The sequence below is a fragment of the Streptomyces aculeolatus genome, from assembly GCF_020400605.1.
Classification (GTDB): domain Bacteria; phylum Actinomycetota; class Actinomycetes; order Streptomycetales; family Streptomycetaceae; genus Streptomyces; species Streptomyces aculeolatus.
In genome coordinates, this window is the sequence record NZ_JAINRD010000009.1 from 57,672 (window position 1) to 283,711 (window position 226,040).

At 74.5% G+C, this 226,040-nt stretch carries 208 protein-coding genes, 1 pseudogene and 1 riboswitch (2 of these 210 cut by a window edge); of the genes and pseudogenes, 114 read left to right on the plus strand and 95 right to left on the minus strand.

Annotated features, from left to right (window positions below):
• Nucleotides 1-546, plus strand: partial view of a lactonase family protein gene (locus tag LG396_RS17270; protein WP_225795421.1) — the 3' portion only. 492 nt of this gene lie to the left of the window's left edge; only the last 546 of its 1,038 coding nucleotides appear in the window; the start codon falls outside the window, past its left edge; the stop codon is at nucleotides 544-546.
• Nucleotides 547-660: 114 nt separating this feature from the next.
• On the opposite strand, the gene LG396_RS17275 is transcribed toward LG396_RS17270, so the two are convergent.
• The 5 genes from LG396_RS17275 to LG396_RS17295 form a co-directional block, all read right to left on the minus strand.
• On the minus strand, nucleotides 661-1,566 hold the full coding sequence (locus LG396_RS17275; protein WP_225795422.1) for a sirohydrochlorin chelatase family protein: 906 nt from the start codon (nucleotides 1,564-1,566) through the stop codon (nucleotides 661-663).
• Nucleotides 1,567-1,743: 177 nt separating this feature from the next.
• Nucleotides 1,744-2,736: an N-acetylglucosamine kinase gene (locus LG396_RS17280; protein ID WP_225795423.1), complete on the minus strand. Its 993-nt coding sequence runs from the start codon at nucleotides 2,734-2,736 to the stop codon at nucleotides 1,744-1,746.
• 5 nt (nucleotides 2,737-2,741) lie between these two features.
• On the minus strand, nucleotides 2,742-3,428 hold the full coding sequence (locus LG396_RS17285; RefSeq protein ID WP_225795424.1) for a uracil-DNA glycosylase: 687 nt from the start codon (nucleotides 3,426-3,428) through the stop codon (nucleotides 2,742-2,744).
• 100 nt (nucleotides 3,429-3,528) lie between these two features.
• Nucleotides 3,529-4,611: a WD40/YVTN/BNR-like repeat-containing protein gene (locus LG396_RS17290; RefSeq protein ID WP_225795425.1), complete on the minus strand. Its 1,083-nt coding sequence runs from the start codon at nucleotides 4,609-4,611 to the stop codon at nucleotides 3,529-3,531.
• A gap of 99 nt (nucleotides 4,612-4,710) precedes the next feature.
• Nucleotides 4,711-5,349 carry a DUF305 domain-containing protein gene (locus tag LG396_RS17295; protein ID WP_018836303.1) on the minus strand — a complete coding sequence of 213 codons (639 nt, stop codon included), beginning with the start codon at nucleotides 5,347-5,349 and terminating at the stop codon, nucleotides 4,711-4,713.
• Nucleotides 5,350-5,524: 175 nt separating this feature from the next.
• On the opposite strand from LG396_RS17295, the gene LG396_RS17300 reads away from it, so the two are divergent.
• Nucleotides 5,525-7,003 carry an LVIVD repeat-containing protein gene (locus LG396_RS17300; protein WP_372483517.1) on the plus strand — a complete coding sequence of 493 codons (1,479 nt, stop codon included), beginning with the start codon at nucleotides 5,525-5,527 and terminating at the stop codon, nucleotides 7,001-7,003.
• A gap of 92 nt (nucleotides 7,004-7,095) precedes the next feature.
• Here LG396_RS17300 and LG396_RS17305 read toward each other — a convergent pair whose 3' ends face one another.
• Nucleotides 7,096-7,737, minus strand: coding sequence for a TetR/AcrR family transcriptional regulator (locus tag LG396_RS17305; RefSeq protein ID WP_225795426.1), 642 nt, complete (start codon nucleotides 7,735-7,737; stop codon nucleotides 7,096-7,098).
• A 296-nt stretch (nucleotides 7,738-8,033) separates the two neighbouring features.
• Here LG396_RS17305 and LG396_RS17310 point away from each other — a divergent pair, with 296 nt between their 5' ends.
• From LG396_RS17310 to LG396_RS17320, 3 genes and pseudogenes are all read left to right on the plus strand, one after another.
• The gene (locus LG396_RS17310; RefSeq protein WP_027746658.1) at nucleotides 8,034-8,522 is read left to right on the plus strand and encodes a ribonuclease FAU-1 family protein; all 489 of its coding nucleotides are present in this window, start codon (nucleotides 8,034-8,036) and stop codon (nucleotides 8,520-8,522) included.
• A gap of 1 nt (nucleotide 8,523) precedes the next feature.
• Entirely contained in the window at nucleotides 8,524-9,297 is a 774-nt protein-coding gene (locus LG396_RS17315) for a nucleotidyltransferase domain-containing protein (RefSeq protein ID WP_225795427.1), read from the plus strand.
• Between the two features lie 60 nt (nucleotides 9,298-9,357).
• Nucleotides 9,358-9,840, plus strand: a pseudogene (locus LG396_RS17320) (hypothetical protein); the annotation flags it as partial.
• A gap of 49 nt (nucleotides 9,841-9,889) precedes the next feature.
• Here the strand turns inward: LG396_RS17320 and LG396_RS17325 are convergent.
• The 5 genes from LG396_RS17325 to LG396_RS17345 form a co-directional block, all read right to left on the minus strand.
• Nucleotides 9,890-10,588: an HAD family hydrolase gene (locus LG396_RS17325; protein ID WP_225795428.1), complete on the minus strand. Its 699-nt coding sequence runs from the start codon at nucleotides 10,586-10,588 to the stop codon at nucleotides 9,890-9,892.
• Nucleotides 10,585-11,274 carry a phosphatase PAP2 family protein gene (locus LG396_RS17330; protein WP_145897792.1) on the minus strand — a complete coding sequence of 230 codons (690 nt, stop codon included), beginning with the start codon at nucleotides 11,272-11,274 and terminating at the stop codon, nucleotides 10,585-10,587. Before LG396_RS17330 ends, LG396_RS17325 begins: the two co-directional genes overlap by 4 nt.
• 10 nt (nucleotides 11,275-11,284) lie before the next feature.
• Nucleotides 11,285-12,226, minus strand: a complete 942-nt coding sequence (locus LG396_RS17335) for a M56 family metallopeptidase (protein ID WP_018836311.1) — start codon at nucleotides 12,224-12,226, stop codon at nucleotides 11,285-11,287.
• Between the two features lie 72 nt (nucleotides 12,227-12,298).
• Nucleotides 12,299-12,862 (minus strand): DUF5134 domain-containing protein, encoded by a 564-nt coding sequence (locus tag LG396_RS17340; RefSeq protein ID WP_225795429.1) that lies wholly within the window; start codon nucleotides 12,860-12,862, stop codon nucleotides 12,299-12,301.
• A gap of 165 nt (nucleotides 12,863-13,027) precedes the next feature.
• Nucleotides 13,028-13,711, minus strand: a complete 684-nt coding sequence (locus LG396_RS17345; RefSeq protein WP_165440274.1) for a glycerophosphodiester phosphodiesterase — start codon at nucleotides 13,709-13,711, stop codon at nucleotides 13,028-13,030.
• Nucleotides 13,712-14,045: 334 nt separating this feature from the next.
• Between LG396_RS17345 and LG396_RS17350 the strand changes: the two genes are divergently transcribed.
• The 5 genes from LG396_RS17350 (at nucleotide 14,046) to LG396_RS17370 (ending at nucleotide 18,869) form a co-directional block, all read left to right on the plus strand.
• Nucleotides 14,046-15,455: a DUF6421 family protein gene (locus LG396_RS17350; RefSeq protein WP_225795430.1), complete on the plus strand. Its 1,410-nt coding sequence runs from the start codon at nucleotides 14,046-14,048 to the stop codon at nucleotides 15,453-15,455.
• A gap of 41 nt (nucleotides 15,456-15,496) precedes the next feature.
• Nucleotides 15,497-16,282 carry an SDR family NAD(P)-dependent oxidoreductase gene (locus tag LG396_RS17355; protein WP_026276240.1) on the plus strand — a complete coding sequence of 262 codons (786 nt, stop codon included), beginning with the start codon at nucleotides 15,497-15,499 and terminating at the stop codon, nucleotides 16,280-16,282.
• Nucleotides 16,279-17,391 (plus strand): threonine aldolase family protein, encoded by a 1,113-nt coding sequence (locus tag LG396_RS17360; protein ID WP_225795431.1) that lies wholly within the window; start codon nucleotides 16,279-16,281, stop codon nucleotides 17,389-17,391. Before LG396_RS17355 ends, LG396_RS17360 begins: the two co-directional genes overlap by 4 nt.
• 27 nt (nucleotides 17,392-17,418) lie before the next feature.
• On the plus strand, nucleotides 17,419-17,994 hold the full coding sequence (locus LG396_RS17365) for a transglutaminase-like domain-containing protein (RefSeq protein ID WP_225795432.1): 576 nt from the start codon (nucleotides 17,419-17,421) through the stop codon (nucleotides 17,992-17,994).
• 206 nt (nucleotides 17,995-18,200) lie between these two features.
• A complete protein-coding gene (locus LG396_RS17370; RefSeq protein WP_018836318.1) occupies nucleotides 18,201-18,869 on the plus strand; it encodes a B3/B4 domain-containing protein in 669 nt (222 codons plus the stop codon).
• Nucleotides 18,870-19,054: 185 nt separating this feature from the next.
• Here the strand turns inward: LG396_RS17370 and LG396_RS17375 are convergent, their stop codons facing one another.
• Nucleotides 19,055-19,795 (minus strand): lysophospholipid acyltransferase family protein, encoded by a 741-nt coding sequence (locus LG396_RS17375; RefSeq protein ID WP_225795433.1) that lies wholly within the window; start codon nucleotides 19,793-19,795, stop codon nucleotides 19,055-19,057.
• A 174-nt stretch (nucleotides 19,796-19,969) separates the two neighbouring features.
• Here LG396_RS17375 and LG396_RS17380 point away from each other — a divergent pair, with 174 nt between their 5' ends.
• From LG396_RS17380 to LG396_RS17395, 4 genes are all read left to right on the plus strand, one after another.
• Complete coding sequence (locus LG396_RS17380; RefSeq protein ID WP_225795434.1) at nucleotides 19,970-20,377, plus strand: thioredoxin family protein; 408 nt, start codon at nucleotides 19,970-19,972, stop codon at nucleotides 20,375-20,377.
• 137 nt (nucleotides 20,378-20,514) lie between these two features.
• Complete coding sequence (locus LG396_RS17385; protein WP_026276962.1) at nucleotides 20,515-21,300, plus strand: electron transfer flavoprotein subunit beta/FixA family protein; 786 nt, start codon at nucleotides 20,515-20,517, stop codon at nucleotides 21,298-21,300.
• A gap of 60 nt (nucleotides 21,301-21,360) precedes the next feature.
• Nucleotides 21,361-22,323, plus strand: a complete 963-nt coding sequence (locus LG396_RS17390) for an electron transfer flavoprotein subunit alpha/FixB family protein (RefSeq protein ID WP_130455329.1) — start codon at nucleotides 21,361-21,363, stop codon at nucleotides 22,321-22,323.
• A gap of 186 nt (nucleotides 22,324-22,509) precedes the next feature.
• On the plus strand, nucleotides 22,510-23,439 hold the full coding sequence (locus tag LG396_RS17395) for a hypothetical protein (protein ID WP_225795435.1): 930 nt from the start codon (nucleotides 22,510-22,512) through the stop codon (nucleotides 23,437-23,439).
• Between the two features lie 22 nt (nucleotides 23,440-23,461).
• Here LG396_RS17395 and LG396_RS17400 read toward each other — a convergent pair whose 3' ends face one another.
• Nucleotides 23,462-23,914 carry a winged helix-turn-helix transcriptional regulator gene (locus LG396_RS17400; protein ID WP_225795436.1) on the minus strand — a complete coding sequence of 151 codons (453 nt, stop codon included), beginning with the start codon at nucleotides 23,912-23,914 and terminating at the stop codon, nucleotides 23,462-23,464.
• A gap of 96 nt (nucleotides 23,915-24,010) precedes the next feature.
• On the opposite strand from LG396_RS17400, the gene LG396_RS17405 reads away from it, so the two are divergent.
• The 4 genes from LG396_RS17405 (at nucleotide 24,011) to LG396_RS17420 (ending at nucleotide 28,610) form a co-directional block, all read left to right on the plus strand.
• Entirely contained in the window at nucleotides 24,011-25,270 is a 1,260-nt protein-coding gene (locus tag LG396_RS17405; RefSeq protein WP_225795437.1) for an MFS transporter, read from the plus strand.
• Between the two features lie 60 nt (nucleotides 25,271-25,330).
• Entirely contained in the window at nucleotides 25,331-26,641 is a 1,311-nt protein-coding gene (locus tag LG396_RS17410) for a DUF6986 family protein (protein WP_225795438.1), read from the plus strand.
• Between the two features lie 131 nt (nucleotides 26,642-26,772).
• On the plus strand, nucleotides 26,773-27,795 hold the full coding sequence (locus LG396_RS17415; RefSeq protein WP_225795439.1) for an ATP-binding cassette domain-containing protein: 1,023 nt from the start codon (nucleotides 26,773-26,775) through the stop codon (nucleotides 27,793-27,795).
• Nucleotides 27,792-28,610 (plus strand): ABC transporter permease, encoded by an 819-nt coding sequence (locus LG396_RS17420; RefSeq protein ID WP_225795440.1) that lies wholly within the window; start codon nucleotides 27,792-27,794, stop codon nucleotides 28,608-28,610. The genes LG396_RS17415 and LG396_RS17420 overlap by 4 nt, the downstream gene beginning before the upstream one ends.
• Before the next feature lie 94 nt (nucleotides 28,611-28,704).
• Here LG396_RS17420 and LG396_RS17425 read toward each other — a convergent pair whose 3' ends face one another.
• Nucleotides 28,705-29,898 (minus strand): fumarylacetoacetate hydrolase family protein, encoded by a 1,194-nt coding sequence (locus LG396_RS17425; protein WP_225795552.1) that lies wholly within the window; start codon nucleotides 29,896-29,898, stop codon nucleotides 28,705-28,707.
• Between the two features lie 181 nt (nucleotides 29,899-30,079).
• Nucleotides 30,080-31,066 (minus strand): LacI family DNA-binding transcriptional regulator, encoded by a 987-nt coding sequence (locus tag LG396_RS17430; RefSeq protein WP_100300720.1) that lies wholly within the window; start codon nucleotides 31,064-31,066, stop codon nucleotides 30,080-30,082.
• Nucleotides 31,067-31,219: 153 nt separating this feature from the next.
• Here LG396_RS17430 and LG396_RS17435 point away from each other — a divergent pair, with 153 nt between their 5' ends.
• Nucleotides 31,220-32,194 carry an ROK family protein gene (locus LG396_RS17435; protein ID WP_225795441.1) on the plus strand — a complete coding sequence of 325 codons (975 nt, stop codon included), beginning with the start codon at nucleotides 31,220-31,222 and terminating at the stop codon, nucleotides 32,192-32,194.
• Between the two features lie 143 nt (nucleotides 32,195-32,337).
• On the opposite strand, the gene LG396_RS17440 is transcribed toward LG396_RS17435, so the two are convergent.
• On the minus strand, nucleotides 32,338-34,458 hold the full coding sequence (locus tag LG396_RS17440) for an NPCBM/NEW2 domain-containing protein (protein WP_225795442.1): 2,121 nt from the start codon (nucleotides 34,456-34,458) through the stop codon (nucleotides 32,338-32,340).
• Between the two features lie 272 nt (nucleotides 34,459-34,730).
• Here LG396_RS17440 and LG396_RS17445 point away from each other — a divergent pair, with 272 nt between their 5' ends.
• The 6 genes from LG396_RS17445 (at nucleotide 34,731) to LG396_RS17470 (ending at nucleotide 41,031) form a co-directional block, all read left to right on the plus strand.
• On the plus strand, nucleotides 34,731-36,005 hold the full coding sequence (locus LG396_RS17445; RefSeq protein WP_037741617.1) for an ABC transporter substrate-binding protein: 1,275 nt from the start codon (nucleotides 34,731-34,733) through the stop codon (nucleotides 36,003-36,005).
• Nucleotides 36,006-36,011: 6 nt separating this feature from the next.
• Nucleotides 36,012-36,932 carry a carbohydrate ABC transporter permease gene (locus LG396_RS17450; RefSeq protein ID WP_037741614.1) on the plus strand — a complete coding sequence of 307 codons (921 nt, stop codon included), beginning with the start codon at nucleotides 36,012-36,014 and terminating at the stop codon, nucleotides 36,930-36,932.
• The gene (locus LG396_RS17455; RefSeq protein WP_225795443.1) at nucleotides 36,929-37,861 is read left to right on the plus strand and encodes a carbohydrate ABC transporter permease; all 933 of its coding nucleotides are present in this window, start codon (nucleotides 36,929-36,931) and stop codon (nucleotides 37,859-37,861) included. The genes LG396_RS17450 and LG396_RS17455 overlap by 4 nt, the downstream gene beginning before the upstream one ends.
• A gap of 373 nt (nucleotides 37,862-38,234) precedes the next feature.
• Nucleotides 38,235-39,191 carry an NUDIX domain-containing protein gene (locus LG396_RS17460; protein WP_225795444.1) on the plus strand — a complete coding sequence of 319 codons (957 nt, stop codon included), beginning with the start codon at nucleotides 38,235-38,237 and terminating at the stop codon, nucleotides 39,189-39,191.
• Between the two features lie 190 nt (nucleotides 39,192-39,381).
• Nucleotides 39,382-40,062, plus strand: coding sequence for a hypothetical protein (locus LG396_RS17465; RefSeq protein ID WP_225795445.1), 681 nt, complete (start codon nucleotides 39,382-39,384; stop codon nucleotides 40,060-40,062).
• Nucleotides 40,063-40,455: 393 nt separating this feature from the next.
• The gene (locus LG396_RS17470; protein ID WP_504968192.1) at nucleotides 40,456-41,031 is read left to right on the plus strand and encodes a class F sortase; all 576 of its coding nucleotides are present in this window, start codon (nucleotides 40,456-40,458) and stop codon (nucleotides 41,029-41,031) included.
• 63 nt (nucleotides 41,032-41,094) lie between these two features.
• Here the strand turns inward: LG396_RS17470 and LG396_RS17475 are convergent, their stop codons facing one another.
• Nucleotides 41,095-42,465: a dipeptidase gene (locus LG396_RS17475; RefSeq protein ID WP_225795447.1), complete on the minus strand. Its 1,371-nt coding sequence runs from the start codon at nucleotides 42,463-42,465 to the stop codon at nucleotides 41,095-41,097.
• A gap of 158 nt (nucleotides 42,466-42,623) precedes the next feature.
• Here LG396_RS17475 and LG396_RS17480 point away from each other — a divergent pair, with 158 nt between their 5' ends.
• A complete protein-coding gene (locus LG396_RS17480) occupies nucleotides 42,624-44,099 on the plus strand; it encodes a geranylgeranyl reductase family protein (protein ID WP_225795448.1) in 1,476 nt (491 codons plus the stop codon).
• Here the strand turns inward: LG396_RS17480 and LG396_RS17485 are convergent.
• Nucleotides 44,083-44,535, minus strand: coding sequence for a nitroreductase family deazaflavin-dependent oxidoreductase (locus LG396_RS17485; protein ID WP_225795449.1), 453 nt, complete (start codon nucleotides 44,533-44,535; stop codon nucleotides 44,083-44,085). The two genes, LG396_RS17480 and LG396_RS17485, sit on opposite strands and share 17 nt — an antisense overlap.
• Before the next feature lie 163 nt (nucleotides 44,536-44,698).
• Here LG396_RS17485 and LG396_RS17490 point away from each other — a divergent pair, with 163 nt between their 5' ends.
• The 3 genes from LG396_RS17490 to LG396_RS17500 all read left to right on the plus strand — a co-directional run bounded on the left by LG396_RS17490 (nucleotide 44,699) and on the right by LG396_RS17500 (nucleotide 47,576).
• Nucleotides 44,699-45,400, plus strand: coding sequence for a TetR/AcrR family transcriptional regulator (locus LG396_RS17490; RefSeq protein ID WP_225795450.1), 702 nt, complete (start codon nucleotides 44,699-44,701; stop codon nucleotides 45,398-45,400).
• A gap of 140 nt (nucleotides 45,401-45,540) precedes the next feature.
• Entirely contained in the window at nucleotides 45,541-46,914 is a 1,374-nt protein-coding gene (locus LG396_RS17495) for a sensor histidine kinase (protein ID WP_225795451.1), read from the plus strand.
• The gene (locus tag LG396_RS17500) at nucleotides 46,911-47,576 is read left to right on the plus strand and encodes a response regulator (protein WP_018836341.1); all 666 of its coding nucleotides are present in this window, start codon (nucleotides 46,911-46,913) and stop codon (nucleotides 47,574-47,576) included. Before LG396_RS17495 ends, LG396_RS17500 begins: the two co-directional genes overlap by 4 nt.
• Before the next feature lie 55 nt (nucleotides 47,577-47,631).
• Here the strand turns inward: LG396_RS17500 and LG396_RS17505 are convergent, their stop codons facing one another.
• The gene (locus LG396_RS17505; protein ID WP_225795452.1) at nucleotides 47,632-49,860 is read right to left on the minus strand and encodes a terpene synthase family protein; all 2,229 of its coding nucleotides are present in this window, start codon (nucleotides 49,858-49,860) and stop codon (nucleotides 47,632-47,634) included.
• 238 nt (nucleotides 49,861-50,098) lie between these two features.
• The gene (locus tag LG396_RS17510; protein WP_225795453.1) at nucleotides 50,099-50,779 is read right to left on the minus strand and encodes a response regulator; all 681 of its coding nucleotides are present in this window, start codon (nucleotides 50,777-50,779) and stop codon (nucleotides 50,099-50,101) included.
• A gap of 180 nt (nucleotides 50,780-50,959) precedes the next feature.
• On the opposite strand from LG396_RS17510, the gene LG396_RS17515 reads away from it, so the two are divergent.
• From LG396_RS17515 to LG396_RS17525, 3 genes are read left to right on the plus strand one after another with little or no spacing between them, the layout of a single operon-like run.
• Complete coding sequence (locus tag LG396_RS17515) at nucleotides 50,960-51,955, plus strand: Bug family tripartite tricarboxylate transporter substrate binding protein (protein WP_027767094.1); 996 nt, start codon at nucleotides 50,960-50,962, stop codon at nucleotides 51,953-51,955.
• The gene (locus LG396_RS17520; protein ID WP_225795454.1) at nucleotides 51,952-52,605 is read left to right on the plus strand and encodes a tripartite tricarboxylate transporter TctB family protein; all 654 of its coding nucleotides are present in this window, start codon (nucleotides 51,952-51,954) and stop codon (nucleotides 52,603-52,605) included. Before LG396_RS17515 ends, LG396_RS17520 begins: the two co-directional genes overlap by 4 nt.
• A gap of 1 nt (nucleotide 52,606) precedes the next feature.
• Complete coding sequence (locus tag LG396_RS17525) at nucleotides 52,607-54,121, plus strand: tripartite tricarboxylate transporter permease (RefSeq protein WP_037741577.1); 1,515 nt, start codon at nucleotides 52,607-52,609, stop codon at nucleotides 54,119-54,121.
• Here LG396_RS17525 and LG396_RS17530 read toward each other — a convergent pair.
• Entirely contained in the window at nucleotides 54,075-54,320 is a 246-nt protein-coding gene (locus tag LG396_RS17530; protein ID WP_225795455.1) for a DUF6332 family protein, read from the minus strand. The two genes, LG396_RS17525 and LG396_RS17530, sit on opposite strands and share 47 nt — an antisense overlap.
• 88 nt (nucleotides 54,321-54,408) lie before the next feature.
• Here LG396_RS17530 and LG396_RS17535 point away from each other — a divergent pair, with 88 nt between their 5' ends.
• Complete coding sequence (locus tag LG396_RS17535; RefSeq protein WP_018836348.1) at nucleotides 54,409-54,804, plus strand: MarR family winged helix-turn-helix transcriptional regulator; 396 nt, start codon at nucleotides 54,409-54,411, stop codon at nucleotides 54,802-54,804.
• 26 nt (nucleotides 54,805-54,830) lie between these two features.
• Here LG396_RS17535 and LG396_RS17540 read toward each other — a convergent pair whose 3' ends face one another.
• Nucleotides 54,831-56,093, minus strand: coding sequence for an MFS transporter (locus tag LG396_RS17540; RefSeq protein ID WP_372483519.1), 1,263 nt, complete (start codon nucleotides 56,091-56,093; stop codon nucleotides 54,831-54,833).
• Between the two features lie 17 nt (nucleotides 56,094-56,110).
• Between LG396_RS17540 and LG396_RS17545 the strand changes: the two genes are divergently transcribed.
• From LG396_RS17545 to LG396_RS17560, 4 genes are all read left to right on the plus strand, one after another.
• On the plus strand, nucleotides 56,111-57,337 hold the full coding sequence (locus LG396_RS17545) for an ROK family protein (RefSeq protein ID WP_026276959.1): 1,227 nt from the start codon (nucleotides 56,111-56,113) through the stop codon (nucleotides 57,335-57,337).
• Nucleotides 57,338-57,514: 177 nt separating this feature from the next.
• Nucleotides 57,515-58,057 carry a dihydrofolate reductase family protein gene (locus LG396_RS17550; protein WP_037741572.1) on the plus strand — a complete coding sequence of 181 codons (543 nt, stop codon included), beginning with the start codon at nucleotides 57,515-57,517 and terminating at the stop codon, nucleotides 58,055-58,057.
• Nucleotides 58,058-58,370: 313 nt separating this feature from the next.
• Entirely contained in the window at nucleotides 58,371-59,705 is a 1,335-nt protein-coding gene (locus LG396_RS17555) for an NsdA family TPR-like regulatory protein (protein ID WP_018836352.1), read from the plus strand.
• Nucleotides 59,706-59,749: 44 nt separating this feature from the next.
• On the plus strand, nucleotides 59,750-60,283 hold the full coding sequence (locus LG396_RS17560) for an NUDIX domain-containing protein (RefSeq protein ID WP_026276246.1): 534 nt from the start codon (nucleotides 59,750-59,752) through the stop codon (nucleotides 60,281-60,283).
• A 72-nt stretch (nucleotides 60,284-60,355) separates the two neighbouring features.
• On the opposite strand, the gene LG396_RS17565 is transcribed toward LG396_RS17560, so the two are convergent.
• Entirely contained in the window at nucleotides 60,356-60,613 is a 258-nt protein-coding gene (locus LG396_RS17565) for a hypothetical protein (RefSeq protein WP_018836354.1), read from the minus strand.
• 320 nt (nucleotides 60,614-60,933) lie between these two features.
• On the opposite strand from LG396_RS17565, the gene LG396_RS17570 reads away from it, so the two are divergent.
• From LG396_RS17570 to LG396_RS17580, 3 genes are read left to right on the plus strand one after another with little or no spacing between them, the layout of a single operon-like run.
• Entirely contained in the window at nucleotides 60,934-61,254 is a 321-nt protein-coding gene (locus LG396_RS17570) for an SHOCT domain-containing protein (protein ID WP_018836355.1), read from the plus strand.
• Nucleotides 61,251-62,066, plus strand: a complete 816-nt coding sequence (locus LG396_RS17575; RefSeq protein ID WP_225795456.1) for an ABC transporter ATP-binding protein — start codon at nucleotides 61,251-61,253, stop codon at nucleotides 62,064-62,066. Before LG396_RS17570 ends, LG396_RS17575 begins: the two co-directional genes overlap by 4 nt.
• Nucleotides 62,063-64,618, plus strand: a complete 2,556-nt coding sequence (locus LG396_RS17580; protein WP_225795457.1) for an ABC transporter permease — start codon at nucleotides 62,063-62,065, stop codon at nucleotides 64,616-64,618. The genes LG396_RS17575 and LG396_RS17580 overlap by 4 nt, the downstream gene beginning before the upstream one ends.
• Before the next feature lie 529 nt (nucleotides 64,619-65,147).
• Here LG396_RS17580 and LG396_RS17585 read toward each other — a convergent pair.
• Nucleotides 65,148-65,489: a hypothetical protein gene (locus tag LG396_RS17585; protein ID WP_018836358.1), complete on the minus strand. Its 342-nt coding sequence runs from the start codon at nucleotides 65,487-65,489 to the stop codon at nucleotides 65,148-65,150.
• Between the two features lie 150 nt (nucleotides 65,490-65,639).
• Between LG396_RS17585 and LG396_RS17590 the strand changes: the two genes are divergently transcribed.
• Complete coding sequence (locus tag LG396_RS17590) at nucleotides 65,640-66,782, plus strand: PLP-dependent cysteine synthase family protein (RefSeq protein ID WP_308190110.1); 1,143 nt, start codon at nucleotides 65,640-65,642, stop codon at nucleotides 66,780-66,782.
• Nucleotides 66,783-66,822: 40 nt separating this feature from the next.
• On the opposite strand, the gene LG396_RS17595 is transcribed toward LG396_RS17590, so the two are convergent.
• The gene (locus tag LG396_RS17595) at nucleotides 66,823-67,644 is read right to left on the minus strand and encodes a DeoR/GlpR family DNA-binding transcription regulator (RefSeq protein ID WP_018836360.1); all 822 of its coding nucleotides are present in this window, start codon (nucleotides 67,642-67,644) and stop codon (nucleotides 66,823-66,825) included.
• A gap of 204 nt (nucleotides 67,645-67,848) precedes the next feature.
• On the opposite strand from LG396_RS17595, the gene LG396_RS17600 reads away from it, so the two are divergent.
• The gene (locus LG396_RS17600) at nucleotides 67,849-70,356 is read left to right on the plus strand and encodes a hypothetical protein (protein WP_225795458.1); all 2,508 of its coding nucleotides are present in this window, start codon (nucleotides 67,849-67,851) and stop codon (nucleotides 70,354-70,356) included.
• Here the strand turns inward: LG396_RS17600 and LG396_RS17605 are convergent.
• The 3 genes from LG396_RS17605 to LG396_RS17615 form a co-directional block, all read right to left on the minus strand.
• Nucleotides 70,326-72,779, minus strand: a complete 2,454-nt coding sequence (locus LG396_RS17605) for a right-handed parallel beta-helix repeat-containing protein (protein WP_225795459.1) — start codon at nucleotides 72,777-72,779, stop codon at nucleotides 70,326-70,328. The two genes, LG396_RS17600 and LG396_RS17605, sit on opposite strands and share 31 nt — an antisense overlap.
• A gap of 97 nt (nucleotides 72,780-72,876) precedes the next feature.
• Nucleotides 72,877-73,425: a DUF6643 family protein gene (locus LG396_RS17610; RefSeq protein WP_225795460.1), complete on the minus strand. Its 549-nt coding sequence runs from the start codon at nucleotides 73,423-73,425 to the stop codon at nucleotides 72,877-72,879.
• A gap of 178 nt (nucleotides 73,426-73,603) precedes the next feature.
• On the minus strand, nucleotides 73,604-74,758 hold the full coding sequence (locus LG396_RS17615) for a glycosyltransferase (RefSeq protein WP_225795461.1): 1,155 nt from the start codon (nucleotides 74,756-74,758) through the stop codon (nucleotides 73,604-73,606).
• Between the two features lie 92 nt (nucleotides 74,759-74,850).
• Here LG396_RS17615 and LG396_RS17620 point away from each other — a divergent pair, with 92 nt between their 5' ends.
• From LG396_RS17620 to LG396_RS17630, 3 genes are read left to right on the plus strand one after another with little or no spacing between them, the layout of a single operon-like run.
• Complete coding sequence (locus LG396_RS17620; protein WP_225795462.1) at nucleotides 74,851-75,660, plus strand: glutamate racemase; 810 nt, start codon at nucleotides 74,851-74,853, stop codon at nucleotides 75,658-75,660.
• Nucleotides 75,661-75,707: 47 nt separating this feature from the next.
• Nucleotides 75,708-76,238 carry a hypothetical protein gene (locus LG396_RS17625; protein WP_026276247.1) on the plus strand — a complete coding sequence of 177 codons (531 nt, stop codon included), beginning with the start codon at nucleotides 75,708-75,710 and terminating at the stop codon, nucleotides 76,236-76,238.
• A gap of 57 nt (nucleotides 76,239-76,295) precedes the next feature.
• Complete coding sequence (locus LG396_RS17630; RefSeq protein ID WP_037741546.1) at nucleotides 76,296-76,784, plus strand: NUDIX hydrolase; 489 nt, start codon at nucleotides 76,296-76,298, stop codon at nucleotides 76,782-76,784.
• Between the two features lie 145 nt (nucleotides 76,785-76,929).
• Here LG396_RS17630 and LG396_RS17635 read toward each other — a convergent pair whose 3' ends face one another.
• The 4 genes from LG396_RS17635 to dhaK all read right to left on the minus strand — a co-directional run bounded on the left by LG396_RS17635 (nucleotide 76,930) and on the right by dhaK (nucleotide 80,244).
• Complete coding sequence (locus LG396_RS17635) at nucleotides 76,930-77,952, minus strand: 2-dehydropantoate 2-reductase (RefSeq protein ID WP_225795463.1); 1,023 nt, start codon at nucleotides 77,950-77,952, stop codon at nucleotides 76,930-76,932.
• A 188-nt stretch (nucleotides 77,953-78,140) separates the two neighbouring features.
• Nucleotides 78,141-78,545, minus strand: a complete 405-nt coding sequence (locus tag LG396_RS17640; RefSeq protein ID WP_018836369.1) for a PTS-dependent dihydroxyacetone kinase phosphotransferase subunit DhaM — start codon at nucleotides 78,543-78,545, stop codon at nucleotides 78,141-78,143.
• A complete protein-coding gene (dhaL, locus tag LG396_RS17645) occupies nucleotides 78,538-79,149 on the minus strand; it encodes a dihydroxyacetone kinase subunit DhaL (RefSeq protein WP_225795464.1) in 612 nt (203 codons plus the stop codon). The genes LG396_RS17640 and dhaL overlap by 8 nt, the downstream gene beginning before the upstream one ends.
• Nucleotides 79,150-79,251: 102 nt before the next feature.
• On the minus strand, nucleotides 79,252-80,244 hold the full coding sequence (gene dhaK / locus LG396_RS17650) for a dihydroxyacetone kinase subunit DhaK (RefSeq protein ID WP_026276249.1): 993 nt from the start codon (nucleotides 80,242-80,244) through the stop codon (nucleotides 79,252-79,254).
• A 274-nt stretch (nucleotides 80,245-80,518) separates the two neighbouring features.
• Here dhaK and LG396_RS17655 point away from each other — a divergent pair, with 274 nt between their 5' ends.
• The 4 genes from LG396_RS17655 (at nucleotide 80,519) to LG396_RS17670 (ending at nucleotide 86,698) form a co-directional block, all read left to right on the plus strand.
• Nucleotides 80,519-81,304 (plus strand): class I SAM-dependent methyltransferase, encoded by a 786-nt coding sequence (locus LG396_RS17655; protein WP_018836372.1) that lies wholly within the window; start codon nucleotides 80,519-80,521, stop codon nucleotides 81,302-81,304.
• A gap of 123 nt (nucleotides 81,305-81,427) precedes the next feature.
• The gene (locus tag LG396_RS17660) at nucleotides 81,428-82,342 is read left to right on the plus strand and encodes an oxygenase MpaB family protein (protein WP_018836373.1); all 915 of its coding nucleotides are present in this window, start codon (nucleotides 81,428-81,430) and stop codon (nucleotides 82,340-82,342) included.
• 35 nt (nucleotides 82,343-82,377) lie between these two features.
• Nucleotides 82,378-84,891 carry a serine/threonine-protein kinase gene (locus LG396_RS17665; RefSeq protein ID WP_225795465.1) on the plus strand — a complete coding sequence of 838 codons (2,514 nt, stop codon included), beginning with the start codon at nucleotides 82,378-82,380 and terminating at the stop codon, nucleotides 84,889-84,891.
• Nucleotides 84,892-85,141: 250 nt separating this feature from the next.
• Nucleotides 85,142-86,698: a phytoene desaturase family protein gene (locus LG396_RS17670; RefSeq protein WP_225795466.1), complete on the plus strand. Its 1,557-nt coding sequence runs from the start codon at nucleotides 85,142-85,144 to the stop codon at nucleotides 86,696-86,698.
• 22 nt (nucleotides 86,699-86,720) lie between these two features.
• On the opposite strand, the gene LG396_RS17675 is transcribed toward LG396_RS17670, so the two are convergent.
• The 3 genes from LG396_RS17675 to LG396_RS17685 form a co-directional block, all read right to left on the minus strand.
• Complete coding sequence (locus LG396_RS17675; protein WP_225795467.1) at nucleotides 86,721-88,532, minus strand: serine hydrolase domain-containing protein; 1,812 nt, start codon at nucleotides 88,530-88,532, stop codon at nucleotides 86,721-86,723.
• A 125-nt stretch (nucleotides 88,533-88,657) separates the two neighbouring features.
• Nucleotides 88,658-89,026, minus strand: a complete 369-nt coding sequence (locus tag LG396_RS17680; RefSeq protein WP_037741532.1) for a VOC family protein — start codon at nucleotides 89,024-89,026, stop codon at nucleotides 88,658-88,660.
• A gap of 9 nt (nucleotides 89,027-89,035) precedes the next feature.
• Entirely contained in the window at nucleotides 89,036-89,728 is a 693-nt protein-coding gene (locus tag LG396_RS17685; RefSeq protein ID WP_225795468.1) for a phosphotransferase, read from the minus strand.
• Between the two features lie 82 nt (nucleotides 89,729-89,810).
• Here LG396_RS17685 and LG396_RS17690 point away from each other — a divergent pair, with 82 nt between their 5' ends.
• Together LG396_RS17690 and LG396_RS17695 are read left to right on the plus strand one after the other, a co-directional pair.
• A complete protein-coding gene (locus tag LG396_RS17690) occupies nucleotides 89,811-90,653 on the plus strand; it encodes an endonuclease/exonuclease/phosphatase family protein (protein WP_018836379.1) in 843 nt (280 codons plus the stop codon).
• Between the two features lie 166 nt (nucleotides 90,654-90,819).
• Complete coding sequence (locus LG396_RS17695) at nucleotides 90,820-91,059, plus strand: DUF397 domain-containing protein (RefSeq protein WP_026276252.1); 240 nt, start codon at nucleotides 90,820-90,822, stop codon at nucleotides 91,057-91,059.
• Nucleotides 91,060-91,063: 4 nt separating this feature from the next.
• Here LG396_RS17695 and LG396_RS17700 read toward each other — a convergent pair whose 3' ends face one another.
• Together LG396_RS17700 and LG396_RS17705 are read right to left on the minus strand one after the other, a co-directional pair.
• A complete protein-coding gene (locus LG396_RS17700) occupies nucleotides 91,064-91,771 on the minus strand; it encodes a leucine-rich repeat domain-containing protein (RefSeq protein ID WP_225795469.1) in 708 nt (235 codons plus the stop codon).
• An 8-nt stretch (nucleotides 91,772-91,779) separates the two neighbouring features.
• The gene (locus tag LG396_RS17705; protein WP_225795470.1) at nucleotides 91,780-92,523 is read right to left on the minus strand and encodes a maleylpyruvate isomerase family mycothiol-dependent enzyme; all 744 of its coding nucleotides are present in this window, start codon (nucleotides 92,521-92,523) and stop codon (nucleotides 91,780-91,782) included.
• Nucleotides 92,524-92,663: 140 nt separating this feature from the next.
• Between LG396_RS17705 and LG396_RS17710 the strand changes: the two genes are divergently transcribed.
• On the plus strand, nucleotides 92,664-93,167 hold the full coding sequence (locus LG396_RS17710) for a hypothetical protein (protein WP_018836383.1): 504 nt from the start codon (nucleotides 92,664-92,666) through the stop codon (nucleotides 93,165-93,167).
• A gap of 96 nt (nucleotides 93,168-93,263) precedes the next feature.
• Nucleotides 93,264-95,612 carry a glycoside hydrolase family 95 protein gene (locus LG396_RS17715; RefSeq protein ID WP_225795471.1) on the plus strand — a complete coding sequence of 783 codons (2,349 nt, stop codon included), beginning with the start codon at nucleotides 93,264-93,266 and terminating at the stop codon, nucleotides 95,610-95,612.
• Here LG396_RS17715 and LG396_RS17720 read toward each other — a convergent pair.
• Both LG396_RS17720 and LG396_RS17725 read right to left on the minus strand, forming a co-directional pair.
• The gene (locus LG396_RS17720; RefSeq protein ID WP_225795472.1) at nucleotides 95,597-97,540 is read right to left on the minus strand and encodes an N-acetylmuramoyl-L-alanine amidase; all 1,944 of its coding nucleotides are present in this window, start codon (nucleotides 97,538-97,540) and stop codon (nucleotides 95,597-95,599) included. The two genes, LG396_RS17715 and LG396_RS17720, sit on opposite strands and share 16 nt — an antisense overlap.
• 164 nt (nucleotides 97,541-97,704) lie before the next feature.
• The gene (locus LG396_RS17725) at nucleotides 97,705-98,826 is read right to left on the minus strand and encodes an aminoglycoside phosphotransferase family protein (RefSeq protein WP_018837894.1); all 1,122 of its coding nucleotides are present in this window, start codon (nucleotides 98,824-98,826) and stop codon (nucleotides 97,705-97,707) included.
• A gap of 313 nt (nucleotides 98,827-99,139) precedes the next feature.
• On the opposite strand from LG396_RS17725, the gene LG396_RS17730 reads away from it, so the two are divergent.
• On the plus strand, nucleotides 99,140-100,612 hold the full coding sequence (locus LG396_RS17730) for a DNA-binding protein NsdB (RefSeq protein WP_018837893.1): 1,473 nt from the start codon (nucleotides 99,140-99,142) through the stop codon (nucleotides 100,610-100,612).
• Nucleotides 100,613-100,684: 72 nt separating this feature from the next.
• Here the strand turns inward: LG396_RS17730 and LG396_RS17735 are convergent, their stop codons facing one another.
• A complete protein-coding gene (locus tag LG396_RS17735; protein ID WP_225795473.1) occupies nucleotides 100,685-102,130 on the minus strand; it encodes a PP2C family protein-serine/threonine phosphatase in 1,446 nt (481 codons plus the stop codon).
• Nucleotides 102,131-102,417: 287 nt separating this feature from the next.
• Here LG396_RS17735 and LG396_RS17740 point away from each other — a divergent pair, with 287 nt between their 5' ends.
• The 5 genes from LG396_RS17740 to LG396_RS17760 all read left to right on the plus strand — a co-directional run bounded on the left by LG396_RS17740 (nucleotide 102,418) and on the right by LG396_RS17760 (nucleotide 114,910).
• Nucleotides 102,418-103,836 (plus strand): HEAT repeat domain-containing protein, encoded by a 1,419-nt coding sequence (locus LG396_RS17740; protein WP_225795474.1) that lies wholly within the window; start codon nucleotides 102,418-102,420, stop codon nucleotides 103,834-103,836.
• Between the two features lie 50 nt (nucleotides 103,837-103,886).
• Nucleotides 103,887-107,507, plus strand: coding sequence for a hydantoinase B/oxoprolinase family protein (locus LG396_RS17745; RefSeq protein ID WP_225795475.1), 3,621 nt, complete (start codon nucleotides 103,887-103,889; stop codon nucleotides 107,505-107,507).
• A gap of 106 nt (nucleotides 107,508-107,613) precedes the next feature.
• On the plus strand, nucleotides 107,614-109,161 hold the full coding sequence (locus tag LG396_RS17750; protein WP_186543177.1) for a hypothetical protein: 1,548 nt from the start codon (nucleotides 107,614-107,616) through the stop codon (nucleotides 109,159-109,161).
• Nucleotides 109,158-110,063, plus strand: a complete 906-nt coding sequence (locus LG396_RS17755) for a hypothetical protein (RefSeq protein WP_225795476.1) — start codon at nucleotides 109,158-109,160, stop codon at nucleotides 110,061-110,063. Before LG396_RS17750 ends, LG396_RS17755 begins: the two co-directional genes overlap by 4 nt.
• Nucleotides 110,064-110,101: 38 nt before the next feature.
• Nucleotides 110,102-114,910: a hypothetical protein gene (locus LG396_RS17760; protein ID WP_225795477.1), complete on the plus strand. Its 4,809-nt coding sequence runs from the start codon at nucleotides 110,102-110,104 to the stop codon at nucleotides 114,908-114,910.
• 91 nt (nucleotides 114,911-115,001) lie between these two features.
• On the opposite strand, the gene LG396_RS17765 is transcribed toward LG396_RS17760, so the two are convergent.
• Complete coding sequence (locus LG396_RS17765) at nucleotides 115,002-115,391, minus strand: hypothetical protein (protein ID WP_018843698.1); 390 nt, start codon at nucleotides 115,389-115,391, stop codon at nucleotides 115,002-115,004.
• A gap of 173 nt (nucleotides 115,392-115,564) precedes the next feature.
• Between LG396_RS17765 and LG396_RS17770 the strand changes: the two genes are divergently transcribed.
• Nucleotides 115,565-115,987 (plus strand): roadblock/LC7 domain-containing protein, encoded by a 423-nt coding sequence (locus LG396_RS17770; RefSeq protein WP_051642425.1) that lies wholly within the window; start codon nucleotides 115,565-115,567, stop codon nucleotides 115,985-115,987.
• A 31-nt stretch (nucleotides 115,988-116,018) separates the two neighbouring features.
• On the opposite strand, the gene glpK is transcribed toward LG396_RS17770, so the two are convergent.
• From glpK to LG396_RS17800, 6 genes are all read right to left on the minus strand, one after another.
• Nucleotides 116,019-117,548 (minus strand): glycerol kinase GlpK, encoded by a 1,530-nt coding sequence (gene glpK, locus LG396_RS17775; protein WP_225795479.1) that lies wholly within the window; start codon nucleotides 117,546-117,548, stop codon nucleotides 116,019-116,021.
• A gap of 15 nt (nucleotides 117,549-117,563) precedes the next feature.
• Nucleotides 117,564-118,298, minus strand: coding sequence for an MIP/aquaporin family protein (locus LG396_RS17780; RefSeq protein ID WP_027744862.1), 735 nt, complete (start codon nucleotides 118,296-118,298; stop codon nucleotides 117,564-117,566).
• A 314-nt stretch (nucleotides 118,299-118,612) separates the two neighbouring features.
• Entirely contained in the window at nucleotides 118,613-119,404 is a 792-nt protein-coding gene (locus tag LG396_RS17785; protein ID WP_225795480.1) for an RluA family pseudouridine synthase, read from the minus strand.
• 4 nt (nucleotides 119,405-119,408) lie between these two features.
• Nucleotides 119,409-119,903, minus strand: a complete 495-nt coding sequence (locus LG396_RS17790; protein ID WP_225795481.1) for a TrmH family RNA methyltransferase — start codon at nucleotides 119,901-119,903, stop codon at nucleotides 119,409-119,411.
• 30 nt (nucleotides 119,904-119,933) lie between these two features.
• Nucleotides 119,934-120,764, minus strand: coding sequence for a M15 family metallopeptidase (locus LG396_RS17795; protein ID WP_225795482.1), 831 nt, complete (start codon nucleotides 120,762-120,764; stop codon nucleotides 119,934-119,936).
• 153 nt (nucleotides 120,765-120,917) lie between these two features.
• Nucleotides 120,918-123,248, minus strand: a complete 2,331-nt coding sequence (locus tag LG396_RS17800) for a TIM-barrel domain-containing protein (protein WP_225795483.1) — start codon at nucleotides 123,246-123,248, stop codon at nucleotides 120,918-120,920.
• A gap of 258 nt (nucleotides 123,249-123,506) precedes the next feature.
• On the opposite strand from LG396_RS17800, the gene LG396_RS17805 reads away from it, so the two are divergent.
• Together LG396_RS17805 and LG396_RS17810 are read left to right on the plus strand one after the other, a co-directional pair.
• Complete coding sequence (locus LG396_RS17805) at nucleotides 123,507-125,573, plus strand: acetoacetate--CoA ligase (RefSeq protein ID WP_225795484.1); 2,067 nt, start codon at nucleotides 123,507-123,509, stop codon at nucleotides 125,571-125,573.
• Between the two features lie 68 nt (nucleotides 125,574-125,641).
• The gene (locus tag LG396_RS17810; protein WP_225795485.1) at nucleotides 125,642-126,526 is read left to right on the plus strand and encodes a DUF8829 domain-containing protein; all 885 of its coding nucleotides are present in this window, start codon (nucleotides 125,642-125,644) and stop codon (nucleotides 126,524-126,526) included.
• Nucleotides 126,527-126,561: 35 nt separating this feature from the next.
• On the opposite strand, the gene ptsP is transcribed toward LG396_RS17810, so the two are convergent.
• Nucleotides 126,562-128,235, minus strand: coding sequence for a phosphoenolpyruvate--protein phosphotransferase (gene ptsP, locus LG396_RS17815; RefSeq protein ID WP_100298114.1), 1,674 nt, complete (start codon nucleotides 128,233-128,235; stop codon nucleotides 126,562-126,564).
• Between the two features lie 555 nt (nucleotides 128,236-128,790).
• Here ptsP and clsA point away from each other — a divergent pair.
• The 10 genes from clsA (at nucleotide 128,791) to LG396_RS17870 (ending at nucleotide 138,992) form a co-directional block, all read left to right on the plus strand.
• Nucleotides 128,791-129,408, plus strand: a complete 618-nt coding sequence (clsA, locus tag LG396_RS17820; protein WP_225795486.1) for a cardiolipin synthase ClsA — start codon at nucleotides 128,791-128,793, stop codon at nucleotides 129,406-129,408.
• Nucleotides 129,409-129,455: 47 nt separating this feature from the next.
• Entirely contained in the window at nucleotides 129,456-131,951 is a 2,496-nt protein-coding gene (locus LG396_RS17825; RefSeq protein ID WP_225795487.1) for a mannose-1-phosphate guanyltransferase, read from the plus strand.
• Nucleotides 131,952-132,032: 81 nt separating this feature from the next.
• A complete protein-coding gene (locus LG396_RS17830) occupies nucleotides 132,033-132,926 on the plus strand; it encodes a DUF881 domain-containing protein (protein WP_225795488.1) in 894 nt (297 codons plus the stop codon).
• Nucleotides 132,923-133,255, plus strand: a complete 333-nt coding sequence (locus LG396_RS17835) for a small basic family protein (protein ID WP_027744874.1) — start codon at nucleotides 132,923-132,925, stop codon at nucleotides 133,253-133,255. The genes LG396_RS17830 and LG396_RS17835 overlap by 4 nt, the downstream gene beginning before the upstream one ends.
• A gap of 383 nt (nucleotides 133,256-133,638) precedes the next feature.
• The gene (locus LG396_RS17845) at nucleotides 133,639-134,496 is read left to right on the plus strand and encodes a DUF881 domain-containing protein (RefSeq protein WP_225795555.1); all 858 of its coding nucleotides are present in this window, start codon (nucleotides 133,639-133,641) and stop codon (nucleotides 134,494-134,496) included.
• 156 nt (nucleotides 134,497-134,652) lie between these two features.
• Nucleotides 134,653-135,477: a double zinc ribbon and FHA domain-containing protein gene (locus LG396_RS17850; RefSeq protein WP_186543180.1), complete on the plus strand. Its 825-nt coding sequence runs from the start codon at nucleotides 134,653-134,655 to the stop codon at nucleotides 135,475-135,477.
• A 32-nt stretch (nucleotides 135,478-135,509) separates the two neighbouring features.
• Nucleotides 135,510-136,235, plus strand: coding sequence for a transcriptional regulator FtsR (gene ftsR, locus LG396_RS17855; protein ID WP_225795489.1), 726 nt, complete (start codon nucleotides 135,510-135,512; stop codon nucleotides 136,233-136,235).
• 53 nt (nucleotides 136,236-136,288) lie between these two features.
• Nucleotides 136,289-136,762, plus strand: coding sequence for a bifunctional nuclease family protein (locus LG396_RS17860; RefSeq protein WP_026276413.1), 474 nt, complete (start codon nucleotides 136,289-136,291; stop codon nucleotides 136,760-136,762).
• 209 nt (nucleotides 136,763-136,971) lie between these two features.
• On the plus strand, nucleotides 136,972-137,520 hold the full coding sequence (locus tag LG396_RS17865; protein ID WP_018853112.1) for a MerR family transcriptional regulator: 549 nt from the start codon (nucleotides 136,972-136,974) through the stop codon (nucleotides 137,518-137,520).
• Nucleotides 137,521-137,621: 101 nt separating this feature from the next.
• Nucleotides 137,622-138,992 (plus strand): DNA polymerase IV, encoded by a 1,371-nt coding sequence (locus tag LG396_RS17870; RefSeq protein ID WP_100298110.1) that lies wholly within the window; start codon nucleotides 137,622-137,624, stop codon nucleotides 138,990-138,992.
• Here LG396_RS17870 and LG396_RS17875 read toward each other — a convergent pair whose 3' ends face one another.
• Nucleotides 138,993-139,391 carry a PRC-barrel domain-containing protein gene (locus LG396_RS17875; RefSeq protein ID WP_225795490.1) on the minus strand — a complete coding sequence of 133 codons (399 nt, stop codon included), beginning with the start codon at nucleotides 139,389-139,391 and terminating at the stop codon, nucleotides 138,993-138,995. It lies immediately after the preceding gene.
• 152 nt (nucleotides 139,392-139,543) lie between these two features.
• A riboswitch (glycine riboswitch) is annotated at nucleotides 139,544-139,640 on the plus strand.
• A gap of 176 nt (nucleotides 139,641-139,816) precedes the next feature.
• Here LG396_RS17875 and gcvP point away from each other — a divergent pair.
• Complete coding sequence (gene gcvP, locus LG396_RS17880) at nucleotides 139,817-142,714, plus strand: aminomethyl-transferring glycine dehydrogenase (protein WP_225795491.1); 2,898 nt, start codon at nucleotides 139,817-139,819, stop codon at nucleotides 142,712-142,714.
• A 142-nt stretch (nucleotides 142,715-142,856) separates the two neighbouring features.
• Here the strand turns inward: gcvP and LG396_RS17885 are convergent, their stop codons facing one another.
• Nucleotides 142,857-143,063, minus strand: coding sequence for a DUF5999 family protein (locus LG396_RS17885; RefSeq protein ID WP_018837862.1), 207 nt, complete (start codon nucleotides 143,061-143,063; stop codon nucleotides 142,857-142,859).
• 256 nt (nucleotides 143,064-143,319) lie between these two features.
• A complete protein-coding gene (locus tag LG396_RS17890; protein ID WP_018837861.1) occupies nucleotides 143,320-143,907 on the minus strand; it encodes a hypothetical protein in 588 nt (195 codons plus the stop codon).
• Nucleotides 143,908-144,361: 454 nt separating this feature from the next.
• Between LG396_RS17890 and LG396_RS17895 the strand changes: the two genes are divergently transcribed.
• Complete coding sequence (locus tag LG396_RS17895; protein ID WP_018837860.1) at nucleotides 144,362-145,855, plus strand: glutamate-cysteine ligase family protein; 1,494 nt, start codon at nucleotides 144,362-144,364, stop codon at nucleotides 145,853-145,855.
• A 90-nt stretch (nucleotides 145,856-145,945) separates the two neighbouring features.
• On the opposite strand, the gene LG396_RS17900 is transcribed toward LG396_RS17895, so the two are convergent.
• Nucleotides 145,946-147,709, minus strand: coding sequence for a substrate-binding and VWA domain-containing protein (locus LG396_RS17900; protein ID WP_225795493.1), 1,764 nt, complete (start codon nucleotides 147,707-147,709; stop codon nucleotides 145,946-145,948).
• 101 nt (nucleotides 147,710-147,810) lie between these two features.
• Here LG396_RS17900 and LG396_RS17905 point away from each other — a divergent pair, with 101 nt between their 5' ends.
• Both LG396_RS17905 and LG396_RS17910 read left to right on the plus strand, forming a co-directional pair.
• Nucleotides 147,811-148,575, plus strand: coding sequence for a CPBP family intramembrane glutamic endopeptidase (locus tag LG396_RS17905; RefSeq protein ID WP_018843686.1), 765 nt, complete (start codon nucleotides 147,811-147,813; stop codon nucleotides 148,573-148,575).
• 118 nt (nucleotides 148,576-148,693) lie between these two features.
• Nucleotides 148,694-149,209 (plus strand): lytic polysaccharide monooxygenase auxiliary activity family 9 protein, encoded by a 516-nt coding sequence (locus LG396_RS17910; protein WP_018837857.1) that lies wholly within the window; start codon nucleotides 148,694-148,696, stop codon nucleotides 149,207-149,209.
• A 136-nt stretch (nucleotides 149,210-149,345) separates the two neighbouring features.
• On the opposite strand, the gene LG396_RS17915 is transcribed toward LG396_RS17910, so the two are convergent.
• Nucleotides 149,346-149,723, minus strand: a complete 378-nt coding sequence (locus LG396_RS17915) for a nuclear transport factor 2 family protein (protein ID WP_027767683.1) — start codon at nucleotides 149,721-149,723, stop codon at nucleotides 149,346-149,348.
• Between the two features lie 110 nt (nucleotides 149,724-149,833).
• On the opposite strand from LG396_RS17915, the gene LG396_RS17920 reads away from it, so the two are divergent.
• Complete coding sequence (locus tag LG396_RS17920; protein WP_225795494.1) at nucleotides 149,834-150,529, plus strand: cytidylate kinase family protein; 696 nt, start codon at nucleotides 149,834-149,836, stop codon at nucleotides 150,527-150,529.
• A gap of 41 nt (nucleotides 150,530-150,570) precedes the next feature.
• A complete protein-coding gene (locus LG396_RS17925; RefSeq protein ID WP_225795495.1) occupies nucleotides 150,571-151,002 on the plus strand; it encodes a hypothetical protein in 432 nt (143 codons plus the stop codon).
• 37 nt (nucleotides 151,003-151,039) lie between these two features.
• Here the strand turns inward: LG396_RS17925 and LG396_RS17930 are convergent, their stop codons facing one another.
• Nucleotides 151,040-151,960, minus strand: coding sequence for a GNAT family N-acetyltransferase (locus tag LG396_RS17930; protein WP_225795556.1), 921 nt, complete (start codon nucleotides 151,958-151,960; stop codon nucleotides 151,040-151,042).
• Between the two features lie 336 nt (nucleotides 151,961-152,296).
• On the opposite strand from LG396_RS17930, the gene LG396_RS17935 reads away from it, so the two are divergent.
• Nucleotides 152,297-152,851, plus strand: a complete 555-nt coding sequence (locus LG396_RS17935) for a PadR family transcriptional regulator (protein ID WP_078524034.1) — start codon at nucleotides 152,297-152,299, stop codon at nucleotides 152,849-152,851.
• Nucleotides 152,852-152,912: 61 nt separating this feature from the next.
• Here the strand turns inward: LG396_RS17935 and LG396_RS17940 are convergent, their stop codons facing one another.
• Nucleotides 152,913-153,671 carry a DUF4232 domain-containing protein gene (locus LG396_RS17940; RefSeq protein ID WP_225795496.1) on the minus strand — a complete coding sequence of 253 codons (759 nt, stop codon included), beginning with the start codon at nucleotides 153,669-153,671 and terminating at the stop codon, nucleotides 152,913-152,915.
• A 163-nt stretch (nucleotides 153,672-153,834) separates the two neighbouring features.
• Between LG396_RS17940 and LG396_RS17945 the strand changes: the two genes are divergently transcribed.
• On the plus strand, nucleotides 153,835-154,899 hold the full coding sequence (locus tag LG396_RS17945) for an EamA family transporter (protein ID WP_225795497.1): 1,065 nt from the start codon (nucleotides 153,835-153,837) through the stop codon (nucleotides 154,897-154,899).
• On the opposite strand, the gene LG396_RS17950 is transcribed toward LG396_RS17945, so the two are convergent.
• Entirely contained in the window at nucleotides 154,881-155,552 is a 672-nt protein-coding gene (locus tag LG396_RS17950) for a pyridoxamine 5'-phosphate oxidase family protein (protein WP_225795498.1), read from the minus strand. The two genes, LG396_RS17945 and LG396_RS17950, sit on opposite strands and share 19 nt — an antisense overlap.
• 108 nt (nucleotides 155,553-155,660) lie before the next feature.
• Here LG396_RS17950 and LG396_RS17955 point away from each other — a divergent pair, with 108 nt between their 5' ends.
• Complete coding sequence (locus tag LG396_RS17955; RefSeq protein WP_225795499.1) at nucleotides 155,661-156,992, plus strand: aminotransferase class I/II-fold pyridoxal phosphate-dependent enzyme; 1,332 nt, start codon at nucleotides 155,661-155,663, stop codon at nucleotides 156,990-156,992.
• Nucleotides 156,993-157,089: 97 nt separating this feature from the next.
• Here the strand turns inward: LG396_RS17955 and LG396_RS17960 are convergent, their stop codons facing one another.
• Nucleotides 157,090-158,037: a DMT family transporter gene (locus tag LG396_RS17960; RefSeq protein WP_225795500.1), complete on the minus strand. Its 948-nt coding sequence runs from the start codon at nucleotides 158,035-158,037 to the stop codon at nucleotides 157,090-157,092.
• A gap of 74 nt (nucleotides 158,038-158,111) precedes the next feature.
• Between LG396_RS17960 and LG396_RS17965 the strand changes: the two genes are divergently transcribed.
• Nucleotides 158,112-159,011, plus strand: coding sequence for a LysR family transcriptional regulator (locus LG396_RS17965; RefSeq protein WP_018837846.1), 900 nt, complete (start codon nucleotides 158,112-158,114; stop codon nucleotides 159,009-159,011).
• Between the two features lie 127 nt (nucleotides 159,012-159,138).
• Here LG396_RS17965 and LG396_RS17970 read toward each other — a convergent pair whose 3' ends face one another.
• The 3 genes from LG396_RS17970 to LG396_RS17980 all read right to left on the minus strand — a co-directional run bounded on the left by LG396_RS17970 (nucleotide 159,139) and on the right by LG396_RS17980 (nucleotide 162,680).
• Complete coding sequence (locus tag LG396_RS17970; protein WP_225795501.1) at nucleotides 159,139-159,603, minus strand: Rieske (2Fe-2S) protein; 465 nt, start codon at nucleotides 159,601-159,603, stop codon at nucleotides 159,139-159,141.
• Between the two features lie 79 nt (nucleotides 159,604-159,682).
• A complete protein-coding gene (locus tag LG396_RS17975; protein WP_225795502.1) occupies nucleotides 159,683-161,794 on the minus strand; it encodes a S9 family peptidase in 2,112 nt (703 codons plus the stop codon).
• A 40-nt stretch (nucleotides 161,795-161,834) separates the two neighbouring features.
• Nucleotides 161,835-162,680: a helix-turn-helix transcriptional regulator gene (locus tag LG396_RS17980; RefSeq protein ID WP_225795503.1), complete on the minus strand. Its 846-nt coding sequence runs from the start codon at nucleotides 162,678-162,680 to the stop codon at nucleotides 161,835-161,837.
• A 114-nt stretch (nucleotides 162,681-162,794) separates the two neighbouring features.
• Here LG396_RS17980 and LG396_RS17985 point away from each other — a divergent pair, with 114 nt between their 5' ends.
• On the plus strand, nucleotides 162,795-164,060 hold the full coding sequence (locus LG396_RS17985; protein WP_225795504.1) for an MBL fold metallo-hydrolase: 1,266 nt from the start codon (nucleotides 162,795-162,797) through the stop codon (nucleotides 164,058-164,060).
• A gap of 44 nt (nucleotides 164,061-164,104) precedes the next feature.
• Here the strand turns inward: LG396_RS17985 and LG396_RS17990 are convergent, their stop codons facing one another.
• Nucleotides 164,105-165,085, minus strand: coding sequence for a DUF3558 family protein (locus LG396_RS17990; protein ID WP_225795505.1), 981 nt, complete (start codon nucleotides 165,083-165,085; stop codon nucleotides 164,105-164,107).
• A 566-nt stretch (nucleotides 165,086-165,651) separates the two neighbouring features.
• Here LG396_RS17990 and LG396_RS17995 point away from each other — a divergent pair.
• Nucleotides 165,652-165,819: a hypothetical protein gene (locus LG396_RS17995; RefSeq protein WP_225795506.1), complete on the plus strand. Its 168-nt coding sequence runs from the start codon at nucleotides 165,652-165,654 to the stop codon at nucleotides 165,817-165,819.
• Between the two features lie 189 nt (nucleotides 165,820-166,008).
• Here the strand turns inward: LG396_RS17995 and LG396_RS18000 are convergent, their stop codons facing one another.
• The 5 genes from LG396_RS18000 to LG396_RS18020 form a co-directional block, all read right to left on the minus strand.
• Nucleotides 166,009-166,272, minus strand: coding sequence for a hypothetical protein (locus LG396_RS18000; RefSeq protein WP_225795507.1), 264 nt, complete (start codon nucleotides 166,270-166,272; stop codon nucleotides 166,009-166,011).
• Between the two features lie 11 nt (nucleotides 166,273-166,283).
• Nucleotides 166,284-166,640, minus strand: a complete 357-nt coding sequence (locus LG396_RS18005) for a hypothetical protein (RefSeq protein ID WP_225795508.1) — start codon at nucleotides 166,638-166,640, stop codon at nucleotides 166,284-166,286.
• 86 nt (nucleotides 166,641-166,726) lie between these two features.
• Nucleotides 166,727-167,041 (minus strand): hypothetical protein, encoded by a 315-nt coding sequence (locus tag LG396_RS18010; RefSeq protein ID WP_145897891.1) that lies wholly within the window; start codon nucleotides 167,039-167,041, stop codon nucleotides 166,727-166,729.
• A 113-nt stretch (nucleotides 167,042-167,154) separates the two neighbouring features.
• The gene (locus LG396_RS18015; RefSeq protein WP_026276408.1) at nucleotides 167,155-167,376 is read right to left on the minus strand and encodes a DUF6458 family protein; all 222 of its coding nucleotides are present in this window, start codon (nucleotides 167,374-167,376) and stop codon (nucleotides 167,155-167,157) included.
• A 457-nt stretch (nucleotides 167,377-167,833) separates the two neighbouring features.
• Entirely contained in the window at nucleotides 167,834-168,064 is a 231-nt protein-coding gene (locus LG396_RS18020) for a hypothetical protein (protein WP_225795509.1), read from the minus strand.
• A 981-nt stretch (nucleotides 168,065-169,045) separates the two neighbouring features.
• On the opposite strand from LG396_RS18020, the gene LG396_RS18025 reads away from it, so the two are divergent.
• From LG396_RS18025 to ung, 12 genes are all read left to right on the plus strand, one after another.
• Nucleotides 169,046-169,528 carry an Asp23/Gls24 family envelope stress response protein gene (locus LG396_RS18025; protein ID WP_372483528.1) on the plus strand — a complete coding sequence of 161 codons (483 nt, stop codon included), beginning with the start codon at nucleotides 169,046-169,048 and terminating at the stop codon, nucleotides 169,526-169,528.
• Nucleotides 169,529-169,565: 37 nt separating this feature from the next.
• Nucleotides 169,566-169,772, plus strand: coding sequence for a hypothetical protein (locus LG396_RS18030; protein ID WP_037751336.1), 207 nt, complete (start codon nucleotides 169,566-169,568; stop codon nucleotides 169,770-169,772).
• A 30-nt stretch (nucleotides 169,773-169,802) separates the two neighbouring features.
• Complete coding sequence (locus LG396_RS18035) at nucleotides 169,803-170,177, plus strand: Asp23/Gls24 family envelope stress response protein (protein WP_372483529.1); 375 nt, start codon at nucleotides 169,803-169,805, stop codon at nucleotides 170,175-170,177.
• Nucleotides 170,174-170,800, plus strand: a complete 627-nt coding sequence (locus LG396_RS18040) for a DUF6286 domain-containing protein (RefSeq protein WP_225795511.1) — start codon at nucleotides 170,174-170,176, stop codon at nucleotides 170,798-170,800. Before LG396_RS18035 ends, LG396_RS18040 begins: the two co-directional genes overlap by 4 nt.
• Nucleotides 170,801-170,806: 6 nt before the next feature.
• The gene (gene amaP / locus LG396_RS18045) at nucleotides 170,807-171,406 is read left to right on the plus strand and encodes an alkaline shock response membrane anchor protein AmaP (protein WP_225795512.1); all 600 of its coding nucleotides are present in this window, start codon (nucleotides 170,807-170,809) and stop codon (nucleotides 171,404-171,406) included.
• A gap of 67 nt (nucleotides 171,407-171,473) precedes the next feature.
• A complete protein-coding gene (locus tag LG396_RS18050; protein WP_225795558.1) occupies nucleotides 171,474-171,653 on the plus strand; it encodes a dihydrofolate reductase family protein in 180 nt (59 codons plus the stop codon).
• 245 nt (nucleotides 171,654-171,898) lie between these two features.
• Nucleotides 171,899-172,723 (plus strand): HipA family kinase, encoded by an 825-nt coding sequence (locus tag LG396_RS18055; RefSeq protein ID WP_372483534.1) that lies wholly within the window; start codon nucleotides 171,899-171,901, stop codon nucleotides 172,721-172,723.
• Nucleotides 172,720-173,112 (plus strand): DUF3037 domain-containing protein, encoded by a 393-nt coding sequence (locus LG396_RS18060; protein WP_037741420.1) that lies wholly within the window; start codon nucleotides 172,720-172,722, stop codon nucleotides 173,110-173,112. Before LG396_RS18055 ends, LG396_RS18060 begins: the two co-directional genes overlap by 4 nt.
• Before the next feature lie 164 nt (nucleotides 173,113-173,276).
• Nucleotides 173,277-174,035, plus strand: a complete 759-nt coding sequence (gene fabG / locus LG396_RS18065; protein WP_225795513.1) for a 3-oxoacyl-ACP reductase FabG — start codon at nucleotides 173,277-173,279, stop codon at nucleotides 174,033-174,035.
• A gap of 18 nt (nucleotides 174,036-174,053) precedes the next feature.
• Nucleotides 174,054-174,860 (plus strand): SDR family oxidoreductase, encoded by an 807-nt coding sequence (locus LG396_RS18070; RefSeq protein WP_225795514.1) that lies wholly within the window; start codon nucleotides 174,054-174,056, stop codon nucleotides 174,858-174,860.
• Between the two features lie 127 nt (nucleotides 174,861-174,987).
• On the plus strand, nucleotides 174,988-176,568 hold the full coding sequence (locus LG396_RS18075) for an ABC transporter substrate-binding protein (protein ID WP_225795515.1): 1,581 nt from the start codon (nucleotides 174,988-174,990) through the stop codon (nucleotides 176,566-176,568).
• Between the two features lie 94 nt (nucleotides 176,569-176,662).
• A complete protein-coding gene (gene ung / locus LG396_RS18080; protein WP_018837827.1) occupies nucleotides 176,663-177,343 on the plus strand; it encodes a uracil-DNA glycosylase in 681 nt (226 codons plus the stop codon).
• Nucleotides 177,344-177,407: 64 nt separating this feature from the next.
• Here the strand turns inward: ung and LG396_RS18085 are convergent, their stop codons facing one another.
• Together LG396_RS18085 and LG396_RS18090 are read right to left on the minus strand one after the other, a co-directional pair.
• The gene (locus LG396_RS18085; RefSeq protein WP_225795516.1) at nucleotides 177,408-177,899 is read right to left on the minus strand and encodes a hypothetical protein; all 492 of its coding nucleotides are present in this window, start codon (nucleotides 177,897-177,899) and stop codon (nucleotides 177,408-177,410) included.
• 94 nt (nucleotides 177,900-177,993) lie between these two features.
• Nucleotides 177,994-178,659: a TetR/AcrR family transcriptional regulator gene (locus LG396_RS18090; protein ID WP_225795517.1), complete on the minus strand. Its 666-nt coding sequence runs from the start codon at nucleotides 178,657-178,659 to the stop codon at nucleotides 177,994-177,996.
• A gap of 98 nt (nucleotides 178,660-178,757) precedes the next feature.
• Between LG396_RS18090 and LG396_RS18095 the strand changes: the two genes are divergently transcribed.
• The 3 genes from LG396_RS18095 to LG396_RS18105 all read left to right on the plus strand — a co-directional run bounded on the left by LG396_RS18095 (nucleotide 178,758) and on the right by LG396_RS18105 (nucleotide 182,198).
• Complete coding sequence (locus LG396_RS18095; protein WP_225795518.1) at nucleotides 178,758-179,975, plus strand: FAD-dependent oxidoreductase; 1,218 nt, start codon at nucleotides 178,758-178,760, stop codon at nucleotides 179,973-179,975.
• Between the two features lie 80 nt (nucleotides 179,976-180,055).
• Entirely contained in the window at nucleotides 180,056-180,958 is a 903-nt protein-coding gene (locus tag LG396_RS18100) for a Gfo/Idh/MocA family protein (protein WP_225795559.1), read from the plus strand.
• Nucleotides 180,959-181,064: 106 nt separating this feature from the next.
• Nucleotides 181,065-182,198 (plus strand): CapA family protein, encoded by a 1,134-nt coding sequence (locus tag LG396_RS18105; protein WP_225795519.1) that lies wholly within the window; start codon nucleotides 181,065-181,067, stop codon nucleotides 182,196-182,198.
• Between the two features lie 42 nt (nucleotides 182,199-182,240).
• Here the strand turns inward: LG396_RS18105 and LG396_RS18110 are convergent, their stop codons facing one another.
• Together LG396_RS18110 and LG396_RS18115 are read right to left on the minus strand one after the other, a co-directional pair.
• Nucleotides 182,241-183,110 carry an undecaprenyl-diphosphate phosphatase gene (locus tag LG396_RS18110; protein WP_037741402.1) on the minus strand — a complete coding sequence of 290 codons (870 nt, stop codon included), beginning with the start codon at nucleotides 183,108-183,110 and terminating at the stop codon, nucleotides 182,241-182,243.
• A gap of 47 nt (nucleotides 183,111-183,157) precedes the next feature.
• The gene (locus LG396_RS18115) at nucleotides 183,158-183,973 is read right to left on the minus strand and encodes a TVP38/TMEM64 family protein (protein WP_225795520.1); all 816 of its coding nucleotides are present in this window, start codon (nucleotides 183,971-183,973) and stop codon (nucleotides 183,158-183,160) included.
• A gap of 352 nt (nucleotides 183,974-184,325) precedes the next feature.
• On the opposite strand from LG396_RS18115, the gene tuf reads away from it, so the two are divergent.
• A complete protein-coding gene (tuf, locus tag LG396_RS18120) occupies nucleotides 184,326-185,495 on the plus strand; it encodes an elongation factor Tu (RefSeq protein ID WP_225795521.1) in 1,170 nt (389 codons plus the stop codon).
• A 102-nt stretch (nucleotides 185,496-185,597) separates the two neighbouring features.
• On the plus strand, nucleotides 185,598-186,461 hold the full coding sequence (locus LG396_RS18125; protein WP_100303289.1) for a spermidine synthase: 864 nt from the start codon (nucleotides 185,598-185,600) through the stop codon (nucleotides 186,459-186,461).
• Here LG396_RS18125 and LG396_RS18130 read toward each other — a convergent pair.
• Both LG396_RS18130 and LG396_RS18135 read right to left on the minus strand, forming a co-directional pair.
• Entirely contained in the window at nucleotides 186,392-187,801 is a 1,410-nt protein-coding gene (locus tag LG396_RS18130) for an MFS transporter (protein ID WP_225795522.1), read from the minus strand. The two genes, LG396_RS18125 and LG396_RS18130, sit on opposite strands and share 70 nt — an antisense overlap.
• Nucleotides 187,802-187,852: 51 nt before the next feature.
• Nucleotides 187,853-188,806, minus strand: a complete 954-nt coding sequence (locus LG396_RS18135; RefSeq protein ID WP_225795523.1) for a DUF8017 domain-containing protein — start codon at nucleotides 188,804-188,806, stop codon at nucleotides 187,853-187,855.
• A 63-nt stretch (nucleotides 188,807-188,869) separates the two neighbouring features.
• On the opposite strand from LG396_RS18135, the gene LG396_RS18140 reads away from it, so the two are divergent.
• Nucleotides 188,870-189,322, plus strand: coding sequence for a DUF4442 domain-containing protein (locus tag LG396_RS18140; RefSeq protein ID WP_018837815.1), 453 nt, complete (start codon nucleotides 188,870-188,872; stop codon nucleotides 189,320-189,322).
• A 50-nt stretch (nucleotides 189,323-189,372) separates the two neighbouring features.
• Here LG396_RS18140 and LG396_RS18145 read toward each other — a convergent pair whose 3' ends face one another.
• The gene (locus tag LG396_RS18145; protein ID WP_145897907.1) at nucleotides 189,373-189,918 is read right to left on the minus strand and encodes a gamma carbonic anhydrase family protein; all 546 of its coding nucleotides are present in this window, start codon (nucleotides 189,916-189,918) and stop codon (nucleotides 189,373-189,375) included.
• Between the two features lie 119 nt (nucleotides 189,919-190,037).
• Here LG396_RS18145 and LG396_RS18150 point away from each other — a divergent pair, with 119 nt between their 5' ends.
• Nucleotides 190,038-190,742: an acyltransferase gene (locus tag LG396_RS18150; RefSeq protein WP_037741389.1), complete on the plus strand. Its 705-nt coding sequence runs from the start codon at nucleotides 190,038-190,040 to the stop codon at nucleotides 190,740-190,742.
• Between the two features lie 155 nt (nucleotides 190,743-190,897).
• Here LG396_RS18150 and LG396_RS18155 read toward each other — a convergent pair whose 3' ends face one another.
• Complete coding sequence (locus LG396_RS18155; protein ID WP_225795524.1) at nucleotides 190,898-191,761, minus strand: DMT family transporter; 864 nt, start codon at nucleotides 191,759-191,761, stop codon at nucleotides 190,898-190,900.
• A 105-nt stretch (nucleotides 191,762-191,866) separates the two neighbouring features.
• Here LG396_RS18155 and LG396_RS18160 point away from each other — a divergent pair, with 105 nt between their 5' ends.
• Together LG396_RS18160 and LG396_RS18165 are read left to right on the plus strand one after the other, a co-directional pair.
• Entirely contained in the window at nucleotides 191,867-192,439 is a 573-nt protein-coding gene (locus tag LG396_RS18160; RefSeq protein ID WP_018837810.1) for a helix-turn-helix domain-containing protein, read from the plus strand.
• Nucleotides 192,440-192,459: 20 nt separating this feature from the next.
• The gene (locus tag LG396_RS18165; protein ID WP_037741383.1) at nucleotides 192,460-193,014 is read left to right on the plus strand and encodes a YbaK/EbsC family protein; all 555 of its coding nucleotides are present in this window, start codon (nucleotides 192,460-192,462) and stop codon (nucleotides 193,012-193,014) included.
• Nucleotides 193,015-193,033: 19 nt separating this feature from the next.
• Here LG396_RS18165 and LG396_RS18170 read toward each other — a convergent pair whose 3' ends face one another.
• Nucleotides 193,034-193,444, minus strand: a complete 411-nt coding sequence (locus tag LG396_RS18170; RefSeq protein ID WP_037741380.1) for a CoA-binding protein — start codon at nucleotides 193,442-193,444, stop codon at nucleotides 193,034-193,036.
• Between the two features lie 90 nt (nucleotides 193,445-193,534).
• Between LG396_RS18170 and LG396_RS18175 the strand changes: the two genes are divergently transcribed.
• The 3 genes from LG396_RS18175 to LG396_RS18185 are packed head-to-tail and all read left to right on the plus strand — an operon-like array spanning nucleotide 193,535 to nucleotide 198,393.
• Nucleotides 193,535-194,161, plus strand: coding sequence for a YigZ family protein (locus LG396_RS18175; RefSeq protein WP_225795525.1), 627 nt, complete (start codon nucleotides 193,535-193,537; stop codon nucleotides 194,159-194,161).
• A gap of 51 nt (nucleotides 194,162-194,212) precedes the next feature.
• Nucleotides 194,213-195,382 carry an exonuclease SbcCD subunit D gene (locus LG396_RS18180; RefSeq protein WP_225795526.1) on the plus strand — a complete coding sequence of 390 codons (1,170 nt, stop codon included), beginning with the start codon at nucleotides 194,213-194,215 and terminating at the stop codon, nucleotides 195,380-195,382.
• The gene (locus LG396_RS18185; protein ID WP_225795527.1) at nucleotides 195,379-198,393 is read left to right on the plus strand and encodes an AAA family ATPase; all 3,015 of its coding nucleotides are present in this window, start codon (nucleotides 195,379-195,381) and stop codon (nucleotides 198,391-198,393) included. The genes LG396_RS18180 and LG396_RS18185 overlap by 4 nt, the downstream gene beginning before the upstream one ends.
• A gap of 121 nt (nucleotides 198,394-198,514) precedes the next feature.
• Here LG396_RS18185 and LG396_RS18190 read toward each other — a convergent pair whose 3' ends face one another.
• Together LG396_RS18190 and LG396_RS18195 are read right to left on the minus strand one after the other, a co-directional pair.
• Nucleotides 198,515-200,203, minus strand: a complete 1,689-nt coding sequence (locus tag LG396_RS18190; RefSeq protein ID WP_225795528.1) for a DUF885 domain-containing protein — start codon at nucleotides 200,201-200,203, stop codon at nucleotides 198,515-198,517.
• A gap of 57 nt (nucleotides 200,204-200,260) precedes the next feature.
• The gene (locus LG396_RS18195) at nucleotides 200,261-200,731 is read right to left on the minus strand and encodes an Lrp/AsnC family transcriptional regulator (protein WP_026276406.1); all 471 of its coding nucleotides are present in this window, start codon (nucleotides 200,729-200,731) and stop codon (nucleotides 200,261-200,263) included.
• Between the two features lie 59 nt (nucleotides 200,732-200,790).
• On the opposite strand from LG396_RS18195, the gene LG396_RS18200 reads away from it, so the two are divergent.
• Complete coding sequence (locus tag LG396_RS18200; RefSeq protein ID WP_225795529.1) at nucleotides 200,791-201,996, plus strand: trans-sulfuration enzyme family protein; 1,206 nt, start codon at nucleotides 200,791-200,793, stop codon at nucleotides 201,994-201,996.
• Here LG396_RS18200 and LG396_RS18205 read toward each other — a convergent pair.
• The 3 genes from LG396_RS18205 to LG396_RS18215 all read right to left on the minus strand — a co-directional run bounded on the left by LG396_RS18205 (nucleotide 201,962) and on the right by LG396_RS18215 (nucleotide 204,818).
• Entirely contained in the window at nucleotides 201,962-202,627 is a 666-nt protein-coding gene (locus LG396_RS18205; RefSeq protein WP_372483530.1) for a GNAT family N-acetyltransferase, read from the minus strand. The genes LG396_RS18200 and LG396_RS18205 overlap by 35 nt on opposite strands.
• A gap of 89 nt (nucleotides 202,628-202,716) precedes the next feature.
• On the minus strand, nucleotides 202,717-203,226 hold the full coding sequence (locus tag LG396_RS18210) for a DUF1990 domain-containing protein (protein ID WP_225795530.1): 510 nt from the start codon (nucleotides 203,224-203,226) through the stop codon (nucleotides 202,717-202,719).
• A 62-nt stretch (nucleotides 203,227-203,288) separates the two neighbouring features.
• Nucleotides 203,289-204,818, minus strand: coding sequence for an alkaline phosphatase D family protein (locus LG396_RS18215; RefSeq protein WP_225795560.1), 1,530 nt, complete (start codon nucleotides 204,816-204,818; stop codon nucleotides 203,289-203,291).
• A gap of 221 nt (nucleotides 204,819-205,039) precedes the next feature.
• Between LG396_RS18215 and sigJ the strand changes: the two genes are divergently transcribed.
• Complete coding sequence (gene sigJ, locus LG396_RS18220) at nucleotides 205,040-205,933, plus strand: RNA polymerase sigma factor SigJ (protein WP_018837798.1); 894 nt, start codon at nucleotides 205,040-205,042, stop codon at nucleotides 205,931-205,933.
• A gap of 60 nt (nucleotides 205,934-205,993) precedes the next feature.
• Here sigJ and LG396_RS18225 read toward each other — a convergent pair whose 3' ends face one another.
• Nucleotides 205,994-206,740: an SDR family oxidoreductase gene (locus LG396_RS18225; protein ID WP_018837797.1), complete on the minus strand. Its 747-nt coding sequence runs from the start codon at nucleotides 206,738-206,740 to the stop codon at nucleotides 205,994-205,996.
• A gap of 167 nt (nucleotides 206,741-206,907) precedes the next feature.
• Here LG396_RS18225 and LG396_RS18230 point away from each other — a divergent pair, with 167 nt between their 5' ends.
• Entirely contained in the window at nucleotides 206,908-207,645 is a 738-nt protein-coding gene (locus LG396_RS18230) for a GntR family transcriptional regulator (protein WP_018843647.1), read from the plus strand.
• Nucleotides 207,646-207,756: 111 nt separating this feature from the next.
• On the opposite strand, the gene LG396_RS18235 is transcribed toward LG396_RS18230, so the two are convergent.
• From LG396_RS18235 to LG396_RS18245, 3 genes are read right to left on the minus strand one after another with little or no spacing between them, the layout of a single operon-like run.
• Entirely contained in the window at nucleotides 207,757-208,914 is a 1,158-nt protein-coding gene (locus tag LG396_RS18235) for an ROK family transcriptional regulator (protein WP_225795531.1), read from the minus strand.
• 44 nt (nucleotides 208,915-208,958) lie between these two features.
• Entirely contained in the window at nucleotides 208,959-209,618 is a 660-nt protein-coding gene (locus LG396_RS18240; protein ID WP_018837794.1) for a response regulator transcription factor, read from the minus strand.
• Nucleotides 209,619-209,622: 4 nt separating this feature from the next.
• Nucleotides 209,623-210,861 (minus strand): sensor histidine kinase, encoded by a 1,239-nt coding sequence (locus LG396_RS18245; RefSeq protein ID WP_225795532.1) that lies wholly within the window; start codon nucleotides 210,859-210,861, stop codon nucleotides 209,623-209,625.
• A gap of 100 nt (nucleotides 210,862-210,961) precedes the next feature.
• Between LG396_RS18245 and LG396_RS18250 the strand changes: the two genes are divergently transcribed.
• Both LG396_RS18250 and LG396_RS18255 read left to right on the plus strand, forming a co-directional pair.
• Nucleotides 210,962-211,705 carry an ABC transporter ATP-binding protein gene (locus LG396_RS18250; RefSeq protein ID WP_372483532.1) on the plus strand — a complete coding sequence of 248 codons (744 nt, stop codon included), beginning with the start codon at nucleotides 210,962-210,964 and terminating at the stop codon, nucleotides 211,703-211,705.
• A gap of 3 nt (nucleotides 211,706-211,708) precedes the next feature.
• A complete protein-coding gene (locus LG396_RS18255; protein WP_018837791.1) occupies nucleotides 211,709-212,446 on the plus strand; it encodes an ABC transporter permease in 738 nt (245 codons plus the stop codon).
• Between the two features lie 74 nt (nucleotides 212,447-212,520).
• Here the strand turns inward: LG396_RS18255 and purB are convergent, their stop codons facing one another.
• The 11 genes from purB to bioB all read right to left on the minus strand — a co-directional run bounded on the left by purB (nucleotide 212,521) and on the right by bioB (nucleotide 225,403).
• Complete coding sequence (gene purB / locus LG396_RS18260) at nucleotides 212,521-213,960, minus strand: adenylosuccinate lyase (RefSeq protein ID WP_100303257.1); 1,440 nt, start codon at nucleotides 213,958-213,960, stop codon at nucleotides 212,521-212,523.
• A gap of 96 nt (nucleotides 213,961-214,056) precedes the next feature.
• Complete coding sequence (locus LG396_RS18265; RefSeq protein WP_225795533.1) at nucleotides 214,057-214,824, minus strand: SGNH/GDSL hydrolase family protein; 768 nt, start codon at nucleotides 214,822-214,824, stop codon at nucleotides 214,057-214,059.
• Between the two features lie 55 nt (nucleotides 214,825-214,879).
• On the minus strand, nucleotides 214,880-215,893 hold the full coding sequence (locus LG396_RS18270) for a hemolysin family protein (RefSeq protein WP_027744939.1): 1,014 nt from the start codon (nucleotides 215,891-215,893) through the stop codon (nucleotides 214,880-214,882).
• Entirely contained in the window at nucleotides 215,890-217,311 is a 1,422-nt protein-coding gene (locus LG396_RS18275) for a hemolysin family protein (protein WP_225795534.1), read from the minus strand. The genes LG396_RS18270 and LG396_RS18275 overlap by 4 nt, the downstream gene beginning before the upstream one ends.
• A gap of 57 nt (nucleotides 217,312-217,368) precedes the next feature.
• Complete coding sequence (locus LG396_RS18280) at nucleotides 217,369-217,797, minus strand: GNAT family N-acetyltransferase (RefSeq protein ID WP_225795535.1); 429 nt, start codon at nucleotides 217,795-217,797, stop codon at nucleotides 217,369-217,371.
• Between the two features lie 87 nt (nucleotides 217,798-217,884).
• Complete coding sequence (locus tag LG396_RS18285) at nucleotides 217,885-220,485, minus strand: ABC transporter permease (protein ID WP_225795536.1); 2,601 nt, start codon at nucleotides 220,483-220,485, stop codon at nucleotides 217,885-217,887.
• Between the two features lie 6 nt (nucleotides 220,486-220,491).
• Entirely contained in the window at nucleotides 220,492-221,274 is a 783-nt protein-coding gene (locus tag LG396_RS18290) for an ABC transporter ATP-binding protein (protein WP_225795537.1), read from the minus strand.
• A gap of 239 nt (nucleotides 221,275-221,513) precedes the next feature.
• Complete coding sequence (locus LG396_RS18295; RefSeq protein ID WP_225795538.1) at nucleotides 221,514-222,176, minus strand: class I SAM-dependent methyltransferase; 663 nt, start codon at nucleotides 222,174-222,176, stop codon at nucleotides 221,514-221,516.
• A 22-nt stretch (nucleotides 222,177-222,198) separates the two neighbouring features.
• Nucleotides 222,199-222,945, minus strand: coding sequence for a dethiobiotin synthase (gene bioD, locus LG396_RS18300; RefSeq protein ID WP_225795539.1), 747 nt, complete (start codon nucleotides 222,943-222,945; stop codon nucleotides 222,199-222,201).
• Nucleotides 222,946-222,966: 21 nt separating this feature from the next.
• Nucleotides 222,967-224,271, minus strand: a complete 1,305-nt coding sequence (locus LG396_RS18305; RefSeq protein WP_225795540.1) for an adenosylmethionine--8-amino-7-oxononanoate transaminase — start codon at nucleotides 224,269-224,271, stop codon at nucleotides 222,967-222,969.
• On the minus strand, nucleotides 224,264-225,403 hold the full coding sequence (bioB, locus tag LG396_RS18310) for a biotin synthase BioB (protein ID WP_225795541.1): 1,140 nt from the start codon (nucleotides 225,401-225,403) through the stop codon (nucleotides 224,264-224,266). Before bioB ends, LG396_RS18305 begins: the two co-directional genes overlap by 8 nt.
• Nucleotides 225,404-225,548: 145 nt before the next feature.
• On the opposite strand from bioB, the gene LG396_RS18315 reads away from it, so the two are divergent.
• On the plus strand, nucleotides 225,549-226,040 hold the 5' portion of the coding sequence (locus LG396_RS18315; protein WP_225795542.1) for an 8-amino-7-oxononanoate synthase. It continues 666 nt past the right edge of the window; the window shows 492 of its 1,158 coding nt (coding positions 1-492); it begins with the start codon at nucleotides 225,549-225,551; the stop codon falls past the right edge of the window.

Here is a 226,040-nt window from a genome sequence, read left to right on the forward strand (position 1 = left end):
ACCGACTCCGTGCTCGTCTGCGCGCTCGACACCGAGCGCGGCGCCCTGCGGCTGAACCACGAGGTGCCACTGCGCGCCGGCACCGGCCCGCGGCACCTGGCCTTCCACCCGGACGGCCACCGCGTCTACGTCGCCTGCGAGCTGGAGCCCGTCGTCACCGTCTGCTCCTGGGACGCCGCCACCGGCACCCTCGAACCGCTCGCCGAGGCCCCGTTGCTGACCGCCGAGCCGGACGCCACTCCGTACGCCTCGGGCATCGTGGTCTCCCCGGACGGCCGCTTCTGCTGGACCGCCGTCCGCGGCCCCGACGTCCTCGCCACCCTCGCGCTCGACGAGGAGGGCGGGGTGCGGGAACTCGTCTCGAACACCCCCTGCGGCGGCACCTGGCCGCGGGACCTCGCGATCGACCCGCGGGGCCGCCACCTCTACGCGGCCAACGAGCGCTCCGGGGACGTGACCTGGTTCGAGATCGACAGCGCGACCGGCACCCCGCGCCGCACCGGCTCGGCCGCGGTGCCGGCGGCGTCGTGCGTCGTGTTCGCCTGAGCCGGGCCCGCCGGCGGGCCCGTACCGCCGGCCCGTGGAACAGCGGAGCCGCCGGCGCCCGCCGGCGGCTCGTGAAGTCCTGCACGGGGCCCGCGCCCCGCCCGTGAGCCCGGGTCAGCGCATCGGCGACCCGGCGGGCTGCGGCGCGATGCCCAGCGTCGTCGTGTACTGCGTCAGCGCCAGCTGCCCCACCGACGGGTACGGCCCCAGCGGCTCCGCCGCCTCGCACGCCGCCTCCTGCGCCGCGGCCGCCAGCATCTCCGCGGGCAGCTCCGGGCCCAGCGCGTACGGCGCGAGCGCGAGCCGCGCGGAACCCGAACTCCGCAGCGAGTCGGCGACCTCGGCCACCGCGCCCGCCTTGTCCAGCGGCGCCGACAGCACCGGCACCGCCAGCCGCGCCGAGAGCAGCATGCCCGTCACGCCCGCCGCTCGCACGGCCTCCTCGCCGCCCACGGCGCCGATGATGATGCCGTCCGCCGCCGTCGCGACGGTGAACAGCCGCGCGCGGTCCGCGCGGGCGAGGCCCGCCTCGGAGAGCCGCACGTGCAGCGCCTCCGCGAGCAGCGGGTGCGGCCCGAGGACGTCGGTGAGCTCGACCGTCGTCCCGCTCGTGGCGATCGCGTCGCGCAGCCGGTCCAGCAGCACCGGGTCGGGGCCCGCGAGCAGCGGCACCACGACGGCCACCGGCACGTCCTCGGCGACCTCCAGCGTCCCGGCCTCGGCGAGCGCGGCGCGCTGCGCCGCGGCCTGCGCGAGCACCGTCGTCAGCGGCGGGAACTCGTCGTCCTCGCCCTCGATGTACGCCACCCGCCCGTCGAGCCCCGGAAGGTCGGAGCGGGCGATGCTGAGCACCTCCTCCGCCATGCTGCGGATGGCCGCCGACGGCACCCCGGGGGCGGCCAGGACCAGCGCCGGCGCGCCCTCGGGCGCGCTCGGCCGCTCCGGCTTGCGGTGCCGCCCCGGCTGACGGCGGGGCATACGTACGGGCAGACCGGCTGCGTGTCCATCGGCAGAGCTCATGGCGCCGCATGCTAACGCGTCGGCGCGGTCCGCCACATGCCCGGGGTCGGCATTCGCCCGCGGGCGTGACCACGGGAGCACGGCGGCGGACAGGCGGTGACGGGTCTCGTACGGACCGTCCCCGCGCGGCTACGCAAGGTCGTCGCGCCGGGGCCGGACCGCGCCCGCCGGGCCGGCCTACCAGACGTCGAGCATGCCCCGTTCCACCGGCAGCACCAGCTCGTCCGCCGCGAGCGCGGCGGCGATCCGCAGCGACCCCGCCAGCGGCGTCGCCGCCGCGGTCGACACCCGGGCCCGGGGAAGCCGCACCGCCAGCTCCGCGCGCAGCGGCGCGAGCAGGGGCTCGCCCATGCCGAAGAGCCCGCCCGTGAGCGCGACCGCGCTGCCGGGGTCCGCGGGGCAGACCGCGACGGCCGCGGCGGCGATGTGCTCGCCCGCCTCCGTGAGGATCGCGGCCGCGACCGGGTCGTGCGGGGCGCACCGGGCGACCTCCGGGGCGAACGACGCGAGCACCGCCGGGCGGTCCGGCCGCGGGTAGAGCAGGCCGGGCATCTGCGTACCGGTGCCGAACACCGCCTCCATCCGGGCCAGCAGCGCCGCGGAGCCGCCGCGGCGGCCGTCGAACGCCCGCATCGCCGCCTCCAGCCCCGCCCGCCCGATCCACGCGCCGCCCCCGCAGTCGCCCAGCAGGTGCCCCCAGCCGTCGGCCCGCCGCCAGCCGGCCGCGTCGAGCCCGGTGCCGACCGCGATCATGCCGGTGCCGGCGGCGACGACGGCGCCGGGGTGCTGCCCGACCGCGCCCGCGTACGCCGTGACCCCGTCGGCGGCGAGCGCCAGGTGCCGTACGCCGAGGGCGTCCGCCAGCGCGTGGGGCAGCCGGGCGTGCAGGTCGGCGCCGAGGCTGGCCATGCCGGCGGCGCCGACGCACGCCGCGGCGAACGACCCGGCGCCGGCGGCGTCCAGCAGCCGGTGCGCGGCGGGGAGCACCTTGCCGAGGAGGTCGTCGGCGTCGATCCCGTTGTCCCCGGTGACGACGGGCGCCGCGGTCTGCACGGCGGCGTCGTCCGCGACCGGGTCGCCGCCTGCGGCGGGGACGGCCGCCGCGGCGATGCGCACCCCCGAGCCGCCGGAGTCGATGCCGAGCACCCATCGGGCCGTATCGCTGGTCATGGCGGCTATCCGTTCGTCGGCAGCGTCCAGTCCACCGGGTCCGCGCCCTGCTTCTGCAGCAGCTCGTTGGCCCGGCTGAAGGGGCGGGAGCCGAAGAAGCCGCGGTCGGCGGACATGGGGGAGGGGTGGGCGGACTCGATGGCCGGGTACTCGCTGAGCATGGGGCGCAGGTTGCGCGCGTCGCGGCCCCACAGGATCGCCACCAGCGGCCGGCCGCGGGCGGCGAGCGCCCGGATGGCCTGCTCGGTGACCTCCTCCCAGCCCTTGCCGCGGTGCGCGGCGGGGCGCCGGGGCGCGGTGGTCAGCGCCCTGTTGAGCAGCAGGACGCCCTGCGTGGTCCAGGGGGTGAGGTCGCCGTTGGCGGGGCGGGGGTGGCCGAGGTCGCTGTGCAGCTCGCGGAAGATGTTCTCCAGGCTGCCGGGCAGCGGGCGCACGTCGGGGGCGACGGAGAAGCTGAGGCCCACGGCGTGGCCCGGGGTGGGGTACGGGTCCTGGCCGACGACGAGGACGCGCACGTCGTCGAACGGCTGCTGGAAGGCCCGCAGCACGTTCGGCCCCGCGGGCAGGTACGTTCTCCCCGCGGCGATCTCCGCGCGCAGGAAGTCGCCCATGGCGGCGATCTGTTGGGCGACCGGTTCCAGGGCCCTGGCCCAGCCGGCTTCGACGATGTCGGGGAGAGGACGTCCAGCCATGGCCGGTCACTCTACTGGCTCCACGACCCCCCGCCCGCCACGGTCGGCCGCCCGCGGACGCCCGCGCCCGCGGGCCGGCGGGCGGCTGCCCGCGCCCTCCTCATACCGCGGCCGCGCGTACGCACAGCACGTCCGGCAGGTGCGCGGCGAGCTGCGTCCAGCTCTCCCCCTCGTCGGCGCTGGCGAAGACCTCCCCGTTGCGGTTGCCGAAGTACACCCCCGCCGGGTCGGCGTCGTCGGTGCACAGGGCATCCCGCAGTACCGTGCCGTAGTGGTCCTCCCGCGGCAGCCCCGACGACAGCGGCTCCCAGGTCGCCCCCGCGTCCGACGTGCGGTAGACCCGGCAGCGGTTCTCCGCGGGCACCCGGTCGGCGTCGGCGGTGATGGGGAAGAGGTACGCGGTGCCGCCGCGCGAGGGGTGCGCGGCGACGGCGAAGCCGAAGTCCGAGGGCAGCCCGGCGCCGATGTCGGTCCAGGTGGCCCCGGCGTCGTCGCTGCGGTAGACCCCCCAGTGGTTCTGCAGGTAGAGCCGGTCCGGATCCACGGCGTCCCGCGCGACCTTGTGCACGCACTGGCCGAACTCCGGGTACCTGTCCGGCTGGAAGACCACCTGCACCCCGGTGTTCGACGGGGCCCAGCTCGCCCCGCCGTCCACCGTGCGGTACACCCCGCCGGCGGAGACGGCCACCGTCACGGAGCCGGCCCCCCGCGGGTCGGTGACCACCGTGTGCACCGCGAGCCCGCCGCCGCCCGGCTCCCACTTCTCCCGCGTCGGGTGGTCCCACAGCGACCGCATCAGCTCGAACGTCTCGCCGCCGTCCTCGGACCGGAACAGGCCGCCGGGCTCCGTGCCCGCGTACACCACTCCCGGTGCCTCGGCCCCCGCGGGCTGGAGCTGCCAGACCCGCTCCAGCGAAGTGCCGGTGTCCTTCGGGTACTTCACCGGCTGGCGGCGGGGCTCCTCCCACGTCGCACCCAGGTCGTCGGAGTGGAAGACCGACGGGCCCCAGTGCGCGCTGTCGCCCCCGGCGAGCACCCGGGGCGCCGCCCCGCGCGTGTCGATGCCGACCGAATAGACCGCCTGGGCCCTGAAGTGCGGCCCGTCCAGCTCCCACGTGCCGCCCCGGCGCCGTCCGAGAAACAGCCCCTTGCGCGTCCCGACCGCCAGCACTACGTCCTGCATCCGGATCCACCTCCGTGCGACTCCGCTGTCGACTGCGGACGCCAGTCTGCACCCGGGCACTGACACCGCCCCCGGGACGCGCGGAACCGCGGGCGTGGGCTACGCCAGCTTCTCCATGCGGCCGATCTCGCTCAGCTGCTGCGCGATCACGCCGGTCGCCAGCTGCTCGACGTACTCGTTGTTGCCCTTGCCGAGCACCTCCTCGGCCATCTTCACCGCGCCCTCGTGGTGGGCGATCATCAGGTCGAGGAACAGGGCGTCGAACTCCTCGCCGCGCGCCGCCCGCAGCCGGTCGAGGTCCGCCTCGCTCGCCATCCCCGGCATCGCCCCGTGCCCGTCCCCGTGACCGCCGCCGCCGTCGCCGGGGTTCTCCTCCAGCCACGCCTCCATCACCGCGATCTCCGGCTGCTGCCCGGCCGCGATCCGGGCGGCGATGGCGCGGACGGCCTTCGACCCGGCGTGCTTCCCGGCGATGTCGGTCATCACGATCGCCTGCCCGTGGTGTTCGATCATGTCGCGCATGTACGCGGTGTCCGCCGAGTTGGGCCGGTCCTCGCCGCGCGCCTCCTCGACCTCGTCCGCGGGGATCGTGGCCGCCTCCTCGCCCGGCTTCCCCGGTGCGATGACGGACGGCCCGCCGCCCTCGGCGCCGTCGGAGCTGTCGCCCCCGGTGCAGCCGGCCAGCAGCAGCGCTGCGGCGAGCGGAACGACTGGGGCGAGTGCTCGGCGGTGCCGCAAGGTGACCTCCGTACAGATGGGTCCGGTGAGGTGCCAGGTACGTCCTAGCACGAGCGTGCGCCGACAGGACCAAAACTTTCTATTACGGCTGTGTTTCCGTCTGTTGTTCTGTACATGCTTGGCGAGATACTTCCTTGATTTCAACTGCCGAGGCGCACCACTGGGAGGGAACCACGTGACGTCGTTGCACAGATCACGTACGAGACGGAGAGGCCTGGCCGCGGCCGCGGCCCTGATCGGGCTCGTGGGCTCGCTGCTGACCGCCGGTACGGCGGCGGCGGTCCCGGACCCGGGCGACGGGCCGAACGCCCCCAAGAAGGTCAGCAGCGGTGAACGGTCCCAGGCGCAGGCCGCCATCGAACGCGGTGACATCCCGGGCGTGGACGAGATCGACAAGAGCGACAACATCGAGCACGTCGCCCACCTGGACAAGGGCAGCCTGCAGGGCACCAACTCCGACATCGCCTTCCAGGGCCACTACGCCTTCGCGGGCAACTACGACGGCTTCACCGTCTACGACATAGCCGACCCCAAGAGCCCCGAGGTCGTCAGCGAGGTGCTCTGCCCGGGCTCGCAGAACGACGTGTCGGTCTCCGGCGACCTGCTGTTCCTGTCCACGGACTCGTCGCGCAGCGACGACTCCTGCAACAGCACCACCCAGCCCGCCACGGAGAAGGACTCCTGGGAGGGCATGAAGGTCTTCGACATCAGCGACAAGCGCAACCCCGAGTACGTCGCCGCCGTCGAGACCGCCTGCGGCTCGCACACCCACACGCTGGTGCCCGAGCGCAGGAACGTCTACATCTACGTCTCCTCGTACTCGCCCAGCGCCACCTTCCCCGACTGCCAGCCGCCGCACGACGGCATCTCGATCGTCAAGGTGCCGCGGTCCGCGCCGGATCGCTCGGAGGTCATCGACTTCCCGGTGCTCTTCCCCGACGGCGGCAACCCGGGGAGCACCGGCAAGTCGGCCACCACCGGCTGCCACGACATCACCGCCTACCCCGAGCTGGGCCTCGCGGCCGGCGCCTGCATGGGCGACGGCATCCTGATGGACATCTCCGACCCGGAGGAGCCGGAGGTCATCGACCAGGTCCGCGACTCGGAGAACTTCGCCTTCTGGCACTCGGCGACGTTCAGCGAGGACGGCCGGAAGGTCGTCTTCACCGACGAGCTGGGCGGCGGCGGCGCCGCGACCTGCAACGAGGAGATAGGCCCCGAGCGCGGCGCCAACGGGATCTACGACCTGAAGAAGCGCGGCAAGAACTACGACCTGTCGTTCCGCAGCTACTACAAGATCCCGCGGCACCAGGCCGACACCGAGAACTGCGTCGCGCACAACGGCTCGCTGGTCCCCGTGGCCGGCGGTCGCGACATCATGGTCCAGGCGTGGTACCAGGGCGGCGTCTCCGTCTGGGAGTTCACCGACTCCCGCCGTCCGAAGGAGATCGCCTACTTCGAGCGCGGCCCGCTGTCGGACACCGCACTCGTCGGCGGCGGCTCCTGGTCCGCGTACTACTACAACGGCTACATCTACTCCAACGACATGGCCAAGGGCTTCGACGTCCTGAAGATCGACGACCGGCGCACCGACAGTGCGCGCTGGGTGCGGCTGCCCGAGCTGAACACGCAGACGCAGCCGGACTACCGCTGATCCGCGGGCACCGCGTCCCGGCGTCCCGGCCGGTGCCCCGCTGATCCGCCCGCCGTCCGGTCCGCGCACCCGGCGGTGGCCGCTGCCCGCGGCTACCGCCGGTGCGCGGCCTTGACCGGCGTTCCGTCGGAGGGCATCACGCCCTCCGGCGGGACGCCGAGGTGCCAGTCCAGCCCGTAGCGCCGGAACAGCTCGCCGCGCAGCCGGTCGAGCGGCATCGGCACCCCGGGCAGCAGCAGTGCGAAGACCGCGCCCATCAGCTGCGCCCGCAGCATCGGGTACTCGGTGTCCGGGTCGGGCGAGCCCCAGCTCGCCACGGTCTCGCGCAGCAGGACCGCCAGCTGCTGCTGCTCCGCGCACTGGATGAAGCCGTCCGCCTGGAGGATGCCGGCCATGTGGTGCCGCATGAGCACCGGATGGTCCTGCGAGAGGCCCAGGACCGAGTCGATGGCGCGGGCCATCCGCTCCTGCCCGTCCTCGGTGTGCTCCGGACGCTCCAGGGCGGCGCCGAGCGTAAGATGCATCAGCCTGTGCACGGCCGACTGCACCAACTGGCGTTTGCCGGGGAAGTAGTACGAGACGAGACCGCGCGCGGAGCCCGCGCGTTCTGCGATGTCCCCCAAGGTCGTGCCCTCGAAGCCCCGTTCGTCGACCAGCTCCACCGTGGCTTGCAGCAGACGCTCCCGGGAACGCCGTCTGAGTTCTTCATTGACTGCGGGCCTGCGGGGGGACATCCTGTAACTCCTGCCTTCACTGGCTGAGAGCCAGTATACTCGGCAAGGCTTCCGGCACCGACGTGAGCACGTCCGGTACCGGGGGGAAGCGGTGGGCTCGGGCGATGCGGGGGATCGCCTGAGCCCACCATGCCTCGTAGCAGAAACTTTTTCGTCCTGCGGGGAACCCGGAGCCCACGTCGGCCGTTTGACGGTGTGAGGCCCCGCGCTCCCCCGTCGCGGGGCCTCACCAATTGCCGTGGCGGCCGGCTCGCCCCCGGCGCCGTTCCCCGGGGGTGGCGTACGGGAGGAAGGGCATGCTGACACCGGGCCACGAGGTCGAGGTCACGCTGGTCAAGCAGCTCCGGCCGGGCTTGAGCTACGCGGCGGTGGTCCTCCGCGACGACGGCGACCACGCGGTGGTGCGCGCCCCCTGGGCCGGCCCGAAGGAGCGCGACGCCGGCTATGTGCGGTTCGAGCAGGGCGACGTGTGGACCGAGCACTTCTGGCGCGACCGCTGGTATTCGGTCAAGGAGATCCACGCCGCCGACGGCCGCCTCAAGGGCTGGTACTGCGACGTGGCCCGGCCCGCCCGCGTCGAGCAGGACCGGGTCACCGTGCACGACCTGGAGCTGGACCTCTGGCTCTCCGGCGACCGGCAGACCGTCCTCAGGCTCGACGAGGACGAGTTCGTCGCCAGCGGCCTGCCCGAGCGGGACCCCGCGACGGCCGCCCGCGCACGCGCCGCGCTCGACGAGCTGGAGGAGCTGGCCCGCGACGGCCTCGACGAGCTGCTGGCCGCCTGACGTGGCCGCAAGCGACGCCGCCCGGCCGCTCCTCGACCGCTTCCTCGCCGTCCTGCGCGCCGCGGTGCCGCTGGAGGCGCTGTGGGCGCACGGCTCGCTCGCCCTCGGCGACTACCGCCCGTACCGCAGCGACCTCGACCTCATCGCCGTCGTCCGCGAGGACGCCGCCGCCGACCCCGCGGTCCGCGGGCGGCTGAAGGCGCTGCACCGCAGGCTCCACCGCGAGGTGCCGCTCGCCGCCAAGCTGCACTGCTCGTACGTCGCCGTGGACCGCCTCGCCGGCGCCGGCCTCGACCACCTCACCTGGGCCCACGCCGAGCTGTTCAGCCGGCCCGTCACCCCGGTCACCCGCCGCGAACTGCACACCGGCGCGCTGGTGCTGCACGGCCCCGGGCCCGCCGGGCTGCTCCCGCCGCTGCCGGACGCGGAGCTGACGGCATTCATCCGCAAGGACCTCGCGGAGTACTGGCTGCCGGCGACCGCCCGCAGGCGGCGGTGGCTGCGCGACGTCTGGGTCGACCTCGGCCCGATCACCGTCGCCCGCGCCGGAGTCACCCTGACCGAAGGCCGCCTGATCACCAAGGGCGAGGCCCTCGACGTGCTCGCCGCGACCGGCGCCCCCGCCCGCCTGGTCGCCGACATCCGCGACCGCCGCTACGCCGAGCACCCGGCCCGTACGGCGCCCCCGTGGCGGCTGCGCCGCGCCACGCTGGCGCGCGAGTACGTCCGCTCCCGCATCCCCGTCGCCCTCGCGGAGCCCGGCGCCACTCCTTGACAGGGGCGGATTGCGGAGTCCACTGTGCCGTGCACTTCCCCACCCCCGAACGGGAGTCGCATGGCTGTCTACATCTGCTCGCTCATCGTCGACGAACCGCAGGTCATACCCGCCGACGGCGAGTACCACATCGTCCGCTTCCCCTACGGCGGCCGGGAGTCCTTCGACGCCCACGGCATGCACCAGGCCGCCCAGCCCGACGGCAAGCGGTCCTCCTACCCCGACCGCCGCTCCGGCCTGATCTGGCCGAGCCGGGAGGGCTGGGGGTCGCTGACGGCGATGGTGTTCTGGGAGAAGGGCGACTACACCGAAGTACGGGACCGGTTCGTCCGCGACCCCCTCGGCCTCGCCGGCGGCTACGACTCCACCGCGACCGAGGACCACGCCGGCACCCCCGGCGGCGAGTACCGCCACAAGCACCACGAGCTCTTCGTCCGGCCGCGCACCCCGCTGGCGTTCCTCGTCCGGCACAACGGCGGCAGGAGCGCGCGCATCACCCACGCGCAGTTCAAGCTGGCCATCCACCCCGCCGCCGAGATGCCGGACCGCCGGCGGCTGAAGTCCCGCGCGGGCGGCGGCCGTACGCCCGGGCTCAGCCGACGAGCCCCAGCACCGGCCGCAGCCCGTCCGGGCGTTCGGCGGCCGGCAGGTGGTCCACCGGGAAGAAGCCGCAGCCCAGTGCCGTGGCGCCGCCGTCCGCGCGGCGGTCGTCGCCGACCATCAACACGTCCTGCGGCGCCTGCCCGACCGCCTCGCACGCGGCCCGGAACAGCAGCGGGTCCGGCTTCTGCACCCCGTGCTCGTACGACAGGGTGTACGCGTCCACGTACGCGTCGAGGCCGTGCGTGCGGAACACCGGCCGCAGGTCCCAGCCGATGTTGCTGACCACGCCCACCCGCACGTCGCGCTCCCGCAGCCCGCGCAGCACGGCCGCCGCGTCGGGGTACGGCTCCCACGCCGCGGGCGTCATGTGCCGGTCGTACAGCGCGTCGTACACCCCGTCGGGCCACGGCAGCGGCACCTGCCGGGCCAGGCCGGTGTACGCCGCCCGGTGCCGCTCCATGCTCCGGTCCCGGGTCAGCCACACCTCCTCCAGCGCTTCCGGTACGCGCTCGGGGAACGCGCCGCCCGCCAGCGCGCCCGCGCGCTCCAGCGCGGCGGCGCAGCGCACGATCCCGGCGTCGTCGGCGGTGATCCCCGCGGCGTCCAGCACGGCGCGCAGCCAGCGTTCCGCGGGCTCGACGCGGAACAGCGTCCCGGAGAAGTCGAAGAGCACGGCCCTGGGGCTCATCCGCGTACCGCCACCCTCTCGTCGTGCGCGGCCGGTTCCACGGCGCCGTACGCCACCGCCGCGATCGCCGCGACCGCGATCCCCATCAGGGAGCCGCCGACCACGTCGCTCATCCAGTGGACCCCGAGCCACAGCCGGGTGAAGCTCACGCCCACCACCGACACGGCCGCCGCCGCCCACGCGGCGTACTTGAGGCCCGCGGGCACCCCGGCGGCGCGGCTGAGCAGCCACAGCAGCAGCCCGCAGACCAGCGCGACGGTCATGGAGTGCCCGGAGGGGAAGGCGGCGTGCGAGGCGGAGTCAACCGGGTCGCTCCACTTCGGCCGGTCGCGGCCGACCGCCGCCTTCAGGCCGTACTGCAGTACCCAGCCCACCGCGACCGCGCCGGCCAGCCACAGCGGCAGCAGCCGCGCGCCGCGCCACAACAGCCAGAGGATCACGGCCAGGATCAGCAGGCGCATCGTCGCGGGGTCCCAGAACCAGTCGGTCATGATCCGGTTCGCCCTGGTCCAGCCGGGTTCCGCCACTGCCTCGGTGTGCAGCCGGCGGGCGATGCTCCGGTCGGCGTCCATCAGCGGCTGCCAGGTGGCGGCCACCAGCACCGTGAGCAGGACGCTCAGCAGCGTGGCTGCGGCTGCGGTGAGTTGCAGGGCTCGGGACGGGTGGCGCGGCGCGGCTGCTGTCACGCCGCTGACCCTACGCGAGCGCGCTGAGGCCGGGGCCGAATGCGACGAGCAGGGGTACGGCCGGCGCGGCGAGCGCGGCGACCGTCAGCCGCAGCCGGCGCGCCGGGGAGAACCGCGGCGCGCCCGCCAGCAGCCGGTCGACGCGCTGCGGGAGGTGGGAGTGGTGGCCGTGCCCGGGGCCGGGGCCGAAGACGCCGCGCTCCTCGTTGAGTTCGACCAGCGCGGTGGCGAACGTCATCCGCCCGAAGCGGCGCGAGGCGACGTCGTCGGCGGCCAGCTCGCACAGCCGGTGCACCTCGTCGCGGAACGCGCGGAAGACCGGGAAGCTCGGTACGCCCGCGAGCGCGCCCGCGCAGTGCTGCAGCCAGTGGTGGCGGGCCCGGCTGTGCCCCTGCTCGTGTGCGAGCACCGCGTCGAGCTGCCGCTTCTTCAGCCGGCGCAGCGCGGCCGTGGTGATGATGAGCTGGGCGGCGTGCCCGCCGGGCAGCCACCAGGCGTCCGGCCGCTCGCCCTCCAGCACCACAAGCCGTTCGGCGCCGGTGTCCTCGCCGGGCAGCAGCGGTGCGCGGCGGCGCAGTTCCTCGCGGCGCCGGCGGCGCTGCACGCGGGCGGTACGGACCTCGCGTACGAACATCACGGCCGTCCACAGCCCGCCCGCCGCCAGCGCGACGGCGAGCACCGCGGCCCACGTGGCGCCGGTCGCGTCGCCGTACGCGTCCCGCACCGCGGCCGGCGCCGGGGCGAAGACCCCGCTGTGCACCTGCGCCCAGGCCACGGCGGCGCTCAGCGACATGGCGAGCCCGCAGCAGAGCAGCACGGCGGCGACGACGCACTGCCACACCCACAGCGCGAGCACCGGCTCGCGGTCCGCCCACGCGGCGCGGGTCAGCAGCCGGGGCGCGACCGCGGCGACGAGGGCGGCGAAGGCCAGCAGCGTGAGCGGGATCACCATATGGCCAGCGTACGGAGCGGGGGCGCCGGCCGGTACGTGTGCGCGCGTGAAGTGACGGACGACACCGGGGAGTCAGAGCGCGAGGAGCATCGCGACCATGCCCGCCCCCATGCAGACCCGGCAGGCGCCGGCCAGCTCCGGCCGCGCGGCCCAGCCGCCGAAACCGCCGCCGCCGAACCCGCTCCCGCCGAAACCCGCCGCGGCGCCCGCGGCGACCGGCCGCAGCCCTCCGTACAGCACGTAGAGCACGAAGTACGCGAGCAGCCCCGCGGTGACGGCCGGCAGCCCGGCGGCGCCGTGCCCCCCGTGGTCCGCCGCGCCCATGGCGACCGCCATGTACACCATCGCCAGCGCGCCGATCGCGTGGTGCAGGTGGTGCCCCGCGGTGCGCAGCGGCAGCACGGCCCGTACGAACGCGGCCCCGAAGACCGCGGCGAAGGCGCCCGCCGTCCACGCCGCCGGCCCCGGCAGCCCCGGGGGCAGCGCCATCGCGGCCATCCCCAACCCCATGACCGCGTCCCCGGCGGCGCCGCGCCGCTCCTCGGCGGCGACGGCCCGCATCCGTAACAGGCAGAGCGCGCCGACGCCCGCGCACAGCGCGGTCAGCAGCAGGCCGGTGAGCGGCGGTCCGTGCATCCCCGGGCCCCCTCGGACGACGACGGCGGCCCCGCGGCACGACTGCGGGGTCCGGCCGGCGCCGGCCCGGGGCGCAGGGCGCTTTGACGGAAGGCTGCCCGTACCCCTGCGCCCGCACGCGAGCGCACAGGCGCGCGGAGCGGGCGCAGGGGAGCGCGCGGCGGCTCAGGCGGTGAAGCGCACCGAGTGCTTCATCCCGGGGAAGTCCGTCACGACGCCCTGCAACCGGAGGCCGCGGGCGAGCTTCAGCTCCTCGGGGGTGTTGACGGTCCAGGCGATGACCTTCAGCCCCGCCTCGTGCGCGCGGTCCGCCAGCTCCAGCGTCAGCCGGCGGATGTTCAGCGACAGCATCACCGCGCCGGCCTCGCGGGCGCGGTCGACCACCCCGAGCCCGTAGTGGCTGGCGACCAGCACCCGCGGCACCTCGGGCAGCAGCTGCCGCATCTCCGCCAGCGCCTCGTCGTGGAACGACAGCACCTCGACCCGGCCGACGAGGTCGTGCGCGGTCATGGCCTCGGCGAGGGCCTTGGCGGCGGCGACGTCCTTGATCTCGACCTGCAGCCGGCCCTTCACCGCCTCGACCACCTCGTCGAAGGTCGGGACGCGCTCGCCCTGGCCGGCGTCCAGCTCGCGCAGTTCCGCGAGGGTGAAGTCGGCGACGGCGCCCTCGCCGTCCGTCGTGCGGTCCACGTCGGGGTCGTGCATGACGACCAGGTGGCCGTCCTTGCTCAGATGCAGGTCGAGCTCGATGGCGTCCATGCCCTCGCGATCCGCGCGGACGAAGGAGCGGATCGTGTTCTCCGGCTCGACGCCCATCAACCCGCGGTGACCGATGGTCAGAAATGACACTGCGCTCTCGCCCTCCGTCGGCGGTCCGTCACAGACTGGCGCAAAGCCTAGGCCAAATCGGGGAGATCGACACCGGTCGTGCGGGGTCCGTACGACGGGTCGCGGCAAAGCGGGCGGCGGGGTCACCCGGAGGTGGGAGGGCCTCGTTCCGCGGCTGCTCCGACCCCCGTACGGCGCAGGTGACGGGAAGGGCCAGGGGCTGAACCGTGCTGCGCCGCAAGATTTACGTTCCGTAGTCGTGAACCGCGCAAGGTTTCCCGGAGGCCCGCTTGAGGGAGATCCTCCTCCAGGGATACGGTGGGTAGACAGGAAGTTCTTAACGTAGGAGTGGTCCATGACGGAAATTCTTGCTTCCGCGACCGCGGAAGGTGACGTTCTGTCCGCCGCGGACGCCCCGCGCGTAGTCGAGCACCCCGCCTGGGGACGGCTGAAGGACGCCGTCGAGGAGATCCGCCCCTGGCAGTCGAAGGACGGCTCCATCGACTTCGACGCCGAGGGCGCCCCGGCGCGTCCCGCCGCCGAGGACGCCGTCGGGCGGGTCGCCGCCGCCGTACGCGAGCTGTCCCCCCTGGTGCCGCACGACGCCGACTACCACGACGCCGTCATAGCCGACCTGCGCCGGTGGGCCGCCGACGGCTTCGGCGTGCCCGACTTCCTGGACTCGGTGCTCGCCTTCCACCCCGCGGACCACCGCGCCGACGGGGTGCAGCACCTCGTCGTCTTCCCCATGTACACGCAGAACGGCAACCCGGACCGCAACGTCGAGGCCGTCGTCATCCGCGTCGTCTGGCCCGCCTGGCTCGCCGAGCTGGAGCGCACCCGCTACGACAACCCGATGTTCCTCGGCATCACGTTCGAGGACTTCACCTCCGGGTACGACACGAACTCCGCCGTGCTCTTCCCCGAGACCATCGCCATGCGCGAGGTCCCGCCGCGCTTCACCTGGGGCGCCATCTTCTGCGACCGCGAGGCCGCCCGCTTCCGCCGCGTCAGCGCCGCGGCCATCGAGGCCACCGGCCTGGAGCTGCCGGAGGAGGCCCGCGGGCTGCTCACCGACCAGGAGCGCGCGCAGCAGACGTTCGTGCTCTGGGACATGGTCCACGACCGCACGCACAGCCACGGCGACCTGCCGTTCGACCCCTTCATGATCAAGCAGCGGCAGCCGTTCTGGATGTACGGGATAGAGGAGCTGCGCTGCGACCTCACCGCCTTCCACGAGGCCGGCAAGCTCGCCGCCGACGGCTTCCCGCAGGGCCGCGACGTGCAGTACACGGTGCTGATGGACCGGCTGTTCCGCTTCCCGGTCACCGGTGAGCGCAACCGCAACTACGACGGCCTCGGCGGCCAGCTCCTCTTCGCGTACCTGCACAAGCACGACGCGCTGCGCTGGACCGACAACCGGCTGTCCGTCGACTGGGACCTGGCCCGCGAGGTCACCGGCCGGCTGCGCAACGAGATCGAGACGCTGTACCGCGAGGGCATCGACCGGCCGAAGCTGGTCCACTGGTTCAAGGCGTACGACCTGGTGTCCACCTACCTCGCCCCGCACCCCGGCTCCACCTGGGCCAAGGGCCCGGACGCGCTCGACCTGGCCAAGCCGCCGCGGAAACTCGTGGACGACGTGCTGCCCGACGAGTTTCCCCTCAGCATGTTCTATGAGGCCCTTGCCAAGAAGCTGCGCAAGGTGATCGAGTCGACGCGGGGTATCACGGCCGAGACCGCCGAGCTGGCGGACGCCGCGTGACGGACCCCGCGGTCGGCAGGGCAGCGGAGGAGGAGATCGTCATGAGCCCCGGGGCAGACGGCAGGAACGGAGGCGGCGGCCCGCTCGCGGGCGCGGTCGTGGCCGTGGCGGGAGCGGGCGGACCGGCAGGCCGGGCGACGCTGTGCCGGCTCGCCGGATCGGGCGCCACTCTCGTCGGCTGCGACGCCGACGCCGAGCGCCTGGCCGAGTCCGTCAACGCGGCGCGGGCCGCGGGCGGCGGCGCCATCCCGGTCACCGGCGACACGGTCGACCTGCTCGACCCGCACGCCGCCCGGGCCTGGGCGGAGAGCATCGAGAAGGACTACGGGCGCGTCGACGGCCTGGTCCACCTCGTCGGCGGCTGGCGCGGCTCGCGCTCCTTCGCCACCACCGACCTGGCCGACTGGACGGTGCTGCACGACCTGCTCCTGCGTACCGTGCAGCACACCTCCCTCGCCTTCGACGAGCCGCTGCGGCGCAGCGGCCGCGGCCGCTACGTCCTCGTCAGCGCCGCCGGCGCCAGCCAGCCCACCGCCGGCAACGCCGCGTACGCCGCCGCCAAGGCGGGCGCCGAGGCGTGGACGCTGGCCATGGCCGACGGCTTCCGCAAGGCCGGCGAGGCCGAAGGGCTGGACGGGCCCGCCGCGGCGGCCGTGATCCTGGTGGTCAAGGCGCTGGTGAACGACGCGATGCGCGAGGCCAAGCCGAACGCGAAGTTCGCGGGCTTCACCGACGTGGACGACCTGGCCGACAACATCGCGGAGGTCTGGGACAGGCCCGCGCAAGAACTGAACGGGACCCGCCTGTGGCTCACCGCCCAGCCATGACCACGACCACCGCACCGGGCGGGGGAGACCCCGCAGGACAGCCGCAGCGCACGGACGCCAAGCGCCGCCACGACCCGGCGGAGTGCGGCTTCGCCAGCGACAACTACGCCGGTGCGCACCCGGAGATCCTCGCCGCGCTCGCCCTGGCCAACGGCGGCCACCAGGTCAGCTACGGCGAGGACGACTACACCGCGCACCTGCAGCACGTCTTCCGCGGCCACTTCGGCATGGACGCCGAGGTGTACCCGGTCTTCAACGGGACCGGCGCCAACGTCGTCGCGCTGCAGGCCGTCACCGACCGCTGGGGCGCGGTGATCTGCGCGGACACCGCGCACATCCACGTCGACGAGTGCGGCGCCCCCGAGCGCGTCGGCGGGCTGAAGCTGCTGACCGTACCGACGCCGGACGGCAAGCTCACCCCCGAGCTGATCGACCGCGAGGCGCGCGGCTGGGACGACGAGCACCGCGCCATGCCGCAGGTCGTCTCGATCACCCAGGCCACCGAGTACGGCACGGTCTACACCCCCGACGAGATCCGGGCGATCTGCGACCACGCGCACCGCCGCGGCATGCGCGTCCACCTCGACGGCGCCCGGATAGCCAACGCGGCGGCGACGCTGGACGTGCCGATGCGCGCGTTCACCAACGTCGCCGGCGTCGACATCCTCTCCTTCGGCGGCACGAAGAACGGCATGCTCCTCGGCGAGGCCGTCGTCGTCCTCGACCCCGGCGCCGTCCGCGCGATGAAGCACCTGCGCAAGCTGTCGATGCAGCTGGCCTCCAAGATGCGCTTCGTCTCGGCCCAGTTCGAGGCGCTCCTCGCCAAGGACCTGTGGCTGCGCAACGCCCGCCACGCCAACGCGATGGCCCGCCGCCTCGCCGACGGCGTACGCGGCATCGACGGCGTCGACGTGCTGCACCCCGTGCAGGCCAACGGCGTCTTCGCCCGGCTGCCGCACGACGTGTCCCTGGCGCTGCAGAAGGACTTCCGCTTCTACTTCTGGGACGAGGCGGACGGAGTGGTGCGCTGGATGTGCTCGTTCGACACCGCGGAGGAGGACGTCGACACCTTCATCGCCGCGGTCGCGGAGGAAATGCGGAGGACGTAACCGCCGCATGCCTATACGCTCCTCTGCATGAAACTCCAGCAGGAGCTGCCCGACCTGTCCGCGTACCTCGCCGCCGACGCGGTCGTCGACCACGAGCACCCGCTCGTGGCCGGGACCGCGTACCGGCTGCGCGAGGTCGCGGAGGAGGCCGAGGCGTACGCCAAGGGGGCCTACGAGTTCGTGCGGGACACGATCCCGCACTCCAACGACGCCGGGGACCTGCGCGTCACCTGCCGCGCCTCGGACGTGCTGAAGGCCCGCACCGGCATCTGCTACGCCAAGGCGCACGCCCTCGTCGCCCTGCTGCGGGCGCAGGGCATCCCGGCCGGCTTCTGCTACCAGCACCTCGGCGTGCTGCACGGCCTCGTCGCACTGCGGCTGCCCGGCCACGACTGGATCCGGGTGGACCCCCGCGGCAACAAGCCGGGCGTCGACGCACAGTTCCGCCTCGACCGCGAACAACTGGCCTACGTCCCCGACCCGTCCGCCGGCGAGCGCGATGACCCGCTGGTCCGCGCGGCGCCCCACCCGGCTACCCTCGAAGCGCTCCGCGCGGCCTCCGACCGCCGCCACCTGGACCGCCTCCTCCCCACCGCCCCGTGACCCGCAATACCTCCAACCCCCAACTCCAGCGAACCCCCGCAAACCCCGCATACTCCCGCATAGCGCAACAGAGCCCAATACACCCCCGCACACCCGCCCAAGGGTAGGCCGCCCCACTGACAGCGACGGCGTCCGGGCCGCCCGCCACCGCTCGGGCGCCGAACCGCGGCCCGCCCCGCCCCCACCCCGACCCGCAGAAGGACCGCATGACCCTCCGCACCCACGTCGCCGACGACGTACGCGCCCTCGCCCCCGGCTTCGCCCACGTCGCCGTCGTCGCCCGCGGCCTCGTCGGCGGCCCCAGCGACGCCGCCGGCGCCGCGCTCCTCGACGACGCCGCCCGCCGCCTCGCCGCCCGCCTCGACGGCACCCCGCCGCAGCAGGACCCGCACATGCAGGCGTGGCGTGCCGCGTACGCCGCCTTCGGCGCCAAGCCGTCCAAGTTCCGCAACTCCGCCGAGGCGCTGGCCCGCCGCGCCCTCGCCGACGCCGGACTGCCGCGGATCAACCGGCTGGTCGACATCTACAACGCCGTCAGCGTCGCCCACCTCGTCCCCGTCGGCGGCGAGGACACCGACCGCATCGACGGCGACATGCACCTCATCCGCGCCACCGGCGAGGAGCGCTTCGACGAGGAGCACCCCGAGCCCGGCGAGGTCGTCTGGCGCGACGGCACGGGCGTCACGTGCCGTCGGTGGAACTGGCGCCAGGGCGTGCGGACCCGGCTCACCGAGGAGTCCGTGAACGCGCTGTTCCTGCTGGAGCGGCAGGAGCCGATGACGTACGCGGAGCTGACCGCGGCGGCGCAGGAGCTGGCCGAGGCGCTGCAGAAGAGCTCGCCCGGCGCGGAGATCGAGATCCGCGACCCCGCCTGACGGCGCCCGGACCCGCCACCCCGGACCTCACCCTCGATCTGCCCCTCGACCTGCGGTGGAGATCGAGGGTGAGGGCGAGCCGGTCGAGGCGGGTCCGGCGGGCGCACGCCCGGAGCCCGGCCCGTACGCCCGGACCCGGCCGCTGCGTCAGCCCTCCAGTCGCCTCAGGCCCCCGGGCCGGCGCCTCAGACCCCCGGCGCCGGCGCGCTGCCGCCCAGGTGCGCAGGCTGCCACCAGTCGTCCCCCGGCCCCCGCGGGCGGTCCGGGTACGCGCCCTGCGCCGCCTCCAGCAGCTCCTGGATCCGGGCCTTGAGCCGCTCCGTCAGCTTCTCCGCGTCCTCGTGCGCCCCCTCGGCAGGCGGCCCGTCCACCGCTCCGTCCCCGGTCGGCACGGGCGCGCCCAGGCGCATGGTGATCGGCAGGTGGTTCCGTCCGAAGTCGCGGGGCCGGCCCTTGGTCCAGATCCGCTGCGTCCCCCACACCGCCATCGGCAGCAGCGGCACCCCGGCCTGCTGCGCCAGCCGCGCGGCGCCCGACTTGAACGACTTCAGCGTGAACGACTGCGAGATCGTCGCCTCCGGGAAGACCCCGACGACCTCGCCCGAGCGCAGCGCGCGCAGCGCGTGCGAGAACGCCTGCCCGCCCTGCGCGCGGTCGACCGGAATGTGCCTCATCGCGCGCAGCAGCGGTCCTGAGACGCGGTGGCGGAAGACCGACTCCTTGGTCATGAAGCGCACGAACCGCTTCGCCGGGCGGGCCGCGTAGCCGCAGAACACGAAGTCCAGATAGCTGATGTGGTTGCTCACCAGGACCGCACCGCCGCGGCGCGGCACGTGCTCCTGGCCCTTCAGGTCGATCCGCAGGTCCATCGCCTTGAAGGCGGTTCTGCAGATGCCGACGACGGGCGGGTAGACGAGGTCTGCCATGCCGGGCTGGTCCCTTCTCCGGCCCGGAGGGTCAGCAGCTCCCGGCGGAAGTTACGCGTGCGTAGGTACGTACATCCCCGATCGTGCACGACGTGCGCGCCGCGCGCCAGACCCACTCCTTCGGCGTGACGGGATCTTGTCACCGCCGCGGGGCGGTGCTGCATGCTGGATCCCATGGAGGAGAAGGCGGACGGCACGCAGGAGCGGCTGACGGCGGCCGACCTCGACGCGGCGGAGCTGGGGGAGCGGGCCACCCTCGTGCAGTTCTCCAGCGCCTTCTGCCGCCCCTGCGCCGCCACGCGGCGGGTCCTTGCGGACGTCGCGGGCATGGTCGCAGGCGTGGCGTACGTGGACGTCGACGCCGAGAGCCACCTCGCACTCGTCCGCAGGCTCGGCGTGGAGCGGACGCCGACGGTGCTCGTGCTCGACTCGGAGGGCAGCGTGGTGCGCCGCGCCGAGGGCCTGCCCCGCAAGGCCGACGCCATCGCCGCGCTGGGCGCGGCGGTGGCGGCCGGGCCCCGGCGCGCGGAGGGCGGCGGGCGCGCGCGGCGCGTAGGAAATGTCACAGCCGAGCAGCCTTGAACAGTGGGTGTGCGCACCAGTTTACTGGTGAGTAATAAACTGGACGGCGACCACCGGACCCGCCCGGTGGGAGCCGTCGATGGCGCCTATGCTGCCAGCACGGCAGTGTCTCGATACGAAGCGGTAGGAGAGCCGGCGTGAGCTTGAGGATCGTTGTCTGTGTGAAGTACGTGCCCGACGCCACCGGCGACCGGCACTTCTCCGATGACCTGACCACCGACCGCGAGGCCGTCGACGGCCTGCTGTCGGAGCTGGACGAGTACGCGGTCGAACAGGCCCTGCAGATCTCCGAGGACGCGGACGACGCCGAGATCACCGTGCTGACCGTGGGCCCCGAGGACGCGCGCGACGCGCTGCGCAAGGGCCTGTCCATGGGCGCCGACAAGGCCGTGCACGTCGAGGACGACGACCTGCACGGCACCGACGTGATGGGCACGTCGCTGGTCCTGGCCAAGGCCGTCGAGCACGTCGGCTACGACCTCGTCGTCTGCGGCATGGCCTCCACCGACGGCACCATGGGCGTGCTGCCGGCGATCCTCGCCGAGCGCCTGGGCGTCCCCCAGGTGACCCAGCTCTCCACCGTCGCCGTCGCCGACGGCAAGGTCACCGGCCGCCGCGACGGCGACGCCGCCAGCGAGCAGCTGGAGGCGGCGCTGCCCGCCGTCGTGTCCGTGACCGACCAGTCCGGCGAGGCCCGTTACCCCTCGTTCAAGGGCATCATGGCGGCGAAGAAGAAGCCGGTGGAGACCCTGGACCTGGACGACCTGGGCATCGACGCCGAAGAGGTCGGTCTGGAGGGCGCCTGGACCAAGGTCGAGGACGCCACGAAGCGCCCGCCGCGCACCGCCGGCACGATCGTCAAGGACGAGGGCGAGGGCGGCACGCAGCTCGCCGAGTTCCTCGCGGGCCAGAAGTTCATCTGAGCCTCCGCGCCCCCTCCGCCGTTCCGCCTTCCGCCCTCGTATCGCAGGAGAACGAGATCCATGAGTGAAGTCCTCGTCTACGTCGACCACGTCGACGGCGCCGTGCGCAAGCCGACGCTGGAGCTGCTGACCCTCGCCCGCCGCATCGGCGACCCGGTCGCCGTCCACCTGGGCTCCGGCGTCGACGCCGCGGCGCCCGTGCTCGCCGAGCACGGCGCGGTGCGCGTGCTGACCGCCGACGCCGCCGAGTTCGCCGACTACCTCGTCGTGCCGAAGGTCGACGCCCTGAAGGCCGCGTACGACGCCGTGCAGCCGGCGGCCGTGCTGCTGCCGTCGTCGGTGGAGTGCAAGGAGATCGGCGCCCGCCTCGCGGTGCGGATCGGCTCCGGCATCATCACCGACGCCGTGGACGTCGAGGCCGGCGACGACAGCCCGGTCACCACTCAGGCCGTGTTCGCCGCCGCGTACACCACCCGCTCCCGGGTCTCGCGCGGCACGCCCGTCATCACCGTCAAGCCCAACTCCGCCGCCCCCGAGGCCGCCCCGGTCGAGAGCGCCGTGGAGCAGCTGACGTTCGGCTTCGGCGAGTCCGCGGCCGGTACGAAGGTCGTGGGCCGGACCCCGCGCGAGTCGACGGGCCGCCCCGAGCTGACCGAGGCGGCGATCGTCGTCTCCGGCGGCCGCGGTGTCAACGGCGCCGAGAACTTCCGCCTCATCGAGGAGCTGGCCGACTCGCTCGGCGCCGCCGTCGGCGCCTCCCGGGCGGCGGTGGACGCGGGCTGGTACCCGCACTCGCACCAGGTCGGCCAGACCGGCAAGACCGTCTCGCCGCAGCTCTACATCGCGGCCGGCATCTCCGGTGCGATCCAGCACCGGGCCGGCATGCAGACGTCGAAGACCATCGTGGCCGTGAACAAGGACAGCGAGGCGCCCATCTTCGACCTCGTCGACTACGGCGTCGTCGGCGACCTGTTCGCCGTGGTCCCGCAGCTCACCGGCGAGGTCAAGGCCCGCAAGGGCTGAGCGGCGGACGCGGCTCGCCGCGACCGCCGTACCGCTGCCGTAGCAACTGCCGTTCGGAAGGGCCCGCGGTGCGCCGCGGGCCCTTCCGCATGCCCGGGACCGGCGCGGATGCCGCGTGTGGACGGCGCGGAGGCGCCGCTGTGGCGCCGTGGTCGGGGCGCGCGGGTGCGTGGGAGGATGCGGCGCATGAGCGGGAGCGGTAGCACGAGCCCGTACGCCTGGCTGCCGCGGGGCGCACGGGAGTGGAGCCCGCCCTACGGCGGGCTGCCGAGCACCTGGCCGCGGTTCACGGCGGCGTACGCGCTGCTGGTGCTGCTGCGGATCACCGCGGACGTGCCGGTGCCGTGGCTGCTCGGAGCGGCGGCGGCTGTGGGCGCGGCGAGCGTGACGGGGTACTGGCTGCGCCGGCGCGGATTCCGGCCGCGGGGCGGCAGTTGGGTGGTCGCGGGGTCGGGCGCGGTGTCGCTGGTGGTGCCGGCAGGCACGGCCGGGGCGGCGGTGCGTACGACGGTCGCGCGCGGGGGCCGGATCCTCGGCGGGGCGCAGGCGGCGGCCGCGGTGCGCGGGGCGGAGGCGCTGCTGCGGGCGGCGGACCGGGACCCGGCGGCGCCGGCGGCGGTCGGGGCGGCGGGGACGGAGAAGGACGGCGGGGCGCTGTACGTCGTGTACGACGAGGCGTCCGCGTTCGTGCTGCGGGTCCGCGCCCCCGGAGCTGCCGCCGGCCCGCGCGCGGACCGGGCGGGCGGGCGGCCGGGCAGGGGCACGGGCGCCCGGCAGCGGTCGCTCCTGGCTGAGCTGGCGGGGGAGCTGGGCGCCGAGGTGCCGCCGGCGGACGGCCCGGACGGCCCGGCGGGCGCGGCAGGCGCCGGCGGCTCGGGCGGCCCCGGCGACGTACCGGACGCGCTGACTCCGGCCGGACGCGCCGCCGCGTCCCTGGCGGCGTCGGCCGCCGCGGCCGCCGGGAACCCGCTGCCGGACACGGATCCCGCCGTACGCCTCCTGCCCTGGCCGCCGCACCGCACCGCCGCCGCGACGGCGGACGGTGCGCTGCGCCTGCTGACGTTCGCGGTGCCGGTCGCGCTCTGGATCGCCCGGCTCGCCGGCGCCTGGTCCTGAGGCGGGGGACGCCGCGCCCGGCTCACTCCGCGGGGACCTTGTGGACCTCGGTCTCGTCGGGTCGTAGCGGCCGCCCGTCCGCCGACAGCACCTCCAGCCCGCGCAGGCGCCGCCCCTCCCGCCGATCGAGCAGCTCCGAGTGCGGTTCGCCGGGCGCGAAGGAGTTCGCCTCCCCCCACTGCCGCAGCGCCACGATGACGGGGAAGAGCTGCTCGCCCTTCGGCGTGAGGACGTAGTCGCGGTAGGCGCTGCCGTCCGAGGCGGGGACGGACGTCAGGATGCCGCCGTCGAGGAGGGTGCGCAGCCGCGCGGTGAGGATGTTCTTCGCCACCCCGAGGCTGCGCTGGAACTCCCCGAAGCGCCGGCTGCCGTCGAAGGCGTCCCGCACGATCAGCAGCGACCACCAGTCGCCGATCGCGTCCACCGACCGGGCGACGGGGCATTCGCTGTCGTCGAAGCGCGTCCTGGCCACCATGGCGTTCCTCCCTCAAATGCAGTTGCAACATGCTACCAAGCAAGGTTACCGTCATGGCTGGTAGCAAGATGAAACCAGAGGCGAGGGGGAGTGCCCATGCCCGGCAGCGGTGAGGCCGCGACACGACCGGCCGGAGTCCGAGGCGGAGAGGAACCCGTCCTGTCCCGGGGCGTCGTGATGCTCTTCGCCGTCGCCTGCGCCGCCGCGGTGGCCAACGTCTACTTCGCCCAGCCGCTCCTGGTGGCCATGGGCGACGACCTCGCGATGAGCCCGGCGCTCGTCGGGAGCATCGTGACCCTGACGCACGTCGGCTACGGGCTGGGGCTCTTCTTCCTCGTGCCGCTGGGCGACATGGCCGACCGCAGGCGCCTCGTCGTGGCCCAGTTGCTGCTGCTGGTGGCGGCGCTGGCGGTGGTCGCCGCCGCGCCCACGGCGGCGGTGCTGCTCGCGGGCATGGCCGCGATGGGGCTGCTCGCGGTCGTCACCCAGACGCTGGTGGCCTTCGCCGCGTCGCTGGCCCCGCCCGCCGAGCGCGGCCGGGTCGTGGGGCTCGTCACCGGCGGCGTGGTCATCGGCATCCTCCTGGCCCGTACCGTCTCCGGCGTCCTCGCCGACCTCGCGGGCTGGCGCTCCGTCTACGTCGCCTCCGCCTCGCTCACGGCGCTGCTCGCCTTGGTGCTCCACCGCGTCCTGCCGCGGCACGGCGGCTCCCCGCCGGCGGCACTGCGCTACGGGCAACTCCTGTGCTCCACCGTCTCCTTGTTCCTGCGCGAACCGCTGCTTCGGCTCCGGGCGCTGTTCGGGCTCCTGATCTTCGCCTCGTTCAGCACCCTGTGGAGCAGCGTCGCGCTGCCGCTCAGCGAGCCCCCGTACGCCCTGTCGCACACCGCCGTCGGGATGCTGGGCCTGATCGGTGTCGTGGGCGCGCTGGCCGCGTCCGCGGCCGGCCGGCTGAACGACCGCGGGCTCTCCGGGCGGACCACCGGCCTCGCCCTCGCGCTGCTCGCCCTGTCGTGGCTGCCCCTGGCCTTCACGCGCAGCTCGCTCTGGGCGCTGGTGGCCGGGGTGATCCTGCTCGACCTCGCCGTCCAGGCGGTCCACGTCACGAACCAGACCCTGATCTACGCGCTGCGCCCGGACGCCGGCAGCCGCCTCATCGGCGGGTACATGGTCTTCTACTCGGTCGGCAGCGCCACCGGCGCCATCGCCGCGACCGCCCTCTACGCGGCGGCCGGATGGGGTGCCGTGTGCGCGCTGGGTGCCGGGTTCAGCGGCCTGGGGTTCGTGCTGTGGCTCGCCACCCGGCGCGGTGCGGCGGCAGGTGTCCGGAAGGTGCGACCGCCCGCGGTCCGTTGACGGTTCGCGGGCGCCCGGATACGTTCGCCTTCAACGTTTTGTTGAACACCGGGAGGCCGCATGGTGGCGCAGGACGACCCGCCCGCGACGTCGATCGGCGCCTCCGTACGGGACCGGATCGCCGCCGCCCTCGCGCCCGTCGACGCCGAACTCGCCCGCCGGTACCCCGGCGACCCCGGCACCCGCCAGCCCGTGCACACCGTCTACGTCCCCGCCGACGCCTTCGGCGCCCGTACCGTACGCGAGTGGGGCCGCCAGGCCCTCGACGCGCTCGACGCGCACGCCCCCGACGCCGCCGTCCTGGCCGCGGCGCTCGGGCTGGCCGAGCCGGCGGCGGCCGGGGTGTACGACCGGGTGCGCGCCAAGCTCGCGCGCGAGCCGGTCGAGGACCTGCGCATCGACTTCGAGGACGGCTACGGGCCGCGCCCCGACGAGGAGGAGGACGCCGCGGCCGTGGCCGCCGCCCGCCTTCTCGCCGCCGCCTTCGCCGACGGCAGCGCACCGCCGTACGCCGGCATCCGAGCCAAGTGCCTGGAGGCCGCCGTCCGCGACCGGGGCATCCGCACGCTCGACCTCTTCCTCACCGAACTGCTGCGGGCGGGCGGCGGCACGCTGCCGGACGGGCTGGTGCTGACGCTGCCGAAGGTCACGTACCCGGAGCAGGTGAGCGCGATGGCCGCGCTGCTGGGCGAGTTCGAGCGCGCGAACGGGCTGGCCGCGGGGCGGCTCGGCTTCGAGATCCAGATCGAGACGACGCAGGCGGTCCTCGGCGCGGACGGCCGCGCCACGGTCGCGCGGATGATCGACGCGGCCGGCGGACGGGCGACGGGGCTGCACTACGGCACGTTCGACTACAGCGCGGCGTGCGCGGTGAGCGCCGCGAACCAGTCGATGGACCACCCGGTGGCGGACCACGCGAAGGCCGTGATGCAGGTGGCCGCGGCGGGTACGGGCGTGCGGCTGTCCGACGGGTCGACGAACGTGCTGCCGGTGGGCGGCACGGCGCAGGTGCACGCGGCCTGGCGGCTGCACTACGGCCTGGTGCGGCGGTCGTTGGCGCGCGCGTACTACCAGGGGTGGGACATGCACCCGGGCCACCTGCCGACGCGGTACGCGGCGGTGTACGCGTTCTGCCGCGAAGGGCTGGACGCGGCGTGCGCCCGGCTGGCGGCGTACGCGGGGCGCGGAGCCGGCGGCGACGGCGGCGGGGCGGGGGACGTGCTGGACGAGCCCGCGACGGCGCGGGCCCTCAGCGGGTACCTGCTGCGGGGCCTGGACTGCGGGGCGGTGGACGAGGCGGAGGTCACCGGCCGGAGCGGGCTGGGGCGGGCGGAACTGGACGCGCTGGCGGGGCGTTCGCCCCGGACGTGAGGACGGTCGTCGTGTGCTAGCGTCTGCGGCGACTTCTCACCGTAGGGTCCAGCCCTCGCCGTCAAGCCTCCCCGTGTCCGGCGACACCGGGAAGGTGGGAGTCACACCGAGTCCTGACAAAGGGTGTGACGATGGGTGCTGCCCACGGAGCGGATCCGGCTGTGGAAGCCGTCGATCTGATCAAGAGTTATCCGGCCGGCAGGAGCAAGCCGCCGGTGACCGCGCTGCGCGGACTGAGCTTCACCGCGGCGACGGGGACCGTGTTCGGGCTGCTCGGCCCGAACGGGGCCGGCAAGACGACCGCCGTGAAGATCCTCTCGACGCTCTCGGCCGCCGACTCGGGCTCGGCGCGCGTGGCCGGGTACGAGGTCGCGACGCGGCCCGCGCGGGTGCGCCGGACGATCGGGTACGTGTCGCAGAAGTCCGGTACGGACCCGATGGGCACGGCGACCGAGAACCTGCTGCTCGCCGGGCGCCTCCACGGGATGTCCCGCCGCGACGCGGCGGCGCGCGCCCGTGAACTCCTCGGCGGGTTCGGCCTGGCCGACGCCGCGGACCGGCTCGTGCAGACCTACTCCGGCGGCATGGCGCGCAAGCTCGACCTCGCGCTGAGCCTCATGCACCGCCCCCGGGTGCTCTTCCTCGACGAACCGACGACCGGGCTCGACCCCCGCGCCCGCGGCGAGGTGTGGGCCGAGGTCGCGCGGCTGACCGGCGCGGAGCAGATGACGGTGCTGCTGACCACGCACTACCTGGAGGAGGCCGACCACCTCGCCGACCGGCTCGCGATCGTCGACCGGGGCAGGGTGGTCGCGTCCGGCACTCCGGACGAGCTGAAGAGCGGGCTGCGCGGGGACGCGGTGCACGTCGAGTTGGCACGGGCCGACGACCGGGCGCCCTCGGTGGTGCGGACGGCGCCGGGACTGCGGGACGTCACCGTGCGACGGGCCACCGTTCGCGGCCGTGCGGACGACGGCGCCCGGGCCCTGCCGCTCGTGCTGGCCGCCCTGGAGGAAGCGGGCATCGCCGTGAACTCCGCGACGCTCGCCCGGCCCTCGCTCGACGACGTCTACCTGCGCCACACCGGCCGCAGCCTGAACGCCGATGCCGACGCCGACGACGCCGCTCCGGAGGCCGTGGAGGTGGCGGAGTGACCACCGCATCCCCGCACCCCGCCGGCCCGGGCCCGTCGACCCTTGTCGCGCACTCCGTGCTGCTGGCCGGCCGGCGGCTGCGCGCGCTCGGACGGATGCCGGCGTTCGTCGTGATCGGCCTGGTGCAGCCGGTGATCTGGCTGCTGCTGTTCGGGCAGTTGTTCCGCGCGGTGGTGGACCTCCCCGGGTTCACCCACGGCGACGGCGGCTTCCTGCGGTTCCTCACGCCGGGCGTGGTGATGATGACCGCGCTGTTCGCGAGCGCCTGGGCGGGGACGACGTACCTCCAGGACATCGAACGCGGCGTCATGGACCGGATGCTCACCTCGCCCGCCCACCGGGGCGCCATGGTGATCGCGACGATGGTCGGCCAGGCGGTCCAGACGCTGGTGCAGAGCCTGGTCGTGGTCGCCGTCGCCGTGGCGGCCGGCGCCCGGTTCCCCGGGGGCGTGCCGGGCGTCGGCGTCACCCTGCTCGCCGCGGTGCTGCTGGCCCTGGTCTTCTCGGCGCTGTCCGACGCCGTCGCCCTGCTGACCCGCCGTCAGGCGACGCTCATCGCGATCTCCCAGTTCACCACGCTGCCGCTGATGTTCCTCAGCTCGGCCGTGATGGACCTGCGCCTCGCCCCGGGCTGGGTCGGTGCCGTCGCCGGCTGCAACCCCGTGGAATGGGCGGTCACCGCGGCGCGGGAGGCGCTGGGCGCCGGCACCGACTGGGGCACCGTCCTGGGGCACCTGGGGCTGCTCGCGGCGACGGCCCTCGCCATGGGCCTGCTGTCCGTGCGCGCGTTCCGCAGCTACCGGAATCGGGCGTGACGTAGCGGGCCGGGCCCGGCGGACGGGCGGGGCGAACCGGGCGTGCGGCGTCGCCGGGGAGCGCCGGGCCGGTGACGGCCGGGCGCTCCGCGGGTCACGGCGCCGCAGTCCGGAGCAGGCCGCGGCGGGCGAAGCCGGCGTAGAGGTCGCGTATCCCCGCCTCCCACGGGGGTGCCTGCTCGCTGGTCGTGACGGTGTTGCGCAGGGTGCCGAGGAGCGGCGTGGAGATCTCCACGAGGTCGCCCTCGCGGTGCGTGAAGCCGCTGCCCGGGGCGCCGCGGTCGGCGGTGGGCGCGAAGAGGGTGCCGGTGAAGAGCACGACGCCGTCCGGGTACTGGTGGCGGCGGTTCACGGCCTGGGCGACCAGGGTCTCCAGCGGCCGGCTGATGCGCGACATGTCGGAGGAGTCGCGGAGTACGAAGCCGTCGTCGCCCCGCACCGACAGGGCGATCGTCGCCTCGCGTACGGAGTCGGCGGTGAAGCCGTCCCCGGTGAGCCGGACGAACGGGCCCAGCGCGGTGGAGGCGTTGTTGTCCTTCGCCTGCGGCAGCAGCAGGGCGCTGCGGCCCTCGACGTCGCGCAGGTTCACGTCGTTGCCCAGGGTGACGCCCGCGATGCGGCCGTCGGAGGCGACGACGAGGACCAGTTCGGGTTCGGGGTTGTTCCACTCGGAGACCTCGGCCACGCCGATCCGCGCCCCGTACCCGACGGCCGACAGCACCGGCCCCTTCGTGAAGATCTCCGCGTCCGGCCCGAGGCCGACCTCCAGGTACTGCGACCACAGTCCCTGCTCGCGCAGCCACGCCAGCAGTTCGACGGCCTCCGGGCTGCCGGCCCGTACCGTCTCCAGCCGGGTGCCGAGGCGGGCGCCGATCCGCTCCCGGATCTCGTCCGCCGCCGCGGCGACACCGCCGGCCCGCTCTTCGATGACCCGCTCCATCATGCTGTCCGCGAAGGTCACCCCGGCCGCCTTGAGTACCTGGAGGTCCACCGGCGCCAGCAGCCGCGCCCGGCCCGCGTCCCCGCCCGCGGTGGCGGCCAGCACCTCGGCGAGCGGCCAGCTGCGCCCGTCTTCGGCGGCGCGGACGCGGTCGGCGGCGCCGGGGTGCTCCAGCAGGTCCGAGACGGTCGGCCCGAGGGCGGTGACGTCGACCAGGGCGTCGCCGCGGACGGTGACCAGGCTCGGGCCGCCGTCCGCGGGGTCGAGGAGGCGGCCGACCAGCAGGGCGGCGTCCGCGTCGGCGGGCAGGACGTCCGCGGGGGAGGAGGCGATCTCGCGGGAGGCCATGGGTACGGCCTTTCTGTGCGGCGTGGCGGCGGCGTGCCCGCTGCTGTCGGCGGGCTCGTACGGACTTCGCATGATGATCGGAACACACCCGCCCGCGGAAGGGCGACCCCCCTGCCGCGGTTCCGCGCGGCCGCGCGCCGCGGCGACCGGCGCACGCCCGTGCCTGACGTACCGTCAGGGTTCAGACCGCGGGCGGCCGTTCGCCCGACCCGCGGGCGACCAGGCGCGTCGGCAGCACCAGCCGCTCCGGGTCGCCGGCCGCGCCGTCGAGCCGCTGGAAGAGCCGGGCCGCCGCGCGCCGGCCCAGTTCCGCGGGGTCCTGGGCGACGACGGTGATCCCGGGGGAGAGCAGGTCGGCCATCTCGAAGTCGTCGAAGCCGACGAGCGCGGCCGCCCGGCCGCCGGCCGCCAGCGTCCGCACGGCGGTGACGGTGACGCGGTTGTTGCCGGTGAACAGGGCGGTCACCGGCTCCGGCCCCGACGTCATCCGTACGCACTCCGCCGCCACCCGCGCGGGCTCCGTGCTGCCGAGGGAGGTCCACGGCGCGGCCACCGCCAGCCCGGCGTCCGCCATCGCGTCCCGGTAGCCGCGCAGCCGCTCGGCGGCGGTGTGGATGCCGGGGTGGTCGCCGATGAAGCCGATGCGGCGGTGCCCGTACCCGACGAGGTGCTCGACCGCCCCGCGGGCGCCGCCGTAGTTGTCGGACAGCACGGTGTCGGCGCTGATGCGCCCCGGCGGCCGGTCGACGAAGACGGCGGCCACGCCCGCGGCCAGCTCCGGCTCCAGATAGCGGTGGTCGCTGCTCGCCGGCACGACCACCAGCCCGTCCACGCGGCGCGCGCACAGCGCGAGCACCAACTCCTCCTCGCGCGCGGGGTCCTCGCCGCTGGAGCCGTGGATGAGCAGCGAGCCGTGCGCGCGGGCGACGTCCTCGACGGCCCCGCTCAGCGGCGCGTAGAACGGGTCGGCCAGGTCCTCCAGCACCAGCCCGACGGTGGCGGTGCGGCCCTTGCGCAGGATGCGGGCGCTGTCGTTGCGGCGGAAGCCGAGCGCCTCGATGGCCTCCCGCACCCGCCGCTCGGTCTCCTGGGTGACGCCGGGCTCGCCGTTGACCACCCGCGAGACGGTCTTGAGACCGACGCCCGCGCGGGCGGCGACGTCCTTCATCGTCGGGCGGGTGCCGTAGCGGGGCCGCTGCGGGCCGGAGAGGTGAGGGGACACGCGCCTGATGATAGGGGCTAGACAACGTTGTCACGGTACGGGCAGACTGACCCGCGCACCGCAACCGCCGCCCGCCCCGGCCCCCCAGGAGACGCCACGATGGTCGCCGCCCAGCCGACCGAGCTCGTCGCCGCGCTCGACATCGGCGGTACGAAGACGGCCGCGGCCCTCGTCGACGCCGGCGGCCGGCTCCTGGCCCGGACCCGGCGGCCCACCCCCGCCGCCGCGGACGGCGCGACGATCGCCGCCGCCGTGACCGGCGTGCTGCGCGACCTGGCCGAGACCCACCCCGTCGGCTGGGCCCGCGCGAGCGCCGTGGGCATCGGCAGCGCCGGCCCCGTGGACGCCTCGGTGGGCACGGTCAGCCCCGTCAACATCCCCGGCTGGCGCGACTACCCGCTGGTGGCCGCCGTGCGCGACGCCACCGGCGGACTGCCCGTGGTACTCGTCGGCGACGGCGTCGCCATGGCCGCCGCCGAGCACTGGCAGGGTGCCGCACGCGGCCGGTCCGCGGCCCTGTGCATGGTCGTCTCCACCGGCGTCGGCGGCGGGCTCGTCCTCGACGGCCGCCCGTATCCGGGACCCACCGGCAACTCCGGCCACATCGGCCACATCTCCGTCGACCTCGACGGCGACCCCTGCCCCTGCGGCGGCCGCGGCTGCGTGGAGCGGATCGCCTCGGGGCCCAACATCGCCCGCCGCGCGCTGGCCGCCGGCTGGACCCCCGGCCCGGACGGCGACGACACCGCCGCCGGCGTCGCCGCGGCGGCCCGCGCCGGCGACCCCGTGGCGCTCGCCTCCTTCGACCGGGCGGCCAAGGCGCTCGCCGCGGGCATCGCCGCCACCGCGACGCTGGTCGAGATCGAGGCCGCGGTGATCGGCGGCGGCGTGGCGGCGGCCGGCGAACTGCTCTTCGCGCCGGTGCGGCAGCACCTGAAGGCGTACGCCGCGCTCTCGTACGCGGCGGACGTGGCGGTGGTCCCGGCGCACCTCGGGACGGACGCGGGCCTGATCGGCGCCGCCGCCGCGGCGGCGCAGGAACTGGGCCTGCGGCAGTTCACCGCCCCCGGCTGACGGCCGGGTGCGGTGCGGGGCGGCCGCCCGGCGCGTACGGCAGCGGGTGCTGCCGGGCCGGTGCCCCGCGGGCGGGTGCGGCGCCGCGTGCGTCAGGCGCGGCGGCGCACCCGCCCTCTCTCAGTGCGGTGCGGTGCGGGGCGTCAGCAGGTGAACCGCGCGTCCGCCCAGTCGGCGTGGTCGTAGTCCACACCGTCGCCGCCGTCCGTGACGACGAGCCGTACGGTCTGCGCGTCGCCGATGTCCGCGGACAGCGGCTGCGCCGTCTCGTCGTTCGTCAGCACGCCGGAGTCCGCGACCTTGGCGCCGTCCGCCCAGACCTCGAAGGACACCGAGCCGTTGGCCCCGGACTCGTCGTCCAGCCCGACCCGGGCGTCGAACGTCTCGCACTCCCGGCCCACGTAGAAGCCGATGTCGCTGGCGGCGTGCACGCCCAGGCCCTTGGCGAACGTCTCACCGCCGATCGTCAGCGGCTTCCCGTCGCCGGCCTGCTGCTCGCCGACGCTGGTGTCCCGCTCCACCGGGCCCCAGCCGTTGCCGGCGTCCAGCCACTCCCAGTCGCTCGCGTACGTCGCCCCGGGGGGCGGGCTCGCGACCACGTACGCGGTGCCCGCCGAGGTCAGCGACACCGCCTGGCCGGACGGTGCCGAGTAGTCGGCGGTCAGCGGGAACTCCTGGCGGCCCGTGTCGGCGCCAGCGGGAGCGGTGAGCCGCCAGGTGGTGGTCAGCTCGCTGCCGGGCTCCACCTTCTTCGCGGTGGTGGGGGAGCCGGTCTCCACCTGCCAGCCGGCGGGGGCGTCGAGCGCGACGCCGACGTTCTTCGCCGGGGTGATGCCGGTGTTGCGGAACGTCGTCGTCACCTCGGCCTCGCCGCCCGCCTCGACGTACGGCGCGGAGTCGACGCCGAACTCGGCGGCCGGCGGGTAGGAGCCGGCGCTGTCGCCGGGCCAGACGCGGTACATCACGGTGCCGTGCGCGGGCACCGACGCGGAGATCTCGCCGCCGGTGTTGTAGTCCGCGTGCTGCCACAGGTCGCGGATCCGGTAGCCCTCCGCGGCGGCCAGGCCGACGGCCTCCGCGGTGGTGGAGATGCGCTGCGGCGCGTTCGACTCGTTGAAGAGCGCCACCGCGCGGCTGCCGTCGGCCATCTCCTTGGAGACGACCCAGCGGCCGCCCTCGGAGGTGACCACGGCGCCCTGCTTGCCCAGCGGGTCCTGGTCGACGGCGATGACGTCCGTGTTCTCCAGGATCTCGAACGTCGCCTCGTCGGCGGTGCGCAGGTCGGAGCCGATGAGCAGCGGCGCCGCCATGATGGACCACATCGAGAAGTGTGTGCGGTACTCGGTGTCGGTCATGCCGCCGTTGCCGACCTCCAGCATGTCCGGGTCGTTCCAGCGGCCCGGCCCCGCGTACTCGGCGAGCGGCAGGTTCTGCTTCATGATGCCGAGCATGCTCGACCAGTTGTCGCTGATGTCACCGGTCGTACGCCACAGGTGGCCGACGTCCGCCGCCCACTCCCACGGCTTGTTCTGGCCCCACTCGCAGATGCTGTAGACGATGGGCCGGCCGGTGGTCTCCGAGGCGGCCTTCAGCGCGTCGCGCATCTTGGTGTAGCGCTGGATCGCGTCGACGCCCTGGTTGTTGCAGTTGTCGTACTTGAGGTAGTCGATGCCCCACTCGGCGAACTGCATCGCGTCGCTCTCCTCGTGCCCGAGGGCACCGGGGAAGCCGGCGGAGTTGCAGGTCTTGGTGCCGGCGCTCGTGTAGATGCCGATCTTCAGGCCCTTGGAGTGGACGTAGTCGGCCACCGCCTTGATCCCGTCGGGGAAGCGCACGGGGTCGGGGACCAGCTTGCCGTTCGCGTCGCGCTCGGGGAGGGCCCAGCAGTCGTCGAGGTTCACGTACTCGTAGCCGGCGTCCTTCAGGCCCCGTTCGACGAAGATGTCGGCGATGCCCTTGACCATGTCCTCGTCGAACTCCGCCCGGCAGTGGGTGGAGTTCCAGTTGTTGAAGCCCATGGGCGGGGTCTTCGCCAGCCCGTCGGGCAGCCGGACCTCCGGCTGCGCCGCCGGGCCGGTCTGCTGCCGGGCCTCCTGCTGGGCCGCCGGCTTCGCGGCGGCGGTCGCGCTCTGCGTCTGGGTTCCCGCGGGTGCCGCCACGGCCGGCGCGGTGAGGGCCGCGCAGAGCGCGACCGCTCCCGCGGCGCCGATCGCCGCGCGTGCGTACGGTCTGGCGGCTCTTCGTGCGGATGGGAGTTTCCGCATCGGATCCACTCCTCTGGGTGGGGTGCTGCGAACGTGTTGGGTCATGGACGCGTCACACGAGCGTTTACGGTAGAGCTTGTTCGCTTCTGTCGGAAGAGATGCGGTAACAGTTGGCCGACACTCGGTCAAAACCCTTGACAGTGCCGGTGGGTGGAGGTGTGATCCCACAATCTTCGTTCGGTTGTGTTTGGTTAACACTCCACGGAAGGGGAGAGATGAGCGCCTCATCTTCTGCCAGCAGGACTGTAGGCCGCCCCACCACCGCACCACCGATGACGCGCCGGAGTCTGCTGCGAGGAGCCGCTCTCGGCGCCGGAGCCGTCACCCTCCCGACCCTCCTCGCCGCCTGCGGCAGCGGCCCGGGCGGCGACGGCAAGACCGTGACGCTGGGATCCAACGCCTCCGACGAGGTGCCCCGCAAGGCGTTCCAGGACGCGTTCGACCTGTTCGAGAAGAAGTCCAAGAAGTCGGTCGAGGTCAACACCGTCGACCACAACACGTTCCAGGAGAACATCAACCGCTATCTGCAGGGCCAGCCGGACGACGTGTTCATGTGGTTCGCCGGCTACCGCATGCAGTTCTTCGCCGAGCGCGGGCTGCTGACGGACATCAGCGACCTGTGGAAGGGCTTCGACGGGTTCTCCGGCGCGCTGAAGGACCAGTCCACCGGCGCCGACGGCAAGCAGTACTTCGTGCCGTACTACTACTACCCGTGGGCGGTCTTCTACCGGAAGAGCGTCTTCGAACAGGGCGGCTACGAGATACCGACGACGTTCGACCAGTACACCGCCCTGGCCAAGCAGATGCAGAAGGACGGCCTGGTCCCGTTCGCCTTCGGCGACAAGGACGGCTGGCCGGCCATGGGCACTTTCGACTATCTCGACATGCGCGCCAACGGTTACGAGTTCCACAAGTCCCTGATGGCCGGCGAGGAGTCCTGGACCGACCCCCGGGTGCGCGAGGTCTTCGACCTGTGGCGCGGCCTCATGCCGTACCACGACAAGGGCGCCAACGGCCGCACCTGGCAGGAGGCCGCGCAGTCGCTGGCGCAGAAGAAGACCGGCATGGCCGTCCTCGGCCTGCCGCACCCCGGCCAGCAGTTCCCCGAGGCGGACCGCGAGGACCTCGACTTCTTCCCGTTCCCCGAGATATCCCCCGAGCACGGGCAGGACGCGGTCGAGGCCCCCATCGACGGCTTCCTGATGTCGTCCAAGGTCAAGAACGAGGAGGGCGCGCGGGAACTGATGAAGTTCCTCGCCACGCCGGCCGCCGAGGACGCGTACCTCAAGTCCGACCCGAACAACGTCGCCGTGCACTCCGGCGCCGACACCTCCGCCTACTCGACGCTGCAGAAGAAGGCGGCGGAGATGGTCTCGAACGCCAAGCAGATATCCCAGTTCCTCGACCGGGACACCCGCCCCGACTTCGCCTCGACGGTCATGATCAAGGCCCTCCAGGACTTCATCGACGACCCCGACGACATCGACGGCCTGCTGGGCGGCATCGAGAGCCAGAAGAAGACCATCTTCACCGAGAGCCAGGAGTAGTCCGCCGTGCCGCTCGTCACCCACGCGCGGCGCACCCGACGGCGCGGTCCGCGGAGGTTCACCCGCCGCGACCTCGCCGTCATCGGCGTGCTGCTGGGCTTCACCATCCTGCTGGACCTGTTCATCATCTGGGGGCCGACCGTCGCCTCCGTCACCCTCTCCTTCTCCTCCTGGGACGGCCTGTCCGACCTGAGCTGGGTCGGCGGCGACAACTACGACACGCTCGCCGGCGGGGACTACCCGCCGTTCTGGCCCGCGGTGCGCAACAACCTGCTGTGGATCGCGTTCCTGGGGCTGGTGGCCACGCCCTTCGGGCTGCTGCTCGCGGTCGTCATCGACCGCGGCGTGCGCTTCTCGCGCTTCTACCAGTCCACGATCTACCTGCCGGTGGTGCTCTCCCTCGCCGTCGTCGGCTTCATCGCCCAGCTGATCTTCTCCCGCGACCAGGGCGCACTGAACGCCATCCTCGGCAACGAGAACAACCCCACCGACTGGCTCGGCGACCGCGACCTCAACATCTGGATGGTGCTGCTGGCCGCCGGCTGGCGGCACACCGGCTACGTGATGATCCTCTACCTGGCCGGGCTCAAGGCCGTGGCGCCCGAGCTGAAGGAGGCCGCCGCCATCGACGGCGCGAACGAGCGGCAGACCTTCCTGCGCGTGGTCTTCCCCACGATGCGTCCGGTCAACGTCGTCGTCCTCGTCATCACCGTCATCGAGGCGCTGCGCGCCTTCGACATCGTCTACGCCATCAACAAGGGCAGAAACGGCCTGGAGCTGCTCTCCGTGCTCGTCACCGACAACATCATCGGCGAGGCCAGCCGCATCGGCTTCGGCTCCGCCATCGCCGTGGTGCTGCTCACCGTCTCCCTGGGGTTCATCGTGACGTACCTGGTGCAGGAGATGCGCGGGGAGGAGCACCGATGACCGCCGACGCCACCGCGACCGCGCGGCGCCCCGCCGAGGCCCGGTCCGGGCAGCAGGACCCGGCGGCCGGGAAGCGGCCCCGCCGCGGCCGGTTCGGCGTACACATCTTCCTCGGCGGGGTCTCGCTGGCCTTCCTGGCGCCGCTGCTGCTCGCCGTGTACGCCTCGCTGCGCCCGTACGAGGAGACCGCCGAGCACGGCTACTTCTCCTTCCCCCGCAAGCTGTCCTTCGACTACTACCGGCAGGCGTTCTCCGACTCGGAGATGAGCAAGTACTTCGTCAACTCGCTCATCATCGCCGTGCCCGGCGTGCTGATCGTGCTGTTCCTGGCGTCGTTCGCGGCCTTCGTGCTGGCCCGGCTGCGCATCCGCGGCGGGTTCTTCCTGCTCATCCTCTTCACCGCGGGCAACCTGCTGCCGCAGCAGGTCATCGTCACGCCGCTGTACGTGATGTTCAACCGCATCGAGCTGCCGTACTGGATGTCCGAATCGATGACGATGTACGACTCGTACTGGGCCGTCATCTCCGTCAACGTCGGTTTCCAGCTCGGGTTCTGCATCTTCGTGCTCGCGAACTTCATGCGCGCGCTGCCCACCGAGATCCTGGAGGCCGCGGTCGTCGACGGCGCCGGGGTGTGGACCCAGTACTGGCGGATCACCCTGCCGCTGTGCCGCCCGGCGCTGGCGGCGCTGGGGACGCTGCAGTTCACCTGGATGTACAACGACTTCCTGTGGGCGCTGGTCTTCATCTCCGACGGCGACAAGCTCCCGGTCACCTCGGCCCTCAACAACCTGCGCGGGCAGTTCTTCACCGACTACAACCTGCTCGCCGCGGGATCCGTGCTGGTCGCGCTGCCGACGATCATCGTCTTCCTGCTGCTGCAGCGCCACTTCATCGCGGGGCTCACGCTCGGCTCCACGAAGGGGTGAGGCGAGCGGACAGGGACGGCGGGCCGCCGGAGGAGGGTGCCGGCGGCCCGGGGGGAGCCGTCGGTCAGCCCTTCTGACCTCCGGACCGGGCCGCCGAACCCGGCCCGTGCGAAGCGGGCAGGTGAGCGCCATCCTGCCGGGCCGGCGGCGGGCGATGGAGGGCCGAACGGGCCCCTGCCGGACCCCGTACGGCCCGGTTGGAGCGGGCGGGCCGGCGTACGGGCACGGCGGCGGCCCGGCTTCGTCCGCGACCCGGCGTCATTGCGCCGGGTTACGGCGGTGTGACGTAGCCCTGCGGCCAAACTCTTCGCACGGAGTTTCCCCGGGAGCGGGTAGCGGGCAACTCTCTGGGGGCTGCTGAGAGGGGGAACATGTGATCGTCTGGCTGAACGGCGCATGGGATACGGGTCTGCGCCGCGTCGCGCACGAACTGGTGGAGCTGACGCCGGGGAGCATTCTCTACGACCCGGAGCTGACGGGCGGGCAACTGCGCGAACTGCTGCCGCAGAAGCGCCTGGAGGAGGTCGATGACGAGCAGGAGCTGCCGTCGTGGCGCCGGCTGGTGGTGGAGACGGCGGCGGCGCTGCTCGCGGAGGCGGACGGCCCGCTGGTGGTGCCGGCGGCGCTGTGGCGCCAGGAGCACCGCGACGAGATCTTCGGGCGGCTGGCCTCGCGCGGCTTCGAAGTGCGGCATTTGCTGGTCTCGTTTGACGAAACGATCCTGCACGCCGGCTGCCTCCCGCCTTGGCTCACCGGCGACGCGCACCTCGTCGACGCCGCAGGTCAGAGCGCACGCGCCACGGCCGAGGAGATAGCGTCGCGCCTGCGCGCCGGGGCCGGATTCTGCGACATCGTGCAGAACTCCGAGCCCACCGGCGAGACGCTCGCCGCCGGCGTGCTGCTCTTCGACGAGGACGACCGGGTGCTCCTCGTCGACCCCACGTACAAGCCGGGCTGGGAGTTCCCTGGCGGCGTCGTCGAGGCCGGCGAGGCGCCGGCACGCGGCGGCGTCCGGGAGGTGGCGGAGGAGCTGGGGCTGAGCCTGCGGCGGGCGCCCCGGCTGCTGGTGGTGGACTGGGAGCCGCCCCGGCCGCCCGAGTACGGCGGGCTGCGGCTCCTCTACGACGGCGGCCGGCTGGGCCCCGCCGAGGCGGCCGGTGTCCTGCTGCCGGGTCCCGAGCTGCGCGCCTGGCGGTTCGTCACGGAGGACGAGGCGGGCGGGCTGCTGCCGTCGGTGCGGTTCAGCCGGCTGCGGTGGGCGCTGCGGGCCCGGCGGCAGGGGGCGGCGGTCTACCTGGAGGGCGGCGCACCGGTCACGGACGGGGTGTAGCGCGGGGGCGCGGCGAGAGCGGCGCGAGCGGGACGCGAGGGGCGTGGCGGGGTGACGACGGCAACCCTATTGGCCCTGCTATTGCCCCATTCAGCAGTTTTTGAGTGCGTGTCAATGCCTCTGGCTGCATAGCGTCTCTGCTAGCGGCGACCCACGTCGTCGCGTCCCCCACTTCAGGAGCTCACGAGCGATGCGGATCATAACCACGGCGCTGGCCGCCGCGGCCGTCGGCGCCGTCGCCGCCGGCCTCACGGCCACGGTGGCGACGGCACAGGGCAACGACGACAACATCACCTCCTTCGGCTTCACCGTCAGCCCCAAGACGGTCAAGCCGGGCGGCAAGGTCGATCTGACCGTGACCGACTGCGACAAGGAAGCCACGGCCTCGTCGGCGGTCTTCGACAAGACGACCCTCGGCACGGGCGGCGGCACCCAGAGCGCGCAGGTCATGGTCGACCTCGACGCCAAGCCGGGCGCCGCCTACGACGTGACGTTCACCTGCGGCGGCGAGTCCGGCACCGCGCCGCTGACGATCGCCGCCGGCGGCAAGTCGGAGATCGGCGCCACGTCCAGGCCGGGCCGGGAGCCGGGCAAGGAGGCGACCTCGTCGGCGCAGCCCTCGCAACCCTCACAACCCGGAAAGGAGGCCGCGCGGCCGGCGCAGCCCGCCCAGCCGGGCAAGGAGGCCGCACCGGTCCGACCCGCAGAGCCGGCGCAGCCGGTGAAGCCCACCCAGCCGGCCCGCGGCGGGCTCGGCGGCTCCCAGGCGGACAACACCGCGATGCTCTCCGGTGGCGCCGGGCTCACGGCCGCCGGTGCGTTCGGCGGCGTCCTGCTGCTACGGCGCCGGGAGGCGCCCGGGCGCGACTGACCCCGCGGCGCAGGCACCGGTCCGCATCGCACGCGCCGCCCCGCGGCCTTCGGGCCGCGGGGCGCACGGCACAGGCCGTACCCGACTCGCCGCACCGTCCGCCGTACCACCCGCCGCACAGCCTCCCGCACGGGTCCCCGCGCGGCTCCTCGCGCAGAAACGGTCCGCACCATGCACGAGCAACGCACCATCGACCCCTACGCCGCGATGCCCTACGGCATGACCCCGCACGGCACGCCGCCCCACGACACGACCGGGTACGGGGCCGCGCCGAACGGCACCGCGCCCGGCGGCCCGCCGCCGGGCCCCGGCGACGACGGCGACGACGGGGGCGGCGGGAGCGCGGCGGGCGCACTGCGCAACAGGTTCGCGGCGGGCCTCGTCATCTGCGTGATGCTCCTCGGCATCGGCATGATCCACACCGCGCTCACCGGAGGCTTCGGCCCGCCGCAGCCCTCCGGGCAGGGCGCGCGGGCCGACGACGGCCCGCCGGCGCACCCGCCGCTGCCCGCCTCGCCGCCTGCCGCGATCCGCGTCCCCGCCATCGGCGTCGACGCCCCGCTGACCGAGGTCGGCCTCGACCCCGACGGCTGGCTCGCCGCGCCGCCCGCGGGGGTGCGCAACCTTGCCGGCTGGTACCGGGACGCGGCCACCCCCGGCGCCACCGGCACCGCCGTGGTCACCGGGCACGTGGACGACGCGGCCGGGCCCGCCGTCTTCTACCGCCTCGGCGGCCTGAAGCGCGGCGAGGTCGTCAAGGTCGACCGGGAGGACGGGCGCACGGCGGTGTTCACCGTCTACGCCGTCGAGGTCTTCGACGCCGACGCCTTCCCCAGCCGGCGCGTCTACGGCGACACCGACCGCGCCGAACTGCGCGTGCTCACCTGCGGCGGCGGGTACCGCGAGGGGGACGACCCCGGCTACGAGGGCAACGTCGTCGTCTTCGCCCGGCTCACGGACGTCGCCTGACGGCCGCTTGCGGGCCGCCAGGCGGACCGGAGCCTGCCCGGTGCGCGCCGCGGGTCCGCGGCGTCAGTCCGTGCGCCCGGCCGCGTACCCGTGCAGGAACAGCGCCTCGGCGAACGACAGCCGCTCCAACTCCTCCGGCGACACGCTCTCGTTCACCGCGTGGATCTGCGCCTCCGGCTCGGAGAGCCCGATCAGCAGTATCTCCGCCCGCGGGTACAGCTCGGCCAGGGTGTTGCACAGCGGGATCGTGCCGCCCTGCCCGGCGACCTGCATCTCCTCGCCCGGGTACGCCGCGCGCATCGCTTCGGCCATCGCGCGGTACGCAGGGCTGGTGACGTCGGCGCGGAACGGCTCGCCCGAGCCGTACGGCTCGGTGGTCACCCGCACGCCCCAGGGCGCGTGCGCCTCGAAGTGCGCGGTCAGCCGCTCCGTCGCCTCGGCCGCGTCGTGGCCGGGCGGCAGCCGCAGGCTGACCAGCGCCGCGGCGGTGGCCTGCACCGAGGGCGTGGCCTCGGCCACCGAGGGGACGTCCATGCCGACCACCGTCACCGCGGGGCTCGACCAGATGCGGTCCGCGACACTGCCCGAGCCGATCAGCTCGACCCCGTCCAGGACCTTGGCGTCCTTGCGGAAGTTCTCCTCCTCGTACGCCAGGCCGTCCCACCGGGAGCCGGGCGCCAGGCCGTCGACCGTCGTCGAGCCGTCGGGGCCGCGCAGCGAGTCGAGGATCCGGATGAGCGCGGCGAGGGCGTCGGGGGCGGCGCCGCCGAACTGGCCGGAGTGCAGGTTCCCCGCCAGCGCGTCCACCTGCACGCGCAGCATCGTCATGCCGCGCAGGGTGGCCGTGACCGTGGGCAGGCCGACGCGGAAGTTGCCGACGTCGCCGATGACGATCGTGTCGGCTGCCAGCAACTCCGGGTGCTGCTCGGCGTACTGCTGCAGCCCGCCGGTGCCCTGCTCCTCCGAGCCCTCCACGATGACCTTGACCGAGACCGGCACGCCGCCGTTCTCGCGCAGGGCGCGCAGCGCGGTCAGGTGCATGAGGACGCCGCCCTTGCAGTCCGCGGCGCCGCGCCCGTACCACCTGCCGTCGCGCTCGGTCAGCTCGAACGGCGGGCTCAGCCACGCCGATTCCTCGAGCGGCGGCTGGACGTCGTAGTGGGCGTAGAGCAGCACCGTGGGGGCGCCGGCCGGGCCCGGCAGGTGGCCGTACACCGAACAGGTGCCGTCCGGGGTGTCGAGCAACCGCACGTCCGGGAAGCCCTCGGCGGTCAGTGACTCCGCGATCCAGCGTGCGGCGGCGTCCGACTCGGTCGCCGGAAAACGATCCGGATCGATGAGCGCGACCGAGCGGTAGGAGACCAGCTCGGCCAGTTCGGTACGGGCGCGCGGCAGCAGGCCGGCGACGGTGCCGGCAAGCCGATCGGTGTCCATGGGAACGCTCCTCGGGGGAACTGCGTTGTGTCCTGCGGTGTCGGGTCCCGGAATCGGGGCGAGCGGTGACGATCATCGCACAGCGGTGCGTCGTTCTAGGATGCGGCAGGTGGGCGCCCCCGGGCGGGGGTGGCCGGAAACAGGAGCAGAGAGCCAACGTGACCAGCGAGAACGAGGCGGGCAACGAAGCGGGCGAAGCGGCGGACGGCCGTTCGCCGGGCGACGCACGGGACGCGGGAGCCGACGGAACGCGGGACGCGACGCCGGACGGAACGCCGGAGCCGGCGCCGGACGCGCGACGGGACTCCGCAGCCGGTGCCGCGGGCGACGCTGAGGCGGGCGACTCGGACGACGCGGCTGACACCGGTGAAGCCGGTGCCGCGGCCGACGCCGGTACGGCACCCGCCGCGGAATCCGGTGGCGAGGCCGCCGCGGACCCGGGCGTCTGGGACGTCGTCGTGATCGGCGCGGGTCCGGCCGGCGCCTCCGCGGCGTACGCGGCAGCCGGCCAGGGCCGGAGCGTCCTGCTCCTGGAACGCTCGGAACTGCCCCGTTACAAGACCTGCGGCGGCGGCATCATCGGGCTGTCCCGCGAGGCGCTCCCGGACGGCGTCGAACTCCCGCTGCGCGACCGCGTCAACACCGTGACGTTCACCATGCGCGGCCGCCTCGGCCGCACCCGCCGCTCCCGCCGCACCCTGTTCGGGCTCGTCAACCGCGCCGAGCTGGACGCCCGGCTCGCCGAGGCGGCGCAGCGCGCGGGCGCCCGGCTGCGTACCGGTGTGACCGTCGCCCGCGTCGAGCAGCACGGCCCCGACGTGCCGGACCGGCGCACGGTCGCCGTGCACCTGGCGGACGGGGAGAAGGTGCTGGCCCGCGCGGTGGTCGGCGCGGACGGCAGCGCGGGGCGGACCAGCAGCCACGTCGGCGTCGAACTGGAGCAGGTGGACCTGGGCCTGGAGGCGGAGATCCCGGTGCCGCCGGAGGTCGCCGACGACTGGCGCGGCCGGGTGCTCATCGACTGGGGCCCGCTGCCCGGGAGTTACGGGTGGGTCTTCCCCAAGGGCGACACGCTGACGGTCGGCGTGATCTCCGCCCGCGGCGACGGCGCCGCCACGAAGCGCTATCTGGAGGAGTTCACCGCCCGGCTGGGGCTGGCGGGCTTCGAGCCGAGCCTGTCGTCGGGGCACCTGACGCGCTGCCGCGCGCACAACTCGCCGCTGTCCCGCGGCCGGGTCGTGGTCTGCGGCGACGCCGCCGGGCTGCTGGAGCCGTGGACCCGGGAGGGCATCTCGTACGCGCTGCGCTCCGGCCGGCTCGCGGGGGAGTGGGCGGTGCGGATCGCCGAGGCCCAGGACGCGGTGGACGCGCGCCGCCAGGCGCTCAACTACGCCTTCGCCGTCAAGGCCGGCCTGGGCGTGGAGATGGCGGTCGGGCGGCGGCTGCTGGCGGCCTTCGAGCGGCACCCCGCCGTCTTCCACGCGGTGCTGACCGGATTCCGGCCGGCGTGGCACATGTTCGCGAAGGTCACGCAGGGGACGACGACGCTCGGCGAGATCGTCCGCATGCACCCGGTGGCGCACCGGACGCTGACGCTGCTGGACCGGAAGGGCGCGCTCAGCGGGTCTCGGTGAGGCGGAAGACCGGGTGGTCCGGGGCGGCGGCGAGCAGTTCTTCGTCGGAGGAGTCGGCCGTCACGCCCTTGAAGTACTGGTTGACCTCCCAGCCCCAGCGCTTGAGGTAGCTGCGCAGCACGGGCACGGCGGTGGCGGGCGGCAGCTCCTCGACGGTGAAGGCGCGCACCTTGCGCCCGACGCGCAGTTCGCCGCCGCCGGCGGCGCGCATGTTCCGTACCCACTGGGAGTGGCCGCGGGCGGAGACGAGGTACTGCTCGCCGTCGTGGCGGTGGGGGTTGACGGGCAGGCGCAGCATCTTGCCGGACTTGCGGCCGCGTACGGACAGCTCCGCGGTGCCCATGATGCTCACGCCGCGGCGCGCGAGCCAGCCCACCGCCTTGTTGAACTTCGCCGCGACGGGGCCGGCCTTGAGGTAGTGGGGCTGCGTGGTCATGGTGGCCTCCTGGTGGGCGTGCTGCGCGGCGCTTTTCGTGAGCGGTGATCTGAACCGAGAGCAGTGCTCTCTATATGGAGCAGTGTGCATCAGGACGGTGCTCCAAAGCAAGAGCACTGCTCTCGATTGTGTGCACTGCTCTCGCAATGGCAGACTGACCCCCATGACGAGGGTCACAGGAGCCAGGGAGCGCGCCCGCACCGAGATCGCCGAGAGCATCAAGGCCGAGGCCAGACGCCAGCTCGCCGACGCGGGCGCCGCCCGCCTCTCGCTGCGCGCCGTCGCCCGCGAGCTGGGCATGGTCTCCTCCGCGCTGTACCGCTACTACCCCAGCCGCGACGACCTCCTCACCGCGCTGATCATCGACGCCTACGACGCCGTCGGCAGCGCCGCCGAGCGCGCCGTCGCCGCCGCGCCCGCCGCCGACCCCGTCGTCCGCTGGACCGCCGCCTGCCACGCCGTACGCCGCTGGGCGCTCGCCCACCCGCACGAGTACGCCCTCATCTACGGCTCGCCCGTCCCCGGCTACGCCGCCCCCGAGGCCACCACCGGCCCCGCCTCCCGCGTCGCCCGCGCGCTGATCGGCGTCGCCGAGGAAGCCGCCGACAGCGGCCTGCTCGCCCCCGCGCCCTTCGAGTCCGCGGACGTGCTCCGCGACGCCGAGCAACTGGTGCGCCGCCTGGGCATGCGGCTCCACCCGGCGGCCATGGCGCGGCTGACCGCCGCCTGGGCGCAGCTCTTCGGGCTCGTCGGCTTCGAGGTGTTCGGCCAGTTCCACGACGTCGTCCACGCCCGCGAGGAGTTCTTCGACCGGGCCGCGGCGGACCTGGGCCGCGGCATCGGCCTGCGCAGCCCGGCCGCGTAGCCCTCCGGCCGCCTGCGCCGGCGCGGGCCCTTGCAACCACCGGCCTCACCCCCCGCTGAGCAGGTACTCCACCGGGAGTACGCCGGGTGTCCGCGTACGGCTGACGCCCGAAGGCACCGCCGGCGGTTAGCGTTTCAGGCATGCGACGCGGAGGACCCCCCTGGCGGGGGCGGGACGACGAGGGCGGCGGCCGGCGGTGGCCGGGGCCCCCGTTCGGCGGGCCCTACACCCCCGGCGCCGCGCCCCGCGGCGCCGACGGTCCGGACGGCCCCGGCAGTCCCGACCGTCCCGACGGCCGCCCGCTGCCCGGCGTGCTCCGCTGGCTGCCCAGCCGCGACCGCCTCCCCTGGCGCTCCACCCTCTTCCTGACCTTCTTCATGGTCGCCGGCACCCGCGGCGCCGCCCAGGACACCGACCGCGTCAACCCCTTCCCCGGCGCCCTCGGCTTCCTCCTCGCCGCGGCCGTCCTCCTCCTGCTGCGCCACCGCTACCCGCGCACCGCCGCCTACGGCACCGTCGCCGTCTGCCTCGGCTACCTGGCCGCGGGCTTCCCGTACGGGCCGATCTTCCTCAGCGCCGCCGTCGCCTGCTTCGCGGCGATCTCGGTGGGGGAGCGGCACGCCGTCTGGGGGGCGCTCGGGCTGCTCTTCGCCGGCCACATCGCGTACACCTCCCTCCTCTACCGCTGGCTGCCGCCGAGCGACGACGGCGGCGGCCACTGGGGCCAGCTGCTGTTCGTCGTCGCCTGGGTGCTGGCGGTGGTCGCGGGCGGGGAGTTGATGCGGACCCGCCGCGAGCAGTGGGCCGCCCTGCGGGCCGAGCGCGAGCAGTCCAAGCGCCGCCGTGCCGACGAGGAGCGGCTGCGCATCGCCCGCGAACTGCACGACGTGCTGGCGCACAGCATCTCCGTGATCAACATCCAGGCCGGCGTCGGCCTCGCACTCCTCGACCAGCAGCCCGAGAAGGCCCGCGAGGCGCTCACCACCATCAAGTCCGCCAGCAAGGAGGCGCTCGGCGAGGTCCGCCAGGTGCTCGACGCGCTGCGCACCCCCGGCGGCGCCCCGCGTTCGCCCGCCCCCGGCCTCGACCGGCTCAGCGAGTTGAAGGAGCAGGCCGCCGCGGCCGGCCTCACCGTGGACGTCGCGGTCGAGGGCGGCCGCACCCCCCTGCCGCCGGGTACGGAGCTGGCCGCGTTCCGCATCGTCCAGGAGGCGCTGACGAACGTCGTCCGCCACTCCGGCTCGCGCACGGCCCGCGTCCTGGTCCGCTACGCGCCCGGCGAGCTGGAGCTGTGCGTCGACGACGACGGCCCCGCCACCGCGGGCGGCCTCACCGGCGGCGGCAACGGCCTGGTCGGCATGCGCGAGCGCGCCTCCGCGCTCGGCGGCACCGTCGAGGCGGCCACCCGCTCCGACGGCGGCTTCCGGGTGCGGGCCCGCATCCCGCTCCCGGCGGATACCGTGAACGCCGGCCGCCGGTCCCGCGGCCGCGACATCCCAGAGGAGCGCCAGTGATCCGCGTGATGCTCGCCGACGACCAGGTGCTGGTACGGGCCGGCTTCAGCGCCCTCCTCGACGCCCAGGAGGACGTGGAGGTGTGCGGCGAGGCGCCCGACGGCGAGCAGGCCGTCGCCCTCGTCCGCGAACAGCGCCCGGACGTCGTCCTCATGGACATCCGCATGCCGGTACTCGACGGCCTGGAGGCCACCCGCCGGATCACCGGCGACCCGGACCTGGCGGGCGTGAAGGTCGTCATGCTCACCACCTTCGAGCTGGACGAGTACGTCTTCGAGGCGATCCGCGCCGGCGCCTCCGGCTTCCTGGTCAAGGACACCGAGCCGGAGGAACTGGTGCGCGCGGTACGCGCCGTCGTCGAGGGCGACGCGCTGCTCTCCCCGGGTGTCACCCGCCGGCTGATCTCCGAGTTCGCCGCCCGCTCCAAGGAGCCGGCGGCGGCAGCGGCGCTGGACGAGCTGACCGAGCGGGAGCGGGAGGTCATGGCGCTGGTCGGGATGGGCCTGTCCAACGAGGAGATCGCCCGCCGGCTGGTGGTCAGCCCGCTGACCGCCAAGACGCACGTGAGCCGGACCATGGTCAAGCTCGGGGTACGCGACCGGGCGCAACTGGTGGTGCAGGCGTACGAGTCGGGCCTGGTCCGCCCCGGCTGGCTCGGCTGACCCGGCCGAACCGGCTGCCCCGGCTGAACGAGGCAGCCCGCACCCGGCAGGCCCGTCACCTCCCGGCCCACGCCCCCGGCCGCGCCGCCGACGTACCGAGCCCCACCGGCGCCCCGCCCGGCAGCCCGGGCCCGCCCGCGTCCTCCGCCAGCTCGGTGGCCCCGTACCGCCGTACGTTCAGGTGCCAGTTGAGGATCCCGGCCATCCAGTTCTGCAGATCGCGTACGTACCCGTCCAACGCCGCGCGCGTCTCCTCCGGTGCTCCCAGGTCCTCGTACAGCACCGGCAGCCCGGTCTCCAGCACGTGCTCGAACTCCCGCATCCGCCCCGTGGTGAGGTCGTGCACGATCCGCACCGCCTCGGGGTAGCCGATGCCGAAGAAGGTCTGCACCACCAGCACGCCGTTGTGGATCTCGCCCGCGTACTCGATCTCCTTCTGGTAGGAGAAGAGGTCGTTGAGCAGGCAGGCGTAGTCCATGGCGGAGTTCTCCAGCGCCCGCACCGGCCCGCTGTCGTAGACCTCGGCCGGGACGGCGAACCCCCGGCGCAGCCGGCACAGGTACTTCGTCATGTCGGAGCCGAACGTCGCCCGCCGCATCTCGATGTAGTCGACCGGGTCGGGGACGCGGTGCTGCGCCTCGTTGGACAGCTCCCACAGCCAGGCGTCGAGCATGACCTCCACCGTGCTGCGGAAGTGCCCCCGCTCCGCCGGCGCCATCGGCTCTGCCGTCCGCCGCCACAGGTCGGCCAGCCCGCGCTCCAGCGCGTTCGCCGGCGGTGGGGGCGTCCCGTCGCCGAGCGGCATGCACAGCATGAGCCGGTCGTTCGAGGCCCGCGCCCCGGCCAGGTCGCCGGTGCGGCCGAAGACCGCCGGGTAGTAGTCGTCCCCGTACGTGCCCCAGGCCAGCCACAGCGAGGCCAGGACCAACTCCTCCTCGTCGGCGTCCGGATGCAGCCCCGAGGCGCAGAGCGGGAGGTCGTAGCCGTGCAGGCGCCGCGCGTCCCACACATGCGACCCCGGCACTCCCGGCTGGGGCTGCAGGATGCCCATCCGGCGGCACCAGTCGACGGTTTGGGACCGGGCCGCGTCGAGGTGCCCGGAGAGCCGCAGCCGGTACGGCATGCGCAGCTCCGGCACCAGCGACGGGCCGACCCGCCGGTGCGGCCCGTACGCGTACGAGCGCAGCCGCGTCGCGCCGGTCGCGGTCGCCGGTCCGCGCACCCCCGCGGCCGGCCCCGCGGCCGGGTCGGGCGCGGCGGCCACGGCGGGCGAGGCCGCCGCGGCGCCCTCGTTCATGTACCGGCTGGAGCGCAGGTGCCACTCGTGCCCGCCCGACTGCCAGTCCTGCAGCCCCTTCGCGTACGCCGCCACCCGCGCGCACTCGGCCGGGGTCAGCTCCTCCTCGGCGAAGAGCGCGGGCAGTTCGGTGAGCGCGGTGTGCTCGAACTGCTGCATCCGGGACGTCAGCAGGTCGTTGACCCGCTCGGCGGCCTCCTGCGTCCCGCAGCCGAGGAACGTCTCCAGCACCAGCACGCCGTTGCTCAGCTCGCCCTCGTCCTCCACCTCGCGCTGGTACGAGAAGAGGTCGTTGCGCAGGTGCACGGCGTCGGCGAAGGTGTCGCGCAGCACCAGCAGCGGCCGGGACGCGGCCACCCGGTCCGGCACCTCCGCCGCGGCGGCGTACTCCACCAGCCCGGCGGACCACGGCGCCCCGCCGACCTTGCGGCGCATCTCGACGTACTCGACGGGGTTGGCCACCCGCCCCTCGTCGATGTTGGCCAGCTCCCACAGCGACTCGTCGAGCAGGTTGACCGTGCTCTGCGCGAACCGCCGCCGCCACCCAGCCGACATCGCGGGCACGGTCCGCGCCCACAGGTCCGCGAGCCCCGCCTCGACCGGGTTGCGCGGCTCCGGCACGGCCGCGCCGGAGGTCTCCGGCGGCATGAACGCCGGCAGCCGGTCCAGGTACGCCTTGGCGCCGGCCCGGTCGCGGTCGCGTTTGAACGCCTCCACGAAGTGGTCGTCGAAGAAGAACACCCACACGTACCAGTCGGTGACCAGCGACAGCACGTCCGCGGAGCACTCGGGATGGGTGTACGCGCACAGCAGCGCGTAGTCGTGCGCGTCGAGGTCGGCGGTCTCCCAGATGCCCGAGCCCTCCAGCATCCCCATCCCGCGCGCCCACGCGCGGGAGTGCACCCGCGCCTGCTCGACGTGCGGGTTGAGCCGTGCGGGCCACGGCAGGTAGAAGGTCGGCAGTTCGAACGGCTGCTTAGGCGGCATCCGCCCCTCCCCGGTCTCGTTCGCGTCCAGCGCCCGGGGCAGCACTACCCCCCGCGTCGCCCCGGCACCCCGGGATGCACTCGCAGGGGTGACGCCCGGGCCGCGCGTGCGGGTCGCGTACGGGCGGGTGCCGCGGGCGTACGGGCCGGGCGCGCGTCCCCCGCGCCGGCGCGGGCCGCCAGGCCGTGCGGCCGGGCGCCGTACGGCCCGCCGGCCGGAGGGCCGGGCCCGCAAGGACTCAGCCGGACCAGCGGTAGCGGTGCTCGGGCCGCCCCGTGCCGCCGTACTTCAGCGACAGCTCGGCGCGGCCGGAGTCGGCGAAGTGCTCCAGGTAACGCCGCGCGGCCACCCGGGAGATGGCCGCCGCCTCGGCGCACTCGCTGGCGGAAAGGCCGCCGGGGTGCTCGCGCAGCACCCGCTCCACCAGCTCGGCGGTACGCACGTTGAGCCCCTTGGGCAGCGCGCCGGAGACGGTGGGGCGGGCGCTGAAGAGCCGGTCGACGTGCGCCTGCTGGACGCCGTCCGCGTCGTCGAGGGCGTCGAGCCGGGCGCGGGTGGCGGCGAAGTGACGCAACTGCTCCTGGAGCGCGGCCTGGCTGAACGGCTTGATGACGTAGTGCAGCGCGCCGCCGTGCAGCGCGCCGCGGATGGTTTCGGCGTCCCGGGACGCGGTGATCATGAGTACGTCGGTGTCCGCGTGTTCCCCCGCGCGCAGCCGGCGCAGCACCCCGATGCCGTCCATGTCCGGCAGATAGACGTCGAGCAGCACCAGGTCCGGGCGCAGCCGCGCCACCGCGCGCAGCGCCTCCGCGCCGCTGTGCGCGACGCCGGCCACCTCGAAGCCGTCGGTCGCCGCGACGTAGCGGCTGTGCAGCTTGGCCACCATGAAGTCGTCGTCGACCACCAGTACCCGGATCACGGCGGTCAGGCTAGCGCTCGGCGGCCGCCCGCGCCGGGACCAGAACGACCAGAAGTTTCCTTGCGTTCACAAGCGCGACACCTCGGGGCCGCGGCGGGAGCATGTGGCGACATCCGGACCCCAGTGATCATCCACGGCTCCGCGGAGCCGGCTCCCCGACGAAGAGGCGGTGACCGAACCGTGCGTCTGCCGACCACTCTACGCACTCCGTTCGCGCTCGCGGCAGCGGCGCTGCTGGTGCTCCTCGGCCCGCCGCTCATCACCGAGGGGGACGGCGCGGCGGAAGGCAGCCGGATCCCCGGCCTGGAGCTGATGGTGCCCAACACCCCCGGCGGCGGCTACGACATCACCGCCCGCACCATCGCGAGGAACATCGAGGACGCGGACCTCGGCAGCAACGTCGAGGTCTTCAACCTCCCCGGCGCCGGCGGCACCGTGGGCCTGTCCCGGCTGGTCAACGAGCACGGCAACGGCAAGCTCGCGATGTCCATGGGGCTCGGGGTCAGCGGCGCGGTCCGCACCAACACCACCGACCACACGCTCGCCGACACCACGCCCATCGCGCGGGTCACCGAGGAGCCCGACATCGTCGTGGTCCCCGCCGACTCCCCGTACAAGACCTTCGAGGACCTGCTCGCCGACTGGAAGGCCTCCCCGGGCAAGACCCCCGTCGGCGGCGGCTCGTCCCCCGGCGGTCCGGACCACCTGGCGCCGATGCTGATGGCCCGGGCCGCCGGGATCGTGCCGAAGGAGGTCAACTACGTGCCGTACGACGGCGGGGGCGAACTGCTCGCGTCGATCCTCGGCGGCAAGGTCGCCTTCGGCGTCTCCGGCGTCGGCGAGTACCTCGACCAGATCGAGGCGGGCGACCTGCGCGTGCTCGCCGTCACCGGCGGCGAGCGGCACCCGGGTCTGGACGCGCCCACGCTGCGCGAGACGGGCATCGACGTGGCGTTCACCAACTGGCGCGGCTTCGTCGCCCCGCCGGGGCTGTCCGACACCGAACGCAAGAACCTCATCCACCTCTTCGAGAAGCTGCACGACACCGACGAGTGGCGGCAGTCGCTGAAGACGAACGGCTGGACCGACGCCTTCCTCACGGGCGAGAAGTTCGGCGACTACCTCGACGCGCAGGACCGGCGCGTGGTCTCGGTGCTGAAGGAGCTGGGCCTGTGACGAACGAGCCGACGAAGGACGGGACCCGGACCCCCGCGGAACCGCCGGACGACGACGCCCGGGACGCCCCGGACGGCAGGGGCGGCGACGGTGGCGGCGACGGCGGTGACGGCAAGGCCGTCGGGGGCGGCACCGCCACCCCCGACGGCGGCGGGCGGCTCGCCCTGCTGCGCGGCAGGTCAGAACTCGGCGTCTGCGTCCTGCTGCTGGCCATCGGCGTGCTCGTGCTGGTCGACGCGCGGACCATGGACACCGGCTACGCCCAGCGCGGCCCCGTCGGACCCGAGGCCGCCCCCACCGTCATCGGCATCGCCCTCCTCGTCGTCGCCGCCCTCCTGGCCGTCGACGTGCTGCGCGGCGGCAGGGGCGAGGCCGAGGGCGGCGAGGACATCGACCTCGACGCCCCCTCCGAGTGGCGCACCGTGCTGCTGCTCGCCGGGGTCTTCCTCGCCACCGCCTTCCTCATCGGCGAGGTCGGCTTCCCCATCGCCGGCGCGCTGCTGTTCTGGGGTGCGGCGTACGCGCTGGGCAGCCGCGCGTACGCCGGCGACCCACTCGTGGCCGCCGTGCTCTCGGTGGTCACGTACACGGTCTTCAACAACCTGCTGGGCGTCCCGCTGCCCGGCGGGCCGCTGATGGAGGTGCTGTGAGATGGACTCCCTCACCTCCCTCATCGACGGCTTCGGCACCGCGCTCACGCCGGCCCACCTCCTCTGGGCCGCCGTCGGCGTGCTCCTCGGCACCGCCATCGGCGTACTGCCCGGCATCGGCCCCGCGATGGCCGTCGCGCTGCTGCTCCCCGTGACGTACGGGCTGGAGCCCACCGCCGCCCTGATCATGTTCGCCGGCATCTACTACGGCGGCATGTTCGGCGGCTCCACGACCTCCATCCTGCTCAACACGCCGGGGGAGAGCGCCGCGGTGGTCGCCGCCATCGAGGGCAACCCGATGGCCAAGTCCGGGCGCGGCTCGCAGGCCCTGGCCGCCGCGGCGATCGGGCACTTCGCCGGCGGCATGATCGGCACCGTCCTGCTGGTCGCGCTGGCCCCCGTGATCGCGGACCTGGCCGTCGACATCGGCGCGCCGGACTACTTCGCCCTCATGGTCCTCGCGTTCATCGCGGTGACCTCCGTGCTGGGCCGCTCCCGCATCCGCGGTTTCGCCTCGCTGCTCGTCGGGCTGACCATCGGCCTGGTCGGCCTCGACCAGATGACCGGCCAGGAGCGGCTGACGTTCGGCTCGCTGCAACTCGCCGACGGCATCGACGTCATCATCGTCGCGGTCGGCCTCTTCGCGGTCGGCGAGGCGCTGTGGGTCGCCGCCCGGCTGCGCTCGGGCAACCAGGGCCCCATCCCCGTCGGCCGCCCGTGGCTGGCGCGCTCCGACGTGCGGCGGACATGGAAGCCGTGGCTGCGCGGGCCGGTGATCGGCTTCCCGTTCGGGGCGATCCCGGCGGGCGGCGCGGAGATCCCCACCTTCCTGTCGTACGTGACCGAGAAGCGGCTGTCGAAGCACAAGGACGAGTTCGGCAAGGGCGCCATCGAGGGCGTCGCCGGGCCGGAGTCGGCGGCGTCCGCCTCCGCCGCCGGGACGCTGGTGTCGATGCTCACGCTCGGCCTGCCGACGACCGCGACGGCCGCCGTGATGCTGGCCGCGTTCCAGCAGTACGGCATCCAGCCCGGCCCGCTGCTCTTCGACCGCGAACCGGACCTGGTCTGGGGCCTGATCGCGTCGCTGTTCCTCGGGATGTTCCTGCTGCTGCTCATCAACCTGCCGCTGGCGCCCGTGTGGGCGAAGCTGCTGCGCATCCCGCGGCCGTACCTGTACGCGGGCATCCTGTTCTTCGCGGCGGTCGGCGCGTACGCCGTCAGCGGCGAGGCGGTCGACCTGGTCATCCTGCTGGTGATCGGCCTGATCGGGCTCGGCATGCGGCGCTACGGGCTGCCGGTGCTGCCGGCGATCATCGGCGTCATCCTCGGCCCGGCGGCCGAGCAGCAGATGCGCCGGGCGCTCCAGCTCAGCGACGGCAGCCTGAGCGGCCTGGTCAACACCCCGTTCGCGGTCACGGTCTACGCCGTCATCGCACTGATCCTGCTCTGGCCCCTGGTCCGGCGGCTGGTCACCAGCGGCGCAGGACGAGCCCGACGCGGATCACGAACGCCGTAGCCCCGGCCGCCTTCGCGGCCGTCAGCACCCCCACCCTCGCGTCGCCGCGCACCGCGTCGAAGAAGAGCGCGGGCGCGGCGACGGCGAGGAACACCGCGCCCGCCAGCAGCGCCCCGGTGAAGGCCGCGTACACGATCTCGACGGTCACGGCGTCCCGTTGGCTCTGTGTCCTCGGTCCCCGCATTTCGAGCCCCCTCATAGTCCGAAGAGTATCCGCCCGACCCCGTGTTCAATCCGTTGCACACCGGCCGTCACATCACGCTCACGGGCTGGTACGGTGCCATGCCATGGCAACGGGGAGCGCCGAAGGCGCGGTCGTTTCTCAATGGCGGGAGATCCGCGCGGTGCACGCGCGGGCTGTGGGCGAGTTGGACCGTGAACTGCATCGATACGGCATCGGGGCCAGCGACTTCGAGGTGCTGGACGTGCTGCTGGGGATGGCGGACGCCGGCGACAGGGCGAGCCTGAGAGTCCAGGAGCTGGCGGACCGGGTGCACCTGAGCCAGAGCGCGCTGTCCCGCCTCGTCGGCAGACTGGAGAAGCACGGTCTGGTCAGCCGCGGCATGTGCCCCGAGGACCGCAGGGGCGTGCAGGTGTGCGTCACCGACGCGGGCCGTACGCTGCACGCCGAGGCGCTGCCGGTGCAGCGGGCGGTCCTCGCCCGCACCGTCGGCGTCAGATGACCGGCTGACCCGGCGCCGCCGGTCCCTCAAGCCTCCCGCGGGCGCGTCGCGTACTGCATGGCGTACGCGATGAGCGCCGCCGCTCCGGCGAGCAGCGCGACCGTGCTCAGCGCGGCGCGCAGCGAGAACCAGTCGGCGAGGAAGCCGATCGCCGGCGGGCCGAGGAGCATGCCTCCGTAGCCGAGGGTGGACGCGGCGGCGACGCCGTGCGGCCCGGCCAGCTCGCCGGCCCGGCCGATGGCGATGGGGAAGATGTTGGCCAGGCCGAGCCCGGTGAGGGCGAAGCCGGCCAGCGTGCCCCAGACGTACGGGGAGAAGGAGCCGAGCACCATCCCGGCGCACGCGGTCGCGCCGCCCGCGACCAGGGCCCGGTTCTGGCCGAGCCGCAGCAGCAGCGCGGTGCCGGAGAGCCGTCCGGCGGTCATGGCGAGGGCGAAGACGGAGTACCCGGCGGCGGCCAGGCCCGGGCCGGCGTCCAGGGACTCCTTGAGGTGCAGCGCGCTCCAGTCGGCCATGGCACCCTCGCCGTACGCGGTGCACAGCGCCATGAGCCCGAGCACGGCGACGAGCACCCGGACGCGGCCGGCGGGCAGCGCCGCGGCCGGCTCGTCCCCGCCGCCCGGCTCCGCCGTGCTCTCGGGGGCCGGCGGCGGCTTCGGGGCCGGGAGGGCGAGCAGCGCGCGCCCCGCGAAGGCGGTGACGGCCAGCCCGAGCAGCGCCAGCAGCAGCAGGTGCCGGGTGGGGGAGAGGTGCCCGGCGACGAGCGCGCCGAGCCCGGCGCCGAGCATCCCGCCGAGGCTGAACGCCGCGTGGAAGCTGGGCAGTATCGGCCGCCGCAGCGCGGCCACCAGGTCGACGGCGGCGCTGTTCATGGCGACGTTGATGGAGCCGAACGCAGCGCCGAACACCAGCAGGACCAGGCCGAGCGCGAGGGCGGAGCGGGTCAGCGGCGGCAGCACCACGCCGGCGCAGAGCAGCACGGCGGTGCCCACCGTGACCACGTGCGCACCGTAGCGGCGGATGAGGCCGCCGGTGAGCACCATGGTCGCCACCCCGCCCGCGGACACGCCGAGCAGCGCCAGGCCCAGGGCGCTGGGCGAGGCGCCGGTCTGGTCCTTGATGTCGGGGATGCGGACGACCCAGCCGGCGAAGACGAAGCCGTCGAGGGCGAAGAAGACGGTCAGGACGGTACGGAGACGGGCGAGCTGTGCTCCGGCGGGGCCGCGGGGCACGGTGCTGCCGCGCAGTGACCGGGGGAGCGCCGCCCGTATTTTGTTTAGCGTCGGCACAAAGACAGAATAGGAGTGTGACGCCGACTCGTACAAGGCCCGCGCGACCCGAGAGAGGCCGGAGCGCGCTGGGGCCCGCGCTGGAGCTCGTCCACACCGGCCGGGCGCCCACCCGCGCCGTGCTCACCGCCGAGCTGGGTGTGACGCGCGCCACCGCGGGCGCCGTCGCGGCGGAACTGGCGGCGCTCGGCCTGATCACCGTCGACTCCCGGCCCGCCGCCGCCGGACACCAGGGCCGCCCCTCGCACGGCCTGTCCGTGAACCCCGCGGGCCCCGTCGTGCTCGCCGCCCAGGTGCACGCGGACGGCTTCCGCGCCGCGCTCGTCGGGCTCGGCGGCCGCATCGTCGCCACCGCCCCCGGCTGCGGTACGGTCCCGGCCGACCCCGCGCACGTACTCGCGGCCGTCGTCGAGGAGGGCGCGAAACTGCTGCGTGCCACCGGGCGGCGGTGCGTGGGCGCCGGCCTCGCCGTGCCGTCCGCGGTCGCGGAGCCGGACGGTGAAGCGCTCAACCCGCTGCACCTCGCCTGGCCCGCGGGCGCGCCCGTACGCCGCATCTTCCGCGACTGCCTGACCGACTCCGGCATCGACTTCGCCGTCCCCCCGCGGGCGTTCACCGGCAACGACGTCAACCTCGCCGCCCTGGCCGAGCACCGCCACGGCGCCGGCCGCGGCTCCGCGCACCTGCTGTGCGTGGCCACGGGACACCGCGGCGTCGGCGGGGCGCTCGTCCTCGACGGGCGGCTGCACACCGGCAGCGCGGGCCTCGCGCTGGAGGTCGGCCACCTGACCGTCAACCCCGACGAGGGCCTGCCCTGCCACTGCGGCAGCCGCGGCTGCCTGGACGTCGAGACCGACCCGCTCGCGCTGCTCACGGCCGCCGGCCGCGCGCCGGGACCCGAGGTCTCGCTGCTCCAGCAGGCCCGTGACCTGGTACGCGACGAGTACGCGGACCCGGCGGTCGCCACCGCCGTCGCGCTGGTCGCGGACCGCCTCGGCCTCGGCCTCGCCGGCCTGGTCAACATCCTCAACCCCGACCGCATCATCCTCGGCGGCCTGCACCAGGTCCTGCTGGCCGCCGCCCCCGAGCGGCTGCGCGCCGTGGTGGCGGACCGCAGCCTGTGGGGCCGCAGCGGCGGCGTGCCGGTCCTGGAGTGCACCCTCGACCACAACAGCCTGGTCGGCGCGGCCGAACTCGCCTGGCAGCCGGTGCTCGACGACCCCCTCGGCGTACTGGAGCCGTGAGTCGCCGCCCGGCGCCGCCGGCCGTGCGGCAAGGTGGCCCGGGACGCCGGGGACACTGCGGTGCCGGAGCGGGACGGCCGCGCACCGATGACTTCCGGGCCCGGCCGCGGTCACACCTACCGGACCCCGGGTCCCACGGACCGGGGTCACCAGGTGACGACGAAGGAAAGGCGCCCCATGGCGAAGCTGCTGTACTCGGCCACCATGTCGCTCGACGGGTTCATCGCGGGGCCGGGAGGTGACATGTCCTGGCTCGCCGACCAGCTCGGGCCCAACCCGACGGTCGACGGGCTGATCCCGCAGGTCGGCTCGATCCTCTCGGGCGCCCGCAGTTTCCGCGGCGACGACCCGCACCGCGGCACCGAGAACGAGGGCGAGGCGTTCGGCGGCGGCTGGGAGGGACAGCAGTTCGTGCTCACCCACCACCCGCCCGCCGAGCCCGTCCCCGGCGTCACCTTCGCCGGCGACCTCGACACCGCGGTCACCGCGGCGAAGGCCGCCGCGGGCGACGCGTACGTGAACGTCATCGGCGCCGACGTCGCCCGCCAGTGCATCGAGGCGGGTCTGATGGACGAGGTGCTCGTGTTCACCGCACCGGTGTTCCTCGGCGGCGGCGTCCGGCTCTTCGACCGCCCCGGCGGCCCGCGGGTCCGGCTGGAGCAGATCCAGGTGACGGCCCTGCCGCACTGCACCGGGATCTGGCTGCGCGTCATCGGCTGAGCGCCGTACGGACCCTCCCGCCCCGGTCGCGAGCGGCCGCGGGCCGGACCGCCGTCCGGTCCGCGGCGCCCGCGCCGGTGGGGGGTGTGCCGCCCGCCCGGCCGGCCAGGTGCCGGGTCCGGCACGGCCGGGCGGGGCGGCTACGGAACCGCCGCCAGGCTGCGGGGAAGCGAGCGGACCCGATGCCGCACAGTCAACTCGCCACCCGTGGCCACCGGGAGGGCGCACACGCCACGACTGCGGGCGCGCACTTCACACCCCGTGTGAAAGGCCCTCGGTTACGCTGGCGAACACCCTGCTCGCGGGAGGGCACATGGAGCCCAACACCCTGCTCGACGCGGCACTCGACGAAGCCGGGATCTCCCACGCCGGGCTCGCCGCGCACGTCAACCGGGCCGGCGCCGCCCGCGGACTGCGGCTGCGCTACGAGCACACCGCCGTCGCCCGCTGGCTCAAGGGCCAGCGACCACGCGGCCAGGTGCCCGACCTCATCTGCGAGGTGCTCGCCGAGCGCCTCGACCGCCCGGTCACCCTGGACGACATCGGCTTCGGCGCCGCCGGCGGCCCCTCGGCCGCCGCACCGCTCGCCCGCTTCGTCGAGCGCGCCACCGCGCTGTGGCGCTCCGACGAGCAGCAGCACCCGCACGTCGTCGGCGCCCGCGCGCTCACCGGCACCCCCGCCGTCATCCCGGTGTGGGAGTGGGAGAACCCGCCGGAGGACGGCGACGTCTCCCGTACGGGCCCCGTGCACGTCAGCGAGGCCGACGTCACCACCCTCCAGGCCGCCCGTGCCCACTACGAGCAGATGTACCGCAAGGCCGGCGGCATGGCGACCCGCGCCCGCGTCGTGCGCTTCCTCAACTCCGAGGCGGCGCCGCTGCTGCGCGGCTCGTACGGCGATGACGTCGGCCGCCGGCTGCACCGGGCCACCGGCGGCCTCGTCGCCGTCGCCGGTATCTGCGCGTACGACTCGGACGCCCTCGGCCTCTCGCAGCGCTACTTCCACCAGGCGCTGCGGCTGGCCAAGGCGAGCGGGGACCGCGGCTTCGGCGCGTACGTCATCGCCATGCTCGTCAACCAGTCGCTGTTCCTCGGGGAGTACCGCCAGGCGGTGGCGTTCGCGGAGGCCGCGCTGCGGGCCGCGGACGAGGACGTCAGCCCCGCCCTGGCGGCCGATCTGTACGCGATGCAGGCCAAGGCGTACGCCTTCCTCGGCGACCGCTCGGGCACCCTGGCCTGCATCCGCCGCGCCGAGTCCGCCGCCGGACGGATCAGCGCACGCCGGGAGCCGGCCGAGACGGACTACGTCCAGCCGGGTCTGGTCAACGTGCAGGTCGCCGAGGCGCTCTTACGCATCGGCGACCTGCGCGCCGCCCGCGAACAGGCGGCGGCCGCCGTGCACCGGCCCGCACACGACCGGGGGCGGGTGCACCGGCTGGCGATTCTGAGCCACGTCGAACTGCGTCAGGGGGACGCCGAGGAGGCGGCGCAGGCGGCGCTGGAAATGGCAAGGGCGGCCAGAGGGATGGAGTCGCAGCGGCTGCGGGACAGGTTGCGCGCGGTCCGTCGCCATCTGACCGAGACCGGCGGAGGGGGGACCGCCGAGGCGGCAGAGCTGATCGACGCAGCGTTGCGCGTTCCGCTCTGAGACGGGGGCCGTCACCGCCACTGGACGGCGACTAGGGGGACTACGTGCGATGGAGGAATCTCAGGGAGCACACCGTGTACGAAAACCGCTGGTTCCGCGTCAACCTGGCCGACGTGGAACTCCCGGACGGGCGCCACCTTGACCACTACCTGATCCGCCTGCGACCCGTCGCCGTGGCGACCGCGGTCAACGAGGCGAACGAGGTGCTGCTGCTCTGGCGGCACCGGTTCATCACCGACGTCTACGGATGGGAGCTGGCCGCCGGGGTGGTGGAGGACGGGGAGGACCCCGCTGCCGCCGCCGCCCGCGAGATGGAGGAGGAGACCGGCTGGCGGCCCGGCCCGCTCACGCACCTGATGACCGTCGAGCCGTCCAACGGCCTGACGGACGCCCGGCACCTCATGTATTACGCCACGGAGGCGGTGCAGATCGGCGACCCCGAGGACGACTTCGAGTCCGACAGACGCGAGTGGGTGCCCCTGAAGGGGGTGCCCGACATGGTCGGCCGCGGCGAGGTGCCCGCGGCGAACATGGCCGCGGCGCTGCTGATGCTCCATCACCTCCGCCTCGGCGCCTGACCCGGCCGCACCCGGCCGCCGGCCCCGCGGCGGCGGGGCCGGCGGCCGGTGTCCGATGCCCGGGTACGCCGCTCAGCGCCCCAGGGCCTGCCATAAAGCCAGCACCATCGCGGCCGCGCCGGTCAGCGCGGCGATCGACGGCAGTGGCCAGCGCGAGTGCTCCAGCGAGGTGACGCGCGCCGTCAGCTCGTCGATCTCCCGCTCCATCTGCTGACTGCGCTGCGACAGCAGTGCGAGCCGTCCGTCGATGCGGGCCTGGCCCACGTCGAGGGAGCGCCTGATCTCGGCGAGCTCGGACACGACCGCACTCGTGTCGGGTTCGGTGGCCACGGTCTGCTCTCCTTTGTCCCGTCCGTGCCCCCGCGTCCACCTCCATGGAAGCGCTACCAGGGGGCGCACGGCAGCGTGTGGAGAGTGCATGTGCACGTGCAGCGGGCGCGCCCCGTGTGAATAGCTCACGCAGGGTGACGGCCGCGGGCGTACGGGCCGGCGCACGACCCCCGCGAAAAGCGCCGGGAAGCAGCCGCGGACCGCCCGCGTACTCCGCCGGGAGCAGGCCAGGTGCCGCTGGCCGTACGACGACCCGGACCCCCTCCGAGCGGGACTCTCGATGGTGTCAGCACCACGGAACCATCGAGGAGTTGAGAACGATGAACACCCTGGCGCACTGGAACGACGGCGGGCCCGGCCCGTGGATCCTGCTCTTCCCGCTCATGTGGGCGCTGGTCCTCGGCGGCCTGTTCTTCTTCGTCCGCCGGGTCGTCAGGCGCGGCCGCGGCGCACCCTGGCAGCGGTTCCGAGGCGGCCCCGGAGGTCCGGGCGGACCGGGCTACGGCGAGCAGTCGCCGATCGCGGTCCTCGGGCGGCGCTTCGCGGCAGGCGAGATCGACGAGGACGAGTACTGGCGCCGGCTGTCCGTGCTGAACGAGGAGTTCGGCCGCCGCGGCGAGGGCAAGGGCGGTGCGGCATGACATCCGCGACCGGCACCGCCCCCGTGGTCACCGGCGCGGCCGCCCGCGTCGTCGACGCGGCCAAGGTCTACGGCAGCGGCGACACCGAGGTCCGGGCGCTCGACGGCGTCGGTGTCGCCTTCCCGGCCGGGCAGTTCACCGCCATCATGGGCCCCTCGGGCTCCGGCAAGTCCACGCTGATGCACTGCGCCGCCGGGCTCGACACGCTCACCGCCGGCGCCGCCTTCATCGGCGACACCGAGCTGGGCAGGCTCGACGACAAGCGGCTGACGATGCTGCGCCGCGACCGGATCGGCTTCGTCTTCCAGGCGTTCAACCTGCTGCCGACGCTGACGGTCGCGGAGAACATCACGCTGCCGACGGACCTCGCCGGCCGCCGCGGCGACCCCGCGTGGATCGACTCCCTGATCGACGTGGTCGGCCTGCGCGACCGGCTGCACCACCGGCCCGCCGAGCTGTCCGGCGGTCAGCAGCAGCGCGTCGCCGTGGCCCGCGCCTTCGCCGGCCGCCCCGACGTGGTCTTCGCCGACGAGCCGACCGGCAACCTCGACTCGCGCTCCGGCGCCGAGGTGCTGGGGCTGCTCGCCGACACCGTGCGCGAACTGGGCCGCACCGTCGTCATGGTCACCCACGACCCGGTCGCCGCGGCCTACGCCGACGAGGTGGTCTTCCTCGCCGACGGCCGGCTGGTCGACCGCATGGCGGCGCCCACCGCCGACCGCGTACTGGACCGCATGCAGCGCTTCGTGGGCGAGAGCCCCCGTACGGCCCGTTCCCTGGACACCACCGCGGAGAGGAAGAGTTCGTCATGAGCGGCACCCGCGCGTCGCTGCGGCTGAGCATGGCCGGGCTGCGCACGCACAAGCGGCGGTTCGCCGGCACGTTCTTCGCCGTGCTCCTCGGCGTCGCGTTCCTCGGGGGCACCCTCGTCATGGGGGACACCCTGAGGTCCAGCTTCGACGCCATGTTCGGCCGCGCCACCAGCGGTACGGACGCGGTGGTGCGCGGCGACGACATGATCACCACGCCCGGCGAGTCGTTCGGCACCCGGCGGACCGTCCCCACGGAACTGGCGGACGAGATCGCGGGGATGCCGGGCGTCGCCGCGGCCGAGCCCCGTATCGAGGGCCCCGGCCAACTCCTCGACAAGGACGGCGAGCCGGTGGGCGGCGGGGGCCCTCCGACCCTGGCCGGCAACTGGATCGCCGACGAGGACCTGAACTCGTACCAGATCGCCGAGGGCCGCGCGCCCGAGCGTTCCGGTGAGGCGGTCGTCAACCGGGGCGCCGCGAGCGACGCCGGCCTCGGGATCGGCGACACCACGACCGTGCGCACCCCCGACCCGCTGAAGGTGACGATCGTCGGGATCTCCACCTTCGGCGGCGAGGACGCCATGGGCCAGACCAGCTTCACGGCGCTGACCCGGGCGGACGCGGAGAAGTACCTGACGGCCGAGCCGGGCCGGGCCACCAGCATCCAGGTCCGCGCGGGCCCGGGGCAGAGCCAGGCCGAGCTGGTCGACTCCCTGTCCCCGGTCCTGCCCGACGGCATCGAGGCCGTCACCGGGCAGGAGGTCACCGAGGAGAACCAGGACCAGATCGCGGGCCAGTTCCTCAGCGGCTTCACCGCCGGCCTGCTCGGCTTCGCGGGCGTGGCCATGCTGGTCGCGACGTTCAGCATCTACAACACGTTCGCGATCGTCGTCGCCCAGCGCACCCGCGACAACGCCCTGCTCCGCGCGCTCGGCGCCACCCGGCGCCAGGTCGTGGGCCAGACGATGGCCGAGGCCCTGGTCGTCGCCGTGCTCGCCTCGCTCGTCGGCCTCGCCGGCGGCGTGGGAATCGCGGCCGGGCTCCAGGCGCTGTTCCCGGCGGTCGGCTTCCCCTTCCCCGACGGCGACCTGGTGATCAGCGGGCTGTCGCTCGTGCTGCCGTTCGCCACCGGCGTCGTGGTGTGCCTGGCCTCCGCGCTGGCGCCGGCGGTCCGCGCCGGCCGCACGTCGCCGCTGGCGGCGCTGCGCGAGACGGCCGTGGACGACTCCGGCTCCTCGCGGGTACGGGCCGTCGTCGGCGGCGTGCTCACCGCCGCGGGCGCCGCGTTCACGGTGTACGGCGCGTCCTCCGGCCCGTCGGTGATGCTGACGGTCGCCGGCGCGGTGGTCACCCTCGCCGCGTTCGTGGTGCTGGGCCCGGTGGCGTCCTCGTACGCCGTACGGATCCTCGGCGCCCCGCTGCGCCGCATGAACGGCCGCCTGGCCAGGCGCAACGCGCTGCGCAGCCCGAAGCGCACCGCGGCCACCGCGACCGCGCTGATGATCGGCGTCGCCGTGGTGTCCCTGTTCACGGTCTTCGGCGCCTCGCTGAAGTCCACGATGGACCAGACCGTCTCGCGCGCCTTCGCCGGTGACGTGGCGGTGCGGGTGCCGGCCTTCGGGCCGGAGAGCGGTGCGCTGAGCCCGAAGGTCGCCCCGGCGGTCGCGGAACTGCCGGAGGTCGAGCACGCGCTCGGCCTGGGCGCCGGCGTGGCCCGGGTGGAGGGCGACGGGCGGGCGCTGACCGTCACCGATCCCGGGCGGATGGGCGACGTGCTGGACCTCGGCGCGGTCCGGGGCAGTCTGTCGGACCTGGGCACGGACGGGGTCGCGGTCTCCGGGAGCGAGGCGGACGACCACGGCTGGAAGGTCGGCAGCACCGCGGACTTCACCTTCACCGACGGCGAGAAGCAGGCGTTCACCGTACGGGCCGTCTACGACCGGGCGGACCTGGCCGGCGACTACGTCCTCACCCGCGAGGCGTGGGAGCCGCACCGGATGCAGGACTCCGACTCGCTGGTCGCGGTCGCGTTCAGGGACGGCGTGGCCGAGGCGGACGGCAAGGCGGCGGTGGAGGGGGTCGCCGAGCGGTACGGCAACCCGGAGGTGCAGACGCGGGACGAGTTCGCCGAGTCCTCGGCGGCGGGCGTCGACATGATGCTCACGCTGGTCTACGCACTGCTGGCGCTCGCCGTGCTCATCGCCCTGCTGGGCATCGCCAACACCCTGACCCTCGCCGTGCACGAGCGGACCCGCGAACTGGGCCTGCTCCGCGCGGTCGGCCAGACCAGGTCGCAGCTGCGCGCGATGGTCCGGTGGGAGTCGGTGCTCGTCGCCGCCTTCGGCACGGCGGGCGGGCTGACGCTCGGCGCGTTCCTCGGCTGGGCCATGACGAAGGCCACGGACTCCTCGGGCGACGGGGTGTTCACGGTGCCGCCGGCGCAACTGGCGATCGTGGCCCTGGTCGGCGTCACGGCGGGAGCCCTGGCGGCCTGGCGGCCGTCCCGGCGCGCGGCGAAGCTGGACGTCCTGGGCGCGATCGCCACGGAGTGACCTGCGGTCCGCACGTCCGGCGTGGCGGTGGCCCCGTCCGGCTCCCACGGGAGCCGGACGGGGCCACCGCGTCGCAGTGCCGCGGGGCCGCAACGACCTCCGGGAGCGCGACGGCGCGCGTGCGCAAGTATCGGCCGCCCGCCGCCCGCCGCCCGCCGCCCGCCGCCCGCCGCGTGGCGGTCCGGACAGGCCGTGCGCCGGCACCGGCCGTCGCGGCCCGCGGGGCACGTCGGGGCCGGGCGAAGGGCCGTCGCCGTACGGCGAGGTCCCGGCGGCGTGCATGGCGGTCCGGCGGCGGTGGCGCGCAGGCGGTATGTCTGCTCCGGCTCTGCGCCCGTACCTCCGCCTCCGGTCCGCGCGGAGCGTCTCCGCAGGCGGAGCCGGCCGGCCGGACGCCGCGTGGCCACCGTCCTGCTCCGGGGCCGGAGGCCGGCACGCCGCAGCACCGCACCGCACTCGTCCGCCCCGGTCCGCGGCGCCGGCCGCGGTGTGCCCGTACGTCCGCCTCCGCCTCCGCGGAGCGGGAACGTCAGCCGAAGTGCGCCGCTCCGCCCGCCTGGCCGCGCGCAGCGCGTACCGCTTCGAGGAAGTCGCCCGCCGCCTTCTCGCCCGACTCCTCGTTCCTGCCCCGTTCGCCCGTCAGCGTCAGGACGTACTGCCTGCCGTTGACCGACGCCAGCGCGCGGTCGCCGCGGCCGAACCACGGCCGGGCCGCACGCACCTCCGCCACCGGGGCGCTGTCGATCTGGGTGCCGTAGCTGGTGAGCAACTCCAGCCGGCCGTCCTTGATATGCACCTGCCCCGCCCGGGTGAGCGAGCGCAACCAGCGCCCGATCCGCACCCCGCGAGCCGTGTACTCCGTCTCCGCCACGCCGACCCTCCTCGGCTCCCCCACAGCGCTCCCCCTGGAGCGATGAGCGCGCATGGGCGGCACCCCCCGCGACCGCGGGCGGTACCAGCACTCCTGCCAGTGTGCCCACGACCGGCCGAGGTGGCCAGAGGCCCCGCATATGATCGGGGCGTGAGCGCCAGCGCACCATCCCCGGCCGCCGCCCCCGGCGGCGCCCTCCCCACCCTCGACGTCGACCGCAGCGACCCGGACGCGCGCGCCTGGCTGCAGGAGGCCGTCCGGAAGGTGCAGGCCGACGCCAACCGCACCGCCGACACCCACCTGCTCCGCTTCCCACTGCCCGAGCGCTGGGGCATCGACCTGTATCTCAAGGACGAGTCCACGCACCCCACCGGCAGCCTCAAGCACCGCCTCGCGCGCTCGCTCTTCCTCTACGGCCTCTGCAACGGCTGGATCCGCCGCGGCAAGCCCGTCATCGAGGCGTCCTCCGGCTCCACCGCCGTCTCCGAGGCGTACTTCGCCGACCTCATCGGCGTGCCCTTCATCGCGGTGATGCCGCGCACCACCAGCAGCGAGAAGACCCGCCTCATCGAGTTCCACGGCGGCACCTGCCACCTGGTGGACGACCCGCGGACGGTGTACGAGGAGTCCGCCCGGCTGGCCGAGGAGACCGGCGGCCACTACATGGACCAGTTCACCTACGCCGAGCGGGCGACCGACTGGCGCGGCAACAACAACATCGCCGAGTCGATCTACACCCAACTGCGCCTGGAGCGCTTCCCCGAGCCCGCCTGGATCGTCGCCACCGCCGGCACCGGCGGCACGTCGGCCACCATCGCCCGCTACGTGCGCTACCTCCAGTACGACACCCGCGTCTGCGTCGCCGACCCGGAGAACTCCTGCTTCTTCGCCGGCTGGGAGAGCGGCGACCCGGACGTCACCGTCGACCGCGGCTCACGCATCGAGGGCATCGGCCGCCCCCGCATGGAGCCCAGCTTCCTGCCCGCCGCCATCGACCGGATGATGAAGGTCCCCGACGCGGCCACGGTCGCGGCGGTACGCGCCCTGGAGCGGGGCATCGGCCGCCGCGCGGGCGGCTCGACCGGCACCGGGCTGTGGAGTGCGCTGAAGATCGTCGGGGAGATGGTCGCCGAGGGCAGGGGCGGCAGCGTCGTCACGCTGATCTGCGACCCGGGCGACCGCTACCTCGACAAGTACTACTCCGACGACTGGCTCGCCGGGCAGGGCCTCGACATCGGCCCGTACGCCGCGCACCTCGACGCCTTCCTCGCCACCGGCCGCTGGTCCTGCTGACCGCCCCAACGGCCCGGCGGCCGGGCCGGCCGCCCGCTCCTCAGCCGTCCGCCGGCTCCTGCGGCTCGCCGGCGACCACGACCTCCGGCAGGTGCTCCGCCATCTCCGCGCGCGCCTCCGGGCGCACCCCGGGGTCCGTGACCAGCGCGTCGACCGCTTCCAGCGAGGCGAACGAACTCAGGCCCACCGTGCCCCACTTGGTGTGGTCCGCGACCACCACGACCCGGCGCGCCGCCCGCACCAGGTGCCGGTTCGTCTCCGCCTCGGCCAGGTTCGGCGTGGAGAGGCCGGCCTGCACCGATATGCCGTGCACCCCGATGAACAGCACGTCGAAGTGGAGCGTGCGGATCGCCTGGTCCGTCACCGGGCCGACCAGCGAATCCGACGGCGTACGCACCCCGCCGGTCAGCACCACCGTCGCGCCGCGCGCCCCCGGCTGCTGCGCCGCGTAGAACACGTCGGCGACGCGCACCGAGTTGGTGACCACCGTCAGGTCCGGCACCTCCACCAGATGCCGCGCCAGGGCGAACGTCGTCGTCCCGCCGGAGAGGGCGATGGCCGCGCCCGGCGCCACCATCTGCGCCGCCGCGCGGGCGATCTCCTCCTTCGCGCCCGTCTCCCGGGACGACTTGGCCTCGAAGCCCGGCTCGTGCGTGCTCGCCTCGGCGAGCGGGACCGCACCGCCGTGCACCTTCTCCACGACCCCCTGGCGCGCGAGCGCGTCGAGGTCGCGCCTGATGGTCATGTCCGAGACGTTCAGCCGGCGCGTCAGCTCGTTCACCCGCACCCCGCCGCGGCGCCGCACCTCGTCCAGGATGAGGGCCCGGCGCTGCTCCGCGAGCAGGTTCTGGTTGTCGCTCACGCCGTCCGCCCTTCGTCCCGGGGTCGCTTGTCCGGGTCATCCTCCCATGCGGGTACGACACGCGGCCGCGGGTGTTCGCCCACCGGGGGGCGCCCGCGTCACGATTCTGCTTCGCCTCCCGCGGGGGAAGCTGTACGGGACGGCCGATCCCGGGATGCTGGTCACTCGGCACTGACCGCAGGACGGCACGGGGGGCGAGAGGGCATGCAGCCGGAGGCGCTGAGCGCCAGGGGGCGCACACCGCTGGGCAAGGCGGACGGATCGGCCGGCAGGGGCGGCGGGGCGCAGCCGGCGCTGGAGTTGCTGGTCCACGGGGTGGGCGGGGCCACCCCGGAGGAGATGCTGGGGGACCCGCGCACGGAGTTGGTCACCGGCGACCGCACGGCCGGCATCCACCGCCGCAGGGACGACGTCCGGGCGGAGGAGCCGGAAGCCGAGCCGGCTGGGGGGCCGGCGGAGGAGGGGGCCGGGGACGGGCGCGGGGAAGGCGGCGGATCCCGTACGGAGCCGGTGCAGGAGGCGTACTGCTGGTCGAACCTCACCTCGGGCAACGGCGCCCGCGCGCTGTGGCTCGTCCTGCTCCCGTTCATGATCGCCAACCTCGTGCACTGGATGCGCCCCGCGGCTCCCTCCGGGCACCGCGCCCACCGGGCGTACGACGTGCTGGTGCGGATCTTCGCGCTCACCCTCACCGTGCAGCTCGTGCTGGCCGCCGGCGAGGTGACCCTCGACCTGCTGGCCTGGCAGTGCGCGGGCAGCGCGCACTGCACCGCCGACAAGTCGTGGCTCGGCTTCATGTCCGCCGGCGACGGCGGCTGGTTCGGAGGGCCCGGCCGGCGGCTCGCGCTGGGCGCTCTGGTGCCCGTACTGCTGACCGCCCTGCTGTGGTGGCTGTCGCGGCGCACCTGGAGCATCTACGAGTCGGCCAAGCCCTCGCCGCGCGCCGGCGCCCCCGGCGCCGCCGCGGGCGAGCAGTCCGCGCTGTCCCTGCCCGGCTTCTGGTACGGGCGCCGGCTGGTGGCCCGGCTGCGGGCGGCGCACACCGCCACGGGGCTGCTGGCCGTCGCCTCCGCGCTCGTCGTCGTCACCGCCGCGGCCGACGAGGACACCGGCGGCGGGCTGCGGGCCGCAGGCTGGGTGCTCGGCGCCCTGATCGCCGCCGGCTGGATCGCCGTCCTCGCCCTGGTGTGCCGCTCGGGCCGCACCGAGGCGGAGCCCGACATGGGCGAGGACCGCCGCGCCGTACGGGCCCTGCCCGTTGCCGCGCTCGCGCTGCTGGCGGCCGTGCTCGTGCACACCGCCTGGTCCCGGCCCGACTGGACCTCCTCGGGGCGGCTGCCCGGCACGTCGGTCTTCAGCGGCCTGGCCCTGACGCAGGGCGTGCTCGCCGCCGGGCTCGCGGTCACCGGCTGGCTCCTCCAGCGCCGCGCCACCGGCGAGCCGCCCGCGCTGCGCGGCCTCGCCGGCGCGTGCGTCGCGCTGCTCGCCAGCGCCGTGGCCGGGGTCTTCTCCGGCGGCGTCGCCCAGCGCGTCGCCGACTGGCTGGACCGCGGCGCCACCCCCGGCGAGAACGGCCCGCTCGCCGGCCCGCCCGTGGTGCTGTCCTGGCAGGCCACCGCGATACCGCTGATCGCCCTGCTCGTGCTGCTGCTGGCCCTGGCCGGCGCCTGGCGGGTCTGGGTGCTGCGCCGCCGGATCGCCACCGAGGTCGCCGGGCTCTACCCCACCGAGCACCGGTACACCGGGGACAACGACCCGCGCACCGGCCGCATCGCCGGCGCCATCGCCCGCGCCCGGCTCACCGACGACGCGGCGCCCGCGATCGGCGCCGCCGCGCTCGCCACCCTGGTCCTCGGCGCGGGCGCCGTGCTCGGCGCCTGGCTCCACGACGAGGTTCCCGGCAAGGCCGCGCAGGGCGCCCCCGGCCCGCTGCCGGGGCTGGCCCAGACCGGGCAGGCGCTCGGCTCCTGGATGATGGGCGCCGGGGTCATCCTGCTGCTGGCCATGGGCCGGCAGGCGTACCGGGACCCCAAGTCCCGCCGTACGATCGGGATCCTCTGGGACGTCGGCACCTTCTGGCCGCGCGCCGCCCACCCCTTCGCGCCCCCCTGCTACGCCGAGCGCGCCGTGCCCGACCTCGCCTGGCGGACCAGTACCTGGACCACCCGCACCGGCGGCTGCCTGGTCATCTCCGGGCACTCCCAGGGCAGCGTGCTCGCCGCCGCGGCGGTCTGGCAGCTCGACCCGGACATCCGCGGCCGGGTCGCCCTGCTGACGTACGGGTCACCGCTGCGCCGGCTCTACGGGCGGTGGTTCCCCGCGTACTTCGGCGACCGGGCGCTGGCCGGACTGGACGACCAGACGCACGCCTGGAAGAACCTGTGGCGGCTGACCGACCCCATCGGCGGGCCGGTGCGGCCCACGACTCCCGACGGGCGGCCCAGCGACGTCGACCGCAAGCCGCTCAAGGACCCGCTGGCCTTCGAGCGCACCCCGGAGCACCCGCTGCCCGCCGCGATCAACGCGCACTCCGACTACCAGGCCGACCCGGCCTTCGCCGTCGAACGCGCCGAACTGCTCGCCCGCATCGCCGTCGCGCCCGCCGCGCCCCCGGAGGAGTGGCCGCGGCGGGTGCCGCGGCCCGCGGGGGAGCCGGACGCGGAGACGGCGGGCGGCGCGCCTCAGGGGAGCACCGGGATGTCGTCCGCGTAGAGGAGCGTCAGCTCGTCGGTCGTGGGGTCCGGAAGCTGGGCCACGCGGCCGGCGTGCCGCTCCACCATCGCCTCGAACGTCTGGCGCGCGGTGCGGCCGTTGCCGAAGCCGGCGCCCTTGGGGATCACGGTGAAGTACTTCAGCAGCGCCTCGTCCGTACCGTCGCCGAGCCGGTACTCGTGCTCCTCGGCCTGCTGCGTGACTATCCGCAGCAGTTCCTCCGCGGTGTAGTCGCCGAAGGTGATGGTGCGGGAGAAGCGCGAGGCCACACCCGGGTTGACGGCGAGGAACCGCTCCATCTCCGTGGTGTAGCCGGCGGCGATGACCACGACGGACTCGCGGTGGTCCTCCATCAGCTTCACGAGCGTGTCGATGGCCTCGCGGCCGAAGTCGCGGCCGGAGTCCTCGGGCGCCAGCGCGTACGCCTCGTCGATGAACAGGACGCCGCCGTGGGCCCGTTCGAACGCCTGCTGGGTGCGGATCGCCGTCGAGCCGATGTGCTCGCCGACGAGGTCGACCCGGGAGACCTCGACGAGGTGCCCGCGCTCCAGCACGCCCAGCGACGACAGGATCTCGCCGTACATCCGCGCCACGGTCGTCTTGCCGGTGCCGGGGGAGCCGGTGAAGACCAGGTGGCGGCGGACCGACGCGGCCTTCAGGCCCGCCTGCCGGCGCCGCCGGCCGACCTCGATCATGTCGGTCAGCGCCCGCACCTCGCGCTTGACGTTCTCCAGCCCCACCAGCGCGTCCAGCTCCGCCAGCACCTCCCGGGCGGGGCGCGCCTCGGGCTGCGCCTCGGCCACCGGCCGCACGCCGCCCGCCGCGCCCGCCTGCTGCGGCGCGAACGCGCCGAGCAGGCCGTCCGGTTCCGGCTCGGTGCGGGCGGCCGGCACGGTGGGGCGGGCGCTCGCCGTCTCCGCGCTCTCGTCGCTCGTGCAGTCCGCCACCACGGGGCCGCCGCCGGAGCCCTCGGGGGCGGCCGGGCCCGCGTCCGCGAACTCGTAGCCGCCGCGCGCGCAGCGCTCCGTACGGCAGCGGGTCAGGGCCGTACGGCAGCCGTCGATGACGTGGAAGCCGTAACCGAGGCTCCCGGTGACCCGGCAGCCGGTGAACGAGCCGCGCCCGGCGGCCGAGACGAACACCCCGGCCTCCGTGGGCGAGGTGATCGTGCAGCCCTCGACCGCGGGGTCGGCGCCCTTGGTGACGATGATCCCCGAGGCGACGGAGTCGACGGTGGTGTCCCGCACCGTGCCGCCGCTGCCGTGGTCGCGGAACCACGCGCCGGTCGCGGCGTCCCGGATCCGGCACTGCTCCAGCGCGACCGTCGCGCCGTCGCTCACCGACACGGCCGTGCCGCGGATCTGCGCGAGGTCGGTGTCGCTCGCCTCGACCACCGAGCCGCGGTCGAGGACGACGAGTGCGTCGGGCACGTCGTGCACCCGGCAGGACGTGAACGACGCGGCGGCGCCGTCGGACACCCACACCGCCGGGTAGTCGCCGGTGCTGTCGTGGACCTCGCACTGCGCCGCCTCCGCGCGCGTGCCGGCGTCCCACACCGAGAGGCCGTTGCGGCCGAAGCGGCGCACGGTGACCCGCGCCAGCCGCGCCTGCGCGCGTGAGCGCAGGTCCACGGCGTTCTCCGGGACGTCGTGGACCTCGCAGTCGGTGAGCTTGACGACGGCCTCGGTGTCCAGCGAGATGCCGTCGCCGGAGGTGCGGTGCACCGTGCAGTCCGTCAGCTCCCCGGAGGCGCGGGACGTCAACTGCACGCCGGCGCCCTTGATCTCGTAGACCTCGCAGCCCACCGCCTCGACCGTGCTGCCCTCGCCCGTGAGGAGCAGCCCGGCGCCGCCCGCGTGGTGGATGCGGCACTGCGACAGGTGCGCGCTCGAACCGCCGCGCACCGCGATCCCGCTGCGCCCTGCGGCCAGTACCTCGCAGCCCTCCAGCGCGCCGCCGGACCCGTCGGCGAACGTGACCCCCGTACCCGCCGGGTTGTCCACGGCACAGCGGCGGACCGTGGGCCGGGCGTCGCCGCGGACCTCTATGCCCGCGGCGGAGCGCGTCACGACCCGAAGCCCCGTCAGCTCCGGCCGGCCCGCCTCCACGAGCACCGCCGGGACCGCCGCGTCCTCCCCCTCGACGTGCAGTCCCTCGACGACGGCCGACGCCCGGACGGTCAGCGCGACCCCGTCGGCCGGTGCGATGCGGACGGAGCCGACCGCGCCGCCCGGGCCGCGCAGCGTCACCGCCCGCTCCAGCACGACGTTCTCCCGGTACGTGCCCGGGGCCAGCGACAGCACGTCGCCGTCCCCCGCGGCCTCCAGGGCCGCGGCGAGCGACCCGTACTCCCCGGTGCGCCGGCGCCATCGCCCGGCCCGTACGGAGCCGGTGTGCGTGACCTGGACGGAGCCCTGTGCCATGTCCTGCTCTGCCCCCACCTCGTGCGTCGGCTTGGCTGGGGCACCACCGTAGCGCGCGCGGCGGGTCCGGCCTGCCACTGTCAGGCCGGACTACGGCTCAGTAGCGCTGTCCGTCCTGGTAGTACGGGCGGGCGTACTGGTCCGCGTACGTCTGCGGGGACGCCGGCCGCGCGGGCTGGGCCTGCTGCGGCGGCGCGGGCCGCGGGGCGACGGGGCGCATCGCCTCGTACCCGGGCGGCGCCGACTGCTGCTGCGGGCGCGGCTGTTGCGGCTGGGGGCGCTGCTGCTCGTACCCCTGGTCCCAGCGGGGCGGCTGCGCCTGCTGCGGGACGAACGGCTGCGGCGGGGCCGGCTGCGGGGCCGGCTGGTGGCCGTAGACCGGGGGCTGCGGGTGCGCCAGGTGCGTCCCGTGCGGCTGGTGGGGGTGCGGCGCGGGCGCGGGGGCCGGCGCCGGCACCGGGGCGGGCGGCAGCGCGGCGCGGGGCGCGGGCAGGGCCGGCAGGTGGGGGCCGGAGTCGTACGAAGGGACCCGGATCGGGGCGATCTGGGGGGTACCCCGCTCTTCGACCAGACTGTCGTAGATCGGGGTGTCAGGGAAAGGCGACGCGGCATAGTAGCCACTGCCGTACGGGCGGGGGGAGGTCATACCCCATAAGTTAAGCCCACGATGTGGTCGTTGGGGAGACCGATAAGAGGGTTGTTTCGCGGGATCGAGTAACCGACCCTTATCAATGCGTGTCAACAAGGGCAAAGCGGGCTTCTCGTCGTGTTGAGATTCTGTAAAGAGCAGGTGGACGGGGGGAGTTGGGCTACTCACGCGTAGGTCACGCGTACGTTCTGCCCTTCCAGGCGGCGCCCTTGCCGCGGTGGTGCCGTACGGCCGAGTCGACCGTCATGAGCAGATACAGCCCGGCGGTGAACGGCAGCAGCGCGGCGGCCCACGGCGGCTGCCCGTAGTACCTCAGCACGGGCAGGTACGTGCCCGCCATCACCGCCCACGCGAGTGTCCCCGCCACCGCGACGGCGGGCGCGCCGCCGAGGAGCCCGGCGGCCAGGGCCAGCGGCGGCACGAGGTACACGAGCGCGAGCCCGCCGACGGCGGCGGCCAGCAGCAGCGGGTTGTGCCGCAGTTGGGCGTACGCGCTGCGCGAGACCATGCTCCACAGCTCGGCCAGCCGCGGGTACGGCCGCACGCTGTCGACCCGTTCGGCGAGGCCCAGCCAGATCCGCCCGCCGGTGCGCTTGACCTCCCGCGCCACCGACACGTCGTCGATGAGCGCCCCGCGCACCGCCTCGGGGATCCCCGCCCGGCGGGCGGCGTCCGCCTTGAGCAGCACGCAGCCGCCGGCCGCGGCGGCGGTCCTGCCGCCGGCGCGGTTGACCCAGCGGAACGGGTAGAGCTGGGCGAAGAAGTACACGAACGCCGGCACCACCAGCCGCTCCCAGCCGGTCGCGGTGCGCAGCCGGGCCATCTGCGACACCAGGTCGTACCCGCCGGCCTCGGCGGCGGCGACCAACTCCCGCAGGCTCTCGGGCCGGTGGGCGATGTCGGCGTCGGTGAGGAGCAGGTACTCGGCGTCGGCCCGGTACGCCAGCTCGATCCCGTGCCGCAGCGCCCACAGCTTCCCGGTCCATCCCGGCGGGGGCTCGCCGGGTGAGGAGACGGTGAGGGGCAGGGCGCCTTCACCGGCTTCCGCGGCGAGCGTGCGGGCGGTCCCTGCGGTGCCGTCGGTGCTGCCGTCGTCGACGAGGAAGACCTGCGCGGACCCCGGGTACGACTGCGCCAGCAGGGTGGGCAGGCTGTCCGGCAGCACGGCGGCCTCGTCCCGCGCGGGCACGACCACGGCCACGGCGGGCCACTGCGCGGGCGGCGGCCGGCGGGGCAGCCGGACGTCGGTCCGCCAGAAGAGCCCCTGCCCGAGGAGCAGCCAGGCCCAGGCGAGCAGCGAAAGCAGGGCGGTCCACGACAGAAGAGTCACGCACCAAGTCTCCCGCGCGGCCTCCGCCGGGGCGAGCACCGCGGGGGCGTGCCGCCGCAGGCGGCCGGGCCGGGCCGGGCGGAGGCACTAAAGTGACCGGCGTGAAGATCGCGCTTGTGGATTCCGGGCTGGGGCTTCTGCCCGCCGCCGCCGCCGTGCGGCGGCTGCGGCCCGACGCCCGGCTGGTGCTGTCCTCCGACCCCGACGGCATGCCCTGGGGGCCGCGCGAGCCCGCGGATCTGGGCGAGCGGGTGCTCGCCTGCGCGCGGGCCGCCGCCGCGTACGGGCCGGACGCGCTCGTCGTCGCCTGCAACACCGCCTCCGTACACGCCCTGCCCGCCCTGCGCGCGGAGCTGGAGCCCGCGCTGCCCGTCGTCGGCACCGTGCCCGCCGTGAAGCCCGCCGCCGCCCGCGGCGGCCCGCTGGCCGTCTGGGCGACGCCCGCCACCACCGGCAGCGACTACCAGCGCCGGCTGATCCGCGACTTCGCGGGCGGCGCAGCCGCCACCGAGGTGCCCTGCCCCGGCCTCGCCGACGCCGTCGAGCACGGCGACGAGGCCGCCGTCGACGCCGCCGTCGCCGCGGCCGCCGCGCGCACCCCCCGCGACGTCACCGCCGTCGTCCTCGGCTGCACCCACTACGAGCTGGTGGGCAAACGCATCCTCGCCGCCGTCCGGCAGCCCGCCGCCCCGGCCCCCGCGCTGTACGGCTCCGCCGACGCCGTCGCCGGGCAGGTCCTGCGCCGCATCGGCGCCGCGCCGGACCCGGCCGCAGCGCCCTCCGGCGACCTCACCGTCCTCCTCTCCGGCCGCCCCGGAGCCCTGCCGCCCGCCGCCCTCGGCTACGCCGAGGGGCGCCTGCTGGCCGGCGTCCCGGCCCCCTCCGGGGCCGTACCCGGATAGCCGCCGGAGGACTGCCCCCGCCGCCCGGCTGGCGTACTCTCGGTGGCATGAAGGACGACCGCCCCCGTGTGTGGACCGGGCGGGCCACGAACCGTGTGCAGTGGCTGCTCGCCCTGATCGGCGCTGCCTGTATGGCCCTCGGCATCGAGCTGGCCGTCGCGCAGCCCTGGACCGGCGGGCTCGCCCCCCTGGTCATGTCCGTCGTCGGCTGCATCGCCGCCGGCCTTCTGGTCCTGGCCGGCACCGTGGCCTTCGTGCACGTCGCGGTAAGTGTCGACGAGCACGCCCTGGAGATCCGCTGCGGCCACTTCGGGCTGCCGCGCCGCCGCATCCCGCTCACCGAGGTGCTCTCCGCCGACTTCGAGCCCCGGGTCACCCCGCGGCACTGGGGCGGCTGGGGCTACCGCTGGCGCCCCGGCAAGGGCACCGCCGTGGTCGTCCGGCGCGGCGAGGGCGTGGTGCTGCGCCTCGCGAACGACCACGACTTCACGATCACCGTCGACAACGCGGAAGAGGCCGTACGCGCCATCCGCGACCGCCTGCGCCACACCCTCGGCGGCGGTGCCGCGGAGGCGTAGTCCGCCGGTCACACCGTGTTTCCCGGCGGCCCGCAGGGCCCGTTTACGCTTACCGCCATGGCGACACCCGACTTCATCCGCGAGCTGCGCGCGACCGCCGGCCAGCAACTGCTCTTCCTCCCCGGCGTCAGCGCCGTCGTCGTCGACGGCGGGGGGCGGGTGCTGCTCCACCGGCGCGCCGACACGGGCCGCTGGTCGATCATCGGCGGCATCCCGGAGCCGGGTGAGCAGCCCGCCCGTACGGCGGTCCGCGAGGTGTACGAGGAGACGGGCGTCGTGTGCACCGCGGAGCGGGTCGTGGGCGTGGAGGGGCTGGACCCGATCCAGTACCCGAACGGCGACAAGTGCCAGTTCATGGACATCGCGCTGCGCTGCCGCGCGACGGGCGGCGAGGCGCGGGTCAACGACGACGAGGGGCTGGAGGTCGGCTGGTTCGAGCCGGACGGGCTGCCTGCGGACCTGGAGGACTTCGCCCGCCACCGGATCCGGCTGGCGCTGTCGGACGGCCCGACGTGGTTCGCGGAGGCGGCGGTCCCGGGCGCGTAGCCGGCGGTCCCGGGCGCGGGGTGCCGGCCGTGCCACCGGACGTACGCCCGCACGCCCCGCCGCGCCGCGGCAGGACCGGGCGCGTTCCGGCGCCTCGTGCCCTGCCCGCGCAGGACCCGGCCGCGGCGCCCGCGCCCGTACCCCGTCAGCCGCCCTGCGCCGCCGCCGTCAGCTCCGCCAGCAGCTCCTCGCCGCCCCACCGCCGCGGCTCTGCCGACTTCCGCGACTCCGCCTCCAGGACCAGCTCCGTCAGCCGCGCGTTCGCCGGCGCCGCCGTCCCGTGGCGCGCCGCCAGCACCGTCACCTCGCCCTGCAGCGTGTCGATCTCCGTGGGGCGGCCCCGCTGCAGGTCGTCCCACATCGACGAGCGGGCCTGCGCGTCCACGCGCAGCGTCGCCGCCGCCAGCCGGCGGAAGAGCCAGTCCGGCAGGCCCAGCACCAGCGGCGTGAGGCCGGGCGGGATCGGGCCCAGGCGGGCGGGGGCCAGGTTCGCCGCGCGGAAGGCGGCCAGCGCCTCGCGCTGGCAGAGCGCCAGGCAGGCGCGGTACGCGCGCTGCCCCAGCTGCTCCCGCAGCGGCAGCCCGGACAGCGCGTTGATCGCGTTGTTGAGGTTCATCAGCAGCTTCGCGTGCTGCACGTCGGGCATGTCGTCGCGCTGCTCGACCTCGAGGCCCGCCTGCGCCATCGCCACCACCAGCGGCGCCGAGCGCTCACCCCCGTCGACCATCAGCACGCCCGCCGTGCCCTGGTGGTACACGCCGGGTGCCGCCTGCACCACGTTGTACGGGACCATGCCCGCCAGCACCGTCCGCCCCGGCAGCCCTTCGCGCAGCAGCCCGGGGTTGCGCAGCCCGTTCTGGAAGCTCACCACCGCCGCGCCGGGTGCCAGGTGCCCGGCCAGCTCACGGGCCGCCTGCTCGGTGGCGGCGGACTTCACGGTCACCAGCACGTAGTCCGCTCCCGCGGCGGCCTGCGGCCCGGTCGCCAGGCGCACCTCCGCCGGCGCGACGCGGCGCTCCGCCCGGCCGCCCCCGGTCAGCAGCATGCCGCGGGAGCGCAGTACGTCCATCGCCCCGGGCCGGCCGATTAACGTGACGTCGGCCACCTCTGCCAGCATGCCGCCCAGGTGGCAGCCGATGCTGCCCGCGCCGAACACGGCTATCTTCACGGTTCCGCCCCTTCGTATCCGGCGGCGCCTCCGGGTGCGCGCCGATGTCGGCGGCGCGCACCGGCGCCGCCCGTACCACCGACTGCCTTCCCCGCAGCAAGCGCTCCCACCCGGAACACGGCCACCGAGATCTCTCCGGGCACACCCGCCCCGTGCGCCCCGGCCAGGCCGTACGCCGGTCCGCGGGCTCACACCTTGCGGTAGCCGTACGCCTCCTGCGCCGCCGCCTCCACCGCGTCGAGGTCCGCCCCCGTCGACGCCGTGACGACCGCCGCGACCGCGCCCTCCACGAACGGCGCGTCCAGCAGCCGCGCGTTCGCCGGCAGCTCCTCGTCCTCCACCAGCGACTTCACCGTCAGCACCGCGCTGCCCAGGTCCACCAGCAGCCCCACGCCCGCGCCCCGGTCCGCCGCCCGCACCGCCGCCACGATGCGGTCCGCGTCGGTGCCGTAGCCGCCGTCCGCCGTGCCGCCCGCGGGCTCGACGGTCACCGTGTCCACGCCGGCCAGCGCAACCGCCAGCCCCGCCACGGACTCGGCGACCGGGGAGCTGTGCGAGACGAGCACGAGGCCGACCAGGGGGCCCTCAGCCACCGGTCACCGCTTCCGCCGTCTCGGCCAGCGCGCCGACCAGCAGCGCCGACGACGTCGCGCCCGGGTCCTGGTGCCCGATGCTGCGCTCGCCCAGGTACGAGGCCCGGCCCTTGCGCGCCCGCAGCGGAATGGTGTCCTCCGCGCCCTTCTCCGCCGCCCCGCGCGCCGCGGCGTAGCCGTCCCCGAGCGCCGCCACGGCCGGCACCAGCGCGTCCAGCATCGTCTTGTCGCCGGGTGCCGCGCCGCCGAGCTTGGCGACCGCGCCCACCCCCTCCTCCAGCGCGGCGCCCAGCGCCGCGTCCGTGACCTCGGCGCCGTCGCCCAGGGCCTTGCCGGTGCCGCGCAGCAGCGTCCCGTACAGCGGGCCCGAGGCGCCGCCGACCTTCGAGATGAGCTGCCGCCCCGCGAGCACCAGCACCGCGCCCGGCGTCTCCGGCGGCGCGTCCTCAAGGGCCGCCCGCACGGCGGTGAAGCCGCGCTTCAGGTTGGCGCCGTGGTCGGCGTCGCCGATCGCCGAGTCCAGCTCGGTGAGCCTGTCGGCCTCCCGGTCGACGGCCGCCGCCGCGGTGAGCATCCAGCGGCGGAAGAATTCCGCGTCGAGCACGTGCCGCATCCCTTCTCGTACCTGCTTGTCAGGACCTCTACGGACATCCGCCGAGGAGCCGCCCCGCGATCCCGCGGGACGGCCCCGGCAGGACCCTCGGCCTCACAGCCCCCAGCGCAGCCCCGGCGTGCGCACCGGCGCGTCCCAGAGCCGCAGCAGCTCCTCGTCCGCCTGGCACAGCGTGATCGAGCACCCCGCCATGTCCAGCGACGTCACGTAGTTCCCGACGAGCGTACGGGCCACCGACACGCCGCGCTCCGTCAGTGCCCGCTGCACCTCCGCGTTGAAGCCGTACAGCTCGATGAGCGGGGTGGCGCCCATGCCGTTGACCAGCGCCAGCACCGGGCCCGACGGCCGCAGGTCCTCCAGCACCGCGTCCACGGAGACGTCCGCGATCTCGTGCGACGTCATCATCGGCCGCCGCTCGCGGCCCGGCTCGCCGTGGATGCCGATGCCCAGCTCCAGCTCGCCGTCCGGCAGGTCGAACGTGGGGCTGCCCTTGGCCGGCGTCGTGCACGCGCTCAGCGCGACGCCGAAGCTGCGGGAGGACTCCACGACCTTGCGGGCCAGCGCCTCCACCCGCTCCAGCGGCGCACCCTCCTCGGCGGCGGCCCCGGCGATCTTCTCCACGAACAGCGTCGCGCCGACGCCGCGGCGGCCCGCCGTGTACAGGCTGTCGGTCACCGCCACGTCGTCGTCGACGAGCACCTTGGCGACCTGGATGCCCTCGTCCTGGGCGAGGTCGGCGGCCATGTCGAAGTTCAGCACGTCGCCCGTGTAGTTCTTCACGATGAACAGCACGCCCCGGCCGGCGTCCACGGCCGCCGCGGCGCGCGTCATCTGGTCCGGTACGGGCGAGGTGAAGATCTCGCCGGCGCACGCGGCGTCCAGCATCCCGCGGCCCACGAAGCCGCCGTGCAGCGGCTCGTGCCCCGAGCCGCCGCCGGAGACCAGGCCGACCTTGTCGGTGACCGGCGCGTCCCGCCGCACCACCACCCGGTTCTCGACGTCCACGGTCAGGTCGGGGTGGGCGGCGGCCATGCCGCGCAGGGCGTCCGGCACCACGGTCTCCGGCACGTTGATGAGCATTCGCATGGGTACCTCCGGTGGCGGTTCGCGCCCGGTGACGATCGGTTCTGGCTTGCCCAGTATCACGGCAGCGGCGGTCCCGGTCACTCCCTGGGCAGGCGTCGGAGGTACCCCCGTACGGGAGGTTTCGCATCGATCGCCCGAACGGACGCTCGCCGGTGCGGCCCGCTTGCGGATGCGTGTTCGGCACCTAGACTCTGCGGCCACCGTCCGGCACGTACGACACCCGTCCCAGAGCCGTCCCCGCTCGTCCCCCCCCGGAATTCACCTGAGGTGCACCTTGCCGAGGAAGAACCTGACAGCGAACCGGACAACCCTGACCCACCGGGTCCGCTACGCCGCCCGCCACCCGGACCGCGTCCCCCGCTACCTCGCCCGCGCCGGCCGCGACGCCTGGCTGCGCCTGCGCCACCCCCGCGACCACGTCGCGTACTACCGCGCCGTGATGCGCTCCGACTCCGCCGCCGACCCGGAGGCGGCCGTCGGCAGCAAGACGCACGACCGCTGGCTGGCGCTGGGCAAGATGCAGTTCGACTACCTGGTGGGGCACGGGCTGCGGCCCGGTGACCGGATGCTGGAGATCGGCTGCGGCAACCTGCGCGCCGGCTGGCGCTTCATCGACTATCTGGAGCGCGGCCGCTACTACGGGCTCGACATCTCCCCGGACATCCTCTTCGCCGCCCAGGACACCGTCGTGCGGCACGGACTGCAGGACAAGCTGCCGCGCCTCACGCCCGTACGGGACCTCACCTTCGCCTTCCTCCCGGACGGCCACTTCCGCGTCGTCCACGCGCACAGCGTCTTCTCCCACTCCCCGCCGCACGTCATCGACGAATGCCTCGCGCACGTCGGCCGCGTGCTACGGCCCGACGGCTGGTTCGACTTCACCTTCGACCGCACGGAGACGGAGGAGCACCACGTGCTGCGCGAGGACTTCTACTACCGCACCGAGACCCTGGTGGCGCTGGCGGAGAAGCACGGCCTGCGGGCGGAGTTCATGGCCGACTGGGAGAAGCTGCCGCACGGCCAGTCCAAGATCCGCGTACGCCTCCCCGCCGACTCCTGACCCCGGACGCCCCCGGCGGCCGTACGGACCGGACGGCGACCCGGGCTCCGGCGTGCGCGCCCGGCGGGTGACAATGGACCCGGCGCACGACGGATGCCCGCGCGCCGTTGGGGAGGGGTCCGCATGGGCGTGCCCGAAGGGGAGCCGGATCCGGGCCTGTTCGGGCCCGCGTCCGTGACCTGGCAACTGCACAGCGACCCGGTGATGTGGATCGGCGGCGTCCGCGCGCTCTACCTCCAGGCCCTGCACCCGCGCGCCGTCCGCGGCGTCATGCAGAACTCCGACTTCCGCGCCGACGCCTGGGGCCGGCTGATGCGCACCGCCGCCTTCGTCGGCACCGTCACCTACGCCGCCACCCCCGCCGCGGAGCGCGCCGGCGCGCGCGTCCGCGGCATCCACCGCCGCCTGCGCGCCGTCGACCCCGCCACCGGGGACCGCTACCGCGTCGACGAACCCGCGCTGCTGCTCTGGGTGCACTGCGCCGAGGTCGACTCCTACCTCCACGTCGCCCGCCGCTCCGGGCTGACGGTCCCCGACGCGTACGCCGACGCCTACATACGCGAACAGCGCACCGCCGCCCGCCTCGTCGGCCTCGACCCGGCCGCCGTCCCCGGCGACACCGCCGACCTCGCCGCGTACTTCGCGCGGGTGAACCCGGAACTTGCCGCCACCCCCGAATCCGCCGACGTCGACGCCTTCCTGCGCCGCCCGCCCGTCAACCCGCTCCTCGTCCCCGCCCGCCGCCTGCTCTGGCGCCGGGTCGCGGCCCTCGCGTACGCCACCCTGCCGGAGACCGCCCACCGCCTCTACGGCCGCCCCGCGCCCCCGCCCGCCGTCGTGGACCGCAGGCTGCGCGCGACGGCCGCCCTCCTGCGGGCCGTTCCGGCCGCGCTGCGGTGGCGGCTGCCGCCGCGAAACATACTGAAAGCCATGGACCGCCTCGGTCCCGCATCGCGGCCCTCGCCTTCCACCCTCGTACGGACGGCAGCCATACTGGACGAGTCGGGGGATAAGGCCACGGGTAACAGCCACGAGTGACGACGAGGCGGCGACAGCGGGGGCGGCAGGGGGAGATGGCGGAGACCAGGCTGATCCAGGGCCGCTACCGGCTGCTCGAACTCCTCGGCCGCGGCGGCATGGGCGAGGTCTGGCAGGCCCGCGACGAGTCGCTGGGCCGGCGCGTCGCCGTCAAGTGCCTCAAGCCCGCGGGACCGCACCGCCAGGGGCACCCGCTCTCCACGGCGATACAGGAACGCTTCCGCCGCGAGGCCCGCGTCGCGGCGCTGCTCCAGCACCGCGGCGTCACCGTCGTGCACGACTTCGGCGAGGACGAGGGCGTGCTGTACCTCGTCATGGAACTGCTGCAGGGCCGCAACCTCAGCCAGTTGCTGGAGGCGGGCGGGCACCGGCCGCTGCCGGTCGAGGAGATCATCGACATCGCCGAGCAGGTTGCGGCGGCGCTCGCGTACACCCATGACCAGGGCGTCGTCCACCGGGACCTGAAGCCCGCGAACATCATGCGCCTCGGCGACGGCACGGTGAAGATCCTCGACTTCGGCATCGCCCGCCTCGCGCACGACATCGGCTTCACCTCGCGCCTCACCGGCGCGGCGGGCATGGCCATGGGCACCCCGCACTACATGTCGCCCGAGCAGATCTCCGGCGGCGGGGGCATCGACCACCGCAGCGACCTGTACTCGCTGGGCTGCGTCCTGTACGAACTCGCCACCGGCGTACCGCCGTTCGACATGGACGACGCCTGGGCGATCCTCGTCGGCCACCGCGACACCCCGCCGGAGCCCCTGCGCACCCACCGGCCGGAGATCCCGGAGCCGCTGGAGCGGGTGGTCCTCGACCTGCTCGCCAAGGCCCCGGAGGACCGGCCGGCGGACGCGGGAGACTTGTCGACACGGCTGCGGGGGAGCCGCGCCGCGGCGGAGGCGGCGGGCCCGGGGCGGGGCAACGGCTCGGCATCGGACGGCGCCGGCCGCGGGACGCGCACCGGGGAAGACGGCGAGAGCGGGGAGCACGGCAGGCAGCACGGCAAGGAGAGCGGTGAGGCCGGGTTGCCGCCGTGGGCCGCGGGCATGACGAGGGGCGCCCGGTCCGTACGCGCGACCCGCACCACCCCGCTGGGCCGCCCCGAGGACGCGCTGCTGCGCACCTGGCCCCCGACGAACGGCACGGCCCCCGCCCCGGCGACGGCGGCCCCCACCTGGCCGGAACGGGGCACGGGACACGGCATCGCCGTGCACGGCACCTCCGCGCCGGCCCCCGGCGGCACACCCGGCCCGGCCCTCTCCTACGGCCCCGCAGGAGGGGCCCCCGGCGCCCCCCACGCCGGTCACCACCCCTTCTCCCACGCGCCCCCCTCCTTTCACACCCCGCCCCACTCCACCCACCCGCCGCACCCCTACGCGCCCCCCACCTCCCCGCCCGACCGGCCCGCCGCACCCCAGCACGTGCTCGACGCCTTCGCCGGGCGGCACGACGCCGCCGTGAGCCTCGCCCGGCTCGGCCGGTGGGAGGAGGCCGCCGCCGCCCACCGCGCACTCGCGGCGGAACGGGCCGCCGCGCTCGGCGGCGACCACCCCGACACCCTCGCCAGCCGCCACCAGACCGGCCTGTGCCTGGCCCGCCTCGGCCGGACCGCGGAGGCGCTGGAGGAGTTCCGCACCGCCGCCGCCGGCCGGGAGCGGCGCCTCGGGCGGGAGCACGTCGACACGCTCGCCGTGCGGCAGGAGACCGCGTACGCCCTCGGGCAACTGGGCCGCCACGCCGAGGCGCTGGAGGTGTACGGCGGCGTGCTCGCCGACCGGGAGCGCACCATGGGCTACGAGCACCCCGACACCCTGCGCTGCCGCCACAACCTCGCGTACACCCTCAGCCGCCTCGGCCGCTACGAGGAGTCGTACCGCGTCGCCAGCGAGGTCACCGCCGTCCGCACCCGCGTCCTCGGCGGCGACCACCCCGACACCCTCGTCACCCGCTACGAGGTGGGCCACGCGCTGGGCAGCCTCGGCCACTGGGAGCAGGCCCTCGCCACGTACCGCGAGGTCGCCACCGCCCGCGCCGCCACCCTCGGCCGCGACCACCCCGACACCCAGGCCGCCCGCTACGAGGCGGGCATCTGCCTGGGGCGCCTCGGCCGGCACGAGGAGGCCCTCGGCCACTACGAGGCGCTGATCGCCGACCGCACCCAGACCCTCGGCACCCGCCACCCCGAGACGCTGCGCGCCCGCCACATCCGCTGCGTCACCCTCGGCCGCCTCGGCCGCTGGCACGAGGCGCTGACCGAGGCCCGCGAGGTCACGGCGGTACGCGAGCGCGTGCTCGGCCCGGAACACCCCGACACCCTTGCGGGCCGCCGCGAGATCGCCGTCGCGCTGGGCTGGCTGAGCCGCTGGCCGGAGGCGCTGACGGTGCACCGCGAGGTGGCCCGCGCCCGCGAACGCACGCTGGGCGCCAGCCACTCGGAGACCCTGTCGAGCCGCCACGACGAGGCCCACTGCCTGGAGCAGATGGGCCGCACGGCGGAAGCGGCGGAGGTCTACCGCCTGGCGGCCTCCCGCCGGGCCTCGGGCTGACGCGAGCGAGCGGCAGGCGGCGGGGCGGCCCCGGCCCTGCCCGGCCGGTGGGGGACCTTCCGCGGCGCGGATCGTGGCGCCGCGCGGCGGCGCCGGTCCGCCGGCGGACGCGGGGCCCGGATCACGGCGGCCCCGTCGGTCCGCGCGCCCGCGCAGCCCGGTCCGGCGCAGACCGGGCCCGCCCCCGGTCGCCGCCCGCAGGGCGTACGTGTCCCCTGGCCCGGGGCGATCTTCCGTGTTACCAAGAGCCATGCCTCTGCGCAGCAGCTACGACGCCGTCGTCGTCGGCGGCGGTCACAACGGGCTCGTCGCCGCCGCCTACCTCGCCCGGGCCGGGCGCTCCGTGCTCGTACTGGAGCGGCTGGACCACACCGGCGGCGCCGCCGTCTCCGCCCGGACGTTCGCCGGCGTCGACGCCCGGCTCTCCCGCTACTCGTACCTCGTCAGCCTGCTTCCCCGCGCCGTCGTCGACGACCTCGGGCTGGCCTTCGCCGTGCGCAAGCGCGCCGTGTCCTCCTACACCCCCGCCGTTCGCGGCGGCCGGCCCACCGGGCTCCTCGTCGAGACCGGCCCCGGCTCCGCCACCCGGGAGTCCTTCGCCGCCCTGACCGGCGGCGACCGGGAGTTCGACGCCTGGCAGCGGTTCTACGGCATGACGCAGCACGTCGCCGAGCGCGTCTTCCCCACGCTCACCCAACCGCTGCCGACCCGCGGCGAGCTGCGGGCCCGGATCGGCGACGACGCGGCCTGGCGCGCGCTCTTCGAGCGGCCCCTCGGGGAGACCGTCGAGGAGGCCTTCGCCGACGATCTCGTGCGCGGCGTCGTCCTCACCGACGGGCTCATCGGCACCTTCGCCTCCGCCCACGACCCGTCCCTCGCCCAGAACCGCTGCTTCCTCTACCACGTCATCGGCGGCGGCACCGGAGACTGGGACGTCCCCGTCGGCGGCATGGGGGCGTTCACCGACGCCCTCGCCGGTGCCGCCCGCGCCGCGGGCGCGGAGATCGCCACCGGGCACGAGGCCGTCGCCCTGCACACGGACGGGGAGCAGGCGGAGGTCGCGTACCGGACGGCCGGCGGCGAAGGGACCGTCGCCGCGCGCACCGTGCTCTTCGGCGCCGCGCCCGCGGCCCTCGCCGCGCTGCTCGGCGAGGAGCCGCCGCGGCCCGGCCCCGAGGGCGCGCAGCTCAAGGTGAACATGCTGCTCCGACGCCTCCCGCGGCTGCGCGACGAGAGCGTGGACCCGCGGCAGGCCTTCGCCGGCACGTTCCACGTCGCCGAGGGCTACGCCGACCTGGAGACCGCCTACCGCGAGGCCGCCGCCGGCGCGCTGCCGCAGGCGCCGCCGTCCGAGATCTACTGCCACTCCCTGACCGACCCGTCGATCCTCGCCGACGACCTGGTACGCGACGGCTACCAGACCCTCACCCTCTTCGGCCTCCACACCCCCGCCCGGCTGTTCGCCGACGACAACGACGCCACCCGGGAGGCGCTCCTCCGCGCCACGGTCGCCCAACTCGACGCGCACCTCGCGGAGCCGCTCGCCGCATGCCTGGCCACCGACGCGGAGGGCCGCCCCTGCATCGAGGCCAAGTCCCCGCTCGACCTGGAGCGCGATCTGCGGCTCCCGGGCGGCAACATCTTCCACCGCGAGCTGGCGTTCCCGTACGCGACGCCGGAGACGGGCCGCTGGGGCGTGGAGACGCGGCATCCGAACGTGCTGCTGTGCGGGGCCGGTGCCGTCCGGGGCGGGGGAGTGAGCGGGATCCCGGGGCACAACGCGGCGATGGCGGCGCTGGGCCGCTAGGGTCTGTGCCCCGGGAGGGCCCTCAGTCCGCCGACGCCGTCCAGCCGTCCAGCTCCACCCGCTCGGCGTCCCCCCGGCGCCCGTCGTCGAACAGCACCCGGTGCCCGTCCGTCACCCGTACGTCGTCCACGTACACCCCGCGTCCCACGTACTGCCGGTCCGTCGCGTACCGCCACCGCAGCCGCAGCGGACGTCCGCGCCACGCGCCGAGTCCCGCCGACGCCCGGTGCCACACCCGTCCGGACCAGCCGTCCGCCGTGCCGTCCGCGTGCTCCCGCACGTCCCCGTCCCTGCCGCCGCCGCGCCGCGGGCGGCTCGTGAACGGCACCGGCTCCCACGTCCCGCCGCCGTCCGCCGACGCCTCCAGGTGCACCTTGTCCCACTGCGGCTCGGTGTCCCACCACAGCGCGAACCCCAGCTCCGCCGCCGGGTCGCGCACCGTCACCTCGGGGAGGGTGAGTGTCGACGTCTTCTGGTTCGCCGTCCCGCCGAACCACGCCGTGCGCCCGTCCTCCGGCCGCACCGCCACCGCACGCGCCAGGTTCGTCCCCGCCGCCACCCGCGGCGCGCTGCCCGTACGCCAGCTGCGCACGGGATGCACCGAGTTGCCTAGCAGGACGAGGAAGGTGTCCGTCGTCGGGTCGATGACCAGCGCCGTGCCGGTGAAGCCCGTGTGCCCGGCGGAGCCCGGCGTGGCCATGGCGCCCATGAACCAGTGCTGGTACAGCTCGAAGCCGAGTCCGTGCTCGTCACCGGGGAAGTCGGTGTTGAAGTCGGTGAACATCAGCTCCACCGACTCCCGCTCCAGGATCCGCGTCCGCCCGTACGCTCCGCCGTTCAGGAGGGTGCGGCAGAGGATGGCCAGGTCCCACGCCGTGGAGAAGAGGCCGGCGTGTCCGGCGACGCCGCCGAAGGAGTACGCGTTCTCGTCGTGCACCTCGCCGCGCACCATCCCGCGGTCCAGCCCCGACCACGGCTTGCGCGCGTCCTCGGTCGCGGCGACGCGGGGCAGCCAGGAGGCGGGCGGGTTGTAGCGGGTGTGCTCCAGGCCGAGGGGTTCGGTGATCTCGTCGGCGAGGAGGTGGTCGAGCTTCTTCCCGGTGATCTTCTCCAGTACGAGCTGGAGGCTGATCAGGTTGAGGTCGGAGTAGAGGTACTTGGTCCCCGGCGGGTTGACCGGTGCCTCCCGCCACAGCCGGGCGAGCTTGGCGTCCCAGGTCGGCTCGGCGTACAGCGGGATCCAGGAGGTGAACCCGGAGGTGTGCGTCAGCAGTTGGAGGATGGTGACGTCCTGCTTGCCCGCGGCGCCGAACTCCGGGAGGTAGGAGGCCACGGTGGCGTCGAGGGCGAGGGCGCCGCGCTCGATCTGCTGGACCGCCAGGAGAGAGGTGAAGAGCTTGGAGACCGACGCGAGGTCGAAGACGGTGTCCATCGACATGTCGACCTGCTCGTCCTGCGGCAGCTCGACGCCGGTGTCCGTCGCCTCGTCGTACGCCTCGTAGCGCACGGCCTTCCCGATGGCCCGCTCCAGCGCGACCGTACGCCCCCGCCCTGCGAGGATGACGGCACCCGCGTACCACGGGTACTTCGGCGACGGGCCGAGGAACGTCTCGGCATCGGCGACCAACTGCCGCAGATGCGGCTCCAGCAGCCCGGCCCGCGCGGCACTGCCGCGCCGCAGCACGGGCGCGCCGGACGAGGCCTCTGCGGCATGGGCCGGGGGCCCGCCGGCACCGGGAACCACGAAGAGCGCACCTCCAGTAGCGAGTACACCGGCGGCGAAGCGCCGCCGGCCCAACTCGTCCCATCCTCTGCCAGACGGCGCGTCCGTCATGATCCCGACCCCTCCTGAAAGAATCTTCCGAGTGCCGCGCGAACGGTGAAACTTTCTTCCAGGGTGTTCGTGCTGTCAAGACCACCGGGCGGTGCCTGTGGACAAGTGCGCGGGGCGGCCGGCGCTCACTCGGGCACCAGACAGAACGGATGGCCCGCCGGGTCCTCGTACACGCCCCAATCGCCCTCGTCCCGCAGGACCTTCGCGCCGTTGGCGAGCGCGTCGCGCTCAGCGGCCGCCACGTCGTCCACGGCGATGTCGAGGTGGAGCTGCTGCGGGCGGGCCGGGTCCGGCCAGCGCGGGGGACGGTGGCCGGGGGCGCGCTGGAAGCCCAGCACTCCGCCGTCCGGCAGGTGCAGCGTGGACCAGTCGTCGTCGAGGGACCAGCGGGGGTCGGCGCGGTCGACTTCGCCGCCGAGGAGGGCCTGGTAGAACGCGGCGAGTTCCCGGGGCCGCGGGCAGTCGAGCACGATGCACTGCAAGCTGCGCGTCATCCCCCGACCCTATGCCCGCTCCGCCCCCGGGCCCGGTCGCCGCGCACCTGCGCCGGCGCCCAGCGCGTGCCGCAGCCGCCGCGCCTCGCCCGGCGTGAGGTTGCGGTCGGCCAGCCGGGCGGGGAGCGCGTGCGCGTAGCCGGGCGCGGGGTCCGTGCGTGTCGTGCGGAGCAGGGCGCGGAGCAGGACCCGCAGGCCGAGGGCCTCCGGCGGGCCGAGCTCGGCGCCGCGCAGTATGCACACCGCCATCGCCACGTCGCACGCGGGATCGCCCGCGGCGGCGTTGGTCCAGTCGATGAGGTACGGGCCGCGCGCGGTGAGGACCACGTTCTCCGGGTGCAGGTCGAGATGGAGCACCCGGTCGCCGCTCCCGGCGGCGGCGGAGGACGGCAGGAACTCCGGGGCGGGCACGGCGTGCAGCCTGTCGTGGAGCAGGCCGAGCGTCCGCCCGTACGCCGCCGCACGCCATGGGCGGCGGCGCAGCGCGGCCCGCATGGTCGGGCCTTCGAGGCGTTCGAGCACCTGGTCGGTGCCGTTCGCGTCGTGCACGTGCGGCACGGGGAAGCCCTGCCCGGCGAGGTACGCCATCAGCCGGGCCTCCGCCTCCGCGCCCGCCGGGCCACCGGGCCGGTAGCGGCGCAGGACCCGGCCGTCGCCCAGGGCGTACACGTCCGCGTCCCGTCCCCGCCCGATCAGCTCCATCCCCGCGACTCTCGCACATCATTCCGGGCCCGTAGAGATAGCCTCTGATCGGAAAGTCGGCCCGTGGTTGGGATACGAACGCATGATCCGCGTCATGACCTGGAATCTCTGGTGGCGCTTCGGGCCGTGGCAGGAGCGGAGCAAGGCCATCCTGCGCACCCTGCGCGAGGAACGCCCCGACGTCGTCGGGCTGCAGGAGGTCTGGGGCCAGGGCGGCGACAACCTCGCCGGGTGGCTCGCCAACGAGCTGGGCATGGACTGGGCCTGGGCGCCCTCGCCCGAGCCCGGGCGCTGGCAGCGGCGTATCGGCGACCCCGCGGTCGACGTCGGCAACGCGGTGCTGAGCCGCTGGCCGATCGCCGAGCAGGCGAGCGTCGTGCTGCCCGCCGGCGAGGAGGAACCCGACGGCCAGCAGGCGCTGTACGCGCGCGTGGCCGCGCCCGGCGGCGTGACGGTGCCGTTCTTCACCACGCACCTGATCTCCTATCCGCACGCCTCCGCCACCCGCTGCGCGCAGGTCACCGCGCTGGCCCGGTTCGTCCACGAGCGGCGCGGCGACGGGGACTTCCCGCCCGTGGTCACCGGCGACTTCAACGCCGAGCCCGACTCCGACGAGATGCGGCTGCTCGGCGGTACGAAGACGGCGCCGCCCGTACGCGGACAGGTGTTCCTCGACTCCTGGCGCTACGCCCACCCGACCGCGGTCGGCGCGACGTGGGACCTGGACAACCCGTACGCCGCGCGGACCCTGGAGTGGCACTCCCGGATCGACTACGTGCTGGTGGGTCCCCCCGGTCCGGAAGGGGAGGGGCACGTACGGGCGGTGCGGCGGGCCGGGAACGCGCCGGTCGACGGGGTGTGGGCGTCGGACCACTGCGCGGTCGTCGCGGACCTGGCCACCGAGGCCGGCGAACCGGCCGGCTGAACCACCCCGCAGAACCGCCCCCGGAACGGCCCCGCAGAACGGCCCCGCAGAACGGCCCCGCCCGGTGCCCCTATCACCTTTTCCGGTCCCTCTATCGTGGCCTGTTCCCTCGCCCGCCGTCGTGGATACCCTGGCTGCGGACGACGCTCACCGGGAGGAGCAGGACGTGGCCGAAAGCACCACTCAGCAGCCGGCGGCGGGCAGCGGGAAACCGCAGCTCGATCTGACAGGCGCCACGTGGCAGTCGAGCAGCCAGGGGGTGGGAGACGTCGAGATCGCGTTCGTGGAGGGGTACATCGCCATGCGCGACGGGCGCAACCCGGAAGGTCCCGCGCTGATCTTCACCCCGGGGGAGTGGCGTGCCTTCGTCCTCGGCGCCCGCGACGGCGAGTTCGACCTGACCTGACGCGCTACGCCAGCACGACGCAGCCCCGTTCGCGCAAGGCGGCGAGCGGGGCTTCGGTGCCTTCGACACCGTTCCAGCGCAGATCCAGCTTCTCGAGCGCGGGCAGGTGCGCCAGCCACGGCGGTACGCCGCGGATCGCGTTGGCCCGCAGGTCCAGGCGGCGCAGCAGCGGCAGCCCGGCCAGCACCGCGGGCACGGCCTCGAGCGCGTTCTCGCGCAACTCCAGCTCGCGCAGCGCGTGCAGCTCCGCCGTCGAGTCGGGCAGCCCCGTGAGCGCGTTGCCGCGCAGCCACAGCTCGCGCAACGACGACAACCGCCCCAGCGACTCCGGCAGTCGGGTCAGCCCGCAGTGCTGCGCGCGCAGCTCCTTCAGGCCCGCCATGGCGCCGAGTTCCCCGGGCAGGGCTTCGAGGGGGTTCTCGCCGACGTTGAGGTAGCCCAGCGCGTGCAGCCGGCCGAGCGCGGCGGGCAGCCGGGTCAGCCGGTTGTCGTGCAGGTACAGGCAGCGGGTCAGGGCGGGCAGGGACCCGACGGCCTCGGGCACCGCGGTGAGCGCGTTGTGCCCGAGGTCCAGGGTGTGCAGCCGGGTCAGGGCGGCGATGCCGTCCGGGACGTGCGTCAGCTCGTTCCCGGCCAGGACGAGTACGTCGGCGTCCGTCTCCCGCCACACCTCCGGCGGTACGGCCGTGAGGCCGGACCGCCAGAGGTTCACGACTCGGCTCACGGCCAGGGGCCCAGGTCGGGCAGCCGGCCGTCGAGCCTCTGGTGCGGCTGGCGGCCCGCCAGCCACGCGGCCAGGTCCGTGAGCCGGCCCCTGACCACCGGCCCGCGCCCCGTGGGGTCTTCGCCGCCGGCTCCCGGGCCGGCACTGCCGCCGGCCGCGCCGAACGTGTGCCGTACGGGCCCGTCCGATTCGACCAGCGTGAGTCCCGCGGGCGCGCGCGGCGCGAGGAAGTCGAAGAGGTGCAGGCACAGCTCGCGCGGCCAGGCCGCCGAGCAGGTCGCCAGATTGGCGTCCGCGGTGTGCACCTCCAGCTCGCGCCACCAGCAGTGCAGGGCGCCCCGCAGGTCGCCGTCGCGATAGCGCACCGGGCGTTCCCAGTCCGCGTCTCCCACCGACCCCCAGACGGCCTCCGCCTCCGCCAGGGTGGCCGTGACCGCCGCGGTCAACTCCGCGGCGCTCCGTACCGCACCGGCCTCGATGCCCGCGTCGCGGGCCGGCCGGCCGCCGTCGTACACCTCGATCAGCTCGCCTTTCAGGGCGTAGCGCGCCTGGCGCGTGAGCGCCCGGCCGATGCCTTCGATGTGCGACAGCACGTGCGCGCGTGTCCAGCCCGGCAGTCTGGACGATCCGCGCTCCCTTCCCTCGGTGAGCTCTGCCAGCGCGATGCGCAGCCGTTCGTGCCCGTCCAGCACGTACGCCCACACCTCCGGTCCCCGCAGCAAGCCCCCGGCTTCCGCCATCCGACCCCTCCTCTGTCGTTGACGGGGAGACACTACTCGCGTAGCAGCCGCGGTACGCCGCTTCCGGCAATGCCGGATCGGCCGCATGGCGGAGGCCGCCCCGGGGGCCGGTGCCGCCGCGGGACCCGTACGATTGGTCCATGGCATTTCTCCGCCGCCGCAGCAGCGCCGCCAAGCCCGCGGGCCCGGACTTCGACGTCCTGGCCATGGACCCGGGCGACTGGCCCGGCGACCTCGGCGCCGGCCTGCTGCCCGGGCCCGACGGGAGCTGCCAGGGGGTCTTCCTGCGGTACGACCTGTTCGGCGGCCGCGGCCCCGCGATGATCATCGGAAACCTGCCGGAGGGCTCGCCCGCGCGCGACGTGCCCGAGGGGCAGCCGCCCTTCGAGGTGGCGCAACTGCTGCTGGCGCTGGAGCACGAGGAGCCGGTGACCGTCACCGAGGTCGAGGACGCCCCCGTGATGCAGGGGGACAATCTGCTGATCGTGCGCCGCCTGAAGCTCTCCGAGAGCCGCGTCTCGTGCGTGCAGTTCGACCGCAGCGACAACGTGCTCGTCACCATCGCGGCGTGGGACCGGCCGATCTCCGAGGACCTCTACGCACTGCTCAAGCCGCTGCCCGCGGAGCTGTTCCAGCAGGGCTGAAATCCGCCCCCGCCCCGCCTCACGCCTCCTTCCGGCAACGTCCGGCGCTGCGTGATGTCTTGTCATGCAGTCATCGGACCTCTAGCGTGACGCGTCATGACTGAGGGGATCTCGCGAAGAACCACTGTCAAGTCCGCTATCGGCGCCGCAGGCGCGATAGCCATGGGACCGGCCGTCTTCTCTGGGGAGGCGTCCGCTTCCGAGTCCGTTGATACCTCCGATGAATTGAGCCTCTGGTACGACAAGCCCGCCGCCGACTGGGAGCGCGAGTCGCTTCCGGTGGGCAACGGGGCCCTGGGCGTCGGCGTGTTCGGCACGCTCGCCTCCGAGCAGCTCACGCTCAACGAGAAGACCCTGTGGACCGGCGGGCCCGGCTCCCCGGGCTACGACTTCGGCAACTGGACCGAGCCGCGGCCCGGCGCACTGGCCGCGGTGCAGGACCGGATCGACGCCGAGGGGCGGCTCGCCCCGGAGGCCGTCGCCGCGGAGCTGGGCCAGCCCAAGCACGGCTTCGGCGCCTACCAGGTGCTCGGCGACCTCCGGCTCGACCTGGCCGCGGCTCCCGGCGCCGCGGACGGCTCGTACCGCCGCGGACTCGACCTGCGGCGGGCGGTCGCCACCGTCGCGTACGAGCACGAGGGCGCCCGGCACCTGCGGGAGTTCTTCGTCTCGTACCCGGACTCGGTGGCCGTGGGCCGGCTGAGCGCGGACCGGCCGGGGCAGGTGTCGTTCACCCTGCGCTACACCTCGCCGCGCAACGACTTCCGGGCCACCGCGAGCGGCGACCGGCTGACGATCCGCGGCGCGCTGGAGGACAACGGGCTGGTCTTCGAGACGCAGATCCGCCTGCTCGCGGACGGCGGCACCGTCACGGCCGGGGACGGCACCCTGACCGTGAGCGGCGCCGACGCGGCCTGGTTCGTGCTGGCCGCCGGGACCGACTACGCCGACACCCACCCCGGCTACCGCGGCCCCGACCCGCACGAGCGGGTCGCGCGCGCCGTCGACCGGGCGGCCCGCTCGCCGTACGCCCACCTGGTGCGGCGCCATGTCGCCGACCACGGCGGGCTGTTCGACCGGGTCGCGCTCGACGTCGGCGGGCAGGTGCCGGACGTCCCGACGAGCGCGCTGCTGTCCGGGTACGGCGGCGGCTCGGCGGCGGACCGGGCGCTGGAGGAGTTGTTCTTCCAGTACGGCCGCTACCTGCTCATCGCCTCGTCCCGGGCCGGGTCGACTCCGGCGAACCTCCAGGGCGTGTGGAACAACGTCACCAACCCGCCGTGGAGCGCCGACTACCACGTCAACATCAACCTGCAGATGAACTACTGGCCCGCCGAGATCACCAACCTCGCCGAGACCACCGTCCCCTACGACGAGTTCGTCCAGGCGCTGCGCGCGCCCGGCCGGGTCAGCGCGCAGGAACTGTTCGGCAGCGCCGGGTGGGTCGTGCACAACGAGACCAACCCGTACGGCTTCACCGGCGTGCACAACTGGGCCACCGCCTTCTGGTTCCCCGAGGCGGCGGCCTGGCTGACGCAGCAGATGTACGAGCACTACCGCTTCGGCGGCTCGACGGACTACCTGCGCAGCACCGCGTATCCGGCGATGAAGGAGGCGGCCGAGTTCTGGCTCGCCAACCTGCGCACCGACCCCCGCGACGGCAAACTCGTCGTCACCCCCAGCTACTCGCCGGAACAGGGCGACTTCACCGCCGGGGCGTCGATGTCGCAGCAGATCGTGTACGACCTGTTCACCTCCACGCTCGAAGCCGCGCGCACCCTGGGCGGCGACCGGGCGTTCCGTGAGCGGCTGGAGGGGACGCTGCGGGACCTGGACCCGGGGCTGCGGATCGGGTCGTGGGGCCAGTTGCAGGAGTGGAAGGCGGACCTGGACGACCAGAACAACGACCACCGGCACGTCTCGCACCTCTTCGGCCTGCACCCGGGGCGGCAGATCGAGGTGGGCAGCCGGTGGGCCGAGGCGGCGAAGGTGTCGCTGACGGCGCGCGGTGACGGCGGCACGGGCTGGAGCAAGGCCTGGAAGATCAACTTCTGGGCCCGGCTCACCGACGGCGACCACGCGCACAAGATGTTGAGCGAGCAGTTGAAGTCCTCCACGCTGCCGAACCTGTGGGACACCCACCCGCCGTTCCAGATCGACGGCAACTTCGGCGCCACCTCCGGCATCGCGGAAATGCTCCTCCAGAGCCAGCACGGCCCGATCGAAGTACTGCCCGCCCTGCCGGACGCCTGGCCCTCGGGTTCCGTGAGGGGCCTGCGGGCACGCGGCGGCGCGACGCTCGACATCACATGGGCCGGCGGCCGGGCGACCCGGATCGTGCTGCACGCCGGCCGGACGCGGCGGCTGACGCTGCGCAGCGACCTGCTCCCCGGCGGGGAGGAGACCCTCGACGTGCGTGCGGGGCGGACCTACACGTTCGGCTGACCGCCGCTCCGGGGCCGCTCCACGGTCACGTCCGCCGCCTTCACGTACCCGATCCGGTGGCCCACCTGGATCTGGTGCCACAGGGTGCGGCCCCGGACCACGCGGCTCGCGGCGCCGGCCTCGTCGGTGGGGCCGGCGGCGTGGAAGTGCTCGCCGGGCAGCGTGTCGCCGACGACGTAGCGCTGTCCGGGGCGCAGTTCGTACGGCAGGGGCTCGGACCGCTCCGGCTCGACGCCCTCGGGGTACGCGGACGCCTCGGGCAGCGCGCGGCCGTACACCTGCACACGGTCGGCGCCGGGGCGCGGGGTGAGGGTGGCGCCGTCGTCCCCGATCGCCGTGGGGGCGGCGGCGGGGTTGTGGAACCACGCCTTGCGGCCCAGGTACCAGATCGCCGTCCAGTCGCCGCTGCGGCCGGCGACGGCGAACTGCTGGCCCGTCGAGGCGCGGGCTCCGGTGTCGTTGACGCCGGTGGACGAGGGGGCGGTGCCGTGCAGCCCGGGGTCGCGGACCAGCGGGGCGCCGGCCGCGGGGCGGGTGCGGAGGCGGACGGCGCCGGAGCCGTGCGGCGGGCAGGGGGCGGCGGCGTCCTTCGTGCAGGCGGTGTAGGCGGGGCGGTGGGAGGCGTAGTCGGGCCGGATCGTCACGATCCGGCCGTCGGTCTGCGCGGCGGGCTCCAGCGGGGCGCCGAGCAGGTCGAAGTAGTGCGCCCAGTCCCAGAACGGGCCGGGGTCGGTGTGCATGCCGGGGACGTGCTCCGGGTCGCGCGCGGGGACGTTGTCGTGGCCGATGATGTGGTGGCGGTTCAGCGGCACGTCGTAGTCGTGCGCCAACCGGCGCACCAGCCGCGCCGACGAGCGGTACATCGCCTCGGTGAACCAGGCGTCCGGGTCGGTCAGCCACGCCTCGTGCTCCAGGCCGATCGACTGCGCGTTGACCTGCCAGTTGCCCGCGTGCCAGGCCACGTCCGAGGTGCGTACGTGCTGGGCGACATGGCCGTCCGAGGAGCGCAGGGTGTAGTGCCAGGAGACGGATTCGGGGTCCTGCACGGCCTGCACGGAGCCGTCGTAGCCGCCCTCGGTGTCGTGCACGACGATGTAGCGGATGCGCTGGTCGTGGGGGCGGCGGGCCTTGTCGTGGTTGCCGTAGTCGGGCTTGCCGTCCTTCCCTTCGTACACCTCGTACGGAGCGGGCAGCCACTCGCAGGCCAGCTCGCGGGGGCACTCGGCCTCCGCGGGGGCGGCCCGGAGTCCGGCGGGGGCCGCGGCGGGGCGGGCGGCGGTGGCGCGTGCGGCGGTACGGGCGGTGCGTGCGGCAGCGGGGCGGGCGGCGGCGTCGGCCGGGAGCGTGACGGTCTCGCCCGAGTCCGTCGTACGGCGCGCGCCTGCGCGCAGCACCGCGTACACCTCGTCGGCGAACACCCGCGCCGTCGCCGCGTCGGGGGCCTGCGCGTACGCCGCCACGGCCGCGTACCACCCGGCGGCCCCGTCGTCCGGCCCTGCGCCCAGCCGGCGGCCGTGGTCGGCGAGGAGCGCGGCCCCGCCGCGCACGTTGGCGCCCGGATCCGTACGCAGCCGGGCCGCCGGGATCCCCGACAGCCGTGCCGCGCGCTGCACCGTCTGCGCACCCCGCCTGCCCGCCTTGCCGTGCCCGCCGTTTCCGCCCGCCGCCGTGCGCAGGTCCGTCAGGTGCATCGGCCCGTAGCCGCCCGCCACGCTCGGCGCCCCGCCGTGCGCGTCCCAGCGCGACTCCAGATACGCCACCCCCAGCAGCACACCCTCCGGTACCCCGTACTGCCGCGCCGCCGCCGCGAACGACTCCTGGAGCGACCCGGCCCCGGCACGCGCGCTGCCCGCCGCGGGCGAGCCCGCGGTGAGCAGCGGAAGCAGGACGGCGGTGGCGGCGGCGCAGCGCGCGAGGCGTCCTGGCACAGGGTCCTCCGAGGTGCGTGGGCGAACGATCACCCAGCAGTATCGGCAGACCTGACAGACCGTCAATCATTTGAGTGGCGAGTCGCCGCACGTCAGGCCGTTTGCGCGGAGCCGCGCGAGCGGGGCGGGGCGGCGGTGTCACGGGGGCCGCCGCCCCGCCTGGCTCACCGCGTTCCGACCGCCGCCCGCACCGCGCGGCGTGCCATCTGCACGTCGTCGTGGAGCCGCCGCAGCAGCAGCCGGTGCTCCTCCCCGGCGGTCATCCCGCTGTGCACGCCGACCGGCGGCGCCGGATCCCTCATCGCCCGCTGCACGGCGGCCTCGTACGTACGGACCTCCCGGACCAGTACGAGCATCAGGTTGACCAGGAACCCGTCCCGGTGAACCGTTCCGCCTGCCTGGGCGAGCTGGCTGATCTGCCTGCGCGCGGGCGAGCCCTCGCCCAGCACGGCCCAGAGCGTCGCCAGGTCGTACCCGGGGAGGTACCAGCCGGCCTGCTCCCAGTCGACGAGGACCGGGCCCGCGGGGGAGAGCAGGACGTTCGACAGCAGCGCGTCGCCGTGGCAGAACTGCAGGTTCCCGGGACCGATGCCGTGCAGCAGTGTCTGCAGGTCGCCCATGTCGCGGTCGGTGAGCAGGCCCAGCTCGTGGTAGCGGCCGAGCTGCGTCCCGTAGTCCAGCGGCACGCCGAACGCGCCCACGGGGGGCCGCCACATCCCGATCCGCACCAGCGCCGCGAGCGTCGCGCGCACGTCGGCGTGCGGCGGGACCTCCAGCGGGTGGCGCTGGAGCGCCGCGGCGCGGCCGGGGGTGCGTTCGATGACGAGCGTGCAGCTCTCCGGGTCGGCGGCGATGAGCCGCGGCACCCGCACGGGCGGGCGGGCCCGGACGAACGTGCGGTAAGCAGCTATTTCCTGCTGCAGCTTCTCCACCCGCGCGGCCGACTGGTCGACCAGGCACTTCGCCACCGCCGTGGTCCGGCCCGCGGAGCCGACCAGCAGTACCGTGCGGCTGCTGCGGCGCAGCACCTGCACGGGGTGGAAGTCGGGGACCACGCGGTGCACCGAGTCGACGGCCGCGCGCAGCAGCGCCCCCTGCGGGCCGGTCAGGTCGAGCCGGCCGCTGACGGGGCGGCGTGCGGTGGCGGGAAGCTGCCGCAGGCGTGCGCCGGCGGCCGGTGCGCGGCCCGGGTCGAGGAACGGCGCGCCGCCGGCCGCGGTCCGGTGCGGGGCCGGCGGGCGTACCGTACGGACGGGTGCGGATGCGGATGCCGATGCTGCGTACATGGGCGAGACAGATCCCTTCAGGCACGGGCCGGTTGCGCGCCGCCGCGGGCCGCCGCGCGCTGCCGTACCCTTCCTGGTCACTCGTCCGGGTGACCGGCTGGGGGTCCGGTCCCCGGCCGTTGAGCCCGGGAAATGCGGGTGGGCAGTGCGGTTGGCATGTGCCCCGGGTGTCGGGGCCGGTTGGCGCAGTCATAGCCCACACCGCTATACGGGTGGCACACCATCTGGCGCACCCTGGCGAACCCTGGCGAATGCTCGCCGGGCCCTGGGCCCGTCGGTACTGTCAAGTGAGCCGAGACCCTGGGGGCTTGTTGTGAGCAAGGGACCCAACACCAGGCTCGCCGACCTGTTCGGGATGACCGGCTGGTCGAAGGGCGAGCTGGCGAGGCTGGTCAATCGGCAGGCGGCGGCCACCGGCCACCCCCAGCTCTCGACCGACACCTCGCGGGTGCGGCGCTGGATCGAGACGGGCGAGATCCCGCGCGAGCCGGTGCCCAAGGTGCTGGCGGTCCTGTTCACCGAGCGACTCGGCCGTGTCGTGACCACCGAGGACCTCGGGTTCGAACGGGCCGCAGGGCCCGGGCGGGTCAGGCGGCAGTCCGATGACGCACTGCCCTGGGCACCCGAGCGGACGGCCGAGGTCCTCACCGAATTCACGGGAATGGACCTCATGCTCAATCGACGCGGCCTGGTGGGCGCGGGAACGGCGCTCGCGGCCGGCTCCGCCCTGACCAGTTCCCTGCACGAATGGCTGCACTCCGACCCCGCCGCCCCGGGCGCCGCCGCCGGGAGCGCCCCCCTCCACGCCGAACCCGCGCGCTACGGCAGGTACGAGGCGACGCCGGTCGGCGCCCAGGAAGTCGAGGCGCTGGAACGTTCCGTCGAGGTGTTCCGCGCCTGGGACGCCGAGCGCGGCGGCGGCCTCCAGCGCAAGGCCGTGGTCGGCCAGCTGAACGAGGTCGGCGGCATGCTCGCGTACCGGCACCCCGAACCGCTGCAGAGCCGGCTGTGGGGCGTCGCGGCGAACCTCGCCGTGCTGGCCGGCTGGATGTCGCACGACGTGGGCCTGGAGCCCACCGCCCAGCGGTACTTCGTCATCGCGGCGCACGCCGCGCGCGAGGGCGGCGACCGGCCGCGCGCCGCCGAGGCGCTGTCCCGCGCCGCGCGGCAGATGATCCACCTGGGCCGGCCGGACGACGCGCTGGAGCTGGTCGGGCTGGCCAAGTCCGGGACGGGGCCCGCCACCCACGCGCGTGCGCGCTCGATGCTCGCCACCATCGAGGCCTGGGCGCAGGCGGCGAAGGGCCGGACGGGCGCGGTGCAGCGCACGCTGGGGGAGGCCGAGGAGCTGTTCGCGCGCGACGGGGCGGACCTGGCGGCGCCCACCTGGATGCAGCTCTTCGACGAGGCCGACCTGCACGGGATGCAGGCGCTGGCGTACCGCACGCTCGCCGAACACGACCCGGCCGCGGCCTCCCGCGCCCGCGAGCACGGGGAACTGGCCCTCGCCAAGCGGCCGGAGGGGCGCCAGCGCTCCCAGATCCTCGACTACGTGTCCCTGGCCGCGGTCGGCTTCCTCGCCGGCGACCCGGACCGGGGCGAGAGGTACACCCGGCTCGCGCTGGAGCGCATCGGCGAGAACTCCTCGCACCGCACCTGGGACCGGCTACGGCAGACGTACCGGCTGACCGCGCCGTACGCGGACGACCCCGCGGTCAAGGCGCTGCGCGAGGAGGCCGCGGACACCCTGGCGAGGGCGCCCAAGGGGCGCACGAGCGCCATCTGACGGCAGCTCCCTCGGGGGCTGCCGTACGGGGACGGGTGGGGAGTGACGGGCCGGGCCGCCGCGTGCGGTGGCTCAGCCCGTCACCTTGGCCACGAGCACGCAGGCGTCGTCCCCGCGGCGCCCGCCGCCGAACTCCTCGACGACGGCGCGCAGGCAGTCCTGCGCGCCGGGTGCGGCGGCGAACCGGGGCGCCAGCGCGAGCAGCCGCTCGCGGGCCGGCGCCGGGCTGCGGGCGCCGAGCCCCGCGGTGTGCAGCAGGAGCAGGTCGCCCGGCCGCAGCGCCTCGCTGACCTGCGCGTACGGCGTGTCCGTGGTGGCGCCCAGCAGCAGGCCGTCGGGGGCGGCGAGGGCGCGGCCCACGCCGTCGCGGAACAGCAGCGGCGGGGTGTGCGTGGCCCGGGCCCAGTGCAGGGTGCGCCCGGCCGGGTCGTAGCGGCAGCAGACCGTGCCGACGAGCACCGGCTGCGCCGCCACCTCCAGCAGCTCGTTGGCGCGGCCGAGGAGCGCGGCCGGCTCCGCGCCGCCGAGCGCCATGCCGCGCAGGGCGCCGAGGAGCATCGTCATCCCGGCGGCGGCCGGGACGCCGCGGCCGGCGACGTCGCCGACGCCGAGGAGGGTGTGGCCGCCGGGCAGCGGCAGTGCGTCATACCAGACGCCGCTGACAGAGGTTCCGGCCGCGGCCGGAAAGTGATGTCCGGCCACGGTCAAAGCGGCCGGGTCGCCGGCCGGCAGGTGCACGGCGCCACGCCACGGCGGCAGCACCGCCTCGTGCAGCTCCTGGGCGACGCGGCGCTCGGCGTGCGCGAAGTGCCGCTCGCGCTGGACCGCGGACTCCGACTCCCGCACCGCCTGGCGGCTGCGGCGCAGCTCGGTCACGTCGCGTACGACCGTCCACATCGACTCGGTCGCGCCGCCGGCGTCGAGGACGGGCTCGCCGACGACGTGCAGGGTGCGGGGGGCGCCGTCCGGGCGGCGGATGCGGAACTCGCCGTCGATCGGCTTGCCGTCGACCAGGCAGTCGGTGACCATCGCGGTCAGTCGCGGCTGGTCGGCGGGGTCGAACCAGGACGGCAGGTCGTCCAGCGAGAGCGGGCCGTCGCCGGGGTCCCTGCCGAAGATGTCGAAGAGGTCGTCCGACCAGTCGACGTCGTCCGAAAGCAGATGCCACTCCGCGCTGCCCACCCGGGCCTGCGGCCGGTCCCGCGGGTCCGCCGCCGGCTCGGCTTCCGGCCCCTCGCCCTCGTCGCGCCCGCCCTCGACCGGGTGCCCCTCGCGCAACTGGCCGAGCTGGACGGTCAGGCAGTCGAGCTGCCGCGCGGCGAGGTCGCAGAGCGCGCGCTGCCAGCGCAGCCCGGCCTCCTCGGTGTCGCCGGCCGCGGCGATCGTCTCCCGCCGCACCGCCTCCAGGCTGCCGCGCAGCCGGGCGATCTGCGCCAGCAGCGTGGCCACGGCGCTGCGCTCGGGCTGCTGCGGCGCGTGCGGGTCCGCGGCGCGGGGGAGTCGTGAGGCGGCGGCCATGGCGTGATCTCCGATACCTTCCGGCCCGGGCTCCGGCGGCGTTGCCGGTCCGCGGTTCGCCGTTACGACTGTGGCACAGGCGGCGACGCTGCGTAAGGTGTTTCGCGAGACCTGAGCAGATGCGTTTGGCATATGCCTTTCGGCCGGTTCACGACTGGACTTCACCCGGTCTCCGCACTCCAGTAAGCTGCCGCGGCAATGGAGCCGGCAGCCGGTCGGTGGCCCGGTCTGTCCGTTCCGCGGAAAATTCCGTTGCCAGCGGTCCCACCACCCCGGATGCTGACGTCATGTTCGAGCCAGCCATAGCGCCCAGCGGCACCCTCCTCGGCCTCCTCCAGCGAGGCCGGGGCGACGGGACCCTGCACGCACTCGCCGCGCCCAGGGCGGAAGCCCTCCAGGCGCTGTACGGGTGCGTGATCGACGACCCCCGGCACGACTGGCAGGTGGAGAACCGCTCGCTCTATTACGCCCGGCTCTGCCTGGAGCTGGACGCCCCCGTGGACGCCCTCGCCGACCACCTCTTCGCGCCCGACGACGTGCTCCGCCCCGACGAGCAGCGCACCGGGCTCACCCTCTCCGTCCTCGGCCACCTCGCCTCGTACGGCCGCGACGACGCGCTGAAGCTGCTGCGCCGCTACGCGGCCGCCGGCGGCTGCTGGCAGTGGGCGCTGGACGAGCTGGCCCTGCGCGACGACGACGCCGGGCTGCGCGCCCTCGCCCCGCACGTGCTGGCCCGCTTCCCGCGCACCCCCGACGGGGAGCGCGAGCTGGCCGCGGAGATGCGCGGCGCGTTCGAGCCGCGGCCCTGGCGGCTGTGGGCCGAGGACCCCGAGCTGGGCGCGCGGGTGCGTGCGGCGCAGGAGCAGGAGAGTTTCGACCGCTGGCAGCGCCAGCTCCGCTCCCGCGGCCCGCGGCCCGGCTGGAGCGTCGCCGAGATCCTGGACTGGGCCCAGGACGGCCTGGAGCAGTACCCGGCGCAGCCCCGGCACGACGCGGCCGCCCGCTGCCTCGCGGCCGTCGCCGGGCCCGAGGACCGGCCGGAACTGCTCGTGGCGGCCCGCGGCCCGCGCGACGGCGCCCGCGCCGCCGCCGTCGCCCACCTCGCGGCGACCGGCGACCCCGAGGCGTACGACCTCATCGAGGCCGCCGCCTGCGCGCCGTCCGAGACGCTCGCCGCGGCGGCGCTCGCCACCTTCGGCCGGATGTGCTCCACCGCCGCGCTCGGCACCGCCCGCGGCTGGGCCGCGCGCGAGGACGCGCTCGGCACCGCCGCCGGCGTGATGCTCGCCCGCCGCGGCGCGGCGCGCGACGCCCGTGCGGTACGCACCGTGTTGCTGCGCTGCGTGCGGGACGAGGGGCCGGGCGCGCCGGAGTTGTGCGATCTGGTCGCCGGTGCGGGACGGCTGGCGATCACCTCCGCGGCGCCGGTGCTGCGGCACATCTACCGCGAGACGGGCAGCTCGCACCTGCGCGGCGTCACCGCCCGCGCGCTGGCCGCCACCGACCCGTCGTTCCCCGCGTCCTTCGCCGTCGAGTGCCTGTGGGACTGCGAGGACACCACCCGCGAGATCGGCGCCCGGCACGCCGAGACCGCCGACGCCCGCGTCGTCGCCCGGCTGCGCAGCCTCGCCGCCGACCCGGCCGAGGACGGCGACGTGCAGAGCACCGTGCGTACCCGCATCACCCCGGACGGCGCCTCCGGCTGACGTCCGTGACGCGTCCTTCACGTACGGTCGCGGCCTGCGACAATGTGCGCATGACGGCGCGCTGGCAGTTCTGGATCGACCGCGGCGGCACGTTCACCGACGTGGTGGGCAGGCGGCCGGACGGCACGCTCGTCGCCCGCAAGCTGCTCTCGCACGACCCGGGGCGCTACGGCGCCCACGACGACGCCGCCGTCGCGGGCGTCCGGCTGCTGCTCGGCCTCGGGCCGGACGAGCCGGTGCCCGCGGAGCGCGTCGAAGTCGTCAAGATGGGCACCACCGTCGCCACCAACGCCCTCCTCGAACGGAAGGGCGAGCCGACGGTGCTCGTCGTCACCGCGGGGTTCCGGGACGCGCTGCGGATCGCGTACCAGAACCGGCCGCTGCTCTTCGAGCGCCGCATCCTCAAGCCGGAGGCGCTGTACGAGCGGGTGATCGAGGTGCCGGGGCGCGTCGGCGCCCACGGCGAGGTCGTACGCGACCTGGACCTCGGCGCCGCGCGCGCGGCGCTGGCGGACGCGTACGAAGACGGGTTCCGCAGCGTCGCCGTCGTCCTCGTGCACGGCTACCGCTACGGGGCGCACGAGCGGGCCGTCGCCGAGGAGGCCCGGCGGGCGGGCTTCACGCAGATCAGCTGCGGCCACGAGGTCAGCCCGCTGATGAAGCTCGTGCCGCGCGGCGACACGACCGTCGTCGACGCCTACCTGTCGCCGATCCTGCGCCGCTACGTCGACCGCGTCGCCGGCGAACTGCGCGGCATCCGGCTGCAGTTCATGCAGTCCAACGGCGGCCTGCGCGAGGCCACCCACTTCCGCGGCAAGGACGCCGTGCTCTCCGGGCCCGCGGGCGGGGTCGTCGGCATGGTCCGCTCCTCCGGGGAGGCGGGCCACGACCGCGTCATCGGCTTCGACATGGGCGGCACGTCCACCGACGTGTCGCACTACGCGGGCGAGTTCGAGCGCGACTTCGACACGCGGGTGGCGGGCGTGCGGATGCGCGCGCCGATGCTCAGCATCCACACCGTGGCCGCCGGCGGCGGCTCCGTCCTGCACTTCGACGGCCGCCGCTACCGCGTGGGCCCCGACTCGGCCGGCGCCGTCCCCGGCCCCGCCTGCTACCGCCGCGGCGGGCCGCTGACCGTCACCGACGCCAACGTCATGCTCGGCCGCGTCCAGCCCCGCCACTTCCCGTCGGTCTTCGGGCCCGGCGGCGACCAGCCGCTCGACGACGAGGCGGTGCGCCGGGCGTTCACCGAGCTGGCCGAGACCTCCGCCGCCGCCACCGGCGACCGGCGCTCGGCCGAGGAGGTCGCGGCCGGCTTCCTCGACATCGCCGTGCTCAACATGGCCAACGCCGTCAAGAAGATCTCCGTGCAGCGCGGCCACGACGTCACCCGCTATGCGCTGACCAGCTTCGGCGGCGCCGGCGGCCAGCACGCCTGCGCCGTCGCCGACGTGCTCGGCATCTCCACCGTCGTCGTCCCGCCGCACCCGGGCGTGCTCTCGGCGTACGGCATCGGGGTCGCCGCGGCGACGGCGATGCGCGAGCAGGCGGTGGAGGCGGAGCTGACCGGGGCGTCGATGCACCGGATCCGGCAGGTCTGCGCGGAGCTGGCGGAGCGCGCCGCCGCGGACCTCACGGACGAGGGCATTCCGGCGGCTGCCGTGGAGACGTCGGCGCGGGTGCACCTGCGGTACGCGGGCACCGACTCGGCGATCGCCGTGCCCCTGGCGGACGAGGCGGAGATGCGGGCGGAGTTCACGGCCGTGCACCGCAGGCGGTTCGCGTTCACGATGGACAAGCCGCTCGTCGCCGAGGCCGCGTCCGTGGAGGCCGCGGCCGAGCAGGCCGCGGCCACGCGGGAGGAGGCCGGCCGCGCCGCCCGCGCCGGGGACGCGCCCGAAGCCGCCGACCGGGTACGGATCTTCACCGACGGGCAGTGGCGCGAGGCCGGGCTGTACCAGCGCGAGGACCTGCGCGCCGGCGACACCGTCACCGGACCCGCGATCCTCGCCGAGGAGGGCTCCACCACCGTCGTCGACCCCGGCTGGCAGGCCGCCGTGCACCACCGCGGCCACCTCACGCTCACCCGGGTCAGCCCGCGGCCCGCCACGCAGGCGGTCGGCACGGGCGTGGACCCCGTGATGCTGGAGGTCTTCAACAGCCTCTTCATGGCCATCGCCGAACAGATGGGCGTACGGCTGGAGAGCACCGCCCACTCCGTCAACATCAAGGAGCGGCTCGACTTCTCCTGCGCCCTCTTCGACGCCGACGGCAATCTGATCTCCAACGCGCCCCACATGCCCGTGCACCTGGGGTCGATGGGCGAGTCCATCAAGGAGGTGCTGCGGCGCAACCGGAACAGCGGCCACGGGCTGCGGCCCGGCGACGTGTACGCCATCAACGACCCGTACCACGGAGGCACCCACCTGCCCGACGTCACCGTCGTCACGCCCGTCTTCGACGAGGACGGGCAACAACTGCTGTTCCTCGTCGCCTCCCGCGGCCACCACGCCGAGATCGGCGGCATCACACCCGGGTCGATGCCCGCGTTCAGCCGCACCATCCAGGAGGAGGGCGTCCTCTTCGACAACTGGCTGCTCGTCCGCGACGGCGAGCTGCGCGAGGCCGAGACGCGCCGGCTGCTCACCTCCGGCCCGTACCCCTCGCGCGCGCCCGACGCCAACCTCGCCGACCTGCGCGCCCAGATCGCCGCCAACAACAAGGGCATCGACGAGCTGCGCCGCATGATCGGCATGTTCGGCCTCGACGTCGTACGCGCCTACATGGGGCACGTGCAGGACAACGCCGAGGAGTCCGTCCGCCGCGTCATCGCCGCCCTGGGGGACGGCGCGTACCGCTACGAGACCGACGCGGGCGCCGTCATCGAGGTCGCCGTCCGCGTCGACCGCGAGGCGCGCAGCGCCGTCGTCGACTTCACCGGGACCTCGCCGCAGCTGCCCGGCAACGCCAACGCGCCCAGCTCGGTCGTCATGGCCGCGGTGCTCTACGTCTTCCGCACCCTGGTCGCCGAGGACATCCCGCTCAACAGCGGCTGCCTGAAGCCCCTGCACGTGCGCATCCCGCCCGGCTCCATGCTCGCGCCGGAGTTCCCCGCGGCCACCGTCGCGGGGAACGTCGAGACCTCCCAGGCCGTGACGGGCGCGCTGTACGCGGCGCTCGGCGTACAGGCCGAGGGCTCCGGCACGATGAACAACGTCACCTTCGGCAACGACAAGGCGCAGTACTACGAAACCGTCGCCTCCGGCTCCGGCGCGGGCGACGGCTTCCCGGGCGCGGACGTCGTGCAGACCCACATGACCAACTCCCGCCTCACCGACCCCGAGGTGCTGGAGTGGCGCTACCCGGTGCGCGTCGAGGAGTTCGCCGTACGGGACGGCAGCGGCGGCCCGGGGCGCTGGGAGGGCGGGCGCGGCGCGGTGCGGCGCATCCGGTTCCTGGAGCCGATGACGGTGACGCTGCTGACCGGCCACCGGCGAGTGGCGCCGTACGGCATGGCGGGCGGCGGACCGGGGGCCCTCGGCCGCAACGCCATGGAGCGGGCCGACGGCACGGTGGAGCCGCTGGAGGGCTGCGACACCGTCGAGGCTGCGGCCGGGGACGTCCTGGTGGTCGAGACCCCGGGCGGCGGCGGCTACGGCGAACCGGAGTGAGTGACAGCGGGGAGTCCCACGCGCCGCGCACCTGTGGGACGCCTGACCGCGTCCGCGCCGCCGCCCCTACCCGCTGACCGGGCCGGAGGCCGTACCGTTTCGGCCGATGTCGGTGGCACCGCCTAATCTGTCCGACGTGACTGCTCCGACCACCGCGACGCCCGCCGCCGGCGCGCCCAGGCCCGCCCCGGGCCCGGCCGCCGACGAGGGCCTGGCCCGCCGCCTGCGCGCCCTGGCGTGCACGGCCCCGCTGCACGACCTGGACGCCCGCAAGGCGATGCTCGCGGGCGAGTTCGGGGTGTACGCGATGGCGGAGGTGGCCCTGTCCGCCATCGACCTGGTCACGCTGCAGATGGACTTCGACACCGGCGCCGAGCCCGACGAGGTCATCGCCCGGCTGCTGCCGCGCGTCGCCGCCCAGGCGCCGCTGCGCCCCCGCGCCGAGCACGAGCGGGTGGCGCACTGGGTGCTGGACAGCCTGGTCAACGTCGGCAGCGTCGACCGCGGCTTCCGCGCGGTGTACGGCACGTTCGGCCACGACGGCGCGTACGTGCGCAGGGAGTACGACTTCAAGCTCCTCGAAGAGGTTCCGGGCCCCGGCGGCGCCGTCTACCTGCGCACCACCGACGAGGCTGTCAACGTCCTGGTGGGCGCGCTCGACACCGACGTCACCAGCGCGCAGATCGCCGCCGAGGTCAAGCTCGAAGTCCTCATCAGCCGCGGCCGGCTCGCCGACGCCCAGCTCGCCGCCGAGCAGGCCCGCTACCGGACCGTGCAGTACGCGGAGACGCTGCGCCGCGCCCTGGAGGCCACCCGGCGCAACGTGCGCGCGGTCGACTGGCTCCGGACCGTGCCGGCGATGATCGACGAGGCGCTGGACCACGTCGCCGACCGGTACCGGCACGAGAACGCCATCCTCACCAACATCCGCCGCGCCCGCGACGAAGCGGAGGACCCCGACCACAAGCGGCGCGCCGCCGAGCTGGTCGACATCGTCAAGGACTGCATCCGCCGCCACACGCAGCTCCAGACCCGGCTGCTGGACGCCGGCCCGCTGTTCCGTGCCGAGCAGGACCGGCAGGCGTTCGCGCCGCCCGCCGCCCGCACCGGCGTCGACCTCTACGGCCAGCTCCTCGCGCCCGTGCTGCCGCTGCCCGTCTCCGCCGCCCACCGCGTCACCGACGCCTTCTTCGCCCGCGGCACCGGGCTGCGCGCCCCGCACGCCGTGCGCCTCGCCGACCTCGCCGAGCTGCTGCTCACGCCCCCGCTGGAACGGGCCCACCTGGGTGCCGAGATGCCCGAGCCCGACCTCGTCGCCACCCCGGACGACAGCCGGTTCAGCGAGGAGCAGCTCGCCGCCGCGGGCGAGCTGCTCGATCTGCCGCCGGACGCCCCGCGCCGGCTGTCCGGGCTGCTCGCCGACGCCCGCCGCCGCGACCCCGAGCTGCCGTACCTCGTCGCCCTCCTCGCCGTGCACGCCGCGGGCCCGGCCGTCGGCACCGCGTACCGGCAGGGCGACGAGCGGCTGCTGTTCGCCGTGGACGACGGGACGCAGATGGAGGACGCCGAGTTCGGCGGCGCGGACCTCATCGTCGGCACGGCACTGCTGGACGCCGCCGGAATGGCGGCCGGTCGAACGGAGGCCGCCTCGTGATCCCCGACCCCGCGTCCGCCACCGCCGCCGGTGCGGCCGTCCCGGCCGGGAGCGCCGACGGGCAGCCGCCCGCCGTCACCCCCGCGGACGCCGCCGACGCCGCCCGCCTGGTCTCCTTCGGCCTCCAGCCGAAGCTGCTGCCCGCCCGCGACCTGGAGTACGCCGAGCTGCTCCGCCGCTACCGCGAGGAGCCGCCCTTCGCGCGCCTCGCCGACGCCGTCGCCACCGGCCTCGGCCTCGTCGTCCTGGAGGTCTCGACCCGTACCGGCATGGCCGTCACCGCCGCCGAGGACTCCGTCTTCGCCGTCCGCATGGGCGACTACGCCCGCCGTGCCGCCACCGACTCCGCCGACCGCTTCCTGCACGGCCTGGCCCATCTCGCCGTCGCCGCCATGGCGTTCCCGCGCCCCGAGGACCTCGCCGACGACGGCTACATCGGCCGCGTCAGCGTCAACGGCGTCGACGCCTTCGTCCGCCAGGCGTGCCGCCGCCTGGAGGAGCGCGCCGAGGAGGCCGGCGAGAACACCGACCCGGCCGAGGGCGAGCGCGGTCTGGAGGCCGCCTGGCGGGTGTACGCGCGCCGCAGCGCCACCGGCGCCACGAAGGACGCCCGCCGGCTCGCCGGCTCCACCACCGGCATCATCGGCAAGGCCATGGCGTTCCTCACCGACTCCGGCTTCCTCCAGCGCACGTCGGACGACGCCGGCGGCACGTACCGCACCACCGCGCGCTACCAGTTGCAGGTGCGGGACATGGCGGGCAGCGCGGCCATGTCCGAGCTGCTGGAGCTGGGCGTCGTGCCCGTCGCCGACGGCAGCGCGACCCTGGTGCCCGCCGCCGACGACGGCGAGCCCGCGGGCGGTGCGCTGCCGTTCTTCCCCAGCCAGCACGAGCGGGCCTGACGGCCGGTCGAGACGGAACGAGCGAAGGCCGCAATCCCATGTACGAGCTGTCCAGGATCCGCCTCTACTCCATCGGGCCCGCCGGTGCGCGGTACGCCGACACCGTGCTCGACCTGCGCGGCGTCGGCGGCGAGGTGCCCCAGCCGGCGCCCGCCCAGGGCGACTTCTTCGCCGCCGAGCCCGCCGGGCCGCCGCGCCGGCCCGCGCCCGCGGGCGTGCTGTTCCTGGAGAACGGCGGCGGCAAGTCCGTACTGCTGAAGCTGATCTTCTCCGTGATGCTGCCCGGCCACCGCAACACCCTGGGCGGCGCCAGCTCCGGTGTGCTCCGCAAGTTCCTGCTCGCCGACGACACCGGGCACGTCGCGCTGGAGTGGCAGCACACCGTGACCGGCGAGCAGATCGTCGTCGGCAAGGTGAGCGAGTGGCGCGGGCGGCAGGTCTCCGGGGACCCGCGGAAGTTCGCCGAGGCGTGGTACTCGTTCCGGCCCGGTCCCGGGATGGGCCTGGACGCGCTGCCCGTCGCCGAGTCCGCGGCGGTGCGCCCCGCCGGGGAGGGCGCCTCCGGCGCGCGCGGGCGGCGCCGCACGATGAAGGGCTTCCGGGACGTACTGACCGAGGCCGGCAAGGCGTACCCGCACCTGGACGTGGTGTGGGAGGAGATCCACGAGCGGTGGAACGAGCACCTGGGGCGGCTCGGCCTCGACCCCGAACTCTTCCGCTACCAGCGGGAGATGAACGCCGACGAGGGCGAGGCCGCCGGGCTGTTCGCGGTGAAGAACGACTCCGACTTCACCCACCTGCTGCTGCGCGCCGTCACCGACACCCGCGACACCGACGGCCTGGCCGACCTCGTCCACGGCTTCGCGCACAAGCTGGGCCGCCGCGCCGAACTGACCGCCGAGCGCGACTTCACCGCCGGCTCCCTCGACCTGCTCTCGCACATCGTCACGGGTGCGGAGCAGCGCACGCGCTCCCGGGACGTCCTCGGCGGCGCCGAGCGCCGGGCCCGGGCGCTGGCGGCACGGCTGACGGCGCGGGCCGACGCGGAGCGGGCCAGGGCGGCGGAGCTGGCCGGGCAGGAGCGCACGGCCGCCGAGCGGGTCACGGCCGCGGAGTCGTCCCGGCGCGGCAGCGAACTCATCGCAGCGGAGCTGGCGTACCGGCACGCGTCGCTGGCGCTGGCCGCCGCGGAGAAGAGCGCCGCGGGCAAGCGCCGCGAGCTGACCGACGCCCGTACGCTGCACGCCGCCTGGCAGGCCGCCGAGGCGGTGCTGCGGCACCGCGCCGCCGCCGACCGCGCGGCGCGCGTCTCCGCCGCCATCCGCGAGGCCGAGCGCGACGCCGCCCCGGCGCTCGCCGCCCGCGCCGCCGCGGCCACCGGGCTCGTACGCGCGCTGCACGCCGCCGCCCGCGACGGCGAGACGCTGGCGGCGGAGCAGGAGGAGCGTTCTGCCGGGCTGCAGCAGGAGTCGGAGACGGCGCACGCGGACGCGGTCGACGCCGCGACCCGCGCGCAGCGCGCCCGCAGCGAGACCGACCACCTGCGCCAGCGGCTCACGGAGGTCGAGCAGGAGACGGCGGAGGCGGTACGCGCCGGCTGGCTCGACACCGACCCCGCCGCCCCCGACACCGACCCGGCCCGCGCGGCCCTCGTCGCCGGTGACGCCGAGAAGGCCGCCGTCGCCGCCTGGGACGAGGCCCGCGAGTCCGCCCGTACGGCGACCGAACGCGCCCGCGAGACGGCGGCCGCGCTGTCCCGCGCCGAGCTGTCGGCCGCCCGCGCGACGGACGCCGCGGAGGCGGCCGAGGCGGCATACGACACGGAGCGCCGCGCGGCCGAGTCGCTGGCGGGGGAGCGGCGGCTGACGGAGCTGCTGGGGCTGCCGGAGCCGGCCGGGGCGGCGGGCGGCGGGGCCGGGGAGCAGCGTGCCCTGAGCGCCGTGGAGTTCGACCGGTCCGCCGACGAACTGCGGGCCCTGCTCGACGCGCGCGTCACGGAGGACGAGCGGCGGCTGTTCGACCTGCGCACCGCCGCCGGGGACGACGCCCGGATCCTCGCGGCGCTCGGCGACGGCGGGCTGCTGCCGCCCGGCCCGGATGTGCTGGCCGTCGTGGACTGCCTCGGCGAGCACGGCATCCCCGCGCTGCCCGGCTGGCGGTACCTCGCGCAGGCCGTCGACCCGGCCGACCACGCCGCCGTGCTCGACGCCCGCCCTGAGCTCGTCGACGGCGTCGTGATCACCGACCCGGACACACACGCCCGCGCCCGCGAGGTGCTGCGCGAGGCCGCGCTGCTGCCCCGCTCGGCCCTCGCCGTGGGCACGGCCGCCGCCCTGCTCGCACCGCCGCCGCCCACGGGGGAGCGCGACGGCGGCGTGTTCCTCGTCCCGCCCAACCCGGCCATGCACGACGAGCGGGCCGCCGACGACGAGCGCCACGCCCTGCGCGCCCGCACCGCCGGCCGCGACGAGCAGATCCGCGTCCTGGCCGCCCGCCTCGCCGCCGACCGGACGCTGGCGGCGCGGCTCGCCTCATGGCGTACGGGCTGCCCCGCCGGCCGCCTTGCCGAGCTGGCCGCAGCCGCCGAGTCGGCCCGTACGGCATCGGCCGCGGCGGACGAGGCGCTGACCCGCGCCCGCGCCGAGGCGGAGGACGCCGCGGCGGCCGCCGAGGAGACCGCCCGGGCCCGCGAGGAGCGTCAGGAGCAGGCCCAGCGCGCCCGCCGCAGCGCCGACGCCCTCGCCGGCCTGGCCCACCGCCTGCGTGAGCGCTCCGGCTGGCAGGCCCGCCTCCGGGAACTCGCCGACGAGGCCCTGGAGTACGAGACCAGGGCCGCCGACTGTACCGCCCGCGCCCGCGCCGCCGACGAGGACCGGCGCGACGCCCAGCGCGCCGCCGACGACGCGCGCCGCACGGCCCGCGCGCTGCGCGCGGAGCGGGCGGAGATCGCGGGCGTGGCGGAGGAGTTGGAGGCCGAGGCGGCGGACGAGGCGGCGGAGGCGGTCGGGACCCCGGGGCCCGGGATGTTCCAGGAGCAGGACGGGGCGGCGCCGGACGACGGCGCGGGGGCCGGGAGCGGGCCCGACGGCCGCACCGGTTCCGACGGCGCGGCCGACGCCCCCGCCCGCCCCGAGGGCGGCGCGCGGCGCCGGGCCCGGCTCGCCCGGGCCGCCGCCGCCGACGCGGCCCGCGCCTCGCTGCCGGCGCTGCGGGAGGCGTACCGGGCCGCCTCGCAGGTCTACGAGAAGGTCGGGGTCGGGGCCGATCTGCGGGCCGAGCAGGCGCGGGCCGAGAGCGAGGAGTCCGCCGCGCTCGCGGAGCTCAACCGCCTCAGCAACAAGGTGCGTACCCGCGCCGCCACGCTGCTCGCGGGCCCCGACGGCGCCGACGCGCCGTCGCGGCAGGCCGCCGCCGCCCGCGCCGAGTCGATCGTGCAACTGCTGGAGTCCCGCTCCGCCGCCGCCAGCGAGACCCTGGGCAGGCTGCGCGGCGACGCGGAACGCCTCGCGCCCGAGGGCGGCGAGGCGCACACCGAACTGCCCGGCGACCTCGTGCCCGAGGGCGCCGAGCACGCCCAGGCGCTGCTGCGCTCCGCCGCCGCCACCGCCGCGGAGCGCGCCGACGAACTGACCGCCGCCACCGCAGCGCACGCCGAGCTGCGCCGTGCCTGCGCCGCCGCCGAGGACGCCGCCGGCGCCTTCGCCGAGACCGCCGCCATGCTGCGGGACCTGCTCCGCGGGCCCGCCGCCGGCGAGGAGCAGGACGAGGCGGGCGAGGCGGAACCCTTCCCCGGCGGGCTCGACGGCGCCCGGCAGGCCGCCGCCGAGTCCCGCCGCTCGCTGCGCGGCTGCGCCGCGGACCTCGCCACCGCGGAGTCCGCCCTGCGCGACGCGTGCGACGTGCTCGTACGGCACGCCAACTCCACCCGCTACGAGCAGGTCCGCACCCCCGCCCGGCAGCAGATCCGCGAACTCCCCGCCGCCGCCCTCCCGGAGCACGCCGCGGCCTGGGCCGCGGCCTTCGCGCCCCGGCTGCGCGTGCTCACCGACGAGCTGGCGCAGCTGGAGCGCAACCGCGACGGCATCGTCGACCGGCTGCGCGGCCTGGTGGAGTCCGGCCTCGCCACCCTGCGCGCCGCGCAGCGGCTGTCGCGGCTGCCGGAGGGGCTGGGGGAGTGGTCCGGGCAGGAGTTCCTGCGCATCCGCTTCGAGGACCCCGACCAGGCGACCCTGTCCGAGCGCCTGGGCGAGGTCATCGACGAGGCCACCCGCGCGGCCGTACGCAAGAACAGCGACCTGCGCCGCGACGGCACGACCCTGCTGCTGCGCGGCGTGGACGCCGCGATGCAGCCCAAGGGCGTGGCGGTGGAGATCCTCAAGCCGGACGCGGTGCTGCGCGCCGAGCGCGTGCCGGTCGGGCAGATGGGCGACGTGTTCTCCGGCGGGCAGCTGCTCACCGCCGCCATCGCGCTGTACTGCACGATGGCCGCCCTCAGGGGCAACGACCGCGGTGACGACCGGCACCACCACGCGGGCACGCTCTTCCTCGACAACCCCATCGGCCGCGCCAACGCCACGTACCTGCTGGAGCTGCAACGCGCCGTCGCCGACGCCCTCGGCGTGCAGCTCCTCTACACCACGGGCCTGTTCGACACCACGGCGCTTGCGGAGTTCCCCCTCGTGATCCGGCTGCGCAACGACGCGGACCTGCGGGCCGGGCTGAAGTACATCACCGTCGAGGAGCACCTGCGCCCCGGGCTGCCGGCCCAGCGGGAGGGGGCCGAGCCGTCGGTCGGCGAGGTGACGGCGACCCGCATCTTCCGCCGCCCGCCGGCCACGGCACCGTAGGTACGCGGGGACGGCACGGGCACCGAGCCGAAACCGCTCCCACGGCCCCGGGCAGCGGCGGGTTGCCCCTCTCAGACCTCCGCGGACCCGCTCAGACTCCCGCGGCCACGGCTCCGGGCGGCCGGTCCCGTTGCGTACGGCGGCCGCCGCGGCGCTCCCTGCGGGCGCGGCGCGCCGCGCTGCTGGGCCGGGACTCCACGCCGTTCCGCTGCTTCCACACCTGCCGCGTCACCCACACGTCCAGCACGCCCCAGGTCGCGACCACGGTGCTCACGACCGTGCTCAGCAGGAGCGGAAACGCCGGCCACGACCCGCTGACCGTGAACAGCAGCGCGGCCATCGCCTGCGACAGCGTCACGGCCACGATGATCACGGCGCGCACGGCCGCCGTCCGTACCGGGTCCGGAAGCCTCGGTGTGCCGACCGGCTCCTCGACCCAGAGCGGCGATTCGGGGCGCCGCAGCTCCTCCTCCGCAGCCATCAATTCCCTCTCCCGCTCGACTGCCGGGTGCCCAGGGTGACTGCCCCGCACGCGGGGTGACGAAAGCCCGGGATACCCATGTTCACACGTTCCGATGTGTCAACGTTCGAAGGGGGCTACGAGTTGCCGGGGCGACGGTAGTAGGCTGCGCCGACTGGGGAAGGGACGCGGGCATGGTTGTGCAGGGTGGGAACAGACGGCAGCCGGCGGGGAGCCGGTTGAACTGGCTGCTCGACGATCTGGTGGGACGGCTGACGAGCGTGCGGATGGCGCTGGTGCTGTCCTCCGACGGGCTGCCGATGAGCGTTTCCGAGGACGTGAGCAGGGAGGACTCCGAGCATCTGGCGGCGGTCGCCTCCGGCATCCACGGCCTTGCCAAGGGCGTGGGCACGCACTTCGAGGCGGGCTCCGTACGGCAGACGCTCGTGGAGCTGGACGACGCCTTCCTCTTCGTCACCGCGGCGGGCGACGGCAGTTGCCTCGCGGTGATGGCGGCGTCGGACGCCGACATCGGGCAGATCGCGTACGAGATGACGCTGCTGGTCAAGCGGGTCGGCGAGCATCTGGCGGCGGCGCCGCGGGGCAGCCGGTCCTGACGTCGGACGGCCGCGCCGCGGCGCCGTGGCGTCAGCCGGCGGCTGCGTCCCGGTCGTTCTCGTCGTCCTGCCAGCCGAAGCTGCGCTCGACGGCCTTGCGCCAGTTGCGGTATTCGCGATCCCGCGTGCCCTCGTCCATCCGCGGGGTCCACTGGGTGTCGCGCTTCCAGTGGGACCTCAGCTCCTCCTGGTCCTGCCACACGCCCGTGGCCAGGCCGGCGGCGTAGGCGGCGCCCAGGCAGGTGGTCTCGGAGATCACCGGCCGCATGACGGGTACGCCGAGGACGTCCGCCTGGTGCTGCATCAGCAGACCGTTGGCGGTCATCCCTCCGTCCACCTTGAGGTCCGTCAGCCGTACCCCCGAATCCTGGTACATCGCGTCGACGACCTCGCGGGTCTGCCAGCTCGTCGCCTCCAGCACGGCACGCGCCAGGTGTGCCTTGGTGACGTAGCGGGTCAGGCCCGTGACGACGCCGCGCGCGTCGCCGCGCCAGTACGGGGCGAACAGCCCGGAGAACGCCGGGACGATGTACGCGCCGCCGTTGTCGTCGACGCTTGCCGCCAGGGTCTCGATCTCCTCGGCGGCGGAGATGATGCCGAGCTGGTCGCGGAACCACTGCACCAGCGCCCCGGTGATGGCGATGGACCCCTCCAGGCAGTAGACGGGCGCCTCGCCGCCGATCTGGTAGCCCATGGTGGTCAGCAGCCCGCTCTTCGACGGCACCGGCCGCGTACCGGTGTTGAGCAGCAGGAAACTGCCCGTGCCGTACGTGTTCTTGGCCTCGCCGACGCCGAAGCAGGTCTGCCCGAAGATCGCCGCCTGCTGGTCGCCGAGCGCCGAGGCGACGGGCACGCCGTCGAGCCGGCCCGTGCAGGTGCCGTAGACCTCGGCCGAGGAGCGGATCTCCGGCAGCATCGCGGCCGGGACGTTCATGGCCTCCAGGATCGAGGGGTCCCACTGGTGGGTCTCGATGTTCATGAGCATGGTGCGGGAGGCGTTGGTGACGTCGGTGACGTGCACGCCGCCGTCCGCGCCGCCGGTCAGGTTGTAGATCAGCCAGGAGTCGACGGTGCCGAAGGCGATCTCGCCGTTCTCGGCGCGGCGGCGCAGGCCCGGCACGTTGTCGAGCAGCCAGGCGGCCTTGGGGCCGGAGAAGTAGCTGGCGAGCGGCAGACCGGTGCGGTCGCGGAAGCGGTCCTGGCCGTCCGCGCCGCCGAGTTCGGTGCACAGGGCCGCGGTCCGGGTGTCCTGCCAGACGATGGCGTTGTGCACCGGCTTGCCGGTGGCCCGGTCCCACAGCACGGTCGTCTCACGCTGGTTGGTGATGCCGACGGCGCTCAGCTCGTCGGCCCGCAGCCCCGCCCCGGCGAGTGCCCCGCCGACCACGGCCTGGGTCTTGGCCCAGATCTCGGCGGCGTCGTGCTCCACCCAGCCGGGCCTGGGGAAGATCTGGCGGTGCTCGCGCTGGTCGACGGCGACGATGGCGCCGTTCTGGTCGAAGACGATGCAGCGGCTCGATGTGGTGCCCTGGTCGATGGCGGCGACGTACTTGTCCGTCATGACGTCCCCTTGCTGCTAGAAGGCGAGTTTGAAGATCAGCGCGCTCAGGACGCCGCCGAGCAGCGGGCCGGCCACGGGTATCCAGGCGTAGTTCCACTCGCTGGTGCCCTTGTTGGGGATGGGCAGCAGCGCATGGGCGATGCGGGGGCCCAGGTCGCGGGCCGGGTTGATCGCGTAGCCCGTGGGGCCGCCGAGGGACAGGCCGATGCCGGTGACGAGGAGGGCGACGACGAGCACCTGGGTGCCGGACTCGGCCAGGCCTTCGGTGAGGCCGAAGGCGAGGATCGGGAGTACGAGGCCGACGGTGGCGATGGTCTCGGTGACGAGGTTCTGCCACGGCCGGTAGATCTCCGGGCGGGTGGAGAAGATGCCGAGCGTCTCGATGGCCGTCTCGCGGTTCGCGTTGCGGGCGAACTGGCCGTAGTAGACGAGCCAGGCGAGCACGGCGCCGATGAGCGCGCCGAGCATCTGCGAGCCGATGTAGAGCGGGACCTTGCCCCAGTGCTCGTTGCTCTCGACGGCCACGCCGAGGGTCACGGCCGGATTGATGTGCCCGCCGGACAGCGGCGCGGCGGTGTACGCGCCGGCCAGCACGGCGAAGCCCCAGCCGAAGGCGATGACGATCCAGCCGGACGCTTTGGCTTTCGATTTCTCCAGGGTGACGGCGGCGCAGACGCCCGCGCCGAACAGGATGAGAATGGCGGTGCCGATCACTTCACCGGCGAAAATGTCCCCATTGGGATAGTCCACTGCGGCTCCTCGAGCTCAACCACCGGGATCGCCGTCCCGGCCGGAAGGGTGCGTACTTCCCTGGCTGTTGCCATGACGTCGAGCGCCGGCGGGGAGTGGATCCGTGCCCCTGCCGGCGTCGCTGCGAGCGCGCGTCAGCGGGGCGTATCGCCGGTGGGAGAACAGGGCGGCGAGGGGCCGTCGTGCGGCGATGCCCGACTGACATCCGGCAGTGTTCACCTGGGCTGACGGACCGTCAAGACACTGGACACGACGGCATCAAATGTATTTTCGACGGCGCTGGTCGCGGACGGGTCGGGCCGGTAGGGCGGGCGTCAGGCCGGGCGGGGGAGCGTCGCGCCCTCGCGCAGCAGGCGCGCGACGTCCTCGGCGGAGAGGGCGCCGGCCAGCGGCCCCCAGAAGCCGTCGTCCGGGTCTGCGACCACGTCGACGCGGCTGCCGTCGCGCCAGGAGGCGTCGAAGCCGAGACGCCAGGAGTGCAGATGCGTCCGCAGGCCCGCCGCCGCGGCCGCCTTGTCGAAGAGGGGGTCGCCCAGGATCGGGTGGCCGATCCAGGCGAGGTGCACGCGGATCTGGTGCCGCCTGCCGGTGACCGGCCGGGCGACGAGCACCGAGTGCCGGCCGTCGCTCCACAGCGTCCGGAAGTGGGTGGTCGACGGGTAGTTCTTCACGTCGAGGAGGTCGTCCTCCGCGACCCACCAGCGGTCCGCCGCCTCGTCGAACCTGATCGCCTCGCGCGCGGCGGCGATACGCACCCGGTTCTTGCGCCCGACGCTGAGCGGCAGTTCGACGGTGCCCCGGTCGGGCAGTCCCGCGGTTGCGGTGACCACCAGGTACGCCTTGTCGACGGTCCGCTTGTTGAACTGCCGGGTCAGCCCGCCGTGCGTGGCCACGTCCTTGGCGAAGAGGACGGCACCTGAGGTGACCTTGTCGACGCGGTGGGCCGGGAAGAGCCGTTCCCCCGCCTCCTCCGCCAGCTCCACGAGATCCGTGCCGTGCCGCTCGCCCATCACGGAGATCCCGGCCGGTTTGTCGAGCACCAGGACCTTGTCGTCCTCCAGGAGTACGGAGGTGGCGCGGACCTCCCGCCAGCTGGGCACTGTCATCGGATCAGCCTTCGGGGAACTGCTTGCAGTACTCGTACAGGGCCATCGCCGTCGCGGTCGCGACGTTGTAGCTGTGCGGCATTCCCCACACGGGAATCTCGACGCAGTCGTCGACGAATTGCAGCTCCTCCTCGGTGAGGCCCAGCCGTTCGTTTCCGATGGCGAGTGCCGTTTTCCGCGGAAAGGAGAATTCGTGCAGGCTGTGGGAATTCGTCGTCTGCTCCAGGCCGACGACCCGGTATCCCGCGGACCGGAGATCCTTGAGCACGGGCGGGAGCGTGCGGCGGACCTCGATGGTCACGTGGTCCAGGCTGTCGCGTGCGACGTCGGGGTCGACTTTCCCGTTGCCGCACGCGACGACCCGGCCGATTCCGCAGCAGCCCGCGGTGCGCACAATGCTGGAGAGATTCGCGCGGGTCCGCAGCGGCGCGCAGGCCAGCACGATTTCCCGCTCCCTGGTCAGCGCGGCCGGTGGCCGATGCCGAATGTGATCGAACATGATCGGCCAAGTCTACAAGGGTCGACAGACCTAACCGTGCCCCTGCCCGGACAGCGAGCGGCGGTGGACGGGGAAGTCGAAGTATGTGTCCGGGAACGGCTCGTCCGCGAGCCCGAAGTGCCACCACTCGTACGCGTAGTTGACGAAGCCCGCCGCCTCCAGGCCGTCCTTGAGCCGGAGCCGGTTGGCGCGCTGCTCGCCCTCGACCCGGTCGTCCAGGGTGTGGCTGAGGGTGTCGAAGCAGTCGTAGCCCGTGGCCATGTCGATCGAGTTGTCGGGGAAGCGCTCCTCCTGCGGGGCGGCGCAGTCGACGAGCGGCTCGCCCGGCTCGTACGGGCGGGTGTTCCCGGCCGGGAGCTCCACCAGGGTGAGGTCCACGACGCTGCCGCGGCTGTGGCCGGAGCGGGCCGCTATGTAGCCGTCCTCGAAGAGCCTGGACTTGTCGACGCGCGGGTAGAACTCGTCCTTCATCCGCTGGTCGTCCAGATCCTCGGCCCACGTGACGAACTGGTCCACCGCGCGCTGCGGGCGGTAGCAGTCGTACACCTTCAGGGAGTAGCCGTCCCGGCGGAAGGTCCGCTGCGCCTTCTTCAGCGCCCGGGCCGCGTCCTCGGTGAGGATGCACATCGGCTTGCGGTAGCCGTCGACGCGCTCGCCGGTGAAGTTGTGCGGGGTGACGTAGCGGATGTCGTGCAGGATCGTCGGGTCCACGTCCGAGAGCGCGACGAACTCCTTCGGGGCCTTCGGCTCCGGCTGCGCGGTGGCCGGGGGCGCGGCGGTGGCCGTGGCGGCGAGGGCCGCGGCCGAGGCCAGGACCGCGAGCCGGGTCAGGGGGCGTGCGAGGGCGGTGTTCTTTGGCATGGCCCTTTCACTATCGCGCTCGCGGGCGCGTGGGAAGAGGGGGGAAGGGCCGGAACAGGGCCGTTCGGGTGTACGGAGCGGCAGGCCGAGGGCGTCTGCTCGGGGCGACGGGGCCCTCACCGGCCGGCCGGGCGGCCGGGCGGACTCCGGGGCCTATCCGCCGCGTATCCGCACCGGCAGGTCCGGCTCCGCGCCGTCCTCGTGCCGCACCGTCGTACGGCCCGTCCAGCGCGTCACGTACCGCTCCAGCCGCGGCGCCTCCCAGCCGTCGCCGTCGTCCCGTACGACCACGCCGCCGCCGGTGACGCCGGGCGGCGGCGCCCAGACCTCCAGCTCCGTACCGCCGTCGGCACCCGCCACCGGCAGCACCGCGCCGGCCCGGGCCAGCACCGGCACCCGGTCCAGCGGCGCGTCCAGCTCCACGGTGCCCGGGCCCTTCAGGGCGCGGCCCGTCGCCGTGTCGTACCACCGCCCCGGCGGCAGCCGCACCGCCCGCCGCCGCACCCCCGGGGACAGCACCGGCGCCACCAGCAGCGCGTCGCCGAGCAGAAAGGCGTCCTCCGTCTCGCGCAGCGCCCGGTCCGCGGGGTCGTACCACCACACAGGACGGACGAAAGGCGCGCCGGTGCGCTCCGCGAGCCGGGCGAGCGTCGCGAGGTACGGCCGCAGGCGCTCCCGCTCGCGCAGCGCCGCGCCGGCGTGCGCCAGCACCTCGGGCCCGAACTCCCACGGCTCGCGGCGCCCCGCGTCGAAGGCGCAGTGCGTGCGGAACAGCGGGAGGTACGAGCCGAGCTGGAGCCAGCGCAGATACAGCTCCGGCTCCGGCCGGCCGCTGAACCCGCCGACGTCCGGGCCCGAGTACGGCACCCCGCACAGGCCGAGGCCGACGACGAGCGCGAGCGACGCGGACAGGCCGGGCCAGCCGGTGGCCACGTCGCCGGACCAGGTGCCGCCGTAGCGCTGCAGGCCCGCCCAGCCGGAGCGGGAGAACACGAACGGGCGGCGGTCGGGCTGGAGGCCGGTCAGCGCCCCGTACGCGGCCCGGGCCATGAGCAGGGCGTAGACGTTGTGCGCCTCGCGGTGGTCGCCGCCGCGGCCCTCCAGGGCGTGCCGGGCGGAGCGGGGCAGGGTCTTCTCGCCGAAGGCGGCGAAGGACGCCGGCTCGTTCATGTCGTGCCAGAAGCCGGTGAAGCCCTGCTGCAGCCGCTCCGCGTAGAGCCCGCCCCACCACTTGCGGGCCCGCGGGTCGGTGAAGTCGGGGAAGACCGCGTCGCCCGGCCACACCACGCCGCGTACGGGCCGGCCGCGCGCGTCCCGTACGAACACGTCGGCGGACACACCGGCGTCGTACACGGGGTAGCCCGGCTCCGCCTTCACGCCCGGGTCGACGATCGAGACCAGGCGCACGCCCTCGGCGGCCAGCTCGCGGGCCAGCCGGGGCAGGTCGGGGAAGCGGTGCGGGTCGACGGTGAAGACGCGGTGGCCGTCGTAGTGGTCGATGTCCAGGTGCACCGCGGCCAGCGGCAGACCGCGCTCGCGGTAGCCGCGCACCAAGCGGCGTACGCCCTCGGCGCCGCCGAAGTCCCAGCGGGCGTGCTGGTAGCCCAGCGCCCAGGCCGGCGGGACGGCGGGGGCGCCGGTGAGCGCCGTCCAGCTCTGCAGCACGCGGCCCGGGGTGCCGGCCATCACCCAGTAGCGCAGCGGACCGCCGTCCATCCGCACCTCGACGCGGCCGGGGCGGTCGTGGCCGGAGCCCGCGCCCTCCGCGCCGCGGCACAACTCGACGCTGCCGTCCCAGGAGTCGTCGTGGAAGAGCAGGTGGCAGCCGGCGTCGGAGACGACGAACTGCACGGGCATCGTCAGCGACAGCGGGTCGTCGCCGGGGGCGAAGGCGCCGCCGGGGTCGCTGTTCCACAGCCGGTAGCGGCCGTCCGGCAGGGAGGGGCCCGCGGAGCGCCCGCCGAGGCCGAAGAACCGGGCGTCCGGGGCCACGTGCGCACGCTGCACCCAGCGGCGTACGCCGTCGCCCTCCGGGCCGTCGGAGCCGCCCGGCGACTCCCACCAGCGCGGCGGCTGCTCCCGGCGCAGCACCACACCGGCCGGCGTACGCACCTCCACCGCCCCGCGGCGCGACACCGCCACCGTGACCCGCTCCGACACCACCCGCCAGCCGCCGCCCGCCGCGTCCGGTTCGAGCTCCACGCGCGCGTCCGTCTCCGGGGCTCGGGCGAGCGCGTACGACGGCTCCGGCTCCGCGCCGTCCCAGCCGCAGAAAACCGCGCCGGTCGTCGTCACCCGCAGTTGCAGCGCGGAGCGGGCGAAGCGGATCACGCCCCCGCCGGGCGCCGGTTCGGCCGCGACCGCGAGCCCCGGCACCCGGGCCCGCTCCGCACCCCGGCGGGGGAGTGCGGCGGCGTCGGCCCGCCGGTTCCGCACGGCTGCGCGCAGCGCGCGTGCACGCCGGGTGACGACGGAGGGATCCATGCTGATCAGCCTGCCACCGCACACCACGGCGAGCGAGAGAGTTCAACCGCTGTTCACCGGGAGTGCGAACACGCACCCCCCGTGCACGCCGTTCGACGGCGGGGCCGGGTCGTACTGGTGCCGCATTCGATCACGTGGCATCGTCTCACCGGAGCACCGGCCCACCCTCGCCGCGCGCTCCACGAGTGCCGCGGCCGCCCCACCGGGCCGGCGGCGGCACAGACCCTCATGCGGATGCCGTACCACGGGAGTCACGCCATGCCGAGCCAGCCGCCCACCGAACCGTCCGTGCCGTCCGTGGCCCCCGAGTCGTCCGCGCGGCCCGAGCCGCCCGCGGCGCTGTGGCGCCCCGGCCCGGAGCGCATCGAGCAGGCGCAGCTCACCCGCTTCCACCGCTGGGCCGCCGCGCACCACGGCGCGCCGGAGCCCGTGCCCGGCGACCCGGAGGCGAACTACGCGGCGCTGCACCGCTGGTCGGTGGCGCCGGACGGCGGCCTGGAGCGGTTCTGGCGGGCGGCGGCCGAGTGGTTCGACGTCCGGTTCTCCACCCCCTACGAGACCGTCCTCGCGGACGCCGCGATGCCGGGTGCCCGCTGGTTCCCCGGCGCCCGGCTCAACTACGCCGAGCACGCGCTGCGTGAGACCACCGCCACCGGACCGGCGCTGCTGCACGTCGCCGAGGGCGGCGAGCCGCAGCCCGTGAGCCGGGCGGAGCTGCGGGCGCAGGTCGGCTCGCTGGCGGCGGAGCTGCGCCGGCTCGGCGTGCGGCCCGGGGACCGCGTGGGCGCGTACCTGCCGAACATCCCGCAGGCGGCCGTGGCGCTGCTGGCGACCGCGGCCGTCGGCGCCGTGTGGACGTCCTGCTCCCCGGACTTCGGCGCCCGCAGCGTTCTGGACCGCTTCCGCCAGGTGGAGCCGGTGGTGCTCGTCACCGTCGACGGCTACCGCTACGGCGGCAAGGAGCACGACCGCCGCGAGACCGTCGCGGAACTGCGCCGCGAACTGCCCTCCCTGCGCGCCGTCGTCCACGTCCCGCTGCTCGGCACCCCGGCTCCCGAAGGCGCCCTGGAGTGGGACGCGCTGGTGGCCACCGGCGCCGAGCCGGTCTTCGAGCAGGTGCCCTTCGACCACCCGCTGTGGGTGCTGTACTCCTCCGGCACCACCGGCCTGCCCAAGGCGATCGTGCAGTCCCAGGGCGGCATCCTGCTGGAGCACCTCAAGCAGCTCGCGCTGCACTGCGACCTCGGCCCCGGCGACCGCTTCTTCTGGTACACCTCCACCGGCTGGATGATGTGGAACTTCCTCGTCTCCGGCCTGCTGGTGGGCGCCACGGTCATCACGTACGACGGCAGCCCCGGCCACCCCGACGTCGCGGGTCAGTGGCGGGTCGCGGAGCGCACGGGGGCGACGTTCTTCGGCACCTCCGCGGCGTACGTCATGGCCTGCCGCAAGGCGGACGTGCACCCGGGCCGCGACCTGGACCTGACCCGGGTGCGGTGCGTGGCCACGACGGGCTCGCCGCTGCCGCCGGACGGCTTCCGGTGGATCCACGACGAGTTCCACGGTTCCGGGCCCTCCGGGCCCGCGGACATGTGGATCGCGTCGGTCAGCGGCGGCACGGACGTGTGCAGCTGCTTCGCCGGCGCGGTGCCGACGCTGCCGGTGCACATCGGCGAACTGCAGGCGGCAGGCCTGGCCACGGATCTGCAGGCGTGGGACCCGGCGGGGGAGCCGGTGACGGACGAGGTGGGCGAGCTGGTGGTGGCGCAGCCGATGCCGTCGATGCCCGTGCGGTTCTGGAACGACCCGGACGGCGAGCGCTACCGGGACAGCTACTTCTCCACGTACCCCGGAGTCTGGCGCCACGGCGACTGGATCACGCTCACCTCCCGCGGCTCGGTCGTCATCCACGGCCGCTCCGACTCGACGCTGAACCGGCAGGGCGTGCGGATGGGGTCGGCGGACATCTACGAGGTGGTGGAGCGGCTGCCGGAGGTCCGGGAGTCGCTGGTGATCGGGGTGGAGCTGCCGGACGGCGGGTACTGGATGCCGCTCTTCGTCCAACTGGCCGACGGCGCACGGCTGGACGAGGGACTGCGGGACCGGATCCGCGACGCGCTGCGCCGGCAGTGCTCGCCGCGGCACGTGCCGGACGAGGTGATCGAGGTCGAGGGCGTGCCGCACACGCTGACCGGCAAGCGGCTGGAAGTCCCGGTCAAGCGGATCCTCCAGGGCACGCCGCTGGAGAAGGCGGTCAACCCCGGGTCGGTGGACCGGGTGGAGCTGCTGGCCTTCTACGAGCGGCTGGCGCGCTCGCGGAGCTGACCGCGGCGATTGTCAGACCCCTCGACTACGGTGCGTAGCGATTGGTTGCGCTCCGTAGAGGGGGAGTCATGGCGCGTACGAGGACGGACGCCCGGCTGCTGCGCCGGGAGATGCCGAGTGCGGTGGGGCTGCTGGCGGATGCCGCGGACTTCGCGGCGATGCGGCGGTATGCGAGCTTTCTGTTCGACGACCACGCGGCGTATCTGCGGCAGGTGGAGGGCGTGCTGCGGGCCCGGGCCGCACAGGGGGCGTACACGGCGGTGGCGCTCTTCGACCCGCCCGGCTTCGCGCACTTCTGCGCGGAACGGGAGCTGGACCCGGACACCCCGGCGAGCCGCTGCCGCTATGTAGCGGAGGCCGCCGCCCGCGGCCCCGCGGTGCCGTACGGGGGACAGCCGATGGACCGGCTGGTGCCCCAACTGCTCGACGCGGCGGCCCGCAGCCGCTCCCGCGAGCGTGCGGCGGCACTGCTGGCGGCGGCGGGCCGGTGCGAGGACTGCGGCGAGCACCGCGCGGACGCGGCGCTGGCCCGCTCGGGCGTGCTGGTCGACCGCCTGGCGGAAGCCCTGGGCCCGGATGCGCAGCACGTGGTGGGCACGGTCCGCTCGGCAGGCTTCCCGCTCGTCGCGGTCGCCCGCAGCGCGGAGCCGCCGGCCGCCGGAGGGCCGCCCCGGCTGCGTACGCCGGACGCGGAGGCGCTGCGGCTGGTGCTGGCGGCGGGGATCGCCACGTCGGGGACGGGCGGCGTGGTGGCCAGGACGACGCGGGCCGGGGCGGAGTCGGTGCGGGGCTGGCGGCTGCGGGACGGCTGGCTGGAGCCGCTGACGGAGAAGGAGGTCTACGCGGCGTACTGCACCGACGCGAGAACCGGTGCCCCCCTCCCGCCGGAACCGGGCGTGGAGTACCGCCCCGGCGTCCCGCTGCTCCGCCCGGAGAAGGGCTGCCACCGATGAGGGGGCGGGATGCCGGCGGGCCGCAGGCAGCCGTCCTACTCGCCGGACAGGACCGTCCGGGCCGCCTCCCTGGCCTCCTCCGCCGTGTCCGCCGCCCGGGCCGCGGACGCCGCCCGTTCGCACTGCGCCAGCGTGTGCTTCGCCAGCGTCGCCCGGACGTAGGGGATCGCCGCGGCGCCCATCGACAGCGACGTGACCCCCAGCCCCGTCAGCACACACGCCAGCAGCGGATCGGAGGCCGCCTCGCCGCACACGCCGCAGCTCTTGCCCTCCGCCTTGGCGCCCTCCGCCGCGAAGGACACCAGGTCCAGCAGCGCCGGCTGCCACGGGTCCTGCAGCCGCGACACCGCCCCGACCTCGCGGTCGGCGGCGAAGGCGTACTGCGCCAGGTCGTTCGTGCCCAGCGAGAGGAACTCGACCTCCTGGAGGATCGCCCGGGCCCGCAGCGCCGCCGCCGGGATCTCCACCATGGCCCCCGCCTTCGCCGGCAGCCCCGCGTCGCGGCACGCCGCCGCGAAGTCCGCGGCGTCCTGGCGGTCCGCCACCATCGGCGCCATCACCTCCAGGTAGACCGGCAGCCCGGCCACCGCCTTGGACAGCGCGGTGAGCTGCGTGCGCAGCACGTCGGGGTGGGCCAGCAGCGAGCGCAGCCCGCGGACGCCCAGCGCCGGGTTCGGCTCGTCCGCCGGGGTGAGGAACTCCAGCGGCTTGTCGGCGCCCGCGTCCAGGACGCGTACGACGACCCGCCCCTCCGGGAACGCCTTCAGCACCTGGCGGTACGCCTCGATCTGCGCCTCCTCCGAAGGCGCCGTCCGGCTGTCGTCCAGGAAGAGGAACTCCGTGCGGAACAGGCCCACGCCCTCCGCGCCCGCCGCGACGGCCGCCGGCACGTCCGCCGGGCCGCCGACGTTCGCCAGCAGCGGCACCTTGTGCCCGTCGGAGGTCGCCCCGGGGCCGGTGACGGCCGCGAGCGCCGCCTTGCGCTCGGCGGCCACCTGCTCCATCTCCGCGCGCTTCTCCGGCCCGGGCTCGACGAACACCTCGCCGGTCGAGCCGTCGACGGCGACGACCGTCCCCTCGGCCAGCTCCCCGGCGCCCGGCAGCGCCACCACCGCCGGCACGCCGAGCGCGCGGGCGAGGATCGCGCTGTGGCTCGTCGGCCCGCCCTCCTCGGTGACGAAGCCGAGGACGAGCGAGGGGTCGAGAAGGGCGGTGTCGGCGGGCGCCAGGTCGCGGGCGATCAGCACGTACGGCTCGTCGCTGTCCGGCACCCCGGGCATCGGTACGCCCAGCAGCCGGGCCACGATCCGGTTGCGTACGTCGTCCAGGTCGGCGACCCGCCCGGCCATGTACTCCCCGGCGCCGGCGAGCAGTTCGCGGTAGGCCGCGAAGGCGTCGTACGCGGCGCGCTCGGCCGAGGAGCCCACCGCGATCCGCCGTTCCACGTCCGCCGCCAGCTCCGGATCCTGCGCGATCATGGCCTGCGCTTCCAGCACCGCCTGCGCCTCGCCGCCGGCCAGGTTGCCGCGCGCCACCAGGTCGGCGGCCACCGCCTCCACGGCCTTGCGCACCCGCTCCTGCTCGCGCGGTGCCTCCGCCGCGGGAATCTGCTTCGCCGGCGGTTCGAGCACCGCCGTGCCCATGTGCCGGGCCTCGCCGATCGCCACCCCGTGGCTCACGCCGACGCCTCGCAGGGTCGTCGTCTCCATGTCACCAGTCTTCCGCAAGTGCGCGGCGGCGTCCCGCCGCGGCTGTCGTACGCGCACGGGCCGCGGCACCGGGGCCCGCCGGATGGTCACCGCCGGCTCGTCACCCCCAGGTGAACAGCGCCTCGCCGGCCTTGATCTCCCCGTCCTCCGCCACCGCGGACAGCGCGCCCCCGTCCGCGTCCAGCGCCACCACCGGCGAGCCCGATGGCGCGGCCGGTGAGGGAGGACGAGACTTGGGTCATGCCGGGGCCTCCAGAAGACAGCGGGGGGTCGGCGCCGCCCGCGTCCGTGGGGGCCGCGCCGCTCCTGAAGCGTAACCAATCGGAATTTGCCATTCCGTGCCGAGCGGACCCGCCGGGGCGAAGCCGCCCCGCGGCCCCCGGACCGGCCCCGGAGCGGTCCACGGGGCGGCACCCCGCCCCGTGGACCGCCCCCGCCCCCGCGCCGGCCGCCGACCCGGCCTGCGCGCAGGGCCGTTCGCGCCTGCAGGTAAGGTCAGAGCGCATCGTCGGCGCGTCTGGCGGGACCGGCGGGAACGGACGGGGAGGCAGGCGGGTGGAGGTCCAGGAGACTCAGCGGACGGACCAGATCTTCACCGTTCCCAACCTCCTCAGCATGTCCCGGCTCGTCCTGGTGCCCGTCTTCCTGTGGCTCATCCTCTGGCCCGAGTTCGACGGCCCCAACGCCGACGGATGGGCGCTGGCGATCCTCGCCTTCAGCGGCATCAGCGACTACCTCGACGGCAAGCTCGCCCGCCGCTGGAACCAGGTCTCGAACCTGGGCCGCATCCTGGACCCGGCCGCCGACCGGCTCTACATCCTGGCCACGCTCGTCGGCCTGACCTGGCGGGAGATCCTGCCGCTGTGGCTGACCGTCCTGCTGCTCTCCCGCGACGCGATCGTCGGCGCGGCCGTCTGGATGCTCGGCCGCCACGGCTACCCGCCGCCGCAGGTGAACTTTCTCGGCAAGTCCGCCACCTTCTGTCTGATGTACGCCTTCCCGTTGCTCCTCCTCAGTGACGCAAGTGGATGGGTGTCGTCACTCTCTGCTATTTTCGGATGGGCGTTCGCCGGCTGGGGTACAGCGCTGTACTGGTGGGCCGGCGGCCTCTACCTCGTTCAGGTGCGCCGTCTCATCCGAGGGGACGCCCGCGCGGACACCACCCCCGACTAGGCGGCAGCCGGCATCGCCGTCTCACGCCCAAGGAGGACGCTTCCGATATGAAGGCCGTCGTGATGGCTGGGGGCGAAGGCACCCGCCTGCGCCCCATGACCGCGAGCATGCCCAAGCCCCTGCTGCCGGTGGTGAACCGGCCGATCATGGAGCACGTCCTGCGGCTGCTCAAACGCCACGGGCTCACGGAGACGGTGGTGACCGTCCAGTTCCTCGCCTCCCTGGTGCGGAACTACTTCGGGGACGGCGAAGAGCTCGGCATGGAGCTCTCGTACGCCAACGAGGACCGTCCACTGGGCACCGCCGGCAGCGTGAAGAACGCCGAGGAGGCGCTGAAGGACGACTCGTTCCTGGTCATCTCCGGCGACGCGCTCACCGACTTCGACCTCACCGACCTGATCGCGTTCCACCGCGAGAAGGGCGCGCTGGTCACCGTCTGCCTCACCAGGGTCCCCAACCCGCTGGAGTTCGGCATCACCATCGTCGACGAGGAGGGCAAGGTCGAGCGGTTCCTGGAGAAGCCCACCTGGGGCCAGGTCTTCTCCGACACCGTCAACACCGGCATCTACGTGATGGAGCCCGAGGTCTTCGACTACGTCGAGGCGGACACCTCGGTCGACTGGTCCGGTGACGTCTTCCCGCAGCTGATGAAGGACGGCAAGCCGATCTACGGCTATGTGGCGGAAGGCTACTGGGAGGACGTCGGCACCCACGAGAGCTACGTCAAGGCGCAGGCCGACGTGCTGGAGGGCAAGGTCGACCTCGACCTCGACGGCTTCGAGATCTCACCCGGCGTCTGGATCGCCGAGGGCGCCGAGGTGCACCCCGAGGCCGTCCTGCGCGGCCCGCTCTACATCGGCGACTACGCCAAGGTCGAGCAGGGCGCCGAGGTCCGCGAGCACTCCGTGCTCGGCTCCAACGTCGTCGTCAAGCAGGGCGCGTTCCTGCACCGCGCCGTCATCCACGACAACGTCTACGTCGGCGGCCACACCAACCTCCGCGGCTGCGTCATCGGCAAGAACACCGACGTCATGCGCGCGGCGCGGATCGAGGACGGCGCGGTCATCGGCGACGAGTGCCTGATCGGCGAAGAATCGATCATCCAGGGCAATGTGCGGGTCTACCCCTTCAAGACCATCGAAGCGGGCGCGTTCGTCAACACCTCGGTGATCTGGGAGTCGCGCGGTCAGGCCCACCTCTTCGGCGCCCGCGGCGTCTCCGGCATCCTCAACGTCGAGATCACCCCCGAGCTGGCCGTCCGGCTGGCCGGCGCGTACGCCACCACCCTGAAGAAGGGCTCCAGCGTCACCACCGCCCGCGACCACTCCCGCGGCGCCCGGGCGCTCAAGCGCGCGGTGATCTCCGCGCTCCAGGCGAGTGCCATAGACGTACGGGACCTGGAGAACGTGCCGCTGCCCGTGGCCCGGCAGCAGACCGCGCGCGGCAGCGCCGGCGGCATCATGATCCGCACCACCCCCGGCGTACAGGACTCCGTCGACATCATGTTCCTCGACGAGCGCGGCGCCGACCTCTCCCAGGCCGCCCAGCGCAAGCTCGACCGCGTCTACGCCCGCCAGGAGTACCGCCGCGCGTTCCCCGGCGAGATCGGCGACCTGAGCTTCCCCGCCAGCGTCTTCGACTCCTACACCGGCTCGCTGCTGCGCGCCGTGGACACCGCCGGCATCGCCGAGGCCGGCCTGAAGGTCGTCGTCGACGCCTCGCACGGCAGCGCCGGCCTGGTCCTCCCGAGCCTCCTCGGCCGCCTCGGCGTGGACGCGCTCACCATCAACCCCGGCCTGGACGAGTCCCGCCCGACCGAGACGCCGCAGTCGCGCCGCGCCGGCCTCGTGCGCCTCGGCGAGATCGTCTCGTCCGCGCGCGCCGCCTTCGGCGTGCGCTTCGACCCCGTCGGCGAGCGCATCTCGCTGGTCGACGAGAAGGGCCGGATCGTCGAGGACGACCGGGCACTGCTCGTGATGCTGGACCTGGTCGCGGCGGAGCGGCGCAGCGGCCGGGTGGCGATGCCGGTGACGACGACGCGTATCGCAGAGCAGGTGGCCGCGTACCACGGCACACAGGTGGAGTGGACGACCACGTCGCCCGACGACCTCGCCCGGGTGGCGCGGATGGACGGCACGGTCTTCGGCGGCGACGGCCGCGGCGGCTTCATCGTCCCGGAGTTCTCCTCCGTCTTCGACGGCGCCGCCGCGTTCGCCCGGCTCACCGGCCTGGTCGCGCGCACGCAGCTCACCCTCAGCCAGATCGACGCCCGCATCCCGCAGGCGTACGTGCTCGGCCGCGACCTGGCCACGCCGTGGGCCGTCAAGGGCATGGTCATGCGCCGGGTGGTGGAGGCCGCGGGCTCCCGGGAGGTCGACACCACCGACGGCGTCCGCGTGGTGGAGGCCGACGGCCGCTGGGTGCTGGTGCTGCCGGACCGCGCCGAGGCGGTCACGCACCTGTGGGCCGAGGGCCCCGACCAGGCGTCCGCCGAAGCCCTGCTCGACGAGTGGGCGGCGGTCGTCGACGGGAGCGCCGACTGACGCGGGCACAGCGGAGCGAGAGTTCACCCAACCCAGGGGTCGCGGCACCATAAGGGCTCCCGGCGTGCAACGATGTCCGGCATGCCGCAGCAGCCCCCCGAACGGAGCAGCGCCCCGGCGCGCCCCCGTCCGGACGCCTCCATGTCGCTGCTGACCCGGCTGATGGACCACAGCCTGGACGACGGGTACGCCGAGGCCGCCGCGCGTCACGGCGTACGCCCGCGCGGCGAGCGGCTGCCGCAGCGCCTGCGCGGGCGCGCCTGGCTGGCCGTCGGCCTGGTGCTGACCGCCCTGGTGCTCACCGTCGGCGCCGCCGAGGCGCGCATCGAGGCACCGGACCTCGCCCGCGAGCGCGAGGAGCTGATCGAGCGGGTCGAGGACCGTACCGCCGCGGCGGACGACCTCGACCGCACGATCGAGAAACTGCACCGCGAGGTCGCCGACCGGCAGCGCGAGGCGCTGGAGGAGAGCGGAAGCGACGAGGCCGCCCTGCTCGCGCTGCTGGCCGGGGCCGCCGAGGCGGAGGGCCCCGGCGTACGCCTCGTGGTCGACGACGCCGCCGATGCGGGCACCGGCGCGACCGGCGGCCCGCGCAGCTCCACGAGCTTCGCCGACGACGGCCGCGTACGCGACCGCGACCTCCAGCGCATCGTCAACGGCCTCTGGCTCGCCGGCGCCGAGGCCGTCTCCGTCAACGGCCGCCGCCTCACCGCGCTGTCCGCGATCCGCGCCGCGGGCGACGCCATCCTCGTCGACAACCGCCCGCTGGCACCGCCGTACACGGTGCTGGCCATCGGCGACGGCGAGCGCCTCCTGGAGCGGTTCCGCGACAACGCGGACGGCCGCTACCTGGAGGTGCTCCAGGACAACTACGGCATCAGGGCCGGGATCTCCACACGTGAAGACCTCCGGCTGCCGGCCGCCACCGGCCTGTCCCTACGCCACGCAGAACCGAAGGAGAACAACCCCTCGTGATCGCCGTACTGGGCCTCGTCGCGGGCATCGTCATGGGCCTCGTGGTCCAGCCCGTGGTGCCGGCGGGCCTGGAGCCGTACCTGCCCATCGCCGTCGTCGCCGCGCTCGACGCGGTCTTCGGGGCGCTGCGTGCCATGCTCGACGGGATCTTCGACGACAAGGTCTTCGTGGTGTCGTTCCTGTCGAACGTCGTCGTGGCCGCGCTGATCGTCTTCCTCGGCGATAAGCTGGGCGTCGGCGCGCAGCTCTCCACGGGCGTCGTGGTCGTCCTGGGCATCCGGATCTTCTCGAACGCCGCCGCCATCCGGCGGCATGTCTTCCAGGCGTGATGCACGTGTCCGACGAGACTCCCGCGAACTCCCCGCGCCCCGGCGACCCGCCCGCCGCGTACCCCGAGGGCACGCCCGGCGTACCGCCCGGGCCGCCTCCCGCGCCCCCGCGCCCGCCGGCACCCAGGCACCAGCCGCCGCGCCACGCGTCCCGCGAGCACCCGCCGCCGCGCCGCTCGCGCGAGCAGGGGCCGGCGCAGCCGCCCCGGCACGCCTCCCGCGAGCAACCGCCCCAGCCGCCGCGCCGGCAGCCCCCGCAGCCGCCCGAGGAGCCGCAGCCGCCCGCACAGCAGCCGCTGCGCAAACCCCCCGGACAGCAACGGCCCCCGGCGCAGCAGCAACCCCGTACGCAGCAGCAACTCCCCGCCCAGCAGCGGCCCCCCGTGCAGCAGCGGCCGCCCGCGCCGCAGCTCCCCGGGGCCCCGCCGCCCGGGCGCACGGCGCCCGCGGACCGCTCCGCGCCCCCCGAGCCACCCGGACCGCCCGCCCCGCCCGAGCCGTCGCTCGGCGCCGGCAGGCGCCGCCTGGCCGACTCCGTGTGGCCGCCCCGGCTGACCCGCTCCCAACTGATCGTCGCCCTGTTGCTGTTCGTACTCGGTCTGGGCCTGGCCATCCAGGTCCGCTCCACCGGCGAGTCCAGCGCGCTGCGCGGCGCGCGGCAGGAGGACCTCGTACGGATCCTGGACGAGCTGGACGACCGCACCCAGCGTCTGGAGGACGAGCGCGAGCGGCTGGAGGACCAGAAGGCGGAGCTGGAGAACAGCTCCGACCAGGCCGAGGAGGCGCGCCGCCAGACGGAGGCCAAGGAGCGCCAGCTCGGCGTGCTGGCGGGCACCGTCGCCGCCGAGGGCCCCGGCATCGAGATCACCGTCCGCGGTCCCGAGGGGGCCGGCTCCGAGGGGGCGGTGGAGGCGGACATGCTGCTCGACACGATCCAGGAGCTGCGCGCGGCCGGCGCGGAGGCGATCCAGATCAACGGCGTCCGCGTGGTCGCAGGCACGCACTTCGCCGACTCCGGCGAGAACGACGTGGCGATCGACGGCCGCACGGTCTCCCAGCCGTACGTCTTCCGCGTGATCGGCCGCGCCGAGGATCTGGAGCCCGCGCTGAACATCCCCGGTGGGGTGGTTCAGACCATGGAGGAGGAGCAGGCTACGGTGTCCATCGAGCCCCGGGACACGGTCCTCGTGGACGCCTTGCGGCGGGAGAAGCGGCCTGACTACGCTCGGTCGTCGTCGTGACCTCAAGGTTACGGGGGGTCGACGCATCGGCTGCTGTCGCGTGAGGGAAACTGTCCGGGGGTTGTGGACGTTCAGTGAATGTCCGGTGCCGCTGATGCGCGTGTCGAGTGATCTGCTCGAGCACGGGCCTGTCCGACGGTCAAGGGGAAATCGCCCGTGAAGTTGTTCGCTAAGTTGTTCGGGAGGGGCTCGGCGGATCGGCCGGGTCGGCACCGCGCCGCGTCCCAGGGCGGCGAGGCCGGCGAGCGCGCCCTGTACCGGGATCAGGCGCCGCCGCCCGGCGACATTCCGGGCGCTCCGGGCGAGTCTTATGTTGACCCTGCCTCGTCGGGCCGCATAGGTTTCGGGGAACCATCAACCTCAAGTGCGGGTGGAGGGTTCGCCCCCGGCTCGCATCCGCCCGACGCCGCTGCGGGCGCTCCGCAGCAGGAGGCGCAGTCCATGGACCTGCCGGTATGCAACAGGTGCGGGGCCCGCAACGCCCAGGCGAGCCGGTTCTGCTCCAACTGCGGTGCGCCGCTGCGGGCAGGTGTGGCCGAGCGCCCCTCGGAGACCACCACCACGATCTCCATCTCGGGCCTTGAGGCATACGAGGCCGAGGTCGCCAGCGGTGGCGGGCAGACGCTGCCGCCGCTGTCGTCCGAGGCGCAGGCTGCCGTCGACGCGCTGCCGCCCGGCTCCGCGCTGCTCGTCGTCCGCCGCGGCCCCAACTCGGGGGCCCGGTTCCTGCTGGACAGCGAGCTGACCACGGTCGGGCGCCACCCGCAGAGCGACATCTTCCTGGACGACGTCACGGTCTCCCGGCGGCACGTGGAGTTCCGCCGGACCCCTGACGGCCGGTTCTCGGTCGCCGACGTCGGCAGCCTCAACGGCACGTACGTCAACCGCGAGCGGATCGACGAGATCGAGCTGACCAGCGGGGACGAGGTGCAGATCGGGAAGTTCCGGCTGGTTTTCTTCGCCAGTCGGCGCGCCGCCTGACGGCGGGAGCACACGACCACGGGACGGAAGCGATGGGCGACACCCCGAGGGGCGGCACCGCCGCCCCGGAAGCGGACCGGCCGGACCGGCGCCGGGCGCGCGACCGGCAGTTGAGCATCGGGGGCGTCCTCGCCGTGCTCCGCGAGGAGTTCCCCGAGGTCACCATCTCCAAGATCCGCTTCCTGGAGTCGGAGGGCCTGGTCGAGCCGCAGCGCTCGCCGGGCGGCTACCGCAAGTTCGGCGCCGCGGACGTCGACCGGCTGGCCCGGATCCTGCGCATGCAGCGGGACCACTACCTGCCGCTGAAGGTCATCCGCGAGCAGTTGGACGCCGAGCCCGGGCCCGGTAGCGCCCCCGGGGCCCCCTCCGCCGCCGCGGATGCCCCGCACGATCCCCGTATCGACCGTGCGACGCTCCTGCGCACCGCCGCCGTCGGCGAGGACGAGCTGGCGTCCTGGGAGGAGTTCGGCCTCGTCGCGCCGGACGCCGACGGGCTCTACGACGCGGACGCGGCCGCCGTCGCCCGCCTGGTCGCAGAGCTCGGCAGCTACGGGCTCCAGGCGCGCCACCTGCGCGGCCTGAAGGCCGCCGCCGACCGCGAGGCCGGCCTCGTCGAACAGGTCATCGGCCCGCTGCGGCGGCACCGCAGCCCGCAGACCCGGGCCCACGCGGAATCCACCGCCGAACGGCTGATCGAGCTGTCCGCGCGGCTGCACACGACCCTCGTACGGTCCTCACTGCGGGTCGCCGGCAACTGACCGGTCCCGTGCTCGACTACCCAAAACCGCCGGGGTCGGCCTAGGGTTGCTGTGTGAACGAGCTCGACGTTGTGGGTGTCCGGGTGGAAATGCCCTCGAACCAACCGATCGTTCTCCTGCGTGAAGTGGGCGGCGACCGGTACCTCCCCATCTGGATCGGTCCCGGGGAGGCGACGGCGATCGCCTTCGCGCAGCAGGGCATGACCCCCGCGCGCCCGCTGACCCATGATCTGTTCAAGAACGTGCTGGACGCGGTCGGCCAGGAGCTTTCCGAGGTGCGGATCACGGACCTGCGGGAGGGCGTGTTCTACGCCGAGCTGGTGTTCTCCGGCGGTGCCGAGGTGAGCGCCCGCCCCTCCGACGCCATCGCGCTCGCGCTGCGCACCGGCACGCCGATCTACGGCAGCGAAGGAGTGCTCAACGACGCGGGTATCTCGATCCCGGACGAGCAGGAGGACGAGGTGGAGAAGTTCCGCGAGTTCCTCGACCAGATCACGCCCGAGGACTTCGGTACGAACCCCCAGTGACAGCCGCCCGCGGTAGCCCGCCCGGGCCTACCGCACGGGCGCCCCGGGCAAACCACCCGTAGGGTGATGAGCACCCGGCGTGCCCCGTGTGGCGTTCGTTGACGCGCCCGGGCCGACTGCCTACCGTCGGGAGGCAGGTCAGGGAGCGGGAGGTCGGCGTGGTGGTCACGGGCGGCGGGAGATCGGCCGGAGGGGGCGGAGCTGTTCCGTTGTACGGTCACGGCACGGAGCCCGCGAGGCAGCCGCAGGAGGCCGCCGCGGACCCGGACGAAGTCGGCTACCGGGGGCCCGCCGCGTGCGCAGCCGCCGGCATCACGTACCGCCAGCTGGACTACTGGGCCCGCACGGGCCTGGTCGAGCCCGGCGTGCGCGCCGCGCACGGGTCGGGCGCCCAGCGGCTCTACGGCTTCCACGACGTCGTCGTACTCAAGATCGTCAAGCGGCTGCTGGACACCGGCGTCTCGCTGCAGAGCATCAGGACGGCCGTACGGCACCTGCGCGCCACCGACACCGCCGACCTGCGGCGGATGACACTCATCAGCGACGGCGCCACGGTCTACGAGTGCACGTCCCCGGACGAGGTCGTCGACCTCCTCCAGGGCGGCCAGGGCATCTTCGGCATCGCCGTCGGCGTGGTCTGGAGCGACGTGCGGGCGGCCCTCGCACAGCTGCACGCGGAGCGCGTCGACACCGGCGAGACGCTGGTCGGGCACAACGCCGCCGACGAGCTGGCGCGCCGCCGCAGCCGCGCCGGCTGACGCCCGGCCGAACGGCCCCGGCCCCGCCCCGTACGGCGCCGGCACGGCCGCCGTACGGGCGCTGCCGGGCCGATGTCAGACCCATGGGGGACCATCACCGTGTGAGAAGCGCGCCGTCGGTCCTGCACCTGGACATGGACGCGTTCTACGCCTCCGTCGAGCAGGCCGCCAAGCCGAGCCTGCAGGGCAAGGCCGTGATCGTCGGCGGCCTGGGCCCGCGCGGCGTGGTGGCCACCGCGTCGTACGAGGCGCGGGTCTTCGGGGTGCACTCGGCGATGGCCATGGGCATGGCCCGCAGGCTCTGCCCCAACGCCGCCTTCCTCATCCCCCGCTTCCGGCTCTATCAGCAGGTCAGCGGCCAGGTCATGGCGCTGCTCGGGGAGCTGTCGCCGCTGGTGGAGCCGCTGAGCCTGGACGAGGCCTTTGTCGACCTCGAAGCCGGCGGCGCCCCCGCCGAGGAGGAGGCGCTGCGGGGCGTGGCGCGGCGGCTGCGCGCGGACATCCGCGCGGCCACCGGGCTGACCGGTTCGGTCGGGCTCGCCGCCTCCAAGATGCTCGCGAAGGTCGCCTCGGAGCTGGCCAAGCCGGACGGTCTCGTCGTGGTCCCGCCGGGCGGCGAGCGGGCGCTGCTGGGGCCGATGAACGTGCGTACGCTGCCGGGCGTCGGCCCGGCCACGGCCGACGCCCTGCGCCGGGCCGGGATCACCACGGTCGGTGAGGTCACGGACGCCGGCGAGGACGAGATGGTCCGGCTGCTGGGCAAGGCGCACGGCACCGGGATCCACGTGATGGCGCTGGGCGTGGACGACCGGCCGGTGGTTGCGGACCGGGACACCAAGTCCGTCTCCGTCGAGGACACCTTCGACGTCGACCTCACCGACCGCATACGCATCCGTACGGAGGTCGGGCGGCTGGCGCGGCGGTGCGTGACGCGGCTGCGCGGTTCGGGGCACTCCGGCCGCACGGTGGTCCTCAAGGTCCGCAGGTACGACTTCTCCACCCTCACCCGTTCCGAGACCCTGCGCGGGCCCACCGACGACCCGGCCGTGGTCACCGAGGCGGCGCTGCGGCTGCTGGACAGCGTGGAGACGACCGCGGGGGTGCGGCTGCTGGGTGTCGGCGTGAGCGGTCTTGCGGACTTCACGCAGGAGGACCTGTTCGCGCAGGCAGGCGTGGCGCCGGACGTGCAGCACGGGCCGGTGGACGCCGACGGCCCGGTGGCGCTGCCGCCACCGGAGCCGGCCCCGCCGGCCGCCCCGGCGGAGCCGGAGCCGCCGGCCGCGCACTGGCTGCCGGGGCTGGACGTGCGGCACGCCGAGCACGGCGCGGGCTGGGTGCAGGGGAGCGGCGTCGGCCGGGTCACGGTGCGGTTCGAGGTGCCGGGCTCGGCGCCCGGACGGGTGCGTACGTTCGCCGCCGACGACCCGGCGCTGGAGCCGGCGGAACCGCTGCCGCTGGCGCCCGGTGGCTGATCAGTCGTCGGAGCCGGCTACCTCGCCGAAGTCCCGGTCACGCGGCGCCGCCGCCTGCGGATGCGGCTGGGTCTTGGCGACGTCCGGCGGCAGCGCCATGCCGTAGTGGTGGTAGAGCTGGAGTTCCTGCGCGGGGGAGAGGTGCCGGCCCACCCCGAAGTCCGGCGCGTCCTTGATCAGCGCCCGGTCGAACGGCACCCGCAGCCCCTCGTCGGCCAGCTCGCTCGGCCCCAGCGGCACGAACGCGTCCCGGTGGAACAGGCCCGTGCGCAGCGCCGCCCACTGCGGGGCGCCGGTGGCGTCGTCGAGGTACACCTCGTCGACGGTCCCGAGCTTGTCGCCGTTGCTGTCGTACGCGCGCACGCCGATCAGGCTCCGGGGGTCGATGTCCGTCTGCACGGTGCCTCCCACGTCTCGTCACAGCTCCGCTGCCTCCACGTAACGGCACAACGCGCACGGCGGCCACTCGGCGGGCGCCGCCCGGGCGCATCGGGGCGGGCGCCCGCGCCGGGCTGCGCCGGGGCGCGCGCTGGTACGCTGAGCTTGGCTGCAGACCCCGTGCGGGAGAGTCCTCCGCCCGCCAGCCGGAGGCGCCGAAGGAGCAACTCCTCCCCGGAATCTCTCAGGCCCACGTACCGCACGGACGAGGTCACTCTGGAAAGCAGGACGGGCCGCCGCGCGGCCCTTCCTCACCGACGGTGCAAGCCGGAGCGCGCCCAGTCAGGGCGTACCGGTGAAGCTCTCAGGTCCGGATGACAGAGGGGGAGGCCGTACGGGTGCCCGCCCAGGGGCATCCGCGAAGGTCCGTGCGACCAGGAGGCCCCTTGTCCGAGACGAACGCCCACCGCATCCCGCTTTCCGCCCTGGAGCGCGGCACTCCCTTCGAGCAGCGCCACATCGGTCCGGACGCGGGCGACCGGGCCAAGATGCTCGCCCAGGTCGGCTACGGCTCGCTGGACGAGCTGACCGACGCCGCCGTACCCGGCTCGATCAAGGGCACCGGCGCCTTCGCGCTGCCCGAGGCCCGCTCCGAGGCCGGGGTGCTGGCCGAGCTGCGCGGGCTGGCCGCGCGCAACGAGGTGCTGACCTCGATGATCGGCCTCGGCTACCACGGCACCCACACGCCGCCCGTCATCCTGCGCAACGTCATGGAGAACCCGGCCTGGTACACGGCGTACACCCCGTACCAGCCGGAGATCTCCCAGGGCCGGCTGGAGGCGCTGCTCAACTTCCAGACCGTCGTCTCCGACCTCACCGGACTGCCCACCGCGGGCGCCTCGCTGCTCGACGAGGCCACGGCCGCCGCCGAGGCGATGGCGCTGTCCCGGCGCGTCGGCAAGGTCAAGGAGGGCGTCTTCCTGGTCGACGCCGACACCCTGCCGCAGACCGTCGCGGTGCTGCGCACCCGCGCCGAGCCGACCGGCGTCGAGGTCGTCGTCGCCGACCTGGCCGACGGCATCCCCGCGTTGGCCGCCGAGCGCGGCGTCTTCGGCGTGCTGCTGCAGTATCCGGGTGCCTCCGGTGCCGTACGCGACCTCGCGCCCGTCATCGAGCGGGCGCACGACCTGGGCGCCGTCGTCACCGTCGCCGCCGACCTGCTGGCGCTGACCCTGCTGGCCTCGCCCGGGGCGCTCGGCGCCGACATCGCGGTGGGCTCCAGCCAGCGCTTCGGCGTCCCGATGGGCTTCGGCGGGCCGCACGCCGGCTACATGTCCGTACGCGAGAAGTTCGCGCGCAGCCTGCCCGGGCGGCTCGTCGGCGTCTCCAAGGACGCGGACGGCGCGCAGGCGTACCGGCTGGCCCTCCAGACGCGCGAGCAGCACATCCGCCGCGAGAAGGCCACCAGCAACATCTGTACCGCGCAGGTGCTGCTCGCGGTGATGGCCTCGATGTACGCGGTCTACCACGGCCCCGAGGGCCTGGCGGCGATCGCCCGGCGCACCCACCGCTACGCCGCGATACTCGCCGCGGGCCTCAGGGCCGGCGGCGCCGAGGTGGTGCACGGCGCGTTCTTCGACACCGTCACCGTGCGCGTTCCCGGCCGCGCCGCCGAGGTCACCGCCCGCGCCCGCAACGCGGGCGTCAACCTCCGCCTCGCCGACGCCGACCACGTCGGCATCTCCTGCGACGAGACGACCGTCCGCGAGCACCTGTCCGCCGTCTGGGACGCCTTCGGCGTCGCCGGCCGGGACGTCGGGGCGCTGGACGCCGCGACCGCCGACACGCTGCCGGCCGGGCTGCTGCGCACCGACGAGTACCTGACCCACCCCGTCTTCCACCGGCACCGCTCCGAGACCGCCCTGCTGCGCTACCTGCGCGCGCTCTCCGACCGGGACTACGCGCTGGACCGGGGCATGATCCCGCTCGGCTCCTGCACGATGAAGCTCAACGCGACCGCCGAGATGGAGGCCGTCACCTGGCCCGAGTTCGCCGGCCTGCACCCCTTCGCGCCCGCCGACCAGGCCGAGGGCTACCTGACCCTGATACGCGAGCTGGAGGACGGCCTGGCCGCCGTCACCGGCTACGACAAGGTCTCCCTCCAGCCCAACGCCGGCTCGCAGGGCGAGCTGGCGGGCCTGCTGGCCGTACGGGCGTACCACCGCGCCAACGGCGACGAGCGCCGCACCGTCTGCCTCATCCCGTCCTCCGCCCACGGCACCAACGCCGCCTCCGCCGTGATGGCCGGCATGAAGGTCGTGGTCGTGAAGACCGCGGAGAACGGCGAGGTCGACGCGGACGACCTGCGCGCGAAGATCGAGCAGCACGGCGACGAACTGGCCGTGCTCATGGTCACCTACCCCTCCACGCACGGCGTGTTCGAGGAGCACATCACGGAGATCTGCGGCGCCGTGCACGCCGCCGGCGGCCAGGTGTACGTGGACGGCGCCAACCTCAACGCGCTCGTCGGCCTCGCCGGGCCGGGGAAGTTCGGCGGCGACGTCTCGCACCTCAACCTGCACAAGACGTTCTGCATCCCGCACGGCGGCGGCGGTCCCGGCGTCGGCCCGGTCGCGGTCCGCGAGCACCTGGCCCCGTACCTGCCGAACCACCCGCTGCAGCCCGCCGCGGGCCCGGAGACGGGCGTGGGCCCGGTCTCGGCGGCGCCGTGGGGCTCGGCCGGGATCCTGCCGATCTCGTGGGCGTACATGAAGCTCATGGGCGAGGGCGGCCTGCGCCGCGCCAGCCAGGTCGCGGTGCTCGGCGCCAACTACGTGGCCAAGCGGCTGGAGCCGCACTTCCCGGTGCTGTACACGGGGCCCGGCGGGCTCGTCGCGCACGAGTGCATCGTCGACGTGCGGCCGCTGACCAAGGCCACCGGGGTGTCCATCGACGACGTCGCCAAGCGGCTGATCGACTACGGCTTCCACGCCCCGACGATGTCGTTCCCGGTGGCCGGGACGCTGATGATCGAGCCGACGGAGAGCGAGAACCTGAGCGAGCTCGACCGGTTCTGCGAGGCGATGATCGCGATCCGGCGGGAGATCGAGCGGGTCGGCACGGGGGAGTGGGACAAGGACGACAACCCGCTGGTCGGTGCGCCGCACACCGCGGCGCAGCTCGCGGGGGAGTGGAAGCACCCGTACGGGCGAGAGGAAGCCGTGTTCCCGGCCGGGGTGGCGCCCGCGGACAAGTACTGGCCGCCGGTGCGCCGGATCGACGGCGCCTATGGCGACCGCAACCTGGTCTGCTCCTGCCCCCCGCTGGACGAATACGACGCCTGAGGTACGTCCGTACGCCCGCGTGCGTAGCGCACCCGGCCCGGCGCCCCCGCGCCGGGCCGGTGGCGTGTGCGGTGGTGCGCGGGTGTGGTGGGTCCGGGGGACCGGCCGGCGGGTGCCGGCCGCGTCCGCCCGGTACGCCGCGTCAGGCCGCGGCGGTCACGTCGTCGGCGTTCGGCGGCCGGTGCGGCGCGATGATCCGGCCGTCGGGCAGCAGCTCGCCCGTGTCCTCGAACAGCAGAACGCCGTTGCAGAGCAGGCTCCAGCCCTGTTCCGGGTGGTTCGCCACCGGGCGCGCCGCCTCCCGGTCGGTGGACTGGGCGGTGGGACAGGATGGCTCGTGCTGGCACATGGCTGGGTTCTCTCGCCGTTTCGTGGTCTCGGTCCTGCGGTCTGCAGATGTCATCGCCGCCCCCGTGTCGACTCGTTCCGCATCCAGTGTTCCCCCGCGGGCGTCAATTCGCAGGGATTTACCGGCAGGTGGTCTCCGGGGCAGAAGACGCATCACCCTCGCGGTCGGTTGCTCGGTGCCGGACCATCCTTTCGGGGGGTGCACCGGCGGGAGTGGACTAGTCCACAGCGGTGATCAGACCGTGACCTCGCCGTGATCAGGCGGAGGAGCCGAGGAGCCGCGCCCCGCCCAGCCGGTCGCGCAGCGCGGGCAGCAGGTCGCCGGCGCGGTGAGCGCGGTGGGCGCGGATGCCGGGCGGCGCGGGCGCCAGCGGCACCAGCAGATCGGCCGGGTCGACCGTGCCCGACTCGGCCGGGGCGCCGGCGTCGGCGCGCAGCCAGAGCGTCACCATGTACAACTCGGGCACGGACAGCAGCCGCGGCTGGAGGAGTGCGGACAGCGACTCGGCCTGGCGCAGGGCGCGTTGGGTGGAGGCGACGTACGGGCCCTCGGAGAAGTGCGAGAACGCCCAGCCGTCCGGCGTGATCCGCGCCTCCGCGGCGGCGACGACCCGGCCCTCGGCGGCGAGGTGGAACCGCCAGCCGGTGAGCGCCGCGTGCGGTACGCCGTCCGCGGCGCCGACGCCGTCCAGGACGTGCACCGGCAGCGGGTCCGTGGCGCCCGCCTGGCCGGCCGCCGACGCCGGCGCGAGCGTACGGGTCCCGCGCACCGCCGTCGAGGACTTCAGCGCGGCGTTGACGCTGCGCAGAGCCGGGGAGGGGGGCGTGAGGACGCTGAGCGGCATAGGGGTCGCCTACCTTCGACAGACGTGGAGCAGAGCAGGGGGCAAGATGCGGACGGCGCTGTCTGCTAGCGGGGTCAGAGGGGACCGCATCCGTGCAAGGGGGCGCCAACTCTCTGCCTCGTTCGCGAATTTTATACGACTACCGGTGGGAGTCCTTCCGCCTGGCCGACCGGGTGAATTCCACAAGAGGATTCTCGGTCGAATATTCTCTGGTCTTTCCGGAAGATCGGCGAGAATTGGCTGACGGGCGCGGTAACGAACGGCACCCGGGGTCGGCCGGATCCCGTCGTGAGGGGGCCGATCGGCGGGCCGGACCGCGCGGCCGGACGGGACGCGGTCGGAACGCGGCCGCCCGGCACGGGCGGCCAGCGTAGCCGAGGGAACGGCGGCCGCGGGCGTCAGGGTCCCCGCGTCTGGGCATCATCCCGGGCAGCCGAGCCGAGGAGGAACCTCGATGGGCGAGAAGGTCGTGGCCGGCGGGTTCGACCTGTCCGACCGCCACCGCTATCGGCAGCGGCTCCGCGAGTGTCTCGCGGGGCTGGAGCGACTGCTGGAGGAGAAGAGATTCGACCGCCCGCAGAATCTGATGGGGCTGGAGATCGAGTTGAATCTCGTGGGTGCGGACGGCATGCCGCGCATGATGAACACGGAAGTGCTGGAGCGCATCGCGAGCCCCGATTTCCAGACCGAGCTGGCCCAGTTCAACCTGGAGGTCAACATCGCGCCCCACCGGCTCGCCGGCCGGGTGCTCGACCAGCTCGCGGAGGAGTTGCGCACCGGGCTCTGGTACGCCGACCGGCAGGCGCGCGAGGTGGACGCCGGGATCGTGATGATCGGCATCCTGCCGACGCTGACCGGCGCGGACCTGGTCTCCGCCAACCTCTCCGAGGTGGACCGCTACCACCGGCTCAACGAGCAGATCCTCGCCGCCCGCGGCGAGGAGATCCACCTCGACATGCGCGGGGTCGAGGAGCTGAGTTACACCACCGGCTCCATCGCCCCGGAGGCCGCCTGCACCTCCGTCCAACTGCATCTCCAGGTCACCCCCGGGCGGTTCGCGGACGTCTGGAACGCCTCGCAGGCGGCGGCGGCCGTGCAGATCGCGCTCGGCGCCAACGCGCCGTTCGTCTTCGGCCGCGAACTGCTGAGCGAGTCGCGTCCCGAGCTGTTCCTCCAGGCCACCGACACGCGGCCGCCGGAACTGCGCGCGCAGGGCGTACGCCCGCGCGCCTGGTTCGGCGAGCGCTGGGTGACCGAGCCGCTGGAGCTGTTCGAGGAGAACATCCGCTACTTCCCCTCGCTGCTGCCCCTGTGCTCCGACGAGGAGCCGCTGCGGGTGCTGGACGAGGGCGGCGTGCCGGAGCTGTCCGAACTGGTGCTGCACAACGGCACCGTCTACCGCTGGAACCGGCCCGTGTACGACATCGCCGGCGGCGTCCCGCACCTGCGGGTGGAGAACCGGGTGCTGCCCGCGGGCCCGACCGTCACCGACGTCGTCGCCAACGCCGCGTTCTACTACGGGCTGGTGCGTACCCTCGCCGACGAGCAGCGGCCCGTCTGGGGCCGGATGCCCTTCGACGGCGCGGCGGCCAACTTCGCCGCCGCCTGCCGGGACGGCATCGACGCCACGCTCGTGTGGCCCGGCAGACGGCGGCTCGGCGGGGTCGCGCGGGTGCCGGTGGCCAAGCTCGTCCTGGACGAACTGCTGCCCATGGCCGCCTCCGGGCTGGACGCCTGGGGCGTCGACCCCGCCGACCGGGACCGCTACCTCGGCGTCATCGAGGAGCGCTGCCGGCGGCGGGTCAACGGCGCGTCGTGGCAGTCGGCGGCGTTCCACCGGGCGCTGGGCCGCGGGCTCGACCGGGGCGCGGCGCTCGCGGAGATGACGCGGCGGTACGTGGAGCTGACCCGCACGGAGGAGCCGGTGCACCGCTGGCCGATGGACTGACGGCGGGCACGGCGGGCACGGCGGGCACGGCGGGCACGGCGGCGGAGGGGGCGGGGAGTCTGCGCCGCTGCCCGCCCCGGCCCGTAGCGGTCAGGACAGCGCCGCCTTCGCGCCGGCGTCCGTCACCGCCCGCAGCAGCACCGCGTGGATCTCCTTCGGGTCCGTCACCCGGTACGACTCGCCGCCGACGGCCTTCGCGATCTGCCCGCACGCCTCGATGTCCGCCTCCGGCCCGATGCCGATGGCGATGAGGCCCACCGGCCGGGCCGGGTCGGCGGCCTCGCGCAGCCGCGCGGCGAGGTCCTCGGCGGAGATGCTGCCCGGGTCCTCGTTGGCGCCGTCGGTGAGGAGCACGACGGCGTTGAAGCGGCCGGGGGCGTACTCCTTGACCTGCCGCTCGTACGCCGCGAGCGCCGTGTCGTACAGGCCCGTCGCGCCGTCCGGCACCGGCTGGAGGCCGCCGAAGGCGCTCGCGAGGCGCTCGCGGTGGCTGGTGCCGTCGTCGGTGCGCTGGGCCAGCCGCGTGGTGCCGGCGACCTCCTCGTAGTCCTGCTCGCCCTCCAATCGTGTGGAGAACCGCCACAGCCCGATCTCGTCCTCGCCGGTGAACTGGGCGAGCGCCTGGATGAGCGCGTTCTTCGTGACGTCCATGCGGGTCTGCCCGGGCTGTCCCGGCACCGCCTCGCCCATCGAGCCGGAGACGTCGACCACGGTGGTCAGCCGGGCGCTTTGCACCGTGACGGTCCACATGCCGAGGACCGAGGCCACCTCGTCGGGGGCGGGCGGTTCCGCGGGTGCCGCGTCGAACGGCTGCGGGGCGGCGCCGCCGGCGGCCATCGCCAACTCCGCGTCGAGGCGCCCCTGGGGGGAGCGGAAGCCCTGGCGGCGCAGCAGGTCGGTGGCCCTGGCATCGGTCAGGAGCCGCTGGAAGCGGCTGGCGGCGCGGACCCGGTCCATCGCCATGGCGTCGTTGTTGACGATGGCGTACGGGTAGTCGAGCGCGACCGCACCGCCTTCGGGATAGAACATGTCGAGCCGCCGGCCGGTGCCCGCGTCGGCGTTGTGGCGGAAGGCGGCCTGCTCGGAGAGGAACAGCGCGTCGTTGTCCCGCGGGTCGTCGAGACCGGAGTCCGGGAGCGAGGCCAGCACCGCCGCGTCGCCGGGCTCGACGCGCTCGGCGAGCAGCTTGGCGGTGGCTGCGGTACGGGTGTCCGCGTCGTCGCCGCCGGCGCGGTGCATCGCCGTCAGCGCGAGCGCGCCGGTGGCGCTCACGGCCGGGTCGGCGGTGCCCAGGCGCAGGCCGGCGTCGTCGCCCAGCGCGGCGTCCGTCAGCTCGGCCCAGCCGTACGTCTTCTCGGGCCAGCCGAGTTTGCGGGCGCCGTCCGGGAGGGTGGCCATGCCCACGGGGGAGCTGGCCAGCCGGGTCACCTCGTCGATGCTCGCGCCGCCGCCAGCGGTGACCATGCCCGTCCAGAGGCTGGAGTCGGGTATCCACACCTGGAAGTCCGGCCGGGTGTCCTTGCTGCGCAGCGCCTGGGCGACCTCGGCGGCCGGCCGCGAGGTCACCTCGATGTCCAGGCAGCGGCCGTCCGACTTCAGCTCCGCCTTGCGCGCGCGCTCCGCGGTCTTCCGGACGGCGGGGGCGATGTCCGGCGCGGCGACGACGGCGAGTTCGAGGTCCGGGCCCTCGCACGGCTCGTCTTGCGGCAGCAGCCCGGTCTCCACGGCGACCAGCGTCCCCGCGCCGATCGCCAGGACGAGGGCGGTCGCGATGACCACCGCGCGGCCCCGTACGCTGCGCCGCAGCACGGCTTCGTCCGTTCCGTACGCATCGGGCAAGCTGTGTCGTCCCATGGTCGTCCCCCCGGACAGCCGCATATTGGTCACGTGTTTTTTCCGCGACCCTAGCGACACGATGGGGCTCATGGGGAGGGATTGACCAATTGGAGGAGCGAGTGCAGGACCAGTCCCGCCGGCTGCTGACCAGCGAAACGCTGCTGGTGCTGGCGCTGTCCCTGGGCGCGAGCGCGGTCTCGGCCCTGATCAGCTTCACCGGCTCGGTGACCCGGCCCGGCGGGCTGAAGGACCAGTCGGCCAACCTCAACTCCTCGGCCGCGCCCGGCCGTCCCTGGCTGGACCTCGCGTGGCAGCTCTTCGGGATCACCACCGCTCTCGTGCCGGTGGCGCTCGTGGCGTACCTGCTGGTGCGCGAGCGCGCGGGCGGGCTGAGCGCGGTGGGGTTCGACCACCGCAGACCGGGCTTCGACCTGGGCTGGGGCGCGGCGGTGGCGGCGGTGATCGGCGGTACCGGGCTCGCGTTCTACCTGGGCGCGCGGGCGGCCGGGTTCAATCTGACCGTCGTACCGGAGTCGCTGCCGGACGTCTGGTGGAAGATCCCCGTGCTGATCCTCTCCGCGGTGCAGAACTCCGTGGTGGAGGAGGTCATCGTCGTCGGCTACCTGCTGCGCCGGCTGGACCAGCTCGGCTGGACCCCGACGGCGTCGCTGGCGACCAGTTCGCTGCTGCGCGGGACGTACCACCTGTACCAGGGCATCGGCGGCTTCATCGGCAACGCGGTGATGGGCGCGGTGTTCGTCCTGCTGTACCGGCGGTGGGGGCGGGTCGGGCCGCTGGTGGCGGCGCACGCCTTCATCGACATCGTGGCGTTCGTGGGGTACGCGCTGCTGGCGGGGAAGGTGGGATGGCTGCCTACGGAATGAACGGCTCCGGTGCTTGTCGAACGCTCCGAGAGGCCAATTCTCCCTGTTCCACAGTCTTGACGGTGGTCTGACAATAGATAAAGTCTAGACCAATGCCCCCCATGCAGGGAGAGACCAGATGCGCAGTCTCAAAAAGCGTGCAGCGATCGTCGCAGCGACCGTCACCCCGTTGGTCGTCCTCGCCCTCCCGGCTCCGCAGGCGAGTGCACACGGCTGGATCACCTCGCCGCCGAGCCGGCAGCAGCAGTGCAAGGCGGGCACGGTCTCGTGTGGTCAGATCCAGTGGGAGCCGCAGAGCGTCGAGGGGCCGAAGGGCCTCACGAGCTGTCACGGCGGCAACAGCAGGTTCGCCGAGCTGAACGACGACAGCAAGGGCTGGAAGGTCACCCCGGTCAGCAGGACGCAGTCGTTCAACTGGCAGATCACCGCCAACCACCGCACGAGCACGTGGCAGTACTTCGTCGGCGGCCAGAAGGTCGCGGAGTTCAACGACGGCGGCGCCCAGCCGCCCTCGCAGTTCAGCCACACGGTCAACTTCGGCAACATCACGGGCCGGCAGAAGGTCCTCGCCGTGTGGAACGTGTACGACACCGGCAACGCCTTCTACGCCTGCATCGACGTCGACATCCGGTGACGTCACGGCGGTCGTAACGGCAGCAGCGGGCCCCCGGGGAGCGAGCGGCTCCCCGGGGGCTCGGCCATGGTGCTGTCCGAGTCGCCTCCGGGTGCCGGTGGTCGCCCAACGCGCCCGCCAGCGACAGAAGGATGACTCAAGACGCGGACGGCTCGATCTCCCCCGCGAAGACGATGACCTGGTCGATGAGGCTCCGTCGCAGATGGACGACGTCCGTTCCCGCCAGGCGGGGGCCTCCGTCAGGCGTGGTGAAGACCCACTGGTACCGGGCCCATTCGTCAGGCATGTCCACCGCTGAGCAGCGCACCATCGTGCCGGTCCCCGCCGGGTGGCGCCGGATGTCCAGCACGAACCGCTCGACCGCTGCGATTCCTTCGCTCCGACCCAACGGTCCCCAGAAGACCACGTCTGAGGTGAGGGCCTGGGAGAGCAGGGCAGTTACATTGCTGTCGTCCGAGGCGTTGAACGCGGAGATGAACGTGTCGATCGCGGAGCGTGCGGTCTCTTCCTGCATGCCCCAGTAATACCAGCCGTTTCGTGCGCGCTCGTCCCACGAGCCGCCTTCCGGTCACGGTTGAATCATCCCGGTCACAGCACTGGACAGAGACAGTGAGAGGGGCGGTGATGGACGCAGGCACAAGAGACGAGCTGATCTCTTCGCTGACCGAGGCGATCAGGTCCGTCAGGACCGCGCACCCGCTGCGCGTCGCCGTCGACGGGCCGCCCGCCGCCGGCAAAACGACGCTGGCAGACGAACTCGCCGCGGTGCTGCGCGCGCGGGACCGCGACGTCATCCGCGCGACCGTCGACGACTTCCTCGTCCCCCGCGCACAGCGCTACCGGCGCGGCCGGTACTCCGCCGAGGCCTGCTACTCCGACGCCCACGACCACGCCGCGCTGCGCCGGGTCCTGCTCGACCCGCTGGGCCCGGGCGGCGACCGGCGGATCCGCCACGCGGTCTACGACAGCGCCACCGACACCGCGTGGTCCCCGCCGCCCACGACGGCACCTGCGGACGCCGTACTGCTCTTCGACGGCGTCTTCCTCCTGCGCCCGGAACTCCTCGACGGGTGGGACCTGAGCATCTTCGTATCGGTCCCCCTGGAACAGACGGTGGCCCGCGCCCAGGCCCGGAACGCGGGGCCGACGGGTTCCACGGCCGGTACCGCCGAGGTCGAACGCTCCTGGCGCAACCGCTACATCCCGGCCCAACAGCTCTACGTCGCCACAGCCCGCCCGACCGACCACGCCGACATCATCGTGTACAACGACCGAGTCCAACGGCCGGGCTGGGAGATCACGTCGACGCGCGGAAACTGACGATGTGCAGCCCGGCGGGAGCCGGGCCGAGGGGGGATGGCGTGCGGGAGCAGGGTGGGGATGTCGTGGTGTGGCGGGTGCATCCGCGGCTGATGCTCTGGGCCGGGGTGTTCGGGACGCTGGCCGTGCTCGGTGTGGTGAGTGCCTGGCTGGCCTGGCTGTTCGATCGGTCCGGGGAGCGGGCTGTGCACGCAGGTGTGGTGACGGCTCTGGTCGCAGTGATCTCCCTGGTCGGGAGGCTGCTGCTGTTCCGGCCGCGGGTGGAGCTCCGCGGCGAGACGGTGGTGATCGTCAATCCGCTGGCCACCCACCGGCTGCGCCGGGAGGACATCGTGGCGGTGACCGACGGCATGCACGGGGCGGTCTTCCACCACCGCGACGGGTTCAAGACCCAGGCGGTTGCCCTGGGCGAGGCATCCGCCGGCATCAGGGACGGTCGGCTCGCTGAGGTACGAAGCTCGCTCGGGCTGTGACGGCGGGCGCCGTCCGCAACGCGCCCGCCCGGGGCTTTCAGGTCCAGGTCATATTGATCTCGTGCTCGAAGTTGACGTATCCGGCACGTCTGAAGGCTTTCGCCATCGGGACGTTGCCGAGGTCTGTCGACGCCCGGATGCGGGGGACGTCCTGCTCGGCGAGGATCCGGGTGCCCTCCGCGAGGAGGTCGTCGACGTAGCCGTTGCCGCGGTGGGAGGGAAGGACCGCGATGTACGCGATGATCGCGTTATAGCCGTTGTGGGCCGGCAGGACGAACCCGACTGCTTCCCCGCGGGGAAGCGTGGCGATCCGCCACCACTCCCGCGGGCTCGTGTAGCGCGCGAGTTCCCCCTCGCAGTGCTCGACGGCCGCCTCCCGGGCGGACATCCGCGTCAGGGCCTCCCGGCCGTGCGCGTCCAGCGTGCCGTCCAGCACCAGGGCCATCAGAGCCACGAGTTCTCCGGTGTCGACGTGAGGCCGGAACGCGAGTCGCCCGCTGGACTCGGGAACTGGTGATTCCGGACGCCGTTCCAGGCGCAGCCGTTCGACGAAGAGCCGGGCTCCGGTCCGTTCCAGTACCGCCATGCGGCTCTCCACGGTCCGTCTGGACGACGTGTTCTCACGCCAGTCCGGCGGGACGAACCGGCTGTACTCAGGGGGACGCGACCCGTCCGGCAGGGTGGCGGCCATGGCGGTCCGCAGAAGCCGCTCCCCGATGTCCATGTGATCGGGATCCGAGGCGTTGTCGATGTCGAGGACGTCCAGGATGAGGGGCGAGTCGCTGCCCGGTCGACTCCACCAGGCGGCCCTGGCGACCAGGTGGCCGCCGCGCAGGGCGACCCACATCCATTCCGGGCGCCGCCGGCCGGCGGCAAGGTCGTCCGCCAGTTCCTCATTGAGGGCGTAGGGCAGCCGGGAGAAGAGGCGGAGTTCTTCGCGTCCACTGATCGGACGCATGATCAGGTCGTTCTGTTCCACGGTCAAGGCACGCTCCGGTGAAGGCGCCCGTCCGGTCCGGGTCAGACGCGGTCCGCGCCCCGGGAGGACACAAGCGCGGTGATCATGGGGATCATCGGCTTATCCCTCCTCTCGCTGTCGTGCCCCCCGCCTTCGTCGCGGGGGTTCGGCCGCAACATTTCTCCAAGTGGGGACCGGTGCGCAAGCTCATTTCGATCGGTCCCGGCAGCCCGCCACCGCCGGGCACACCGGGTGGGGGTTGTTTTGCGACTGTCGGCGATATATCGTTGACGTGTCGCAATCGATCGTAGAAGAGTTAGGGAAGAGGTGAGGTCCATGCGATCCCATGGACACGGATACGGCCCGCGTGACGGGCGCCGCTCGGCCTTCGGCGGGTTCGGTCCGCCGTTCGGGCCTCCCTTCGGGCGTGGGCGCGGTGGGCCGCGGGGGCGGGCGCGGCGGGGTGATGTGCGGGCGTCGATCCTGGCGTTGCTCAAGGACCGGCCCATGCACGGGTACGAGATGATCCAGGAGATCTCCGAGCGCAGCGGGGGTGCGTGGAAGCCGAGTCCCGGCTCGGTGTATCCCACGTTGCAGCTGCTGGAGGACGAAGGGCACATCGTCAGCGCCACGGAGGGCGGCAAGAAGCTGTTCTCGCTCACCGGCGCCGGGCGTGAGGAGGCCGAGTCGGGGCCCGAGGCGCCTTGGGAGGACGCCGGGCGCGGGGTCGACTGGGAGGCGCTGCAGGAGGTCCGGCAGTCGGGCTTCGCGCTCGCCGAGGCGTTTCGGCAGGTGTACACCACCGGTACCGCGGAGCAGCGCCAGGAGGCGCTGGCCGTCGTCAACGAGGCCCGCAAGAAGCTCTACCTGATCCTCGCCGAGGAGCGCTGAGCCCCGGTGCCCGGTTCGGCCGGCCGGGCACCGCGGCTCAGTCGCGCCCGCGGGGGCGCCGTCACCGTGCCGGGCCGCCGCCCTTCGCCAGCGGCAGGGCCTCGATGCGGCCCGCGTCGCAGACTTCGCCGAGCTGCCACGCGGTGTCCGTGTGGTCGTACGTGTCCGGCGGGATGACCTGCAGCTGTGCCGGCTTCGGCCGGCAGGAGCCGCTCGCGTCGTCCGAGTCGGTGGCGACCACCGTCCAGTGCAGCCGGCTCCACGCCGAGGCGCCGGGAGTGAGCGTCTGCATCGACGGGGTGCGGCTGGTGTCGCGTACCACCTCGGTCGGGACGTTGCCGCCGTTGGCCTTGACCAGTTGCAGACCGGTCCAGCCCTGGGTGCGGCAGGTGGCGTCCGAGTCGTTGGTGAGGACGAGCGCCGCGTAGCGGTTGCCCGCCGCCGAGTTGAGCGGGCGTACGGACGCCGACAGGTCGCCCGTACCGCACCAGGGGGCCGCCTTCGTCCCGTCGGCCGCCGCCTTCGGCTCCGCCTTGAGCGGCTCGGTCGCCGCGTCCTCGTCCGCCGTGCCGTCCTCCGTGGTGCCGGCCGCCTTCTCCTGCCCGGTGCCGTCCTTGCCGGGCGCGTCCTGCTGCGCCCTGTCCCCGTTCTGAGTGCTGTCGTTGCCGTCGGCGCTCTGCGCGGGCAGGGGCTTGGAGTTGCCGGCGGTGTCCGTGCGCTCTCCGTCGGAGGTCGCGCCGCAGCCCGCGGCCAGCAGCCCCGCCGCCGCGAGGGCGGCGAGGGCGATGCGGGTGCGGGCGCGGCCGGGCTGTCGTGTCATGTCTTCCCCCTGGCTGCTCGAAGTGACCAGATCGTGGGGTGTCGGTCGTTGGACCCGGGCGGGGAGCGATCGGTTCCACCCACAGGGATGCCCGTGTGCGCGGGGGAGGATGCGCGGTCTGCACCCGCGCGCCTCCTGTCAGCAGCAATGCGGAATGACACTCATGTACGACGCTGACATAATCTCCCGCATGCAGCAGTCTTTCGACAGGCGCGCGGGGCTCGGGCTCGCGCTGGCCTCCGCACTCGCGTTCGGCGGTTCCGGGGTGGCGGCCAAGCCGCTCATCGAGCAGGGCATGGACTCGCTGCACGTGGTGTGGCTGCGTATCGCCGGGGCCGCGCTGGTGCTGCTGCCGCTCGCCTGGCGGCACCGCGCGCTGGTACGGGAGCGGCCGGCGCTGCTCGCCGGGTTCGGCGTGCTCGCGGTCGCCGGCGTGCAGGCGTTCTACTTCGCGGCCATCGCCCGGATCCCGGTCGGCGTGGGGCTGCTCATCGAGTTCTTCGGCCCCGCTCTGGTGCTGGGCTGGGTGCGGTTCGTCCAGCGGCGGCCGGTGACCCGGCAGGCGGCGGTCGGCGTGCTCTTCGCGGTCACCGGGCTGGCCTGCGTGGTCGAGGTCTGGGCCGGCCTCGGGTTCGACCCGCTCGGGCTGCTCCTCGCCTTCGGCGCGGCGTGCTGCCAGTGTGCGTACTTCGTGCTCGCCGGGCACGGCGCCGACTCCGCCGACGGCACGGCGCCGCACCCGCTGGGGGTCATCGCGTACGGGCTGATCGTCGGCGCGGTCGTGCTCACCCTCGTCTCCCGGCCCTGGAACCTGCGGTGGTCCCTGCTCGGCGAGCGCGCCGAACTCGGCGGCATGCGGCCGCCGGCCTGGACGCTGATCGTCTGGATCGTCCTGGTGACGACGGTGCTGGCGTACCTGTTCGGCGTCCTCGCGGTGCGCCGGCTCTCGCCGCCCGTGGCGGGCGTCGTCGCGTGCCTGGAGGCGGTCGTCGCGACCGTGCTGGCGTGGGTGCTGCTGGCCGAGCACCTGGGCGCGGCCCAGATCGTGGGCGGCGCGCTGGTGCTCATCGGCGCGTTCACCGCGCAGCTCGCGGCGCCCTCGACATCGTCGGGTACGGGCCCGGGTGAGCGCGGCGAGCCGGTCGCCGGGAACGTGCCGGGGCCGCGCGGCGACGGCGAGGACCTCGCCGCCGACGCGCCGCCGCCGGGTCAGCCCGCGGGCAGGTAGCCGGGGGCCTCGACGCCCGGCGCCAGGTCGTCGGCCGGTACGGGCGCGCCGTACACGGGCGCGACCGGCACCACTCCCGTCCAGTACGGCAGCTCCAGGTCCTCCGGCTCGTCGTTGGGGCCGCCGGTGCGGGTCTTGACCGAGACCTCCTCGATCGCCAGCCGGATCACGGCCGTCTTGGCCAGCTCCTTGGCGTTCGCGCGCCGGGAGTCGTCGGCCCGGCCGGGGACGATGTGGTCCACGATCGCGTCGAGGGCCATGGTCCGCTCGTCGTGGTCGGTCACGGCGTACGCGTCGCCGTGCAGCACCGCGGAGCGGTAGTTGATCGAGTGGTGGAACGCGGAGCGGGCCAGCACCAGCCCGTCGACGTGCGTGACCGTCAGGCACACCGGCAGCCCGCTGTCCTCGGCCCGCCCGGCGGTGCGCAGCGGGCGGGAGCCGGTGGAGCCGTGCACGTACACCTGGTCGCCGACGCGGGCGTAGAGCGTGGGCAGGACGACGGGGCGGCCGTCGCGGACGAAGCCGAGGTGGCAGACGTAGCCGGCGTCGAGCACGGAGTGCACCACGGCGCGGTCGTACGACGCGCGCTCGCGGGAGCGCGTCGGCACCGTGCGGTCGGTGGGGGGGTAGGCGGCGGGGGGCGTGGTGGACACGGGCGGCTCCCTCGGTGCTCGGCGGTACGTGTTCGGCTGTGCGTTCCGCCGGTCTGCGGCGGCGGTGCCGAGTTGCGGTCACTATTGCACTAGTGCAATACTCTCTTTGTGCTAGGAGAGTATCGGATCGAAGGCCGGGGCGCAGCAGAGATTTCCGCGAGCATCGAGCGCGGCATCGGTGCCGGCGCGCTGTCGCCCGGCGCCGCGCTGCCGCCGCTGCGCGCGCTGGCGGCGGAGCTGGCGGTCAACCCGAACACGGTGGCCGCCGCGTACCGCATGCTGCGCGAACGCGGCGTCGTCGAGACCGCGGGGCGGCGCGGCACCCGGGTGCGGGCCCGCCCCGCCACCACGCTCCGCGAGCAGATCAGCGTCGCCGTGCCGCCCGGCGCCCGTGACCTGTCCACAGGCAACCCCGACCCCGCCCTGCTGCCCCCGCTCGCCGGCGCCCTCGCCGCCGCGGCCGCCCACCACACCGCACACCCCGTGCTCTACGGCGACGAGGGCGTCGCCCCCGAGCTGGCCCGGCTCGCCCGCGCCGACTTCGACGCCGACGGCGTACCGCCCGGGCCCGTGGCCGTCACCTCCGGATCGCTGGACGCGATCGAGCGCGCGCTGGCCGCCCATCTGCGGCCCGGCGACGCGGTCGGGGTCGAGGACCCGGCGTGGGGCAGCCTGCTCGACCTGGTGCCCGCGCTCGGCCTGCGGCCGGTGCCCGTCGAAGTGGACGACGAAGGACCCCTGCCCGAGCGCGCGGCGGCGGCCCTGGCCGCCGGGGCGCGCGCCTTGGTCGTGACCTCCCGCGCGCAGAACCCGACCGGCGCCGCGCTCACCCCGGCGCGCGCCGCCGAGTTGCGCGCTGTCCTCGCCCGGCACCCGGAGGCGCTGCTCGTCGAGGACGACCACGGCCACGCGATCGTCGACCTGCCGTTCCAGCCGCTGGCCGGCGCCGCGCGGCACTGGCTCGTGGTGCGCTCCGCCGCCAAGGCCTACGGTCCCGACCTGCGGCTCGCGGTGCTGACCGGGGACCGGGTGACCGTGGACCGCATCGAGGGCCGTCAGCGCCTGGGGCCCGGCTGGGTCAGCAGGCTCCTCCAGGACGCCGTCGCCCACCTGCGGGCCGGGGGGATCCAGGACCCGGCGGCGGTCGCCCGCTCCTACGGCGACCGGCGCGCGGCGCTGCTGGCGGCGCTGCGGCGGCGCGGGGTCGAGGCCACCGGACGCAGCGGGATGAACGTGTGGCTGCCGGTGCCCGACGAGACCTCCGCGGTCACGCAGCTCCTCTCGGCCGGCTGGGCGGTGGCACCCGGCGCCCGCTTCCGCCTCGCCTCGCCGCCCGGCATCCGGCTGACCGTCTCGCCGCTCGCCGCCGCGGACATGGAGCCGCTGGCGGACGCGGTGGCGGCGGCGGTACGGCCCGCGCCCGGACGGCGGTGGGTCTGAGCGGGCGGGCGCGAAGCGCCGGCTGCCGCGCGACCGCGCCGGGAGCCCGTACGGGCCTCCCGCACGGTGCCCGTACGGAACGCCCGTACCGGCGCCGCTACGTCCGCCTCTCCCGCGGCCGGCTGCGCGAGAGCGCCGCGCCCGCCAGGATCACGGCCGCACCCACCGGCGTGTTCCACGTCAGCTCCTCGCCGAGCAGCGCCACCCCCGCCGCCGTTGCGATGACCGGGATGACGTACGTGACCGTGTGCGCGTTCGTCGGCCCCACCTCGGCGACCAGCCCGTGCTGCACGAGCACCGCGAGCCCCGTGCCCAGCGCGCCCAGCGTGACGACGGCCAGCACCGGCCCGGCCGGGAGGGCCGTCGGCGCCGAGGTGAACAGCGCGGTGGCGACGGCCAACTGGGCGGTGCCGAGGAGCAGTTGCGTACCGGCGATGGACAGGTGGGAGTGCCCGGTGCCGGCGAGCGTGCGGCGGACGTAGATCCAGCCGACGGCGTAGCAGGCCGCGGCCGCCAGTGCGAGCACGGTGCCCAGCGGATCCTGGCCGGTGAAGCCCCGCCAGGCGCCGAGGACGATCAGCACCCCGGCGAACCCGAGGCCCAGGCCGGCGACCCGGCGGCGCGTCGGCCGGTCCTCCCGCAGCGCGACGAGGGCGAGCAGCATCGCCCACAGCGGCGACGTGGCGTTGCAGATGCCGGCGAGCGAGGAGCTGATGTGCAGCTCGGCGTAGGCGAAGAGGGAGAAGGGCAGTGCGTTGATGAAGAACGCGGCCACCGCGATGTGCCCCCAGGTGCGGGCACCGCGCGGGAGCCGCTCGCGCCGCAGGGCGAGAGCGGCGACCAGGACGGCGGAGCCGAAGGCCATGCGGCCGAGCGTCACTTGCAGCGGGGCGAAGCCGTCCGTGCCGACCTTGATGAGCAGGAAGCTGAAACCCCAGACGACCGACAGGGCGGTGAAGCGGACGCGCCAGTCGAGGAGGGGCCGCCGGGTCGCGGCGGCCGGGGGAGTGGCCGGGTCGGTGGCTGCTGCCGGTGCCGTGGTCATGGGCCTACGGTGGGCCCTTCACTCCTCGTAGCACAAGCGAGACTTTATGGCCCCTATCTCGTAGCATCACTTACATGTTGAACCTGGAACGCCTGCGCACCCTGGCCGCCGTCGCCCGGCACGGCTCCGTGAGCGCCGCGGCCGACGGGCTGCACATCACCACCTCCGCCGTCTCCCAGCAACTCGCCAAGCTGGAGCGTGAGACCGGGCAGCAACTGCTCGCCAAGAACGGCCGCGGCGTCCGCCTCACCGACGCGGGCCGGCTGCTCTCCGAGCACGCGACCCGGATCCTGTCGCAGGTCGAGGCGGCGCAGTCCGAGCTGGAGGCGCACCGCGGGCGGCCCGTGGGGGAGCTGGGACTCGCGGCGTTCCCCACCGCCGCCCGGGGGCTGTTCCCGGCCGCGCTCGCGGCGCTGCGCCGGGACCACCCCGAGCTGCGCGTGCGGCTGCGCGAACAGGAGCCCGACGAGACGGTGCCCCGCGTGCTGCGCGGCGACCACGACCTCGGCGTCGTCCTGGACTGGTACAACAAACCGCTGCCGCTGCCGCCCGGCCTGTCCCGGGCACCGCTCCTCGACGACCTCGCCGACGTCGCCGTCCCCGAGGACCACCCGCTGGCGCAGCGCGCGGACGTGGTCCTGGAGGACTTCGCGGACGACGACTGGATCTCCTGGCCGGAGAGCGAGTTCTGCCACGACTGGCTGGTGTTCACGCTCCGCGCCAAGGGCATCGAGCCGCGCATCGCGCACACCGCGGAGGAGCACCACACGCAGCTCGCGCTCATCGCCGCGGGGCTCGGCGTGGCCGTCGCGCCGCGGCTGGGGCGCGGGCCGGTGCCCGCGGGCGTACGCATCCTGCCCGTACGCGGCGCGATGCACCGGCACATCTACGCGATCTGGCGCTCCGACGCCGACCGCCGGCCGTCGATCAGGGAGGCCGTACGCGCGCTCCAGGCGGCGGGCAGCGCCGTCTGAGCGCGGCCCCCGAGAACGAGGCGGGGGCGGGACCGGGACGCGTCGGCGGGGGCCGGTGGCCGCCCCACCCGCGGCCGCCGGCCCGCCCCGCCACCGTTGGCCCCGCCGCCCTACGCGCCTCCCCGGGTCAGCCCCGGCGCAGGGCGTCCCCGTCGACCCGTACGTCCTCCGCGGGCAGCGGCTGCGTGGCCGGCCCCTTGGTGACGCTGCCGTCCGCGATGGCGAACTTGCTGCCGTGGCACGCGCAGTTGATCGTGCCGTCCTCGACGCTGCTGACGATGCAGCCCTGGTGCGTGCAGACCGCCGAGAACGCCTTGAACTCGCCCGGCTCCGGCTGCGTCACGACGACCTTCTCGTCCTTGAAGATCTTGCCGCCGCCCTCGGGCACCTCAGCCGTGGTGCCGAGCGGCGCGCCGTCGCCGCCGCCGCTTTCCTGCGGCTTCACCTGCTCGCTGCCGGAGTCGCCCGAATCGCCGGAGTCGCCCGGGTCGTCGCCACAGGCGGCGAGCGCGGCGCCGAGACCGCCGGCGCCGACGGCGGCCACGACGGTGCGGCGGGCGGTGAGCCGGGCCGGGTTGCGGGATTGCGTCATGGTGGGGCCCTTTCCTGGTGCGCCGGTCGTCCGCCTTGGGCCGGCGGGCCCGGCGTTCTGATCGTGTGCCTCAGCGCCCTCATACGTATGCCGGGGCGCCGGCGTTCAGCTCCCGCCGCAGGAACGCCAGCTCGAACCAGAGGAGATTCTCGGCGATCGCGTCGTCGGAGATCATGTGCGACGCGCCGGGCACCGGCAGGACGCTGTGCGGCCGGCCCGCGGCCAGCAGCTCGGCGGACAGCCGCAGGGTGTGGGCCGCGACGACGTTGTCGTCGGCGAGGCCGTGGACGAACAGCAGGGGCCGGCTGAGCCGGTGGCCGAGGCCCACGAGGGACGAACGGTCGTAGTGCTCGGGGTACTTCTCCGGGTCGCCGAGGAAGCGCTCCTGGTAGTGCGTGTCGTACAGCCGCGCGTCGGTGACCGGCGCGCCCGAGACGGCGGCGTGGAAGACGTCCGGCCGGGTGAGGACCGCCGCCGCGGCGAGGAAGCCGCCGAACGACCAGCCGCGGATGCCGACCCGGTCCAGGTCGAGGTCCGGGTTGCCGGCCGCCGCCGCCCGCAGCCCCCGCACCTGGTCCTCGACGGCCGCATCCCGCTTGTTGCCGGTGTTCATCCGCTCCCACGACGGCGCGCCGGGTGTGGCCCGCCCGTCGGTGACGAGCACCGCGAAACCCTGCTCCGCGAACCACTGCGAGACCAGCGTCCACCACCCGCGTGCCGGCACCGCCAGCCGCAGTCCCGGCCCGCCGTACGGGTCGCACAGCACCGGCAGCGGGCCGTCGCCGGGGCTGTGCCACGACGGCAGGAACAGGTTGCTGCACAGCCCGTCCGGCCCGTCGAGCCGCTGCGGCCGCGGCCGGATCGCCGGCTCCTCGGCGCGGGAGGCCAGTGCCGCCGGCGGGCGCCCGGCGGCCAGCACCCGCGTGGCGGAGCCGCCGGCCGTCACGCTCTCCACCACCGTCGTCCCGCCGCCGGCCGCCGCCGTGTGGTGCCCCGGCTCGTCGGTCAGCGGTGCGCAGCCCGCCCCCGGTTCGTACGACCACACGTGCCGCTCCGCCGGATCCTCGGCCGCCGTGAACAGCACCCGCTCGCCCGCGACCCCCAGCACCGCGCGCACCTGCAGCCCGGCGGGCGTGACGGGTTCGCCGTCGCGCAGGAGGCGGTACGTGTCCGTGGCGGTGTCGTTCGTGACCTGGAGCAGGGCGCCGGACGCGGACCTGGCCGGGGTCCCCGGCACCAGCCGGGTCCAGTGCGCGTCGCGGGTCTCGGCCAGCACGCGCGTGTCGCCGGTGTCCGGGTCGGCGGCGAGGGTGAGCAGGGTGCGCTGGTCGCGGCTCTGCACGCCGAGGAGCGGGCCGTGGGCGTCCCAGCGGACGGTGGCCAGGTACTCGTACGCCGCCCGGTCCCACCGCACCTCCGTACGGCGGCCGGCGAGCGTGACCACGTGCAGGGAGACGTCCGCGTTGGCCGTGCCGGCGGCCGGGTAGCGCACGGTGCGCGGCTCGGCCGCCGGGTCGGCGGGGTCGGAGAGGTGCCAGCGCCGCACGCCGGACTCGTCCACGCGTGCGACGAGCAGCGCGTCGCCGTCCGGGGCCCACCAGTGGCCGCGGTCGCGGTGCATCGACTCGGCGGCGACGTGCTCGGGCAGCCCGTACGTGACGTCGGGCCCCTCGGGCGCCGCGAGCAGCCGGTCGTCGCCGCCCTCGACGGAAACGGCATGCAGGGCGCCGCCCGTGACGTACGCGACGCGGGTGCCGTCGGGGGACAGGCGCGGGTCGACGGCGGGCCCGGCGGCGGGCACCCGGAACGGCGCGGAGCCGTCGGTCCGTACCGCCCACAGCTCGCCGCCCAGCGTGAACACCGCGAGCCGCACGCCGGCATCCGCGGTGTAGGAGGTGATCCCCGCCGTCCGCGTCCGCGCCCGCTCCCGCCGCACCCGCTCCGCCTCGGGCTCCGCCCCGCCCCGTGCGAGCCCTGCCGGGTCCGCCAACTCGCGCTCCGCGCCGCCCTCGTACAGCCACAGCCGCGCCACGGCATCGGTACCGCTCCCGGTCCGGAGGAACAGCACGCGCTCGCCGTCGGGCGAGACGGCCGCGCCGTGCGGCAGGCCCAGTGTGAACTTGCGGGTGCGGGCGTGGCGGCGGGGGAACTCGGGCTCGCGGTTTTCGTTCATGCCCGAGACCATGCCCATAGACCGGCCGTCGCCGCCAGAGGGCACTGGAGGCTTGACTTCAGGCGCGGCCGATCGGCCCGTGCGGGGCGGCGGAGGGCGCGAGGAGGGAGCGGAGACGGCCCGGCGGCAGGCCGGACTCCGCCCGTACGACGTGCGTCATGTGCGCCTGGTCGGCGAAGCCGAGGTCGGCCGCGAGGCCGCCGAGGTCGCGCTCGCCGTCGGCCAGGCGCTCCAGGGCCCGCGCCGCGCGCAGCCGGTTGCGGTAGCGGCTCAGGGTGGCGCCGGTCGCCGCCCGGAAGACCCGGCTCAGGTGGTGCGGCGAGCAGCCCAGTTCGGCGGCGAGGGGGAGCAGCCCGAGCCGCGGGTCCGCGGTCAGTGCCTCCCGGGCGTCGTCGGCGAGCCGGCGCCGGGCGGCGGCCGTCGCCGGGGCGCCGCTCGCCACCCGGCGCGCGTCGAGCTGTGCGAGCGCCGCCGCGGTGAGGGCGACGGCCGACTCGGCGGCCGCGAAGGCGTCGCCGGGACCGCGGTCCGCGGACGCGCACAGCAGCCGGTGCCGCAGCGCCATCGCGGGCGTGGTGAACACCAGCCCCTCCGGTACGGCGGGGTCGCCGCCCAGCAGCGAGGCGAGCAGCGGCTCGGACGGCACCAGCTCGGTGTAGCGGTCGGCGCCGCGCGGGTGCGCGAACTGCTGCTCGCTGCCGAGCCGTTCCACGTACACCGACGCGGGGTCCATCGTCTGCTCGACGCCGTCCACCCGGGCCCGTACGACGCCGTCGCGGACGAGGACGAGCCCGAAGACGTCCGCGGCGCGCAGCGGGGTCCACCCGGCGGGCGGATCGCCGCAGCGCACGTCGGCGACGCAGAGGTCGTCGCCGTTGAGGAGCGTGCGCCGGGCCGTGGCCATGCTGTCGAGCCTTGCACACGGAGGCGTGGATCGCGCACGAACTTACAAGCGGGGGCGGGGCGGTGGGCGGGAGTGTGGTTGCGTGCGGCGGCGGCCGCAGGAAGAGGAGCGGTGATGACGGGGATGTACGGGCCGGGCGAGGGACGGGGCGCCGAGGCAGGGGGCGCGGCGGACGGGGCGAGGGGTGCCGAGGGGGTCGGCGCGGCGGTTGCCGGCCGTCTCGGGGCCGGTGGCGCGGGCGACCCGGCCGGCGAGGCGACCGGCCGAGGGGACCGGTTCGGCGTGGCCGGTGGGGACGGCGGCGCCGCCGGACCCGGCCCGGCCGGGGGAGCGGGGGACCGGGCGGCCCCGGTGGCGGAGGGCTCGCGGGGAGGGCCCTCCGCCGCCGGGGCGTGGGGCCGGCGGCGGGTGCTGCGCGGGGTGGGGGCGGTGGCCGCGGGGGTGGCCGGGGCGGCGGTGGCGGGCAACGCGGCGGCGGCCGCGGCCCCGTCGCGCCGCGTCCCGCCGGCAGGCCCGGCGGGCGCGTCGCCGTCCGGCGCGGAGCCGTCCGGGCCAGAGCCCGCCGGGGTCGCCGTGTGCCGGGCCGGGCCGTTCGAGGTGGTGGCGCTGCTGGACGCGCACGGTACGTTCCCCATGCCCCGCGCCGACGCCTTCCCCGGCGCCTCCGCCGCCGCGTGGGCGCGTGCCCGGCGCCTCGACCCGCGGGCGTTCGGACCCGACGGCGCCTGGGAGCTGGACTTCCGCTGCTTCGCCGTACGGTGCCCCGGCGGCGGTGTCGTACTCGTGGACTCCGGGATCGGCCCGGCCGGCAGCCCGGCCGCGAGCTGGGCGCCGGTGCCGGGGCTGCTGCCCGAGCGGCTGGCCGCCGCCGGCATCGCGCCCGACGACGTGGACACCGTCGTCCTCAGCCACCTGCACGAGGACCACTACGGCTGGTCCGTGGCCCCCGGCGGCGCACCTGCCTTCCCCCGCGCCCGCTACGTCGTCCAGGCGGCCGAACTCGCCGCCCTGGCACCCGGCGACGCCGCGACCACGTACGCCGTGGCCCCGCTGCGCGCCGCCGGGCGCCTGCACGTCGTCGACGGCGGCACCCGGCTGGCGGCCCACCGGAGCGGCGGCGCCGTCACGCTCGTACCGACGCCGGGGCACACCCCCGGGCACCAGTCGGTCGTCGTGGACGGCGGCCGCCGGCAGATCGTCATCGCGGGCGACGTCGTCGTCCACGCGGTGCAGCTCGCCGACCCGGCCGTGCGGTACTTCTTCGAGGAGGACCCCGACCTCGCCCGCCGCACCCGGCTGCGGCTGCTGGAGACGGCCGGTGGGCGCGGCGCGGTGCTCGCCACGGCGCACCTGAACCGGCCGTTCACACCCCTGCGGTAGCGCACGGGCGCCGGCGGCCGGACCTCCCGGCCGTCGGACAGGGCCTACGCCCGGTCCAGCGAGGGGGCCACCGTCCTGGCGACCTCCGCCGCCTTCTCGCAGGCGACGGAGGTGTCCAGCCCACTCTCGGTGTCGTCGCTGTACATGACGGAGACCAGCTCGCCGTAGCCGTCGGCCTCGTCCTCCGTCGGCGTCTCGACGCGCCGCCAGGAGACGTCGCAGCTGAGGACGATGTCCTCCTCCTCGGTCTGGACCGCGGTCAGGCCGCCCCCCAGGTCGACCGGCGCACCGTCCTCGGCGTCGGGCGGCAGGCCCTTGTAGAAGCGCACGGACACCTGCGGGTACGAGGTGCCGTCGCCCGACCAGAAGTCGCACGCGTGCAGGTCCTTGGGCTCGACGAACGTCTCCCGCCCGAGCGCCGTCTCCACGGCCTTCCTGTCCGGCGCCGCGCAGGGGTCGGCGGCCAGCACCGAGGTGTCGGGCACCTCCCGGTACCGCGGCGGCGTGTCCCGCAGCTCCCGTACGACCCCGGCCAGCGCCGTCCGGCCGGCCGCGCAGGCGTCGCCGTCCGCGTAGTCGACCTGGAAGCTGATGCCGAGCGACGTCTCGTACGACGTCAGGACGGACACCCAGCACTGCTGCGGCCCGTCGTCGCCGTCGACGACCAGCGGGAGCCCCGACAGCTCCTTCGCCGGGTCGTCCGCGAGGATCAACTGGTCGCCGACGCGCAGCACCAGTTCCACCGTCCCGCCCTCGGCGTCCTGGACGTCGACGCTGCACTCGCCCCATTCGGCCGACGAGTGGCTGTCCGACGCGACGGTGCCGAGCCTGCCGAGGGTCCCGGCGTCGAGCAGCGCGCACGGATCCACCTCGCGCAGGGCGGCGGCCGCCACCGCGGGGTCGTCGATCTCCGGCTTCGCGCTTGCCTGTTCCTCCTGGTCCGCGGGGTCGTCCGCGGCGGGCGAGGAACTGTCGCCGCAGCCGGCGACCAACACGAGCAGCGCCGTTCCGGCGCCGTATATCAAGGGTCGAATCATCCTGTTGCCGATCACGCAGGGAGGCTAGCCAACCGCGCGGGCCGCCGTCCGCGAACGGGCAAAGGGCCCGACCACCTCCACATTTCCGCCATGAGCCCTTCGCGCGGGCCGTACGGGTGGTCGGCGACAGCTGCGCCGACCACCCGCACGGACACCGCGGGCACGGAGTGACCGGCCCGGTCACGGACCGGGCCGCGAGAGCGGACGGGCTACGGGAGAGCCGTCTGCGGCGGCGCGCCCTTGCCGGACCCGTCGACCGCGGCGAGGGTGTAGGCGTCCGCGGTGGTCTGCCGGATGCGGTTGCCTCCTCGTCCCACGCTTCGACCCTCAGCGTGACCGGAGCCCCGGCGTCCGCGCGCCGGTAGGCGGCGCCGGCGGTGTAGCTGCCGTCGCGGTTGCGGGTCACGGGTACCGACGCGAAGTTCTTGCCGCCGTCGGTGCTGGTCCACAGCTTCAGGCCGGCGATGTCCGGCGCCGGCTCCTCGGACCGGCCGTGAAAGGCGTTCACGGTGAAGGTGTGCTGCCGCCCGGCCCGTACGGTCCCGTCGCGACGGATGGTGTCACCGAGGTCGTACTCGGCGAACACCAGCTGCTGCGGCCGGCAGTCCGCCGTGGACACCCGCGGGCAGACCGTCCCGCGCGGCGTGGTTTCCGAGCCGGGTCGTTCCGAGGTGAACGTCCAGGTCGCCGCCGTCTTCGGCCCCTTCGCGGTCAACTCGTAGGTGCCCTGCTCGGCCGGCATGGTGAAGGCCGGCATGTAGTTGTCGATCGGCGTGTAGGGGACCTCCCGGCCGTCCCGGGTCATCGCGAACTCGAAGTCCCAGAGGGATGCCGCGGCCTGGTTGCTGCCGGAGTCGTGCTGCCGGTACCCGTTGTTGCGCTGGACCATGTACAGGTACGGAATGAAGACGTCACCGCGGCGGCAGTCGGCGCAGACGAGCCTCATGCCCGGATCCACGTCCTTCCCCCACGGCAGCTCGTACGCCTTGTCGGGGGCGAGGTAGGCACCGGGAGTACGGGGGGCCGGTGGCCACCGCGCGCCGCTGCCGGTCCGGCTCGTCGTACACGTCCAGGCTGCCGTCGGTCAGCGACGGGTTGCCGACGAAGCCGGCGGAGCCGGTGACGTCGATCAGGTCGAGCGCCGACGGGTTGAGCGGCGCACCGTCCCGGCCCACGGTCTTGATCGTCAGCCGGGCTTCGGGGCGGCCAGGTAGGCGGAGGCCGGAGTGGTCAGACGGACGCCGTCCGCACGCGCGACGACACCACCGACGTACGCGCCGAAGCCCAGGTCCGCGCCGCGGAGGGTGGCCGTCGCGGTCGCCGTCCCGTGCGCGGGCACGGTCACCGTCGAGTCCGTCGACAGCACGTCGAGCGGCTCCCCGTCCGGGCCGCGCAGCGACGAAGTGAGCGACAGCGTGACCGGCTCGCCGCCGCTGTTGGCGTAGGTGATCTCCTTGGTGGCGGGTTCGGTGCCGGGCGTGCGGAAGTCCAGGTTGGCGGTGGTGGCACGGGCCTGCGCCGCGGTGGCACGGTCGACGTCCACCCGGCCCGCGCCCAAGCAGCACGAGGCGGTGCCCACCGCCGCGCAGCGCCCCGACCCACTCGTCGCCGGGCGCGCCGGCCGCCGGCTCAGCGGCTGTTGCCCCGACTGCGGCGGAGGAGAAGGAGGACCAGCGCCAGCACCGTGCCACCGACGAGGCCCGCTGTCGGCGCCGGGCGCTTCTTGCCCGTACGGGCCGCACGCTCGACCACGTGGCCCGCATGTCCTGCGGCGTGACGCATCCGGTCAGGCGTCTTGTCGTCGACGAGTCGTCTGACGTCCGTGGCCCCCTTCTGGGCCCGGTGCTTGACGCCCGTCCTGGCGACCAGTTCTTCGACGCCGTCACCCAGCCGGCCGCGCGCCGTCTCCACCCGCTCGCGCAACTTGCCTTGCATGCTTGCCATGATGAAATGTCCTCTCTCAGATCTCTGCGAAACGTTCGGTCGTCGTCTGTTTGTCCGTCATGGCGAGGCGGGCACCACACCTCGGCGTGGGTGAGCACCGTGGCCGTGCCCCGCTATTCGTAGTAGCGATGCCGCTCCTCGACAACGGCCTCGGTAGGAGGCGCGACCGCGCGGCGGCGGCGTTGCACGCTGGAGATGACGACCAGGCCGACGAAGCCTGCGAGCATCATGATCCAGCCCATCACCTGGACATCCAGACCGTTGACGTTCCAGTCGGTGGCAAAGGCGAGAATGCCGCCCGCGGCCATCAGAAGAATGCTTCCGCCAAGTCCCATGAGGCTGCCCTCCGTTCATGGCGATGAGTGCGTTGCTGTCGCGTCCGGGTACCCGAACGACGGCGGGACACGCGCCCTTTCGCAGAACGGGGGCCCGCGAAGGGTGGAACGCCTTCGTGTCATTCGAGGACCACTTCGTCAGCGGTATCCGGCTGGGCCCTCGTCCACGGGGGTGCACGGCGGTGCGAGGAACGCTCTCGTATCGCCGCGGGCCGGCTACTGTCGACGCACCTTTGCCGTGTCAAGTCGGCCTCGCTGGTGCCGACGCGCGTGCCGTGTCAACTGAGCGCTCCGTACCAAGCGTCCAGACGAGCACGAAGACGAGTGTCGGTACCCCGAAGACCACGACGAATCCCGCGCCGATGCTGGCGCCGATCACCCCGGCAGTGAGGATCCGCCAGCCCGCCCCTGCGCCCACGCCGGCGAGGACCAGGGGCCCCATCACCTGCCACCACCGCTAGTCGAACCATGCCAGCCAACTGGCGACCACGAGCACACCAGCGCAGACGACGGCGACGAGGAAGGCGCTCACGCCGAGGACGGGCTCCAGCCCGGAAGCCAGTTCCGGCGGCCGAATGCAGTAGTCCAGGTCATCGCCGTTCGCGTCCTGCTGGCCGACGACCCACCACACCCAGACCGGGCAGGCCAGCACGAGCCCCGTAGCTGCGAGGCCGGAAAGCCGTCTCATGGAGTCATGGTCCGCGACGGACGGGATGCGGGCACGAGTACGCGTGCTCATATTCCTGCGGCCTGAGTCGAAGCCCGGGAGTCTTTCCCGACCTCCAAGGCGTCAGACCTCCTAAGAGACAGGGCATGGCTCGCTGCTCGTAGAGGCCGAAGGCGTGCTTGAGGACGGAAGCTGCGGCCTCGGCCGCCCACCGGATGATCTTGGCTGAGCCGGTCATCCGGGCGAGGTGCCACGGAAGTCACCGGGGGCCATCGAACTGCAACCCATCCAGAGGGCTTCCGCCGGATCGCCCTTGACGACCGTGAGAGCGCCTGCCTCGCGGACCATCTCGCTGCACCCCGGGCAGGCCTGGAGAAGCGCTGCTGCTTCCTGAGGGCCCCGACCGTGGTGAGCATGGCGGTGAGTCGTGTTTCAGGGGTACCGCGGCCGGGCGTGAGTCCTCCTCCGAGAACCGCGGCGGTCTCGGCCGACTGCGAGCCATGGGCCGTGCGGCCCTTCGTCGTCCTCGGCTTCGATTACGCCGCGGGTGAGGGGCGCGGCGTGTCGGCCGGCGAGGCCGGTGACGACGGGGTCACCACCGATCATCCACGCAAGGGCCGGAGACGAGGCGTGCCGGCAGACCGCGTCGGGGCCCGTGTGGAGATGCGGACTCGCAACCCGCCGGCCCTGGGTTCGAGTCCCACCCGCCCCACTCTCCTCCCTGCGAAGGATCGTCTCTACCAGGGGTTTCATCCCGATTCCTCGTCGGCGTTCGTGGGCCAGGCAGAGGCAGAGATCGTTTGCTGGCCCGAACGTAAGGCGATCCGCGAACAGGGCTGTAGGTCGGGCTTCTTCGGGTGGCTCAGTCGACTCGTCTGTTCAGCGGCCACGATGCACGTTCACCCCGTTGCCGCGCCAAAGGTAGTGTAAATGTGCTAAATGTCATATTTAGAGTAGATCCTGTAGGGAGATTCAATCGATCAAACGAGAGGCGGCTTCGTCGTGTCACACGAGACGGAAAAACCACAGTCTTCGCCTGCGGGCCGTCAGGCCGGTGTGGGCGGCAATGAGGGCGGTAGGCAGGTCGCGCAAGGCGATCGTGGCCGGACGACCATCGCCGACGGGGTGGTGGAGAAGATTGCGGGGCTTGCCGCGAGGGACGTGCCGGGCGTCCACGCCATGGGAGGCGGTGTCACGCGTACGCTCGGCACCGTCCGCGACCGGGTCCCCGGTGGTACCAGCAGGTCGTCCGTCACCCGTGGCGTGAAGGCCGAGGTCGGCGAGGTGCAGTGCGCTCTCGATCTCGATCTCGTGGTCGATTACGGCTTCGCCATCGCGGACCTGGCCTCTGAGGTCAGGGAGAGTGTCATCGCCGCTGTCGAGCGGATGACGGGCCTGGAGGTCGTCGAGGTCAACATCGCGGTCGGCGATGTCAAACTGCCCGATGACGAGGGCGAAGAAGACGGTGGCAGAACGATCAGGTAGTCCTGTCGCGCCGGCCAGTGCTGAATAGGAGCACATGATGAGCATGACCGCGATCGGCGTGGCAGCCGGGATGGCGGCGGGCTTCGCCGGGTACTTCGGCGGTTTCGGAGCCTTTGTTGTCGTGGTGGTTCTGGGCTTGATCGGGTTCGTTCTCGGGCGGATTGCCGACGGCGACCTGGAGATGGCCGACCTCTTCCGCGCTGGAAGAGGCGGAAGCGGCGACCGTTTCGATCGGCGCAGGTGAGCCCCGGTGACAACACCAGCGGCTCCACAAGTGAAGTCCGAAGCCCGGGGCGCGACGCGAGTGGCGGACCGGGTGGTAGCCAAGATCGCGATGCAGGGGGCGCGCGAGGCGCTGCGCGCAAGCAGCCCTGCTCACCCATGGGGCCCGGCAGCGGGCTCCACGACGCCGACCGCACGGGTCAAGGTCTCGGTACGCCGCCCGGGCGAGAACGGTTTCGGTCAGGCCCAGGTGCGGGTCAGTGTCGATCTGGACTACCCCACGCAGGTCGGCATTCAGTGTGCAGAAGTCCGCCGGAGGGTGATGGAACGCGTCGAAAGTTTGGCGGGCATGACCATTCTTCAGGTCGCCGTACGCGTCGAACGACTGCGTGGGCCGCAGTCGTCCGGCAAGGAGCGGGCGCAGTGAGCGAGGAGAGCCTTCCCGGTAGTGGGTTCGCCCGCTCGAAAGCGGGTGGCGGCTTCGGTGGCGGTGTCGCGCTGGACGCAGGCCCGGCCCGGCGGTTCTGGTCGGCCCGCAGGGTTCCCGCAGGAATCGTCGCGCTGATCGTGCTGGTCGCTTCCGGGTTCCTGCTCTACGACGTGGTGTCGGTCCGCGCCGGGCGCCAGGGTATGCACTGGCGCCGCTGGCTCGCCCACAAGCTGTCCACCGTCCACCTCGACAACACCTGGGTCCTGGCCAGCACAGCAGCGATCACCGCGATCGGGCTGTGGCTCCTGGTCACGGCGCTGACTCCCGGACTGCGTAATCTGCTCCCGATGCAGCGCCCGTGCGGCGACATCCGCGCCGGCCTCGAACGCTCAGCGGCCGCGCTGATCCTGCGCGACCGCGCCATGGAAATCTCCGGCGTTCAGTCGGCAAAGCTGTCCGTCGGCCGACGACGCGTCAAAGCGCACGCCGTCTCCCACTTCCGTGACCTGGATGACGTACGCGAAGAGCTCCACACCACCTTGGACCAAGAGCTGCGCCAGCTTGCACTGGCCCGACAGCCGAAACTGTCCGTCCACGCAAAACGCGCGAAGAGGTGGTGAGGTGACATGCGCCAGGCACGCCTGATCGTCAACCGGCTGCTGCTCGGAGCCTGCGGTCTGGTCCTCCTCGGTTTCGGCGGGACCGCGCTGCTCGGCGGACTGGACCTACTGCGCCGATGGCACTTTCCCAGCGCGTGGCCCTGGGACCGGCCCCAACAGGTACTGCTCAGCGACGCCGACCGAACCCGATGGCGCGATCAGGGATGGTGGTGGGCCGTCGTGATCGCCGCGCTGTCCGTCATCCTCCTGCTCGCCCTGTGGTGGCTGCTGGCACAGGTGCGCCGCCGCCGACTGAGCGAGGTACTGGTCGACACCCACGACGGCGAAACGGCCCAGGTGGACGGCCGCGCCCTGGAGGACGCCCTGTCCGAGGAAGCCGGGTCGCTCCCCGGCGTCGACCGGGCCGCCACCCGCCTGCTCGGCCGCAGCACCCATCCCCGTACCTGGCTGTCCCTGCGGCTGGCCCCGCACGCCGACCCCGCGCGCACCATCGCCCTCATCGCCGACGAAGCAGTTCCCCATGCCCGCGATGCCGTGGGGACAGACCAGCTACCGACCGAGATCCGGCTGCGAGCAACTTCACACCGCGCAGACCGCGTCCTTTGAAGAGACCCCCGCACCCGTGCCACTGCGAACACCTGGCCGATGAGCTTCAACCGCGCTCGGCGCGGATCTGGCGGCGGAGGTCAGACGTACAAAGGCCGCGTCCGAAGGGGAGACGGTGGTCCTGGGCAGCGGAGGGCTGCTCGGAACCCTGATCGAAGCTGATCTCGTCGACGAGTACCGACTGCTGGTCTCCCCCCTCATCCTGGGGAGCGGGAAGCTCGGTCATGCTGGAGGCGGGCCGTGGTGACGCTTGCGCGACGGCTCGGGCATTCCCCCCTGGCCATCACACTCAGTTACTATGCTCACTTCATGCCGGAGGCCGGGAGCAAAGGGCGCACCGCCATCGACGGGTTGCTGGGGAGTCAGGAGGGTCTGGATGCCGGCCGAAACTCCCCAGATTCTCCCCAGGGCTGATCGGAGCCCATCTCCGCGTCCCGCCTTCACCGTTCCCTCCGTCGTTTGAAGGGCAGAAGCGTTGGATGGTCTGGGATGATGCTGCGAGAAGTCACCGCGACCCGCTATGTCACACCCCTGCGTGAGGGTGGGTCGCTCCCCGGCGTCGTCGAGGCGGACGACCTCGGCACGTACGTCATGAAATTCACCGGGGCCGGACAGGGCCGCAAGGCGCTGGTCGCCGAGGTGATCAGCGGCGTCCTGGCGCAGCGCCTGGGACTGCGGGTGCCGGAGCTGGTCGGGCTGCAGCTCGATCCGGTCATCGGGCGCTCAGAACCGGACGAGGAGGTGCAGGCGCTGCTCAAGGCCAGCGGGGGGCTCAACCTCGGCATGGACTTCCTGCCCGGCTCGCTGGGCTTCGATCCGCTGGCCTTCCGGGTGGACGCCGCGGAAGCCGGCCGGGTGGTGTGGTTCGACGCGCTGGTCGGCAACGTCGACCGGTCGTGGCGCAACCCCAACATGCTGGTCTGGCACGGTGATCTGTGGCTCATCGACCACGGCGCCACCCTGATCTGGCACCACAACTGGCCCTCCGCAGCGGCCGCCGCCGACAAGCCGTACGACGCCTCCGACCACGCGCTCGCGCCCTTCGGCCCCGACGTGGCCGCCGCGGCGGCGGAGCTGGCGCCAAAGGTGACGGCCGGGCTGCTGGCCGAGGCGGTCGCCGAGGTGCCGGACGAGTGGCTCGCGGACGAGCCGGGCTTCGGCTCGCCTGCCGAGGTGCGCGCCGCGTACGTCGGGGCGCTGGCCGCCCGGGCGCCGCGGGTGCACGAGCGGATCGTCGTGGGCGAGCGCAGCGCGGACGGGCCGTCGAAGGCGCCGGAGTGGCTGAAGGCGAAGCCGCCGCGGAAGGGGGCGCGATGAGCGGGCGCGAGGTCTTCGAGTACGCGCTGCTGCGCGTCGTGCCGCGCATCGAGCGCGGCGAGCAGATCAACGCCGGGGTGCTCGTGTACTGCCGGGCGCACTCGTACCTGTGCGCGCGCACCCACCTGGACGAGCGCCGGCTGCTCGCGCTCGACCCGGAGGTCGACCTGGCGGGCGTACGGGCCGCGCTGCACGCGGTGGAGGAGCTGGGCTGCGGCGGTGCGCGGGCCGGGCAGGCGGCCGGTGACGATGCCGGGCGGCGCTTCCGCTGGCTGGTCGCGCCGCGCAGCACGGTGGTCCAGCCGGGGCCGGTGCACTCGGGCCTGACCGAGGACCCGGAGGCGGAGGCGGAGCGGCTGCTGCGGCTGCTGGTGCGCGTCCCCGCATGACACCTCGTACGCGCCGGGGGGTGCCCGCGTACGGGCACCTCGCCGCGGCGCCCCGTTGACACGGCGGGGCCGGACTTCTAGCGTCACGTGCCGTACCTACTAAGCGGTTGCTCACCGTTCGTCGGGCGGCACCCCGGCCCAGTCAGCGCGAGGAGAACACCAGCATGTCCACCACCGGAAGGGTCGCGATCGTCACCGGCGCGGCGCGCGGCATCGGCGCCGCCACCGCCGTCCGACTGGCCCGCGAGGGGCGCGCCGTCGCCGTGCTCGACCTCGACGAGGGCGCCTGCGCGGAGACCGTGGAGCAGATCACCGCCGCCGGCGGCACCGCGCTGGCCGTCGGCTGCGACGTCTCCGACGCCGCCGCCGTCGAGGCCGCCGTCGCCCGCGTCGCCGCCGAACTCGGCCCGCCGGTCGTCCTGGTCAACAACGCCGGCGTGCTCCGCGACAACCTGCTGTTCAAGATGAGCGAGGACGACTGGGACACGGTCATGAGCGTGCACCTGCGTGGCGCGTTCCTGATGTCCCGGGCCTGCCAGAAGCACATGGTCGACGCCGGCTTCGGCCGGATCGTCAACCTCTCCAGCAGCTCCGCGCTCGGCAACCGGGGTCAGTCCAACTACTCCGCCGCCAAGGCGGGGCTGCAGGGCTTCACCAAGACCCTCGCGCACGAGCTGGGCAAGTTCGGCGTCACCGCCAACGCCGTCGCGCCCGGCTTCATCGCCACCGACATGACCGCCCAGACCGCCGCCCGGGTCGGCATGGGCTTCGACGACTTCCAGGCCGCGGCCGCCTCCCAGATCCCCGTCCGGCGGGTCGGCCGGCCCGACGACGTCGCCGGTGCCATCGCCTTCTTCACGGGCGAGGACGCCGGCTTCGTCTCCGGCCAGGTGCTGTACGTGGCCGGCGGGCCGCTCGACTAGGGCCGGGGGGACGAGGACATGACGCAGCAGGAGAGAGCCGGCGCGCCCGAGACGGCCGACAGGACGGCGGGCGGGTCGGCGGACAGCGGGCGGGTCGCCCTGGTCACCGGCGCCAGCCGCGGCATCGGCTACGGCATCGCCGAGGCCCTGGTCGCGCGCGGCCACCGGGTGTGCATCACCGGCCGCGGCGAGGAGGCGCTGCAGGAGGCCGTGGCGCGCCTCGGCGCCGGCCGCGCGATCGGCGTACCGGGCAAGGCCCACGACGAGGCGCACCAGGCCGAGGCGGTGGCGCGGGCCATGGAGGCGTTCGGCCGGGTGGACTACCTGGTCAACAACGCCGGCACGAACCCCGTGTTCGGCCCCATCGCGGACGTCGACCTGAACGCCGTGCGCAAGGTCTACGAGACGAACGTGCTGTCGGCCCTGGGCTTCGCCCAGCATACGTACAAGGCGTGGCAGCGCGAGCACGGCGGCGCGATCGTCAACGTCTCCTCCGTCGCCGGGCTCTCGGCGTCGCCGTTCGTCGGCGCGTACGGCATGAGCAAGGCCGCGATGATCAACATGACCCTGCAGCTCGCCCACGAGTTCGCGCCGGGGGTGCGGGTCAACGCCATCGCCCCGGGCGTGGTGAAGACGAAGTTCGCGGTCGCGCTCTACGAGGGCCGCGAGGAGGAGGCCGCCGCCGGCTATCCGCTGGGCCGGCTCGGAGTCCCCGAGGACATCGGCGGCGCCGCCGCGTTCCTCCTCTCCGACGAGGCCGGCTGGATCACCGGGCAGACGCTGGCCATCGAGGGCGGCATCTTCCTCAACGCCGGCTGGAGCTGAACCAGAAGTCACACACGCCACACAGGCTCCCCCGGGTCACAGCGCCGTCCCGGGGGATCCGTGATCCACCGACCGTGGGGTAGGGTCTGCGCACCCCATCGAACAGGTGCAAGGAGGGGGCAGGCACGTGTTCTTTCGGTCGGGCCCGCGGCGGGTCGCCGCGGTGCTGATACCCGTCTCGTTGCTCGCCGGTTGCGGCACTCTGTCGGCGTCCGGCGACGACGATCGGCATATAGACGTGGGTACGACGAGCGCGCCCAGCACGCTCGACCCGGCGGCCGCCTGGGACGGCAGCTGGGAGCTGTACCGGAACGTCTACCAGACACTCATGCACTACGCCGGGACCAGCACGGTGCCGCAGCCCGACGCGGCCAAGAGCTGCGGCTTCACGGGCGCCGACAGCCGCACGTACCGCTGCAGGCTGCGCGAGGACCTCACCTTCTCCAACGGCAACCCGCTCGACGCCGCGGCCGTCAAGCACTCCTTCGACCGGGTGCTCGCCATCAACGCCGAGACCGGCCCCGCGGGACTGCTGGACAGCCTGGAGGAGGTCGAGACCGAGGGCGACCGGACCGTCACCTTCCACCTCAAGCGCCCCGACGCGACCTTCCCCTTCATCCTCGCCGCGCCCGCCACCTCGCTCGTCGACCCCGAGTCGTACCCGGCGGAGAAGCTGGCCGACAAGGACACCCTCGTCGGCTCCGGGCCGTACACGCTCGGGTCGTACGAGAAGGGGTCGGTCGCCGAGCTGGAGCGCAACTCGCGCTACCAGGGCGACGCGGAGCTGCGCAACGACTCCGTCAGCATCCGCTACTTCGACGACTCCGACGCGATGACCGACGCGCTCAAGAAGGGCGACATCGACGTCACGTACCGCGGGCTGCCGCCGGACCGGGTGCCGGAGCTGGAGAAGACCGCGGACGAGAAGGGCACGATCGCGCTCAGCCGGGTGGTCATGCCGGAGATCCACTACCTGGTCTTCAACCCCGAGCACGAGTACGCCGACAGCCTCGCCGTGCGGCAGGCCGTCGCCCAGGTGATCGACCGCGACGCGCTCGTACGCAAGGTCTACGGCCGCACGGCGGAGCCGCTCTACTCGATGATCCCGCGCGGCATCACCGGCCACACCACCCCGTTCTTCGACCTCTACGGCGAGCCGGACCCCGAGGCCGCGGCGGTGACGCTGCAGACGGCCGGGGTGACCGAGCCGGTGCCGCTGACGTTCTGGTACACCACCGACCGGTACGGCTCGGTGACGGAGCGGGAGTTCGAGGAGCTGGAGCGGCAGCTGGAGGACAGCGGGCTGTTCGACGTCACGGTCAAGGGCCGCAAGTGGGAGAAGTTCGCCGCCGCGTACAACAAGGGCGAGTACCCGGTCTTCGGCCGCGGCTGGTCGCCCGACTTCCCCGACCCGGACAACTACATCGCCCCCTTCACGGGCGCGCGCAACGCCCTGGGCACGCCGTACGAGAACACGGAGATCACCGACGAGCTGCTGCCCGAATCGCGCCGGAAGGCGGACCGTGCCGGGGTGAACGAGCAGTTCTCGCGGGCGCAGGACATCCTCGCCGAGGACGCCCGGCTGCTGCCGCTGTGGCAGGCCCGGCAGTACATCGCCGCGGACGACGACGTCGCCGGGGTGGAGTGGAGCCTCGACGCCTCGACGATCATGCGGATGTGGGAGCTGTACAAGAAGACCAGTTGGTAGGGGAGTTGTCAGTGGCCGGCGGTACTGTCGGCTGCGCAACGACCCACCGAACCGATCTTCTGCACCGACCGGAGGTCCCTCACCCGTGTCCCCGATGCTGCCCCCGTCCTGGCAGGACGCCCTGGGCAAGGAGCTCGAGAAGCCGTACTTCACGCGCCTGGAGTCGTTCGTCGAGGAGGAGCGCGCCCGCGGGCCGGTCTACCCGCCGGGCGAGGAGGTCTTCGCCGCCCTCGACGCCACGCCGTACGACCGCGTGAAGGTGCTCGTCCTCGGCCAGGACCCGTACCACGGGGCGGGGCAGGGGCACGGGCTGTGCTTCTCGGTGCGACCCGGGGTGCGCACCCCGCCCTCCCTGCGCAACATCTTCAAGGAACTGCGCGACGACCTCGGCCACCCGGTCCCGGACAACGGGTATCTGATGCCGTGGGCCGAGCAGGGCGTGCTCCTGCTGAACGCGGTGCTGACGGTGCGCGAGAGCGAGGCGAACTCGCACAAGGGCCAGGGCTGGGAGGAGTTCACCGACGCGGTGATCCGCGCCGTGGCCGAGCGGCCGGACCCGGCGGTGTTCGTGCTCTGGGGGGCGTACGCGCGCAAGAAGCTGCCGCTCATCGACACGGCCCGGCACGTGGTGGTCCAGGGGGCGCACCCGTCGCCGCTGTCGGCGAAGAAGTTCTTCGGCTCGCGCCCGTTCTCGCAGATCGACGAGGCGGTGGCGGCGCAGGGGCACGAGCCGATCGACTGGCGGATCCCGGACCTGGCGGCGGGCAAGGACTGACACCGGCCGGGGCCCGTCCCCGCGGGGACGGGCCGAAGCGCCGGGAGTACGGGCCGTGTAGGGCCTAGCGCTCGAAGTACTCCGCGCAGGCCGCCTCCTCCCGGCTGCCCGGAGCCCAGCGGCCGTAGTCCCCGGCGAGGGCGCACACGTCGACGCCCCCGCCCGCGGCGGTCGGCGGCGGTGGCGTCGGTGCGGCAGGTCCCGCGGTACGGGCCGGGCGCGCCGGCTCCGGGCGGGAGGCCCGCGCCGGCGGCGCCGTCGACGGTCCGCCCGGTGCGGATGCGCCCGGCCGGACCGTATCCCCGGACGGGGCCGGCGCGGGCTCCGAGTGCCGTGGGCGCGGGTGCCGCACCGGGCCGATGGTCGCCAGATCCTCGCGCCCCGGCAGCGGCGATGCGGCCGGCCCGGACGCGGCCGGCCATCCGGCGTCCGGGCCGGTACGGGTCCCGGTGCCGGGGCCCGTGCCGGGCTCGGGCGAGACGGTGACGCAGCCGGTGACGGCGGCGAGTGTCGTGAGGCCGGTCAGCAGGGCACCGGCGGCGGGAGTGGAGTGCACCCGGCCACACTGGTGCGCCCGGCGCCGTACCGGTACTCCCCGCAGGGGTGACGTCCGCCCCGCGAAGTTGCCGCGCGACGCCGGGGCCCGGCGGTCAGCCGCCGAGCATGCCGCGCAGCAGGTCCTCGTAACCGGCGCGCAGCCGCGCCCTGGTGGGCGCGCGCGACCCGCTCACCCGGCCCGCCGTGTGCAGGAACATCATGCCGTCCGTCCAGGCGATCAGCTCCTGCGCGTGCCGGTCCGGGTCGGCCGACCCCCAGCCCGCGAGCAGCGCGTGCGCGGCGTCGCCGAACGTGGCGCCCGCGCGGTCGTAGATGGCCCGCAGCCCGGGGCGCCGGGTGGCCTCCAGCGCCAGCTCGTAGCGGGCCAGGAGCAGGGTGCGGTGCCGGAGGAGGAAGCGGTGCAGCAGGCCGGCGAGCGCGTCGGCGAGCTGCGCGGGGTCGTCGCCGGGCGGGGGCAGGTCGCCCACGCGCAGCACCGCGCCCTCGCGCTCCGCGAGCCGCTGGACGGCGAGTTCGAGGAGGGCGGCGCGGGTGCGGGCGCGGTTGGACGTGGAGCCCTGCGGCAGGCCGGCGGCCTCGTCCACGGCGCGGTGGGTCAGGCCCCGCATGCCGCGCTCGGCGAGCAGCGCGATGGCGGCGTCGGCGATGACCTCCCGCCGGGAGGCCGCGGACGCGCCTGACCCGGCGGACGCGCCGGCGGCGGGGGAGGCGGCGGACGGGTGCGGAGCGGCGGGGGCCGGGGCGTTCGGGTCGGGCACGGCCCCAACTTACCGCCCGCGGCAGCGGGGACTACACCCGTAGTGCGATCGTGCTAGCCTCGACAGTGTAACTACAGGTGTAGTTCCAGGAGGCTCCCTTGAAGCAGCCGCGTGCCCTCGTCATCGGCTCCGGTCCTGGCGGACTCACCGCCGCCGCCGCGCTGCACCGCCGCGGCTGGTCGGTCACCGTGCTGGAGCGGGTCGCCGCCGTCGAGCCCGTCGGCGCGGCCATCTCCCTGGCCGCCAACGCCCAGCGCGCGCTCGACGCCATCGGCGTCGGCGACGCCGTGCGCGACCTCGCCGCCTGGGAGGGGAGCGGCGGGCTGCGCACGCCGGACGGCCGCTGGCTCTCGCGTACCGACGCGGCCGCCGTGGCCGAGCGGTTCGGCGGTGGCATCGCGCTCGTGCACCGCGCCGACCTCGCCGCCCTGCTCACCGCCCGGCTGCCGGCCGGTGCGATACGCACCGAAGCCCCCGCCGAGGTCGAGGACCCGGGCGGCCCCGGGCGGCCCGCGCGCGTCGCGGTGCCGGACGGCGTCATGGAGGCCGCACTCGTCGTCGCCGCCGACGGCATCGGCTCCGCCGTACGCCGCGCGCTCTTCCCCGACCACCCCGGCCCCGCCTACGCGGGGTTCACCACCTGGCGGCTCATCCTGCCGGCGGGAACCGCCGCGTTCGAGCCGCACGAGACCTGGGGCCGCGGCGAAGTGTGGGGGTCGCAGCCGCTCGCCGACGGCCGCGTCTACGCCTACGCCGCCGCCGTCGCCCCCGAGGGCCGGCGCTCCCCGGACGGCGAACTGGCAGAACTCCGCCGCCGCTTCGCCGGCTGGCACGACCCGGTGCCCGCGGTCCTCGCCGCCGCCGAGCCCGGACGGGTGCTCCACCACGACGTGCGCTGGCTGGCCGAGCCGCTGCCCGCGTTCCACCGCGGCCGGGTCGCGCTGCTCGGCGACGCCGCCCACGCCATGACCCCGAACCTCGGCCAGGGCGGCAACCAGGCCGTCGAGGACGGCGTCGTCCTCGCCCACCACGCCGCCGCCGACCCCGGGGCCGTACCCGAGGCCCTGGCGCGCTACACGCGCGACCGCCTGCCGCGCACCCGCGCCGTGGCGCTGCGCTCCGCCCGCGCCGGCCGGCTGATCAACCTGACCGGCCCGCTCGCCGTCCGCAGCCGCAACGCCCTGATCCGCGGCGTCGGGCTGCTCGGCCCCCGCGTCGTACTGCGCGGGCTGGACGGCGTCGCGGACTGGCGGCCGCCCGGCGACGGCGGCGCCGCCGGCGGCCCGTATGCTTCCCCCGCACGGGCGGCGCCCTGAGGCAGGCCTCCTGCCGCGCGGGCGGCCCGCGGGAGCGAAGGCTGCGGACGGGAGCGGACATGACCACGGGCGCGACGCCCCTGAAGACCGGCGTGATCGGGCTGGGCGACATCGCGCAGAAGGCGTACCTGCCGGTGCTCGCCTCGCTGCCCGGCGTCGAGCCCCACCTGCTCACCCGTACCCCCGCGACCCTCGCCCGCGTCGGTGACGCCCACCGCATCCCGGCGGCCCACCGCCACGGCGACCTCGGCTCGCTGCTCGCCGCCGGCCTCGACGCCGCGTTCGTGCACGCGCCGACCGCCGCGCACGTCGAGCTGGCCACCGCGCTGCTGGAGGCGGGCATACCCGTTTACGTCGACAAGCCGCTGGCGTACGACCTCGCGGGCGCCGAACGCCTCGTACGGCTCGCGGACGAGCGCGGCGTCTCGCTGGCGACCGGCTTCAACCGCCGCCACGCGCCGGGCTACGTGCAGTGCCTGGAGCACCCGCGCGAGCTGATCATCCTGCAGAAGCACCGCGTCGGGCTGCCCGAGGACCCCCGCATGATGGTCTTCGACGACTTCATCCACGTCGTGGACACGCTGCGCTTCCTGGCGCCCGGCCCCGTCGAGCACGTCGACGTGCGTGCCCGCGTCCGCGACGGGCTGCTGCACCACGTCGTCCTGCAGCTGTCCGGCGACGGCTTCACCGCCATCGGCGCGATGAACAGGCTGTCGGGTTCCGCGGAAGAGGTCCTGGAGGTCTCCGGTCAGGACACCAAGCGCGAGGTCCGCAACCTCGCCGAGGTGGTGGACCACAAGGGCCAGCCCAGCGTGCGGCGGCGCGGCGACTGGGTGCCGGTGGCCCGGCAGCGCGGCATCGAGCAGGTGGTGCTGGCGTTCCTGGACGCGGTACGCGCGGGGGAGCTGCTGAGCGCGCGGGACGCCCTCGCCACCCACGAGCTGTGCGAGCGGATCGTCCGCGAGGTGGGCCGGGCGGGTTGATTCCGCCACCCGTACGCCGGACACGACCGGAGCGTTAAGCGGAAAATCGTAAGAAAAGCGGCAAGCTGGTGCCCGTTCGTGCTCCGACCGTACGAAGGGGGCGCCCGTGCACCGGCGTCGCACCCGGCTCACCGCAGCCGCCGGCACCGCCGCCGCGCTCACCGCCGCGGCGCTGCTCGCCGCCGGCTGCACGGCCGCCGAGCAGTCCGCCGCCCCCGCCGCGGCCGGACCCCGGCCCGGCGCCCGCCCGTTCACGCTGCTGGCGACGGGCGACGTCATCCCGTACCCGTCGATCATGACGCAGGCGGCCGACGACGCCGGGGGAGAGGACTACGACTTCCGCCCCATGTTCGCCGCCGTGGCGCCCACCGTCGCCGCCGCGGACATCGCCCTGTGCCATCTGGAGACCCCGCTCGGGCCGCAGTCGGGCCCGTTCACCGGCTACCCGTCGTTCCAGTCCCCGCCCGGTCTCGCCGCCGCCCTGCGCGACGTCGGCTACGACGGCTGCTCCACCGCCTCCAACCACGCGCTCGACTCCGGCACCGACGGCGTACGCCGCACCCTGGACGCCCTCGACGGCGCCGGCCTGCACTACGCCGGCACCGCCCGCACCCGCGCCGAGTCCGGCCGCCCCGCCGTGCTGCGGGCCGGCGGCGCCCGGGTCGCCCACCTCTCGTACACCTACGGCAGCAACGCCGCCGTCCCCGCCGACGCGCCCTGGTCCCTGGACCTCCTCGACCCCCGCCGCGTCGTCGCCGACGCCCGCGCCGCCCGCCGCGGCGGGGCCGACGTGGTCGTCGTCAGCCTGCACTGGGGCACCGAGTGGCAGCAGGAGCCGGACGCCGGCCAGCGGCGCCTGGCCGACCGGCTGACGCGCTCGCGGAGCGGGGACCGCAAGGACATCGACCTGATCGTCGGCACCCACAACCACGTGCCGCAGCCGTACGAGAAGGTCAACGGCACCTGGGTCGTCTACGGCCTCGGCGACCAGGTCGCCAGCTTCATCCCGTCGATGTACCGCGGGAACGAGGGCTCCGCCGCCCGCTTCACCTTCACCCCCGCCCGCGACGGCTGGCGGGTGACCCGCGCGGAGTTCCTGGCCCAGCACGCGGAGACCGGCCCGCCGTTCCGGGTGGTGCCGGCGACACCGGAGACGTACCCGGACGTCCACGCCCGGGTGCGCGCCGCGGTCCTCAGCCGCGGCGCGGCGGCGGACGGCCTGAAGGAGGCGTCGTACTGACGCCCGGCGTTGCCGGGCGCCGGGGCGGCGGCCCGGACGGGGTCAGTGGCTGGTCTCGCCGGCTTCCGGATCCAGCGCGCCGGACGCGACCAGCGCGAAGATGAGGATGCCGAGCAGCACCCGGTAGATCACGAAGGGCGCGAAGCTGCGGGTGGTGATGAATTTCATAAACCACGCGATTACGGCATATCCGACAAGGAAGGCGATGACGGTCGCCGCGATGGTGCCGCCCCAGTTCATGTGCGTCGCCCCGGGCACCTTCCGCAGCTCGAACAGCCCGGAGGCGAGCACCGCGGGGATGGCCAGCAGGAACGAGTACCGGGCCGCGGCCTCGCGGTTGTAGTTCAGGAACAGGCCGCCGGTGATCGTCGCGCCCGAGCGGGAGACGCCCGGTACGAGCGCGAGTGCCTGGGCGAAGCCGAAGAGCAGCCCGTCGCGGGTGTTGAGGTCCGTCAGCTCCTTGCGCTGCACGGCCGCGCGGTGCCGGCCGCCACCGGTGGAGGCGCGCCAGTCGGCGAAGCCGAGGAGCAGGCCCATCACGATCAGCGTGGTGGCGATCAGCCGCAGGTCGCGGAACGGGCCCTCGATCGACTCCTGGAACGTCAGCCCCAGCACGCCGATCGGGATCGAGCCGACGATGACCAGCCAGCCCATCTTGGCGTCGTGGTCGGAGCGCATCGCCTTGTTCGTCAGCGAGCGGAACCAGGCGGAGACGATCCGCGCGATGTCCTTGCGGAAGTAGATCAGCACGGCGGTCTCCGTGCCGATCTGGGTGATCGCGGTGAAGGCCGCGCCCGGGTCCTCCCAGCCGGCGAAGGCCGCCGTGAGCCGGAGGTGGGCGCTGGAGGAGATCGGCAGAAATTCCGTCAGCCCCTGGACGAGTCCGAGGATGACTGCTTCGAACCAGCTCATACGGGGCTGCACATGTCCTTGAGTTCGCTGACGGGTTGCAGGAGATGTTAAGGCCCCGACATGAGGCGCGTGGCCCCAGGGTCGGCTGCGGACACACCCGCGCGGCCGGCGGCGGACTCTTCCGAGGCCCCGGCGGAAGAGATCACTCCGCCCGGCGTGCCCGGACGCCCGGAGCGCCGCCTGCGGCGCACGGCGACCGCGGCGCCGCCCGCCATGCTGGCGACGATGAAGCCGAGGGCGGCGAGGAAGACGGGGGAGAGCGGGTCGGAGGCCCGGCTGCCGGCGATCACGTACGCGGCGGTGTTCGGCACGCAGCCCACGGCGGTCGCCACCAGGAACGGCGTCCAGTTCATCCGGGAGACCGCGGCGGCGTAGTTCACGCCCGCGAACGGCACACCGGGGAAGGTGCGCAGCACCAGCATCGAGCGGAAGCTGTGCCGGCTGAGCTGCCGGTCGGCCGCCGTCAGCAGCCGCCCGCGCAGCAGCGGACGCAGCGCGTCCTGGCCGAGGAGCCTGCCTATCCCGAACGCGACGCCCGCGCCGAGCACCGTGCCCGACACCGACCCGGCCAGGCCCGCCTGGGCGCCGAAGAGTGTGCCGGAGGCGAGGTTGAGCAGCGGCCGCGGCACGAGGGCCGCGGTGCACAGCCCGTACGCGATGGCGAAGACCAGCACCGCGGACAGGCCGGTGAACTGCGGCGGGAGGCCGTCGGTCAGCAGCCGGTGCGGCCGCCACACGATCACCGCGACCGCCGCGCCGGCCAGGAGCGCGAGGAGCAGCGCGAGCCGCGAGCGCGGGGACAGCAGAGCCCGGCCGCAGCGGACGGCGCGGCCGACGACGGGCGCCTCGGCGGTTTCGGGCACGGTTGGAGCCTAACCGACGGAGCCGCAGCCGCACCGTGACGTCCCCCTCAACTCCGGCCGCCACGATGGCGCTCACGGCCCGCCGCGGCTTCGCGGGCGGCCGAAAACCATTCGACGGGCAGCGGGTCGTTACCCGATCATGGGGGCATGTTCCGGTACGCCTTCCTCGCGCACACGTCCGCAGCCGCGGACGCGCTGAAGGCTGTGCCGGCAGCACTCGCAGCAGTGCCGGCAGCCGCAGCCGACGGCGCCCGAATCCGCCCCTTCCCGTGATCGCTCCAGCGGACCCCAGCGGGGGAGGGCCGGCCCGGCCCGGGGTCCGCGCAGCCACTGCGATCCGCGAGGAAGAACCATGCCCAAGCAGGCGTACGTGCGCACGAAGCCGCACGTCAACATCGGCACGATGGGCCACGTCGACCACGGCAAGACCACGCTGACGGCCGCGATCACCAAGGTGCTCAGCGACCGCGGCACCGGCACCTTCGTCCCGTTCGAGCGCATCGACCGGGCGCCGGAGGAGGCGGTGCGCGGCATCACCATCAACATCGCGCACGTCGAGTACGAGACGGCGACCCGCCACTACGCGCACGTCGACATGCCCGGCCACGCCGACTTCGTGAAGAACATGGTCACGGGCGCGGCCCAGCTCGACGGCGCGATCCTGGTGATCTCCGCGGTCGAGGGCGTCATGCCGCAGACCGCGGAGCACGTGCTGCTCGCCCGGCAGGTGGGCGTACGGCACGTGGTCGTCGCGCTCAACAAGGCCGACGCCGGCGACCCGGAGCTGACCGACCTCGTCGAGCTGGAGGTCCGCGAGCTGCTGGCCAAGCACGGCTACCCGGGCGAGGAGGTGCCCGTGGTCCGGGTCTCCGGGCTGCGCGCGCTCGCCGGCGACCCGGCGTGGACCGAGGCGATCGTGGACCTGCTCGACGCGGTGGACACCTATGTGCCCATGCCCGAGCGGCACTTGGACGCGCCGTTCCTGCTGCCGGTGGAGAACGTGCTCACCATCACCGGCCGCGGGACGGTCGTCACCGGCGCCGTCGAGCGCGGCACGGTGCGCGTCGGGGACCGGGTGCAGGTGCTCGGAGCGGAGGTGGAGACGGTCGTCACCGGCCTGGAGACCTTCGGCAAGCCGATGGACTCCGCGCAGGCCGGCGACAACGTCGCGCTGCTGCTGCGCGGCGTCGCGCGCGACGCGGTGCGCCGCGGGCACGTCGTCGCCGCGCCGGGCAGCGTCGTGCCGCGGCGGCGGTTCACCGCCGAGGTGTACGTGCTGTCCACGGCCGAGGGCGGCCGGCGCACGGCCGTGTCGACCGGTTACCGGCCACAGTTCTACATCAGGACCGCGGACGTCATCGGCGACGTCGACCTCGGCGAGACCGCCGTCGCCCGGCCCGGCGACACCGTCGCCATGACGGTCGAGCTGGGCCGCGAGGTGCCGCTCGAAGCGGGGCTCGGCTTCGCGATCCGCGAGGGCGGGCGCACCGTCGGCGCGGGCACCGTCACCGGCCTGGGCTGAGCCCGGAACGGGCCGGTCCGGTACGCCGCCGCCCGCCTTCCGTACCCGCGTATCCGCGTATCCGGGTACGGAAGGCGGGCCTCCTCCGCCACAATGGCCGGTGTGGAGGAGCCCGTCCCCGTCGTCGCCGCCGTGGACGGCGGCACCGCGAGGCTGCTGCCGGACATCGACCGCCCGCGCGCGTACCTGCTCACGGTCGAGGGCGCCCCGCAGTCGTACGTCGACCTCGACGACGCCACGTACCTGGAGTTCGAGTACGCGCGCCGGCTCGCGCACCTCGTCGACCTCGGCTTCCCGCCCGGCCGGCCGCTGGACGCCGTGCACCTGGGCGGCGGCGCGCTGACCCTGCCCCGGTACGTGGCGGCGACCCGCCCCGGCTCCAGGCAGGAGGTCGCCGAGTCCGACCGCGGGGTGATCGCCCTGGTCGCCGAGCACCTGCCGCTGCCGCCGGACTCCGGCATCGCGGTACGGGCCCTCGACGCCCGGGCCGCGCTGGAGCGGCGCCCGCCGGCGAGCTGCGACCTGGTCGTCGCCGATGTCTACGGCGGCGCCCGGGTGCCCGCGCACGTCGCGTCGCTGGAGTTCGTCGGCGCCGCCGCCCGTGCGCTGCGCCCCGGTGGGCTGTACGTCGCGAACCTCGCCGACAGCGCCCCGTTCCGCTTCCTCGGCTCCCAACTGGCCACCGCCGCGGCCGTCTTCCCGGAACTGTGCCTGATCGCCGAGCCCGCGGTGCTGCGGGGCCGCCGCTTCGGCAACATCCTGGTGGTGGCGGCGAACCGCGCCGCGGACGCCGGCCCGCGGCTGCCGCTCACGGAGCTGGCCCGGCGCACGGCGGGCGACCCGTTCCCCGCCCGCGTCGAGTACGGGCCGGCGCTGCGGCGGCTGACGGCCGGTGCTCAGCCCGTCGGGGACGCCGACGCCGTGCCCTCGCCCGAGCCGCCGGACGGCGCCTTCACGATCGGCTGAGCCGCCTCCGCGGCACCGCCGGTGTCCGCGGCACCGCCCGTCCCGGCGGGCCCGGCCGCCGCGTGCTCCGTACGCCGCCGCAACTGCCGTACGTCCGGCACGCACAGCACCGCCGCGGTCAGCACGACGACCAGCGCCGCGCAGCCCCACAGCGCCGCCGACCTGCCCACCAGGTCCTGCATCGGCCCGGCGAGCGCGGTGGTCACCGGGATCAGCGCGATCGAGCCCAGCCAGTCGTACGACGAGACGCGCGAGAGCTTGTCCTCGGGGATCTCCTGGTGGAGCGCCATCATCCACGCCACCGCGAAGACCTCGATGCAGGCGCCGGAGACGAACATCACCCCCGCGAGCCCCGCCACCGGCAGCGGCACCGCCAGCGCCGCGGGCGGCAGCGCGAGCGGGAAGACGCTCAGCACCCCGGCGAGCAGCACCCGCCGCGGCTTCCAGCGCGTCATCACCAGCGCCCCCGCCAGCGTCCCGGCCGCGAAGGCGCCCATCGCCAGGCCCCACGGCCCCGCGCCGCCCAGGTGCTCGCGGGCCACCAGCGGCCCGTACACCGCCTCCGCCGCGGCCACCACGGCGTTGACGACCGCGAACTGCAGCACGATCGACCACAGCCAGGGCCGCCCGGTCACCTCCCGCCAGCCGACCTTCAGGTCGGCGAGGATGCCGTCGCCGGGCTCCCGGTCGGGGATGCCGCTGACGTCGAGGAACGTCCGCAGCGCCGCGGCGACGGCGAACGCGCCGGCGTCCACGGCCAGTACCCACCCCGGCCCCACGCCCGCCACCATGGCGCCGCCGAGCGCGGCCCCGCCGATGCCGGCGCCGTTGATGCCGACGCGGAACAGCGCGAAGGCGCGGCCGGCCTGCTCGCCGGTGACCGACGAGAGCACCATGCCCTCGGCGGCCGGCGCGAAGAACGCGTGCCCCGTACCGCCGATGGCGGACAGCAGCACCATCTGCCACAGCTGCGCCTCGCCGGTGATCACCAGCGCCGCGAAGATGCCCTGCGAGGTGCAGTTGACGGTGTTCGCGACGACCATCACGCGGTGCCGCGGGATCCGGTCGGCGACCGCACCACCGACGAGGATGAAGACGATGAGCGCCGTCGTCCGCGCCGCGGCCACCAGGCCGACGTCGGTGGCGGACCCGCCGGCTTCGAGCACCGCGAACGCCGAGGCGATGAGCGCGCCGGAGGCGCCGAGGTTGGTGATCACCGCGGCCAGGGACAGCAGCGTGTAGTTGCGCCCCGCCCAGCGGCGGGGCGCGGTTCCGGCGGCTGCGGGGTCCCGGGCGGGCTCCGGCGGGGACTCGGCGTCGGGGGCGGGGGGACGGGTCACCCGCGGACTATGCCGGGTCCGCCGCCCCGCTGCCAAGTGGAATTCCGGCGCTCAGCCCTCCAGCGGGCGCAGGCTGTCCATGATCTTGGCGATGGTGCCGTTCGGCACCTCGTCCTCCACGCCGGTGTCGGTGTACAGGACCCAGGTGGCGAACTCGCCCTTGACGTCGGTGTAGGTGAACGCGACGATCTTGCCGTCGGCCGAGCACTTGGTCTCGCGCGGCACGTCGGTGACCGTCGCGGTGGCCATGTGCCCCTTCAGCCCGTGCTTGCTGCTGAACGGCACCGGCTCGGTCTCCTTGACCGTCGCCTTCTTGCTGGTGTTGAAGGCGGCGTCTGCCCAGGCGCCGGCCTCGTTCGCGACGGCTTCCTTGGTGTTCTTCGCGCCGATCCCGCCTTTGGTGCCGGCGCCGGCGCGGCTGGCGTACTTGCAGATGCCGTCCTTGTAGAGCGCGGCGCCCGTCATCGACACCAGCGGGCCGGAGTCGTCCTCGAAGCCGATGGTCATGGTCGGGGACTGCACCTCCCACTCCGGCGGCACGTCGTAGACGTTGTGGCGCTTGGCGTTGTGGACGGCCTTCCAGCCGGAGACGACGGGTTCGATCTTCTGGTCTTCTGCGGCGCCCCGCGGGTTCTCCGGGTCGTCCTGCAGCACGGGCTTGCCGGACGGCGACGGCGGGGCCGAGGCGGAGGGCGAACCCCCGCCGCCGGCGGGGCTCGCGCTGCCACCGCCGCCGTCGTCGTCCTCGTCGAGGAGCACCACGCCCGTCACGGCCGCCGCGGCGATCACGGCGACGGCGCCGATTATCGCGACGGCGACGCGGGGCGTCGTCCCGCTCTTCGCGGGGACCGGCGCACCGGGCTGCGCGGGCTGCCCCCACTGCTCCTGCTGCTGGAACTGCTGCCGTCCGTCGTAGCCCTGCGGGCCGTGCGGGGCGGGCTGTTGCTGGTACGGGTTCGGCTGCTGCTGGTGCTGCTCGCCCCCGGGCTGCTGTCCTGGCCACATGCGGAACAACATAGCTGGCGAGAGGGAGTGGTCACACTTATTACCCATTGGTAACGTGGGCGTATGTCAGACACCATGCCGCCGCTGGGCGAGCTTCTCCAGGCTTCGGTCCCCATGGTCCGCACGCTCGGCCTCGTCTACGACGAGATCACGCCGGAGGCCGCCACCCTCCGCCTCCCCGACAAGCCGGAGTACCGGAACCACGTGGGCGGCCCGCACGCAGGCGCGATGTTCACCCTCGCCGAGTCGGCGACCGGCGCCGTCGTGCTCGCCGCGTTCGGCGACCAGATGGAGCGGGCCGTGCCGCTCCCGGTACGGGCCGAGATCGACTTCCTGAAGGTCGCCCGGGGCGACGTCACCGCCAAGGCGCGACTCGGCAGGCCCGTTGCCGACGTCGTGGCCGAACTCGACGCCGGCAAGCGGCCGGAGTTTCCGGTCGAGGTGGACATCGTCCGCGGGGACGGCGCGGTCAGCGGGCGGATGACGGTGCTGTGGACGCTGCGTCCCAACGACTGAGGTCCCGGGCCGCTCCCGGTCCGCGAGCCCCCGTCCCGGGCGTCCCCGGCTCAGGCGCCGGAGCCGCCCAAGGACTCGCGGTGCACCTGCGCGAGGGCCACGTATCCGGCGCCGTTGAGGCGGATGTGCTCGCGCTCCTCGTCCGTCAGCGGCCGCTTGACCTTCGCCGGCACCCCGGCCACCAGGGAGCCCGGCGGCACCTGCATGCCCTGCGGCACCAGCGCCTGCGCGGCCACCAGCGAACCGGCGCCGATCACGGCCCCGTTGAGCACGGTCGCGCCCATGCCGACGAGCACGTCGTCGCCCACGGTGCAGCCGTGCACCACGGCGTTGTGGCCGACGGTCACGCGCTCGCCGATGACGACCGGGAAGCCGGGGTCGGAGTGGACGGTGCAGTTGTCCTGCACGTTGCTGCCCGCGCCCAGCGAGATCGACTCGCAGTCGCCGCGCAGCACGGCGTGGTACCAGACGCCGGAGTCCGCGCCGAGGGTCACGTCGCCGACCACCACCGCCGTCGGGGCCACGTACGCCTTCGGATCCACCGCGGGCTCGCGCCCGCCCACCGCCGCGATCAGCGGCTCCGGCCGTCCTGACATGTCGTCCGCTCCCGGTGTTCGCGGCGGCCCGCGCCGCCCGCCGTCGTACGTCCTGGTGAGCCGCGGGCGGCCCATCGCCGTCCGGGGCCGCGGCCGCGCTCGGTCAGAGCGTAGGCGAGATGCGGGAGGGGTACGGTGACCGGGTGCCGAACCAGCAGCGCAACTCCGTGACGAGCCGGCTGCTCTCGCGCGCCGTGCACCGGGGCTGGCGGTGGGTGCGGAGCACGGGGGCGGTGAGCGCCGGGCGCCCGGGCCCGTACCGCTTCCGCGGGATCGGCGAGGGCACGGTCCTGCCCTTCCCCCAGGGCACGATCTTCGGCGAGGACCGGATCGAGTTGGGCGCGCACTGCATCATCGGCGAGCAGGTGACGCTCACCGTCGGCCTCGCGCCCGGCGCCCCGCTCGGACCGGACGTGGCCCTGCGGCTCGGCGACGGCGTGGTGCTGGGCCGCGGCAGCCATGTCATCGCCGACCTGCCCGTGACCCTCGGCGACAAGGTGTACTGCGGGCCGTACGTGTACATCACCTCGATAAACCACAGCTACGACGACCCGCACGAGCCGGTCGGCGAGCAGTGGCCGCGCTCGGCGCCGGTGGAGATCGGTTCGGGAAGCTGGCTGGGCGTGGGAGCCGTGATCCTGCCCGGCGCCCGGCTCGGCCGCAACGTGGTCGTCGCCGCCGGCTCCGTGGTGCGCGGCGAGGTGCCGGACCACGCGGTCGTCGCCGGCGCGCCCGCCCGGATCGTACGCCGCTGGAAACCCGAGTCCGGCTGGCACCCGCCGCTGCGCCCGGCACCGCCCGGCACACTGGAGGCGGCGACATGACCGCGACCGGCCCGACCGCGAGGAGGGGCGCCGCTTGATCACGAACCGCACGCTGCGCATCGTCCTGGCCGTCGTGCTGTCCCTGCACGCCTTCGGGCTGCTGCTCTACACGATCCGCAACCACTTCTGAGCCGCACCCGGTGCCGCGGCCGGCGTCATCCCGACGCCAGCAGCACCGTCCCCGCCAGCGCCAGACCCGCGCCCGCGGCCTGTATCCCGCGCAGCTTCTCCCGCAGCACGCCCCGGGCCGCGAGCGCCGTGACCACCGGATACAGCGAGGACAGCACCGCCGCCAGGGTCATCGGGCCGTGCTGCGCGGCTATCGCGTACGTCCCGTTGGCGGCGACGTCCGCCAGGCCCACGAACACCAGCCCCGGCGCCGCCGCCCGTATCGTGCCCCAGCCGCCCTCCGGCAGGGCCGCGCCGCCCCGGCGCACCGCCGCGTAGAGCGCGGCGCCGCCCACCGCCACGTTCACCGCGCGCTGCACGAACAGCGCGAGGAACAGCCCCGTGACCGTCGTGGACGCCTCGGCGATGAAGGCGAAGACCGCGCCGAAGCCAGCCGCCGCGCCCAGCGTCAGCATCAGCGTCCGCCGCGCCACCGGCGCGCCGCGCACCGGCCCGGACGCCAGCACCACACCCGTCAGCGCGACGACCCCGCCCGCGTACTGCACGGGGCCCGGCCGCTCCCCGTACGCCGCGAGGCCCACGCCGAACGGGACCAGCACGGCCAGCGAGGCGAGCGGGGAGACCACGCCCATCGGGCCGCGGGCCAGCGCGCTGTAGAAGCAGATCATCGCGACCGGCCCGGCGACGCCGGCCGCGACCGCGAACCACAGCAGCGGGCCTGCCTCGCTCCAGGCGCCGGTGGCCACCACCACCGCGCCCAGCACCACCGTCGCCGCGATCTGCGAGAGCACGACCACGGTGAGCGCGGGCGTGCGCCGGCTCAGCACCCCGCCGCCGAAGTCGGCCAGCCCGTAGAGGATGCTGGTGGCCAGGGCGAATACTGCGGTCACGACGAAGCCCCCCGAGTACAATGTGATGAACGCTGTGGTTCCCCGCAGTGTAGTTCAGTGTACTGGACGACCGCATCACAATATTGGACGGAGTTGGACGGAGCCTTGGCGGATTTCGACGTCCTCACGCACGCGCTCGCCCGCAACCTCAAGCACTGGCGCAACGAGCGCGGCTTCACCCTGGACTCGCTGGCGGGCCGCTCCGGCGTCAGCCGCGGGATGATCATCCAGATAGAGCAGGCGCGTACGAATCCCAGCGTCGGCACCACGGTCAAGCTCGCCGACGCCCTCGGCATCAGCATCACGACGCTGCTCGACTACGAGCACGGCCCCGAGGTGCAGCTCGTGCCGCCGCACCGGGCCGTGCGGATGTGGACGACGAAGCGGGGCAGCGCCAGCCGGCTGCTCGTCGGCACGCAGAGCCCCGGCCCGTTCGAGATGTGGTCCTGGCGGCTCATGCCCGGCGACGGCAGCAGCTCCGACCCGCATCCCTCGGGCACCACCGAACTGCTGCACGTCACCGCCGGCGAGCTGACGCTCCACGTCGCCGGCACGGCGCACGCGGTGCCCGCGGGCACGTCCGCCAGCTTCGAGGCGAGCGCCCCGCACGCGTACCGCAACGAGGGCGAGGAGCCCGTGGAGCTGGTCATGGCCGTCGCGGTACCGCCTCCGCGCTGAGGCGGGTTAGGGTCGCGCACATGCGCGCACCCATCGGAGAATTCGACGACGCCGCCCCCGCCACCCAACGCCTCGACCTGCTCGCGGACCCCGTGGCCGCGGCCCTGCGCGCCTGGCACGGCGCCGTCCCCGCGGCCGAGCTGGTGCACGTCGACTCCGACCCCGAGGTCGCCGACACCGCCGTCTTCTGCGAGACGTACGGTCAGGACCTGCTGGAGCGCTCCGCCAACTGCGTCGTCGTCGCCGGCAAGCGCGGAGGCGACGTCACCCTCGCCGCCTGCGTCGTGCTTTCCACCACCCGCGTCGACGTCAACGGCACCGTCCGGCGCCATCTCGGGGTACGCAAGGCGTCGTTCGCGCCCAGCGGCACCGCGACCGACGAGACCGGCATGGAGTACGGCGGCATCACCCCGATCGGGCTGCCGGAGGGCTGGCCGGTGCTCGTGGACGCCCGGGTCGCGGACGCGCCGCACCTGGTCGTCGGCAGCGGCAGGCGGCGCGGAAAGCTCATCGTGCCCGGCAAGGCGCTGGCCGAACTGCCCGGCGCCGTGGTCCTCGACGGCCTCGGTACCTGACCGTCCGCGGGCCCTCCGCTCAGTCGTCGAGCAGCGGGATCTCGATGGCGGGGCAGCGGTTCATCACCATGTCGAGACCGGCCGCGCGCACCCGTTCGTACGCGCCCTCGTCGATCACGTCGAGCTGGAACCAGACCGCCTTCGCGCCGTTCGCGACCGCCTCGTCGGCGACGCCGCCGGCCAGGTCGCTGTTGACGAAGACGTCGACGACATCGACGGGGAACGGGATGTCCGCGAGCGACGCGTAACCCTGCTCGCCGTGCACCGTCTCCGCCTTGGGGTGCACGGGCACGATCCGCTTGCCGTACCGCTGGAGCACCCGCGCCACGCCGTAGGCCGCGCGCGCGGAGTTGTTGGACAGGCCGACCACCGCCCAGGTGTCGCCCGTCCCGGTCAGAATCCTGCGGATGGTCTCCTGGTCTGCGTACATGCCCGCTACAACGCCGCCGCCCGTGCCCCGATTCCCCGGGCGGCCGGGTGGCCGGGCGGCCGCGCGCGAGCGCGCGGCTAGGGTGGCGGGATGCGCGAGGGGTATCTGACCGTCGCCCGCGAGGGCGTGCACGAGACCGAGGTGAACCGCTCCCGGTTCGTCTGCACCCTCGCCCCCGCCGCCACCGAGGAGGAGGCGCAGGCCGTCCTCGCCCGGGTGCGCGCCGCCTACCCCGACGCCACGCACCACTGCTACGCGTACGTCGTCGGCGCCGACGCCGGCGTGCAGAAGTCCGGCGACGACGGCGAGCCCGGCGGCACCGCCGGGCTGCCCATGCTGCAACTGCTGCTCCGCCGCGAGCTGCGCTACGTCGTCGCCGTCGTCGCCCGCTACTTCGGCGGCGCCAAGCTCGGCGCCGGCGGGCTCATCCGCGCCTACGGCGGCGCGGTCGGCGCCGCCGTGGACGCCGTCGGCACGGTGACGCGGCTGCGGATGCGGCTGGTCACCGTCACCGTCGACCACGGACGGGCCGGCAGGGTGCTCGGCCACCTGCACGCCGCCGGGCGCGACGTACGCGGCGTGGCGTACGGCGAGAACGCCGAGATCGAGGTCGCCGTGCCCGCCGCCGAGCTGGACGCCTTCGGCTCCTGGCTGGCCGACGCCACCGCCGGCGGCGCCGAACTCCGGCCCGGCGACGAGGTGTACGGCACCGGGTGAGGCGGCCGGGGCCGCCCGGGCTGTCGTACCCCGCCGCTACAGTCGGGCCCCATGCGCTTCCTGCACACGTCGGACTGGCACCTGGGCCGCTCGTTCCACCGGGTGGGCCTGCTCGACGCCCAAGCCGCGTTCCTCGACCACCTCGTCGCCGTGGTGGCCGAGCGCGGTGTCGAGGCCGTGTTCGTCGCCGGGGACGTCTACGACCGCGCGGTGCCCCCGCTGGCCGCCGTGGAGCTGTTCGACCGGACGCTGCACCGGCTGGGGGCGCTCGGCGTGCCCGTCGTCATGATCTCCGGGAACCACGACTCGGCACGCCGGCTGGGCGTCGGCGCCGGGCTGCTGGACCGCGCGGGCGTCCACCTGCGCACCGACCCGGCGGGCGCCGGCGAGCCCGTCATGCTGCGGGACGCCGCCGGCGACGTCGCGTGCTACGGGCTGCCGTACCTCGAACCGGCGCTGGTGCGCGAGGAGTTCGCCACCCCCGGCGGCGGCCACACGGCGGTGCTCTCGGCCGCCATGGACCGGGTGCGCGCCGACCTCGCCACCCGCCCGGCCGGCACCCGCTCCGTCGTCCTCGCGCACGCCTTCGTCACCGGCGGCCAGGCCTCCGACAGCGAGCGGGACATCACCGTCGGCGGCGTCGCCTCCGTGCCCGCCGCGGTCTTCGCCGGCGTCGACTACGTCGCACTGGGCCACCTGCACGGCTGCCAGACCCTCGCCGAGCGCGTGCGCTACTCGGGCTCCCCCCTGGCGTACTCCTTCTCCGAGGCCGCCCACCGCAAGTCGACGTGGCTGGTGGACCTCGACGCCGCCGGGGACATCACCGCGGAGCGCGTCGACGCACCCGTGCCCCGGCCGCTGGCGCGGCTGCACGGCGCTCTCGCGGACCTGCTCGCCGACCGGGCCCTGACGCCGCTGGAGGGCGCCTGGGTCGAGGCCACGCTCACCGACGCCGCCCGCCCGCACGAGCCCATGGCCCGCCTCGCGGAGCGCTTCCCGCACGTCGTCAGCCTCGTCTTCGCGCCCGTGCCCGCGGCGGGCGCCGACGCCGCCGCGTCGTACGCCGACCGGCTCAGGGGCCGCGACGACCGGCAGATCGCCGAGGACTTCGTGGCGCACGTCAGACCGGGAGCGGCGGCCACGGCGGACGAACGGGCCGTGCTGCACGCCGCGTTCGACGCGGTGCGCGCCGCGGGCGCGCGTGAGGAGACCGCCCGGTGAGGCTCCACCGGCTCGCCGTCGCCGCCTTCGGCCCCTTCGCCGGCACACAGGAAGTCGACTTCGACGCCCTGTCCGGCGCCGGCATCTTCCTGCTCCAGGGCGCCACCGGCGCCGGCAAGACCTCCGTCCTGGACGCCGTCTGCTACGCGCTGTACGGCGGTGTGCCCGGCGTGCGCCAGGGCGGCACCCTGCGCAGCCACCACGCCGAGCCGCACACCCCCACCGAGGTCGCGCTCGACTTCACCGTCGCCGGCCGCCGGCTGGAGATCACCCGCAGGCCCTCCCAGCCCCGCCCCAAGCGCAACGGCACCGGCGTCACCACGGAGCGGGCCACCAGCCTGCTGCGCGAGCGCGACCCCGCGGCCGGCGCGTGGCGCGGCCTCAGCCGCTCGCACCAGGAGATCGGCGAGGAGATCGGCGGCCTGCTGGGCATGACCCGCGAGCAGTTCTGCCAGGTCGTGCTGCTCCCGCAGGGGGACTTCGCGCGCTTCCTGCGCGCCGACGCCGAGGCCCGCGCCAAGCTCCTCGGCCGCCTCTTCGACACCGGCCGCTTCGCCGCCGTCGAGGACCACCTCGCCGAGCTGCGCCGCCGCTCCCAGGAGGCCGTACGCGACGGGGACGAGCAGCTGCTGCACCTCGCCCACCGCATCCGGCAGGCCGGCGGCCCGGCCGTCGCCGAGGACCCGGACGGCTGGTCGCCCGAGGCCGCGAAGCCGGGCGAGGCCGACCTCGCCGACGGCGTCCTCGGCTACGCCGCGGTGGCCCGGGCCGCCGCCCGTGAGCTGGCGGACGCCGCGGACCTGCGGCTGCGCACCGCGGAGTCCGCCCACGCGGCGGCGGACGACAGCCTCCAGGACGTACGCGAACTCGCCCGGCTGCAACGGCTGCACACCGGGGCGCGGCAGCGGCAGCAGGTGCTGGCCGAACGGCAGCAGGAGTACGAGGTGCTCGGCCGGACGCTGCGCAGCGCCCGCGCCGCCGCCCCCGTGGCGCCCGCACTGGAGCTGCGCGACCGGACCGCCGCCGCGGCCCGCCACGCCGCCGCGGCCGAGGAGGCGGCCCGCGCCGCGCTGCCCGGCACCGTCGCCGGCGGCGGCCCCGGGCAGCTCGACGCGCACGAGGCCCGCACCCGGCAGGAGCTGGGCGCCCTGGACGCCGCCCGCGCCGCCGAGGCGCGCAGCGCCGGGATCGCCCGCGAACTCGCCGCGCTGGACGCGGAGTCCCGCGCCGACGAGGACGTGCTGCGCGAGGCCGCCGCCTGGCTCGACGACTGGGACGCCCTCCGCGGCGGCCTCCAGCGCCGCGTCGACGAGGCCCAGGGCGCGGCCACGCGCGCGGAGCAGCTCGCCGCGGAGCACGACGGAGCGCGCCGGCGCCTCGACGCGGCCGAGCGGCGCGACGGGTTGGACGGCCGGGTCACCGGGGCCCGGCAGGCGCACCTCGACGCCGGCGAGCGAGCCGGCCGGGCGCACGAGGCCTGGCTGCGGCTGAAGGAGCGGCGGCTCGACGGCATGGCGGCCGAGCTGGCCGCCCGGCTGGCCGACGGCGAGCCGTGTCCGGTCTGCGGCTCCGCCGCCCACCCCGCCCCCGCCACCGCCGACGGCGCACACGTCGGCGAGAGCGAGGAGAACGAGGCCATGGCCGCGTACCGGGCCGCCGAGCGCGTACGCGAAGAGGCCGCCCTGCGGCTCGACTCGCTGCGCCAGGCCCGCGACGCCGCCGCCGAGGCGGCGGGCGGGGAGAGCCGGGACGCACTGGCCGAGGCCGCCGAGCGGCTGGCCGGGGAGCTGGGGCGGGCCCGGGAGCTGGCCGCCGGCGCCCTCGCCGTACGCGAGCAGCTGGACCTCGCACACGAGGAGCACACCCGCCGCGTACGCGGCCGGCAGCAGGCCGAGAGCCGCGCCGCCGCCCGCGCCTCCCGGGCCGACGCGCTCACCGCGGAGCGGGCGGCCCGCGACGCCGAGGTGCGCGCAGCCCGCGGCGGCGCCGCCGGCGTCGAGGAGCGCGCGGCCCAACTGGCGTCGCTGGCCGGCCGGCTCGGCGCCGCCGCCCGCGCCGCCCGCGAGGCCGCTGCCGCCGCGGACCGCAGCAAGGACGCCGACGCGCGCGTCGCGGACGCCGCCTACCGGGCCGGCTTCGAGACCCCCGAGGAGGCCGCCGCCGCGCTGCTCGACCCGGCGGCGCTGCGGGACGCCGAAACGCGGCTGGAGGCGTGGCAGGCCGAGGCGGCGGCCGTCGCCGAGGCCCTGGCCGAGCCGCGCGCGGCCGACGCCGCCGCGCGCCCGCCGGCCGACGTCGCCGCCGCCGAGGAGGCGGTCGCCGCCGCCGGCCGGCGGCTGCGGGAGGCGTCGACCGCGCGCGACACGGCGCGCAAGCGCTGCGACGACCTCGGCGGACTCTCCGCCGACGCCGGGGAACGGGTGCGCCGGCTGGCCCCGTTGCGCACGGAGCACCACCGGGTGGCCCGGCTCGCCTCGCTCACGGCCGGCACGTCCGCGGACAACGAGCGGAAGATGCGGCTGGAGTCGTACGTGCTGGCCGCCCGGCTGGAACAGGTCGCCGCCGCCGCGACGGCCCGGCTGGCGCGGATGTCGTCCGGCCGGTTCACGCTGGTGCACTCCGACGAGCGCGCGAACGGCCGGGGTCGCCACGGCCTCGGGCTGCACGTCGTGGACGCCTGGACCGGCACCGAGCGCGACACCGCCACCCTCTCCGGCGGCGAGTCGTTCTTCGCCTCCCTCGCCCTGGCCCTCGGCCTGTCCGACGTGGTGGCGGAGGAGGCCGGGGGCGTCCGGCTCGACACGCTCTTCATCGACGAGGGCTTCGGCAGCCTGGACGAACAGACGCTGGACGAGGTGCTGGACGTGCTCGACGCGCTGCGCGAGCGGGACCGCACGGTGGGCATCGTCAGCCACGTGCCGGAGCTGCGCCGGCGGATCCCGGCGCAGCTGGAGGTCGTCAAGGGCCGCTCCGGCTCGTACGTGCGGCACCGCACGGCCGCCGACGGCTGACCGGCGACCGGGGCCGGCCGGCCAGCCCGGCCCGTACGTCCGGCGGGCCACGGGCGACGCGCACGGCCGCGGCCCCCGCGCGGGGCCGCGGCCGTCACGTCACACCGGGCTCACACCCGGCTCACAGCGCCGACAGCTCGGCCTCCAGGTCGTCCAGCCCGAGGGAGCCCTGCGACAGCGCGGCCATGTGCCACGCCTTGGCGTCGAAGTCCGCGCCGCGCGCCTTGCGCGCTGCGTCCCGGCCGCGCAGCCAGGCCCGTTCGCCGATCTTGTAGCCGATCGCCTGCCCCGGCATCGACAGGTAGCGCGTCAGCTCGCTCTCCACGAAGTCCGCGGGCCGCCCGCTGTGCATCCCGAAGAACTCCTGCGCCAGTGCCGGCGTCCACCGCTCGCCCGGGTGGAAGGGGGAGTGGTCCGGGATCGTCAGCTCCAGGTGCATGCCGATGTCGACGATCACGCGGGCGGCCCGCATCATCTGCGCGTCCAGATAGCCGAGCCGCCGCTCCGCGTCGGTGAGGAAGCCCAGCTCGTCCATCAGCCGCTCCGCGTACAGCGCCCAGCCCTCGCAGTTGGCGCTGACCCAGCCGAGGGTCGACTGGTAGCGGGAGAGCTGGTCCTTGACGTACACCCACTGCGCGAGCTGCAGGTGGTGGCCGGGCACGCCCTCGTGGTACCAGGTGGAGACCAGGTCGTAGACCGGGAAGCGGGTCTCGCCCATCGTCGGCAGCCAGGTGCGCCCGGGGCGGGAGAAGTCCTCGGCGGGCGGCGTGTAGTACGGGGCGGCGGCGCCGCCGGGCGGGGCGATCCGGGACTCCACCCGGCGCACCGGCTCGGCCAGGTCGAAGTGCGTGCCGTCGAGCGCCGAGATGGCCTCGTCCATGATGCCCTGCAGCCAGTCGCGGACGGCGTCCTCGCCCTCGATGTGGGCGCCGTGCTCGTCCAGGTGCTTCAGCGCCTCCCAGGGGGTGGCGGCACCGGGCAGGATCTTCGCGGCCTCGGTCCTCATCTCGCCGATCAGCCGGTGGTACTCCGACCAGCCGTAGGCGTACGCCTCGTCCAGGTCGAGGTCCGCGCCGTTGAAGAAGCGCGACCAGCGGGCGTAGCGCTCGCGCCCGACGACGTCGGGGGTGCCGGACGCGGCGGGCACGTACACGTCGCGCATCCAGTCCCGCAGGGCGCCCAGCGCGGCGGTCGCCTCGCCCGCCGCCGAGTCCAGCTCCCCGCGCAGCGACTCGGGGCCGGTGGCGGCCAGCTCGCCGAACCAGCCGCCGTTTCCGTTGCCCGACCACTCGGTGAGCTGCCCGACGAACGTCCCGGCCGCCCGCGGCCCGCCGAACAACCCCTTGCCCACGCCCTCGGCGAGCGACTGCCGGTAGCCGTCGACCGCCGCGGGGACGGCGCGCAGCCGGGCCGCGATGTCCGACCAGTCGTCCTCGCTCCCGGTCGGCATCAGCGTGAAGCACTCGCGCAGCAGGTGCGCGGGGGAGTGGATGTTGCTGACGATCCGCAGGCCCTCCTCGGCGTCGTGGACGGCGAGTTCCGCGCTCAGCCGCTCCCGCAGGAGCCGTCCGCAGCGCCTCTCCGCGTCGCTGTCCGCGCCGGGCTGCCGCTCGGCCTCGTCGAGGGCCGCAAGGGTGGCGCGGCCCAGCTCGGCGACGGCCTGTTGGCCGTCGGGGGAGAAGTCGGGGAGGGTGCGGGAGCTCTCCGGCACGCCGAGCATGGTGCCGCTGATGGGGTCGAGGTCGATCAGGTCGTCGACGTAGGCGTCCGCCACCTGCCGGGGCAGTCGCTGGTTCGTGGAGTCGGGCATGCGGGCCATCCTCGTACACCGGGACGGGCGGCGTCATCACCGAAACGGCCCCACGCTCTACGGAGGCAGCAGCGGCCCGCACTCCCAGTGCTGGAAGACCAGCCGCGTCTCCACCCGGGCGACCTCCCGGTGCGAGGTGAACTCGTCCAGGACCAGGCGCTGGAGGTCGGCGGCGTCGCGTACGGCGACGTGCAGGAGGTAGTCGTCCGGGCCCGTGAGGTGGAACAGCGCGCGGGACTCGGGCAGCGAGCGGATCCGCTCGACGAACGGGCCGATCAGGTCGCGGCGGTGCGGGCGCACCTGCACCGACAGCAGCGCCTCCAGGCCGCGGCCGAGCCGCGCCGGGTCGATCGCGAGCCGGTGGCCGGTGATCACGCCGGCGCGGCGCAGCCGGGCCACGCGGTCCAGGCAGGTGGAGGGGGCGACGCCCACGGCGGCGGCGAGATCGCGGTTGGTGGTCCGGGCGTCGTTCTGCAGCACCCGCAGAATCTCCAGGTCCACCGGATCGAGAGCAGGCGAATCGGGCATCAACCGAACGTAGCACGGCCGACGACCCCGACAGTCCGTACGACCTTCAGCATCGGGGCATGGAGATCCCGACGCGTTCACTCGCCACCGAGGCCGTGCACGCCGGGCGCGAAGACCTCGCCGCCCTCGGCCTGCACGCCGCCCCCCTCGACCTGTCCACGACCTACCCGTCCGCCGACAGCAGGGGCGAGGCCGCCCGTATCGACGAGTTCGCCGCCACCGGCGCCGCGCTCGAAGGCCCGCAGGTCTACGGCCGGCTCGGCAATCCCACCGTCGCCCGCTTCGAAGATGCCCTCGCCCGGCTGGAAGGCACCGAGTCGGCCGTCGCGTTCGCCAGCGGGATGGCGGCCCTCAGCGCCTGCCTGCTGGTACGCGGCAGCCTCGGCCTGCGGCACGTCGTCGCCGTCCGGCCGCTCTACGGGTGCAGCGACCACCTCCTCGACAGCGGGCTGCTGGGTACCGAGGTGACCTGGACCGACCCGGCCGGCGTCGCCGACGCCCTCCGCCCGGACACCGGCCTGGTGCTCGTCGAGACCCCCGCGAACCCCACCCTCGCCGAGACGGACCTCAGGGCCGTCGCGTACTCCTGCGGCTCGGTCCCGCTGCTCGTCGACAACACCTTCGCCACCCCCGTCCTGCAGCGTCCCGCAGAACACGGCGCCCGGCTCGTACTGCACAGTGCCACCAAGTACCTCGGCGGCCACGGCGACGTGATGGGCGGCGTCATCGCCTGCGACGAGGAACTGGCCGGGGCGCTGCGCCGGATCCGCTTCGCCACCGGCGGCGTGCTGCACCCGCTCGCCGGCTACCTGCTGCTGCGCGGCCTCGCGACCCTGCCGGTACGGGTACGGGCCCAGTCCGCGGCCGCCGCGGAGCTGGCCCGCCGGCTCGCCGGCCACCCCGCGGTGGCCCGGGTGCGCTACCCGCGGCTCGGCGGCGCGATGGTCGCCTTCGAGGTGCGCGGCGACCCGCACGCGGTCATCGGCGCCGTGCGGCTGATCACCCCGGCGGTGAGCCTCGGCAGCGTCGACACCCTCATCCAGCACCCGGGTTCGATCAGCCACCGCATCGTCGACCCGGCCGACCGCCGCTCGGGCGGCATCGGCGAGCGGCTGCTGCGGATGTCGGTGGGGCTGGAGGACGTGGACGACCTGTGGACGGACCTGAGCGCGGCGCTCGACGCCGCGGGCGATGGGACCGACGGGCCCGGGGGGACGGAGGGCGCCGCCGTCAGCGGAGCCCGGCAGGGCCCGACGCGGGGATGAGCCGCTCGTCCAGGTGGGCGGTGACGACCAGCGTCGCGCCGTCCACCTGGTATTCCAGCGGCACGCCTGCCTTGCGCACCGTGGCCGCCATCGCGGCGTCCAGCGCCCGCGTCACCACGTACACGCTGGCGTAGCCCAGGCCCGCGGCCATCGCCAGCAGCCGGCGCAGCAGGTCCGTGCCGAGCCCGCGGCGCTGCCAGGCGTCCTCCACCAGCAGCGCGACCTCCGCCTCGTCGCCGTCCCACAGCAGGTGCCCGAGGGCCACGAGCCGGCCGCCGGCCGTCTGCACGGCCAGCGTCCGGCCGAAGTGCGGGCTCAGCAGGTGCCGCAGATAGCCGTCGGCCTCGTCCGGCGGGCCCAGGTAGCGCATGCCCAGCGTCCGCCGGGAGCAGCGCCGGTGCATCGCCAGCGCGGCGTCGTGGTCCCCTGGCCCGGCCTCGCGGACCGTGAGGAGGCCGGCGGCGCGCGGCCGTGTGGCGTCCCGGCGGCGCGGCGGGCGGGCCCCCGGACGGCAGTCCGGCGCGGGGTGGGCCCTGCCGCCCGCCCGGGCCACGGCGGCGATCGTGTACGGACCCGGCGTTGCGGGCGCGCGCCGCGGGCCCTCCTCCGTCGGTTCGGTGTGATCGGCCATGAACTCCAGCTTTCCGGACGGGTATTGCGTGATCAAGAACGAGCTGTGACCGGATGGTAAAGGGTGAATCGGACCTAAGGGGTCAGTTTTCAGCCGACGTTCGCGAGCCGCCGCAGCACCCGGCCGCAGCGCCGTGCGTACGCGCGCTGGAAGACGCCGAGGAGCGGTCCCATGGTTGCCACCCACCGCGCGGCCGGGCGGCTGTACGCCGCGACGGTCAGCCAGACGGCGCCGTCGTCCGCCCACTCCACGACGAACGCCTCCTCACCCGTCTCCGGGTGCCCCGCCAGCGTCCCGTACCCGAACCCGCCGCGCCGCTCGCCCCGTTCCGCCCACACCACACGGCAGGGCGCGGTGATGCGCAGCGGCCGCAGTCCGATGCCGACGACGAGCCGCACGCCGGGCACCGCCCGCGGCCCCTCCGCGTCTATGGTGACCCCGACCGCCCGGTGCATCCGGAACGTCAGCACCGCCTCGGTCGCCGCCCGGTACGCCCGCGGGCCCGAGCCGACGCGGGTGCGTACCGCGAAGGCGTCGAACCCCGCCGGCCTGCGGCCCTCCCGGGTGGCGCCGACCGGGGCGTACGTGAAGTCGTCCACGCCCCGCAGCGTACGCGTCGCGGAGTGACGCGCCGCCGCGGGACGCCCGGTGGACGCCTCGGCTACTGCCCGACGAGCCCCGGCCGCAGCACCTTCGTGAACAGCACCGCCCCGCCCTCCTCGCGCAGCCGCACCGTCAGCTCGCGGCTGCCGCCGTCGATCTCCACCTCGCCGTAGAACTGGAAGCCCTGGCTCGGCGCCACGTTGGCAGCCTCCGGCGCCTTCAGGAACACCCGCTCCGGCCCGAACGTGCCGTCCAGGGCGCTGCCCGGGAACGCGCCCGCGTGCAGCGGACCGGTGACGAACTCCCAGAACGGCGCGAAGTCCTTGAACCCCGCCCGCGCCGGGTCGTAGTGCTGCGCGGAGGTGTGGTGCACGTCCGCGGTCAGCCACACGGTGCCCGTGATCCCGCGCTGCTTGATGTGCCGCAGCAGCTCGGCGATCTGCAGCTCCCGGCCCAGCGGCGCGCCCGGATCGCCCTGCGCGACCGCCTCGACGTCCGTCCCGTCCGGCACGACCAGGCCGAGCGGCATGTCGGAGGCGATGACCTTCCACTCCGCGCGGGAGCGCTGAAGCTCCCGCTTGAGCCAGGCCAGCTGCTCGCGCCCGAGGACGCCGTGCACGTCGTCGGGGGCGAGCCCGTCGGAGTTGGCGTTGCGGTACGTGCGCATGTCCAGCACGAAGACGTCGAGCAGCGGTCCGTACGAGACCCTGCGGTAGATCCGGCCGGCGCCGTCGGAGCGCAGCGTCGGGACCGGGAAGTACTCGGCGAACGCGCGCCGGGCGCGGGCGGCGAGCACGTCGGCGCGGCGCTCCGTGTAGCGCTCGTCGGTGAGGATCTCGCCCGGGTACCAGTTGTTGACGACCTCGTGGTCGTCCCACTGCACCACGATCGGGACCTGCGCGTTGAAGCGGCGCACGTTCTCGTCGAGGAGGTTGTAGCGGAAGTTGCCGCGGTACTCGGCGAGCGTCTCGGCGACCTTCGCCTTCTCCTCCGTGACCAGATTGCGCCACACGCTGCCGTCCGGCAGCGTGACCTGGGTGCTCAACGGGCCGTCGGCGTATACGGTGTCGCCGCTGTGCAGGAAGAAGTCCGGGTCGAGGCGCTGCATCTCGTCGTACACGCGGTAGCCGCCGCGGTCGGGGTTGATGCCCCAGCCCTGGCCCGCGACGTCGCCCGACCAGACGAAGCGCACGTCGCCGCGGCGCCCCGGGGCCGTACGGAACGTGCCCTCGACCGGCTCGCCGGAGCGGCGCGGATCGTCCGCGTCCTCCAGTACCACCCGGTAGTGCACCTGTTCTCCGGGCGGCAGCCCGTGCAGCCGGACGGTGCCGGTGTAGTCGGTGCCCGGGCCGAGCAGCGGGCCGCGGCGGCGCTGCACCTTGCGGAACGAGTCGGTCGCGGAGGTCTCCACGACCATCCGCGCCGGGCGGTCGGCCCGTACCCACACCGTGCCGCCCCGGTCCGTGACATCGCCCACCTGGACGCCCCACGCGGCCCCCGGCCGGCCGCCGAGCGCCTGCGCGGGCGCGGCGCCGGACAGCGCGGGCACCGCAAGCGCTGCGGAGGCGGCGAGGCCGCCGCGCAGCACCGAACGGCGCGCGGGGCCGCCGCTCCCTCTGTCTCCCGTGTTCACCTGGTCTCCCGTCGACGTGCGGATCGTCGTGCGCCGTCAGACCTACCGGCGTGTGTTGCCCGTGGCACGAACGACAAGTGAACAACTGCCCCCGCGGCGGGGGGAAGTGCGCCGCGCGGAGAGTAATCACGTGTGCGCGGGATTGGACAGGTGGGGGTCTCATCAGGTGATATGGAGTGGTGGCACACGGCATCGATCTCGACGTCTTCGAGGAGCACCGTTCCGTCCTGATGGGCGTGGCGTACCGCATGCTGGGTGCGTTCGCCGACGCCGAGGACGTGGTACAGGACACCTGGCTGCGCTGGTCGGCCGCGGACCGCGAGCGGGTCCGCGACCCGCGCGGCTACCTGGTGCGCATCGCCACCCGCCTCTCCCTCGACCGGCTGCGCCAGACGCAGGCGCGGCGCGAGGCGTACGTAGGCTCCTGGCTCCCGGAGCCGCTCGCCACCGACGTGCTCGGCGAATCGCTGCCGGACAGCTCGGAGCGGGCGCTGCTGGACGAGTCGGTGACGCTGGCGATGCTCGTGGTGATGGAGTCGCTGTCGCCGCTGGAGCGGGCCGTCTTCGTGCTCCGGGAGGCCTTCGGCTTCCCGTACGCGGAGATCGGCGCGATGCTCGACCGCTCCGACGAGGCCGTGCGCCAGCTCGCCGGCCGCGCCCGGCGGCACGTCACGCAGCGCAAGCCGCGCTACGACGTCGACTCCGTCGAGCAGCGCGACATCACCGAGCGGTTCCTCGAAGCCGCCTCCGGCGGTGACATGGACGGTCTGATGGCGCTGCTGGCCTCGGACGTGGACGTGATCTCGGACACCGGGGGCAAGGCGAGGGGGCCGAGGCGCGTCATCAACGGCGCCGACAACGCGGCCCGGACGTTCATCGGCGGCGCCCGCGGCGTCTACGACGTGGTGGAACCGGAGACGGTCTTCCGCGAGATCAACGGCGAGCTCGGGGTGGTGGTCCTGTCGAAGGGCGAGCCGGACACGGTCATGGTCCCGCAGTTCCGGGACGGCCGGATCGCCCGCATCTACATCATGCGCAACCGCGACAAGCTCCGCGGCATCGGCAAGTAGCGGATCCGGCCGCGTACGGTACGGACCCCACCGGGGGCCGGCCGGTCCCGGCCCCGGCCGCTACAGCCCGCCGGAGACCCGCAGCACCGCGCCCGTGGTGTACGACGCCTCCTCGGACAGCAGCCACGCCACCGCCCCGGCGATCTCCTCCGGCTCCCCGGGCCGGCGCATCGGCACCCGCTCCGGGTTGCGCCACGGCCGCTCGGGGTCGCCCATCGCCGCGTGCATGTCGGTGACGGTCATCCCGGGCTGCACGGAGTTCACCCGTACGCCCTCGGGCCCCAACTCCTTGGCCAGGCCGAGCGTCATGGTGTCCACGGCGGCCTTGCTCGCCGCGTAGTGCACGTACTCGCCGGGGCTGCCGAGGGTGGCGGCGCCGGAGGAGATGGTGACGATCGCGCCGCCGCGGCCCCCGTGCCGGGTGGACATCTCGTGCACCGCCCGCCGGGTGCACACGAACGTGCCCATCACGTTGACGTCCAGCACGCGGCGCATCACGTCGAGGGACGTCTCGTCGAACCGGCCGAGCGGCCCGGTGATCCCGGCGTTGTTCACCAGCCCGGTGACCGGCCCCAGACGCTCGCGGGCGGTGTCGAACAGCGCGTCGACCTGCCCGGCGTCGCTGACATCGGCCCGTACGGCCACGCACGCGACCCCCTCGGCCCGCGCCTCCGCCGCCACCCCCTCCGCGGCGGCCTCCGCCCGCTCGTACGCCAGCGCGACGGCGTGACCCGCACGGGCCAGTCTGCGCACGATCGCCGCGCCGATGCCGCGGCTGCCCCCGGTGACCACCGTGACCTGGTCCATCACTGTCCTTCCCCCGTCCTTCCGATCGCCGGACGGACGGTACCCCAGGGGCATTGGTCTTGACCAAGTCCGGGTGGGGTCCTACTGTCGGCGAGAGATACTGCAACAACCTTTCATAAACAACCGCGCATAAAGGCGGCCAGGCCGACGGGGATTGCGAGGATCAGGTGGGGACCACGCAGCCGGACACCGTGACCGAGCTGAAGTACTGGCATCTGAAGGGTGTGATCAGTGAGGCGCTCGAGTCGGAGTTCTCGGTAGGGGAGATCCTGCCCAACGAGCGCGAGCTGGCGGCCCGCTTCGGCGTCGCCCGCGCGACCCTGCGGCAGGCACTCGACCAGCTGGAGCTGGAGGGCCGGCTGCAGCGCAGGCGCGGCGTCGGGACGACGGTCGCGCCGCCGCGCGTCGGCGTGCCGGTGGGCTCCCCGCGGCAGATGTGGCCGGCCGAGGCCGACGACGGCTGGGAGGCCGTCGACGCCGCCGCGGTCCCGGCGCCCGCGGCCGTCGCGCGCATGCTCGGCACCGACGCGACGGAGCCGGTGCACCGGGTGCACCGCTCCCGCAGCCGCAACGGGCAGCCGGTCGCGGCCGAGCTGATCTACGTGCCGGGCGTCTCCGCGCCCGGGTTCAGCCGCGGTGACGCCTCCGTCGGCGCCGTCCGCGCCCGCGCCGTGCTGCACGAGCTGCACCGGCTGCCGCTGGAGGGCCAGGACCGCACCGTCGAGCTGGGCTCGGCGCGCGCGGAGGACGCCCGCGAGCTGGACCGGCTGCCGGGCGCCCCGGTGCTGGTGGTCACCACGCGCTACGTCTCCCGGGGGCGCACCGCCGCCGTCGCGGTCTCGACGTACCGCGCGGACACCTGCCGGCTCACCCTCGACGCCGACGCGGCGGTGCTGGCGAGCTGAGCCGCCGCCCACGCCGTACGGACCGGGCGGGAGACCCGGCGCGGAGCAGGAGGACACGGGCAGCAGGCCGGGCCGGGAGCGCACACCCCGCCCGGCCCGCGGCTTCCCGGCTCAGCGCCGTGCCGTGACCGTGCTCTCCACGGCGAACAGCTCCTCGTCGAGGTGGTCCAGGGCCAGCCGCAGCGCACCCGTGGCCACCGCCGCCTCGCCCAGCAGCGACAGCACGACCTCAGGGGGCCGCAGGCAGTAGCGGGCCAACTCCGTGTGCAGCGGCTCCAGCACGTCGTCCACGCCCGCCGCCCAGCCGCCGATCACCACCAGCTCGGGGTCCAGGGCCAGTACGAGCGCGGCGACGTCGTGCACCAGTCGCTGCATGAACCGGTCCACGGCCCGGCGCGCCCGCTTGTCGCCGCCCTGCGCCAGGGAGAAGACCTCCGCCACCGCCGGCTCGTCCAGCGGGTGCAGCGGCTCGCCCGTGACGCTCAGCAGCTTCTCCGGCGTCGCCTCCCGGCCCAGCAGGTGCAGCGCCCCGATCTCGCCCGCCGCGCCGCCGAAGCCGCGGTGCAGCCGCCCGCCGATCAGCGACCCGGCGCCCGGGCTCAGCCCGGCGCGGACGAAGACCACGTCGGCCGAGTGCCGCGCGGCGCCCTTCCAGTGCTCGGCGACGGCCGCGGTGTTCGCGTCGTTCTCCACCAGCACCGGGCAGCGGAACGAACGGCCCAGCCGCTCCGTGAGATTGATGCCCGTCCAGCCGGGCAGCGCGGAACTCAGCCGCACCATGCCGTCCGCCTCCACGATGCCGGGGCTGCCGACGCCCACCGCGCGCAGCGTGCTGCGCGCCACGCCGGTGCGCCGCAGCACCTCCTGCACCACGGCCCGTACGGCCGCCAGCCGGTCGTCGGCCTCCGCGGTCTCGTCCACGGTGCGCGACGCCGAGCCGCGCAGCCGGCCGTCGAGGTCGGAGAGCAGGACCGAGACCCGGTGCGGGCCGATCTCGATGCCCAGCAGATGGCCCGACTCGGCGTGGAAGCGGAACTTGCGCGCGGGCCGGCCCTGGCGCCGCGTCGTACCCTCCTCGGCCGGGGCCTCCACCACCAGCCCGCTGGCCGCGAGGCCCTCCAGCACGCCGTCGAGGGTGGGCCGCGAGAGCCCGGTGGTGCGCGCCAGCTCGGTCAGCGTCGCCGCACCCGCGTCGCGCAGCGCGCGCAGGACGACGGCGGAGTTGATCCGCCGCAGCAGGGACGGATCCCCGCCGGTGAGCTGCGCCAACGTCAGCCTCCCTGAGCGTGCTTCCGGATAGCGGATCGTATCCGCTATCCGGCCGCGCCGGGAGCGACGAACCCCGACTCGTACGCGGTGATCACCGCCTGTGTGCGGTCCCGGGCCCCCAGCTTCGCCAGGAGCGCACTGACGTGCGATTTGACCGTCTCGGTGCCGAGCACCAGCTCCGCAGCGATCTCCGCGTTGGTCAGCCCCCGGGCGATGAGGCGCAGCACCTCGCTCTCGCGGTCGGTCAGCCGCGCCGCCGCCACGGCCGCGCGCGCCCCCTCGTTGCCGTGCCCGGCGGCCAGTGACCGCAGCGCGGCCGGGAACAGCAGCGACTCGCCCTCGGCGACCAGGCGCACCGCGTGCACGATCTCCGCGGGCCGGGCCCGCTTGAGCAGGAAGCCGTCGGCGCCGGCGCGCAGCGCCCCGTACACGTACTGGTCCTCCTCGAAGGTCGTGACGACGAGGATCTTCGGCGGCGCGGGGAAGGCGCGGAGTACCGCCCGGGTGGCCTCGATACCGTCCATCAGCGGCATCCGCACGTCCATCGCGACGACGTCGGGCGCCAGCTGCCGTACGAGCGGGATCACGGCCGCGCCGTCGGCGGCCTCGCCGACCACCTCGATGTCCGGCTGCGCTTCGAGGATCGCCCGCAGCCCGGCGCGGACCAGGGCGTCGTCGTCGACGAGGAGGACGGAGACGGGCACGGCGTCACTGTATCGGCAGGGTGACCCGCACCCTCCACTCACCGTCGTGCGGTCCGGCGACGGCCTCGCCGCCGAGCAGGGCGGCGCGCTCGCGGATGCCGCGCAGGCCGCTGCCGCCGGGCCCGGGCGCGGGCGCCGCCCGGGGCAGCTCGTTGCGTACGTGCAGCTCCAGCTCGCCCGCCGAGGCCGCGATACGGACCGTGACCGGCACCAGCCCGGCGTGCCGCAGCACGTTCGTCAGGCACTCCTGCACGATGCGGTAGCCCTCCCGGGACACCGGCCCCGGCACCGTCTCCAGCGGCCCCTCGATCTCCGCGCTGATCGCGGCCCCGGCGCCGCGCGCGGAGGCCACCAGCCGCTCCGCCTCGGCCAGCCCGGGCCGCCGGGACGGCGGTGCGGAGTCCTGGCGCAGCAGCCGCAGCACCCGCTCCAGGTCCTCCAGCGCCTCCCGGCCGGTGTCCTCGATCGCGCGCAGCGCCCGCTCGGTGAACTCCGGCGACCCGGCGGCCCGGGCGGCACCGGCCTGCACGACGGCGACGGTCAGCGCGTGCCCGATGGTGTCGTGCAGCTCGCGGGCCAGCCGGTTGTGCTCCAGCAGCCGTTCGGTGCGTTCCTCCAGCGCCGCCAGCCGCTCGGCGGCCGAAGGGCCGAGCAGCCGGGGCGCCAGCGCCGCGATCAGCGCGCCGAACCCCCAGCCGGCCGCCAGCAGGGCCGCCACCGCAACCGGGACGAGCAGCGGGTACGACCCGCGCCACGGGCCCGGCAGCGGCACGACCTCCGCCTCGAACGAGGACCAGTGGTGCGCGGAGGTCAGCGCGACGGTCAGGAAGATGCCCTGGATGCCGGCCACGGCGGCCAGCAGCCCCACCCACATCCGCAGCACCAGCCAGACGAACACCCGCCCGCGGTCGGCCCACGAGGCGGCCGGCGTGCGTGCGAGCCCCGGATCCGGCTGCGCGTCCGTGCCGTGCGGACCCGGGAACAGCAGCAGCCGGGCCTGCATCGTCTCCAGGAGCCGGGTGGCGGGGATCGCCGCCGCGACGGCGAGCAGCGGCACCGGGCCGAGGGCGAGGATGGCATAGCTGACCGCCGGCGGCACCTCGTCCACGCCCCAGACGAAGGCGCCCAGCAGGGCCAGCGTCGCGGCGATGAACAGGTGCAGCCAGCGCGTGTACGTCACCGACCGCAGCACCGGCCGCAGCGGGCGGCGGAGGGATCGGAGGAGGCGGGACACGCCGTCCATCGTGCCAGCGCCCCGGAGGTGGCGGCTCCCCCGCACGGGGGAGCCGCCACCCGCGCGCGGGGGAGGACCCGGCGGGGTCCCGACCGGCAGCGTGGGTTCCATGACAGCAGCAACAGCCATCGAGGTCAGCCGGCTGACCAAGGACTACGGGGACGTCCGGGCGCTCGACGCCGTGACCTTCACCGTCCGGCCGGGCCGCGTCACCGGCTTCCTCGGCCCCAACGGCGCCGGCAAGTCCACCGCCATGCGCCTCGTCCTCGGCCTGGACCGGCCCACCGCGGGCACCGCCACCGTCGGCGGCCGGCCCTACGCCGAACTCTCCGACCCGCTCCGGCACGTCGGCGCCCTGCTCGACGCCCAGGCCGCCCACGGCTCCCGCTCCGGCCGCGCCCACCTGCGCGCGCTGGCCGCGAGCAACGGCCTGCCGGACGCCCGCGTCGCCGAGGTCCTGCGGCTGACCGGGATCGAGTCCGCCGCGGGCCGGCGGGTGCGGACGTACTCGCTCGGCATGCGCCAGCGCCTCGGCATCGCCGCCGCGCTGCTCGGCGACCCGCCCGTGCTGCTGCTGGACGAGCCGTCCAACGGGCTCGACCCCGAGGGCATCGTATGGATCCGCAAGCTGCTGCGGCGGCTGGCCGGCGAGGGCCGCACGGTGCTCGTCTCCAGCCATCTGATGGCGGAGACCGCCGCGTTCGCCGACCACCTCGTGGTGCTCGGCCGCGGCCGGCTGCTCGCCGACTCGCCGCTGGCCGAGTTCGTCGAGGGCCGGGCCGACCTGGAGGAGGCGTACCTCCGCCTGACCGCCTCGGCGGCGGAGTTCACCAGCGGGACCGGGGAGGTCTGAGAGATGAATGCCACCGCCGTGCTCCGCTCCGAGTGGATCAAGATCACGACGCTGCGCGGCACCGTGTGGTCGCTGGCGTGCGTGCTGCTCGTCACCGCCGGCTTCGGGATCCTCGCCAGCACCGCCCAGGGCGGCGCCGAGGTCGACGGCGACTTCGACCCGCTGTTCTCCGTCCTCACCGGGGTGGGACCCGGCCAGATCGCCGCGATCGTCTTCGGCACGCTCGCGGTGTCGTCCGAGTACCAGAGCGGGCTGATCCGCGCCACGCTGGCCGCCGTGCCGCGGCGCGGGCTGCTCTACGCGGCCAAGCTCGCCCACGTCGGCGGGCTCACGTTCGCCGTCGCGCTGCCCACGACGCTGCTGTCGTTCCTGGTCGGCGGCGCCGCGCTCGGCGACCGGGCGCTGGGCCTGGGCGACGACCACGCGCTGCTCGGCGTCGTAGGCGGCGCCGTCTACCTCACGCTCATGGCGCTGCTCGCCGCGGGGCTCGCCGCCGTGCTGCGGAGCGGGATCGCGGTGCTGGGCATCCTGATCCCGTTCGTGCTGGTGGTGTCGATGGTGCTCGGCGTCGGGTCGTCGGCGGGATTCGCGGACTACCTGCCGGACCGCGCCGGGCAGCAGGTGCTCTTCGCCGACCCGCCGACGGACGTCCCCCCGCTCGCCGGCCTGGCGGTCACCGCGCTCTGGGCGGGCGCGGCGGTGCTGGCCGGCTGGTGGACGCTGCGCCGGCGGGACGCGTAGGCACGGCGGACGCGCAGGACCGGCGGACGCGCAGGAGGGGCGCGGGCGCTGCTACGGGGCCGGGGCGGTCCGCGTCACAGGATCGCCCCGGGCGCGTAGCCCGCCGCCTGCGGATGCCGCTTCACGACCTCCTCGACCCGCGCCGCGACGGCCGCCACCTGCTCCTCCGCGGCGCCGGTGAACGACAGCCGGTCCGCCATCAGCGCCTGGAGCCGGTCCCGGTCCAGCGGGATGCGGTCGTCGGCCGCAAGCCGGTCGAGGAGTTCGTTGCGCTCGGCGCCGCGCTCGCGCATCGCCAGCGCCGCGGCGACCGCGTGCTCCTTGACGACCTCGTGCGCCTCCTCCCGGCCGACCCCGGCCCGTACCGCCGCCATCAGCACCTTGGTGGTGGCCAGGAAGGGCAGGTAGCGGTCCAGCTCGCGGGCGATCACCGCCGGGAAGGCGCCGAACTCGTCCAGTACTGTCAGGAACGTCTCCAGCAGCCCGTCCAGCGCGAAGAACGCGTCCGGCAGCGCCACACGGCGCACCACCGAGCAGGACACGTCGCCCTCGTTCCAGGTGTCGCCCGCCAGCTCCGCGGTCATCGAGGCGTAGCCGCGCAGGATCACCATGAGGCCGTTCACGCGCTCGCAGGAGCGGGTGTTCATCTTGTGCGGCATCGCCGACGAGCCGACCTGGCCGGGCTTGAAGCCCTCGGTGACCAACTCGTGCCCGGCCATCAGCCGGATCGTCTTCGCCAGCGACGACGGCGCGGCGGCGACCTGCACCAGGGCCGCGACCACGTCGTAGTCCAGCGAGCGCGGGTAGACCTGGCCGACGGAGGTAAAGGCGCGGGCGAAGCCCAGGTGGCCGGCGACCCGGCCCTCCAGCTCCGCGAGCTTCGCGGCGCCCTCCTTGCCGCCGCCGAGCAGGTCGAGCATGTCCTGTGCGGTGCCGACCGGGCCCTTGATACCGCGCAGCGGGTAGCGCGCGAGCAGGTCCTCCACGCGGCCGTACGCGGTCAGCAGTTCGTCGGCGGCGGTGGCGAACCGCTTGCCCAGCGTGGTGGCCTGCGCGGCGACGTTGTGCGAGCGGCCGGCCATCACCAGCCCGGAGTGCTCGCCCGCCAGCCTGCCCAGCCGGGCCAGCACCGCGACCGCGCGGTCGCGCACCAGCTCCAGCGACTGCCGCACCTGGAGCTGCTCCACGTTCTCGGTCAGGTCGCGGGAGGTCATGCCCTTGTGGATCTGCTCGTGCCCGGCGAGCGCGTTGAACTCCTCGATCCGGGCCTTCACGTCGTGCCGCGTGACCTTCTCGCGCGCGGCGATCGACGCGAGGTCGACGTCCTCCAGCACGCGCTCGTAGTCGGCGACGGCGCCCTCGGGCACCTCGATCCCCAGGTCCCGCTGGGCGCGCAGCACGGCCAGCCACAGGCGCCGCTCCAGGACGACCTTGTGCTCGGGGGACCAGAGGGCGGCCAGCTCGGCGGAGGCGTAGCGGGCGGCCAGGACGTTGGGGATGCGCGGCTTGTTCACGTGGGGAGATTCTACGGACCCCCGGGGCGGGGTGCGGACGGCGGCCGGTGCGGGCGTACGGGGGCGCTCGGTCGGGCCCGTACGCGCGGGCGCGCGTCAGGCGTCGTACGGGAGCAGCTCGGGGCGCTTGGGTGCGCGGCCGTCGCCGGAGGAGCGGCCGGTGAGCCGGCGGTGCACCCACGGCAGCAGGTGCGTACGGGCGAAGCGGACGTCCGCGCCCCGCCGGGCGAGCCACGGCGGCTGCGGCGCCGCCGGCGGCAGCGGGCCCGTCCAGTCGTACTCCGGCGCGCCGCCGAGCGTCTGCCAGACGGCCTCGCCGACGCGGCGGTGGCCTTCGGGCGTCAGGTGCAGCCGGTCGTCGTGCCACAGCCGCACGTCGCGGAGCACGTCGGCGCCGTAGAGGTCGACGACCAGGGCGCCGTGCCGCGCGGCGAGGTCGTCGACGTGCGCGAAGAGCTGCTCCATCCGCGGCCTGACCCGCTCCAGCACCCGGCCGTCGCGCCCCGGGCTGCGCATCAGCACCAGCTGCTTGCAGCTCGGCGCCAGCCGCGCCACCGCCTCATCGAGCACGCCGCACACCCGGTCCATGTCGCAGCGCGGCCGGATCGCGTCGTTGAGGCCGCCGACGAGGGTGATGACGTCGGCTTCCATGGCGGCGGCCCGGTCGACCTGCTCGTCGAGGATCTGGCGGATGAGCTTGCCGCGGACGGCCAGGTTCGCGTAGCGGAAGCCGGGCTGCGCCGCCGCGAAGCGGGCCGCGAGGAGGTCCGCCCAGCCGCGGTAGGAGCCGTCGGGCTGCAGGTCGGACATGCCTTCGGTGAAGGAGTCACCGACCGCGACGAAACTGGTGTATCGGACGTTCACGTCCGCCGATCCTACCCGCCGCCGCGGGCCCGCCCCGCCGCGGCCGGGCCGCAGGTCAGGACCGGCTGCCGACCAGCTCGCGGAGCACGTCCTCCATGGTCACCAGCCCCGTCACCCGGTCCTCCTCGTCGGTCACCGCGGCCAGGTGGGTGCGGCTGCGGCGCATGGCGGTCAGCACGTCGTCCAGCGGCGCGCTCGCGCGCACCCGGGCGATGCGGCGCATGGCCGTACGCGGGTAGGGCGTCTCGCGGTCGGCTGCGCCGAGTGCGTCCTTGACGTGCAGATAGCCCAGGATCCTGCGGCTGTCGTCCACCACCGGGAAGCGGGAGAAGCCCGAGGCCACGGCCAGCGCCTCCAGCGCCTCCGGGGTGACGCCGACGTGCGCGGTCACCACGTGCCCCGTGGGCACCACCACGTCGCCCACGGGGCGGCGGCCCAGCTCCAGCGAGTCCCGCAGCCGCTCGGCGGAGCGGTCGTCGAGCAGCGCGGCCTCGGCGGAGTCCGCCACCATCCGGGCCAGGTCGGCGTCGGAGAACGACGCGGCGACCTCGTCGCGGGTCTGCACGCGCAGCAGCCGCAGCAGCGCGTTGGCGAAGGCGTTGACGGTGAAGACGACGGGGCGCAGCGCGCGGGTGAGCGCGACCAGCGGCGGGCCCAGCAGCAGCGCGGAGCGCACCGGGTCGGCCAGCGCCACGTTCTTCGGCACCATCTCGCCGAGCAGCATGTGCAGGTATGTGGCCACGGCCAGGGCGATGGCGAACGAGATCGGGTGCACCAGCCCGTGCGGCACCCCCACCGCGTCGAAGAGCGGCTCCAGCAGGTGCGCGATGGCCGGCTCGGCGACGACGCCGAGGACCAGCGTGCACAGCGTGATGCCGAGCTGGGCCGACGCCATCAGCGTGGAGACGTGCTCCAGGCCCCAGATCACGCGGCGCGCCCGGCGGTCGCCGTCCTGCGCGTACGGCTCGATCTGGCTGCGCCGTACCGAGATGAGTGCGAACTCCGCGCCCACGAAGAAGGCGTTGAGCACCAGCGTCAGCAGGCCGACGAGCAACTGGACGGCGGTCATCCGTCCTCCCCCCTTCCGGCGGCGGTCGCGCCGCCCCTGCCCCTGCCCCTGCTGCTGCCGCCGCCCGGGCCGTCCGGGCCGCCGGAGCCGTCGGCGTCGTCGGCCTCCGCGCCCGGCGGCGGGGCGTGCAGCAGGACGCGCGCCGCGCGCCGCCCGGTCGCGTCCACGACGTCCAGCCGCCAGCCGCCGACGTCCAGCGCGTCCCCGTCGACGGGGATGCGGCCCAGCTCGGTGGCGATGAGCCCGGCCAGCGTCTCGTACGGGCCCTCCGGCACCCGCAGCCCGATCTCCGCGAGCTGGTCGGGGCGCACCCCGCCGTCGGCGTCGAAGAGCATCCGGCCGTCCGGGGCCGCGCCGCTGGGCAGCAGGTCGGGCGTCTCCAGCGGGTCGTGCTCGTCCCGCACCTGGCCGATGACCTCCTCCACGACGTCCTCCATCGTGACCACCCCGGCGGTGCCGCCGTACTCGTCGATCACGACCGCCATGGACCGCTTGTCCGTCAGCCGGTCCATCAGGTGGTCGACGGGCAGCGTCTCGGGCACCGGCACCGGCTCCCGCAGCAGCCGGGTCAGCGGGTGGCGGGCGCGGCGGTCCGCGGGGATGCCGAGCACGTCCTTGACGTGCACGTAGCCGAGGACGGTGTCGAGATTGCCGCGGTAGACGGGGAAGCGGGACAGGCCGGTGGCGCGGGAGGCGTCGACGACGTCGCCGACGGTGGCGTCCGCCTCCAGCGCGACGACCTGCATCCTGGGCGTCATCACGTTCTCCGCCGTCAGCTCCGCGAGCCCGAGGGTACGGACGAACAGCTCGGCGGTGTCGGCCTCCAGCGAGCCCTTCTTCGCCGAGTGCCGGGCCAGCGCGGCGAGTTCCTGCGGGCTGCGGGCGGAGGCCAGCTCCTCGGCCGGCTCCAGGCCCATCAGCCGCAGCACCCGGTTGGCGGTGTTGTTCAGGTGGCCGATGAACGGGCGGAAGACGGCGCTGAACGTGCGCTGGAAGGCCGCGACGTTCTTGGCCATGACCAGCGGGCGGGAGATGGCCCAGTTCTTCGGCACCAGCTCGCCGACGACCATGAGCACGACGGTCGACAGCGCCGTGCCCAGCACGAGCGCGACGCTGGAGGTGGCCGAGTCCGGTACGCCCGCCGCCCGCAGCGGGCTGTGGAGGAGGGCCGCGACGGACGGCTCGGCGAGCATGCCGACGACGAGGTTGGTGACGGTGATGCCGAGCTGCGCGCCGGAGAGCTGGAAGGTCAGGCTGCGTACGGCCGCCAGGGCGCCGGCCGCGCCGCGCTCGCCGCGGTCCACGGCCCGCTCCAGCTCGGCCCGCTCCACCGTCGTCAGCGAGAACTCGGCGGCCACGAACAGCCCGCAGGCCAGGCAGAGCGCCAGGGCCAGGGCCAGCAGCAGCACCTCGGTCATCGGGTCACCTCCGTCTCATGATCACGCAGGGTCGCGGCGGTCGCGCGGCGACGGCGGTCAGCCGGCGGCGAGCGGCTTGACCCAGCGCCTCCACTGCTCCTGGTGCTCGTAGCCCCCGGCGTGCCACGCGTGGTGTGCCCGCTCGTTGCGGGTCAGCACCATCGCGTCCGCGCGCCGGCCGCCGAAGGCGGCGAACCGCCGCTCCGCCGCGGCCAGCAGCGCCGTGCCGACCCCGCGGCGCCGGTGGCCGGGGTGCACGGCCAGCCGGTACAGGTGGCAGCGCCAGCCGTCGAACCCGGCGATGACGGTGCCCGCCAGCTCCCCGCCGCGCTCGGCCAGCAGCAGCGCGCCCGGGTCGCGCTCCAGCAGCCCGAGGACGCCCGCCTCGTCGTCGCTGACGGACGTGCCCTCCGCCGCCGTCTGCCAGAACGCGAGCACCGCCGGTACGTCCGCGGGCGCCGCGGCCCGGATGTGGAGATCGTCCATGCCCGGCATCCCATCACCGCGGCCCCGCCCGCGTCGACCGGATTCGGCATGCGCCCTGGCCGCGGCAGCCCGGCGGCCCGCCCGCGGTCACTCGTGCGCGATGGCCGCCAGGACGTTGAGCCGGGACGCCCGCAGCGCCGGCAGCAGGGCGGCCAGCAGGCCGACCAGCACCGACCCGATCACCACGGCCAGCTGCACCGTCCAGTCGATCGCGAAGGCGCGCATGCCCTCCAGCGCCAGCACCTCGTGTACCCCCGCGCCCCACGCCAGGCCCAGCACGAGGCCGAGCAGCGCGCCGAACACGGCGATCACGACGGACTCCAGCCGGATCATCCGCCGCGTCTGGCGTCTGGACAGCCCGATGGCCCGCAGCATGCCGATCTCCCTGGTCCGCTCCACCACCGACAGCGCCAGCGTGTTCACCACGCCCAGCACCGCGATGACGATCGCCAGCCCCAGCAGCGCGAAGACCAAGTAGAGCAGCACGACGATCTGCTCCCGGATCAGCTCCTTGAAATCGGCCTGGTCGCGCACCTTCACCTGCGGGAAGTCCGCGAGGCCGCTCTCCAGCGACGCGCGCAGCCGGTCGACGTCGGTGCCGCCGGCGGCGTTGACGAAGACGACCGCCTCCTGGCCGCCGGGCAGGTACTCCTCCAGGGTCTGCATGCCCAGGAAGAAGCCGCCCGCCGCGCCGAACCCGCCGCTGGTCTCCTGCTTGGTGAGCGCCCCGACGGTCAGCTCCGCCTTCTTGCCGTTGGAGAACTCCACCTCAAGCGTGCTGCCGATACGTATGCCGTGGTCGCGGGCGAACTGCCGCTGGAGGCCCACGTGCCCGGGCGCGAGCGCGGCACCGGTGTCGCCCTCCGCGTACTCCAGCCGGCTGACCTTGTCCAGCTCCTTGTCGAAGGCGCCCGCGCTGGTGCTGGTCTTCTCGCCGTCGGGCAGCGTCACCCGCAGTGGCGCGAACCGCTGGCGGACCACGAGGCCCACGCCCTCCGCATCCTTGACCCGCTCGGTGACCTCGCGGGGGAACGGGCCGAAGTTGTCGCTCTGCACGAGGAAGTCGGCGCCCAGCGTCCGGTCGATCTCCTCGTCGAAGGATTTCGTCATGGACGCGGCGGCCACCGACATGCCGCCGACCAGGGCCAGGCCCACCATCAGCGCCACGGCCGTCGCGCCGGTGCGCCGCGGGTTGCGCAGCGCGTTGCGCTGGCTGAGGGCGCCGACCGAGCCGAAGATGCGGGGGAACCAGCCGCCCAGCACCCGGATCACCGGCCGGACCAGCAGCGGGCCGGCCGCCACCACGGCGAGCATGGTCAGCACCACGCCGCCCACCAGGTACACGGCGGAGTCCCGGGTCCGGTCCGCCGTGGCGCACAGGACGAACGACGCCGCCCCGAGGACCCCGAGGACCGAGCCGAGCACCGCCCGGACCCGCATCGGCCGGCCGACCTCCGCGATCTCCAGGTCGGCGAGCGCCGCCATGGGGGAGACCCGCGCCGCGCGCCGGGCCGGCAGGTACGCCGCGACGAACGTGACGCCCACGCCCACCGCGTACGCGAGGACCGGCGTCAGCCAGCTCACGACCATCTCGGCGGCGTCCAGGTTCATCCCCAGCAGGCCCATCGTCTCGATGAGCCCCGCGGCGAGCCCGATGCCGCTGAGCAGGCCGAGCGTGGAGCCCGCCAGACCGAGCAGCAGCGCCTCGGTGAGCACCGAGCGGCGGACCTGCCGCCGGTCCGCGCCGAGCGCGCGCATGAGCCCCAGCTCGCGGGTGCGCTGCGCGATGAGCATCGAGAACGTGTTGACGATGAGGAAGATGCCGACCAGCACGGCGATCCCGGCGAAGCCGAGCATTACGTACTTGATGATGTCGAGGAACGTGCCCAGCTCCTCCGCCGCCGACTTCGCCTGCTCATCGGCGGTCTGCACGGCGTACTCCCCGCCGAGCGCCTCCTTGACGCGCTTCTTCAGCTGGGCGTCCGACACCCCCGGCGCCGCGTCCACGGACACCGACGTGGCCGGCGCCGCGTCCCCGGCCTCCGGGTCCGCGGACTCCGGCTTCTCCAGCAGCTGGCGCTGCGCCGCGGCCGTCTCCAGATAGACCACCGTCGCGCCCGGGTTGGTGGTCGTGAACTTCGCGATGCCGACGACCTCGGCCTCGAACGTGCCGGGCTGCGCGATGACGTTGAGCTTGTCGCCGATCCCGATGTCCTTGCGGTCGGCGGTGTCCTTGTCGAGCAGGGCCTCGCCGGCGCCGGCCGGCTCGCGGCCGTCCGACAGCTCCACCGGGCTGCGGTCGCTCACGTACCAGTTGGTGGCGATCGTCGGGGGGCCGGTGGTCCGGCCGAGCGGCTCGTTCTCCGCGTCGGTGACGGTGAGGTTGTCCACCTCTACGTCGAGGTGGACGTCCTCGACCCCGGGCACCTTCGCCGCGTCCTCCGCCACCGACGCGGGCAGTGTCGGCACCAGCCCGGAGGAGAACCCGCGGTTCTGCTCGAACGCCTCCTTCGGCGAGACCGCGACGTCGGCCGCCGTGGAGGCGAAGAGCCGGTCGAACGTGCGGCTGACGGTGTCGGAGAAGATGAGGCTGCCGGAGACGAACGCCACCGACAGCACCACGGCCAGCGCCGAGAGCAGCATCCGCCCCTTGTGCGCGAAGAAGCTGCGCAGAGTCGCCTTGAGCACGCCGCCTCAGCTCTTCCTGACGCCGTCGAAGCGCTTCATGCGCTCCAGCACCGCGTCGGCCGTCGGCTGCGGCATCTCGTCCACGATCCGCCCGTCGGCCAGGAAGAGCACCAGGTCGGAGTGGGCGGCGGCGCCCGGGTCGTGGGTCACCATCACCACCGTCTGCGCCAACCGGTCGACCGCCTCCCGCAGGAACCCCAGCACTTCGAGGCCGGAGCGCGAGTCGAGGTTGCCCGTCGGCTCGTCGGCGAAGATCAGCTCGGGCCGGGAGGCCAGCGCCCGCGCGCACGCCACCCGCTGCTGCTGGCCGCCGGAGAGCTGCGAGGGCCGGTGGTCGAGCCGGTCGCGCAGGCCGAGCGTGCCGACCACGCGGTCCAGCCACTCGGGGTCGGGCCTGCGGCCCGCGATGTCCATGGGCAGCGTGATGTTCTCCAGCGCGTTCAGCGTGGGCAGCAGGTTGAACGACTGGAACATGAAGCCGATCCGGTCGCGGCGCAGCCGCGTCAGCTCCCGCTCGCCCAGGCCCGTGATCTCCGTGTCACCCAGCCAGACCCGCCCGGAGGTCACCGTGTCGAGCCCCGCGAGGCAGTGCATCAGCGTGGACTTGCCGGAGCCGGACGGGCCCATGACCGCAGTGAAGCGGGCGCGGCCGATCTCCACGTCCACCGCGTCCAGCGCCACGACCGCCGTCTCGCCGCTGCCGTACGTCTTCGTCAGCCCGCCGGCCCGGGCCGCGACCCCGGCGGGCGGTCCCGCTTCGCGTCTGTCGAGTGCCGCCGGTGTGGACAATGCCGTTCCCCCATCGGGCTGTGAGCCGGGCGCCGGGTGCGCGTTCCTGTCGGTCCGCCGCACGCCGTGCGCGCCCGGCGGGGACCTGCTGCGAGGCCGCGCGACCGATCGGGTCCACGCCGCCTGCCAGCGAGACTAGGCCGCCGCGGAATCGCGCGCATCCCTCCCGGGTGGCACCTGTGGACAACGCCCTACTCCCGCGGGAGGACGGCCCTCTCCTGTGGACGGCGCAGTGGCCGTCAGCCTCGCAGCGCAGTGCCCAGGACGTGGTACGAGGCCGGGGTCGGCGGCCCCTTCTCCGGCACCCGCAGCCGCCGGTACGCGCCGAGCGTGAACCCCGCGGCGGTCAGCTCGCCGAGCACGTCGCGGCCGGAGTGGCAGCCGCCGAGCAGCAGCGGCCACACCGTACGGTCCGCCGCCCGCTGCACCGCCCGCATCACCCGCCCCTCGGCCCGCCCGTGCTCGTAGAACCGCAGCTCGCCGCCCGGCCGCAGCACCCGGCGCACCTCCTCCAGCGCGCGCGGCACGTCCGCGACCGAGCACAGCACCAGCGAGGCGACGGCGGCGTCGAACGACCCGCTTTCGAGCGGCAGGTCCTCCGCCGTCCCCGGCATCACGTCCACCTGCACGCCCGCCCGCAGCGCCGCCGCCGCGCCGAGCCGCCGCAGGTGGCGCTCCGGTTCGATCGCGACCACCTCGGAGACGGCGGGCGGGTAGTGGGCGAAGTTCAGCCCGTTGCCCGCGCCGATCTCCACAACGCGGCCGGTCAGGCCGGTCAGCAGCTCCTTGCGGAGCTCGGCGACCCCGCCCCGCTCGTCGGCGGTGACGCTGAGACGGGCGTAGAAACGCGCGAAGTGCGGGTGGTACACGGCGTCCTTCGCGGCGCTCGGCGGTGACGGCATACCGGCCTCCTGGCGAGTGGGGTCAGTGCGATTGTCCCTTCCCGGGGCCACCGGGGGCCTGCCGCGCGCGGAAGGTGTCGGCGTCCCAGTGCCCGCCGAGCGCCGGCGCCAGCCACCCGGGAGCCGCCGCGCCGAACTCCCCCGGACCGTACGCGCCCGCGCCCTCCGGCACCGCGCCCAGCAGCGGGACCCGCGCCGTGGCCGGCAGGTCCGCCAGGTTGCACCGGGCCGCCAGGTCCGGGGCCGCCGGCCAACTGCCCACCACCGCACCCGGGCACGCCAGGCCGCGGCGCCGCAGCGCCTCGGTGGTCAGCTCGGTGGCGTTCAGGGTGCCCAGCCCGGCGGCGGCCACGACCAGCACCGGAGCCGCCACCAGCCGGGCCACCTCCGCCAGCGTGCCGCCCGCGTCGTCGAACCGCACCAGCAGCCCGCCCGCGCCCTCCACGAGCACCAGGTCGTAGTCGTACCCCAGCTTCTCCACCATCCCCGCCGCGTCGGCCGCCGTCAGCGGCGGCAGCCCCGCGCGCCGGGCGGCCGTCGCCGGGGCCAGCGGCTCGGGGAAGCGGGCCAGCTCCACCGCCTGTACACCCGGGACGAGGCGCGCCGCCTCGTCGGCGTCGCCCGGCTCATCCGGTGCCACACCGGTCTGCGCCGGTTTGAGCACGGCCACCGAGCGGCCCCGCGCCAGCGCCGCGGCGGCCACGGCGGCGGTGACGACCGTCTTGCCCACACCGGTCGACGTGCCGGTGACCACGAGTACGCTGCCCATCGACTTGCCCCCCTCGCCCCTTCAGCCGGCCGCCGCCGCGGCGCGCACGGCGGCACAGATGCGTTCCACGTCGGCGTCCCCCGTCACGTACGGCGGCATGGTGTAGATCAGGTCGCGGAACGGGCGCAGCCACACCCCGGCCCCGACCGCGGCCCGGGTGGCGGCGGCCATGTCCGCGTGGTGGTCCAGCTGGACGACGCCGATGGCGCCCAGCACCCGTACGTCCGCCACCCCCGGCAGCTCCGCCGCCCCGGCCAGCCCGTCCCGCAGCCCGCTCTCGATGCGCTTGACGTCCTGCCGCCAGCCGCCGTCGGCCAGCAGGTCGAGGGAGGCCAGGGCGACGGCGGACGCGAGCGGGTTGCCCATGAACGTCGGGCCGTGGGCGAGCACCGGAACGTCGCCCTGCGAGATCCCCTCGGCCACCCCGGGGGTGCACAGCGTCGCGGCCATCGACAGATAGCCGCCCGTCAGCGCCTTGCCGACGCACATCACGTCCGGTGCGACGCCCGCGTGGTCCGCCGCGAAGAACGCGCCGGTGCGGCCGAAGCCGGTGGCGATCTCGTCGAACACCAGCAGTACGCCGTGCTCGTCGCAGGCCTCGCGCAGCACGCGCAGATAGCCGGGCGCGGTGAAGCGCATGCCGCCGGCGCCCTGCACGACCGGCTCCACGATCACCGCGGCCAGCTCGTCCGCGTGCCGCGCCACGAGGTCGCGCAGTTCGCGCTCGTACGCCCCGTCCACCGGCGCGTCGAAGCCCGCGGGCGGCAGTCCGGCGAACAACTGCCGCGGCAGCACGCCGGACCACAGCTCGTGCATCCCGCCGTCCGGGTCGCACACCGACATCGGCTGCCAGGTGTCACCGTGGTAGCCGCCGCGCCACGTCAGCAGCCGGCGCTTGTCCGGGCGGCCCCGCGAACGCCAGTACTGCAGGCACATCTTGACCGCGACCTCGACCGACACCGACCCGGAGTCACTGAGGAACACGTGCCGCAGCGGCTCCGGCGTGACCTCCACCAGCCGCGCCGCGAGCCGCACCGCGGGCTCGTGGGTGAGCCCGCCGAACATCACGTGGCTCATCCGGTCCAGCTGGCCGCGGGCGGCGGCGTCGAGCGCCGGGTGGCGGTAGCCGTGGATCGCCGACCACCAGGACGACATCCCGTCGACCAGCTCGTCCACGCCCCACGCCGGCTCGGCCAGCCGCAGCCGTACGCCCGCGGCGGAGTCGACGACCAGCGGCTCCTGCCGGCCGGGCATGGGCCCGTAGGGGTGCCAGACGTGCTCGCGGTCCAGGTCGAGCAGCCGCCGCGGCGGCAACGGCTCAGGCATTGGGCGGCAGTTCCGTGCCGGCGCCGCGGCGGCGCACGGCCACGAGGTCCGTACGGGCCGCCTCCCGCGCCGGCTCGTCCGCGGGCGGACCGCTCGGAGCGGTCCCGTCCTCCGCGGCGGAGCCGGCCGCCCGGTGCGGCGGCAGCGTCGTCCGCCCCGCCTCCTCCACCTCGAACCCGGCGTCCGCGATCATCTCCAGGTCCGCCTTGCCCGCCTGCCCCTCGCTGGTCAGGTAGTCGCCCAGGAACACCGAGTTGGCCAGGTGCAGCGCCAGCGGCTGCATGGTCCGCAGGTGGATCTCGCGGCCGCCCGCGAGCCGCACCTCCACGTCCGGGCAGACGAACCGCACCATGGCGAGGATCTTCAGGCAGCGCTGCGGCGTGAGATCCCACTCCCCGGCCAGCGGCGTGCCCTCGAACGGGATCAGAAAGTTCACCGGCACCGAGTCCGGGTCCAGCGCGCGCAGCGCGAAGACCACGTCCACCAGGTCCTCGTCGCTCTCGCCCATCCCCGCGATCAGGCCGGAGCAGGCGGACATCCCGGCCGCCTGCGCCTGCTGCACGGTCTGCACCCGGTCCTCGTAGCCGTGCGTGGTGCAGATGTCCGCGTACGTCGCCTCGGAGGTGTTGAGGTTGTGGTTGTACGCGTCCGCGCCCGCCGACTTCAGCCGCTCCGCCTGGCCGTCGGAGAGCAGCCCGAGGCAGGCGCAGACCTCCACGTCGCCGTTCTGCTCCTTGATGGCGGCGATGGTCTCCGAGACCCGGTCGACGTCCCGGTCCGTGGGGCCGCGCCCGCTGGCGACCAGGCAGACGCGCTTGGCGCCCCCCGCCACCCCCGCCGCCGCGGCATGGGCCGCCTGGTCGGCCTTCAGCCACGTGTACTTGAGGATCCCGGCCTCGGAACCCAGCCGTTGCGAGCAGTACGAGCAGTCCTCGGGGCACAGCCCCGACTTGAGGTTGACCAGGTAGTTGAGTTTCACCCGGCGGCCGAAGAACTCCCGGCGCACCTTCCCGGCCGCGGCGACGACGTCGAGGACGTCCTCGTCCGCGGTGCGCAGCACGGCCAGCGCCTCGTCACGGGTGGGCGCCTCGCGCCGCAGCCCCTTGTCCACCAGCGTCGAAAGCAGGTCCATGGCGCCGATCCTCGCCCACCGCACCGGCCCGGGCCAATGGGGCACCGCACAACGGCCGCCCCTGTCTTCTGTGCTCATCGCCACACCGCCGCGCGGCTCCGCGCGCACTACGGTGCAGAAACAGCCCGCCGAACCGAGGAACCGCATGCCCCGTCACGCCTTCGACTGGATCGACGCACAGGCCGAGGAGCGGCGGCGCGCCGGTCTCGTACGCACCCTGCGCCCCCGCGCGCACGACGCCCGGCTGCTGGACCTGAGCGGCAACGACTACCTCGGCCTCGCCCGCCACCCCGAGGTCACCGCCGCCGCGGCGGCCGCGGCCCGCCGCTGGGGCGCGGGTGCGACCGGCTCCCGGCTCGTCAGCGGCAGCACCGCGCTGCACGCGGAGCTGGAGGCCGAACTCGCCGACTTCTGCGGCTTCGAGGCCGCGCTCGTCTTCTCCTCCGGATACGGGGCAAACCTCGCCGCCGTCACCGCTTTGAGCGACCGCGGCACCCTCGTCGTCTCGGACGCGGGCAACCACGCCTCGCTCATCGACGGCTGCCGGCTCTCCCGTGCCGGCGTCGCCGTCGTGCCGCACGCCGACGCCGACGCGGTGGCCAAGGCGCTCGACGGCTTCGCCGGCCGGGCGCTGGCG

Bases quoted from the DNA above. Each gene is read 5' to 3' on its own strand.
- LG396_RS17285 (WP_225795424.1), bottom strand. From the start codon at position 3,428: ATGGCTGGACGTCCTCTCCCCGACATCGTCGAAGCCGGCTGGGCCAGG.
- LG396_RS18070 (WP_225795514.1), top strand. From the start codon at position 174,054: ATGACGCAGCAGGAGAGAGCCGGCGCGCCCGAGACGGCCGACAGGACG.
- LG396_RS17555 (WP_018836352.1), top strand. From the start codon at position 58,371: ATGGAGCCCAACACCCTGCTCGACGCGGCACTCGACGAAGCCGGGATC.
- LG396_RS17920 (WP_225795494.1), top strand. From the start codon at position 149,834: ATGGACGCAGGCACAAGAGACGAGCTGATCTCTTCGCTGACCGAGGCG.
- ftsR (WP_225795489.1), top strand. From the start codon at position 135,510: ATGGGCGACACCCCGAGGGGCGGCACCGCCGCCCCGGAAGCGGACCGG.
- LG396_RS17895 (WP_018837860.1), top strand. From the start codon at position 144,362: ATGGGCGAGAAGGTCGTGGCCGGCGGGTTCGACCTGTCCGACCGCCAC.
- LG396_RS17405 (WP_225795437.1), top strand. From the start codon at position 24,011: ATGCCCGGCAGCGGTGAGGCCGCGACACGACCGGCCGGAGTCCGAGGC.
- LG396_RS18205 (WP_372483530.1), bottom strand. From the start codon at position 202,627: ATGGCCGATCACACCGAACCGACGGAGGAGGGCCCGCGGCGCGCGCCC.
- LG396_RS17935 (WP_078524034.1), top strand. From the start codon at position 152,297: ATGCGATCCCATGGACACGGATACGGCCCGCGTGACGGGCGCCGCTCG.
- LG396_RS17435 (WP_225795441.1), top strand. From the start codon at position 31,220: ATGGTCGCCGCCCAGCCGACCGAGCTCGTCGCCGCGCTCGACATCGGC.
- LG396_RS17305 (WP_225795426.1), bottom strand. From the start codon at position 7,737: ATGTCCCCCCGCAGGCCCGCAGTCAATGAAGAACTCAGACGGCGTTCC.
- LG396_RS18245 (WP_225795532.1), bottom strand. From the start codon at position 210,861: ATGGACGGCGTGTCCCGCCTCCTCCGATCCCTCCGCCGCCCGCTGCGG.
- LG396_RS17680 (WP_037741532.1), bottom strand. From the start codon at position 89,026: ATGACGCGCAGCTTGCAGTGCATCGTGCTCGACTGCCCGCGGCCCCGG.
- LG396_RS18010 (WP_145897891.1), bottom strand. From the start codon at position 167,041: ATGGCAAGCATGCAAGGCAAGTTGCGCGAGCGGGTGGAGACGGCGCGC.
- LG396_RS18280 (WP_225795535.1), bottom strand. From the start codon at position 217,797: ATGGACGATCTCCACATCCGGGCCGCGGCGCCCGCGGACGTACCGGCG.
- LG396_RS18020 (WP_225795509.1), bottom strand. From the start codon at position 168,064: ATGAGACGGCTTTCCGGCCTCGCAGCTACGGGGCTCGTGCTGGCCTGC.
- LG396_RS17980 (WP_225795503.1), bottom strand. From the start codon at position 162,680: ATGGCCACGGCCCGGCGCACGCTCCTCAACGGCGACGACCTCTGCGTC.
- LG396_RS17370 (WP_018836318.1), top strand. From the start codon at position 18,201: ATGACCCTCCGCACCCACGTCGCCGACGACGTACGCGCCCTCGCCCCC.
- LG396_RS17310 (WP_027746658.1), top strand. From the start codon at position 8,034: ATGCTGACACCGGGCCACGAGGTCGAGGTCACGCTGGTCAAGCAGCTC.
- LG396_RS17280 (WP_225795423.1), bottom strand. From the start codon at position 2,736: ATGACCAGCGATACGGCCCGATGGGTGCTCGGCATCGACTCCGGCGGC.
- LG396_RS18110 (WP_037741402.1), bottom strand. From the start codon at position 183,110: ATGAGCTGGTTCGAAGCAGTCATCCTCGGACTCGTCCAGGGGCTGACG.
- LG396_RS17375 (WP_225795433.1), bottom strand. From the start codon at position 19,795: ATGGCAGACCTCGTCTACCCGCCCGTCGTCGGCATCTGCAGAACCGCC.
- LG396_RS17760 (WP_225795477.1), top strand. From the start codon at position 110,102: ATGTACGAGCTGTCCAGGATCCGCCTCTACTCCATCGGGCCCGCCGGT.
- LG396_RS17830 (WP_225795488.1), top strand. From the start codon at position 132,033: ATGCCGCAGCAGCCCCCCGAACGGAGCAGCGCCCCGGCGCGCCCCCGT.
- fabG (WP_225795513.1), top strand. From the start codon at position 173,277: ATGTCCACCACCGGAAGGGTCGCGATCGTCACCGGCGCGGCGCGCGGC.
- LG396_RS18295 (WP_225795538.1), bottom strand. From the start codon at position 222,176: ATGCCGTCACCGCCGAGCGCCGCGAAGGACGCCGTGTACCACCCGCAC.
- LG396_RS17960 (WP_225795500.1), bottom strand. From the start codon at position 158,037: ATGACCACGGCACCGGCAGCAGCCACCGACCCGGCCACTCCCCCGGCC.
- LG396_RS18150 (WP_037741389.1), top strand. From the start codon at position 190,038: ATGCGGGAGGGGTACGGTGACCGGGTGCCGAACCAGCAGCGCAACTCC.
- LG396_RS17685 (WP_225795468.1), bottom strand. From the start codon at position 89,728: ATGGAGCTGATCGGGCGGGGACGGGACGCGGACGTGTACGCCCTGGGC.
- LG396_RS17535 (WP_018836348.1), top strand. From the start codon at position 54,409: ATGGCAACGGGGAGCGCCGAAGGCGCGGTCGTTTCTCAATGGCGGGAG.
- LG396_RS18135 (WP_225795523.1), bottom strand. From the start codon at position 188,806: ATGTGGCCAGGACAGCAGCCCGGGGGCGAGCAGCACCAGCAGCAGCCG.
- LG396_RS18175 (WP_225795525.1), top strand. From the start codon at position 193,535: ATGCGCGAGGGGTATCTGACCGTCGCCCGCGAGGGCGTGCACGAGACC.
- LG396_RS17605 (WP_225795459.1), bottom strand. From the start codon at position 72,779: ATGGCACAGGGCTCCGTCCAGGTCACGCACACCGGCTCCGTACGGGCC.
- LG396_RS17400 (WP_225795436.1), bottom strand. From the start codon at position 23,914: ATGGTGGCCAGGACGCGCTTCGACGACAGCGAATGCCCCGTCGCCCGG.
- LG396_RS17660 (WP_018836373.1), top strand. From the start codon at position 81,428: ATGGGCGTGCCCGAAGGGGAGCCGGATCCGGGCCTGTTCGGGCCCGCG.
- LG396_RS17630 (WP_037741546.1), top strand. From the start codon at position 76,296: ATGGCGACACCCGACTTCATCCGCGAGCTGCGCGCGACCGCCGGCCAG.
- LG396_RS17785 (WP_225795480.1), bottom strand. From the start codon at position 119,404: ATGACAGTGCCCAGCTGGCGGGAGGTCCGCGCCACCTCCGTACTCCTG.
- LG396_RS17790 (WP_225795481.1), bottom strand. From the start codon at position 119,903: ATGTTCGATCACATTCGGCATCGGCCACCGGCCGCGCTGACCAGGGAG.
- LG396_RS17490 (WP_225795450.1), top strand. From the start codon at position 44,699: ATGACGAGGGTCACAGGAGCCAGGGAGCGCGCCCGCACCGAGATCGCC.
- LG396_RS18060 (WP_037741420.1), top strand. From the start codon at position 172,720: ATGAGCGGGCGCGAGGTCTTCGAGTACGCGCTGCTGCGCGTCGTGCCG.
- LG396_RS17975 (WP_225795502.1), bottom strand. From the start codon at position 161,794: ATGGGCATGGTCTCGGGCATGAACGAAAACCGCGAGCCCGAGTTCCCC.
- LG396_RS17825 (WP_225795487.1), top strand. From the start codon at position 129,456: ATGAAGGCCGTCGTGATGGCTGGGGGCGAAGGCACCCGCCTGCGCCCC.
- LG396_RS17505 (WP_225795452.1), bottom strand. From the start codon at position 49,860: ATGCCGCCTAAGCAGCCGTTCGAACTGCCGACCTTCTACCTGCCGTGG.
- LG396_RS18195 (WP_026276406.1), bottom strand. From the start codon at position 200,731: ATGCCCGATTCGCCTGCTCTCGATCCGGTGGACCTGGAGATTCTGCGG.
- bioB (WP_225795541.1), bottom strand. From the start codon at position 225,403: ATGGACCTGCTTTCGACGCTGGTGGACAAGGGGCTGCGGCGCGAGGCG.
- LG396_RS17440 (WP_225795442.1), bottom strand. From the start codon at position 34,458: ATGCGGAAACTCCCATCCGCACGAAGAGCCGCCAGACCGTACGCACGC.
- LG396_RS18275 (WP_225795534.1), bottom strand. From the start codon at position 217,311: ATGACCGAGGTGCTGCTGCTGGCCCTGGCCCTGGCGCTCTGCCTGGCC.
- LG396_RS17750 (WP_186543177.1), top strand. From the start codon at position 107,614: ATGTCGGTGGCACCGCCTAATCTGTCCGACGTGACTGCTCCGACCACC.
- LG396_RS18015 (WP_026276408.1), bottom strand. From the start codon at position 167,376: ATGGGACTTGGCGGAAGCATTCTTCTGATGGCCGCGGGCGGCATTCTC.
- LG396_RS17795 (WP_225795482.1), bottom strand. From the start codon at position 120,764: ATGCCAAAGAACACCGCCCTCGCACGCCCCCTGACCCGGCTCGCGGTC.
- ung (WP_018837827.1), top strand. From the start codon at position 176,663: ATGCTGCCCCCGTCCTGGCAGGACGCCCTGGGCAAGGAGCTCGAGAAG.
- LG396_RS18140 (WP_018837815.1), top strand. From the start codon at position 188,870: ATGTCAGACACCATGCCGCCGCTGGGCGAGCTTCTCCAGGCTTCGGTC.
- LG396_RS18180 (WP_225795526.1), top strand. From the start codon at position 194,213: ATGCGCTTCCTGCACACGTCGGACTGGCACCTGGGCCGCTCGTTCCAC.
- LG396_RS17995 (WP_225795506.1), top strand. From the start codon at position 165,652: ATGGTGTCACCGAGGTCGTACTCGGCGAACACCAGCTGCTGCGGCCGG.
- LG396_RS17765 (WP_018843698.1), bottom strand. From the start codon at position 115,391: ATGGCTGCGGAGGAGGAGCTGCGGCGCCCCGAATCGCCGCTCTGGGTC.
- LG396_RS17610 (WP_225795460.1), bottom strand. From the start codon at position 73,425: ATGACCTCCCCCCGCCCGTACGGCAGTGGCTACTATGCCGCGTCGCCT.
- bioD (WP_225795539.1), bottom strand. From the start codon at position 222,945: ATGGGCAGCGTACTCGTGGTCACCGGCACGTCGACCGGTGTGGGCAAG.
- LG396_RS18055 (WP_372483534.1), top strand. From the start codon at position 171,899: ATGCTGCGAGAAGTCACCGCGACCCGCTATGTCACACCCCTGCGTGAG.
- LG396_RS17430 (WP_100300720.1), bottom strand. From the start codon at position 31,066: ATGAAGGACGTCGCCGCCCGCGCGGGCGTCGGTCTCAAGACCGTCTCG.
- LG396_RS17415 (WP_225795439.1), top strand. From the start codon at position 26,773: ATGGGTGCTGCCCACGGAGCGGATCCGGCTGTGGAAGCCGTCGATCTG.
- LG396_RS17290 (WP_225795425.1), bottom strand. From the start codon at position 4,611: ATGCAGGACGTAGTGCTGGCGGTCGGGACGCGCAAGGGGCTGTTTCTC.
- LG396_RS17625 (WP_026276247.1), top strand. From the start codon at position 75,708: ATGAAGGACGACCGCCCCCGTGTGTGGACCGGGCGGGCCACGAACCGT.
- LG396_RS17485 (WP_225795449.1), bottom strand. From the start codon at position 44,535: ATGACCACGCAGCCCCACTACCTCAAGGCCGGCCCCGTCGCGGCGAAG.
- LG396_RS17570 (WP_018836355.1), top strand. From the start codon at position 60,934: ATGAACACCCTGGCGCACTGGAACGACGGCGGGCCCGGCCCGTGGATC.
- LG396_RS17915 (WP_027767683.1), bottom strand. From the start codon at position 149,723: ATGCAGGAAGAGACCGCACGCTCCGCGATCGACACGTTCATCTCCGCG.
- tuf (WP_225795521.1), top strand. From the start codon at position 184,326: ATGCCCAAGCAGGCGTACGTGCGCACGAAGCCGCACGTCAACATCGGC.
- LG396_RS17425 (WP_225795552.1), bottom strand. From the start codon at position 29,898: ATGGCCTCCCGCGAGATCGCCTCCTCCCCCGCGGACGTCCTGCCCGCC.
- LG396_RS17335 (WP_018836311.1), bottom strand. From the start codon at position 12,226: ATGGTGATCCCGCTCACGCTGCTGGCCTTCGCCGCCCTCGTCGCCGCG.
- LG396_RS18030 (WP_037751336.1), top strand. From the start codon at position 169,566: ATGAGCATGACCGCGATCGGCGTGGCAGCCGGGATGGCGGCGGGCTTC.
- amaP (WP_225795512.1), top strand. From the start codon at position 170,807: ATGCGCCAGGCACGCCTGATCGTCAACCGGCTGCTGCTCGGAGCCTGC.
- LG396_RS17970 (WP_225795501.1), bottom strand. From the start codon at position 159,603: ATGACGCAATCCCGCAACCCGGCCCGGCTCACCGCCCGCCGCACCGTC.
- LG396_RS18270 (WP_027744939.1), bottom strand. From the start codon at position 215,893: ATGACCGCCGTCCAGTTGCTCGTCGGCCTGCTGACGCTGGTGCTCAAC.
- LG396_RS17770 (WP_051642425.1), top strand. From the start codon at position 115,565: ATGGTTGTGCAGGGTGGGAACAGACGGCAGCCGGCGGGGAGCCGGTTG.
- LG396_RS17810 (WP_225795485.1), top strand. From the start codon at position 125,642: ATGGCGCGTACGAGGACGGACGCCCGGCTGCTGCGCCGGGAGATGCCG.
- LG396_RS17890 (WP_018837861.1), bottom strand. From the start codon at position 143,907: ATGCCGCTCAGCGTCCTCACGCCCCCCTCCCCGGCTCTGCGCAGCGTC.
- LG396_RS17910 (WP_018837857.1), top strand. From the start codon at position 148,694: ATGCGCAGTCTCAAAAAGCGTGCAGCGATCGTCGCAGCGACCGTCACC.
- LG396_RS17495 (WP_225795451.1), top strand. From the start codon at position 45,541: ATGCGACGCGGAGGACCCCCCTGGCGGGGGCGGGACGACGAGGGCGGC.
- LG396_RS18170 (WP_037741380.1), bottom strand. From the start codon at position 193,444: ATGTACGCAGACCAGGAGACCATCCGCAGGATTCTGACCGGGACGGGC.
- LG396_RS17365 (WP_225795432.1), top strand. From the start codon at position 17,419: ATGAAACTCCAGCAGGAGCTGCCCGACCTGTCCGCGTACCTCGCCGCC.
- LG396_RS17735 (WP_225795473.1), bottom strand. From the start codon at position 102,130: ATGGCCGCCGCCTCACGACTCCCCCGCGCCGCGGACCCGCACGCGCCG.
- LG396_RS17525 (WP_037741577.1), top strand. From the start codon at position 52,607: ATGGACTCCCTCACCTCCCTCATCGACGGCTTCGGCACCGCGCTCACG.
- LG396_RS17355 (WP_026276240.1), top strand. From the start codon at position 15,497: ATGAGCCCCGGGGCAGACGGCAGGAACGGAGGCGGCGGCCCGCTCGCG.
- LG396_RS17360 (WP_225795431.1), top strand. From the start codon at position 16,279: ATGACCACGACCACCGCACCGGGCGGGGGAGACCCCGCAGGACAGCCG.
- LG396_RS18225 (WP_018837797.1), bottom strand. From the start codon at position 206,740: ATGGACCAGGTCACGGTGGTCACCGGGGGCAGCCGCGGCATCGGCGCG.
- LG396_RS18305 (WP_225795540.1), bottom strand. From the start codon at position 224,271: ATGCCTGAGCCGTTGCCGCCGCGGCGGCTGCTCGACCTGGACCGCGAG.
- LG396_RS17325 (WP_225795428.1), bottom strand. From the start codon at position 10,588: ATGAGCCCCAGGGCCGTGCTCTTCGACTTCTCCGGGACGCTGTTCCGC.
- LG396_RS17800 (WP_225795483.1), bottom strand. From the start codon at position 123,248: ATGGATCCCTCCGTCGTCACCCGGCGTGCACGCGCGCTGCGCGCAGCC.
- LG396_RS17745 (WP_225795475.1), top strand. From the start codon at position 103,887: ATGACGGCGCGCTGGCAGTTCTGGATCGACCGCGGCGGCACGTTCACC.
- LG396_RS18190 (WP_225795528.1), bottom strand. From the start codon at position 200,203: ATGCCCGACTCCACGAACCAGCGACTGCCCCGGCAGGTGGCGGACGCC.
- LG396_RS17675 (WP_225795467.1), bottom strand. From the start codon at position 88,532: ATGACGGACGCGCCGTCTGGCAGAGGATGGGACGAGTTGGGCCGGCGG.
- LG396_RS17670 (WP_225795466.1), top strand. From the start codon at position 85,142: ATGCCTCTGCGCAGCAGCTACGACGCCGTCGTCGTCGGCGGCGGTCAC.
- LG396_RS17470 (WP_504968192.1), top strand. From the start codon at position 40,456: ATGCTCCTCGGCATCGGCATGATCCACACCGCGCTCACCGGAGGCTTC.
- LG396_RS17475 (WP_225795447.1), bottom strand. From the start codon at position 42,465: ATGGACACCGATCGGCTTGCCGGCACCGTCGCCGGCCTGCTGCCGCGC.
- LG396_RS17550 (WP_037741572.1), top strand. From the start codon at position 57,515: ATGGCGAAGCTGCTGTACTCGGCCACCATGTCGCTCGACGGGTTCATC.
- LG396_RS17275 (WP_225795422.1), bottom strand. From the start codon at position 1,566: ATGAGCTCTGCCGATGGACACGCAGCCGGTCTGCCCGTACGTATGCCC.
- LG396_RS17340 (WP_225795429.1), bottom strand. From the start codon at position 12,862: ATGCACGGACCGCCGCTCACCGGCCTGCTGCTGACCGCGCTGTGCGCG.
- LG396_RS17740 (WP_225795474.1), top strand. From the start codon at position 102,418: ATGTTCGAGCCAGCCATAGCGCCCAGCGGCACCCTCCTCGGCCTCCTC.
- LG396_RS17710 (WP_018836383.1), top strand. From the start codon at position 92,664: ATGGCATTTCTCCGCCGCCGCAGCAGCGCCGCCAAGCCCGCGGGCCCG.
- LG396_RS17455 (WP_225795443.1), top strand. From the start codon at position 36,929: ATGACCGCCGACGCCACCGCGACCGCGCGGCGCCCCGCCGAGGCCCGG.
- LG396_RS17705 (WP_225795470.1), bottom strand. From the start codon at position 92,523: ATGGCGGAAGCCGGGGGCTTGCTGCGGGGACCGGAGGTGTGGGCGTAC.
- LG396_RS18250 (WP_372483532.1), top strand. From the start codon at position 210,962: ATGACAGCAGCAACAGCCATCGAGGTCAGCCGGCTGACCAAGGACTAC.
- LG396_RS17410 (WP_225795438.1), top strand. From the start codon at position 25,331: ATGGTGGCGCAGGACGACCCGCCCGCGACGTCGATCGGCGCCTCCGTA.
- LG396_RS18165 (WP_037741383.1), top strand. From the start codon at position 192,460: ATGCGCGCACCCATCGGAGAATTCGACGACGCCGCCCCCGCCACCCAA.
- LG396_RS17690 (WP_018836379.1), top strand. From the start codon at position 89,811: ATGATCCGCGTCATGACCTGGAATCTCTGGTGGCGCTTCGGGCCGTGG.
- LG396_RS17390 (WP_130455329.1), top strand. From the start codon at position 21,361: ATGAGTGAAGTCCTCGTCTACGTCGACCACGTCGACGGCGCCGTGCGC.
- ptsP (WP_100298114.1), bottom strand. From the start codon at position 128,235: ATGGAGACGACGACCCTGCGAGGCGTCGGCGTGAGCCACGGGGTGGCG.
- LG396_RS17530 (WP_225795455.1), bottom strand. From the start codon at position 54,320: ATGAGGGGGCTCGAAATGCGGGGACCGAGGACACAGAGCCAACGGGAC.
- LG396_RS17575 (WP_225795456.1), top strand. From the start codon at position 61,251: ATGACATCCGCGACCGGCACCGCCCCCGTGGTCACCGGCGCGGCCGCC.
- LG396_RS17930 (WP_225795556.1), bottom strand. From the start codon at position 151,960: ATGCGTCCGATCAGTGGACGCGAAGAACTCCGCCTCTTCTCCCGGCTG.
- LG396_RS18255 (WP_018837791.1), top strand. From the start codon at position 211,709: ATGAATGCCACCGCCGTGCTCCGCTCCGAGTGGATCAAGATCACGACG.
- LG396_RS17885 (WP_018837862.1), bottom strand. From the start codon at position 143,063: ATGTGCCAGCACGAGCCATCCTGTCCCACCGCCCAGTCCACCGACCGG.
- LG396_RS17665 (WP_225795465.1), top strand. From the start codon at position 82,378: ATGGCGGAGACCAGGCTGATCCAGGGCCGCTACCGGCTGCTCGAACTC.
- LG396_RS17715 (WP_225795471.1), top strand. From the start codon at position 93,264: ATGACTGAGGGGATCTCGCGAAGAACCACTGTCAAGTCCGCTATCGGC.
- glpK (WP_225795479.1), bottom strand. From the start codon at position 117,548: ATGACGGACAAGTACGTCGCCGCCATCGACCAGGGCACCACATCGAGC.
- LG396_RS17965 (WP_018837846.1), top strand. From the start codon at position 158,112: ATGTTGAACCTGGAACGCCTGCGCACCCTGGCCGCCGTCGCCCGGCAC.
- LG396_RS17900 (WP_225795493.1), bottom strand. From the start codon at position 147,709: ATGGGACGACACAGCTTGCCCGATGCGTACGGAACGGACGAAGCCGTG.
- LG396_RS17380 (WP_225795434.1), top strand. From the start codon at position 19,970: ATGGAGGAGAAGGCGGACGGCACGCAGGAGCGGCTGACGGCGGCCGAC.
- LG396_RS17350 (WP_225795430.1), top strand. From the start codon at position 14,046: ATGACGGAAATTCTTGCTTCCGCGACCGCGGAAGGTGACGTTCTGTCC.
- LG396_RS17580 (WP_225795457.1), top strand. From the start codon at position 62,063: ATGAGCGGCACCCGCGCGTCGCTGCGGCTGAGCATGGCCGGGCTGCGC.
- dhaK (WP_026276249.1), bottom strand. From the start codon at position 80,244: ATGCGAATGCTCATCAACGTGCCGGAGACCGTGGTGCCGGACGCCCTG.
- LG396_RS17600 (WP_225795458.1), top strand. From the start codon at position 67,849: ATGCAGCCGGAGGCGCTGAGCGCCAGGGGGCGCACACCGCTGGGCAAG.
- LG396_RS17985 (WP_225795504.1), top strand. From the start codon at position 162,795: ATGACGGGGATGTACGGGCCGGGCGAGGGACGGGGCGCCGAGGCAGGG.
- LG396_RS17445 (WP_037741617.1), top strand. From the start codon at position 34,731: ATGACGCGCCGGAGTCTGCTGCGAGGAGCCGCTCTCGGCGCCGGAGCC.
- LG396_RS17940 (WP_225795496.1), bottom strand. From the start codon at position 153,671: ATGACACGACAGCCCGGCCGCGCCCGCACCCGCATCGCCCTCGCCGCC.
- LG396_RS17465 (WP_225795445.1), top strand. From the start codon at position 39,382: ATGCGGATCATAACCACGGCGCTGGCCGCCGCGGCCGTCGGCGCCGTC.
- LG396_RS17395 (WP_225795435.1), top strand. From the start codon at position 22,510: ATGAGCGGGAGCGGTAGCACGAGCCCGTACGCCTGGCTGCCGCGGGGC.
- LG396_RS17805 (WP_225795484.1), top strand. From the start codon at position 123,507: ATGCCGAGCCAGCCGCCCACCGAACCGTCCGTGCCGTCCGTGGCCCCC.
- LG396_RS18200 (WP_225795529.1), top strand. From the start codon at position 200,791: ATGGAGATCCCGACGCGTTCACTCGCCACCGAGGCCGTGCACGCCGGG.
- LG396_RS17945 (WP_225795497.1), top strand. From the start codon at position 153,835: ATGTACGACGCTGACATAATCTCCCGCATGCAGCAGTCTTTCGACAGG.
- LG396_RS18145 (WP_145897907.1), bottom strand. From the start codon at position 189,918: ATGTCAGGACGGCCGGAGCCGCTGATCGCGGCGGTGGGCGGGCGCGAG.
- LG396_RS17725 (WP_018837894.1), bottom strand. From the start codon at position 98,826: ATGTACGCAGCATCGGCATCCGCATCCGCACCCGTCCGTACGGTACGC.